Annotated in this window: 210 protein-coding genes, 6 tRNA genes and 1 other RNA gene (2 of these 217 running past the window's edge); 122 read left to right on the top strand and 95 right to left on the bottom strand. The window is 60.7% G+C overall.

Features of this window, described 5'->3' with window-relative positions; all coding sequences use genetic code 11:
• Positions 1-205, top strand: the final stretch of a protein-coding gene (locus tag ACSQ8V_RS04950; RefSeq protein WP_436181093.1) for a PA2169 family four-helix-bundle protein. Its footprint begins 248 nt before the window's first position; only the last 205 of its 453 coding nucleotides appear in the window; the start codon falls outside the window, past its left edge; it ends in the stop codon at positions 203-205.
• Between the two features lie 115 nt (positions 206-320).
• On the opposite strand, the gene ACSQ8V_RS04945 is transcribed toward ACSQ8V_RS04950, so the two are convergent.
• Both ACSQ8V_RS04945 and ACSQ8V_RS04940 read right to left on the bottom strand, forming a co-directional pair.
• Positions 321-455, bottom strand: coding sequence for a hypothetical protein (locus tag ACSQ8V_RS04945; protein ID WP_255631185.1), 135 nt, complete (start codon positions 453-455; stop codon positions 321-323).
• A 197-nt stretch (positions 456-652) separates the two neighbouring features.
• Entirely contained in the window at positions 653-985 is a 333-nt protein-coding gene (locus ACSQ8V_RS04940; RefSeq protein ID WP_436205056.1) for a BON domain-containing protein, read from the bottom strand.
• A gap of 485 nt (positions 986-1470) precedes the next feature.
• Between ACSQ8V_RS04940 and ACSQ8V_RS04935 the strand changes: the two genes are divergently transcribed.
• On the top strand, positions 1471-2955 hold the full coding sequence (locus ACSQ8V_RS04935) for an RNA polymerase factor sigma-54 (protein ID WP_213762617.1): 1485 nt from the start codon (positions 1471-1473) through the stop codon (positions 2953-2955).
• Positions 2956-3028: 73 nt separating this feature from the next.
• On the opposite strand, the gene ACSQ8V_RS04930 is transcribed toward ACSQ8V_RS04935, so the two are convergent.
• From ACSQ8V_RS04930 to ACSQ8V_RS04890, 9 genes are all read right to left on the bottom strand, one after another.
• Complete coding sequence (locus tag ACSQ8V_RS04930; protein WP_436205055.1) at positions 3029-3910, bottom strand: YihY/virulence factor BrkB family protein; 882 nt, start codon at positions 3908-3910, stop codon at positions 3029-3031.
• Positions 3911-4085: 175 nt separating this feature from the next.
• On the bottom strand, positions 4086-4436 hold the full coding sequence (locus ACSQ8V_RS04925) for a chemotaxis protein (protein WP_436206595.1): 351 nt from the start codon (positions 4434-4436) through the stop codon (positions 4086-4088).
• A 151-nt stretch (positions 4437-4587) separates the two neighbouring features.
• Positions 4588-6030 (bottom strand): alpha,alpha-trehalose-phosphate synthase (UDP-forming), encoded by a 1443-nt coding sequence (gene otsA / locus ACSQ8V_RS04920; RefSeq protein ID WP_213762615.1) that lies wholly within the window; start codon positions 6028-6030, stop codon positions 4588-4590.
• 199 nt (positions 6031-6229) lie between these two features.
• Complete coding sequence (locus ACSQ8V_RS04915) at positions 6230-6493, bottom strand: hypothetical protein (protein ID WP_436205054.1); 264 nt, start codon at positions 6491-6493, stop codon at positions 6230-6232.
• 168 nt (positions 6494-6661) lie between these two features.
• The gene (locus tag ACSQ8V_RS04910; RefSeq protein ID WP_255631182.1) at positions 6662-6940 is read right to left on the bottom strand and encodes a hypothetical protein; all 279 of its coding nucleotides are present in this window, start codon (positions 6938-6940) and stop codon (positions 6662-6664) included.
• A 353-nt stretch (positions 6941-7293) separates the two neighbouring features.
• Positions 7294-8700, bottom strand: coding sequence for a sigma-54-dependent transcriptional regulator (locus ACSQ8V_RS04905; RefSeq protein WP_436181087.1), 1407 nt, complete (start codon positions 8698-8700; stop codon positions 7294-7296).
• Positions 8701-9051: 351 nt separating this feature from the next.
• Positions 9052-9312, bottom strand: coding sequence for a hypothetical protein (locus ACSQ8V_RS04900; RefSeq protein WP_213762613.1), 261 nt, complete (start codon positions 9310-9312; stop codon positions 9052-9054).
• Positions 9313-9350: 38 nt separating this feature from the next.
• Positions 9351-9668 (bottom strand): DUF883 family protein, encoded by a 318-nt coding sequence (locus ACSQ8V_RS04895; RefSeq protein WP_213762612.1) that lies wholly within the window; start codon positions 9666-9668, stop codon positions 9351-9353.
• Positions 9669-9763: 95 nt separating this feature from the next.
• The gene (locus tag ACSQ8V_RS04890; protein WP_213762611.1) at positions 9764-10096 is read right to left on the bottom strand and encodes a hypothetical protein; all 333 of its coding nucleotides are present in this window, start codon (positions 10094-10096) and stop codon (positions 9764-9766) included.
• 534 nt (positions 10097-10630) lie between these two features.
• On the opposite strand from ACSQ8V_RS04890, the gene ACSQ8V_RS04885 reads away from it, so the two are divergent.
• The 3 genes from ACSQ8V_RS04885 (at position 10631) to ACSQ8V_RS04875 (ending at position 13048) form a co-directional block, all read left to right on the top strand.
• The gene (locus ACSQ8V_RS04885) at positions 10631-11698 is read left to right on the top strand and encodes a sigma-54 interaction domain-containing protein (protein WP_213762610.1); all 1068 of its coding nucleotides are present in this window, start codon (positions 10631-10633) and stop codon (positions 11696-11698) included.
• Between the two features lie 280 nt (positions 11699-11978).
• Complete coding sequence (locus tag ACSQ8V_RS04880; protein ID WP_436181084.1) at positions 11979-12533, top strand: hypothetical protein; 555 nt, start codon at positions 11979-11981, stop codon at positions 12531-12533.
• Entirely contained in the window at positions 12530-13048 is a 519-nt protein-coding gene (locus tag ACSQ8V_RS04875; RefSeq protein ID WP_213762608.1) for a hypothetical protein, read from the top strand. Before ACSQ8V_RS04880 ends, ACSQ8V_RS04875 begins: the two co-directional genes overlap by 4 nt.
• A 29-nt stretch (positions 13049-13077) precedes the next feature.
• Here ACSQ8V_RS04875 and ACSQ8V_RS04870 read toward each other — a convergent pair whose 3' ends face one another.
• From ACSQ8V_RS04870 to ACSQ8V_RS04860, 3 genes are all read right to left on the bottom strand, one after another.
• Complete coding sequence (locus ACSQ8V_RS04870) at positions 13078-16482, bottom strand: autotransporter outer membrane beta-barrel domain-containing protein (protein WP_436205053.1); 3405 nt, start codon at positions 16480-16482, stop codon at positions 13078-13080.
• Positions 16483-16896: 414 nt separating this feature from the next.
• Positions 16897-18231 carry an ABC transporter ATP-binding protein gene (locus tag ACSQ8V_RS04865; RefSeq protein ID WP_436205052.1) on the bottom strand — a complete coding sequence of 445 codons (1335 nt, stop codon included), beginning with the start codon at positions 18229-18231 and terminating at the stop codon, positions 16897-16899.
• A gap of 84 nt (positions 18232-18315) precedes the next feature.
• Positions 18316-20103: an ABC transporter permease gene (locus ACSQ8V_RS04860; protein WP_213762605.1), complete on the bottom strand. Its 1788-nt coding sequence runs from the start codon at positions 20101-20103 to the stop codon at positions 18316-18318.
• A gap of 639 nt (positions 20104-20742) precedes the next feature.
• Here ACSQ8V_RS04860 and ACSQ8V_RS04855 point away from each other — a divergent pair.
• Together ACSQ8V_RS04855 and ACSQ8V_RS04850 are read left to right on the top strand one after the other, a co-directional pair.
• On the top strand, positions 20743-22419 hold the full coding sequence (locus ACSQ8V_RS04855; RefSeq protein ID WP_213762604.1) for a sensor domain-containing diguanylate cyclase: 1677 nt from the start codon (positions 20743-20745) through the stop codon (positions 22417-22419).
• Between the two features lie 134 nt (positions 22420-22553).
• Complete coding sequence (locus ACSQ8V_RS04850; protein ID WP_213762603.1) at positions 22554-22817, top strand: double-stranded DNA-specific endonuclease; 264 nt, start codon at positions 22554-22556, stop codon at positions 22815-22817.
• A 113-nt stretch (positions 22818-22930) separates the two neighbouring features.
• Here the strand turns inward: ACSQ8V_RS04850 and ACSQ8V_RS04845 are convergent, their stop codons facing one another.
• Positions 22931-24283, bottom strand: coding sequence for an ATP-binding protein (locus ACSQ8V_RS04845; RefSeq protein WP_436205051.1), 1353 nt, complete (start codon positions 24281-24283; stop codon positions 22931-22933).
• On the bottom strand, positions 24267-24989 hold the full coding sequence (locus tag ACSQ8V_RS04840) for a response regulator (RefSeq protein ID WP_031362548.1): 723 nt from the start codon (positions 24987-24989) through the stop codon (positions 24267-24269). Before ACSQ8V_RS04840 ends, ACSQ8V_RS04845 begins: the two co-directional genes overlap by 17 nt.
• Positions 24990-25209: 220 nt before the next feature.
• On the opposite strand from ACSQ8V_RS04840, the gene ACSQ8V_RS04835 reads away from it, so the two are divergent.
• The gene (locus ACSQ8V_RS04835) at positions 25210-25791 is read left to right on the top strand and encodes a periplasmic heavy metal sensor (protein WP_436205050.1); all 582 of its coding nucleotides are present in this window, start codon (positions 25210-25212) and stop codon (positions 25789-25791) included.
• A gap of 346 nt (positions 25792-26137) precedes the next feature.
• On the opposite strand, the gene ACSQ8V_RS04830 is transcribed toward ACSQ8V_RS04835, so the two are convergent.
• Positions 26138-26836, bottom strand: coding sequence for a pirin family protein (locus ACSQ8V_RS04830; RefSeq protein WP_436205049.1), 699 nt, complete (start codon positions 26834-26836; stop codon positions 26138-26140).
• A 680-nt stretch (positions 26837-27516) separates the two neighbouring features.
• On the opposite strand from ACSQ8V_RS04830, the gene ACSQ8V_RS04825 reads away from it, so the two are divergent.
• From ACSQ8V_RS04825 to ACSQ8V_RS04810, 4 genes are all read left to right on the top strand, one after another.
• A complete protein-coding gene (locus tag ACSQ8V_RS04825; RefSeq protein ID WP_213762651.1) occupies positions 27517-28206 on the top strand; it encodes an ABC transporter permease in 690 nt (229 codons plus the stop codon).
• A 156-nt stretch (positions 28207-28362) separates the two neighbouring features.
• Positions 28363-29076 (top strand): ABC transporter permease, encoded by a 714-nt coding sequence (locus tag ACSQ8V_RS04820; protein ID WP_213762599.1) that lies wholly within the window; start codon positions 28363-28365, stop codon positions 29074-29076.
• Between the two features lie 26 nt (positions 29077-29102).
• Complete coding sequence (locus tag ACSQ8V_RS04815) at positions 29103-29882, top strand: ABC transporter ATP-binding protein (RefSeq protein WP_436181077.1); 780 nt, start codon at positions 29103-29105, stop codon at positions 29880-29882.
• Positions 29883-30420: 538 nt separating this feature from the next.
• A complete protein-coding gene (locus tag ACSQ8V_RS04810; protein WP_213762597.1) occupies positions 30421-31551 on the top strand; it encodes a porin in 1131 nt (376 codons plus the stop codon).
• A 717-nt stretch (positions 31552-32268) separates the two neighbouring features.
• On the opposite strand, the gene ACSQ8V_RS04805 is transcribed toward ACSQ8V_RS04810, so the two are convergent.
• The 3 genes from ACSQ8V_RS04805 to zwf form a co-directional block, all read right to left on the bottom strand.
• Complete coding sequence (locus tag ACSQ8V_RS04805; protein ID WP_213762596.1) at positions 32269-34197, bottom strand: bifunctional transcriptional regulator/glucokinase; 1929 nt, start codon at positions 34195-34197, stop codon at positions 32269-32271.
• Positions 34175-34897, bottom strand: a complete 723-nt coding sequence (gene pgl, locus ACSQ8V_RS04800; RefSeq protein ID WP_436205048.1) for a 6-phosphogluconolactonase — start codon at positions 34895-34897, stop codon at positions 34175-34177. The genes ACSQ8V_RS04805 and pgl overlap by 23 nt, the downstream gene beginning before the upstream one ends.
• Positions 34898-35093: 196 nt before the next feature.
• Positions 35094-36554: a glucose-6-phosphate dehydrogenase gene (zwf, locus tag ACSQ8V_RS04795; RefSeq protein WP_436205047.1), complete on the bottom strand. Its 1461-nt coding sequence runs from the start codon at positions 36552-36554 to the stop codon at positions 35094-35096.
• 528 nt (positions 36555-37082) lie between these two features.
• Here zwf and ACSQ8V_RS04790 point away from each other — a divergent pair.
• The 4 genes from ACSQ8V_RS04790 (at position 37083) to ACSQ8V_RS04775 (ending at position 41525) form a co-directional block, all read left to right on the top strand.
• The gene (locus ACSQ8V_RS04790; protein WP_213762593.1) at positions 37083-38336 is read left to right on the top strand and encodes an ABC transporter substrate-binding protein; all 1254 of its coding nucleotides are present in this window, start codon (positions 37083-37085) and stop codon (positions 38334-38336) included.
• A gap of 183 nt (positions 38337-38519) precedes the next feature.
• Entirely contained in the window at positions 38520-39443 is a 924-nt protein-coding gene (locus ACSQ8V_RS04785; RefSeq protein ID WP_346730451.1) for a carbohydrate ABC transporter permease, read from the top strand.
• Positions 39433-40290, top strand: coding sequence for a carbohydrate ABC transporter permease (locus ACSQ8V_RS04780; protein ID WP_213762591.1), 858 nt, complete (start codon positions 39433-39435; stop codon positions 40288-40290). The genes ACSQ8V_RS04785 and ACSQ8V_RS04780 overlap by 11 nt, the downstream gene beginning before the upstream one ends.
• A gap of 116 nt (positions 40291-40406) precedes the next feature.
• Positions 40407-41525, top strand: coding sequence for an ABC transporter ATP-binding protein (locus ACSQ8V_RS04775; RefSeq protein ID WP_213762590.1), 1119 nt, complete (start codon positions 40407-40409; stop codon positions 41523-41525).
• 98 nt (positions 41526-41623) lie between these two features.
• On the opposite strand, the gene ACSQ8V_RS04770 is transcribed toward ACSQ8V_RS04775, so the two are convergent.
• Together ACSQ8V_RS04770 and ACSQ8V_RS04765 are read right to left on the bottom strand one after the other, a co-directional pair.
• Positions 41624-42439, bottom strand: coding sequence for a hypothetical protein (locus ACSQ8V_RS04770; RefSeq protein ID WP_213762589.1), 816 nt, complete (start codon positions 42437-42439; stop codon positions 41624-41626).
• Between the two features lie 313 nt (positions 42440-42752).
• Complete coding sequence (locus tag ACSQ8V_RS04765; protein ID WP_436205046.1) at positions 42753-51479, bottom strand: autotransporter-associated beta strand repeat-containing protein; 8727 nt, start codon at positions 51477-51479, stop codon at positions 42753-42755.
• A gap of 891 nt (positions 51480-52370) precedes the next feature.
• Between ACSQ8V_RS04765 and ACSQ8V_RS04760 the strand changes: the two genes are divergently transcribed.
• Complete coding sequence (locus tag ACSQ8V_RS04760; RefSeq protein ID WP_436205045.1) at positions 52371-54494, top strand: prolyl oligopeptidase family serine peptidase; 2124 nt, start codon at positions 52371-52373, stop codon at positions 54492-54494.
• Between the two features lie 50 nt (positions 54495-54544).
• Here ACSQ8V_RS04760 and ACSQ8V_RS04755 read toward each other — a convergent pair whose 3' ends face one another.
• Complete coding sequence (locus ACSQ8V_RS04755; RefSeq protein ID WP_436205044.1) at positions 54545-55768, bottom strand: Bcr/CflA family multidrug efflux MFS transporter; 1224 nt, start codon at positions 55766-55768, stop codon at positions 54545-54547.
• Positions 55769-56181: 413 nt separating this feature from the next.
• Here ACSQ8V_RS04755 and hemL point away from each other — a divergent pair, with 413 nt between their 5' ends.
• Genes hemL through ACSQ8V_RS04740 form a run of 3 tightly spaced genes read left to right on the top strand, consistent with a single transcriptional unit; the run spans position 56182 to position 59284 of the window.
• On the top strand, positions 56182-57465 hold the full coding sequence (hemL, locus tag ACSQ8V_RS04750) for a glutamate-1-semialdehyde 2,1-aminomutase (protein WP_436205043.1): 1284 nt from the start codon (positions 56182-56184) through the stop codon (positions 57463-57465).
• A gap of 11 nt (positions 57466-57476) precedes the next feature.
• Positions 57477-58613, top strand: coding sequence for a bifunctional diaminohydroxyphosphoribosylaminopyrimidine deaminase/5-amino-6-(5-phosphoribosylamino)uracil reductase RibD (gene ribD / locus ACSQ8V_RS04745; protein WP_436205042.1), 1137 nt, complete (start codon positions 57477-57479; stop codon positions 58611-58613).
• A gap of 29 nt (positions 58614-58642) precedes the next feature.
• The gene (locus ACSQ8V_RS04740) at positions 58643-59284 is read left to right on the top strand and encodes a riboflavin synthase (RefSeq protein ID WP_436205041.1); all 642 of its coding nucleotides are present in this window, start codon (positions 58643-58645) and stop codon (positions 59282-59284) included.
• 8 nt (positions 59285-59292) lie between these two features.
• Here ACSQ8V_RS04740 and ACSQ8V_RS04735 read toward each other — a convergent pair whose 3' ends face one another.
• Together ACSQ8V_RS04735 and ACSQ8V_RS04730 are read right to left on the bottom strand one after the other, a co-directional pair.
• Positions 59293-60516 (bottom strand): MFS transporter, encoded by a 1224-nt coding sequence (locus tag ACSQ8V_RS04735; RefSeq protein WP_436205040.1) that lies wholly within the window; start codon positions 60514-60516, stop codon positions 59293-59295.
• A gap of 9 nt (positions 60517-60525) precedes the next feature.
• Positions 60526-61635, bottom strand: a complete 1110-nt coding sequence (locus ACSQ8V_RS04730; protein ID WP_436205039.1) for an alkene reductase — start codon at positions 61633-61635, stop codon at positions 60526-60528.
• 152 nt (positions 61636-61787) lie between these two features.
• On the opposite strand from ACSQ8V_RS04730, the gene ACSQ8V_RS04725 reads away from it, so the two are divergent.
• The 4 genes from ACSQ8V_RS04725 (at position 61788) to ACSQ8V_RS04710 (ending at position 65724) form a co-directional block, all read left to right on the top strand.
• On the top strand, positions 61788-62672 hold the full coding sequence (locus ACSQ8V_RS04725) for a LysR substrate-binding domain-containing protein (protein WP_436205038.1): 885 nt from the start codon (positions 61788-61790) through the stop codon (positions 62670-62672).
• Positions 62673-62924: 252 nt separating this feature from the next.
• Positions 62925-64061, top strand: coding sequence for a Gfo/Idh/MocA family protein (locus ACSQ8V_RS04720; RefSeq protein ID WP_436205037.1), 1137 nt, complete (start codon positions 62925-62927; stop codon positions 64059-64061).
• 92 nt (positions 64062-64153) lie between these two features.
• Entirely contained in the window at positions 64154-64453 is a 300-nt protein-coding gene (locus tag ACSQ8V_RS04715; RefSeq protein WP_213762578.1) for a winged helix-turn-helix domain-containing protein, read from the top strand.
• 194 nt (positions 64454-64647) lie between these two features.
• Positions 64648-65724, top strand: coding sequence for an alkene reductase (locus tag ACSQ8V_RS04710; protein WP_436205036.1), 1077 nt, complete (start codon positions 64648-64650; stop codon positions 65722-65724).
• Between the two features lie 221 nt (positions 65725-65945).
• Here ACSQ8V_RS04710 and ACSQ8V_RS04705 read toward each other — a convergent pair whose 3' ends face one another.
• Together ACSQ8V_RS04705 and ACSQ8V_RS04700 are read right to left on the bottom strand one after the other, a co-directional pair.
• Positions 65946-67400, bottom strand: coding sequence for an MATE family efflux transporter (locus ACSQ8V_RS04705; protein ID WP_436205035.1), 1455 nt, complete (start codon positions 67398-67400; stop codon positions 65946-65948).
• The gene (locus tag ACSQ8V_RS04700; RefSeq protein ID WP_436205034.1) at positions 67397-67552 is read right to left on the bottom strand and encodes a hypothetical protein; all 156 of its coding nucleotides are present in this window, start codon (positions 67550-67552) and stop codon (positions 67397-67399) included. The genes ACSQ8V_RS04705 and ACSQ8V_RS04700 overlap by 4 nt, the downstream gene beginning before the upstream one ends.
• Positions 67553-67726: 174 nt before the next feature.
• Here ACSQ8V_RS04700 and ACSQ8V_RS04695 point away from each other — a divergent pair, with 174 nt between their 5' ends.
• Positions 67727-68308, top strand: coding sequence for a TetR/AcrR family transcriptional regulator (locus ACSQ8V_RS04695; RefSeq protein WP_213762574.1), 582 nt, complete (start codon positions 67727-67729; stop codon positions 68306-68308).
• Positions 68309-68351: 43 nt separating this feature from the next.
• Here ACSQ8V_RS04695 and ACSQ8V_RS04690 read toward each other — a convergent pair whose 3' ends face one another.
• The gene (locus tag ACSQ8V_RS04690; protein WP_436205033.1) at positions 68352-68999 is read right to left on the bottom strand and encodes a TetR family transcriptional regulator C-terminal domain-containing protein; all 648 of its coding nucleotides are present in this window, start codon (positions 68997-68999) and stop codon (positions 68352-68354) included.
• A 184-nt stretch (positions 69000-69183) separates the two neighbouring features.
• Here ACSQ8V_RS04690 and ACSQ8V_RS04685 point away from each other — a divergent pair, with 184 nt between their 5' ends.
• The 7 genes from ACSQ8V_RS04685 (at position 69184) to ACSQ8V_RS04655 (ending at position 75158) form a co-directional block, all read left to right on the top strand.
• On the top strand, positions 69184-70077 hold the full coding sequence (locus ACSQ8V_RS04685; protein ID WP_436205032.1) for an MFS transporter: 894 nt from the start codon (positions 69184-69186) through the stop codon (positions 70075-70077).
• A complete protein-coding gene (locus ACSQ8V_RS04680; protein WP_436205031.1) occupies positions 69965-70387 on the top strand; it encodes an MFS transporter in 423 nt (140 codons plus the stop codon). Before ACSQ8V_RS04685 ends, ACSQ8V_RS04680 begins: the two co-directional genes overlap by 113 nt.
• A 17-nt stretch (positions 70388-70404) precedes the next feature.
• The gene (locus ACSQ8V_RS04675) at positions 70405-71517 is read left to right on the top strand and encodes an NADH:flavin oxidoreductase/NADH oxidase (protein ID WP_436205030.1); all 1113 of its coding nucleotides are present in this window, start codon (positions 70405-70407) and stop codon (positions 71515-71517) included.
• A 259-nt stretch (positions 71518-71776) separates the two neighbouring features.
• Complete coding sequence (ribBA, locus tag ACSQ8V_RS04670) at positions 71777-72952, top strand: bifunctional 3,4-dihydroxy-2-butanone-4-phosphate synthase/GTP cyclohydrolase II (RefSeq protein WP_213762570.1); 1176 nt, start codon at positions 71777-71779, stop codon at positions 72950-72952.
• 45 nt (positions 72953-72997) lie between these two features.
• Positions 72998-73501, top strand: a complete 504-nt coding sequence (ribH, locus tag ACSQ8V_RS04665) for a 6,7-dimethyl-8-ribityllumazine synthase (RefSeq protein WP_436181047.1) — start codon at positions 72998-73000, stop codon at positions 73499-73501.
• The gene (gene nusB / locus ACSQ8V_RS04660; protein WP_213762568.1) at positions 73498-73935 is read left to right on the top strand and encodes a transcription antitermination factor NusB; all 438 of its coding nucleotides are present in this window, start codon (positions 73498-73500) and stop codon (positions 73933-73935) included. The genes ribH and nusB overlap by 4 nt, the downstream gene beginning before the upstream one ends.
• Before the next feature lie 20 nt (positions 73936-73955).
• Complete coding sequence (locus tag ACSQ8V_RS04655) at positions 73956-75158, top strand: pyridoxal phosphate-dependent aminotransferase (RefSeq protein ID WP_436205029.1); 1203 nt, start codon at positions 73956-73958, stop codon at positions 75156-75158.
• A gap of 177 nt (positions 75159-75335) precedes the next feature.
• Here ACSQ8V_RS04655 and ACSQ8V_RS04650 read toward each other — a convergent pair whose 3' ends face one another.
• Positions 75336-76505, bottom strand: a complete 1170-nt coding sequence (locus ACSQ8V_RS04650) for a transglycosylase SLT domain-containing protein (RefSeq protein ID WP_436205028.1) — start codon at positions 76503-76505, stop codon at positions 75336-75338.
• A gap of 660 nt (positions 76506-77165) precedes the next feature.
• On the opposite strand from ACSQ8V_RS04650, the gene ACSQ8V_RS04645 reads away from it, so the two are divergent.
• The 3 genes from ACSQ8V_RS04645 (at position 77166) to ACSQ8V_RS04635 (ending at position 80587) form a co-directional block, all read left to right on the top strand.
• Positions 77166-78773 carry a UbiD family decarboxylase gene (locus ACSQ8V_RS04645; protein ID WP_436205027.1) on the top strand — a complete coding sequence of 536 codons (1608 nt, stop codon included), beginning with the start codon at positions 77166-77168 and terminating at the stop codon, positions 78771-78773.
• Positions 78770-79798 carry an asparaginase gene (locus tag ACSQ8V_RS04640; protein ID WP_436205026.1) on the top strand — a complete coding sequence of 343 codons (1029 nt, stop codon included), beginning with the start codon at positions 78770-78772 and terminating at the stop codon, positions 79796-79798. The genes ACSQ8V_RS04645 and ACSQ8V_RS04640 overlap by 4 nt, the downstream gene beginning before the upstream one ends.
• A gap of 111 nt (positions 79799-79909) precedes the next feature.
• Complete coding sequence (locus tag ACSQ8V_RS04635) at positions 79910-80587, top strand: LysE family translocator (protein ID WP_213762563.1); 678 nt, start codon at positions 79910-79912, stop codon at positions 80585-80587.
• A 10-nt stretch (positions 80588-80597) separates the two neighbouring features.
• Here ACSQ8V_RS04635 and ACSQ8V_RS04630 read toward each other — a convergent pair whose 3' ends face one another.
• Complete coding sequence (locus ACSQ8V_RS04630; RefSeq protein WP_213762562.1) at positions 80598-81563, bottom strand: threo-3-hydroxy-L-aspartate ammonia-lyase; 966 nt, start codon at positions 81561-81563, stop codon at positions 80598-80600.
• Positions 81564-81791: 228 nt separating this feature from the next.
• Complete coding sequence (locus ACSQ8V_RS04625) at positions 81792-82115, bottom strand: hypothetical protein (RefSeq protein WP_213762561.1); 324 nt, start codon at positions 82113-82115, stop codon at positions 81792-81794.
• Between the two features lie 779 nt (positions 82116-82894).
• On the opposite strand from ACSQ8V_RS04625, the gene ACSQ8V_RS04620 reads away from it, so the two are divergent.
• The 5 genes from ACSQ8V_RS04620 (at position 82895) to trmB (ending at position 86157) form a co-directional block, all read left to right on the top strand.
• Entirely contained in the window at positions 82895-83812 is a 918-nt protein-coding gene (locus ACSQ8V_RS04620) for a Rossmann-like and DUF2520 domain-containing protein (RefSeq protein WP_436205025.1), read from the top strand.
• A gap of 306 nt (positions 83813-84118) precedes the next feature.
• Positions 84119-84442 carry an EthD family reductase gene (locus ACSQ8V_RS04615; RefSeq protein WP_436181039.1) on the top strand — a complete coding sequence of 108 codons (324 nt, stop codon included), beginning with the start codon at positions 84119-84121 and terminating at the stop codon, positions 84440-84442.
• Between the two features lie 111 nt (positions 84443-84553).
• Positions 84554-85126, top strand: coding sequence for a YggT family protein (locus tag ACSQ8V_RS04610; protein WP_213762558.1), 573 nt, complete (start codon positions 84554-84556; stop codon positions 85124-85126).
• Between the two features lie 75 nt (positions 85127-85201).
• Positions 85202-85275 (top strand) — tRNA-Gly (locus ACSQ8V_RS04605).
• A gap of 114 nt (positions 85276-85389) precedes the next feature.
• Complete coding sequence (trmB, locus tag ACSQ8V_RS04600; RefSeq protein ID WP_436205024.1) at positions 85390-86157, top strand: tRNA (guanosine(46)-N7)-methyltransferase TrmB; 768 nt, start codon at positions 85390-85392, stop codon at positions 86155-86157.
• A gap of 157 nt (positions 86158-86314) precedes the next feature.
• On the opposite strand, the gene ACSQ8V_RS04595 is transcribed toward trmB, so the two are convergent.
• The 3 genes from ACSQ8V_RS04595 to ACSQ8V_RS04585 all read right to left on the bottom strand — a co-directional run bounded on the left by ACSQ8V_RS04595 (position 86315) and on the right by ACSQ8V_RS04585 (position 88161).
• Complete coding sequence (locus ACSQ8V_RS04595; RefSeq protein ID WP_436205023.1) at positions 86315-87148, bottom strand: undecaprenyl-diphosphate phosphatase; 834 nt, start codon at positions 87146-87148, stop codon at positions 86315-86317.
• Positions 87149-87226: 78 nt separating this feature from the next.
• The gene (locus ACSQ8V_RS04590) at positions 87227-87814 is read right to left on the bottom strand and encodes a DUF1439 domain-containing protein (RefSeq protein WP_436205022.1); all 588 of its coding nucleotides are present in this window, start codon (positions 87812-87814) and stop codon (positions 87227-87229) included.
• Between the two features lie 53 nt (positions 87815-87867).
• Positions 87868-88161 carry a YkgJ family cysteine cluster protein gene (locus tag ACSQ8V_RS04585; protein WP_213762554.1) on the bottom strand — a complete coding sequence of 98 codons (294 nt, stop codon included), beginning with the start codon at positions 88159-88161 and terminating at the stop codon, positions 87868-87870.
• Between the two features lie 136 nt (positions 88162-88297).
• Here ACSQ8V_RS04585 and hemN point away from each other — a divergent pair, with 136 nt between their 5' ends.
• Positions 88298-89671 carry an oxygen-independent coproporphyrinogen III oxidase gene (gene hemN / locus ACSQ8V_RS04580; RefSeq protein ID WP_436205021.1) on the top strand — a complete coding sequence of 458 codons (1374 nt, stop codon included), beginning with the start codon at positions 88298-88300 and terminating at the stop codon, positions 89669-89671.
• A 203-nt stretch (positions 89672-89874) separates the two neighbouring features.
• On the opposite strand, the gene ACSQ8V_RS04575 is transcribed toward hemN, so the two are convergent.
• Together ACSQ8V_RS04575 and ACSQ8V_RS04570 are read right to left on the bottom strand one after the other, a co-directional pair.
• A complete protein-coding gene (locus ACSQ8V_RS04575) occupies positions 89875-90342 on the bottom strand; it encodes a DUF2442 domain-containing protein (protein WP_213762552.1) in 468 nt (155 codons plus the stop codon).
• Positions 90326-90577: a DUF4160 domain-containing protein gene (locus ACSQ8V_RS04570; protein ID WP_158936452.1), complete on the bottom strand. Its 252-nt coding sequence runs from the start codon at positions 90575-90577 to the stop codon at positions 90326-90328. The genes ACSQ8V_RS04575 and ACSQ8V_RS04570 overlap by 17 nt, the downstream gene beginning before the upstream one ends.
• A 398-nt stretch (positions 90578-90975) precedes the next feature.
• Here ACSQ8V_RS04570 and ACSQ8V_RS04565 point away from each other — a divergent pair, with 398 nt between their 5' ends.
• The 9 genes from ACSQ8V_RS04565 (at position 90976) to ACSQ8V_RS04525 (ending at position 103134) form a co-directional block, all read left to right on the top strand.
• On the top strand, positions 90976-92352 hold the full coding sequence (locus ACSQ8V_RS04565; protein ID WP_436205020.1) for an amidase: 1377 nt from the start codon (positions 90976-90978) through the stop codon (positions 92350-92352).
• A 132-nt stretch (positions 92353-92484) separates the two neighbouring features.
• Positions 92485-92997, top strand: a complete 513-nt coding sequence (locus ACSQ8V_RS04560) for a disulfide bond formation protein B (protein ID WP_436206594.1) — start codon at positions 92485-92487, stop codon at positions 92995-92997.
• Between the two features lie 443 nt (positions 92998-93440).
• Positions 93441-94952 (top strand): xanthine dehydrogenase small subunit, encoded by a 1512-nt coding sequence (xdhA, locus tag ACSQ8V_RS04555; RefSeq protein WP_436205019.1) that lies wholly within the window; start codon positions 93441-93443, stop codon positions 94950-94952.
• A 28-nt stretch (positions 94953-94980) separates the two neighbouring features.
• Positions 94981-97413: a xanthine dehydrogenase molybdopterin binding subunit gene (xdhB, locus tag ACSQ8V_RS04550; RefSeq protein ID WP_436205018.1), complete on the top strand. Its 2433-nt coding sequence runs from the start codon at positions 94981-94983 to the stop codon at positions 97411-97413.
• 17 nt (positions 97414-97430) lie between these two features.
• Positions 97431-98456 (top strand): xanthine dehydrogenase accessory protein XdhC, encoded by a 1026-nt coding sequence (gene xdhC, locus ACSQ8V_RS04545; protein WP_436205017.1) that lies wholly within the window; start codon positions 97431-97433, stop codon positions 98454-98456.
• A gap of 28 nt (positions 98457-98484) precedes the next feature.
• On the top strand, positions 98485-99522 hold the full coding sequence (locus tag ACSQ8V_RS04540) for an adenosine deaminase (protein WP_213762547.1): 1038 nt from the start codon (positions 98485-98487) through the stop codon (positions 99520-99522).
• An 11-nt stretch (positions 99523-99533) separates the two neighbouring features.
• Positions 99534-100895: an NCS2 family permease gene (locus ACSQ8V_RS04535; RefSeq protein WP_436205016.1), complete on the top strand. Its 1362-nt coding sequence runs from the start codon at positions 99534-99536 to the stop codon at positions 100893-100895.
• 35 nt (positions 100896-100930) lie between these two features.
• Positions 100931-102262: a guanine deaminase gene (gene guaD, locus ACSQ8V_RS04530; protein ID WP_436205015.1), complete on the top strand. Its 1332-nt coding sequence runs from the start codon at positions 100931-100933 to the stop codon at positions 102260-102262.
• Between the two features lie 401 nt (positions 102263-102663).
• Positions 102664-103134: a hypothetical protein gene (locus ACSQ8V_RS04525; RefSeq protein ID WP_436181028.1), complete on the top strand. Its 471-nt coding sequence runs from the start codon at positions 102664-102666 to the stop codon at positions 103132-103134.
• A 94-nt stretch (positions 103135-103228) separates the two neighbouring features.
• Here the strand turns inward: ACSQ8V_RS04525 and aepY are convergent, their stop codons facing one another.
• The 7 genes from aepY to ACSQ8V_RS04490 all read right to left on the bottom strand — a co-directional run bounded on the left by aepY (position 103229) and on the right by ACSQ8V_RS04490 (position 110350).
• Complete coding sequence (gene aepY / locus ACSQ8V_RS04520) at positions 103229-104404, bottom strand: phosphonopyruvate decarboxylase (RefSeq protein ID WP_436205014.1); 1176 nt, start codon at positions 104402-104404, stop codon at positions 103229-103231.
• Positions 104401-106101 carry a phosphoenolpyruvate mutase gene (gene aepX, locus ACSQ8V_RS04515; RefSeq protein WP_213762542.1) on the bottom strand — a complete coding sequence of 567 codons (1701 nt, stop codon included), beginning with the start codon at positions 106099-106101 and terminating at the stop codon, positions 104401-104403. Before aepX ends, aepY begins: the two co-directional genes overlap by 4 nt.
• Positions 106098-106865, bottom strand: coding sequence for an NTP transferase domain-containing protein (locus tag ACSQ8V_RS04510; RefSeq protein ID WP_213762541.1), 768 nt, complete (start codon positions 106863-106865; stop codon positions 106098-106100). The genes aepX and ACSQ8V_RS04510 overlap by 4 nt, the downstream gene beginning before the upstream one ends.
• A gap of 21 nt (positions 106866-106886) precedes the next feature.
• The gene (locus tag ACSQ8V_RS04505) at positions 106887-107894 is read right to left on the bottom strand and encodes a flippase-like domain-containing protein (protein WP_213762540.1); all 1008 of its coding nucleotides are present in this window, start codon (positions 107892-107894) and stop codon (positions 106887-106889) included.
• Positions 107891-108709 (bottom strand): HalD/BesD family halogenase, encoded by an 819-nt coding sequence (locus ACSQ8V_RS04500; RefSeq protein WP_255631179.1) that lies wholly within the window; start codon positions 108707-108709, stop codon positions 107891-107893. The genes ACSQ8V_RS04505 and ACSQ8V_RS04500 overlap by 4 nt, the downstream gene beginning before the upstream one ends.
• A complete protein-coding gene (locus ACSQ8V_RS04495) occupies positions 108706-109410 on the bottom strand; it encodes a CDP-alcohol phosphatidyltransferase family protein (protein WP_213762539.1) in 705 nt (234 codons plus the stop codon). Before ACSQ8V_RS04495 ends, ACSQ8V_RS04500 begins: the two co-directional genes overlap by 4 nt.
• Before the next feature lie 193 nt (positions 109411-109603).
• Complete coding sequence (locus tag ACSQ8V_RS04490) at positions 109604-110350, bottom strand: DUF4136 domain-containing protein (RefSeq protein WP_436205013.1); 747 nt, start codon at positions 110348-110350, stop codon at positions 109604-109606.
• A 253-nt stretch (positions 110351-110603) separates the two neighbouring features.
• Between ACSQ8V_RS04490 and pepN the strand changes: the two genes are divergently transcribed.
• From pepN to ACSQ8V_RS04465, 5 genes are all read left to right on the top strand, one after another.
• The gene (gene pepN, locus ACSQ8V_RS04485; protein ID WP_436205012.1) at positions 110604-113312 is read left to right on the top strand and encodes an aminopeptidase N; all 2709 of its coding nucleotides are present in this window, start codon (positions 110604-110606) and stop codon (positions 113310-113312) included.
• A gap of 217 nt (positions 113313-113529) precedes the next feature.
• Positions 113530-114555: a class 1 fructose-bisphosphatase gene (locus ACSQ8V_RS04480; protein ID WP_436205011.1), complete on the top strand. Its 1026-nt coding sequence runs from the start codon at positions 113530-113532 to the stop codon at positions 114553-114555.
• Between the two features lie 54 nt (positions 114556-114609).
• Positions 114610-114685 (top strand) — tRNA-Thr (locus ACSQ8V_RS04475).
• A gap of 654 nt (positions 114686-115339) precedes the next feature.
• Positions 115340-115489, top strand: a complete 150-nt coding sequence (locus tag ACSQ8V_RS04470; RefSeq protein ID WP_213762659.1) for a hypothetical protein — start codon at positions 115340-115342, stop codon at positions 115487-115489.
• A 297-nt stretch (positions 115490-115786) separates the two neighbouring features.
• Positions 115787-116359 carry a chorismate mutase gene (locus tag ACSQ8V_RS04465; RefSeq protein ID WP_436181025.1) on the top strand — a complete coding sequence of 191 codons (573 nt, stop codon included), beginning with the start codon at positions 115787-115789 and terminating at the stop codon, positions 116357-116359.
• Here the strand turns inward: ACSQ8V_RS04465 and ACSQ8V_RS04460 are convergent.
• Positions 116356-117504, bottom strand: a complete 1149-nt coding sequence (locus ACSQ8V_RS04460; protein WP_346730448.1) for an exonuclease domain-containing protein — start codon at positions 117502-117504, stop codon at positions 116356-116358. The two genes, ACSQ8V_RS04465 and ACSQ8V_RS04460, sit on opposite strands and share 4 nt — an antisense overlap.
• A gap of 364 nt (positions 117505-117868) precedes the next feature.
• Between ACSQ8V_RS04460 and ACSQ8V_RS04455 the strand changes: the two genes are divergently transcribed.
• Together ACSQ8V_RS04455 and ACSQ8V_RS04450 are read left to right on the top strand one after the other, a co-directional pair.
• Positions 117869-118126: a hypothetical protein gene (locus tag ACSQ8V_RS04455; RefSeq protein ID WP_436206593.1), complete on the top strand. Its 258-nt coding sequence runs from the start codon at positions 117869-117871 to the stop codon at positions 118124-118126.
• Positions 118127-118680: 554 nt separating this feature from the next.
• Positions 118681-119832, top strand: a complete 1152-nt coding sequence (locus ACSQ8V_RS04450) for a porin (RefSeq protein ID WP_213762533.1) — start codon at positions 118681-118683, stop codon at positions 119830-119832.
• A 97-nt stretch (positions 119833-119929) separates the two neighbouring features.
• On the opposite strand, the gene greB is transcribed toward ACSQ8V_RS04450, so the two are convergent.
• Positions 119930-120490: a transcription elongation factor GreB gene (greB, locus tag ACSQ8V_RS04445; protein WP_436205010.1), complete on the bottom strand. Its 561-nt coding sequence runs from the start codon at positions 120488-120490 to the stop codon at positions 119930-119932.
• Between the two features lie 139 nt (positions 120491-120629).
• Here greB and ACSQ8V_RS04440 point away from each other — a divergent pair.
• Positions 120630-120706, top strand: a tRNA-Arg gene (locus ACSQ8V_RS04440).
• Between the two features lie 77 nt (positions 120707-120783).
• Positions 120784-120860 (top strand) — tRNA-Arg (locus tag ACSQ8V_RS04435).
• A 145-nt stretch (positions 120861-121005) separates the two neighbouring features.
• On the opposite strand, the gene ACSQ8V_RS04430 is transcribed toward ACSQ8V_RS04435, so the two are convergent.
• The 5 genes from ACSQ8V_RS04430 to ACSQ8V_RS04410 form a co-directional block, all read right to left on the bottom strand.
• The gene (locus ACSQ8V_RS04430) at positions 121006-121497 is read right to left on the bottom strand and encodes a phage protein NinX family protein (protein WP_213762531.1); all 492 of its coding nucleotides are present in this window, start codon (positions 121495-121497) and stop codon (positions 121006-121008) included.
• A gap of 117 nt (positions 121498-121614) precedes the next feature.
• Positions 121615-124047 carry a RelA/SpoT family protein gene (locus ACSQ8V_RS04425; RefSeq protein ID WP_436205009.1) on the bottom strand — a complete coding sequence of 811 codons (2433 nt, stop codon included), beginning with the start codon at positions 124045-124047 and terminating at the stop codon, positions 121615-121617.
• A 62-nt stretch (positions 124048-124109) separates the two neighbouring features.
• Entirely contained in the window at positions 124110-124313 is a 204-nt protein-coding gene (gene rpoZ / locus ACSQ8V_RS04420; protein WP_031359151.1) for a DNA-directed RNA polymerase subunit omega, read from the bottom strand.
• Between the two features lie 57 nt (positions 124314-124370).
• Positions 124371-125036 (bottom strand): guanylate kinase, encoded by a 666-nt coding sequence (gene gmk, locus ACSQ8V_RS04415; RefSeq protein WP_436205008.1) that lies wholly within the window; start codon positions 125034-125036, stop codon positions 124371-124373.
• Positions 125037-125043: 7 nt separating this feature from the next.
• Positions 125044-125976: a YicC/YloC family endoribonuclease gene (locus ACSQ8V_RS04410; protein ID WP_158936426.1), complete on the bottom strand. Its 933-nt coding sequence runs from the start codon at positions 125974-125976 to the stop codon at positions 125044-125046.
• A gap of 348 nt (positions 125977-126324) precedes the next feature.
• Between ACSQ8V_RS04410 and rph the strand changes: the two genes are divergently transcribed.
• The 5 genes from rph to ACSQ8V_RS04385 all read left to right on the top strand — a co-directional run bounded on the left by rph (position 126325) and on the right by ACSQ8V_RS04385 (position 130370).
• The gene (gene rph / locus ACSQ8V_RS04405) at positions 126325-127071 is read left to right on the top strand and encodes a ribonuclease PH (RefSeq protein ID WP_436206592.1); all 747 of its coding nucleotides are present in this window, start codon (positions 126325-126327) and stop codon (positions 127069-127071) included.
• On the top strand, positions 127064-127693 hold the full coding sequence (rdgB, locus tag ACSQ8V_RS04400) for an RdgB/HAM1 family non-canonical purine NTP pyrophosphatase (protein WP_436205007.1): 630 nt from the start codon (positions 127064-127066) through the stop codon (positions 127691-127693). The genes rph and rdgB overlap by 8 nt, the downstream gene beginning before the upstream one ends.
• A complete protein-coding gene (hemW, locus tag ACSQ8V_RS04395) occupies positions 127690-128937 on the top strand; it encodes a radical SAM family heme chaperone HemW (RefSeq protein ID WP_436205006.1) in 1248 nt (415 codons plus the stop codon). Before rdgB ends, hemW begins: the two co-directional genes overlap by 4 nt.
• A gap of 40 nt (positions 128938-128977) precedes the next feature.
• Positions 128978-130168 (top strand): MFS transporter, encoded by a 1191-nt coding sequence (locus ACSQ8V_RS04390; RefSeq protein WP_436206591.1) that lies wholly within the window; start codon positions 128978-128980, stop codon positions 130166-130168.
• Between the two features lie 112 nt (positions 130169-130280).
• A tRNA-Ser gene (locus ACSQ8V_RS04385) sits at positions 130281-130370 on the top strand.
• A 61-nt stretch (positions 130371-130431) separates the two neighbouring features.
• Here the strand turns inward: ACSQ8V_RS04385 and ACSQ8V_RS04380 are convergent.
• The 5 genes from ACSQ8V_RS04380 to ACSQ8V_RS04360 form a co-directional block, all read right to left on the bottom strand.
• Positions 130432-130719 (bottom strand): BrnA antitoxin family protein, encoded by a 288-nt coding sequence (locus tag ACSQ8V_RS04380; RefSeq protein ID WP_158936422.1) that lies wholly within the window; start codon positions 130717-130719, stop codon positions 130432-130434.
• Positions 130720-130725: 6 nt separating this feature from the next.
• Entirely contained in the window at positions 130726-130971 is a 246-nt protein-coding gene (locus ACSQ8V_RS04375) for a BrnT family toxin (protein ID WP_436205005.1), read from the bottom strand.
• 72 nt (positions 130972-131043) lie between these two features.
• Positions 131044-131322 carry a BrnA antitoxin family protein gene (locus tag ACSQ8V_RS04370; protein ID WP_436205004.1) on the bottom strand — a complete coding sequence of 93 codons (279 nt, stop codon included), beginning with the start codon at positions 131320-131322 and terminating at the stop codon, positions 131044-131046.
• Positions 131282-131554, bottom strand: coding sequence for a BrnT family toxin (locus tag ACSQ8V_RS04365; protein WP_213762521.1), 273 nt, complete (start codon positions 131552-131554; stop codon positions 131282-131284). The genes ACSQ8V_RS04370 and ACSQ8V_RS04365 overlap by 41 nt, the downstream gene beginning before the upstream one ends.
• Before the next feature lie 130 nt (positions 131555-131684).
• The gene (locus ACSQ8V_RS04360) at positions 131685-131843 is read right to left on the bottom strand and encodes a hypothetical protein (protein ID WP_436205003.1); all 159 of its coding nucleotides are present in this window, start codon (positions 131841-131843) and stop codon (positions 131685-131687) included.
• Positions 131844-131956: 113 nt separating this feature from the next.
• On the opposite strand from ACSQ8V_RS04360, the gene ACSQ8V_RS04355 reads away from it, so the two are divergent.
• Positions 131957-132439 carry an energy transducer TonB family protein gene (locus ACSQ8V_RS04355; protein WP_436205002.1) on the top strand — a complete coding sequence of 161 codons (483 nt, stop codon included), beginning with the start codon at positions 131957-131959 and terminating at the stop codon, positions 132437-132439.
• Between the two features lie 68 nt (positions 132440-132507).
• On the opposite strand, the gene ACSQ8V_RS04350 is transcribed toward ACSQ8V_RS04355, so the two are convergent.
• Entirely contained in the window at positions 132508-132639 is a 132-nt protein-coding gene (locus tag ACSQ8V_RS04350) for a hypothetical protein (RefSeq protein ID WP_255631177.1), read from the bottom strand.
• Between the two features lie 119 nt (positions 132640-132758).
• Between ACSQ8V_RS04350 and ACSQ8V_RS04345 the strand changes: the two genes are divergently transcribed.
• On the top strand, positions 132759-134075 hold the full coding sequence (locus ACSQ8V_RS04345) for an MFS transporter (protein WP_213762518.1): 1317 nt from the start codon (positions 132759-132761) through the stop codon (positions 134073-134075).
• A 64-nt stretch (positions 134076-134139) separates the two neighbouring features.
• Here the strand turns inward: ACSQ8V_RS04345 and ACSQ8V_RS04340 are convergent, their stop codons facing one another.
• Positions 134140-135273 carry an OpgC domain-containing protein gene (locus ACSQ8V_RS04340; protein ID WP_436205001.1) on the bottom strand — a complete coding sequence of 378 codons (1134 nt, stop codon included), beginning with the start codon at positions 135271-135273 and terminating at the stop codon, positions 134140-134142.
• 195 nt (positions 135274-135468) lie between these two features.
• Here ACSQ8V_RS04340 and ACSQ8V_RS04335 point away from each other — a divergent pair, with 195 nt between their 5' ends.
• Together ACSQ8V_RS04335 and ACSQ8V_RS04330 are read left to right on the top strand one after the other, a co-directional pair.
• Positions 135469-135648, top strand: coding sequence for a hypothetical protein (locus tag ACSQ8V_RS04335; RefSeq protein WP_436205000.1), 180 nt, complete (start codon positions 135469-135471; stop codon positions 135646-135648).
• Positions 135649-135956: 308 nt separating this feature from the next.
• Entirely contained in the window at positions 135957-137327 is a 1371-nt protein-coding gene (locus ACSQ8V_RS04330; protein WP_436204999.1) for a chloride channel protein, read from the top strand.
• Between the two features lie 208 nt (positions 137328-137535).
• Here ACSQ8V_RS04330 and ACSQ8V_RS04325 read toward each other — a convergent pair whose 3' ends face one another.
• The 6 genes from ACSQ8V_RS04325 to map form a co-directional block, all read right to left on the bottom strand.
• Positions 137536-137841, bottom strand: a complete 306-nt coding sequence (locus ACSQ8V_RS04325; RefSeq protein ID WP_436204998.1) for a YXWGXW repeat-containing protein — start codon at positions 137839-137841, stop codon at positions 137536-137538.
• A gap of 244 nt (positions 137842-138085) precedes the next feature.
• A complete protein-coding gene (minE, locus tag ACSQ8V_RS04320) occupies positions 138086-138340 on the bottom strand; it encodes a cell division topological specificity factor MinE (protein WP_031359136.1) in 255 nt (84 codons plus the stop codon).
• A 9-nt stretch (positions 138341-138349) separates the two neighbouring features.
• Complete coding sequence (gene minD / locus ACSQ8V_RS04315) at positions 138350-139165, bottom strand: septum site-determining protein MinD (protein WP_213762514.1); 816 nt, start codon at positions 139163-139165, stop codon at positions 138350-138352.
• 97 nt (positions 139166-139262) lie between these two features.
• The gene (minC, locus tag ACSQ8V_RS04310) at positions 139263-140018 is read right to left on the bottom strand and encodes a septum site-determining protein MinC (protein ID WP_213762513.1); all 756 of its coding nucleotides are present in this window, start codon (positions 140016-140018) and stop codon (positions 139263-139265) included.
• A 207-nt stretch (positions 140019-140225) separates the two neighbouring features.
• Positions 140226-140753, bottom strand: a complete 528-nt coding sequence (locus tag ACSQ8V_RS04305) for a GNAT family N-acetyltransferase (RefSeq protein ID WP_213762512.1) — start codon at positions 140751-140753, stop codon at positions 140226-140228.
• Positions 140754-140946: 193 nt separating this feature from the next.
• The gene (gene map / locus ACSQ8V_RS04300; RefSeq protein ID WP_436204997.1) at positions 140947-141729 is read right to left on the bottom strand and encodes a type I methionyl aminopeptidase; all 783 of its coding nucleotides are present in this window, start codon (positions 141727-141729) and stop codon (positions 140947-140949) included.
• 470 nt (positions 141730-142199) lie between these two features.
• On the opposite strand from map, the gene ACSQ8V_RS04295 reads away from it, so the two are divergent.
• Positions 142200-142376 (top strand): hypothetical protein, encoded by a 177-nt coding sequence (locus ACSQ8V_RS04295; protein ID WP_255631176.1) that lies wholly within the window; start codon positions 142200-142202, stop codon positions 142374-142376.
• Positions 142377-142466: 90 nt separating this feature from the next.
• Here ACSQ8V_RS04295 and ACSQ8V_RS04290 read toward each other — a convergent pair whose 3' ends face one another.
• Entirely contained in the window at positions 142467-142961 is a 495-nt protein-coding gene (locus tag ACSQ8V_RS04290) for an outer membrane protein (RefSeq protein WP_213762509.1), read from the bottom strand.
• Between the two features lie 449 nt (positions 142962-143410).
• On the opposite strand from ACSQ8V_RS04290, the gene ACSQ8V_RS04285 reads away from it, so the two are divergent.
• Positions 143411-143785 carry a hypothetical protein gene (locus ACSQ8V_RS04285; protein ID WP_213762508.1) on the top strand — a complete coding sequence of 125 codons (375 nt, stop codon included), beginning with the start codon at positions 143411-143413 and terminating at the stop codon, positions 143783-143785.
• Positions 143786-144588: 803 nt separating this feature from the next.
• Here the strand turns inward: ACSQ8V_RS04285 and ACSQ8V_RS04280 are convergent.
• Entirely contained in the window at positions 144589-145485 is an 897-nt protein-coding gene (locus ACSQ8V_RS04280; RefSeq protein ID WP_436204996.1) for a DNA-methyltransferase, read from the bottom strand.
• 427 nt (positions 145486-145912) lie between these two features.
• On the opposite strand from ACSQ8V_RS04280, the gene ACSQ8V_RS04275 reads away from it, so the two are divergent.
• The 20 genes from ACSQ8V_RS04275 to ACSQ8V_RS04180 all read left to right on the top strand — a co-directional run bounded on the left by ACSQ8V_RS04275 (position 145913) and on the right by ACSQ8V_RS04180 (position 158071).
• Positions 145913-146149, top strand: a complete 237-nt coding sequence (locus ACSQ8V_RS04275; RefSeq protein WP_436204995.1) for a hypothetical protein — start codon at positions 145913-145915, stop codon at positions 146147-146149.
• Positions 146150-146297: 148 nt separating this feature from the next.
• The gene (locus ACSQ8V_RS04270) at positions 146298-147590 is read left to right on the top strand and encodes a hypothetical protein (RefSeq protein ID WP_436204994.1); all 1293 of its coding nucleotides are present in this window, start codon (positions 146298-146300) and stop codon (positions 147588-147590) included.
• A gap of 191 nt (positions 147591-147781) precedes the next feature.
• The gene (locus ACSQ8V_RS04265) at positions 147782-148132 is read left to right on the top strand and encodes a hypothetical protein (RefSeq protein WP_436204993.1); all 351 of its coding nucleotides are present in this window, start codon (positions 147782-147784) and stop codon (positions 148130-148132) included.
• A 108-nt stretch (positions 148133-148240) separates the two neighbouring features.
• A complete protein-coding gene (locus ACSQ8V_RS04260) occupies positions 148241-148480 on the top strand; it encodes a hypothetical protein (protein WP_436204992.1) in 240 nt (79 codons plus the stop codon).
• 10 nt (positions 148481-148490) lie between these two features.
• On the top strand, positions 148491-148775 hold the full coding sequence (locus tag ACSQ8V_RS04255) for a hypothetical protein (RefSeq protein WP_436204991.1): 285 nt from the start codon (positions 148491-148493) through the stop codon (positions 148773-148775).
• Positions 148772-149302: a hypothetical protein gene (locus tag ACSQ8V_RS04250; protein ID WP_436204990.1), complete on the top strand. Its 531-nt coding sequence runs from the start codon at positions 148772-148774 to the stop codon at positions 149300-149302. The genes ACSQ8V_RS04255 and ACSQ8V_RS04250 overlap by 4 nt, the downstream gene beginning before the upstream one ends.
• Positions 149303-149309: 7 nt before the next feature.
• Entirely contained in the window at positions 149310-149513 is a 204-nt protein-coding gene (locus tag ACSQ8V_RS04245; protein ID WP_436204989.1) for a hypothetical protein, read from the top strand.
• Positions 149514-149722: 209 nt separating this feature from the next.
• Positions 149723-149908, top strand: a complete 186-nt coding sequence (locus ACSQ8V_RS04240; protein ID WP_436204988.1) for a hypothetical protein — start codon at positions 149723-149725, stop codon at positions 149906-149908.
• A complete protein-coding gene (locus tag ACSQ8V_RS04235; RefSeq protein WP_436204987.1) occupies positions 149905-150429 on the top strand; it encodes a hypothetical protein in 525 nt (174 codons plus the stop codon). Before ACSQ8V_RS04240 ends, ACSQ8V_RS04235 begins: the two co-directional genes overlap by 4 nt.
• On the top strand, positions 150426-150704 hold the full coding sequence (locus tag ACSQ8V_RS04230) for a hypothetical protein (RefSeq protein ID WP_436204986.1): 279 nt from the start codon (positions 150426-150428) through the stop codon (positions 150702-150704). Before ACSQ8V_RS04235 ends, ACSQ8V_RS04230 begins: the two co-directional genes overlap by 4 nt.
• Positions 150705-150778: 74 nt before the next feature.
• On the top strand, positions 150779-152764 hold the full coding sequence (locus ACSQ8V_RS04225) for a lytic transglycosylase domain-containing protein (protein ID WP_436204985.1): 1986 nt from the start codon (positions 150779-150781) through the stop codon (positions 152762-152764).
• A gap of 42 nt (positions 152765-152806) precedes the next feature.
• Positions 152807-153538 (top strand): hypothetical protein, encoded by a 732-nt coding sequence (locus tag ACSQ8V_RS04220; protein WP_436204984.1) that lies wholly within the window; start codon positions 152807-152809, stop codon positions 153536-153538.
• A 266-nt stretch (positions 153539-153804) separates the two neighbouring features.
• Entirely contained in the window at positions 153805-154689 is an 885-nt protein-coding gene (locus tag ACSQ8V_RS04215) for a hypothetical protein (RefSeq protein WP_436204983.1), read from the top strand.
• A gap of 143 nt (positions 154690-154832) precedes the next feature.
• Positions 154833-155324, top strand: coding sequence for an NUMOD4 motif-containing HNH endonuclease (locus ACSQ8V_RS04210; RefSeq protein ID WP_436204982.1), 492 nt, complete (start codon positions 154833-154835; stop codon positions 155322-155324).
• Positions 155325-155615: 291 nt separating this feature from the next.
• Complete coding sequence (locus ACSQ8V_RS04205) at positions 155616-155789, top strand: hypothetical protein (RefSeq protein ID WP_436204981.1); 174 nt, start codon at positions 155616-155618, stop codon at positions 155787-155789.
• Between the two features lie 44 nt (positions 155790-155833).
• Complete coding sequence (locus tag ACSQ8V_RS04200; protein ID WP_436204980.1) at positions 155834-156103, top strand: hypothetical protein; 270 nt, start codon at positions 155834-155836, stop codon at positions 156101-156103.
• A gap of 5 nt (positions 156104-156108) precedes the next feature.
• Positions 156109-156858, top strand: coding sequence for a hypothetical protein (locus ACSQ8V_RS04195; protein ID WP_436204979.1), 750 nt, complete (start codon positions 156109-156111; stop codon positions 156856-156858).
• Complete coding sequence (locus tag ACSQ8V_RS04190; protein WP_436204978.1) at positions 156849-157220, top strand: hypothetical protein; 372 nt, start codon at positions 156849-156851, stop codon at positions 157218-157220. The genes ACSQ8V_RS04195 and ACSQ8V_RS04190 overlap by 10 nt, the downstream gene beginning before the upstream one ends.
• A 10-nt stretch (positions 157221-157230) precedes the next feature.
• Positions 157231-157539 (top strand): DUF5710 domain-containing protein, encoded by a 309-nt coding sequence (locus tag ACSQ8V_RS04185; RefSeq protein ID WP_436204977.1) that lies wholly within the window; start codon positions 157231-157233, stop codon positions 157537-157539.
• Positions 157540-157549: 10 nt separating this feature from the next.
• Positions 157550-158071: a DUF5710 domain-containing protein gene (locus ACSQ8V_RS04180; RefSeq protein ID WP_436204976.1), complete on the top strand. Its 522-nt coding sequence runs from the start codon at positions 157550-157552 to the stop codon at positions 158069-158071.
• A gap of 173 nt (positions 158072-158244) precedes the next feature.
• On the opposite strand, the gene ACSQ8V_RS04175 is transcribed toward ACSQ8V_RS04180, so the two are convergent.
• The 6 genes from ACSQ8V_RS04175 to ACSQ8V_RS04150 all read right to left on the bottom strand — a co-directional run bounded on the left by ACSQ8V_RS04175 (position 158245) and on the right by ACSQ8V_RS04150 (position 164136).
• A complete protein-coding gene (locus ACSQ8V_RS04175) occupies positions 158245-159126 on the bottom strand; it encodes a hypothetical protein (protein WP_436204975.1) in 882 nt (293 codons plus the stop codon).
• Between the two features lie 139 nt (positions 159127-159265).
• Positions 159266-159547, bottom strand: coding sequence for a helix-turn-helix transcriptional regulator (locus tag ACSQ8V_RS04170; protein ID WP_436204974.1), 282 nt, complete (start codon positions 159545-159547; stop codon positions 159266-159268).
• A 126-nt stretch (positions 159548-159673) separates the two neighbouring features.
• A complete protein-coding gene (locus ACSQ8V_RS04165; protein WP_436204973.1) occupies positions 159674-160930 on the bottom strand; it encodes a tyrosine-type recombinase/integrase in 1257 nt (418 codons plus the stop codon).
• 167 nt (positions 160931-161097) lie between these two features.
• Positions 161098-161187, bottom strand: a tRNA-Ser gene (locus ACSQ8V_RS04160).
• Between the two features lie 153 nt (positions 161188-161340).
• The gene (gene serS, locus ACSQ8V_RS04155) at positions 161341-162639 is read right to left on the bottom strand and encodes a serine--tRNA ligase (RefSeq protein WP_213762507.1); all 1299 of its coding nucleotides are present in this window, start codon (positions 162637-162639) and stop codon (positions 161341-161343) included.
• A gap of 183 nt (positions 162640-162822) precedes the next feature.
• Positions 162823-164136, bottom strand: a complete 1314-nt coding sequence (locus ACSQ8V_RS04150) for a replication-associated recombination protein A (protein WP_436204972.1) — start codon at positions 164134-164136, stop codon at positions 162823-162825.
• Positions 164137-164368: 232 nt separating this feature from the next.
• Between ACSQ8V_RS04150 and cytX the strand changes: the two genes are divergently transcribed.
• Positions 164369-165706, top strand: a complete 1338-nt coding sequence (cytX, locus tag ACSQ8V_RS04145) for a putative hydroxymethylpyrimidine transporter CytX (RefSeq protein WP_436206590.1) — start codon at positions 164369-164371, stop codon at positions 165704-165706.
• A 175-nt stretch (positions 165707-165881) separates the two neighbouring features.
• On the opposite strand, the gene lolA is transcribed toward cytX, so the two are convergent.
• Complete coding sequence (gene lolA, locus ACSQ8V_RS04140; protein ID WP_436204971.1) at positions 165882-166547, bottom strand: outer membrane lipoprotein chaperone LolA; 666 nt, start codon at positions 166545-166547, stop codon at positions 165882-165884.
• A 57-nt stretch (positions 166548-166604) separates the two neighbouring features.
• Positions 166605-168920, bottom strand: coding sequence for a DNA translocase FtsK (locus tag ACSQ8V_RS04135; RefSeq protein ID WP_436204970.1), 2316 nt, complete (start codon positions 168918-168920; stop codon positions 166605-166607).
• A gap of 378 nt (positions 168921-169298) precedes the next feature.
• Between ACSQ8V_RS04135 and trxB the strand changes: the two genes are divergently transcribed.
• The 5 genes from trxB (at position 169299) to ACSQ8V_RS04110 (ending at position 173333) form a co-directional block, all read left to right on the top strand.
• Positions 169299-170294: a thioredoxin-disulfide reductase gene (gene trxB / locus ACSQ8V_RS04130; RefSeq protein WP_213762502.1), complete on the top strand. Its 996-nt coding sequence runs from the start codon at positions 169299-169301 to the stop codon at positions 170292-170294.
• Positions 170295-170567: 273 nt separating this feature from the next.
• On the top strand, positions 170568-171413 hold the full coding sequence (locus ACSQ8V_RS04125) for a Smr/MutS family protein (protein WP_436206589.1): 846 nt from the start codon (positions 170568-170570) through the stop codon (positions 171411-171413).
• 2 nt (positions 171414-171415) lie between these two features.
• A complete protein-coding gene (locus ACSQ8V_RS04120; protein ID WP_213762501.1) occupies positions 171416-172036 on the top strand; it encodes a trimeric intracellular cation channel family protein in 621 nt (206 codons plus the stop codon).
• Between the two features lie 181 nt (positions 172037-172217).
• The gene (locus ACSQ8V_RS04115; protein WP_213762500.1) at positions 172218-172871 is read left to right on the top strand and encodes a protein-L-isoaspartate O-methyltransferase family protein; all 654 of its coding nucleotides are present in this window, start codon (positions 172218-172220) and stop codon (positions 172869-172871) included.
• Between the two features lie 138 nt (positions 172872-173009).
• Positions 173010-173333, top strand: coding sequence for a rhodanese-like domain-containing protein (locus tag ACSQ8V_RS04110; RefSeq protein ID WP_213762499.1), 324 nt, complete (start codon positions 173010-173012; stop codon positions 173331-173333).
• A 10-nt stretch (positions 173334-173343) separates the two neighbouring features.
• Here the strand turns inward: ACSQ8V_RS04110 and ACSQ8V_RS04105 are convergent, their stop codons facing one another.
• Positions 173344-173481 (bottom strand): hypothetical protein, encoded by a 138-nt coding sequence (locus ACSQ8V_RS04105; RefSeq protein ID WP_436204969.1) that lies wholly within the window; start codon positions 173479-173481, stop codon positions 173344-173346.
• Between the two features lie 13 nt (positions 173482-173494).
• Here ACSQ8V_RS04105 and ACSQ8V_RS04100 point away from each other — a divergent pair, with 13 nt between their 5' ends.
• Positions 173495-173749: a hypothetical protein gene (locus ACSQ8V_RS04100; RefSeq protein WP_436204968.1), complete on the top strand. Its 255-nt coding sequence runs from the start codon at positions 173495-173497 to the stop codon at positions 173747-173749.
• Between the two features lie 74 nt (positions 173750-173823).
• On the opposite strand, the gene ACSQ8V_RS04095 is transcribed toward ACSQ8V_RS04100, so the two are convergent.
• Genes ACSQ8V_RS04095 through hemC form a run of 3 tightly spaced genes read right to left on the bottom strand, consistent with a single transcriptional unit; the run spans position 173824 to position 178285 of the window.
• Positions 173824-175017, bottom strand: coding sequence for a heme biosynthesis protein HemY (locus tag ACSQ8V_RS04095; protein WP_436183082.1), 1194 nt, complete (start codon positions 175015-175017; stop codon positions 173824-173826).
• Positions 175017-177275, bottom strand: coding sequence for a fused uroporphyrinogen-III synthase HemD/membrane protein HemX (gene hemDX, locus ACSQ8V_RS04090; protein WP_436204967.1), 2259 nt, complete (start codon positions 177273-177275; stop codon positions 175017-175019). The genes ACSQ8V_RS04095 and hemDX overlap by 1 nt, the downstream gene beginning before the upstream one ends.
• Positions 177275-178285 carry a hydroxymethylbilane synthase gene (gene hemC, locus ACSQ8V_RS04085; RefSeq protein WP_436204966.1) on the bottom strand — a complete coding sequence of 337 codons (1011 nt, stop codon included), beginning with the start codon at positions 178283-178285 and terminating at the stop codon, positions 177275-177277. Before hemC ends, hemDX begins: the two co-directional genes overlap by 1 nt.
• Before the next feature lie 347 nt (positions 178286-178632).
• Here hemC and ppc point away from each other — a divergent pair, with 347 nt between their 5' ends.
• The 8 genes from ppc (at position 178633) to ACSQ8V_RS04045 (ending at position 188494) form a co-directional block, all read left to right on the top strand.
• Positions 178633-181695, top strand: coding sequence for a phosphoenolpyruvate carboxylase (gene ppc / locus ACSQ8V_RS04080; RefSeq protein WP_436204965.1), 3063 nt, complete (start codon positions 178633-178635; stop codon positions 181693-181695).
• A 376-nt stretch (positions 181696-182071) separates the two neighbouring features.
• Positions 182072-182911 carry a helix-turn-helix transcriptional regulator gene (locus ACSQ8V_RS04075; protein ID WP_436204964.1) on the top strand — a complete coding sequence of 280 codons (840 nt, stop codon included), beginning with the start codon at positions 182072-182074 and terminating at the stop codon, positions 182909-182911.
• Positions 182912-183297: 386 nt separating this feature from the next.
• Entirely contained in the window at positions 183298-183882 is a 585-nt protein-coding gene (locus ACSQ8V_RS04070) for a sigma-70 family RNA polymerase sigma factor (protein ID WP_436180969.1), read from the top strand.
• A complete protein-coding gene (locus ACSQ8V_RS04065; RefSeq protein ID WP_436204963.1) occupies positions 183882-184664 on the top strand; it encodes an anti-sigma factor in 783 nt (260 codons plus the stop codon). The genes ACSQ8V_RS04070 and ACSQ8V_RS04065 overlap by 1 nt, the downstream gene beginning before the upstream one ends.
• A gap of 237 nt (positions 184665-184901) precedes the next feature.
• Positions 184902-186311: an argininosuccinate lyase gene (gene argH / locus ACSQ8V_RS04060; protein ID WP_436204962.1), complete on the top strand. Its 1410-nt coding sequence runs from the start codon at positions 184902-184904 to the stop codon at positions 186309-186311.
• 57 nt (positions 186312-186368) lie between these two features.
• On the top strand, positions 186369-186974 hold the full coding sequence (locus ACSQ8V_RS04055; protein WP_436204961.1) for a nucleotidyltransferase domain-containing protein: 606 nt from the start codon (positions 186369-186371) through the stop codon (positions 186972-186974).
• Positions 186940-187377 (top strand): DNA-binding protein, encoded by a 438-nt coding sequence (locus ACSQ8V_RS04050; protein WP_436204960.1) that lies wholly within the window; start codon positions 186940-186942, stop codon positions 187375-187377. The genes ACSQ8V_RS04055 and ACSQ8V_RS04050 overlap by 35 nt, the downstream gene beginning before the upstream one ends.
• A 175-nt stretch (positions 187378-187552) precedes the next feature.
• The gene (locus tag ACSQ8V_RS04045; RefSeq protein ID WP_436204959.1) at positions 187553-188494 is read left to right on the top strand and encodes a bestrophin family protein; all 942 of its coding nucleotides are present in this window, start codon (positions 187553-187555) and stop codon (positions 188492-188494) included.
• 58 nt (positions 188495-188552) lie between these two features.
• Here ACSQ8V_RS04045 and ACSQ8V_RS04040 read toward each other — a convergent pair whose 3' ends face one another.
• The 4 genes from ACSQ8V_RS04040 to apbC all read right to left on the bottom strand — a co-directional run bounded on the left by ACSQ8V_RS04040 (position 188553) and on the right by apbC (position 193539).
• Positions 188553-190847, bottom strand: a complete 2295-nt coding sequence (locus ACSQ8V_RS04040) for an arginine/lysine/ornithine decarboxylase (protein WP_213762489.1) — start codon at positions 190845-190847, stop codon at positions 188553-188555.
• Positions 190848-190951: 104 nt separating this feature from the next.
• Positions 190952-191521 (bottom strand): dCTP deaminase, encoded by a 570-nt coding sequence (dcd, locus tag ACSQ8V_RS04035; protein WP_089163519.1) that lies wholly within the window; start codon positions 191519-191521, stop codon positions 190952-190954.
• Positions 191522-191754: 233 nt separating this feature from the next.
• Positions 191755-192228: a superoxide dismutase family protein gene (locus ACSQ8V_RS04030; protein WP_436206588.1), complete on the bottom strand. Its 474-nt coding sequence runs from the start codon at positions 192226-192228 to the stop codon at positions 191755-191757.
• Between the two features lie 222 nt (positions 192229-192450).
• Entirely contained in the window at positions 192451-193539 is a 1089-nt protein-coding gene (apbC, locus tag ACSQ8V_RS04025) for an iron-sulfur cluster carrier protein ApbC (RefSeq protein ID WP_436204958.1), read from the bottom strand.
• A 261-nt stretch (positions 193540-193800) separates the two neighbouring features.
• On the opposite strand from apbC, the gene ACSQ8V_RS04020 reads away from it, so the two are divergent.
• Both ACSQ8V_RS04020 and metG read left to right on the top strand, forming a co-directional pair.
• Positions 193801-194457 carry an OmpA family protein gene (locus ACSQ8V_RS04020; protein WP_213762486.1) on the top strand — a complete coding sequence of 219 codons (657 nt, stop codon included), beginning with the start codon at positions 193801-193803 and terminating at the stop codon, positions 194455-194457.
• Positions 194458-195900: 1443 nt separating this feature from the next.
• Positions 195901-198048, top strand: a complete 2148-nt coding sequence (gene metG / locus ACSQ8V_RS04015; RefSeq protein ID WP_436204957.1) for a methionine--tRNA ligase — start codon at positions 195901-195903, stop codon at positions 198046-198048.
• A 126-nt stretch (positions 198049-198174) separates the two neighbouring features.
• Here metG and ACSQ8V_RS04010 read toward each other — a convergent pair whose 3' ends face one another.
• Positions 198175-202233 carry a translocation/assembly module TamB domain-containing protein gene (locus ACSQ8V_RS04010; protein WP_436204956.1) on the bottom strand — a complete coding sequence of 1353 codons (4059 nt, stop codon included), beginning with the start codon at positions 202231-202233 and terminating at the stop codon, positions 198175-198177.
• 37 nt (positions 202234-202270) lie between these two features.
• Positions 202271-204010 (bottom strand): autotransporter assembly complex protein TamA, encoded by a 1740-nt coding sequence (locus ACSQ8V_RS04005; protein WP_436206587.1) that lies wholly within the window; start codon positions 204008-204010, stop codon positions 202271-202273.
• A 656-nt stretch (positions 204011-204666) separates the two neighbouring features.
• Here ACSQ8V_RS04005 and ACSQ8V_RS04000 point away from each other — a divergent pair.
• The 4 genes from ACSQ8V_RS04000 to panD all read left to right on the top strand — a co-directional run bounded on the left by ACSQ8V_RS04000 (position 204667) and on the right by panD (position 207091).
• Positions 204667-204855: a DUF3460 family protein gene (locus ACSQ8V_RS04000; protein WP_031362245.1), complete on the top strand. Its 189-nt coding sequence runs from the start codon at positions 204667-204669 to the stop codon at positions 204853-204855.
• Positions 204856-204968: 113 nt separating this feature from the next.
• Complete coding sequence (locus tag ACSQ8V_RS03995; protein WP_436206586.1) at positions 204969-205754, top strand: segregation and condensation protein A; 786 nt, start codon at positions 204969-204971, stop codon at positions 205752-205754.
• Between the two features lie 105 nt (positions 205755-205859).
• Positions 205860-206693 (top strand): pantoate--beta-alanine ligase, encoded by an 834-nt coding sequence (panC, locus tag ACSQ8V_RS03990; RefSeq protein ID WP_436204955.1) that lies wholly within the window; start codon positions 205860-205862, stop codon positions 206691-206693.
• Positions 206694-206704: 11 nt separating this feature from the next.
• Positions 206705-207091: an aspartate 1-decarboxylase gene (gene panD / locus ACSQ8V_RS03985; protein ID WP_436204954.1), complete on the top strand. Its 387-nt coding sequence runs from the start codon at positions 206705-206707 to the stop codon at positions 207089-207091.
• Positions 207092-207198: 107 nt separating this feature from the next.
• Here the strand turns inward: panD and ACSQ8V_RS03980 are convergent, their stop codons facing one another.
• Positions 207199-207825, bottom strand: a complete 627-nt coding sequence (locus ACSQ8V_RS03980) for a ParA family protein (RefSeq protein ID WP_213762644.1) — start codon at positions 207823-207825, stop codon at positions 207199-207201.
• Positions 207826-207987: 162 nt separating this feature from the next.
• Here ACSQ8V_RS03980 and ACSQ8V_RS03975 point away from each other — a divergent pair, with 162 nt between their 5' ends.
• The gene (locus tag ACSQ8V_RS03975; protein WP_213762481.1) at positions 207988-208407 is read left to right on the top strand and encodes a PaaI family thioesterase; all 420 of its coding nucleotides are present in this window, start codon (positions 207988-207990) and stop codon (positions 208405-208407) included.
• A gap of 183 nt (positions 208408-208590) precedes the next feature.
• Here the strand turns inward: ACSQ8V_RS03975 and ACSQ8V_RS03970 are convergent, their stop codons facing one another.
• Positions 208591-210075, bottom strand: a complete 1485-nt coding sequence (locus ACSQ8V_RS03970) for a cobyric acid synthase (protein WP_436204953.1) — start codon at positions 210073-210075, stop codon at positions 208591-208593.
• Between the two features lie 67 nt (positions 210076-210142).
• On the opposite strand from ACSQ8V_RS03970, the gene cobU reads away from it, so the two are divergent.
• The 4 genes from cobU (at position 210143) to ACSQ8V_RS03950 (ending at position 213670) form a co-directional block, all read left to right on the top strand.
• Positions 210143-210679 carry a bifunctional adenosylcobinamide kinase/adenosylcobinamide-phosphate guanylyltransferase gene (gene cobU, locus ACSQ8V_RS03965; RefSeq protein ID WP_436204952.1) on the top strand — a complete coding sequence of 179 codons (537 nt, stop codon included), beginning with the start codon at positions 210143-210145 and terminating at the stop codon, positions 210677-210679.
• A gap of 1 nt (position 210680) precedes the next feature.
• Positions 210681-211622: an adenosylcobinamide-phosphate synthase CbiB gene (gene cbiB / locus ACSQ8V_RS03960; protein ID WP_436204951.1), complete on the top strand. Its 942-nt coding sequence runs from the start codon at positions 210681-210683 to the stop codon at positions 211620-211622.
• Positions 211615-212622 (top strand): threonine-phosphate decarboxylase CobD, encoded by a 1008-nt coding sequence (gene cobD, locus ACSQ8V_RS03955; protein WP_436204950.1) that lies wholly within the window; start codon positions 211615-211617, stop codon positions 212620-212622. The genes cbiB and cobD overlap by 8 nt, the downstream gene beginning before the upstream one ends.
• 136 nt (positions 212623-212758) lie before the next feature.
• The gene (locus ACSQ8V_RS03950; RefSeq protein ID WP_436204949.1) at positions 212759-213670 is read left to right on the top strand and encodes a cobalamin-binding protein; all 912 of its coding nucleotides are present in this window, start codon (positions 212759-212761) and stop codon (positions 213668-213670) included.
• 4 nt (positions 213671-213674) lie between these two features.
• On the opposite strand, the gene cobC is transcribed toward ACSQ8V_RS03950, so the two are convergent.
• Genes cobC through ACSQ8V_RS03925 form a run of 5 tightly spaced genes read right to left on the bottom strand, consistent with a single transcriptional unit; the run spans position 213675 to position 217845 of the window.
• Entirely contained in the window at positions 213675-214247 is a 573-nt protein-coding gene (gene cobC, locus ACSQ8V_RS03945; RefSeq protein ID WP_436204948.1) for an alpha-ribazole phosphatase, read from the bottom strand.
• Entirely contained in the window at positions 214232-214993 is a 762-nt protein-coding gene (locus ACSQ8V_RS03940; protein ID WP_436204947.1) for an adenosylcobinamide-GDP ribazoletransferase, read from the bottom strand. Before ACSQ8V_RS03940 ends, cobC begins: the two co-directional genes overlap by 16 nt.
• Before the next feature lie 7 nt (positions 214994-215000).
• A complete protein-coding gene (gene cobT / locus ACSQ8V_RS03935; protein ID WP_436204946.1) occupies positions 215001-216050 on the bottom strand; it encodes a nicotinate-nucleotide--dimethylbenzimidazole phosphoribosyltransferase in 1050 nt (349 codons plus the stop codon).
• Positions 216051-216058: 8 nt separating this feature from the next.
• A complete protein-coding gene (locus ACSQ8V_RS03930) occupies positions 216059-216856 on the bottom strand; it encodes an ABC transporter ATP-binding protein (RefSeq protein WP_436204945.1) in 798 nt (265 codons plus the stop codon).
• Complete coding sequence (locus ACSQ8V_RS03925) at positions 216853-217845, bottom strand: FecCD family ABC transporter permease (protein WP_213762643.1); 993 nt, start codon at positions 217843-217845, stop codon at positions 216853-216855. The genes ACSQ8V_RS03930 and ACSQ8V_RS03925 overlap by 4 nt, the downstream gene beginning before the upstream one ends.
• Positions 217846-218644: 799 nt before the next feature.
• Here ACSQ8V_RS03925 and ACSQ8V_RS03920 point away from each other — a divergent pair.
• From ACSQ8V_RS03920 to ACSQ8V_RS03900, 5 genes are all read left to right on the top strand, one after another.
• Positions 218645-219028 (top strand): ATPase, encoded by a 384-nt coding sequence (locus tag ACSQ8V_RS03920; RefSeq protein WP_213762471.1) that lies wholly within the window; start codon positions 218645-218647, stop codon positions 219026-219028.
• Positions 219025-219339, top strand: coding sequence for a cell division protein ZapA (locus ACSQ8V_RS03915; RefSeq protein WP_213762470.1), 315 nt, complete (start codon positions 219025-219027; stop codon positions 219337-219339). Before ACSQ8V_RS03920 ends, ACSQ8V_RS03915 begins: the two co-directional genes overlap by 4 nt.
• Positions 219340-219568: 229 nt before the next feature.
• A non-coding RNA gene (ssrS, locus tag ACSQ8V_RS03910) (6S RNA) lies at positions 219569-219750 on the top strand.
• Positions 219751-219911: 161 nt separating this feature from the next.
• Positions 219912-220370, top strand: a complete 459-nt coding sequence (locus ACSQ8V_RS03905) for an EVE domain-containing protein (protein ID WP_213762469.1) — start codon at positions 219912-219914, stop codon at positions 220368-220370.
• Between the two features lie 84 nt (positions 220371-220454).
• A complete protein-coding gene (locus tag ACSQ8V_RS03900) occupies positions 220455-221180 on the top strand; it encodes an SIMPL domain-containing protein (RefSeq protein WP_213762468.1) in 726 nt (241 codons plus the stop codon).
• 86 nt (positions 221181-221266) lie between these two features.
• Here the strand turns inward: ACSQ8V_RS03900 and lgt are convergent, their stop codons facing one another.
• A complete protein-coding gene (lgt, locus tag ACSQ8V_RS03895) occupies positions 221267-222172 on the bottom strand; it encodes a prolipoprotein diacylglyceryl transferase (RefSeq protein WP_213762467.1) in 906 nt (301 codons plus the stop codon).
• A gap of 21 nt (positions 222173-222193) precedes the next feature.
• Positions 222194-223081 (bottom strand): LysR family transcriptional regulator, encoded by an 888-nt coding sequence (locus ACSQ8V_RS03890; RefSeq protein ID WP_436206585.1) that lies wholly within the window; start codon positions 223079-223081, stop codon positions 222194-222196.
• A 166-nt stretch (positions 223082-223247) separates the two neighbouring features.
• Here ACSQ8V_RS03890 and ilvD point away from each other — a divergent pair, with 166 nt between their 5' ends.
• Entirely contained in the window at positions 223248-224921 is a 1674-nt protein-coding gene (gene ilvD, locus ACSQ8V_RS03885; protein WP_436180951.1) for a dihydroxy-acid dehydratase, read from the top strand.
• 146 nt (positions 224922-225067) lie between these two features.
• Here the strand turns inward: ilvD and ACSQ8V_RS03880 are convergent, their stop codons facing one another.
• The 3 genes from ACSQ8V_RS03880 to ACSQ8V_RS03870 form a co-directional block, all read right to left on the bottom strand.
• Positions 225068-225481, bottom strand: a complete 414-nt coding sequence (locus ACSQ8V_RS03880; protein ID WP_436180950.1) for a DUF2486 family protein — start codon at positions 225479-225481, stop codon at positions 225068-225070.
• A gap of 132 nt (positions 225482-225613) precedes the next feature.
• Entirely contained in the window at positions 225614-226039 is a 426-nt protein-coding gene (locus ACSQ8V_RS03875; protein ID WP_213762463.1) for a DNA polymerase III subunit chi, read from the bottom strand.
• A 37-nt stretch (positions 226040-226076) separates the two neighbouring features.
• A protein-coding gene (locus tag ACSQ8V_RS03870) for a leucyl aminopeptidase (RefSeq protein ID WP_213762462.1) crosses the window boundary here: on the bottom strand, positions 226077-227091 show its 3' portion. Its footprint extends 497 nt past the window's final position; only the last 1015 of its 1512 coding nucleotides appear in the window; its start codon lies beyond the right edge, outside the window — the gene reads right to left on this strand; it ends in the stop codon at positions 226077-226079.

Raw genomic sequence — 227091 nt, 5'->3', positions numbered from 1 at the left:
GGCCGTGACCCATCGTAGCGATCACGCGATCCTCGAAGAATGCGAGCGCGGGGAGGATGTTGCGAAGAAAAATTATCGTGACGCGTTGGACAAGGAACTGCCCGCGGACGTGCGGGCGGTGGTCGAGCGCCAATACCAGGGTGTAATCGAAAATCACGACCGCATTCGCGATCTGCGCGACCAATACGCTGCTGCCAAGCCGTAACCACGGGTCGTAGGCTGAAATCACGCCGGCGCGCTGAAAGGTGCGCCGGATTTTTTTGCATTCTCATTTATGAATTCGCATAACAATTCGTTATCCATATTTATTTTTATGCTCATCAAAGCGACGATGGACGCCAGAAAAACCCGCCGGCTGCTGCCGCAGCCGCAACCGCAGCAACCGAGGCACCCCTGCCGCTTGAGAGTGCAAAAGCCGGTACACCCGGCAAGGCAATCTTTTTCGTTTGATTCATGAAAATTTCCCTTCCCCGGGAACCGGTTCATAGGGATCAAGCGAAGCCTCAGGTCCGTTACGAGCGGCTGACTACATCAAGATTAAATATATCCGGACTTCTTATTAATTATTCTGTAAAACTGCGTCCCTTCCAACCAGATACCAACATACAAACAAAACGGACAGCGAGCACGCTGTCCGTTTTTCACCGGCCCTTTACTCTACAATCTTCAGGTGGTTGCGCACCGATGCCACGCCGTCCACCTTCGACACCACGTCTTCCGCACCGCTCTTGTCTTCGGCCGACGGCACCGTACCCGTCAGCGACACAACGCCAGCACGCGTCTTCACATGAATATGCGTGGACTTGACATTCTTTGCGCCCAGCAATTCCGCCTTGACCTTGGTCGTGACTGCCGTGTCATCGACCTTGGTACCAATCGACGTGGAGGCGCCTGTCGACGTCGTCGCGGTTTGTGCACTGACGTTAAGCGCAAACACGACACACGCGATACTGCCGGCTGCCTTCAGGATTTGGGTCGATTTCATCGTGATTCTCCTTCTAGTTGGTTTAAAAAACTGCGGCGTTGCCGCTGTCTTATTTGAGCGTAGGCCGCCTCGTACGGCCGCAGCATCTTTGCTGCAAAGCCCTGCTCGTTTTCATATCCACAGCGCCAAGACCCCACGGATAGTAAAAGGTCAGACGCAAAGACCGTGCCGCCCCGGCCGCGATAACCGGCAAATGAAACATTGAAGGCCGCGTCGAGACCGTACGCTGCAACGCGCACCCGCTGTTTTGTCCATGCGATGTTTACCTGCGACGTAAGACCTGAGGCGCCGCTTCCTATCCGCAGTGCTTTTGCCCGTGCGCGTGTAAAAAGTGCGCGCATTTGCCGGCCGATCGAACGCCCCGGCATGGCGCCAGCGAACGAAAATCGTATTGAAACCTAGCGCTCACGCGCTCTGCGGCGCGCATGGCATGACTGTTGCTCTTAAGGACCCACGAAAGTCCTAACATTGAGGAACAACACGCAATGCCGCCTTCCCTCGAACTACGCACCAAGCAAAGTCTTGCGCTCACGCCGCGCCTTCAGCAATCGGTTCGTCTGCTGCAACTTTCATCGCTCGAGTTTCAGCAGGAATTGCGCAACGCGCTTGATACGAACCCGTTCCTTGAGTACGACGAGACGCAAGCAGAAGACAACGCGCTGTCGACCGACAATGGCAACTCCATGGCCGACACGCCTGCGCCCACCGACCAGAACGCGCCTGTCGATGCCCCCATGAGTGCCGAAAGTAGCGCCGACACATCGGAGAGCAACGACTCACAGTCGCATGAGGACTCCATGAACGAGTTCTCATCCGATCCGTTCGGCCGGACATCGACGCGTAATAACGGCGACGGCGAAGGCTCCGACCCGGCCGACTGGGTTCGCATTGAACCCTCGTTGCATGAAACGCTGCACGACACGCTGCGGCTTTATCCGATCAACGATCGCGACCGCGCAGTGGCGCAGCTCATCATCGAAGCACTCGATGACGACGGATATCTGCGTCAGGATCTGCAGGAACTGTCGGAGCTCGTGGATATAGAGCCGGCGTTGTCCGAGGATGAGTTGAACATCGCGTTGAAGCTCGTGCAATCGCTCGACAAGCCCGGTGTGGGCGCGCGTAACTTGTCCGAATGTTTGTCGCTGCAACTCGACGCGCTGGACCCGGAAACGCCGGGACGCAAAGTCGCACTCGAGATTGTCACCCATTATCTCGAACGGCTTGCACGACGCGAGCAGGCCGAGTTGCAGAAGAAGATTGGCTGCAGCGCGGAGGAACTGCGCGTTGCCTGTGCTCTGGTACGCAAGCTCGACCCCAAACCAGGCGCGAACTATGGCGCGGCGGAAGACAACTATGTGGTGCCCGACGTGATCGTGCGGCAGGTAAAGAAGAACTGGGTGGTGACGATCAACCCCGCCGTGCTGCCCCGTGCGCGTATTCATCGCATGTATGCCGAGCTGTTCGCACAATCGGCAGGGGCAAGCCGCTCGCCGCTTGCCCAACAATTGCAGGAAGCGCGCTGGCTGATCCGCAATGCCCAGCAACGCTTCACGACGATCCAGCGCGTGGCGGAATGCATCGTGTCGCATCAGAAGGCGTTCTTCGACTACGGCGAAATCGCGTTGAAACCGCTGGTACTGCGCGATGTCGCCGATGAACTCGAACTCCACGAGTCGACCATTTCCCGCGCGACGGGCAACAAGTACATGTCCACGCCGCGGGGCATCTTCGAGTTCAAGCACTTCTTCCCGCGCGAACTCAGCACGGAAAGCGGCGGTACCTGCTCGGCCGCTGCCGTGCGCGCCCTGCTGAAGGAAATGATCGCGAAGGAAAGCAGCAGCGATCCGCTGTCCGATGTGAGCCTCGCCAAAATGCTTGCAGACCAGGGGGTGATCGTGGCGCGCCGGACGGTGGCGAAATATCGCCATTTGATGAAGGTGCCGCCGGCGGAGTTGCGTCGCGGTTGACGTAGACGATCCGGCCTGAAGGCTGGAAAGCAGGCTGAAAAAAACGCTCCTCGACTATGTCCAGGGGCGTTTTTTATCGCCAGCCGGAGGCTTGCTGCGTGCGCCTGCGCGCGACCATTGCCGACACCTCCGCGCCCAGCAGGAACACCGCCGCCGAGTAGTACAGCCACATCAGGATGATCGCGAGCGACCCCGCCGCACCGAATGTGTTCGCCATGCCCGCGTGCTGCAGATAGAACGCAAAGAGCCGTTTGCCGCACTCGAACAACACTGCGGCGGTCAATGCACCGAGCGCGGCATCGCGCCATTGCATGCGCGCGCTGGGCAGGAATTTGAGCAGCACCGCGAATGCCAGCACCATCATCAGCAGGGAAATGGCGCGCTGCGCTACCGCCGCGATCAGGAAGGCCGGCCCGCTCGTGCCCAGCACCCATTGGCCGACCAGGACCACGAGGGCATCGAGGACGAGCAACGCAACAATCAGCAAGGCCGCGCCCAGGACGAACGCGAAAGAAATCGCGCGGACCCGCAAAAGGGCAATGATGCTGGCCCGGGTGCCCGTGATGGGCGCAGGCCAGATCACGTTGAGCGCCGTGTGGAGCGACGAAAAGGTTGCCGAGGCTCCGACCAGCACGCCCACGCCTGACAAGATCGCGGTGCGCGTCGCGATGTCCGCATGCCACGCGTTGGCGACGATCGATTCCAGGCCGTGCGCGGCGTCGGCGCCCACTATCCCGGCGATTTCGCCGAACAGACGCCCCTGGACCGCATCCGCGCCGAAGAAGATGCTCGCCACCGCGATGATGATTACCAGCGTCGGCGCCAGCGAGAACGCCGCAAAAAACGCGATCGCCGCTGAAAACATCAGCCCGTGGTCCTGCGCCCACTGCACAATCGGGTCCTGGATCCACGACCAGAAGGACTTCAGTCTTTGGTCTCTTGCTGCTGTGTTCAAGGCTGGGCGCTCCCGCAAGTTTTGCTTTTTGCGATGGTAGCGCGGATTTGAGGTTTGGCTGGTGCCGGTGAATTAACGCCGGCGCTTTCGTTTGTTTGCTTAGTATTTCTTATTATTATTCTTGAACGCAAAACCGCACGCCCTGACGGGCGCGCCGTTTTGCAGCGCTTGCTTCCTAAAGGTCTTCATCGCTGGCCGGGTCGGCGGTTTCGTCGTCTATCGCGCGCGCCTCATCTTCCACGCCGTCCGGCAGGATGTCCGAATCGGGTTCAAGATTGTTGTCACCATCGGCGGACGCCATCTCGCCCGTTCCATACCGGTCCGTGTCGCTGTTCAGCTCGGCTGCGGACTGGCCGAGCGCATGCGCGTCGAGTTCTTCCTCGATATCGCCCGGATAACGCTTCTCGCCCTGCACATCCGAGCCGCTATCGGACGAATCGCTTGGGCCCAATGCGCCGGTCCCATGTCCCTTGCCTGCCTCCACGCCACCTTCTTCATCCTGGTCCAATGTGCTTCCACTCATGATCGCCTCCTGATGAACGTCTCTTCTGCGACGCAAGTCCCGTTCCGCCCTCATCGACTCCGCCAACAAAAAGCCCCGCGGCGGTTTATCGGCGCGGGGCTGGATTCGTCTGAGGCTTTTAACTCGATACTTGGCTCTGTACTTGGCTCTGCAGTCAGCTCGCTACGCGCGCCGGGCGTTTCGCCTCCGTCACCTGCCTTACCGCTTTCTTCGTGACCGATGCAGCCGTTGCCACGCTGCGGAGATCGGTCAGGAACGAGTCGCGCCACACCGATAGATTGTTCTCACGCAACGGCGCCATCATGTCGGCGTGACGTGACTGGCGCTCCGCAAGCGGCATCGACAACGCCCGCTCCAACGCCTCGGACATCTGCGACAAGTCGAACGGATTGACGACCAGAGCGCCCGGCAACTGATCCGCCGCGCCGGCAAACTGCGACAGCACGAGCGCGCCCGGGTCGGCCGGGTCCTGCGACGCCACGTATTCCTTTGCCACGAGGTTCATCCCGTCGCGCAACGGCGTGACATACCCAACCTGCGACAACCGGAACAAGGCCATCAGCAAACTACGATCGTACTTGCGGTTGAGATACTGGATCGGCGTCCAGTCGAGTTGCGCAAAACGGCCGTTGATACGCCCGGCCTCTCCTTCCAGGTTCTGGCGGATGCGCTGGTACGTCTGCACGTCCGAACGCGTTGGCGGCGCAATCTGGACCATCGAGACCCGCCCATGCCACCCCGGCGCGTGCAGCAGCAAACGCTCGAATGCCTGAAAACGCTCGGCAAGCCCTTTCGAATAATCGAGCCGGTCCACGCTCATGATCAACTTGCGGCCACGCAGACTGTCGCGCAGGCTCTTCACCGGCTTGCGATTCGAAAATTGCTCGGCGACCTTTGCAATGGCGTCCGGATAGATGCCGATGGGATACGCCCCGACCTTCAACATGCGTCCATGCGCCTGCAGCATCCCGTCTTCGCTGAGATGCCCCAACTGCCCGCGCTCGATGTAATCGACAAACGACTGCTTGTCCGCCTCGGTCTGGAAACCGACGACGTCGTAGCTGCACATCGCCTTGATCAACTCTTCGTGCGGCGGCACCGTCCGCAGGATTTCAGGCACGGGAAACGGGATATGCAGGAAAAACCCGATGGGATTCTTGATGCCCGCCGCCCGGCATTCCTGCGCGAACGGCAGCAAATGATAGTCGTGCACCCAGATGATATCGTCGGGTTCGAGCAGCGGCTTAAGTTGTTTAGCCAGCGCCTCGTTCACCCGCGCGTAACCGGCATATTCCTCACGGTCAAAGCGCGACAGGTCGTTGCGATAGTGAAATGTCGGCCACAACGTGGCGTTGGAAAAACCACGGTAGTACTGGTCGTAATCCCGCCGGGTTAGCCCGACGGTCGCATACGTCACGTTGCCACGCTTCTCGATGACCGGCGCCGAAGCCTCGCCCACAATCTCGCCGCTCCAGCCGAACCACACACCGCCTGTCTCCTTCAGCGCGTCCAGAACGCCGATCGCCAAACCGCCTGCGGCAGGTTTGCCTTCCTGGATCGGCGCGACACGATTCGATACCACGATCAATCTGCTCATTACTGCTTCACCTCATCAGTTGTCGTTGCTCGTTCGAATTGATCGGAATAGCAATGCAAGACACGTGCCTTTTTTACAATCTGGAAAATAAAAATTGTGTATAAATGTGACAAACGAACAAAAACACGCGGCCGTTGCGCGCCGCGCAGAAGATTTTCATGGTGGCGCGCATGCTCAATCCGGCTGCTTCAAACCCGATTCAGGCGTCTTGCTCCGACCCGAGATCCCGTTGGTAATCGAGCCCTTCTTTCCGGATACCACCTTGGTTATGGTCGCCGTCCGGTGGTACGCCCGGCGCCGGGCGGTTCTGCGCGGCGGGGTCATGCGACGAATGCGGGTCGCCGGGACTGGCCGGATCAGCCGGAACAGCAGCGGCGTCGGGTGGGATCATTTTGGCTGGATCGGGCCGCGGCTCACGCTTCGATGAATGGCGTGCTGAACGACGGAGTGCGGGGTGCCTCATGGGTGCCTCCAGGAAGAAGGCCGTCGGAGAAGGGTTCGGCGGCGGATTATCAGCAAAATCCAGCAAGAACGACCAGACTGAATGCGCTCACCCGGTCATTCTTGCCTAATGCGTTGTAATGCCTACAGCGACGATGAAATATGTTCAATGCTTCCGCCACCGGCTGTCTCAATGCCGCGTGCCTGAAACATGCGGCGTTTCGTTCGGTCCCGGTGGCGGATCGCCGATCGGCTGACTCGGTGGTGATGGCGGCTCCCGCGTCGGATCGGGAATCGTGTCGGGCGGTTCTTGAGGCGACGGCGGTACATCCGGATTAAAGGGCGGGTCAGGCGGCTGCGGAGTCTGGGCGTGGACCGGCGTCAAATGCGGCGATCGTGAAACCCGCAACACTTGCCATACATGCAATACGTTACGGGATTGGCGTTGAAACGAGGCGAGATCGGTCATGGCGGGCTCCCTGGATCTTTTGATGATGACACTCGTTCGGATCGCGCGCAGCGGCCGATCCGGCCAAGGACTCTCGAGCTCGGACGCCTGCGGCCAAGGTACCGGACCGCCCGCGAGCCAAGCTATTCAGTCGCAGCAAGGGCCATGCCCCGGGTTCAAGCGCCTCTCGCATTCAACCCATGAGCGTTCTGACATTATCGGCGCTGCTTTCGCGCGCACCAACGAAAATCGCCCGTCCAAAGCGGACATCTTTCGAAGTCCCAATGAGACGGGCGTTGACTCAGTCTGCGCGTGATACCCGGCCGCTGCCAGCTATCACGCCGCGATGAACGATGAACCACGAACGCTGAAACCTAGCGGCGGCTGGTGTCGGCGTCCCCTACTTCGCTGGCTTCGCTTATCGCCGCTTTGTTCGCGGCGTCATCGCCATATTCAACCAGGCGGTTGTAGAGCGTCTTCAGGCTGATGCCAAGAATCTCCGCTGCGCGCGTCTTCACACCACCGCATTGCTCAAGCGTGGCGAGAATCAACTGGCGATCCGCTTCGGCCAGCGACGTGCCAAATGGGATAGTAACGGCCGTTCCCGCCGATGGCTTCGCCAGCGAAATCTGCAGCGGCACGGCCGCGGTACTGTCCGACTCGGCGCCCGACATGATGTACGCGCGCTGCACGTAGTTCTTCAGCTCGCGCACATTACCCGGCCACGGGTACGACGCGAGCATGTCGCGCACGGCGGCCGGAAACGTCTTCTTGGTGTTGTAGCGTGAATTGAGCTCATCGAGGAACGCCTGGCCGAGCAACTCCACGTCCGTGCCGCGGTCGCGCAAGGGCGGCAGGTTGATCGGAAAGACGTTGAGCCGGTGATACAAATCAAGCCGCAACTTGCCTTCAAGCACAGCCTGCTCCGGATCACGATTCGTAGCGGCAATCAGCCGTACGTCGGTCTCGAGTTCCTTCGTTGTACCCACCCGCATGAACATGCCCGTCTCGAGCACGCGCAGGAGTTTCACCTGCAATTCGATCGGCATCTCGGTGATTTCATCGAGGAACAGCGTGCCGCCGTTCGCGCGTTCGAAGTAACCCTTGTGCTGACGATCCGCTCCGGTGAACGAACCACGCTCATGCCCGAACATCTCCGACTCGATCAGGTTCGGCGAGATCGCCCCGCAATTCACCGCAATAAACGAATGTTTGCGACGCAGGCTCAACTCGTGAAGCGTCTGCGCGGCGACTTCCTTGCCGGTACCCGATTCACCGATCAGCAATACCGACGCCGCCGTAGGCGCCACCCGGCCGACCTGGTCATAGACGGTTTGCATCGCGGGCGAATTTCCGAGCATCAGGCCAAAACGGCCCATGCGGCGCAGCTCGCCACGCAACGTGCCGATCTCGGCCTTGAGGTCGCCAGGACGCGGCAGGCGGCTCAGGATCGCCTTGACGCGCTGCATGTTGATTGGTTTGACGAGGTAGTCGGTTGCGCCCATCTTGAGCGCGCTGACCGCTGACTCCACCGTCGCGTGTCCGGTAATGACGATGATTTCCACGCCGGATCGGGGATCAAGGTCCTCGAACAGATCGACGCCCGAACCATCGGGCAGCTTGAGGTCGGTGAATACAACGTCCGGCGTCTGGCGCACAAGCTGAATCCGCGCTTCGCGCAAATCGCCCGCAGTCGCTGTTGTCAGTCCGTCTTCGCCGATGATCGCGGCTAGTGCCTCGCGGGTACTGGGATCGTCATCGACAATCAATACGTGTGGCATGCGTCTTGAATTTATCCAAAGTGTTGAGGGTCACACGGCGCAGAAAGCGTCGTGGAGGTCTCTGGGACGATGCTATGAAAGCAGTACGCCGCCAGGCCGAATGGGCACCGAGAGAAACTCAAGTACGCCGAAAGATGAAAGTCTTTCCGGTTTCGCGAATGGCGCCTGACTGCGTCGCGCAATTATTGCCATATAGCGAACTTATTACTGTGGATGAGTCGATTATAAGGCTTTATCAAGATGAAACGCACGCCTGGGCGTGCGTTTCGAATAGTCTCTCTTGCCGCATGAGCCTGGTGTTCCGGTCGCGCGTGGAGATTGCGCAATGGACCCGGCAAAGCCTTCTCTCTATCAGCTATGCGGAAAATGCCATGCTTCCGGGGTTCCACCGAGCGCCCCGTTGGCCGGAGTGTTCGACGGCTTGACCGGCGCCACGGGCGGTGCAGCCGAAGCGCTAGCCGGCGTGACGACCTTGCCGCCCTCGTCTTCCCAACGGTTCAGTTCACGCGTATTGCGTCTTGAAGCGTCGCGCTGTGCTTGTGCCCATCGCCAGGCCAGGACGCTGCCTATCGCGAACAATGCACCGAACAGGCCGAGTTTGGGTCGTGCCATTGTGATTCCTCCGTTTATCGCGGTTGTGGGGGTTACGGTTATCGCGAAACCAGGATGCCCGCCAGAAAGCCGATCCCCGCCGCAATGCCCAACGCCTGCCACGGGTTGTCACGCGTGTATTGCACGGTGCCGTCCAGACTGGCGCGATACCGCTCCTGCGCATTGGATTGTGCTGTTTCAAGCGCGTTGCGCGCTGCATCGACGTGGTCCCGCAAGCGCGTGCGCAACGCGTCCACGCCTTCAGCGGGCAACGACGCGCTAAGCCGCACAAGTTCTTCCGAATCGTTCAGCAATACCTTGATGTCTTCGATGACCTTTTGCTTGCCCAGCGACATCTGAACCGTGGTTTGACTCATGTTATGAAACCCCTTGCCATTAACATTTGAGACGACCGGTGTGTCCGATACGTCTGATAGATGTCCCGCCGGACGTGGCGGCTTCTGCGCCCACATCACGATATCCACGTGTTGAGTGGCGCCTGATGTTCCGAGCGCCGCAGTCGCATCGCACGTAGCATGGCGCCCAGCACCAGCACGCCGCCGAGCGCGGCAAACGCAGCACTCGTGACGCTCGCTGCCCGCGCGAGCGTCGGCGTGCCGGCAGCGCAAGCCATGACCACGCACATCAACGCGGTCACCAGCGCGACGGCGGCCCAGTGATAAAGGTTGATCGGTTCGGCCGTCAGTAGTTCCGGACGCTCAGTCACGCGCGGCTGTGCGCGAGCCCGGCGGACGGGACGCGCACGCGGTCGCACGGGAATGTCGAAGTGAAGGGAATCTTCCATGGCTTGGTGCCGGATACCGGCCTTTCATTGCAGATGCCAAGCGAGTCGCAGGTTTCGTGCCATCTCGGCCAATGCGTATGCCGGCATGGTGATGATCATTGATTGCGGGCCAAGCGCAGCGGCTCGGGCCACGTCAAACGCGTAACAATTACGCCCGGCGCAGGTAATGTCCTGGCGATATCGGTGAAGCTTTCCGGCTCGCGGCCGGGGTTTCCATTCGTGTGGAGATTCGTGTATTCAATGGTGTGAGGAAGGACAACGACAAAGGGCACCGAAAGGACCAGGCGCATGCAAAGCACATTGGCGCTAAGTCGTTACGGATGGTTAAATACGGTTTATGAGATAAGCCGCATGCAAGCGCTGGTCCCTGAAATGACGGAACCGGTGCCGTCGAACGATGCTTCGCCTACCCGAGCGGCAGTCACAACGGGCCTGCCATCCGACTGGCGATGACCGCTTCGGCCCTGCGGCGCCGCCTCGTCTTCCCCCAGCGGCCGAGCTGTCGCCCGAATAACATTTGCAGGACAAAGACTCATGGCGTCAATCGATCTGGACTCGCCGGCTGTCGCCTCCGGCGACACGCCATCGCAAAAAAAACGCAATGCTGGTGAAATTGCCGGGTTGAAATCGTATGGACTTTTGTACGGTTCATCGCCCGTGATGATGGAGTTGTACTCGCAGATCGAACGCGTGGCCGCCACCGATGCCACCGCGTTGATCATCGGTGAATCGGGGACGGGCAAGGAGCTGATTGCACGCACGATCCACGATCAGAGCGCCCGCCGCGAGGCCCCGTTCGTTGCCGTGAATTGCGGCGCGATCCCCGATAACCTGATCGAACCTGAACTCTTCGGCCACGAGAAAGGCAGCTTCACAGGTGCCGTGCAGGGACGCCTCGGCTACTTCGAGCATGCCAACGGCGGCACGCTGTTCCTCGATGAAGTGACCGAGATGTCGCCGGTTCGACAAGTCAAGCTGCTGCGCGCGCTGGAAACGGGCACGTTCTTTCGCGTGGGCGGCAATGACCTGATTCACTCCGATGTCCGCGTGATCGCGGCGACCAATCGCGATCCGATCGTGGCGGTGAAGGAGAACGGCTTGCGAGAGGACCTGATGTATCGGCTGGCCGTGTTCCCGTTGCGCGCGCCGCCTCTGCGTGAACGCGATACCGACCGCGAATTCCTCGCGCAGCACTTCCTCTCTGAGATGAACGCGCAAGAAGGGACGAACAAGGCCTTCAGCAAACGCGCGCTCGACATGCTGCGCACGTACTCATGGCCGGGCAATGTGCGCGAGTTGAAGAACACCGTGTATCGCGCGTTCATCCTTGCTGAGAAGACCGTGGAGATTGCGCATCCGCATCTGGCATCGCGGGTTAAAAAGCCGGTCACGCAAGGCGATGCGATGAACGTGTGGGTCGGCACGCCGCTCGCCGATGCGCAGAAACAAATCATCCTCGGCACGCTCAAGCATTGCGGAGGAGACAAACGCCGCGCCGCCAAGGCGCTCGGCGTGAGCCTCAAGACGCTGTACAACCGCCTCGGCACGTACGAGAACGAAGGCGACGGGGACGCGTCAACGTCGGCGGGCGCGGAAAGCTGAGCCTCGTTGCGTCCTTTTGTGTTCGCCGCGTTGATGAAGTCGATGGGCCCTGATGCGGCTCATCGACGCGTCCATCCGTGAATTTGTCACGGTACTTTTTCATTTCACGCACTACGTTCCCCGCATTTGCAATTTCTTGCAAATTTCTTTGCCCTTCATTTCGCTGCATCCTTCAAAATGCGCGGGCGCTCCGATTGCTTAGTGTTCCTTTCAGTGCTCGCACAGGCAAGCCGGTTGTCGTTATCGAAGGAATAAGGAAAGGCGAGGAAGGTACAGCATCATGCAGAAAACGATTCACCGGCGGCCCCCCAGCGCCGTCGCACTGGCAACGCTCCTGATTGGAGCACTCGCATGCGCCACCCTCTCAGGGTGTAGCTCCTTATATGGTGAAAGCGCCGTGGCAGGCGCCGGTATAGCCGGCGCCGCCATCGCGGGCAGCGTGACCCGCAACGCCGCGGTGGCAACCGGCATCGGCCTTGGCGCCGTGGCTGCGGCCAAGGCCGGCGTGCAGTACAGCGAGCGCGTGATGCACACCTATACGCAAGACAGGATCGCCGGGGCAGCCGGTCCGCTCGCCGTCGGCGCGGTGGCACCGTGGTTCGCGGTGCATAGCGTGCCCATCGAGCCGGACGAGAAGGGCCGCGTGACGGTCAGCCGCACCATCAGCACAGGAACGCTCGACTGCAAGGAGATCGTATTCTCCGTCGATACCGATGCCACCAAGGATCATCCGGCCGACAGCGGTTTCTACGTCGCGTCAATCTGCCGTGACGGCCAGGTCTGGAAGTGGGCGTCGGCGGAACCTGCCACGCCGCGCTGGGGTGCGCTGCAATGAAACCCGGCCTCAGTTTGATGCTCGCGGCCGGCGTCGCTGCGAGCTGCGTCTTCCTCAGCGGCTGCGGCTCGATCGGTGCGGCAGCCGGCGCGGCGGCGGGGGTCTCCACGGGCGTGATCACCAGCAATCCGGCCATCGGTTTCGGCGTGGGTATCGCGGTCCAGGCCGCTACCGACGAAGCCGTTCAGCGTCTGATGAAACGCCTGCATAGCGACCAGCAGATCGCCATTGCGACGACCGCGGGCGATCTCCCCATCGGCGATACGAAACCCTGGCGCGTGAAACATACGCTGCCGGTGGAGAACGGTCATGGCGACGTGCGTGTGCTGCGCGAATTCAGCAGCGCGCTGGCGACCTGCCGGGAGTTCGCATTCTCGGTCGCCGACGGCGACAAGCCGGACGCGCATCAGGACTGGTTCCTCGCGCAGGCCTGCAAGGGCAATGACAATAGTGGCGGCGGCTGGAAATGGGCGTCGGCGGAACCGGCGGTGGAACGCTGGGGCAATCTGCAGTAGTAGACTGCGTCTCCCTCTGCGTTGGCGCGTCACCAGCGCCAACGTACGCCCGCGTCTCCGCCCACCGACTCGCGACGCGCGCCGCTCACGTTCGTCGCATAGTGCACATTCACGAATACGCTGCCGCGCGCGCTCACGTTCACGGCCACCCCGGCTTCCACGTCGGCAATCGTCGCCGATGACTCCGCCGGGATCACGGTTGTATCGCCGAACGTCACGTGGCTCCCGGCATTGAAGTAGCGCCAGAGATTCACGCGTGCATACGGCTGCCAGATCGCGCCCAGCGCTTCCATCCGGCCAGTCAGGCGCACGCCAAAACGAGCGGCCAGGGAACTTGGGTTATCGAAGGCGACGGTCGAAATACCATCGTTGAGATCGTCGAGGGCCACGTGTTGCCAGATCAGTTGCGCCTGCGGTTCGATACGCAATCCGGCCGGCAACGCAAAGGGCAAGCCGGCCTCGATGGAACCCGCTACGGACCGGCCGTGCGTGGTTGGGTTGACGCCGTCGTTCGACGACGGTTTGATCGTCAACGCGCTGCCCATCACGACCGTATCGGTGTACCAGCCACCCGCGCCGATGTGCGTCCAGTACGCGCCGAGGCTGCCGGCATCGATACTCAGATTGCCCGCCGACACAGCCGGCATGCCCAGCGCGAAACCGCTCACATCGCCTGAAGCGCGCGAGGCGCCGAGCATAAAACCATAGTGATTCCGACGGCCGTCGGCGGTGGTGTCAGCGTACACATCCTGACCAATTTGCACGCCGCCGGTCGAACCGTTGAAATGCGGATCGACGCCCGTGTCGCTGCTCGTGATCGTCCGGTTACCCCAGACACGGCTCCATGCCGCAGGCACCGCGCCCGCCTCGTTTAACATCGATTGATCGCCCTGGCGGTCGTGAAAAGTACCAATCTGTTCGATACCAAGCTCGCGCGTGATTGAGGGGATCTCCGCGTAGAGCGGTACTTCGATGCGATAGAGCGGCGTCGGTGCTTGCGGCGACGATGTCGGCTGTATGGGCGGCGGTGCCGGGTCTGTCGGCGGCGGTGCCGGCGACGTAGGAGGTGCAGGCGGCGCAGGCGATGTGGGCGGCGGTGCGGGGGGAGCCGGTGGTACCGGTGGTACCGGTGGAACAGGCGGCACCGGCGGCACCGGCGTGATGCTCGACCGCAAATACCAGTCGTCCCCCGTCCCCGCCGTCACCCCGCCTCGAAACAGGTAATACGTGAACGCCCCGGCCTTGACCGGCTGCGACAACGAAAACGCCGTCGCGGCCGTCGTCCCGCCCTGAAGCGTCTGCACGACCATGATCCCGTCGGCCACTGTCAGCGCCCCCGCGCCGCCGGCGTTCGTCACACCGATCGCCGTATTGCCCGTCGCCGCGCCTTGCGAAATCACCAGTTTTCCGCTCGGCGAACCGTCCGTCCCGAGCACGCTCTGCACCAGCAATTTGCCACCCTGCCCGACATAGTTGCCGCCGACAACCAGCGCACTGTGCGGGCCCGCGCCGCCGGTCAAATCGATCGTGCCCGCATTGCTTACCGTCACGAGCCCGCCCGGCCCGGCGGCCATGATTGCCGATGACCCGCCACCGTTCCACGCAAGCGTGCTCGTCGAATCGATGCCGAGCACACCGGTTTGCGTCGCGGCATCGCCGAGCGTCAGGCCCTGGCCGTCGAGCGTGAGCCGGCTGGCGTTCGTCACCGCGATGCTTTCCCAGTTCACGAAACGGCTCAGGCCGCTGGCTTGCGTGTGATCGAACGTGAGGGCGTCGTGACCGGTGCCGCCATCGAATGTCGATAACCCGGCAAGGTTGGCATCGCTCAGATTCGACAACGTGGCGGTGACCCCGCCCGCTCCGAACGACACCGATCCGCCGATCACGCCCCCGCCCAGCCATCCGAAGGTCGTGGTCCCATCGCCTGATGCAAGACCCTGCGCAATCGATCCGCCCGTGACCGTGATGGCGTTCGTGCCGTTACCGAGCGTGACCGCGCCGCCGATCGTCCCGCCCGATAGCGTCAACGCCGTATCGCCGGAACCGGCCGTCAGGTTTGCATCGACCTGCCCTCCGGACATCGTGAAGGTATTGCTCGCGGCCGTCAGCCCCACGCTGCCAATGCGCCCGCCGGTGATCGTGACCGCGCCGCCGTTTGTCAGGCCGCCCGTGACGACTCCGCCGTTCAGCGTGAAGCGCGGCTGCGGTCCGCCCTGATCGACGGAATCGACCTGGCCCGCCTGCATCACGAACGTGTTGACGCCGGTGCCTTGCCGGATCAGTCCGGTGACTGTGCCGCCGTCCATGTTGAACGTGTTCACGCCGGTATCGGTCCATACGGCAACGCCACCGCCGCCCGATATCTGGCCGGTATTCGTGATGGTGACGACGTACGGGCCCGTGGTCGAGATGCCGAGATTCGTGCCGCCCGCGATCACCCCGCTGTTCACGATCAGCGTGTTGCCCCCGACCACCGACATCCCTACGTTGCCGCCCGAGATGGTCCCGGCGTTGGTGAACGTGCCACCGCCGTTGGCGTCGATACCGTTGTCCTGATCGCTGGCAATACGTGCCCCCGCGGCGTTGACCAGGGTGACCGTGTTCGCGAGATATGCGCCGAGCGCGTTCGGCCCATGCGTCACGATCGAACCCGTGTTCGTGATGAGTCCCGGCGTGGCATCGAGGGAGATGATGCCGTGGCCGTTCGGTCCGGATGTCTCGACGGACCCGTTGTTGGTCAACGTCGTTCCGACGCCGCTGCCGTTCGCGAAAAGACCATAAGAACTGGCTCCCGACGTCGTAATCGTGCCGTTGTTGACGATCGTGTCTCCGGAAGTCTCGGCGGCCATGCCGTAGGAACCGTCGCCGGAAGTGGTAAGCGCGCCGTTGTTGGTCAGCGAGCCGCCGCCGGCGTTGGAAAAGTCCAGCATGGCTGCCGCACTTGCACCGCCCGTGGAAATCACCCCGCCCGCGGCGTTCAGCATCCTCACCGCCGCCGATGTATTGAACATGCCCTCGGACTCCGCTCCGCCCGTCTGGATCGAGCCGCCGTTGGTCAGCGAGTTGTGCCCGAGGCCGTTTGCGCTTCCCCCGGACGAGATGGCATCGAACGTATCCCCGTTGATTTGCAGCGTTCCAAGGTTCGTCACGGTGCTCGAATCCCGAACGACGATGCCGTTGATATTGGTCACGCTGATGCCGGCGCCGGGCAGCACGACCACGGTGACGCCTGTGCTTCCGTTGGCGGCCACCACAGGCAGCGTCGATGGATTCGGCGCATTAGTGTTGCATGTGGCGGTTTCTCCGCTCGCGGGCGCCAGGTTGTCGCATGCAGCGAGCGCAGACGGAACGCGCAGCAAACACGTCACGCCGATAGACAGACGGGTTAGCCGAGCGGGTTTGAAGAGCCAGTTGGGCGGCAACAGCGAGCGCATCTTTTGTCTCCACGTTTCGGGCTGACGACGCGTCTGCCCTGCCGTGTGTGATCGTCCCGCGCCAGTTTTAGCCAGGCGTGTGGACGGGTGCGTGTCCGGTTGGGGATCAAAGCGTAATCCACGATTTCCGCTGGAGCAATCTTGCGCAAAGCGATTCAATGGCGCGGTATCGAAACGTTCAAAGCCATAATAGGACTGGCTCTCAGCGCGATATGAAACGATCCTTCGGAGTCCTTCCATAACTGCAGGCAATCACGCGCTTACCGGCCGGAAACCTCGTGATGACCGAACCAGAACCGCAGATCGATAACTAAAACAAAGACGTGCAAACGCAAAAAACGCGGCATCCGTTTCTAGATGAGCCGCGTTTTTTTTAAAAGCCGCACCGTTGAACCGGTGTTTTGTCTCCGTCCGTCAGGACTCGACATCCTCCAGACTGAAAATCTCGGTCTGGTCGTTGTACGAGAAAATCTCGCCGTAACGGCCCCAGTTGATCACCGCGTCCAGGGTTTCCTCGGCGGCTTTATCGGAGAGGAAGTCTTCCAGTTCCTGCTCGAAGCGCACGCGCGGTGCACGATGCCCAGGCCGTTCGTTCAGCACCTTCTTGATCCGGGCTGCGAGCGGCACGTGCCGCAGCAAATGCTCCGCGAACATCATCTTGCGCTCCTGCGTACCAAACTCGGCGAACACGCGCGCCGGCGGCGTCAGGAAAATATCGCCTTCGCGCACGTCGGCGAAACCCAGATGCTGCAGCACTTCGGCTACAGGAAACAGATCGTCCACTTCCAGATGCAGCGACCGCGCGATCTCCGGCATGTCGGCACGGCCGTGATACGGATCGGCGGCAAGCGTTTCGATCAGACCCGCCATCAGGTTGGTCGACACCTGCGGCAGCCAGCTGCTCAGTTCCAGGCCCTTTTTCTTCTCTTCGCCGAACTTCCGCGCGGTCATCTTGGCGTAGATGTCATCGACCAGACGACGGAACGCCGGATCAAGACGATTGCGTGGGTGCTTGAACGGCACCCGGATTTCAGCCATCACGCGCCCCGGATTCGACGACAACACCAGGATCCGGTCACACATGAACACCGCTTCTTCAATGTTATGCGTCACGATCAACACCGACTTGATCGGCATCTTGCCCTGCGTCCAGAGATCGAGCAGATCGGTACGCAAGTTCTCCGCGGTCAGCACGTCGAGCGCGGAAAACGGCTCGTCCATGAGCAACAACGTCGGGTCGACGACCAGCGCGCGCGCAAAACCCACCCGCTGGCGCATGCCGCCCGACAACTCACGCGGATACGCGTTTTCGAAACCGTCGAGACCGATCAGGTCGATGGCCGCCAGCGCCCGCTCGCGCCGCAGCTTCGACGGCACGCCCTGCGCCTCCAGCCCCGCTTCCACGTTCTGCAGCACGGTCAGCCACGGAAACAGCGCGAAGGTCTGGAAGACCATGGCCACGCCTTTCGCCGGGCCGTGCAACGGCTCGTTCAGATAGGTGACCTCACCGCCTGTCGGCTCGATCAGGCCGGCGATGATCCGCAGCAGCGTCGACTTGCCGGAACCCGAACGGCCCAGCAACCCGACAATCTCGCCTTCGTTGAGCGTCAGGTTCACGTCTTCGAGCACGAGCAGTTCGCCCTGCGTCTTGTTGAAGCCGCGACTGACTTTGTCGACGCGCAGGATTTCCTGGCCGGGGCGCGGCGGGATCGGCGGCGTTTGGGTGGTCGTATTCGTCTGCGTTGACATAGGCGCTCGCGTGTTGCTGATTACAAAAATTTCACGGTTTGGGCCGTTGGCGGCGGGCGTTCGGCCGGATGACGGGCTTCGGACTCAGTCCAGCCTCAGGCGCGCTTCAGCGAAAGCGAACAACGGCCGCCACAGGAGCCGGTTAAAGAGTGTGACGAACAACGACATCACGGCAATGCCGAGAATGATTTTCGGATAGTCGCCGTCGGCGGTGCTTTGCGCTATGTACGCGCCAAGCCCGTGGGCCACGATTTTCGTGTGACCCCACGACACCGCTTCCGCCACGATGCTCGCATTCCACGCCCCGCCCGATGCGGTGATCGCGCCAGTCACGTAGTACGGGAAGATGCCCGGCAGGATGGCCTGGCGCCACCACTGCCAGCCTTTGATCTGGAAATTGGTGGCCGCTTCACGGTAATCGTTCGGATACGACGTCGCCCCGGCAATCACGTTGAAAAGGATATACCACTGCGTGCCCAGCACGATCAGCGGCGAGAGCCAGATATCCGGGTTCAGGTCGAATTTCACGATCACCACGACAAACACCGGGAACAGCAGGTTCGCCGGGAACGCGGCCAGGAATTGCGCGAGCGGCTGGATCTTGCTGGCTAAGGCGGGCCGCAGCCCGATCAGCACGCCGATCGGAACCCAGATCACCGAAGCCAGCGCGATCAGCACCATCACGCGAAACAGCGTGATCAAGCCCAGCCAGAAGACGTGCCAGACTTCGCCCCACGTGACGCCGGTGCTCACGAACACCGTCACCTTCCACACCAGGAACACCGTCAGCGCGAGGACGATGATCGCCCACGCGATATCACCGGCACGGGACGGATTACGGGACTTGTTGCGCGCCGCGGGCGTCGGCCCGGACGCGCCTATCGGGAATTTCGGCAGGCGGCCTTGCAGCGACGGCAGCTTCAGCGGCACCCGCGCCATCTTGCCGATCATCCAGCCCGCCGGCACGAGCAACTGGTGAATCAAGCGCGTGCGGCGAATCAGGTCGAGCAGCCACGACTCCGGCACGTTGCCCGAACTCGTGTTTTCCATGCGGAATTTGTCGGCCCAGGCAACCAGCGGACGGAACATGAGCTGATCGTAGGCCAGGATCACAACGGTCATTGCCAGGATCACCCAGCCGATCGCGCCGAGATTGCGCTCGCCAATGGCCGTTGCCAGATACGCGCCGATACCCGGCAATACGATGGTGCGGTTACCGACCACGATCGCTTCGGAGGCGACGACGAAGAACCAGCCGCCCGACATCGACATCATCATGTTCCAGATGAGGCCGGGCATCGAAAACGGCACTTCGAGCTTCCAGAAGCGCTGCCAGTTGGTCAGGTGAAAACCGCGCGAGACTTCATCGAGATCGCGCGGCACGGTCCGCAGCGACTGATAGAAGCTGAACGTCATGTTCCACGCCTGGCTCGTGAAAATGGCGAAGATCGCCGCCAGCTCGGCGCCGAACACGCGGCCCGGGAACAACGCGAGAAAGAACGTGACCGTGAACGAGATATAACCGAGCACCGGCACCGACTGGAGAATGTCCAGGATCGGCACGAGCACGACGGACGCCCGCCGGCTCTTCGCCGCGAGCGTGCCGTAGATCAGCGTGAAGACCAGCGACGCCACCATGGCCGCAAGCATGCGCAAGGTAGTGCGCAGCGCGTATTCGGGCAGGTTCGCCGGGTCGAGCGAAATGGCCTGCGTTTGCAGTGTCGAGATGGGCGCCAACGTCTCGTGAAAGCCGACTACGGTGAGCGCAAGCACGCAGATAATCAGCGGGAACGCGACGAAGTCCCATCGATTAGGCAACAGACGCAACGCCGAAGCGTTCGCCGTTCGAGTCAGGTTAAAGCCGAAATCCATTCCACGCCCTTCCCGTTGAGGCTCGTTGCAGCAGGCCGCCGTTGCGCGAGGCAGCGTCCGGCGCCTGTGTTATTGCCTGTATTCTTGTTTCCCAAGCGGATACTCCGCCCTTCCCTCATCCGCCAGGCGCGGGCGCGGCCTGACCTCGCCTCTCCGTCAAACCAGCGGAGTCCTGCGCGTTCCAGGCAGAACCCGGCGCATGGTGGTGCGGTGCCATTGAACACTCGCCCACCCGGCCGACACACAACTTGACTATTTCGGAAACGCACGACACTACACCAACCTTTGTTTCACGCACAACCTCGGCCGGCGGGTCTGTTGCCGGTTTTCCTGATCCACCGCCCTCAGCACCGCCCCTGGGTTAAACGGCTGACCCGTGGCGAACGTGGACACACGGTTCAGAAACGCGCGCTCGTGCCGATAACACCTTGATGGCCGGGAGAAAACGTCGTCCAATCGAGGCGTGAAGGCGTGGGCCAAGTGGGTGAACCGGAGCGAACCTGGGCAAATCGGACTGCGGTTGGGCGAACTACCGATATACGCGCGGCTGCGCCCGGTAAGATGCTCATATGCCGGTAAAACACTCATAACATGCTCGTGACGCGCGGTCGCGCCACAGTCAGACAGGCCAGAGGATCGATGAACAAGACAACCTTCCACCGCGCCATCGCGACGCTCGCCTTCGCGTTGCTCGCATGCGTGTGCTGGGTTGCCGCCGGGATGGTGTCGGACCGAATGGTACAGCAAGAACTGACCGCGTCGGTACGCGTGGAGCAGCAAATGGCTGCGTCGATCGTCGACAACACCGCGCAGATCATTGCCAGCGACATCGCCATGTCCCGGGCGATTCCGGCCACTATCGCCGAAATGGACATGATCCAGCTGGCGCTCGCCCAATCCCACGGTTCCACGGAAGAAATCAGGCAAACCGAGCCCGAGCGGCGGGCAAAATGGCTCGCCGCGCCGGCGCTCGCCAAACTCGACAACTTCCTGCGCAACGCCCGCGGATTCACGGGCCTCGACTATGTGTGGGTCGTCAATAGCGATGGGTTTTGCGTGGCGTCGAGCAACGGGAATGACTCGAACAGCTTCGTTGGCATCGACATGCGCATGCGCGGTTATATCCAGAAAGCGCTGCTCGGCGCGTTCAACGAAACTTACGGCGTCGGCCGGATGAACGGCGACCCCGGCATCTTCATCGCGACGCCGGTGTATCGCGACGGCTTCCTGGTAGGCGCGGTGATCGCCAAAGTGAGTATCGACCGCTTGCGCCACTGGGTAGCGCGCGCGGGCACATTCGTCACCGACAGCAACGGCGTGATCATCATGGCTCACGAAAGCCGGCTCGAAAACCGCGTGCTGCCAGATTCGCCCGTGCTGCAAATGTCGAGGGCGGAGCGGCTGGATGCGTATCGGCGGGTCGATTTCCGTACGCTGCCGCTGACCAACATTGGGGACCGCGTGCGGGCGGACGCGCCCTGGCTGCCGCCTTCGCTCGCACACTCGTTTTTCTCCTCCGGCGACAGCAACACGCCCTCTCTCTACGACGAACGCACCGGTCTGAACTCGGGGCTTGCCGCGCATATTGTCCATCCGCTGCCGAACTGGACGGAAATTGTGAGCAATCAACGTCGCGACAGGCTGCTCGTGTTCCTGACGACGCTCGGCGTGAGCCTGCTGGCCATTGTGATCACCGTGTCATACCTGCGCGAACGGCGCTTGCACCGGGCCACGCGCCATCTGGCCAACCAGTTGCAGTCGGCCAATGCGCTGCTGTCCGCTGAAGCCCGGCACGACGCGTTGACCGGAGCGCTGTCGCGACGTTATTTCCTCGATACCTTGCGCCGCGAAGTCGATCTGGCCCGCTCGGGCGGCATGCCGCTGTCAGTTGCAATCGCCGATCTTGACCACTTCAAGCAGGTGAATGACCGCTTCGGCCACGCCACCGGTGACCGCGCGCTCGAACATTTCGTGCGGATGTGCGAAGGGCAACTGCGCGCGAGCGACGGTGTCGGGCGCCTGGGCGGTGAGGAATTCGGTCTGCTGCTGCCGCATACCTCGCTCGCCGATGCCCACACGGTTCTCGAACGCCTGCGCAAGCGCTTCAACCAGGAGCATTGCGCTTATCTCCCCGACGACTCCACGCTGAGCGTGAGCATTGGCATCACGGAAATGAGCGACGGCGACACGGCCGAAAACCTGCTCAAGCGCGCGGATCTGGCGTTGTATGCGGCGAAATCGGGAGGGCGCGACCGCAGCGAAGTGCGCCCGGCCGATACCCGGCCCCCCATGCCGCTGCATCCTGAAACGGTCTGACGCAAAGTTAAACCGGCTAAAACGGCAATTTAGCGAGACGTTGGCTGAAAGGCGTGGTGCGGCAGCGGCACGACAGCAGGTATTATCGATCTTCGAGTTCGATATCTGCCGTTATCAAGAATCAGGAGGGGTGCATGAAGGGAAATCTGGTCATTGTCTGCCGCGATCAGGACGCTGAAGCGTTCGATCACTTGCTGGCCGAGTATGGTGCGTTCCAGACACGACTCTCTTCGACTGCCTGGTATTTGCGTCTTGAGGTCGCCCCCGAAGTGATCCAGGAGGAAATCCTGGCGCGGTTCGGCAAATACACCACGCACTATATTTTCGAAGCCGCGACCGTGACGTACAACACGGTCGACAGCGAAGCGGCTTCCGCGCTCAATACCTTGTTCGACTAGGGATTTCGCCTGGCGCCAGGCTTGGGTTCGCTGGCGCTGCGGGGTTTTGGCGGCGGAGTTTTGGCCACGCGCGAAACCCGCCGCCCGAGGACGCCAAGCCCCGGGCTGGCCAATCACATCATGCGCGCTTCATGCAGCACGTCGCCATGCAGCATCTCGGCCGAGCGCGCCACTACATCGAAGGGAAAGGTCATCACGGCCTGCAGGCCGCCTTCGGGGCGATTGCCAATTTCGCATTCACCGCCCGCCCGCCGTACCAGCCGCTCAACAATCGCAAGCCCCAGCCCGCTGTGGCCACTGCCGCCGCGCGCCGGATCGAGCCTGACGAACGGCCGGCTCGCCTTGACCAGATCGTGTGCCGCGATCCCACTCCCGCTGTCCATGACGCGCAAGATCCAGCCATTCGTCCCGCGCAACGTTTCGATCACGATCGGCGGTGCGCCGTACGCGTGAGCGTTATCGAGCAGGTTCGACAGCAAGCGGTCAAGTGTCGCCGTGGGCAACGCGAAATCCCGCCCCGCTGTAAGCCGGGTCTGAACAGACGGCGCGCCCACAGTGACAGCGCGATAACTGCGCGCAATGCGCTCGCACTGCTGATCAACTTCGGCCGGCTCGCTACGATCGGCGCCGTCGTGTGCGAACACAAGGAACTGGTCGACGATATGCGCCATGGAATCCACGTCGCGCACCACGCCGTCCCGTAGTTTCGCTTCATCCATCATTTCAGCACGCAGGCGCAAACGCGCAAGCGGCGTCTTGAGATCATGGGCGACCCCAGCCAGCATGACCGCGCGGTCGCTTTCCGTCTGCTCCACTTCGCGCACCATCTGGTTGAACCCGTGGGTCAACTGCCGCAGCTCGCGCGGACCACGCTCGGGCACCGGCGGAGTAGGTTCACCCCGGCCGAAGCGGCCGACCGCCTGCGCCAGCGAACGCAACGGCGTCTGTAATTGCCACGCGGCAAAGAGTGCGGCCATCACTGCCGTGGAAAAAATAATCGCGAGCCAGAGCAGCATCCGGTCGCGCGAACGCGGTGGACGCAAAGGCTGAACCGGCACGACAATCCAGCTGGCGTCCTTCGCGCCTCGCACCCACAGGCGCGGCGGGCCGCCCGGCTCGCCGATACGAATGTCGGTGCCGTCCGGCAGACGATCCCGCAAGTCGTCGATAAATCGCCCGAACTGCGGCGGCACGCGGCTGGTGTCAGCGTCGGTGAAGGGTTTGGGAACTTCATGACTGTTGGGCTCGACCACGCTCACGCTCGACGGCAGCGGCTGATCCGGCGAATTCGCGATGTGCTGGCGCACAGCGTCGACCAGGAACGCGGCCTCTTCTACCGCGTAGCGAGTTTGCGTCTGATCCCGCTCGAGCCGGATGACCGTGAACCAGGCGACGTGCGACAACACGAGCACGCCGATGACCAGGACAACCAGCCGGCCGAACAGTGAATCAATGGGCCGACGCATTTTGCTCGCCGTCCGGCACGAACACATAACCGCGCCCGCGTACCGTCTGGATAAAGCGCGGCGTGGACGGATCGGTTTCGAGGATCCGGCGCAGACGCCACACCTGCACGTCGATACCCCGGTCGGTGCCGTCGTATTCGGGACCGTGCAGCAGTTCGAGCAGACGCTCGCGCGTCAGCGTGCGCATGGGGTGATTGACGAAAATCTTCAGCAATGCGAACTCGCTGCCCGACAGCGTGAGCGGCGTTTCGTCCTGATGAAGCGTGCGCGACTGGAAGTCGAGCCGGAAACGCCCGAACGAAAACGGTTCGCGCTGCTCGGGCGCCGCCGACGGAATCGTACGGCGCCGGCGCAACACTGCCTGCACGCGCGCCAGCAATTCGCGCGGGTTGAACGGTTTGCCCAGATAGTCGTCAGCGCCAAGTTCCAGTCCGACGATGCGATCCACGTCGTCCGCGCGCGCCGTCAGCATGATCACCGGAATGTCGTCACCCGAAGCGCGCAACTTGCGCAACGCGGTCAGTCCGTCCACACCCGGCATCATCAGGTCGAGCACGATCAGGTCCGGGCGCTCGCGTTCGAGGCGCCGTTCGAGCGTACCCGCGTCATGCAGCACCGATACTTCGATGCCTTGCCGGACCAGGTAGTCGCGCAGGAGGTCGCGCAGTTCAGAGTCGTCGTCGACGACAAGTATTTGAGTAGCCATGCGACGCAGTTTAACGCCAGTCCGCGGCCTCCACGTTGCAAACACAGCGGAAACGTTTACTGGGTGTTACCGCGAAAGGCGGAAGTAAACCGGCGTAATAACGAGGCCCCTGCTCGTAACACGCGCTTCGCGGCGACTGTCTACGCTGTGTCTTACCGAAGGCGCGACCACCGAAACGGCGCAGCCAGATCGGCTCTGGAAATCAAAAAAGGAGTAAACCATGTTGAAGCAGTCCCGATTCCTCGCCACCGCCGCCGCTGCGCTCGCCCTGTCGATCGGCGCGGTCAATGCCGCCAGCGCCGCCGCGCCCGACGCGCCGCCGCCCGGCGGTGCAGGCATGATGGGCGGTCCCGGCGGCCCGGGCGGGCATCATCGGGGAATGCAGATGAAGAAAGAGTTCGACAAGTTGCACAGTCAGCTCAATCTCAACGCAGACCAGGAAAAAGCGTGGCAGGCCGCGCTCAGCACCATGAAGCAGAATCATGAGGCCATGCGTGAGAGCCACAAGCAGATGCACGCACAACTAGCATCAATGAAGCAGCAGCCCATTCTCGATCTGAACGCCATGTACGCGGCGCATCAGAAGATCGAGCAGCAGAATGCCCAGTTGCGCGACCAGACCAGCGCCGCGTGGCTGAACTTCTATAACACGCTGAACGACCAGCAAAAGACCACGGTCAGCACAGCGCTCAAGCAGCGCTTCGCGAGAATGGAAGCGCGCCGGGAAAAGATGCATGAGCGCTGGAGTCAGCATCGCGGCATGCACGGTGCGCCTGCTGGAGCATCCGCCGTTAATCCGTGAGCGCCGCTTGAGCATTGGCTGAGGTAGGCGCCCAGAGCCTGCGATTGAAGCGGCACGGTCCGCCGGTTCAATCGCATGGAGCCGGACAGGCCGTTCCGGTTAACGTTGGAACGGCTTTTTTTGCATTGCCCGGATGTGACATTACTTTTAGCGTTGAAACGACGGGCGACGCAATTGATCAATACAAGCCAGTTCCGTGTTGGTCCAGCGGGCGCGCGGCGCGGCGTCATCCGGACGCCTCCGGGAAATTCAAAGCGCGCTAACCAATACAAAAGGCCACGGAATCGCTTCCGCGGCCTTTTCTCGTCCCTTCCCCCAAAGACGGGAAAGATCAGCAAGTAACTGTTTACGCCAGGTCGAACAGGATCACTTCAGCGCCGGCGCCCTGATCCAGCGTGACCTTCGACACCCCTTCCAGCTTCGCGGCATCGCCCGCCACCAGCGCTTCGCCGTTCACCGAAATCACGCCCCGCGCCACGTGCACATACACTCGCCTCCCGGCCGGCACGTTGAATTCCGCGCGTTCATCGCCGTCGAAAAGACCTGCGTAAAGCTCGGCATCGGCGCCCAGCTTGACCGCGCCGTCCCTCCCCACCGGCGACGCGATCACCCGCAGCCGGCCACGCTTTTCAGCGTCGTCGAAACGCTTTTCCTCGTAGCCCGGCGCATTGCCCGCTGCGTCCGGGATGATCCAGATCTGCAGGAAATGCGCGGTTTCAGTGGCCGAGCCATTGAACTCGCTATGCCGCACGCCCGTGCCGGCGCTCATGCGCTGGACATCGCCGGGACGGATGGTCGAGCCGTTGCCCATGCTGTCCTTGTGCGACAGTGCGCCCTCGAGCACGTAACTGATGATTTCCATGTCGCGATGGCCGTGCGTCCCGAAACCCTGGCCACCCGCGACGCGATCCTCGTTGATTACCCGCAGCGCGCCGAAATGTACGTGCTTCGGGTCGTCATAGCCGGCGAAAGAAAAGCTGTGATACGAATCAAGCCAGCCATGGTTAGCGTGGCCGCGTTCGTTGGCGCGTCGAATTTCAAACATATCGAACTCCCGGTGATATTGCGATGGAGAGAATGTAAGGGCGCGCACCACGCTAAACAATCGCCTGTGCAGGCACCACACCGTCCTGAAAATGCGTGCAATCTCGATAGTGCGCGGGCATTGCAGGGAAAATCGAGCAACGGGACGCTCGAACCGGCGCGCGGCGCGCGGCCTCGGGCACCGGTCGGCTTCGGGTAGAATACCGGCCTTTTCAAGGGTCAGCGGCCGCCTGAGATGTCGGCGCCCCGCCGGAAAGGCGCGCCGGGAAAGCCGCACGGTGCGTCCGCGGACTTTAGCCGAGGTCGCATATTTTCGGGCGAAAGGTCTTTGTCGACAAAACGCACCAATTTTGGACACCTAGAATAAGCACCGCCGAAGACGGTCGGTTGACAGCAGTCCCTCTGGGCGCGGTCGAAGCGGCGGTGACCGGACGTGACCGCAGTTTGTTTGCCGGGGAGCGGGCGAGAGGTAGAACGAAGCAGAAAGAAGCAGCGCGGCTGCTGACGGCGGGTGTAGATAAACCAGGAACCAAGCACGGCGAGAGGCCCGGGTTCACCGAACACCCGAAGCAGGCCGCGAGACAGCGGTTATGTGAATTCAGGAAAAAAAGCGCGGCTGAACAGGCAACAGCGAAAAAAAGCGAAGGCCACGGCACACGCGCACGTCATCAAGGAATCACCATGTTTCTGCAAGGCTACGGGCCGCTTATCCTCTCGGGCACATGGCAAACCGTCAAGCTGGCGGTCTTGTCGCTCGTGTTCGCATTCGTGATCGGGCTCCTCGGGGCGGCGGCGAAACTGTCGAGAAACCGCATTTCTTCCGGCGCGGGCACGATCTACACCACGCTCGTGCGCGGCGTTCCGGACCTCGTGCTGATGCTGCTCCTGTTCTACAGCATCCAGATCTGGCTCAATCACCTCACCGATTTCCTCGGCTGGGATCAGATCGATATCGATCCGTTCGTCGCCGGTGTCATCGTGCTCGGTTTCATCTACGGCGCGTATTTCACCGAAACCTTCCGCGGCGCGTTCCTCTCCGTGCCACGCGGCCAGCTTGAGGCGGGCGCGGCTTACGGCATGACCCCATGGCAAACCTTCTCGCGAATCATGTTCCCGCAGATGATGCGTTTCGCGCTGCCGGGCATTGGCAACAACTGGCAGGTGATGGTGAAAGCGACCGCGCTGGTATCGATCATCGGTCTGGCGGACGTGGTCAAGGCGGCGCAGGACGCCGGCAAGGGCACGTTGCGGTTCTTCTTTTTCACGCTGCTCGCGGGCGCGGTCTATCTCGTGATCACCACGATATCGAATCTCGTGCTGATGTGGCTTGAACGGCGGTACTCGTCGGGCGTGCGCAAGGCTGACCTCTAGCCATGAGCAACATGAGAAACATGAGAAGCCGAAAGCAGTCGCAGCCGGCATGCGGCGCATGTGCGCCAAGCGCCCTCGCCTGAAGACGATCACAGCGAACCCAGACACTACCAGGCAACCCCAGGCAACCCCAGGTAACCCCACGCGGCGGAATCCATGCTCGAAATCATCCAGGAATACTGGCGCAACTATTTGTTCACCGACGGTTATCGCATCACCGGCCTCGCCATCACCCTATGGCTGCTGGTTGTATCGATCGTGCTCGGCTTCTGCCTGTCGATCCCGTTGTCGGTCGCGCGGGTGTCGAAGAACAAGTTCCTGTCGCGCGGCGTCTGGGTCTACACGTATATCTTCCGCGGCACGCCGCTCTACGTGCAACTGCTGCTCTGCTACACGGGCCTCTACAGCCTGCAAGTGGTCCGCGACCACGTGTTGCTCAACCAGTTTTTCCGCGATGGCATGCACTGCACGCTGCTCGCGTTCACGCTGAACACCTGCGCGTACACCACCGAAATCTTCGCCGGCGCGATCCGGGCAACGCCTTACGGCGAGATTGAAGCCGCGCGGGCGTACGGGATGTCGTCGTTCACGCTCTACCGGCGCGTGATCCTGCCGTCGGCGCTGCGCCGGGCGCTCCCCTACTACAGCAATGAAGTGATCCTGATGCTGCATGCGACCACCGTCGCGTTCACGGCCACCGTGCCGGACATCCTCAAGATTGCCCGCGACGTGAATTCCGCGACTTATCAATCGTTCCAGGCGTTCGGCATCGCCGCGCTGCTCTATTTATGCATCTCGTTCGCGCTCGTGTGGCTGTTTCGCCGTGCCGAGTATCGCTGGCTGGCCTACTTGCGGCCGCAGGGTAAATAAGCCTCAAGGAACAGGATCGGCACCTCATGAACACACCGGCATCCAAGCTTTTCGTCGATAACCTGCACAAGCAGTACGGCGACAACGAAGTCCTCAAGGGCGTCTCGCTAAGGGCGAAAGCCGGCGATGTGATCAGCGTCATCGGCTCGTCCGGGTCGGGCAAGAGCACGATGCTCCGCTGCATCAACTTTCTGGAGCAACCCAATCAGGGCCGGATTTTTGTCGATGGCGAGGAAATCCGCACGCTCAAGGACAAGTACGGCGCGCTGAAAGCGGCTGAACCCAAGCAGTTGCAGCGCATGCGCACGCGTCTTTCCATGGTGTTCCAGCATTTCAACCTGTGGTCGCACCTGAGCGTGCTGGAAAACGTGATGGAGGCGCCGCTGAAGGTGCTGGGGCTCTCGAAGCAGGAAGCGCTTGAGCGCGCGCGCACCTATCTCGAGAAAGTAGGACTCGCGCCGCGGCTGGAACAGCAGTATCCGTCGCATCTGTCGGGCGGCCAGCAGCAGCGCGTGGCGATCGCGCGGGCGCTGGCGATGCACCCGGACGTCATGCTCTTCGATGAACCGACTTCTGCGCTCGATCCCGAGTTGGTAGGCGAGGTGCTGAAGGTCATGCAGACGCTCGCCGAGGAGGGCCGCACGATGATCGTGGTCACGCACGAAATGGCGTTCGCCCGCAACGTGTCGAATCACGTGGTGTTTCTGCATCAAGGACGGATAGAAGAAGAAGGACGTCCCGACGACGTTTTCGGCAACACCCGCAGCGAGCGGCTCAGGCAATTCCTGTCGGGCAACCTGAAGTAAAACTACAGACTGGCCACGCCGCAAAACCGAAAGCGCCCCTAGGGGCGCTTTTTTAGTTGGTATATCTAAACAGACACGGGGTCTTTAAGCCCTCGGTGCATTAACCGCACGCGCATCGTCCGTCAATAGAGGCAATCCATAGCGTTAAGGGGCAAGATCACCCACACCTTTATCCCACAAGGGTTTGCGCCTTTTTTTGCCCACCTCGTGCAAACCCGCAACACACCGATCATTGCATTTTCGAGACAGAAAGTGGGTTGGCAACAATTTTCTTGGCGGCACAAAGGTATTTTGCTAAATTAGTAATCAAAGTACGGAAACGAAGTTCATTAAAAGTAGTTTTACTTCAAAAAGAACTGAGGAGACACCGATCCCAAGTCGGTTGTGACACGGGCAGCCACTCAACGCGGCATCCCGGATGTCACGGACACCCGTCCTTCGGGTGTCATCCCTCTAAATAGTTTCCGGTTCGGTGCGCTGGCGCCGGACCAATACCGCCGCTTTTAGGCTTCTATTTTTGACAGGGTTGGAGGAGATGATGAAGAAAGCTTTGCTCGCGGCTTCGCTGCTGACGGTCGGCGTTGTGGCGCACGCTCAAAGTAGCGTGACGCTCTACGGCCGGCTCGACGCCGGTCTGGAATACATGAATGGTGCCCCGACAGGCGGGGCCAATGGCGTTACCACCGGCAGCTCGAACCGTTTCCGCGCAGAAAGCGGCGACTGGGGTACGAGCCTGTGGGGCATGAAGGGCGTGGAAGACCTGGGCGGCGGCAACAAGGCCGTGTTCCAGTTGGAAGGCAGCTTCAGCACCACGACGGGCGCAGGTCCGGGCAACAACGAGATCTTCAATCGCTGGGCGACGGTAGGCCTCGCCAACGATCAGTTCGGTACCTTGTTGCTGGGTCGCGAACTGTTCATCGCCAACGGCGTGTGGGACTTCGACCCGTTCGGTCAGTCGAACTGGTCGTCGGCTTCGTTGGTGCGCGGTCGTAACTGGACGCAATCGAGCAACAACATTTCGTACCAGTCGCCGAAGTTCCAGGGCTTGGACTTCTACGGCCAGTACGCGTTCTCGAACGCGACGTCCTTCAACGGTAACGGCACGACGCCGCAAGGCCGCGAAGCGGGCGCTCAGGTCACGTACACGACGTCGCTGTTCCAGTTGCGCGGCATGTACGACGAAATCCGCGATCCTAGCAACGGCCAGCTGGACGGCACGGCATCCACGTCGAATTTCGGCGCGTTCTCGGCCTCGCGTGAATACACGGCGATGTTCAACGTGTTCCTCGGTCAGTTCAAGATCCAGGGCGCGTATCAGGCAATCCGTACCGCAGGCGCTGGTTCGTTGCCGCTTGGCACGCCGACCACCCTCGATCACGAATGGGGCGGCGTAACGTGGCAAGCAACGCCGGCAGCAGCGTTGATCGCAGCGGTCTATCACGTCAACGCCAACAACGGTGCCGGCAATGCGACCATCTATACGGTCGGCGGCTCGTACAACCTGTCGAAGCGCACCTTGCTGGATATCCAGGTCGCAACCACGCAGAACAGCAAGACGGCAAACTTTGGCCTGAACGCCAACAACCCGGGTAATACGGTTTCGACCGATAACCCGCTGCCGGGTCACAGCCAAAGCGGTGTGTACGCAGGCATCCAGCACTCGTTCTAAGCCGAACGAATCAGCCGGAGCAAGTACGACAGAGAGAGAGTTATAAGGTTTTCACGCTGCTGCGAGAGGCGCGTATCGGTGCGGTGTTCGAAAGGGCATCGCACCGTTTTTTATTGTTCGCACCGGTGGACGGGTTTTGGTCTTCTTTTAGGGTTGTGGGTTGTTTTAGATCTTCGGGGGTTGTGGGTTGAGATTGTTAGGTTTCCTCTCGACTGGTTGTGGTTGGTGGTGTTGGGGCTATGTCAGGTTGTTGGTGGTCGGGGTCTATGCCGGGTTGGTGCTTTCGGCGTTAGCGGTCGGAGTCAATGCCGGGTTGGTGGTTTCGGCCGTGGTGGTCTGCGAGAGTCGGATTTTCTCTTTATCACTGTTAGCCACTGTGCGTGGCGGCACGTCATTTCTTTGTCCAAAGCGACAAAGAAACGAAGCAAAGAAAACGCTTTCAACCACGCTACCCTAAGTGTCCACAGCGTGCAGTTTTCATTCATAGGTGCCCCAAAAGTACGGTGCTCGCCAGAGCCACTGGTGTTTGAAACCCTCCTTCTCGCGAATCCTGACATGAACACGCTTCGCCCCCAACGCTCTCGGGCAAGCTCCTGCCACCACGGATCAACGCAGCCCTCAGTAGTTATCCTTATCGTGCCGTGACCTCTAACTAAAAAGCCCCCGATGCAAACTTCGCATCGGAGGCTTTTTATCGCCACAGTCACTCATGCCCCACTAATCGCGGGCTATGCCTGCCGCGCCGTGACTCAGCCAGTCCAGCACCGCGCCCGTCTCGTCATCGCCCGCTTCCCTCACCTTCGTCATTGCTTCGCTCACGTCAGCGCTAGCGTCCGGTACCGCTCGGCGGATCGCCACGCCTACCGCAAGAATGTCGATCATCACCAAATGCAAAATGCGCGAAATCATCGACATCTGTGATTCACGAATCTCAATGTGATCCGTCTCCAACGCGACAGTTGCACGCTTGGCCAACGGCGTGTTGCTCGACGTGATCGCCACCACCGTCGCGCCCTGCTGCATCGCAATTTCAAGCACACGCAACAACTCCGGCGCACGCCCCGACTTCGATACCGCCACAATCACATCGCCCTTCCCCAACAACGCCGCCGACGCCGCCTGCATGTACAAATCACCATAAGCAATGGTCGGGATTCCGAAACGGAAGAACTTGTAATGCGCATCCTGCGCCACGATGTTCGAATTGCCCAAGCCGTAAAATTCGATCCGCCGCGCACCATTCAAAATGTCAATCGCACGTTCCACATGGTCGAAGTTCAAATGCTCACGCAGTTGCAGAATCGCAGACACCGTGTTGTCCAACACCTTCGCGCCAAAATCAGTGGCGGTGTCGCCCAGATGAACCTGGCTGTGACTCACCGGGATCGTACCGGTCAAACCCGTCGCCAACTTCAACTTGAAATCCGATAACCCCTGGCATCCCAACGACCGGCAGAAACGAATCACCGTGGGCTGGCTGACGTCGGCCTTGCGCGCAATATCGATGATCGGATCATTGATGATCGAACGCGGATGATTCAACGCAAGATCCGCCACGCGGCGCTCGGCAGGCGTCAACGCATCGCGCATCTGGCGAATCCGCTCGAATACCGCGGACGAACCGCCGTTTGCACGATTCGACAATTGCTCCGACAAAATGGCCGATACCCCAAGAAACGCCGGATATTCCGCCGTGATGATGAACGTGGGCACGCTCGACAAATACTGCTGGAAACGCCCCTTCGCCTCGAACCGCTCGCGAAACGGCGACTTCGTGAACAACTCGCCCAACTTCAACACCACCCCGCCGCCGATAAAAATCCCGCCCAACGCACCCAGCGTCACCGCGATATTCCCGGCAAACGTACCCAGAATACCGCAGAAACAGTTCACGGCTTCAAGCGCCAACGCCTCGCCATCGTGCGCGCGCTGCGTAATGCTGGCCGATTCGAGATCGTCCGGCACCGTCACACCATCGCGTTCGGCAAGCGCCTCGTAAATCAGCAACAAACCCGGTCCCGCCGCCACGCGCTCAAACGACACATGCGGCCATTTCGTGCGCGCAAAACGCATCACCAGGTCTTCACGTTCGTTCGACGGCGCAAAACTCGCATGACCGCCCTCGCTGCCAAGCGCAATCCAGCGGTCATCGGCGGGAATCAGGCCGGACACGCCCAGGCCCGTACCCGGCCCAAGCAAGCCAATCACGCTGTTCTGACGGCGCGAACCACCACCCACTTGCACACGCTGCGCGTCGGTCAAGCCGGGTAACGCCATCGCCAAGGCGGTAAAGTCGTTGACGACCAGCAATGTGTCGAAACCCAGCGCCCGGCGCGTGGCTTCGATCGAAAAGCTCCAGTCGTGATTCGTCATCGAGACGTGATCGCCGTCCACCGGATTCGCAATCGCCACCGCCGCATGGTTGACGCGGCTGACCTTGATGTCCTTCAGATACTGCTGCATCGCCTCGGCAATGCCCGGATAGTCGCGGCCGGGATACACACGTATTTCGCCAATCACGCCCGGCGCCATCTCAAGTGCAAACCGCGCGTTGGTGCCGCCAACATCGGCCAAAAGCCTGGGTCCGTCGGCGTGCTGACTTCCGGCCGCTACCGTTACGGCCTTACTTTGCACACCAGTAGACATCGAGCCTGACTCCCTGAGCATTTGCCAACGTGGAGATGGCGTTTTTTTGCGGTGCGGCAAGCGCAGCGGTTAGTACATCCAGCTTCTTCTGCCCACTAATGAACAGATAGAGCTGCTTGACACCCTTGAGCGCGGACATGGACAACGAAACACGCGCGTGCGGCGCGCTGCCCGGATGAACCGAGATGAACCGGTCAGCCGTCGATATGGCAAACGCCCACTCGGGGGCATCGGCGAAAATGGACGCCGTATGCCCGTCCTCGCCCATGCCGAGCACGGCGACGTCAGGCACCCGGCGCTGCGGATCGGCGTTCAGGTCCGCAATGTGCGCGTCCAGCGGCCGTGCCGTGTCCACCAGCGGCAGGAAATACGCGCCGCTCGCTGCGTTCTGCAACAGCGTTTCACGCGCGAAGCGCGCATTGCTTGCGCCGTCCGTCTCGGGCACCCAGCGGTCATCGACCAGGGTGACGTCGATATGCGCCCAGTCAAGCGCGCGGGTCGACAGGGTTTGCAAGAATGGCTTCGGGCTCGTGCCGCCAGATACAGCGAGCGTTGCGTGCTGGATGGGGTTGCCAGCCACAGCGGCATCAGCCGACGCCGCTCCGCGAGCCGCGAGCGTTGCGGTAAGCGCATCGCCTACCGCTTCTGCCAATGCGTCGGATTGGGCGCTTGGCTCATCAAAAGTATGAAGCTGGATCACTGCTCCTCCATGCTGCCTTGTTTTGGTTTCATTTCGCCCGTTACGACAACGCTTGAACCACTGCTTGAACCACTTTCAGCGTCGCGCAACAGGATTTGTCTCGGCTTTAATTGCAACATGTCTACAGCGCGTACGTCCTAGAACACGTTCCACCGACCCAGTACCACGGTCTGACTACTAATCTTGCTTCCCGGCTTCAATTCTCTTCTTCCAGCCAGCACGTTCCGTGCTGCGCCAGCATCGCGCTTGCGGCCGCCGGTCCCCAGGTGCCCGATGCATAAGGCTTCGGCGGTTTAGCAGACGCCGCCCATTCGTCCAGGATCGGCTCCACATAACGCCACGCAGCTTCCTGCTCGTCACGCCGCACAAACAACGCGAGACGCCCATTGATCACGTCGAGCAGCAAGCGCTGATACGCCTCCATCTGCCCTTCCTTGAAAAACTTGTCGAAGGCGAGATCCAGATGGACGCTCGCGAGATTCATGCCCTCGCCGGGCTGCTTGGCCAGGCAATACAAGCGAATGGTTTCGTTCGGCTGCAAGCGAATCACCAGCCGGTTCGCACCTGCACGCAATGCGTTCGCACCCAGCGCCGAATGCGGCACGGGGCGGAAGTTCACAACAATCTCCGCCGTGCGATCCGCCAGCCGCTTGCCGGTGCGCAGGAAAAACGGCACGCCAGCCCAGCGCCAATTTTCGATTTCCACCTTCAACGCAACAAACGTCTCGGTATTGCTATCCGGGCGCACGCCTTTTTCGGTCGCATATGCCGGCACCGACGTTCCCTTGATCACGCCAGCATGATATTGCCCGCGCACGGCAACCTTGCTGATGTCGCGCGGATCGACGGGTTTAAGCGCGCGCAGCACGCGCAGCTTTTCGTCCCGCACGGAATCCGAATCCATGGAATGCGGCGGTTCCATCGTCACGATGGAAAGCAGCTGCAGCAAGTGGTTCTGCACCATGTCGCGCAATGCGCCGGTGTTGTCGTAGAAGTCGCCGCGCGCTTCCACGCCAAGCTCTTCCGCAATCGTGATCTGGATGCTCTCCACCCACTCGCGGCGCCACAACGGTTCGAACAGCGCATTGCCGAAGCGCAGCGCGAGCAGGTTCTGCACCGGCTCCTTGCCGAGGTAATGATCGATCCGGTAGATCTGTTCTTCCGCGAAGATCTCGCCCACTGCGTCGTTGATTGCCTTCGACGACTTCAAGTCGTAACCCAGCGGCTTTTCCAGCACGATCCGCGCGTTTTCGTTCAGGCCGACGTCGGCGAGCGCCCGGCAGATCGGTACGAACAACGACGGTCCCGTCGCCAGATAAAACACCCGCGTGCCCTCGTGCTCGTTCACCGCATCGCGCAGCAGCTTGAAGTCTTCCGGCTTGCCGAGGTCGAGACGAACGTAGACGAAACGCTCCAGGAAACGCTTCCACACGCTTTCGTCTACGCCATTCTTCGACACGTGCGGCTTGACGTGTTCTTCGACCCAGTCCAAATACGCCTCGCGATCTTCGGCGGCGCGCGCCACCGCGACAATCTTGCCGCCTTCAGCGAGCATGCCGCCACGGTGCGCTTCGAACAGCGCCGGCAGGATCTTGCGCATCGACAGATCGCCTGTTCCGCCGAACAGAACAAAGGTGAAATTAGAGTCGTTTTGCATGTGTCTCCGCAGGGTTCAGGAGGACCGTAGTCCAATAAAATTTTTTTTGACACTGAATTGTAGTTTAACTACAATTCAAATCAAGGGGTAACGTGATCCCGGAAAAAAACACTTAGTCAATCAGAACATGCGTGTTTTCCCGGAGATTCATGTCTAGTTGCATGGTAATTGACCTCAGCCGATGACGCTTTTGCCAGATAGGCAACGGTGCGGCAAGGGACAAAAGCCGCTTGATGCAAAACCCCGGACGCACGCCGCGCTGGTTCATGCCAGTGTGAACGGGCAAAAATCAAAAGAGGAGACACAGTTGCGATTCGACACACTCATCTCTTGAGAGCCGTGCGGCCGTGGTTCGGTCTGCCGGCCAGGCTGGCGTGCCCAAGGTTCCTTGCCCTGGACAACGCTTGGCCTTTTCCCGCCGACACCGCCGATAACCGGCCACTTCAGTTTGTTCATGTTCCAGCCATCGCTTCCTGGCGGCATCAGGGGCCAATCGTTTTTTGTTCAGGTGTTCGGAGGAGATAAACAATGAAATTTCGCAAGCTCATCGGCGCGCTCGGCGCCGCAGGTCTGTTGTGCGGCGTGTCGGCGCAGACGGTTCAGGCGGCTGAATCCCTGTCGGTACTGCACTGGTGGACTTCCGGTGGCGAGTCGAAGGCCGTTGGCGTGTTGAAAGACGACATGACCAAAGAGGGCTACACCTGGAAGGACTTCGCCGTTGCAGGCGGTGCGGGCGCGGCTGCCATGACGGCGCTCAAGACCCAGGTCATCTCGGGCAACGCACCATCGGCAGCACAGATCAAGGGTCCGCTGATCCAGGAATGGGCTGAACAAGGCGTGCTCGTGCCGATCGACTCGGTTGCCGGTGACTGGAAAAAGAACCTGCCGCCCGAAATCGACAAGACGATTCGTGCCGATGGCCACTACGTCGCAGCACCCTTCTCGGTGCACCGCGTGAACTGGCTGTGGATCAACAAGGCGGCACTGGACAAGGCAGGCGGCAAGGTTCCGACCACGTGGCCGGAATTCTTCGCGCTGGCTGACAAGATGAAGGCCCAGGGCATCGTTCCGGTGGCAGCAGGCGGCCAGCCGTGGCAAGACCTGACCTTGTGGGAAGACGTCGTGCTGTCGCAAGGCGCGGACTTCTACAAGAAGGCGATTGTCGACCTGGACCAGAAGACGCTGACGTCGGACCAGATGGTTGGTGTGTTCGACACGGTGCGCAAGATCGAAACGTATTTCGATAACGGCCGCACCGGCCGCGACTGGAACCTGGCGACCGCCATGGTCATCAACGGCAAGGCCGGCATGCAATTCATGGGCGACTGGGCCAAGGGCGAGTTCGCGGGCGCGAACAAGACCGCCGGTACGGACTATGTCTGCGCACCGGTGCCGGGCACCTCCAAGCAGTACACGTTCAACGTCGACTCGTTCGTGTTCTTCCAGCAGAAGGGCTCGAAGGAAGCAACGCCGGGACAACTGGCGCTCGCCAAGACCATCATGTCGCCTGCGTTCCAGGAACAGTTCAGCCTGTACAAGGGCTCGATCCCGGTTCGCCTGGGTGTATCGATGGCCAAGTTCGACGCCTGCGGCAAGCAGTCGTACGCCGATGAACAGACGGCCATCAAGGCCGGCGGTTATGTGCCGTCGCTGGCACACGGCATGGCGCAGGGTGACGCAACAGCAGGCGCGATCACTGACGTCGTGACGAAGTTCATGAACTCGACGCAGGATTCGAAGAGCGCAGTTGCCGCTCTCGCGAATGCCGCGAAGACGAAGTAACCGCGCGAAGTAAGCGAGAAGTAATCGTTTCGTTTGACACCGGGCGCGCGGCCTTTAACCGGCCGCGCACCCGGGCAAATCCCAAGCATGAGTTGGCGTAAAAACTGCTGTATCCCTGTTCCGGCCTGAGACTCTTGCCGGCAAATTTCCAGGAGTCGAGAAGTGGCTGCCTCCCCTAGCGGTATCGCGAGCAAGACATCGCGCACCCCGCCTCGCCGCACGTCGCCTCTGGCGGCGCTTGCCGATACATACATTCCGAAGCTCGTACTCGCGCCAAGCGTGCTGATTGCACTGGTGTTCGTGTACGGCTTTATCCTTATCACCGGCTGGCTTTCGCTGACCAATTCGCGATTGATGCCGCGCTATGAATTCACCGGCTTCCAGCGCTACACCGAGCTGTTCTCGAACGACGTCTGGTGGACGTCGGCTGCGAACCTCGGCTGGTTCGGCATTCCGTTCATTGCGATCTGCGTCGGGCTCGGGCTGTTCCTGGCCATCCTGCTCGACCAGAAGATCCGTAACGAAGGCGCGTTGCGCGCGATTTTCCTGTACCCGATGGCGTTGTCGTTCATCGTGACGGGTACGGCGTGGCAATGGATCCTGAATCCCGGCCTCGGATTGGAAAAGGTCTTCCACGACTGGGGCTGGACGAGCTTCTCGTTCGACTGGCTCGGCAACCCCGACAAGGCGATCTTCTGCGTGGTGATCGCGGCCGTGTGGCAATCCACCGGCTTCGTGATGGCCCTGTTCCTCGCCGGTTTGCGCGGCGTGGACGCGGAGATCTTCAAGGCCGCGCAGATGGACGGGGCATCGTTGCCGCGGATCTATCGCAAGATCGTGATCCCGAGCATGCGGCCCGTGTTCTTCTCCGTGCTGCTGATTCTCTGCCACATCACCATTAAGACCTTCGACCTCGTGGTTGCGATGACCGCGGGCGGTCCGGGCACGTCGTCTTCGCTGCCAGCCATGTTCATGTACACGTTTTCGTTTAACCGCGGGCAGTTGGGCCTGGGCGCCGCTTCGTCGATGATGATGCTCGCCACCGTCGTCGCCGTGCTGGTGCCGCTCATGTATCTGGAATCGAGGAGCACGCGCAATGGAATCTAAGATGACGATCAGCCGCGCCGTCATCTATGCGGCGCTGGTTCTGTTTGCCCTGTATTTCCTGTTCCCGATCTACGTGATGCTTTCGACGTCCTTCAAGGACCTCGACCAGTTGCGCACCGGCAACCTGCTCACGCCGCCGACCTCGTTCACGTTCGCACCCTGGATCAAGGCGTGGTCGCAATCGTGTACCGGCGTGCGTTGCGACGGCATGGAACCGTTCTTCATGAACTCCGTGCGCATGGTGATCCCGGCCGTGCTGATCTCGTCGATAGTCGGCGCGTTCAACGGTTATGTGCTCACGCACTGGCGCTTTCGCGGCGCCGACGCCGTGTTCACCATGCTGCTGGTCGGTTGTTTCATCCCGTTCCAGGCCATCCTTTTGCCGATGGCGCGTTTGCAAGGTTTGCTGGGACTCGCCAACACCACGACCGGTCTTGTGCTTGTGCACGTGGTCTACGGGATTGCGTTCACCACCATGTTCTTCCGCAATTTCTACGTGAGCATTCCGGCGGAACTGGTGAAGGCGGCGCGTATTGACGGCGCGGGTTTCTTCACCATCTTCACGAAGATCCTGCTGCCGGTGTCGCTGCCTATTTTCATGGTGTGCCTGATTTGGCAATTCACGCAGATCTGGAACGACTTCCTGTTCGGGATCGTGTTCTCCGGCGTCGATTCAATGCCGATCACCGTCGCCCTGAACAACCTGGTCAACACATCAACGGGCGTGAAGGAATACAACGTCGACATGGCTGCCGCGATCATTGCCGCCCTGCCCACCCTGCTCGTCTACATGGTCGCCGGCCGGTTCTTCGTGCGCGGCCTGACAGCGGGCGCGGTGAAGGGCTGATTCCGGGGCTGATTTCCGCGGGGCGCCGTCAGTTGCTGAACGGCGCCCGCGACAGAAGATCAACTGAAGCGCGGAAGAACATTAATTCGGCGCAGAGACATTAAAGGATTCACAGCATGGCAAGCCTTTCTATCCGTGACGTGTACAAGACTTATGCGAACGGCGTGCCCGTTCTGAAGGGCGTGAACATCGACATCGAGGACGGGCAGTTCCTGATCCTCGTGGGCGGTTCAGGCTGCGGCAAGTCCACGTTGCTCAATATGATCGCCGGGCTGGAAACGGTCACCAAGGGCGACATCATGATCGACGGCAAGACGGTGAACAACCTCTCGCCGAAGGATCGCGACATTGCGATGGTGTTCCAGTCGTACGCGCTGTATCCGTCCATGACGGTGCGCGAGAACATCTCGTTCGGGCTGAACATTCGCAAGGTGCCGAAGGATGAGCAAAAGGCGATCGTCACGCGCGTGTCGGACACGTTGCAGATCCAGCATTTGCTCGATCGCAAGCCCGGCCAGTTGTCGGGCGGTCAGCGTCAACGCGTGGCCATGGGGCGTGCGCTGGCGCGCGACCCGGTAATGTTCCTGTTCGACGAGCCGCTGTCGAATCTCGATGCCAAGCTGCGGATCGAGATGCGCTCGGAGATCAAGCTGCTGCATCAGCGCCTTGGAACGACGATTGTGTATGTGACGCACGATCAGATCGAAGCGATGACGCTCGGCGACCGGATCGCGGTGATGAAGGACGGCGTGGTGCAGCAGTTCGGCGCACCGCAGGACATCTATGATTCGCCGGCGAACTTGTTCGTGGCGGGTTTCATTGGCGCGCCGCCGATGAATTTTATCGATGGCAAGCTGGTCGATGCCGGATCGGGCGTCGGACTTGAGGTCGATACGGGCGTGACGCGCACCGTGCTGAACCTGCCGTTCGATGCCACGGCCATGCGCGGCAAGATTGGTCAGAACGTGATTCTTGGTTTGCGTCCAGAGCGGATTACCGATGCGCGCAGTGCGCATAACGTGGAAGACGCGCGATTGCAGCCTATTGAGGTGAAGATCGATGTGATCGAACCTACGGGTCCGGATACGCTGGTGTTCACGCAGGTGAACGGCAAGCGCGTGGTGAGCCGCGTGCATCCGGCATCGAACCCCCAACCACTGACGAACATGACGCTGTTGTTCGATGTATCGAAGGCGGTGTTGTTCGATTCGAAGAGCGAAGAACGGTTGGCTTGAGGTTGAACGTTTTGCTTGGAAAAAGCCGCGCGCCCGAAGGGGTGTGCGGCTTTTTGTTCTGGATGCCTGGCGTTCGCGCGCGCCCGTTACTTAATGGCTTACTGCCCTGCCCCGCCCGCGTGATACTCAGCGCGCTGGCGCTCCAGGCTGCGGCCCAGATCGCCCTCGAACACGGCGGAACCTTGATGGCTCAGATTCGATTTCGTATCGATGGCGGGCGTAATGCCGATCGCCGCGCATCGCCGGCAGAACGCATAGTCCTCCGAAAGATAGCTCCCGGACTGCGGGTCGATCATGGTGTCGAAGAACGCGTAGTGGTTCCCGGCGATTTTCCCGGTCTTATGGTCCGGCCGATCAACCAGGTCAGCCCGGTAACGAAGCTCTGGAAAGCTGCTTGCGAGTTTCAAAAATACCTCGCGTTTGATGAGCATGAATCCAGTCGGTGCGTCGATGACATCGAGAAAACCGTTTTCGTCCGGTTCCAGTTCGGCCGAAACCGAGGTGGCCGGATAACGGGCAAAGCGCGCGCGGAAATCGACTTTCTTCGTGCCAGCCGGCAAAGCCTCGGGCAAACCCTCCGATGGCCAGCCATCGGTTTTCAGCGGATAGACGCCCGCCACCAAAGGACGATCTGCCTGAAGCAGCCGAACGACATCCGAACCCTTGAAACCGATATCGCCGTCGATCCACATCAGGTGCGTGAACCGGTCGTCCGCAAGATATTCCGCGACCATCGTGTTGCGAGCACGCGTGATCAGGCTGTCGAAGCTATTGAAATTTACCCAAAGACCAAATCCGTGTTCGTCAGCGGTGTCGTACAGATCGAGAAGCCCATGGACATAGCTGGTGGTCACGACGCCACCGTAGCTGGGCGTAGCCACAAATACATTGGCTTTGATTTTTACATCAGTCATCAAGCTTGCTCCAGATAGGGTGAGAATTTATGTCGGCCTAACGGTCCGAGAAGGGTCCGAGACCTCGATACGCTCCCCTGTTTCAATCAATGAAGCAGCGGGTTGCGAAGGCATCCTATCGGAATAATTCATCTCGAAAAACCAGCCCCGTGTGGCCCGTCTGGCCCGTGTGGCAATTCACCGGCTTTATGAGGGAGCGGTTCCGTGCCGATCCGCGTGGCGTGGTGCGGAGATTTTCCACGATATCGGGCCGATGAGATCGGGACGAGGATGCTTGCCTCGCCGTACCGGGCGGATCGCATGGTTTGACGCATCACCACGCGTACTTAAGGCCGAGACGCACGACATAGGCGTGGTAACTCTGCGCGCCCCATGCACCGCTTACATTGCTCCAGGCGCTCCAGTTCTTGCCAAGATCGCCATTCAGCCCCAGCTTCGCCTCATAACGATTGGCGGGGTACAAACTGCCCACCGACACTTGATCGAACGAGATGCTGCTGTCCGTGCTCGTGTGCCACCAGTTGGCCGTTGCATAGAACTGCACTTTCTTGCCCGCGCTGCGCTCGAAGGTACGTTGCAGACGCAGCCCCAGCCGTGTGATGGCCCCGCTGGAACTGGCGTTATCCACCTCTGTGCCGTTCGGCTCGGTCAGCGAATTCTGGTGATAGTCCACGTAAAGCAACTGGCCTTGCGGCTCGAACACCCAGCCGTTAATCAGCGGGAACGCATAGCCCAACTCGCCCGATATCGCCCAGCCGTGCGCGTTGTAGTTCACCGTGGGCAATTCGTCGCCATCGACGCTGTTATTGAACCAGCCATACTGGAGCCAGGTGTCCGCGTAAGCGCCAAGCCGGCTCGCTTCATTCTGGTACCAGGTGCCATAGGCGCCGACGCTATAGCCGGCCACGTTGCCGCTTGCTTGCGCCGAGTTGCCGGCGGCCTCCACGTTGCTTCGGGCTGTCTCGTAAGTAGCCATCAACCCGAGATGCAGGAGATCGGCATTGGAGATCAGCTTTTTCTGCGCCACCTCGCCGCCGCCTTGCATGAAGAACGAATCGGTGTTCACGTGGAAGGTGCCATCGCTGCTGTTGCTGCCTTCGTTACGTCCTTCCATCCGAAGCCAGACTGAACCTGGCCCGCTCGATCCGCTGCCGGAAGTCTGCGAGGTCCCACCCGTGCGGTCGTCCAGGCTGTGAACGAACATCTCTCCAGCCACATGCTGGTTAGCCAGGTAAGCCGCCACTTCTGGCCGAAACATTGGCTGCGGTGGTGCGGGAGGCTCAGGGGGTGTGGGCGGCGTGGGGGGCGTTGGAGGCGTAGGTTCAAGCTCGGTGCGCAAGTACCAGTTGCCGTCCGAACTCTGTACGCCCCCCTGGAACAGTTGATATTCATACGGACCCGCCACTGCCCGGCCGCTTAACGAGAAGGCGCCCGTTGCCGAATGCGTGGGGTCCTGAACCTGTACCACCATGATGCCGTTATCTACCGTCGTCGCCCCGGCGCCACCGACGTTCGTCACCACTAACTGCGTGGCGCCCTTCGCGCCAACCGTGGTGCTGCCCACCACCAGCAAATCGGAATTCGACGCGGCTCCGCCCTGGTTCAGGACAGTATCGATCAGGACTTTGCCGCCGTTCGAGGTATAGGTGCCGCCCGTGATCATCCGGTCACCGGCGATGCCGTTGGACATCGTCACGGTGCCGCTATTGTCGAGATTTCCCGCGATAGTGAAGCTGGCATCCGGACCACTGGCGAAAGCCGGAAGCGCGTTACCTACGGCAATCACGCCGTTGTTGATCACGGACCCGGCGACCTTGCCGTAACCACCCAGTGCGGCCGCAGCACCGACTGTGACCGACCCGCCGCCTGCCAATTCGGCGCCGGTATGGGATGCATCCCCAATAGCCAAGGTACCCGCGTTGATGTTGGTCGTACCGCTGTAAGTTTGCACGCCGTTGAACAGCACCATGCCGCTGCCGGCTTGGGTTACCGATCCGGTGCCGCTAATGATTCCATCGAAGGTCAGGTTGTCGGAGCGATCGAATGCCAGCATTCCGTTGTTACTGACATCGCCGACAATGCCACCCGCCGTTCCGCCATTGCCGAGTTGCAGAGTGCCAGCGCTGATTGTCGTGCCGCCCGTGTAGGTGTTGTTGCCCGTCAGGATCAAGGCGCCACTGCCTTGCTGGGTCAGCGAACCCGCGCCGCTGACCACGCCGCCATAGGTCGCGGTGTCGCTGCGATTAAACGCCAGCGCCGCGTTGTCCGCGATATCGCCGCTCACCGACCCAGTCGTTCCACCATTGCCGAGTTGCAACGTCCCCGCGTTGATGGCCGTGCCGCCGCTGTAGGTGTTGTCACCCGTCAAGACCAGGGTGCCGCTGCCTTGCTGGGTCAGTGAACCCGTGCCGCTGACCACCCCGCCATAGGTCGCTGTGTCGCTGCGGTTAAACGCTACTGCAGCGTTATCCGTGATGTTGCCGGCATAGCTGCCAGCGGTGCCGCCATTGCCGATCTGCAACGTCCCCGCGTTGACCGTCGTGCCGCCGGTGTAGGTGTTGTCGCCAGTCAGGATCAGCGTGCCGCCGTTGGCGTTCAGCGCGCCACTGGTGCCGCTGATAACGCCACTAAACGTACCGCCGTTGTCGATCGTCAGATTACCGGCATCGATATTGAGGGCCCCCGCGCCGCCGAGCGCGCCTATCGCCTGGGTCTTGCCGTTGATATCAGCAGTGGCGCCCGCACTCACGTCGAGTAAAGCGGTGTGACCCAGCGCGTTGTCGCTGCCGAGCAGGAGCGTGCCGCTATTGAGGGTGGTCGTACCGGTGTAGTCGTTGGTGGCGTTGGCGAGAATGGCGGTGTTGACTGCGTCGATGAAAAGGTTGCCGCTGCCGGTGATCTTGGCGATCAGGGTGTTGTCGACAGCGTTGGCGTTGGTCAGATCCAGCGTCTGGCCGGCTTGCAGGTCGAGTTGCAGAAGGTCATAACCGAGCCATACACCGGCGTTGGCGCCGGCCAGGACATTGGTGGCGTAGTTGTAGCTGGCTATCGCGACGGTCGCGCCATTTTCGCTCAGCGTGACGTTCTGCGGAGCAGCAACCGGGGAGCCGTCAAATTTAGTGAGTGCGAGCTGGGAACCCGCCCCGGTCACGGTGCCGGTGGCGGCAATGAGTTGCAGCTGGATGTTGTCGTCCTGGTCGAACAGCGAGGGTTGCGGGGGAAGCGCGTGGACCGGGAAGTCACTCGGGATGCCAAGGGCGACGGTGCCACCGGACGCAACGTTCAGGTCGCCAACAGTGAGTTTGCCGTCGGGGATAAAACCGGTGGCGGTGATCTGGAACGTGCCGCCATTGAAGGTGAGGTTGCCAATCGTACGATTGGCGTTGATCTGCGCCAGCCCGCCGGTGTCCAGGCGCAGCGTGGTCCTGGGCATCGCGCTCTGGGCATTGTTGTCCAGGGTGAATGTGCCGCCGGAAACGGCGATGGTGCCGGCAAAAGCGCTGCCAACTGTATTGCTTAGGGTGAACGTGTCGGTGCCGTTGCCGAGCAAGACCTGCATGGTGCCGCTGCCGGTTAATGCGTTATTGAAGGTGTAGTTGCCGCTGGCCGGGTTGTTGATCAGTAAGGTACCGGCGTTGGCGAGATTGGCATTGCCGCTGCCGATGCTGCCCGCGCCGCTAAGTTCCAGCGTACCGGCGTTGACGTTGGTCCCGCCGCTGTAGGTGTTGGTACCGGTCAGGACGGTTGTGCCGCTACCTTGCTGGGTCAGTGAACCCGTGCCGCTGACTACTCCGCCGTAGGTCGTGGCGTCGCTGCGATTGAACACCAACGCGGCGTTGTCGGAGATGTCACCGGCCACTGAGCCGGCGGTTCCGCCATTGCCGATTTGCAGAGTGCCGGCGCTGATTGTCGTGCCGCCCGTGTAGGTATTGTTGCCCGTCAGGACTAGGGCGCCACTGCCTTGCTGGGTCAACGAACCCGTGCCGCTGACCACGCCGCCATAGGTCGCGGTGTCGCTGCGGTTAAACGCCAGTGCGGCGTTGTCCGCGATATCGCCGCTCACCGAGCCAGTCGTTCCGCCATTGCCGATTTGCAACGTACCCGCGTTGATGGCCGTGCCGCCGGTGTAGGTGTTGTCACCCGTCAAGACCAGGGTGCCGCTGCCTTGCTGGGTCAGTGAACCCGTGCCGCTGACTATTCCACCATAGGTCGCGGTGTCGCTGCGGTTAAACGCGACTGCAGCGTTATCCGTGATATTGCCCGCATAGCTGCCGGTAGTGCCGCCATTGCCGATCTGCAATGTCCCCGCGTTGATCGTCGTACCGCCCGTGTAGGTATTGTCGCCAGTCAGGATCAGCGTGCCGCCGTTGGCATTCAGCGCGCCACTGGTGCCGCTGATAACGCCACTAAACGTACCGCCATTGTTGATCGTCAGATTGCCGGCATCGATATTGAGGGCACCCGCCCCGCCGAGCGCGCCTATCGCCTGGGTCTTGCCGTTGATATCGGCGGTCGTTCCCGCATTCAGCGCCAGTAACGCGGTGTTGCCCAACGCGTTGTTGCTGCCGAGTATCAGCGTGCCGCCGCTGACGGTCGTGTTGCCGGTGTAGTCATTGGCGGTGTTGGTCAAGGTGATGCTGTTGGTGGCGTCGATGGTGAGCGCGCCGCTGCCGGTGATGCGGGCCTTCATGTCAGCCGCCCCGGCTGCGGCCGTGTCACCGGCAAGCGTGAGGGTCTGTCCGGTTTGCAGATCGAGTTGGCTAAGGCCGTAGCCCGCGTACAGGCCGGTGTTGGCGCCGGTGTTCAGCGTGAAGCTGTAGGTGCCGATGGCAACGGTGTTGCCGCCTTGAGCAATGTTCGCGGTTGTGCTGGTGAGCGGGTTCCCCGCCAGATCGGTGAGCGAGAGGTTGCTTACATTGCCGCTGACGCTGTTGGCGCTGATCAGCTGGGTGTTGGCGCCGTCATCCTGAGTGAGCAGGGATCCAGTTGGGTTGACGGTGCTGACGGGATCGATACGCACGATGCCGCTATTGAGCGTGAGTGCCCCGGTGCTGAGCGTGCCGGAGGGCAGGTTAGCGAAGATCAGGGCATTGCCGTTCAGCGTCAGGTTGCCGATGGTTTGCGCGCCCGCGCCCACGGTGGTGGTGTTGCCGGCGTTCAGCTGCAGAGTCGCGTTCGTGAGTGCACTGGTGTTGGTGCCGGCAAGGCTGAAGGTGCTCTGGTTAAGCGTGACCTTGCCGGTGAAAGCACTGCCCGCAGCGGCGCCGAAGTTGAAGGTGTTGGTGGCGCCGCCGAGGGTGGCAGTCAGTAAGCCACTGCCGGTGAGGGCGTTATTGAAAGCGTAGTTCCCGCTGGCGGGGTTCAGCGCGAGCGTGCCCGTGCTGGCGATATTGGCTGGACCACTGCCGATAGTGCCCGTTCCGGTAAGTTGCACGGTGCCGGCGTTGACATTCGTGCCACCGGTGTAGGTGTTGGCGCCGGTGAGGGTCAGCGTGCCCGTGCCTTGCTTGGTGAGTGCGCCGGTGCCCGCGACCACACCGGAAAGCGTATCGGCGTTGGCCTGTGTATCGATAGTGCCGGCGGCGGTGAGCGTGACGGCTCGAGCCGTGGTGAGTGCACTCGTGAACTGCAACGCCCCGCCATTGAAGCTCAGCCCACCCGCCGCGGCGCCGAGATTGGCGTCGGCGCCGACACTCAGAATGCCGGCATTGAGGTTGGTGCCACCCGCGTAGGTGTTGATGCCTGTGAGGACGGTCGTGCCGCTGCCTGCTTGTGTCAGCGAGCCCGTGCCGCTGACCACTCCACCGTAGCTCACCGCATTCGAGCGATTAAAAATCAACGCGGCGTTATCGGTGATGTTGCCAGTGACGCTGCCAGTGGTGCCGCCGTTGCCTAATTGCAAAGTACCAGCGCTGACCGTGGTACCACCCGTGTAGACGTTGTCGCCCGTCAAGATCAGGGCGCCGCTGCCTTGCTGGGTCAACGAACCCGTGCCGCTGACCACTCCGCCATAGGTCAACGAATCTGAATGGTCAAAATTCAACGCGGCGTTATCGGTGATATTGCCAGTGACGCTGCCGGTGGTTCCACCATTGCCAAGTTGCAAGGTGCCAACACTGATGGTGGTACCACCCGTGTAGACGCTGTCGCCCGTCAAGATCAGCGCGCCGCTGCCTTGCTGGGTCAACGAACCCGTGCCGCTGACCACTCCGCCATAGGTCAACGCACCTGAGTGGTTAAAATTCAATGCGGCGTTATCGGTGATATTGCCGACGACGCTGCCGGTGGTGCCGCCGTTGCCAAGCTGCAAGGTGCCGGCACTGATGGCGGTACCGCCCGTGTAGGTGTTATCGCCGGTCAGGATCGTTGTGCCCGTACCGGCTTGCGTAGCAGTACCCGTACCGCTGATCACACTGGCAAAGGTCACGACATCGGAGCGGTTGAAGTTCAGAGCGCCGTTGTCAATGAAATTGCCGGTAACGCTACCGCTAGCGCCACCGTTACCGAGATTCAGCACCCCGCCGCTCTCGATGGTCGTGCCACCACCCGTGCCGCTATTGCTGATCTGGCCGGTTACGGTTAATGCGCCGCTGACGTCGAGCGTAGCGGCTGTGGTGCCGATCAGGTTGATATGGCCGCCGAGAGTCCAGATGCTGCCTGTTGCGGCAGTCAAGCTGGAAAAGCCCTGCGTAGTTAAATTACCGCTCCCCAGAAAATCACCATTTTCGCTGCCTGTTTCTATCAGGGTAATGGTGTTACCGGTACCCGCGCTGATAGCGACTGCGTCAGTGCTCACCCCTGCAGCGAGAGAAGATGTTGTGCCGGTCCCTCCATGCAGATTTGAACCTGCACCTAACGTCAGCGAGTTGCCTGAGGTACCAAAGTAAAGTGCGGTACTTGTGCTGCCACCATAGATGGCTCCGCGATTGACGATATTGGCAATACCCGACTGTGACCATATCCCGGTCACAGCGGCGTTCAATCCCGTGCTCGCACCTATGGAACCGGTGTTGGTGATATTGGCAATGACTGAAGCACCGGTCACCTTGATGGCGGCCCCGCTTCCCTGTGTATTTATTGTCCCATTGTTAATGATGGTGCTGGGCGCAGCGCCTCCCCCGTCGACAACGAGGCTATTGACCTCGCCCGGCCTGTTGAATATGCCTGTGCTACCGACCTGAAAAGTACTTCCGGCACTCATATGTATACCGGCACCAGCGTTCAGGACTCCATCCAATGTAAGGTTTCCGGCTATCGATACAATGTTCGACGTAGTGACTTGCGCGCCGCCGTTGATCTGGGAAAATGCACCACTGGCAACAGTTAGTGTGGTGGCATTGAACAGGCCACTTTGAGCAAAGTTCAAAGTTCCCGCATTGACGGAAACCGCTCCAACCGAGCTGCCTGCACCACTCAAAGTCAATGCATTGCTGCCTGTCTCAGTCAGCCCCCCTGTTCCACTAATCAGACCGCTGAAAGTCGTGTCGCTGCTGTTGTTGGCCGTCAGCGTTGCAGAACCCAAAGTGATAGAGCCAGCGCCGCTAAGGTTGTTGGCTGTCTGGGCGAAATTATTCAGCGCGAAAATAGCGCCACTGTTCACGGTTACCGCACTGCTATTGGCAAAAATATTAGCGATGCCTGCGGTGAGCGTTCCCGCCTCGATACCGGTTGCGCCGGAATACGTATTAGCTGAAGAAAGCGTCAGGTTACCCGTACCCGACTGGGTGAGCGAGCCGTTACCGGAGATAAGCGCAGCATAACTAACTGCATCGCTGCGATCAAAGACGAGCGAGCCATTGTCAGCGATATTGCCAGTCACGCTGCCCGCGGTACCTCCATTGCCGACCTGTAGCGTGGCGCCCGAAGCGATAGTCGTGCCGCCCCCCGTACCACCGTTGGTGAGTGCACCAGTAAGGGTAAGGACGCCGCTTTGCACGTTGGTAGCGGTGGCGGTGATGCCTGTGGTCGAATTTGTACCGCTCAGCGTCCAGGCAGTGCCGGACATATTCAGGGTATTGAATCCCGTCAGATTGTTGCCCGCGCTACCCGATCCTTGCAGGGTCAGCACATTGTTTGTGCCGGTGGCGGTCACAGCGCCGTTCAGCACCGATCCCGTTCCGAGTACCAGCGTATTACCGCTGCCCGTGACAGAAACAGCCGTGCCACCGGTTCCGGTGATGGTGCCGGTGTTGGTCAGGGTAACGCCGCCGCTGCTTGCGAGCACAGCGCCAGTACCCGCGCTTAACAGGCCGCTGTTGCTGAATGCGCCCGTTGATGCCCCGCGAGTCCAGAACGCGTAGGTTGTCGATGCCCCGTAAATCGTGCCAGCGTTGGTGCCCGCGACGGGCCCGGCGTTGAAAACGACTCCGTAGCCCGTGCCTCCATTCGTGCCAACCACGCCAGTTGCACTTTGAGTAAACGTGCCGCCTGCGTCGAAGTACACCCCGGAGAAACTGTTGCTGCCGCTTGTAATCAAGCCATCGTTGGTGACGGTACCCGCAGCGCCCGACATTCGAATGCCATCGGCCGCGCCGGCTATAGCTGCGCCCGCATGATTGGTCAGTTGTCCGCCGTTACCCAGCAGGACACCCGTAGAGGTATTGCCTTGGATGGTGGAAAAATTGTCCAGGGTGACGCCATTGAGCGTGGCCGATGACAACGAGAGCCCCACAGCTCCGGTTATCGAGCCATGATTGGTGAGAACCCAGTCCTGCGCGTTGTTACCGTCGATGCCATCGCCCGACGATACATTGATCACCGTGCCCGCCGGCGCATCGAAGGTGGTCGAGCCCGGGCTCAGGGTTTGCAACGTGACGGTAGTTGTCGCGCTGGGGATCGAAACGGTTTGCGCCTGTGCCTGACTAATGATCGCGCCAATGCTGATTAACAGAATGCCGGCGCTAATGGGTGTCAGGCAGCTACGAGGGCCGCCGGCAAAGGTTCGTCTATTTTTATAACCGAGGTGCAATTGGGCAAACACTGCTGCCATTTGCATGGAATCAAGCGCCCAATCCGGCGCGGCATAACGAATCCGGTTCATTTACGGCCTCGCTCTTGATGCAATTACGTTACATGCCAAAGAGTTCGAATCACCATCACGCCATTTCATTGAGCAACCTCATTGATATTTGGCATATGTGCCCTGCCGCATTTACGATCCCGATATACAGCAGGAATTCGTTGTTGATACAGATTGAATCGCCTGACGGATTAGCTGGATTATTGACAGGAAATGGAACGACACCGCCAATCCCCTCTCTTTGAGCTACCACACCATGACAATGAGACATTCGCTCGATATCACTGACTGGATAAGGATGGGGCATGGACGCCCGCTGCCCGAATTTTTATACGAATCATTGGATAGTTCAATTAGTGAGTATTTCGCTTTTACCGAATAATGGCCTAAGCGTTAGCCGGGTTTGTACCTTAAATAAACCTGCTAGCCTTCGAGATCATCCTATCTTATGCGGGAGTGTCCGATTGCTTTATTTATTTTTTGATTCGTTTGATGTTCTCGCATTTTAATAAGTTTTCCGATTCAGATTCAATCTCCACGGCATATACTATAAAACTTGCAACCAAATAAATAATCAATCTGATTTTGCATTCATGACCTTGCAACGAAATATTCATCGAGCCTGCTTTTTGCAAAAATTGATGTGCTTCGTTACGATCCTGATAAGACGAAGCTGGGCGTGATAATCAGCACAAATAGGCGAGAGCTCGGCCAGCAATAGCGAACTTGACGAGCGTGGTTAAGCGCCTAAATAGTGCCGCATGCAGAAGTTGCCAAGGAACGCACGCAGCGCGAAATGAATTTGGCCCAACGCGGCGTGATGCAACGCCGTCAGGCACAATTCCCCTTCCGAATTCCCGGCAAGGCCGGCTACACGCTCTCCGGCAACCCAAAGCAGGCTCCCCTCCCGACATGACAGATTCCTTCCTCAGCCGACGCCCCGAACTCGAATGGCCTGTTGCCGATGGTCCCGATCCGTTTATCGAACTGGAAACGCTTGACGATACCCGGGTCGACGCATGGGTCAGCGCGCAAAACGCGCGCACAACAGAAGCCTTCGGCAAGACCGCTGACACCGACACACTCACGAAGCGGCTGGCAAAGGCCTACACCTCGCAGGAACGCATCGTTTCGTGCTCGCGTTACGGCGATTGGGGCTACAACACCTGGCAGGATGAGAAAAACCCGCTGGGCATAGTTCGGCGCACAGCTTGGCAAAAATGGCTCGCCGGCACGCCCGAATGGCAAACGATCCTGGACGTTGACCAGATCGACTTGAACACGAGCGCCGCCAAGGACGGCATCCGCTGGGCGCTGCACGACTTCGATATGCTCTACCCCACCTGGGACCGCGCGTTGGTGAGCTTGTCGCCGGGAGGCTCGGACGCGTGCATGGTCCGTGAATTCGATATCGAAACGCAGCGCTTCGTTGAAGACGGCTTCACGCTCCCCGATGTCGGCAAGCATGGCATCTCGTGGATCGATCGCGATACGGTATATGTTGGCTGGGACGACAGCGCGCACAGCAAGAAGCCCGCGCTCACCACGTCCGGCTTTCCACGCCAGGCGCGCAAATGGAAGCGCGGCACGCCGCTCGCCGATGCCCCTGTGGTTTTCGAAGGCAAACGGCGCGATGTATCGGCGGGCGTGGATTACGATCAGCTCGAAAAGCTCCATCTTGCTTCACGCGCGACGTCGTTCTTCGAGACGCTGCAATACTGGCTCGATGAAACCACGGGCGAGTGGCGGCAATACGATGTCCCGCTGCACGCGGAACTGGAGCATTGGAACGGCTGGCTGTTTGTCACGCCACGCGAGTCCTACGAATCGGGCGCAACGACCTACGCGAGCGGTTCGCTGCTCGTCATCCGCCGCGATGCCTTCCTGACAGGCGCGCGCAATTTCACCGTGCTGTTCACGCCGTCAGGCCGCAATGTTCTCGCCGATATCGACTTCACGAAGCATTGGCTGGTGGTGTCGCAGATGGACGATGGTTCGCCGCGCGTGGAGTTGCTTGGCCCCCCGGCTGGTCTGGAAGGCGAATGGACCCGCCGCGACTTCGCGCTGCCGGCCGCCAGCCAGTCGTACGTGGATTCCATCGACAGCGAACGCGACGACACCGTGCTCGTTCACGTCGAACATTTCCTCACGCCGCCGTCGCTTTACTTCGCCGATTTCGCGCAGCCGGAAAGCGAATGGCAACTGCTCGCGCGCCTTCCCGCTCAATTCGATGCGACTGGTCTTATCGCCGAGCGTCTTCACGCGATATCAACCGATGGCGTCGCCATTCCCTATTGGCTGATCGGCCGTGAGGCGAACGTCAAGGGTCAGGAAACCGCGCCCTGCCTGCTCTACGGCTATGGTGGCTTCGAAGTCGCGCTCGACCCGCATTACGACGCGACCACGGGCATCGCGTGGCTCGAAAGCGGCGGGTTGTACGCAGTCGCGAACATTCGCGGCGGCGGCGAGTTCGGACCGGAGTGGCATCAGGCGGCACAGCGCGAGAAACGCCAGGTTGCCTTCGATGACTTCATCGCCGTTGCAGAAGCGCTGGTGGCGTCGGGCGTGACGACATCGAAACAACTCGCTATTCGTGGCGGCAGCAATGGCGGCTTGCTGACTGGCGTGATGCTCGTCCAGCGACCGGAATTGTTCGGCGCGGTGTTGTCCGAAGTGCCTTTGCTCGACATGGCACGCTTTCACTTGCTGCTGCAAGGCGCCTCGTGGATCGACGAATACGGCGACCCCGCCGATGCCCGCGACCTGCGCTTCCTGATGACGTACTCGCCGTATCAAAACGTGAAAGCCGATGCGGTTTATCCGCCGGCGCTGTTCACGTCGTCGGCGACCGATGACCGCGTGCATCCCGGCCACGCCCGCAAAATGGCGGCGCGGATGCAGGCGCTGGGACATGAACGCGTGTGGTATCTGGAGAACCGCGACGGTGGTCACGGCGCGGGCGTGGAGGCGGAAAGTATCGCTCGCGTGGAAGCGACGGCGTTCACGTTCTTGCAGCAGATGGTCGGCCGGGGGTGATGGTTAGCTGAGCGAATGCGCGGACATCGCAACAAATAAGCCCGACTGCATCACCCGGCCCGACTCGCCCGCACCGGCGTGCCATGCCAGCGCAGCACCAGCGTCCGGCCGACGAACGTCAGCACGCCCGTCACCCCGATCACGATCCCCATTCCCTGCGGCGTACCATCGTGGAACATCCCGACGGCAACGCTCGCCAGCGCACCGAGCGCCAACTGCACCGCGCCGAACACCGCGGCTGCGGCCCCTGCGTTGTGGGGATATCGATGCATCAAATCCGTCGTGCAGTTGGCCGATAACAAACCCACGACGCCGACCACGAAGAACAGACAGCCGACTATCGACCATAAGCCGCCAAAACCGGTGATACACACGAACGCCGTCGCCAGCGCCGCGATCACGCTGACAAACGAAGCTATCGAAATCAGTTTCAGCGATCCCAGCGGCCCGACCAGCCGCGTGTTCGCCACGTTCCAGCCGATAATCCCGATAATGTTCAGCCCGAAGAAAAACCCATAGTGCTGCGGCTTCACATGAAAGTAGTCGATGTACACAAACGGCGTCGCGGTGATATACGCGAACATCGAAGCGAATGCCATGCCGCCGCATAACGTGTGGCCCCACGTGACGGGATCGGTGAGAAGACGCCCGTACGCCGCAAACGAACGCCCAAGCGCCGATGTCGCGCGTTTCTCGCGCGGCCAGGTTTCCGGCACGCGCAAATACGTGGTGACCGCGCATATCGTGCCGAATACCGTGAGCGTGACGAACACCGCGCGCCACCCCCCAAGCAGCAGCAACTGGCCACCTATCAACGGTGCGAGCAGCGGCCCGATCGACGTGACAATGGCAAGCATCGACAGCACCCGGGCGGCATCCGACGGTGCGTGGGCATCGCGTGCAATGGCCCGCGCCAGAACCGACGCCGACCCCGCGCCGAGCGCCTGCAGGAAGCGCAGGATAACCAGCGAATCGATGGAAAACGACAGCGCGCACCCGACGCTCGCAAGCGTATACAACACGATGCCGCCCAGCAGCACCGGCCGGCGCCCGTAGGCGTCGGAGAGCGGCCCGTACACGAGCATGCCGAGCGAAAACCCGAGCATGAAACTGGTCAGCGTGATCTGCGCGGCGGCGGCGGTCGTGCCGAACGAAGTGGCGAGAGCCGGCAGGCTCGGCAGGTACATATCGATGGAAAGCGGGCCGCACGCCGCCAGCGCACCGAGCAACAGGATCAGTCGGCGATCGGCACGGCGCTTGATGATTTCGGGCATGAGAGGCGAAAGGGAGCGTGAGAAAAAGGCGCGGTTTTCGGAACTGGCGAGTGACGGGTAGCGAGTGACACGTGGCGAAACCAACCCGATACGAGGGCGAAAAACCTCGCAACGGCCACGTCCGGCATGCAAGCGAACGGCTTAAACAAAGCCTTAAAACAGTGTGCATTGTACGCGCCCCGCTTTCATAAGCCGCGCTGGTGTCTTTTCGAATGCAGCGCCAGACCGAGCGTCGCGGACTCGATGCAGACGACTCCGGTACAATTTCATCTTGATTTCCTGCAGCCGCGAGCCGCAAGCGCGAGACCCGGTCGGACCCCGCCCGATCCGATCTCGGCGCCCGTCCAGGCTTGATAGAAGCCCGCGACCGCAGCCCTCTCCAGCCGAACCCGTCATCCAGTGCAGGCCCCGTCATGTCCAGAAATGAAGCTCTCTTCGAACGCGCCCAGAAAACCATTCCCGGCGGTGTGAACTCGCCGGTGCGCGCGTTTCGCTCGGTCGGCGGCACGCCGCGGTTCATCGAACGCGCGCAAGGTCCGTATTTCTGGGACGCCGATGGCAAGCAGTACATCGACTACATCGGCTCCTGGGGGCCGATGATCCTCGGCCACGTCCATCCTGAAGTGCTTGAGGCCGTGCAGCGCGTGCTCGCGAACGGGTTTTCGTTCGGTGCGCCGACCGAGTCCGAGATCGAGATTGCGGAAGAAATCTGCAAGCTGGTGCCGTCGATAGAACAGGTTCGCATGGTGTCGAGCGGCACCGAGGCGACCATGAGCGCGCTGCGCCTGGCGCGCGGATTCACGAAGCGTGATCGGATCGTGAAGTTCGAGGGGTGTTATCACGGTCACGCGGACAGCCTGCTCGTGAAAGCGGGATCGGGTCTGCTGACGTTCGGCAATCCCACTTCCGCTGGCGTTCCCGCCGATACCGCCAAGCACACGACCGTGCTCGAGTACAACAACGTCGTGCAGCTTAACGAAGCGTTTGCCGCGTTCGGTGCGGAAATCGCGTCGATTATCGTGGAGCCGGTGGCCGGCAACATGAACCTCGTGAAAGCCACGCCCGAGTTCCTGCAAGCGCTGCGCGCGCGTTGCGACGAGTACGGCTCGGTGCTGATTTTCGATGAAGTGATGTGCGGCTTTCGCGTGGCGCTGGGTGGCGCGCAACAGGTCTACGGCATCAAGGCGGACCTGACGTGCCTGGGCAAGGTGATCGGCGGCGGCATGCCGGCGGCAGCGTTCGGCGGACGGCGGGACATCATGGCGCATCTCGCCCCGCTCGGCGGCGTGTATCAGGCAGGCACGTTGTCAGGGAATCCGGTCGCGGTCGCAGCCGGGTTGAAAACGCTGCAATTGATCCAGGCGCCGGGGTTCTACGAGACGCTGACGAAGCAAACGCGTCGTCTCGCCGATGGCCTCGCTTCGGTTGCAAAGGAAGCGAAGGTGCCCTTCTCGGCGGACGCTATCGGCGGGATGTTCGGGCTGTATTTCGCCGATAGCGTCCCGGGAAGCTTCGCTGAAGTCACGCAGGGCGACACGAAGCGCTTCAACGCGTTTTTCCACGAGATGCTCGATGCCGGCGTCTACTTCGCGCCGTCGGCGTATGAAGCGGGGTTTGTCTCGATCGCCCACGACGACGGCGTTATCGACGCGACGCTCGACGCCGCTCGCGGCGCCTTCGCGCGCCTCGCCGCTTAAGAGCCGCCGCCATGTTCTCGCAGACCGATTTCTCGCACATGGAGCGCGCGCTGGCGCTGGCCGCGCGTGGCATGTACACGACGACGCCGAATCCGCGCGTCGGCTGCGTGCTGGTGAAGGACGGCGACGTGATTGGCGAAGGTTTCACGCAGCCGGCCGGTCAGGATCACGCCGAGATTCGCGCGTTGAAAGACGCACGGGCGCGCGGCCATGATCCGCGGGGGGCCACCGCCTACGTCACGCTCGAACCATGCAGCCATTTCGGCCGCACGCCGCCGTGCGTGCACGCGCTGATCGACGCGCGGGTCGCCAAGGTGATCGCCGCGATGGAAGATCCGAATCCGGCTGTATCCGGGCGCGGACTGGCGATTCTCCGCGATGCGGGTATCGATGTGCGCTGCGGCCTGCTGGCCAATGAAGCGTACGAGATGAACATCGGCTTTGTATCGCGCATGACGCGACGCCGGCCGTGGGTACGCATGAAGGTCGCCGCTACGCTGGATGGCCGCACGGGTTTGCCGACCGGCGAAAGCCAGTGGATTACCGGTGAAGCGGCGCGAGCCGATGGTCACGCATGGCGCGCGCGGGCGTGCGCGATTTTGACGGGCATCGGCACGGTGCGCGAGGACGATCCTCAACTGACCGTGCGCGCGATTGAAACGCCGCGCCAGCCGCAGCGGGTACTGATCGACAGCCGCCTTGACGTGCCGCTCACCGCGCGGATCCTGGAAGGTGCGCCGCCGTGGGTATTTTGCGGCGCCGAGCCCGACCCCGCGAAAGCCGATGCGCTGCGCGAACGCGGCATCGAATTCACGCCATTGACGAACGAGCACGGCAAGGTCGATCTGCCCGCCATGCTCGGCGTTCTCGCTGATCGCGGCATTAACGAATTGCACGTGGAAGCGGGCCACAAGCTTAATGGCTCGCTGCTGCGCGAGGGGTGTGTCGATGAATTGCTCGTTTATCTCGCGCCGAGTTTGCTGGGCAACGCGCCGGGCATGTTCGATTTCACGCCACCCGATACACTCGATGCCCGGCCGCATCTGCGGTTTCACAGGATTGACCGGCTGGGTGATGACCTGCGCATTCTGGCGCGCTTCGCGGTGGTGAAAACCGATGCGCCCACGGACGCGAAACCGATTATCTAACGCACAACGTAACGTAAGGAAGCTCGACGATGTTCACAGGAATTGTCGCGGCGGTCGGCCGCATTGAAGCGGTTACGCCGTTGGGTTCATCCACCGATGCCGATACCGGCGTGCGCCTCACGGTGGCCTCCGGCGGGCTGGATCTCGCGGACGTGGAGCTTGGCGACAGCATCTCGATCCAGGGCGCGTGCATGACCGTGATCGAGAAGTCCGCCGGGTCTTTTGCCGTCGATGTCTCGCGCGAGAGCCTCAGCAAGACGGCTGGATTGTCCGAACCCGGCGATGTGAACCTGGAGAAGGCATTGCGTGCGCATGACCGGCTGGGCGGGCATCTGGTGTCGGGACATGTGGATGGTCTTGGTGAAGTGACTCATTTCGCCCCTGTTGGCGAGTCACATGAGTTACGGATTCTCGCGTCGCGGGATATCGGTAAATATCTGGCTTATAAGGGTTCCGTGACGGTGAACGGCGTGAGCCTGACGGTGAATACCGTGAACGACCGGCCCGATGGCTGCGAGTTTTCGATCAACCTGATTCCGCATACGGTGGAAGTGACCACGTTGCGGCATTTGTTGGCCGGCGCGAAGGTCAATCTGGAGATCGATCTGATTGCGCGGTATGTGGAGCGGATTCTGTCGACGTCTCAGGACGGTCACAAGCCATTGCAATAACGGTTTTTTCAGGCAGCAGCGATAGTCAGCTTCTGCCCCCGCACCAGGAACTTGCGGATAAACACCGTCAAGGCCAACGCCGCTACTTCGCAGGCGGCAGCGGTCCAGCCAAGATCGCTCACCGAGGTGAGACTCAAGGTAAGGGAACCGAGCGCGGCGCCGAGCGAAAAGCCGAGATACATGAACGAGGCGTTCAGTGACAGGACAATCGGCGTCCCGCGCAGGCCCGCGATGCTGATCAGCCCTGCTTGCTGCGCGGGGTAAAACGACCAGTGCGCCATACCCCAGGCCACCACGCCCAGCAGGACAGGGACCAGCGCCAAGCTTGCCGGCAACCAGTGCGCGCTCGCCGACAAAAGCGAGAAAGCGAGGATCGACACAATCAGGCACGGGACGATCACGCGGCGCGGGCCAACGCGATCCACCGCCTTGCCGCCGATCAACACACCCGCCGCTGCAGCAACACCCCACGTGAACAGGACGTATCCAATCTGCGCGCCATGCAGCGGCGTCGTCTTGGCGATAAACAGCGCCAGGTAGGTGTAGATCGTGTAGGCGCCCGTTGCCCACAGCGTAGTGACGAGCAAGGTCATCAGGATGACCGGCTGACGTGCGACATGGATGCGTTCGCGCAGCGTAGCGGTCGGCAATCCCGCGCCTATCGTGCGGGGCAGGCCGAACAGCAAGCCAGCCGTGGCCACCGCGGACAACGCGGCGACGCCCGCAAACGTCATGCGCCAGCCAAGCCGGTCACCGATCAACGCGCCCAGTGGCACGCCGAAGGCAACCGCGATCGTGATGCCGCCGTTGACGATGGCCAGCGCCGCGCCACGCCGTTCGGGACCGGCGATGGCGCCGGCCAGCGCATTGGCGCCGGGAACGTACAGGCCGGCGGCGGCTGCAAGCAGGATGCGCGCCGCCATCAATTCCCAATAGTTCTGGGCGGCCCACGCAATGACGTTAGCCAGCGTGAAGGCCGACAGTGACAGGATCATCAGCCTGCGTCGATGGAACGCGCCTGTCAGGGCCGTCAGGACCGGTGAGCTGAGTGCGTACGCCAAAGCAAACACCGTCACCAACTGGCCCGTGGCGACAATGCTCGTATGCAGGTCGGCGGCTATATCGGGCAGCAGGCCGGCGATCATGAAGCTCTCGGTGCCGACTGCGAACGTGCCGAGCGCCAGCCAGTACAGCGGCGCAAGGGAAATGCGCATGGTGGTGGAGTTCATCATGGGCTCCGCTTACGCTGCTACCGCGTCCTTGCGATAGAACGGATAGTCCGTATAACCGACGTCCGTGCCGCCAAAGAAACTGGGACGGTCATACGGATTCAAAGGCAACTGGAGGCGCAGGCGTTCGGGCAGATCCGGATTGGCGATGAAGTCACGGCCAAATGCGACCAGATCGGCGTCACCCGCCTGCAAGATGGCTTCGGCCGTGTGGCCCTTGAAGCCGCCAGCAGCAATGATCGTGCCCTTGTAGTGCTTGCGAATCAGTTGCGCGGCAACGGGGTTCTGATCCTTGCTGTCGTCATCGACGTTGCCGAGCACACGCGGCTCGATCAGATGCAGGTAGGCCAGATTCAGTTTGTCCAGTTCCTCCGCTACGTAAGTGAAGAGCGCTTCCGGATTGCTGTCGGACATATCGCCCCAGGTGCCGCTCGGGCCGAGGCGCACCGCCACGCGTTCGCTGCCCCAGACCGAGATGACGGCCTGAGTCACTTCGATCAGGAAGCGGGCACGGTTTTCGAACGAGCCGCCGTAAATATCGGTGCGTTTGTTGCTGCCGTCCTGCAGGAACTGGTCGAACAAGTAGCCGTTGGCGGCGTGCAGTTCAACACCGTCGAAACCGGCCTCCTTGCCGCGAATGGCCGCGGTGCGGAAGCTCTCGACCAGATCGGCGATCTCGGAGAGGGTCAGCGCGCGGCTGGGCGTGTTCGGGACCCAGCCCGCTTCGGTGTACGCGACGCCGCCATGCGGCACGGCGGAGGGTGCCACCGGCTGGGCGCCACCCGGCTGCAACTGGCTGTTGGACTGGCGGCCAGCGTGATAAAGCTGCAAGAAGATGCGGCCGCCTTTGGCATGCACCGCGTCGGTCGCGAGCTTCCAGCCGGCAATCTGACTGTCGTCGTACAGGCCGGGCGCACCCAGGTAGCCGTTACCGTTGGGCGCAGCGATGGTGGCTTCGCCAATCAGGAAGCCGCCTTCTGAAGTGCGTTGTGCGTAGTACTCGGCCATCAACGGGCCCGGCTTGGCGCCTTCTTCGGCGCGCATGCGGGTGAGCGGCGCCAGCACCACTCGATGGGAAAATTCGTAGGGACCGACTTTGACGGTGGAATGAAGTTTGGACATGATTTCCTCAAGATTCAGTGGCTGGTGAAGTTGGATCAACAGCGGGTTTTCGACCTTGAGGACAGTGTATGGACTGAACGGGAGAAGAAAAATAGGCTAAGGTTCCGAATATATCGGACACATATGTCTTAAATTGATCCCGGGACGCGGCGATGGACAGCCTCAGTGGCATTTCGATGTTTGTGCAGGTGGCTGAAACCCGCAGTTTTACCGAGGCGGGACGGTTGCTCGGCGTATCGTCCTCGGCGGTGGGCAAAAGCATTGCGCGTATCGAGGATCGCCTGGGCGTGCGGCTCTTTCACCGCAGCACGCGCAGCATCACGTTGACGGCCGAAGGCGCCTTGTTCCTGGAACGGTGCCGGCGCATCCTCGGTGAGGTCGAAGCGGCGGAAGCCGAACTGTCCGATGCCGCAGGCAGCCCTCGTGGAAGGTTGCGGATCAGCACGCCGCAACTGTCCGGCCTGATCATGCCCGTGCTGGACGGCTTCATGACGAAATACCCGGAAATCGAGCTCGATGTCGATCTCTCCGATCGCATGGTGGATATCATCGAGGAAGGTTTCGATGCCGTCATTCGCACCGGTGAGCAGCACGACTCGCGGCTGGTATCCCGACGCCTGGGTTCCTGCGGGCAAGTGCTGGTCGCCTCGACCGGATATCTCAAGCGACACGGGGTACCCACGCATCCTTCCGAACTCGTTCGGCACGCCTGTTTGCTGCATAAATTTCCCGTCAGCGGCAAGCTGGAACGCTGGCCGTTCCAGCTCGCTGCATCGGAAGCGGAGCCGGAGTTACCGCAAACATTCGTCAGCAACACCATTGAAGTCCTGGGCTTTCTTGCGCTTCAGGACAAGGGCTTGGCCCTCCTGCCAACCTTCCTCGTGCGGGATGCTCTGGCGAGCGGTGCATTACATATCGTGCTGGATGATTTCATGGATCAGACCGTCACCTTCTGGATCTTGTGGCCGGCAAGCCGTTACGCCTCGCCCAAGCTGCGCGTTTTCATCGACTATGTCAGCGAGAATCTGCAAATCTAGATCGAGCAGGATGTGGCGCCAGGGGCGAACTCCCGCGGCCGTCACATGGGCTGCATCGCGCATCGCCTGGAGGAACGGTGTCTGGTAGGTAGACCGCGCTCGCGGCGGCGGCGTGTCAAACCTGTCGTGGTAGCGGACTCAGATGTCCGAAATGATCGGAACCCAAGACCATTTATCTTCATTCCCACAAACTCTACTATTGCGATGTCGCTGAGCAGGGTCATCCGCACAGCCTTACATTGGGGAGTTCTCTTGAACAACATCGCGACGCCAGCTTCGGGCTCCGGCAAAATCAGGGTCGGCGTCATTGGCCTGGGCCATTGGTCGGAATATGGGCACCTCCCTTCGCTGAAACTGCTGCCGGAATATGAACTGACGGCGGTGTATAGCCGCAGCCAGGAAAAGGCGGCATCGCTGGTCGCCCGCCATGGCTTCAAATACGCGGCAGCATCGCTGCAGGAACTGGCGTCGCATCCCGAAGTGGATCTCGTACTCGTGTTGACGCCCGCGTTCCAGCACGAAGAGGGCATCCGCGCTGCCATCGCGGCCGGCAAGGACATCTACTGCGAATGGCCCCTGACGCCGAGCACTGCGTTGTCGAGCGAGTTGCTCGCGTTGGCCGACAAGGCGGGCGTACGCACCATCATCGGTCTGCAGCGGCGGCTCAATCCGGGCTACCGTTATGTGCGCGATTTGCTGGACCAGGGCGAGATCGGAGAAGTACGTTCGGTGCGCCTGCATGTGAGTGTCGAGTACTTCCAGCGTGAACGGCCTGCGTCGCTTTACTACACGGTACCCGAAGAGAACTTCTCCAGCCTTCTGTCGATCTATGGCGGCCATTTCCTGGACGCTTTGTTCACGACGATGGTCGGCTATCCGCAGAGCCTGTCTGCGCTGACTGTCAACCAGTTCAAAGAAGTCACTCTGATAGAAACCGGAGAAACGCTGCCGCACACCAGCCCTGACCAGGTGGTGCTGGCAGGGACTTTCGCCAATGGCGCCGTGCTGACGGTCCATCTCGAGGCGGGAAAACGTAATAATTTCGGAGTGCAGATCGATATCACCGGCAGCAAGGGCGATCTGAAAATCTCGAATACCACCAGCTTCGGCGACGCTTTCAACCGCATAGAAATCGCGCGAGGTGACGCACAGCCGCTAACCACGCTGGCTATTCCGGCGGAATATGAATGGCTGCCGCCGGGAAAACTCGGGGCGAGTGTTGTTGAATTGGCGAACCTGTACGCCGCCCATGCACGTGACGTAAAGACCGGTTCGACGCTTGCGCCGACTTTCGCGGACGCGATCCGCATGCATGAACTGATTGAACAGATCGTGGAATCGAATCGTGAGGGCAAGCGCGTCCAGCTCTCCTTCAGCACGCCCGGTTAAGCCGGGCAGCCGGCCGAGCGCCCGTCCGCTCATGGGGGACTAATTGGGGGTATATTTAGATGATTGCCTAACTATCGTATTGAGAGTGAATCGTGAAACCATCCCGCCAAGCAAGGAGCGCTATAACTGAAAGACAGTTTGAGTTGATTGCTCAGGCTCTGGCGGCCCCACGGCGATATCAGATACTCAAGGAAGTCGGCTCCACGACCGGCGCATATCCGTGCACCGCGCTGCTTACCACGCATGGCGTGACAGCAGCCACACTTTCGCATCACATCAAGGAATTGGAACGTGCAGGGCTGATCGAGATAATCCGCGAAGGGAAATTCATGAACTTGAAGATCAAACGTGATGTCCTCCAGGCTTATCTCCATCAACTCTCGACAATCTAGTTTCTTGCAGGCCTTGCATCTTCCATCTGCAAAGACAGCCTGATCAGCGTCGGCGGAAAATCCGTGGAAGTGGACTGACGAGTCCGGTATCACGGCCCGTGTACCCACATTGCCATCGATAGTTAGACGATTGTCTAACTATCGAATCGACAAGCGATGTGGATTTTCAATCTCTTCATTCTTGAACTTGAGTTATGACTACACTTTTTGATCCTATCAAGCTCGGTGATCTCGAACTGCCGAATCGCATCATCATGGCGCCCCTGACCCGTTGCCGCGCCGAAGACCGTGTGCCCAACGCGCTCATGGCGCAATACTATGCCCAGCGAGCGTCTGCCGGCCTGATCCTCAGCGAGGCAGTGTCGGTTACCCCGATGGGCGTCGGCTATCCCGATACCCCCGGAATCTGGTCGGAGGAGCAGGTGCTCGGATGGACCGAGGTCACCAAGGCCATCCACGATGCCGGCGGCAGAATCTTCATGCAGCTTTGGCATGTCGGCCGCATCTCTCACCCGACCTATCTCGATGGCCAGACGCCTGTCGCGCCCAGCGCAATTGCGGCACGGGGACATGTCAGCCTGATCCGTCCCAAGGTCGATTTTCCGGTCCCGCGTGCCTTGGAAACATCAGAAGTTGCTGGAATCGTCGAGGCTTATCGGCAAGGTGCAGATAACGCAAAGCGGGCCGGTTTTGATGGTGTTCAGGTCCACGGCGCCAATGGATACCTCCTGGACCAGTTCCTCCAGAGCAGCACGAACAAGCGTACCGATCAATATGGTGGTTCCCGCGAAAACCGTGCGCGACTGCTTCTCGAAGTGACTGACGCTGCAATCGGAGTGTGGGGGCCGGGCCGCGTAGGTGTGCATCTTGCGCCTCGCGCCGACGCGGGTGAGGACGGTCACGTCGATCACAGCATGGGGGACGATAACCTGCTCGAAACATTCAAATACGTCGCACGCGAACTGGGCAAGCGCAAGATTGCCTTTATCTGCACCCGCGAAAAAGAAGGTGAAGACAGCATCGGACCGCTCCTGAAGAAAGAGTTCGGCGGTACCTACATTGCGAATGAGTTGTTCACGCAGGAGAGCGCCAGCGCCTGGCTGGAAATCGGGAAGGCGGATGCAGTGGCGTTTGGCATTCCGTTCATTGCCAACCCTGACCTGCCGGCACGCTTCAAGGCAGGTGCTCCGCTGAATACGCCGCGCCCGGAGCACTACTATGTACGAGGCCCGGTCGGGTACACCGACTATCCAGCAATGGAAGCGGCGTAACGATGTAATCCGCTCGTTGATCCGGTCTGATGCCAAGGATCAACGAGCGGCCTTTTATACATGGCAGGTAGTGTGACCGGGAAATCTGGACCTGGCGCCGGTTACCTTGGTACCTGATGCGGCCCTATCCCACCCTGCGTGGGTAAAAACCAGGGTGTACTCGCCCTCGTTACGTCGTTACGTCGTTACGAAGCCACCAAGGGTCCGGCGGCATCCGGGCTTCAGCTACGGTTAGGGCTCCATACTTTGCGCGAGGTCATCGCTATCGCCGTCACCAGCGTGTAAGCGGCGAGCGACGCAGCGACAATCGCCGCCAGTCCAGGCATGCCGGCCCCAAGGAACTTGACCGCTATCAAGCCAATACCCGCGGCTATGATCATCCGTAAGGTCGAGCCCAGGTACGGCCATAGAACATGGCCAGCGCCTTGCGCTGCAAAGGAGATAACAAAGCCAAATCCCAGAAGGCCATAGGCGGGAGCGACAATGTGCAGGTAGGTCATGGCAGGCGCCAGCACATTGGCATCGTGACTGAAGAGATGCAACCACGACAGTGGCCACAGGGCGACGATCAGACCGATCGTTTCGGTCAGGCCAACACCGACCGCGACAGACACCCACGCGATCTGTTTCGCACGCGCGACTTGTCCCGCGCCAATGTTGATGCCCACCATGGTGAGCACCCCGGACGACAATCCAAACAGGATCGGGATCATCACGTAGTCGAGGCGCGACGCGATACCGTATCCCGCAAGCACACTCGTTCCGAACAGGCCCACGGCGCCGGTAACGAGGATGACAGTCAGATTGGTCTGGACCGTATTGAGCGCGGCGGGCGCGCCCACTTTGAGAATCGACGCAAAGAGCCTGCCCTCCAGCCGCGCGAATTTCAGCGTCAAACCGGAGCGACCCGACATCATGTAGCGCAGTAATACCAGCGTGGCGGCGCCGTAATAGATGGCAAACGCAAGGCCGGCGCCGCCGATTCCGAGACGCGGGATCGGACCGAAACCGAAGATCAGGATCGGAGAGGCCGGAATCATGACAAGCGCGCCGATCAATGTCACCGTGGCAGGAACCTTCACGTTGCCCGATCCTCGTAGCGCGGCTGCGAGCAGGTTGACGATCCATACGGCAATCGATGCGGCGAACAAATTGTTCGAGTACTCGACGGCAGCATCCAGTGCGGCGTTCCTGCCACCGAGCGCACGGTACAACAGCGGGCCACACCAAAGGATCCCGAGCGTGAAGACGGCGCCAACGATAACTGCAAGGACAATGGCATGTAGAACAAGCGCGTCGGCGTCCTCCTGCCGCCCTGCTCCGACGGCTCGTGCCACGGCCGATCCCACACCGCTGCCCAGACCGCCCGCGGACATCGTCATCATCAGCATGAAGACGGGAAAGACGAGCGCGACGCCGGCCAGCGCACTCGTGCCCAGGAAGCCGACGTAGTAGGCCTCAGCGATATTGACCGCAGTTTGAGCCAGCAGAACGATCAGCGTTGGCAATGACAATCGAAGCAAGGTGGACAGAATCGGACCCTCAAGGATCGCCTTGCGCGCGGCCGCCTTGCGACTAGCGGCCGCCGTTCTGGGCGAGCCGGGATTGCCGGGATTGCCCGGACTGGCGACGACGCCTGCGTCGATATCTGCGGTAGCGGTAGACGATTCTGTCATGACGGATTCACCGTCGACAGCGGCGCTACCGAAAGCCTATCGATCGGCACGCCAGCGGGCGCCCCCGCATGCCCGCCGTCCGCGACGATCTCTGCGGCATGGATATGCGCCGCGTCTCCGGTGATAAGTGCAACCTTGTCTTGAGGTTTCATGCGAGTCCTTACGCTGGTTTATTGAATTACGATCGTAATTTTAAAGTATGAGTATAATCCTATACGCATGGACCGTATCAATTGATTCGGCGATTCCGCTCAACCCGGGGCGAACGACGCCAACGAGTCATAGGGAGTGCGGCGGCAGCGGCATTTGTTAAGGAGAAACGCACCATGCGATACGAAAAAGGACATAGCGACGTAACGCGGCAACACATCATTGATGTAGCTTCGCGACGGTTCCGCGAGCAAGGGGTCGCTGCCGCCGGCATCGCCTCAGTCATGTCCGATGCCGGTCTGACGAATGGCGCTTTCTATACGCACTTCGAATCAAAGGAAGATTTGTTTCGCCAGGTCCTGCTTGACGCACTCGGCAAACGCAAGGAGCTGTTGGGCGGAGTAATCGATAGCGGCGCGGGTCTTGAGGGCGTCGTCCGAAACTACCTTAGCGCACGCCATAGGGATCATCCAGGGAAGGGCTGCACGACCTCGGCGCTCGCCGCGGAGGTCGCGCGCCACCCGAAATCCACTCGTGAGGTTTTCACCTCGAAGATCGATGAGTTCATTGAGCTGATGGCCGCTCAATTCCCGGCGCCTTCGGCGCAAGCGCGCCGGCGTGATGCCATCGCTTTGTATGGAATGATGGTAGGAACGCTCCAGCTAGCTCGTGCTGTCAGCGACAAGAACTTTTCCGACGAGATTTTGGAAAGCGGCATCGAGGCTGCTATCGCGTTTATCAACAGGGACGCTGGTTGACCGGATCGGGCGCAAGCCGTCGCCTGGCGATTTTGCCGATCCGTTATTTCGTTCGCGGGCCCTCGGCCCGCTTGGCGGAGACCTTGGCCGCCGGTTTTCGAGGTGCCCGGCTGTTTGGATTCGGACGCGTCAAAAGCGAAAATGCGATTGAAAAGAAGTCGTCGAGCGGCTCCCGGCTATCGACGACTTTCATTCGTATCACCGCCCCTTCCCAGCTATTGGTCAAGAAGCGCGCCACCTTCCCGGCGTCGAGATCGGTAGTCACGCTGCCTTCCGACTGAGCCTCGCGAATGGCGACTTCTATGAGCTCACTCAATGCGTTGAGAGACTGATCGAGAGCCTCTCGGATCAGCGGCATGGTGTCCGACGTCTCGGCAGCAAAGTTGCAAATCAGACATCCCTTGTCATAACCGGAACGAGCAAACCGCGCCGCCATGAATTCGAAGTGGTTTCGAATACGATCGAGCGGCGCGAGGGTTTTGTCTGACAGCGTCTCTCTCTCGCAGTCTTTTCCGTAGACCTCCAGCACCTCCAGTGCCAGGAGTTCCTTTGCCTTGAAATAGTTATAAAACGTACCCTTCGGCAAACCGGCCTTGTCGACAATGTCTTGCACGCTGCACGCACTGAATCCGAGCGCGTGAAAGCGATCTACCGCAGCATCGACAATTTTCTCGCGCACTTTTGAAGCCATGAAATCCCTCAGATACCTGATTTATACGACCGATCGTATGTATTTTATCGGGTGAAGCAGGTTAGCCCATCGAGGGGCACTTAACGGTTGCGGTCGAATGAATTGGCGCCTGCTCCCACGCGATGGGTGTTGACGGATAATACGGCCAGTCGTATTATCCGTCAACACCCATCGGAGTTCAGTCATGAACGGCACGCCGCGGCAACTCGGAAAGCGAGCCAGTTTCTGGGTCGCGGCGGCTATCGTTGCCCACACGCTCTGGACCAGCGCGGCGCCGGCTATGACCTATCGGCTCTACGCATCAGAGTGGGGCCTGAATACCACTACTACGACCGCGATCTTCGCCATCTATCCCATCGTTGTCGTCGGCGTACTCATATGTCTTGGCGATATCTCCGATCACATAGGACGCCGCGCCACGATGTTGCTCGGGCTGGCCGCGTCGCTGGTGGGCGTACTGCTGTTCGCTATCGCGCCGAATGTCTTCTGGATCTTCATCGGCCGGTCGTTCATGGGCCTCGGCGTCGGCTTATCCGCTGGCCCATCGACTGCCGCGATGATCGAGTTCAGCGCAGCGGGCCAGGCAAAGCGCGCGAGTTCCATCACTACTGTCGCCCAGGCAGTCGGGTTAGCGGCGGCAACACTCAGCGCAGGCGCGCTGATCGAGTACGCCCCCTTTCCCACGCGCCTGAACTTCTGGGTGTTATTCATTGTTCTCGCTGCGGTGTTCGTGGCCGCGTGGTTCTTGCCGCGCCACACATCGGGCGAAACTTCCGGACCTTGGCATTTCAAGGCGCCCAGCATACCCAAAGGCCTTCGCCAAGTATTCGCCATGTCGTCCACCGCGATCCTGACTGCCTACGTCGTCGGTGCGCTGGTCCTGTCGCTTGGTGCTCAGATCGCGCACGATCTCGTCGGCTTCGGCAAACACACTGGTCGATGGCGCGGCGATCTCGCTGTTCGCCGTGGTGTGGGGCATATGCGGACTTCTGGCGAAGCGCCTTCCGTCCCGTTTGGCCATGACGCTCGGAGGATTCGCTTCCGCAATCGGGATGGCTCTCCTCGCGCTATCAGTTGACCAACACTCCCTGGCAATCTTTCTTGCGTCAATTGCAGTGACGGGAATCGGTTACAGCCTCTTGTTCCTCGGCGGTCTGAGCTTAATTAATACCTATGCGCCCACGCATCATCGAGGCGGTACGTTTTCAGCCCTATACCTGGTCGCTTACCTGATGCAGGGGTTCGTTGCGCTCCTTCTCGGCGCCACGGCCACTACCTGGGGGCTTGAAGTAGCGATTGATCTTGGTTCAACCGCCATAGCCATGTTTGCCATCATCGTCATCGTGCTTCCGCTTTTAATCACCCTACCGTCTCCTATCCCGGCTTAATTTTCTGGAAGACACTCATGAGTCAATTGTTTTCGCCACTGACGCTGCGAAGCTTGGTGATCCCCAACCGCATCGTCGTTTCACCCATGTGCCAGTACTCAGCCCAAAACGGCGAGGCCAATTCCTGGCACTTCATTCATCTGGGCAATCTTGCCCTTTCTGGCGCCGGCATGTTGTGCATCGAAGCCGCAGCGGTCGAACCGGACGGTCGCATCACGCCCGGCGACCTTGGCTTATGGGACGACACGACGGAGGCAGCGCTCAAGCCGGTATTTGCGGCGATCCGTCAGCATTCGAAGATCGCCGTGACGATGCAATTGGGACACGCGGGTCGAAAGGCGTCCAGTGCCGTGCCATGGAAAGGCGGCCAGTTGATCCCGGTAGCCAAAGGAGGATGGGTGACCCACGGTCCTTCCGCGCGAGCTCAGATGGAAGGCGAGGAACCGCCACTCGCCCTGGAACCTTCGGGCCTTGATCGAATACGAGAAGCGTTTGTCGCCTCGACAATACGCGCGGCACGGCTAGGAGTCGATGGCCTGGAAATTCATGCAGCGCATGGTTACTTGCTACATGAATTCCTGTCGCCGATCGCCAACCACCGGACTGATGCATACGGCGGCTCATTGGAAAACCGGATGCGCTTCCCGCTCGAAGTCTTCGATGCCGTACGTGCTGCATTTCCCGCTGAAAAGCCCATCGGTGTGAAGGTATCGGCGACCGACTGGATGGATGGCGGCTGGGACATCGAGCAAACCATCGCATTCTCCAGGGAGCTAAAAAATCGCGGTGTCGATTGGATCGACGTGTCGTCGGGCGGCATCTCACCGCTACAAAAAATCACCGTAGGGGCGGGTTACCAGGTTCCATTTGCGCAGGCAGTAAAAGACGCTACTGGCGTCAACACGTTTGCGGTAGGCCTGATTACCGATGCTCGCCAAGCCGAAGAAATTATCGCGAGTGGCAAGGCTGACGCAGTCGCTCTTGCGCGCGCCATGCTGTATGACCCTCGCTGGCCGTGGCACGCGGCAGCGGAACTCGGGGCGGTCCTCGAAGCCCCTCCACCTTATTGGCGTGCCCCGCCGCATGGACAGGGCGCGTTGTTCGCCAACACGACGTATGGCGCGCGCTGAACGATTGAACTTTGGTCGGGGATCTGCCGGTCGTGAGACGACCGGTCTACCGAACCTGTCCCCCGAAGGCAAGGCGATTCTGGCGGGGAGGCATTTCTCGCAGATTCGCTTTCCTCTCGACCATGGCGCGACCGGCCGCCCGTGGATCCGGCTAATAACCGGCCGAACGGCCAACGCCAGCCCAAAACCGGCAAATCCCCCGCGTTGACATCGTCGGTGGCGTAAAATACGCCCTTTCTCGCACCGGACGACCACCGCAATGACGCTCGCCTCCACCCCAGAGATCATCGCCGAGCTGAAGGCTGGCCGGATGGTGATCCTCGTCGACGAAGAAGACCGCGAAAACGAGGGCGATCTCGTCATCGCCGCCGATTTCGTGACGCCGGAAGCGATCAACTTCATGGCGCGCTACGGCCGTGGACTGATCTGCCTGACACTGACGCAGGACCGCTGCCGCCAGCTGAACCTGCCGCTGATGACGCAGCGAAACGGCACCCAGTACGGGACGGCGTTCACGGTGAGTATCGAGGCGGCCGAAGGCGTGACCACCGGCATCTCCGCCGCGGACCGCGCACGCACCATTCAGGCCGCGGTCGCGCACGACGCGAAAGCCGAGCACATCGTCCAGCCGGGTCACGTGTTTCCGATCATGGCGCAACCGGGCGGCGTGCTGGTCCGCGCGGGACATACGGAAGCGGGCTGCGACCTGACGGCCATGGCGGGCCTGACGCCTGCATCGGTGATCTGCGAAGTGATCCGCGACGACGGCGAAATGGCCCGGCTGCCCGATCTGATCGAATTCGCCGAACTGCACGGCATTCGTATTGGCACGATCGCGGACCTGATTCACTACCGCTCGCGCACGGAATCAATCGTCGAGCGCGTCGCCGAGCGCACCATGCAGACGGCGCATGGGGCGTTTCGCGCGGTGCTGTATCGCGATCAGCCAAGCGGTTCGCCGCATATTGCGCTGGTGCGCGGCCAGCCGTCGCCGGAACGGGAAACGCCAGTGCGCGTGCATGAGCCGCTGTCGGTGCTGGATCTGCTCGAAGTGGACTCGTCCACGCACTCCTGGACCCTCGACGCCGCGATGAAGGAAATCGCCGCCCGCGACCTGGGCGCCATCGTGCTGCTCAATTGCGGCGACACGAAAGAACATCTCGTCGATGTGTTCCAGGCGTTCGAGCGCGAGGACAAAGCGGCCGAACTGAAACGCCGCCCGATTGACTTCAAGACCTACGGCATCGGCGCGCAGATCTTGCGCGAATTGGGCGTGGGCAAGATGCAGGTGCTGTCGAATCCCCGCAAACTCGGCAGCATGTCGGGCTACGGCCTGGAGGTGACCGGGTTCATCCCCATGCCGGGCTGCCCCGCCACGACGACCTCGACGGATTCGGTCGACCCTGCTTCCATCGCCCATTTACGCTCGGTCTGACCAGCGCCAATCACCACACTGCATCACACTGAAAACGGATAAATAATGGAAATCGGACAATATCAACCGAACCTCGACGGCGACGGACTGCGCATCGGCATCGTGCAATCGCGCTTCAATGAACCGGTCTGCAACGGCCTCGTGGACGCCTGCACGGAAGAACTCGAACGGCTTGGCGTGATCGGTGAAGACGTACTGCTCGTCACCGTGCCGGGCGCACTCGAAATTCCGCTGGCGCTGCAAAAGCTGGCCGAATCGGGTCAATTCGATGCATTGATTGCTCTTGGCGCGGTGATTCGCGGGGAAACGTACCACTTCGAGTTGGTATCGAATGAAAGCGGCGCGGGCATTTCCCGTATCGCGCTCGACTTCGGCACACCGGTCGCCAATGCAGTCCTGACGACCGAAAACGACGAGCAAGCCGTTGCCCGCATGACGGAAAAGGGCCGCGACGCAGCACGCGTGGCGGTGGAAATGGCGAATCTCTCGGTCGCGCTGGAACAACTCGGCGGCGACGATGAAGACGAAGAAGACGAGGACCGCGCATGAAAAGCGCTCGACGACGCTCGCGCGAACTCGCGACACAAGGGCTTTATCAATGGTTGCTGTCGGGCGCGCCCGGCGGCGAGATCGACGCGCAGTTGCGCGGCGCGCAAGGCTTCGATAAAGCCGATCAGGAGCATCTGGACGCCATCCTGCACGGCGTGATCAAGGAAGCGGACATCATTTCCGCCGAATTGCAGCCGTGCCTCGACCGTCCGCTCGAACAGCTTTCGCCGGTCGAACGCGCGGTGCTGATGGTCGCTGCGTTCGAGTTCAAGCATCACCTGGACATTCCGTATCGCGTGGTGATCAACGAAGCGATCGAACTGACGAAGACCTTCGGCGGCTCCGACGGCCACAAATATGTGAACGGCGTGCTGGATAAACTCGCCGTCCAGTTGCGGCCGACGGAAGCGCAAGGCCGCGGGCAGCGCAGCTGAACGAACGGTCTTCCCCATTCATGAACTTCGCAAAAGAACCGTTGAACGCAGCTATCCGATACGCCGCCCGCGTGGACGCCATCGAGCCGTTCTATGTGATGGAACTGGCGAAAGAAGCGCAGGCGCTCGAACGCGCGGGGCGCAACATCATTCACATGGGCATCGGCGAACCGGATTTCACGGCGCCGGAACCGGTGATCGCGGCCGCCACCGACGCCTTGCGTCGCGGCGTCACGCAATACACGAATGCGCTCGGACTGGCGTCGTTACGCGAGGCTATTTCCGGGCATTATCGCGACACGTTCGGGCTCGATATCGACCCAGCGCGCATTGTGGTGACAGCGGGGGCGTCGGCCGCGTTACTGCTGGCGTGCACCGCGCTGGTCGATCGCGACGACGAAGTGCTGATGCCTGACCCGTGCTACCCGTGCAATCGCCATTTCGTGGCCGCTACCGAAGGCCGCCCGGTGCTGATCCCGAGCGGTCCGGCCGAGCGATTCCAGTTAACGGCCGCTCAGGTCGAAGCGCACTGGACACCCGCCACGCGCGGGGTACTGCTCGCGTCGCCGTCCAACCCGACCGGCACGTCCATTGAGCCGGACGAACTGGCGAAAATTGTCGATGTGGTGCGCGCGCACGGCGGTTTTACGATCGTCGATGAGATTTATCAAGGCCTGAGCTACGACGCGAAGCCCGTGTCGGCCCTTTCGCTGGGCGATGACGTGGTCACGGTGAACAGCTTTTCGAAGTACTTCAACATGACCGGCTGGCGGCTCGGCTGGCTCGTGGTGCCGCCAGCAATGGTCGCTACCATGGAAAAACTCTCGCAGAACCTGTTCATCTGCGCGTCGGCGCTCGCGCAGCATGCGGCGCTGGCGTGTTTCGAGCCGGCCACGCTCGCGATATACGAGTCACGACGCCTTGAATTCGGGCGCAGGCGGGATTTCATCGTGCCGGCGTTGCGTTCGCTTGGTTTCGAAGTGCCTGTTGTGCCGGACGGCGCATTCTACGTTTATGCCGACACGCGGCACGTCGCGCATCCGGCTGCCGGCGACAGCAACGCATTGACGCGTTCCATGCTGCATGACGCCGGGGTCGTTCTGGTACCCGGGACCGATTTCGGCTTCCATGCACCGCAGGACTATATCCGGCTGTCTTATGCGACGGCGTACTCACAGCTTGAAGAGGCTGTGCAACGGCTCAGGGCGCTATTTCGGGCTTGAACCGCAGATTCAAGGCGACCCGATCTCTTAGCGATCTATCAGGAAAGCAGAAGCAAAAAAGCCGTTCCAACGCGAGTTGGAACGGCTTTTTTGTGCTTTTTTGGATTACCCGGCCTGCGATTAGCGGCTAACGATTAACAACCCAAGCATCCTGCTTCTGCTGCTAACGCATGGCCTTTACGCGCCAAACTCCGCCGAAGCTACGTGCTTCGCTTGCGCATCGGCGTCATCGGTACTGTTGTGGTCGCTGGCTTGCGGTTCAGACTTGGCCGGCGCTGTAATGGCCGGAGCGCCGTCAAGCGTCACGTGCACACGCTTTTCGCCTGTTCCCGAGCTGGTGGGCGAAGCCGACGCCACCATCTGCTTGGGCGCAGGCGGCACCGGCGCTTGCGGCGTGACGATCGGCACATTGCGGCCCCGCGCTACATCACGAAAACGTGAACGTTCGGCCAGCACCTTTGCGCCGTAACCGCCGTCGTCCTGCGCCGTCGAACCCACGTAGAACTTCAATCCACCCGCCACCGAACCGCCACGCGCGATGCAATCCTTCAGCACCAGCGCACCGACCTTGATGTTCGCGAGGGGCTCAAGCGCTGCGTGCGAACCACCGAAGTACTGGAATTTGTCGGAGTGAACCTTCGACATCACCTGCATCAACCCTTGCGCGCCCACACCGCTTTCAGCATACGGATTAAAACCCGATTCGATCGCCATGACGGACAGCAGCAGCAGCGGATCGAGGCCAACCTCCCGACCGGTATCGAAGGCTGCTTTCACAAGCTCACCGACCGGCTCCTGCGCCACGTGATAACGCCGCGCAATGAAGTTCGCCACCAGGTTCTGCTCACGATCCGACACGAGCACCCGGTCGTCGCGGGCATCGGCGACAACTCGTTGCGACGAAATTGCACTGGCAAGCGTCGAAACGGTCGGCAACGTGCGGGGATCGAGCCCATTGGGCGACACGGCGAGACTCATGCCACCTGTGAGCTGACGGGTGCTGTCGTCGTCGCTAGCAGCGGCGCCGAGCGAAGTCGAATCGCCAGTACCCACAGTCCCGTTACGCAGATCCTCTTCACGCTGATGACCCAGCGCGAAGGGCGGAAAAGGTTGGCCGGAGAGCAACCGGGCAGGACCGGCCTGTACAGCGGCCGAGACGAGGGGCATGAGTTTGGCGGCGAAAGAGCCGCGCCAAGCCGGAAGCAGCCAGAGCGCCAGCGCGGTCACTACAGCAGCACCACCGACCAGGCTAAAAATCGTCAGACTCATGTGTTTGGCGCGACGCAGCACAGCGCGTAGATGAAGCGCCAGGCGAGCGTCGGGACGCCACGACAACCAAGCATTCATTGGATGGATCTCCCAAATTGCATGATTTCCGCAGATGAAAACCGGAAAAACTGGTCCATCACGCAGAAATCGACACCGCCAGCCCTGGGTTAGCCACGAGCGGTATCGGGAACACGGCACAAACCGTTGGGGGAACCTGACCGGAACATTTCGTTTCCGGGTGCGCGCAGCACGAAGGACATGCCGGGGCGCGCACACAGGTCACCACGCGAAAAACCGGCGAAGAAGAGCGCCGGCAAGAAAACCAAAGCCTTGATTCGCCGTACTAATCCGGCGCAGGTGACGCGTCGCGTCGTTTCAAAAGACCTGAGGCAGTGGTAAAAAGTTTCAATTGGTGTTGTCAATGCCAAAGGATTCTAGCAGGCTCAAATGATCCGTCAATGCTGGTAAATGTAAAAGCTATTACTTTCAGTAATTATGAACACCGTTCAGAACGGCGAGAGCGGCCTGCCAAGCCACTTTCCAGCGGAAACCGCTGAATTGTGCCGTTGTGTGCTCTGACGTACCGACATCAACACAGGTAAAATCGACAATCGCCCGCGCGCGAAAGTTCCTCACAAGGGCTTGGACGCCGCTTGAACCGCTATTTCAGCCGTCGCGTCTGCTGTCCGTGCGCCTTTGCGCAGATCGCGCTTCCCGCAGGCCCCTTCCCTTTAGCCGATGAAATACAAAGACCTGCGCGACTTCACCGCCCGCCTCGAAACACTCGGCGAATTGCGCCGCATCAGCCAGCCGGTTTCGCCCGTCCTTGAAATGACCGAACTCTCGGATCGCGTGCTGCGTTCGGGTGGTCCGGCTTTGCTGTTCCAGGCGCCGGTGGGACATTCCATGCCCGTGCTGGCCAACCTGTTCGGCACGCCAAGGCGCGTGGCGCTCGGCATGGGTATCGAGACGGAAGCTCAGGCGGCGGCCGACCCCAGTTTGCTCAGCGATAAAGCCGCGCTCGAGTCGTTGCGCGACGTTGGCCGGTTGTTGTCGGCGCTCAAGGAACCCGAGCCGCCGAAGGGCCTGAAGGACGCGGGCAAGTTGCTGTCGCTGGCGAAAGCCGTCTGGGATATGGCGCCGAAAACGGTCAGCTCGCCGCCCTGCCAGGAGATCGTATGGGAAGGACAGGACGTCGATCTGGCGCGCCTGCCCATTCAGACGTGCTGGCCAGGCGATGCCGGTCCGCTCATTACCTGGGGACTCACCGTCACGCGCGGCCCGAACAAGACGCGGCAGAACCTTGGTATCTATCGGCAGCAACTGATCGGGCGCAACAAGTTGATCATGCGCTGGCTCGCGCACCGGGGCGGCGCACTGGATTTCCGCGAGTTTGCACTCGCTAATCCAGGCAAGCCTTATCCGGTGGCGGTGGTGCTCGGCGCCGATCCGGCCACCATTCTCGGCGCCGTGACGCCCGTGCCGGACTCGCTGTCCGAATATCAATTTGCCGGTTTGTTGCGGGGCGCAAGAACCGAGTTGGCGAAGTGCCTTACGCCGGGTGTCGATACGTTGCAGGTGCCCGCGCGCGCGGAGATCGTGCTCGAAGGTTTCATCTATCCGCAGGACGGTCCTGTTGCGCCACTGCCCGCCGGCGCGCCGCCGCGGCCATCGAATAGCGCGTCGTCGAAGTACGAACACGCGCTCGAAGGCCCCTACGGCGACCACACCGGCTATTACAACGAACAAGAGTGGTTCCCGGTCTTCACCGTCGAGAAGATCACCATGCGCCGCGACGCGCTCTATCACTCTACCTATACAGGCAAACCGCCCGACGAACCGGCCGTGCTCGGCGTCGCGCTCAACGAAGTGTTCGTGCCGCTGTTGCAAAAGCAGTTCTCCGAGATCACCGACTTTTATCTGCCGCCCGAAGGCTGCAGTTATCGAATGGCGATCGTGCAGATCAAGAAGAGTTATCCGGGTCACGCGAAGCGCGTGATGTTCGGCGTCTGGAGCTTCCTGCGGCAATTCATGTATACGAAGTTCATCGTGGTGGTGGACGACGACGTGAACATCCGCGACTGGAAGGAGGTGATCTGGGCGATCACTACGCGTATCGATCCATCGCGCGATACTGTGCTGGTCGATAACACCCCGATCGACTATCTCGATTTCGCGTCGCCCAAGGCGGGGCTGGGATCGAAGATGGGGCTCGACGCCACCAACAAATGGCCCGGCGAAACGGACCGCGAATGGGGCCGGCCGATCACGATGGACGATGCAGTGAAGCGGCGCGTCGACGCGTTGTGGGACGAAATCGGCTTTTCCGGAGGGAAGCGCTCATGAACGTTGCGGCGACGGTGTATCGAGGGGATCTGGTTGAAAACACGCATGCCGCGCATGTGGCGGTCGTCGATGCCGAAGGCCGGGTGATCTACGCGTTCGGCGATCCGTCACGTTTGACGCTGGCGCGCTCGGCGGCGAAACCGGCGCAAGCGCTCGCGGTGCTGGAAACGGGCGCGCTGGACCGTTTCGGTTTCGACGACGCCGATCTCGCGCTGATGTGCGCATCACACAACAGCGAGCCGCGCCACATCGAACGCACGCGCGCGATGCTTGCGAAGGCGCACGTCACCGAAGCCGATCTTCGATGCGGCGGCCACGCCCCTTTGTCGGACGCGGTCTGGAAAGAATGGATCAGGCGTGACTTCACGCCAACCGGCGTATGCAGCAATTGCTCGGGCAAACATGCGGGCATGCTGGCGGGTGCACAGGCGCTGGGGGCGACCGTTCGCGACTATCACCTGCCCGAGCATCCGCTTCAGGTTCGGGTGAAACGCACCGTTGCCGAGCTCTGCGATCTGCCGGAAGACGGCGTGCAATGGGCTATCGATGGCTGCAATCTGCCTACGCCGGCCTTCCCTCTGGATCGCCTCGCCCGGCTGTTCATGAAGATGGCCGATGCCGATGTTAATTCCGAAACCGCGCCGCGCTCGAAAGCCCTGGCCCGGATCTATCGCGCGATGACGACGTATCCGGAACTCGTCGCGGGCGATGGCCGATTCTGTACCGCGTTGATGCAAGCCTTCGACGGCAATCTGGTCGGGAAAGTAGGCGCCGATGCAAGTTACGCGATCGGCGTGCGCGCTACCGGCACGCGCGGGTCGCTGGGCATCGCGATCAAGGTGGAAGACGGCAACACGGCCGTGCTTTACGCAATCGTCACGCATGTGCTCGGGCAACTCGACATCGGCCACGAAACGCAGCGCGCACAACTCGCCGCTTATGGAAACCCGCCAATGCGCAACACGATGGGTATAGAGACGGGACGGCTGGCGGTCTCGGTGCCGCTCGAACGCGTTCAGTTTTAGTACTTTAGTACGGGAGCATTTGTCCGGTTACCTCGCACGCCGCAGCATAAAAACGCGAAACCGGACAACCCGCTTCGCTCAATATAAAAAGATCAAAAAAGGAAAGTCGGGATGCACGTGTTGCCATTGCTGTCTGATGGATTTTTTCTGTCGTTGTCGCTGTGTCTGGATATTGGTATCGCAAACGTCGCGATCATCTCACTGACGCTTTCCCACGGTTTCAAGCCGGGCATGATGCTCGGTCTCGGCACCTGTTTCGGCGATCTCATCTACGCAGCGCTTGCGCTCGCGGGCATGGCGGCACTACTTCAGTTCGATACCGTGCGCTGGGTCGTATGGATAGGCGGCTCAATCGTGCTGCTTTTCCTGACCTTCAAAATGGCACGTGAAGCGCTATTTCCGGCGTCCGCGCCGCCGGTGGCGGGGGAACCCGATCTTCTCCCTACACCGCGGCCCTCTCACCTGCGCAGCTTCATGCGCGGCACCCTGCTCGCCGTGTCTTCACCCAGCGCGATCCTCTGGTTCGCCGCCGTGGGCGGCGCACTGATCGCGAAAGCCGGCGCAACGGGCCCGGGGAGCGCATCCGTGTTTCTCATCGGCTTCTTTTGCGGCGGGCTCGGCTGGACGCTCTTCATCTGCTCGCTCGCCAGCCACGGCCGCAAACGCGCAGGGACAGCATTGCTGCGCGCTTGCCACGTTTTATCGGCGGTGCTGTTTGCGTACTTCGCGTACAGCGTGATCGTCAACGGTTATCACGACCTGATCCTGAAGGGCGCGCAGACCTTATGACGGCACGCTATCAAGCGAGGAATTGAGCGAGCCGCGCGAGGTCGACATTGCCGCCGCTGACCAGCACACCGACCCGTTTGCCCTTCACCGGCACGATGTTCTGCAGCACGGCGGCCGCAGCCAGACAACCCGTTGGCTCGACCACCATCTTCATGCGCTGCGCGAAGAACTTCATGGTCTGCACAAGCTGGTCGTCGCTGACGGTGACGACCCGGTCCACATAGCGCTTCAGAATCGGGAAGTTGTATTCACCCACGTGCGTGGATGCGGCGCCGTCGGCAATCGTACGTGGCACCTCAATATGAACGATCTCGCCGCGTTCGAGCGACTGCTGCGCGTCGTTGCCCGCCTCCGGCTCCACGCCGATCACCGTGCAGGATGGACTCAACTCGGCTGCCGCCAGCGCGCACCCGGCGAGCAAGCCTCCGCCACCCAGGCACACGAACAGATAATCCAGCGGCCCGGTTTCTTCGATGAGCTCTTTCGCCGACGTCCCCTGTCCCGCGATCACATGCGGATGGTCGTACGGCGGAATCAGCGTCATGCCGCGCTCTTGCGCGAGCCTCGCACCAATCTCCTCGCGATTCTCGGTGTACCGGTCGTACGTGATCACTTCGCCGCCGTAACCACGCGTGGCTTCCATCTTCGCGGCCGGCGCGTCCTCCGGCATGATGATTGTTGCCTTGATACCGGCGATGCGCGCCGACAGCGCGATTGCCTGCGCGTGATTGCCCGATGAATACGTCAGGACGCCGGCCTGGCGCTGGGACTCGGAGAAATGCGAGATCGCGTTGAACGCACCGCGAAACTTGAAAGCGCCCATGCGCTGGAAGTTCTCGCACTTGAAGAACAGGTTCGCGCCGGTAAGCGCGTCGGCGGTGCGGGAGGTCATCACCGGCGTGCGATGCGCAGCGCCGGCAATGCGTTCTGCGGCGTCGGCAACGTCGGCGTAGGTAGGTGCGGGAAGGATTGACATCGAAACCCAAGGGCGGCGGTTGAGGAGCCTCCATTGTCCCAGCATCGTGGAGCGTTTGGAAAGCTGGCCAAATAGCCAACGCCGCCGGCTGGCCCCAGCGCCGATAAAGCAAGAACCCCGGGCGCAAAATGAAACAGCGCAACCCGGCTCGACGCCAGCGTTGCGCTGTTTTGCAGCCAAACCCCATAGTCAAATGGTCAGTTAGCCGATCCGGTCAAGCGTGGAACTTCAATGACGCCAGCCGCCATAACCACCGTGATAGCCGCGATATCCACCATGGTATCCGTACCCGTAACCGCCGCGATAATGACCGCGCCAGTACGGGCCACCACCGTAATAGCCGCCCACCACAACGGGCCCCGGCGCGTAGACCACGGGAGGCGGCGCATAGACCACTGGGCCAGGCGCGTAATACACCGGCGGCGGCGGAGCTGCGTACACGGGATAAGCCGGCACCCCAATGCCAATACCCACCGAAACGTGCGCCTGCGCGGCGCTCACAAAACCCACGCCAAGCGCGGCAGCTGCCAGAACCTGCACTATCTTCTTCACTTTTATTCTCCGCGCTGCGGTCCTGTACACACGACCGGTTACCGCAACGACATGCATTCAATGTAGCTAAAAACCCTGAATCCCACCTTAAGCATTTGTTGCAAATTGCAATATCTACAGTCCTAAAAATGGGTTTTGTCTGCCGAATTTCAAGCAGGCGGACAACCGCGCTGGCCTTGGCGCAAAGGATTAACGAGATGGATTAAGGGTTTGCTGAGAAAGTCACCGCCTGGCTACGGTTGTCCGGAGCGTTATTCCCAATGTCACCAAAGTAATGATTCATTACACTTTGCTTTTAGCGCCCTAAAAATGGAAAGCCCCGCCGGCCAAGTAAGCGTCGAGCGGGGCATCTTCAAGCTGTGCTGCTTTTTCAGGCAAACGGTGCTCAATGCACCCGTTCAGCCCACCTTAACGTAAGCGAATTCGCGGGTGACGCTGGGTGGCACGTATGCCCCACTGATCCTGACCCGCGGCGTAAGCCGTTTGCGCTGATCCCACCACTGACGCCGATGTGTGTGGCTAAGAAAACGCAGGTGTTTCCGATACGCAAAAATACTCATGGCGACTCCCGAACGTTGCAAAACAAGCACTGGCGCACATCGGCCAAAAAACCAACCCTGACTGTTCAGGCCCGGAACGCAAGTTTGCTCGAGCCTCGCAAAACCATTGGCAGCGGTGTTTCGCGCCGTTTTTATGGCGCCAACGCCGTTGCGCGATACTTCATCGTGCGCTGCGAACGTGAATCCGCGCATCGCAACAATTTCTATGGAGCAACTACCATGCCATTTTCAACGATGCCCCGCTTGGGCTTCGTCGGCGCCGGACGCCTCGCGCGCTGCCTGGCAGCCGTCTGGTCGCGCGCGGGCTATCCGGTGACCGCGATATCAAGCCGATCGGCGGCATCGGCACGCGAATTCGCAGGCGAATTGCCGGCATGTCTAGTCGCCGACGACGCCAGCGCGGTCGCGCAACACGCCGATATCGTATTTCTAACCGTTCCCGACGATTCCATCGGTGCGACGGCGAACGCTTTGCGGCTGGATCCGCCCCTCGGCGACGCCAAGGCGGTCGTGCATTGCAGCGGCGCCACTCCCGTCGATGTCCTCGCTGCGGCCCAGGCGCAGGGTGCGGACATCGGCGGATTCCATCCGTTGTTCCTGTTTGGCGGCCTGCCGAGCGACCAGACGCGCATTGCGGGCTGTTCAGTGACGATCGAAGCGAGCGGGTCCCTGCACGACACGCTGACCGCGCTGGTTCAGGCTCTGGGCTGCCATCCGCTATCCATCCCGCCAGGCGGCCGCCTGCTCTACCACGCCGCCGCGCACTACGCGGCCAGCTTTGCGCTGTGCTCGCTGTCGGAGACCGTGACGCTCTGGAAAGAGTTGGGATTCACCGAGGACGACGCATTGCGCGCCGTCCTGCCGATGCTCGCCGGCACCATCGAAACCGCGCGTGAAAAGGGTTTGCCGGGCGCGCTTGCCGGCCCGGTATCGCGCGGCGACGCGGGTATTGTGATCAAGCAGCTGGCGCTGCTGCAGGGCCTCGGCGGCGATCACGCCGCGCTATATGCACTGCTCACGCGGCGCGCGGTCGCACTGGCGAAACGGCGGCCCTCGCCACCGCCTGCGGAAGCACTGGACGCGATGTCACACGCTATCGAACTCGTGCTGAACGGGACCGGGCCGCGCGACGATTGATTGCCCGATCCATTGCCCCGATCCGACACGGATAGCCGGCCGTATGGGGGCACTCGTGTGCCGGCGTACGCCAAGCGGCACAAGCCGCCATCAAGCCATGCTATCGTGATGCCCGGCACGCCAGTGTGGCAAAGCCGCCGAGGGGTTCGGCCACCACGCCGGACGCCGGCAAAGATCGAGCAACGAGCGCTGCAATTCGCGGTTTGGAGTCTGGTTCAGGACCCGGACCGTGCGTTGAACCCACGCGAAGTTCCGGCTTCGGCCACCACCCTCGACGCCAACCCATTCCAGCTACGAGAACGAACAATGATCAAGGTGAGCTTTTTTTATCCGTATCGCGAGAATGCGCCGTTCGACATCGATTACTACTGCACGAGCCATATGCCCTGGGTGGCCGGCTTGCTTGGCGGCGTATTAAAGGGTTGGTCGGCGGAAGCGGGCCTCGCGGGTGGCGCGCCGGGTTCGTCGCCCACGTATATCGCAGCGGGCCACCTGCTGTTCGATTCCGTCGACGCCTTCACGGCTGCGGTCTCGCCACATGCGAAAGACTTCTCCGCGGACATCGTTAACTACTACCCCGACGGTGTTCCGCCGGTCGTACAGATCAGCGACGTCCGCGCCAGCAGCTGACTGGGAGTAACTGTTCCATGAAGCCGGGCGATTTCCGCTGCGGCTTTTCTTGCCCTGGTATCACTTCGCGCGGCCATGAGCGCCGCGCTTTTGCCTTGAAAAGGATTTGAGATGTTCGGCGAGATCGCCCGTTTTCTGCTCAACACAATCTTCACGCTGTTCGGCGCTGCCCTGCTGCTGCGCGCCTGGATGCAGGTCGTCCGCATGCCGCCGTACAACCCCGTGTCCAACGCGGTGATGCAAGCCACGAACTGGCTCGTCCTGCCGCTGCGCAAGATCCTGCCGGCGGCAAAGACCATCGACTGGGCGAGCATTCTCGCGGCTTTCCTCGCTGCGCTGGTGTTCGTGATCCTGCTGGTGCTGCTCGCGGGCGTCGATCCCGCCGGACTCGCGCCCATGCTGCCCACACTGCTCGCGGTCGCGGTGATCACCGTCATCAAATGGGCGCTGAATCTCATCATCTGGATGACGATCCTGATGGCATTGCTGTCGTGGCTGAACCCGCAATCCCCGGCCATGCCGCTGCTGTACCAACTCACGGCGCCGTTTCTCGAGCCGCTGCGGCGCGTGTTGCCGCGCATGGGCGGTATCGATTTGTCGCCTATCCTGTTGTTCGTGATCGTTCAGGTCCTGCTGATGATCGTCACGCGGCTGGCCGTGACCATGACCATGTTCGGGGTGTGAATTCCAGGGTTCAATCTCCGTCGATCCGCGTAAAGTTGCGGTAGGCGGGGTATTTCGCGTAAAATCGCGGTCTCTGCGGGCGTCGTATAATGGTAATACCCTAGCTTCCCAAGCTAGAGCCGTGGGTTCGATTCCCATCGCCCGCTCCAGTTTTCCTGCGCAAAAAGCCGCCTTCGAAGGCGGCTTTTTGATTTACAGCTGCGCTAGATTTGCATCGCGTTTGCCGCAAACTCCGCTCAACCCAGAACCCGCGTCCTTTTTCGATGATCCACGATCCCCCCCCCGGCCAAGACGAGACCAACGAAAGCGACAATGCCGACGAGGTCAAGGACCACGAAGCGGCGGATGCGGCCGGCGCGCTTCGTCATCGGCGGATTCGCAGCTTCGTCACGCGTGCGGGACGGGTATCCACAGGACAGCGTCGCGCGCTCGATGAATTCGGACCACGCTTTGTCGTGCCCTACGCGCCGAGGCCGCTCGACTGGGACGCCGCGTTCGGCCGCCAAGCGCCGCGCGTGCTGGAGATCGGCTTCGGCATGGGCGGGACGACTGCGGAAATCGCGTCAGCACGCCCCGCCGACGATTTTCTCGGCATCGAGGTCCATGAGCCGGGCGTGGGCGCGTTGCTGAAGCTGATCGGCGAGCAGGCGTTGACGAACATTCGCGTCGTCCAGCACGACGCCGTGGAAGTGCTGGAACACATGATCGCGGCGGACAGCCTCGATGGCGTCCATATCTACTTCCCCGATCCGTGGCACAAGGCGCGTCACCATAAACGCCGGCTCATCCAGCCGAAGTTCGTTGCATTGCTCGTGTCCCGCCTCAAGCCGGGCGGGTATCTGCATCTCGCCACTGATTGGCAGAACTATGCCGAACAGATGCTCGAAGTGTTGTCGGCGGAACCGGCGCTGGAAAACACAGCCGGCTCGGATTACGCGCAACGTCCCGATTACCGGCCTGTGACCAAGTTCGAACGCCGCGGATTGAAGCTCGGTCATGGCGTTTGGGATCTCGTATTCAAGCGCCGCTGAAAGACAGCTAAACATCTGTCAGCCCAATACAAAAACAGGCCGTTCCAACCAACGTTGGAACGGCCTGTGTCGTATTTGCTTGCGGACTTCGAGCCTTGATTTTCAGTTTCAGCCAACACCGCTCGCGCTGGCGAACGGCTCTAAAAACCGCGAATCATCACTCCGTCCAACTCAACCCGCCGCTATACCCGACAATCAGGATCAGCAGCCCGAAGCCGATCCGATACCACGCGAACGCCGTGAAATCGTGCGTGGCGACATAACGCAACAGCCATCGGATACACGCGAATGCGCTGATAAACGCAGCCACGAGCCCAACGATAAACAAGCCCAGCGAATCGACGGACAGCGTGCGCCACTCCTTCGCGAGTTCATAAAGCGTGGCGCCGAAAATAATGGGGATGGCGAGGAAGAAGGAAAACTCGGTGGCGACTTTCCGTTCCAGCCCGAACAACATCCCGCCGATAATCGTCGACCCCGAGCGCGACGTGCCCGGAATCAGCGCGAAGCATTGGGCGAGCCCGACCTTGAAGGCATCGGCGTAAGAAAGATCCTCCACCGACGTCACCCGTGGCGCGACATTGCGTTCGCGATGCCGCGCTTCCGCCCACAGGATCACGACCCCGCCCACGATCAGCGCGACGGACACCGGCACCGGAGCGAACAAGACGGCCTTGATGTGCTTTTCGAACAGCAAGCCAAGCACGACCGCCGGAATGGTCGCGATGATCACGTTCAGCGCGAACCGGCGCGCCTTGGGCTGCGTGGGCAACCCGGCGACGACCGAGCCGATCTTGCGCCGGTATTCCCAGACAATCGCGAGGATCGCGCCGAACTGGATCACGACGTCGAAGGTCTTGGCCTGGCCGTCCGTGAAATTCAGCAGACTGCCCACAACGATCAGGTGCCCCGTGCTCGATACCGGCAAAAACTCGGTCAACCCCTCCACCACACCCAGAATCAGCGCTTTGCAAAACAGGATCCAGTCCATCGCTCCGCCCTTTTGGCATAGTTTGGCCGTCGCCAGCCAAGCGTTCGGGCACGCGCGTACCGGATTGCGCCGAAAAAACTACTTCTCGACGATCTGCACGCGTATGCCGTTTGTAAGGACGGTGATTGTACCGGGTTCGTAATTAACACCGGCAAACTGTAATTGTTCTGGCTTGAATGTGTAGATGGGATAACGGTCCAGGAACTGCGTCGCCATGACCGCGCCGACCGCGTTGATCTGCTGGGCGTATTGCGCAGCCTCGCCGGAGACCTGGGTGTCGTCGACCGTCGGTGACATCAGGATCACCGAGTGGCTGGCGGCATCGTAGGAAAGTTGACTGGAAAGCGTAAACACGCCGGTGACCGGATTGGGCATGAACGGCGTCGCGAGCCGCGCGTCCAGCCGTACGGTTATCCGGTTGCGATCAGGCGCGAGGCCGACCAGCGGATTGCTCAGCGTGACATCGAAGATCTGCGAGGCCGTGCGTTGGAACGGAAACTTGCGCTGTACCGCGTCCTGGACCTGCGCCTGGCTGAACGTGTAGTGATCGGGGATGAACGGAAATATCGATGCGGCGCATCCCTGGGTTCCCAGCGCCACCGCGCTCGCGCCGCCAAGGGCTACGAGCAGGAACCGGCGCCGCTTCGGCGCAACGGCTTGAGTCATGCGAAATTCTCCAGTGACTTGAACTTGAACTTAAGCGATGAGGATTCGACCGGCTAGGCGCGCTCAGGTTGCGTATCGATTTCGAGTTGCGTGAGCCAGGCCAGCGCGTAGGCACGCGTGTCGCCGCACATGGACGCCGATGGCTGCAAGCCCGAGCAACAGGCCGGCCTGCGCGGATCGCCGAAAATCGCACAGCGCAGATCCGCGCCGAGCTGGACGCAACGCACACCGGCCGGCTTGCCGTCGGGCATGCCGGGAATCGCGCTCGAAATCGATGGCGCGATACAGCATGCACCGCAGCTTTCGCGGCACGCGTGGACGGAGTTCGGGCGGGAGGCGGCAGACATCGGTTCGTACTGTTTGGGCAAATGGGACGAATGGGGCAACCCGGTATTGTGCCACCGCGCGGCTGCGGCGTTATCACGCAAGAACCAGGGGAAGGGGTCGGCTAGACTCGGAGCACCCTCCTCAAGTCTGTCCGCAATGTCCCTCTTTCGCCCCGATCTGCTCAACAAATACGACGCGGCCGGTCCGCGCTACACGTCGTATCCCACCGCCGTTCAGTTCACCGACACCTTCGATCCCGCCCATTACCATCGTGCCGCGGCGGACCCGGGAGCGGCATCGGCGGATCTTTCGCTGTACTTCCATATTCCATTTTGCGACACCGTCTGCTTCTATTGCGGCTGCAACAAGATCGCTACAAAAAATCGTGCGCACGCGCGTCCGTATCTTGATCGGCTGAAACGTGAAATTGCGTTGCAGGCAGCCTGTTTCGATACGACGCGCCCCGTCTCGCAATTGCATTGGGGCGGTGGCACGCCGACGTTTTTATCCCACGATGAAATGGCCGAGCTGATGACCGCGACCGCTGAGTCGTTTCGCTTGCTGCCCGACGCGCAGGCCGAGTATTCGATTGAAGTCGATCCGCGCGAGGCATCGGCGGAAACAATCGGTGTATTGCGCGATCTGGGTTTCAACCGGCTGAGCTTCGGCGTGCAGGACTTTGATCTGCGCGTGCAGCAAGCGATCAATCGCGTTCAGCCGCTCGAAACCACGCAGATGGTCATGTCGGCGGCACGGGCCGAGGGTTTCAAGTCGGTCAGCGTTGATCTGATCTACGGCTTGCCGCATCAGAACGTGGAGAGCTTTAGCCGCACGCTCGACACGATCATCACGCTCGCTCCCGACCGGCTTTCCGTATTTGGCTACGCGCATATGCCGAGCATTTTCAAGATGCAGCGGCAAATGGACGAAGCCACCTTGCCCTCGCCAGCCGTGCGTCTGGCGATTCTGGAACGGGTTATCGAGAAACTGACCGAGGCGGGTTACGTGTATATCGGGATGGATCATTTCGCCCTGCCACACGATGAACTCGCTGTTGCGCAGCGAGCGGGCACGCTGCATCGAAATTTTCAGGGTTACAGCACCCAGGCGGATTGCGATCTGATCGGTTTGGGGGTTTCTTCCATTGGCAAGGTCGGCGATGTCTACGCGCAGAACGCCAAGGACATCGCCGGTTATGCCGCCGCGATCGATCGCGGTGAACTCGCGATTGCACGAGGCGTGCAGCTAAGCGCCGATGATCGGCTGCGGCGCGACATCATCACTGAAATCATGTGTCAGTTTTCCCTGCGCTTTGATGCGTTCGAAGCAGCTTATGGGATCCGGTTTGACGCTGCTTTTGCCAGTGAGCTGGAGCGCCTGAAATCGCTTGAAGCCGATGGCCTTGTCAAGGTGAACCACGATGGGATTGATGTGCTCCCCGCCGGCCGCCTGCTCGTGCGTAACGTGGCGATGATCTTCGATCGGTATCTCGCCGGGAACGCCAGGCAGCGGTTTTCACGGACGATCTGACCGATAAGCCGCGGAGACATTCCCGCCGAGGTGGACCGCGTGCCTTGAATGCATCGCTGCGCCACGTAAGCTCGCTTTACGCACGAGGTTGCGTTCGAAGTTACGTTCGAAGTTACGTTCGAAGTTACGTTCGAAGTTACGTTCGAAGTTACGTTCGAAGTTACGCACGAAGTTACGTTCGAAGTTACGTGATTAACCGCAGCTTATTTCTTCGTGAGCGCGGCACCGCCCTCACGCTCCTCGCTGTCCACCGTGACCTTGCGCGGCCGGCCGCCACGCGCGCCGTTCGCGCGGGCCGCGGCCGCTTTGGATTCGCTGCGGCTGGCCCCGCCCTCCTTGCCCAGTCGCCTGGCCATGAACGATCGCGACCCCAGCACACCGGCAAGTAACGGCGCCACGAGAATGTCGGCGTCGACGGTGGGGAAATACAGACCCGTGCCGGACGCCGTGATTTCGATCGTATTCAGGTCGCTGTCCGAAGCATTTTCCAGACCCTGAATAATCCGCGCGGGAATCGCGAACAACGCGCCGTTCGACAGTTCGATAGCCACCCTTCCGTCCACCGGATTAAACGAGGCGGACAGGGCAACCGGATGTTCGGCAACGTGCTTGCTCATCCGCTCTTCGGCTTCGCGCATCTGGTGTTCGGTGATATCAACAAAAGCAGTCATGAAGTGTTTTCCATTCAGTGCACAGCGAGCCGACTACGTTTTGCATCCGGCGGGCGAAGGTATTTGCATCAACGTGCGAAAAACCGTGATTCTTTTGCAAGGTCGGCGGTCCGGCCGGACAGTGCAGGTTGAAAATGGCGTGTTGCTTGCCATCAAGGACATGCACGTGAGCAGGTTGATGGTCGTTTAAATAGATCACGACGCGGGCAGCGCCGATGCGGAAAATCGTTGGCATGTAGTCACTCTATCCGTTAGCTGCGTGCAAGTAAACCCAAACGCTTGGGTTTTTACAGGACTGTTGTTTGCCGCTGCAAAAGACCGCCTGCAGGAACCCGCCAAGCTTAGGCAGGAAGCGGTAACGGCGCTATCAGCCGAATGGCCGAGGGGCCCGGTTTATCGAGCGCCGCGCGCGCCGCGTCGAGTATTTATTACTGGGCTGGCTTAGAATGACAGCCACTTTTGGGCAAGTTACATCAGGCGTTTCATCGCGGCCTTCAGCACGGCAATGAGCAACGCCACGGTGCGAACGGATCACTCACCGCGCCGCATTTGCGCTCTGTGCAGAACGCCCGTCCTTGCCCCTTTTTGCAGCCCCTTTTACAGCCCGCCACGCCACCGGTTTCTCTCGACATCATGCCCATCACTTCGTCTCAGTTCGCGCCTCTCGCACAACTCGCCGCCGCGCTTCGTGACGGCAAAACCACCAGCCGCGAGTTGGTGGAGCAAGCGCTCGAACGCATTGCCGACCCTTCGGGGCAGGGAGCGGTTTCGTTCCTGCACGTCGATGCAGAGCGCGCCCGCGCCGCCGCCGACGCCCACGACGCATTGCGCCGTGCGGGTACCGTCCTCTCGCCGCTGGCGGGCATTCCTGTGTCGGTCAAGGATCTCTTCGATATCGAAGGCCAGGTGACACGCGCCGGCTCGCGTGTACTGGCCGACGCACTGCCGGCAAAGGCCGACGCCGTCGCCGTTGCTCGGCTGCGGCGGGCGGGCGGCGTGATCGTCGGGCGCACCAACATGAGCGAATTCGCGTTCTCCGGGCTCGGGCTGAACCCGCACTACGGAACGCCGCACTCGCCATATCGAAGCAATGTAGCGGGCGACGAGCGGATTGCCGGAGGCTCGTCATCAGGCGCTGCGGCGTCGGTGGCCGACGGCATGGCGGCCATCGCGCTCGGCACCGACACCGGCGGCTCCATACGCATCCCGGCCGCGCTCTGCGGGCTCACCGGCTTCAAGCCAACCGCTGCCCGCGTGCCTACGCAAGGCGGCGTGCCGCTGTCCACCACGCTCGACTCGTTCGGGCCGATCGGGTTGTCGGTGGCGTGCTGCGCGCTTGTCGACCGCATCCTGGCCGGCCGGGACTCCGGCGTACCCGCGATCCGTCCCCTGGACGGCGTGCGTCTTGGCGTGCTGACGAACTACGTCATGGACGGTGTCGACGAAACGGTCGCCAGTGCCTACTCCGCGGCAATCGGACATCTGTCTGCAGCCGGTGCGCTGGTGGAAGACGTGCGTTTCGCGCCGCTCGATCGACTCGCCGAGGTCAATCGATTCAGCTTCGCGTCAGTCGAGGCTTATGCATGGCATCGGCCGCTGCTGCACGCACACGCCGATCAATACGATCCCCGCGTCCACGTCCGGATCCTGAAAGGCCAGCCCGCCAGCGCAGCTGATTACATCGACTTGTTGCAGGCGCGCGCCGTAATGATCGAGCAGGCGCGCGCGCTGTGGCAGCGGTTCGACGCCATCGTGTGCCCGACCGTGCCGGTCGTGCCGCCGCGCGTGGCCGACCTCGAACACGACGACGAAGCGTTTGGCCGGACCAACGCGCTGATCCTGCGCAACCCCTCCGTTTTCAATTTCCTCGATAGTTGCGCATTGTCGCTGCCGTGCCATCCGCGGGGTGAAGCGCCGGTCGGCCTCATGCTGGCCGGGGCGCCGTTCAGCGACGACACGCTGCTCTCCATCGGTCGTGCCGTGGAAGCCGTACTCGAAACCACGCGCTAAGCCGTTCATGCCATGCCTGAAACCGCCTTGGGGCAGGGATCGCGATAGAATTCCGTCGCGGGACGTGCCCTTTCAGGTGTTTTTTTCTCGAACAATTCGAAAAATATGAACAACTCCTTGAACCATTTCACCATGCACCACGACGAGCGCGAGATTCGCCGCGAACGACGATTGCTGGTCTTGCTCGCTGTGATCTCTCTCGGGCTCGTGGGCGGAGCGCTCTATCTTCAGTTCGTCAAAGGTGAAGATCCCTGCCCGCTTTGCATCATTCAACGCTACTTTTTTGTGCTGATCGCGGTCTTTGCCCTGCTCGGCGCTTCGTTCCGGGGATGGAGCGGGATCGCGCTGCTCGAAACGCTGGTTGCGCTGTCCGCTCTCGGGGGCGTGGTAGCAGCCGGACGGCACGTTTATGTGCAGGCGCATCCGGGATTCAGCTGTGGGTTCGATGCCCTCCAGCCCGTCGTGGATTCTCTTCCGCCCGCGAAGTGGCTGCCTCAGGTCTTCAAGGTCGCAGGGCTTTGCGAGACGCCCTATCCGCCCATTTTCGGACTCTCGCTTCCGCAATGGGGCCTTATTGCGTTTGCGGTGATCTTCCTGGCCGTCGCCGGCAGTTTGTGGGGCAAGCGCAGGTTGCGCGCCGGTTGAATGGGGATGGCGTACGGTTCAGGCCTTAGACCTTGGCCGAACTGCTCTCGCTTTCGGCAAGAACTGGGGATCCGCGCTGTGTGGCCGGCCTCAGGCTTGCCAAAGACGCTGTTGTCCAATCGTGCTTTTTTGTAGCGCCACCGCGCACGAACGTCTGTCACCGTTATCCGGTCCGCCGGACTTCGACACCAACGGCCCAAAAAGTCTCCTCTCGCTTCATCGCGGTCTGTCCCATCCCTCGGTGTTCTGGCGTCGTTTCCGCCGACCCTCATCCGGCTCTTCGCATAGTCTTGATACGTTCGCCGGAATATTTTTGAGATATTGCGGTGATATCGTTATCTTTGGATGGCGATCCACGTGCGCGCTTTCGGCCTGATTTCTTTTGAATCCGACGCCGATTTTCGCGTAACGCGCGCCCGATCCGCAATGTCTCGGACTTATTTATGACAACGCAAACCATCCGGTTCTTCCAGCGCAACGCCGTACGAGAAGTGCACGACGTACCCGCTTCCCGCACGGTGCTCCAGCATTTGCGCGAGCACGACCAATGCACCGGAACCAAAGAGGGATGCGCGGAAGGCGATTGCGGTGCCTGTACGGTGGTGATCGGTGAACTCGATATAGACGGCCAACCCGTTCTCAAAGCTGTCAATGCCTGCATCCAGTTCATGCCTACGCTTGACGGCCGAGCGCTCTTTACTGTGGAAGACCTGCGCGCCAGGGACGGCACGCTGCATCCGGTCCAGCAAGCGATGGTCGATTGCCACGGCTCGCAATGCGGCTTTTGCACGCCCGGTTTCGTCATGTCGATGTGGGCGCTGTATCAGAATCAGCCCGCCGACGCCGGCCTGCCCACCCGGGACGAAATCAACGCTGCCCTCTCCGGTAATCTCTGCCGCTGCACGGGCTATCGGCCGATCGTGGATGCGTCGCAGAAAATGTTCGAGTACCCTCGCGCGCCGCTTGATCGCGACACGCTCAAGCGCCAGCTCGAAACCATCCAGCGCAAGGAAACGCTCGAATACTCCGCGCCCGACGCGCGCGGCGCTGCATTCGGCCACCCGACGTTCTTCGCGCCCGTCTCTCTCGCCGAATTCGCCCGCTTGCGCGCCGACCATCCGGACGCGCGCATCCTGGCCGGCAGCACTGACGTCGGCCTGTGGGTCACCAAGCAATTCCGCAATCTCGGCGACATCCTGTATATCGGCAATGTGAACGACCTCAAGTCGATCACTCGCGACGGCCAATGGCTGAGCATCGGTGCAGCGGCCTCGCTGGAAGATTCATATGGCGCGCTCTCGGCTGTGTATCCGGAACTGGCGGAATTGTGGACGCGCTTTGCTTCGCGGCCTATCCGCAACGCCGGCACGCTCGGCGGCAACGTGGCGAATGGTTCGCCCATCGGCGATTCCATGCCGGCACTGATTGCCCTCGATGCCCAAATCGTGCTGCAAAAAGCCGCCAAGGTCCGCACGATGCCGCTCGACGCCTTCTATCTCGGCTATCAAAAATCCGCGTTGGAAACGGGCGAATTCGTCGCGGGAATTCGCGTGCCGTTGCCATCGACGAAACTGCGCTTTCGGACTTACAAGGTATCCAAGCGCTACGACCAGGACATCTCGGCTGTGTGCGCCGCGTTCGCCGTGACGCTCGACGGCAACCGCGTGGTAACCGCGCGTTTCGCGTTTGGCGGCATGGCTGCCACGCCCAAGCGGGCATCGAATGCGGAAGCCTTGCTGGTGAATGAAGAGTGGAACGAAGCGAACGTGCAAGCCGCCATGCGCGCGCTGGACGTCGACTTCCAGCCGCTCACCGACATGCGGGCGTCGAGCGCGTACCGCAGCAAGGTGGCGCGCAATGTGCTGTGGCGTTTCTTCCTCGAGACCCGTGAGGATTCGCCGCTCGCGCTCCGCGACGTCAACGCGTTCGCGTTCGATGTGCAATACGCGACATGACGCCACACCAAGCCCCAAGGACCACGCGATGAACAAGCGTACCGACCCACACCACATCGACCGTGCCGCCGCTGACGCGCTCGCGTTACACGCGGCCGCGAACAAGCCGGAGCGCGCAGCGATCGGCGTCGGCTTGCCGCATGAATCGGCGACCCTGCATGTCAGCGGCGAAGCGACTTACGTCGATGACATCGGGGAACTGCGTGGCACGCTGCACGCGGCGCTCGGTCTGTCGCGGCATGCGCATGCGCGCATCGTCTCGATCAATCTCGATCTGGTTCTGGCCGCGCCCGGCGTAATCGCCGTGTTCACCGCCGACGACATCCCCGGCGAGAACAATTGCGGCCCCGTACTCCACGACGACCCGATCCTCGCGAAAGATGAAGTGCTGTATTTAGGACAACCGGTGTTCGTGGTCATCGCGGAAACGCACGATCTCGCGCGCCGCGCGGCAGCGCTTGCCAAAAGCGAAGAAGTGATCCGATACGAACCGCGCGAAGCCATCCTGACGCCGCGCGACGCGAAAGCGAAACAGCAGTTCGTGCTGCCGCCACTGCATCTGAAACGCGGCGATCCAGACACAAAAATCGCGTCGGCGGCGCATCGGCTGCAAGGCGAATTCGAGGTTGGCGGCCAGGAACAGTTCTATCTCGAAGGGCAGATCGCGTATGCCATTCCGAAGGAACTCGACGGTTTGCTCGTCTACAGTTCCACGCAGCATCCGAGCGAAATGCAGCATCTGGTCGCGCATATGCTCGACTGGCCGACGCATAACGTCATCTGCGAATGCCGCCGGATGGGCGGCGGGTTCGGCGGCAAGGAATCGCAGTCGGGCGTCTTCGCGTGCATCGCGTCGCTGGCGGCGCATTTGCTGCATCGGCCGGTGAAATTGCGTGCGGATCGTGACGACGACTTCATGATCACCGGCAAACGCCACGACGCGGTCTACACCTACGAAGCCGGTTTCGATGACGACGGCCGCTTGCAAGGCGCGCGGGTGGAAATTGCGTTGCGCGCAGGTTATTCGGCGGATTTGTCGGGCGCGGTGGCCACGCGCGCCGTCTGTCACTTCGACAACGCGTATTACCTGCAGGACGTCGACATCACCGCGCTCTGCTGCCGCACCAACACGCAGTCGAACACGGCGTTTCGCGGCTTCGGCGGTCCGCAAGGCGCGCTGGTAATGGAAATCATGATGGATGAAATCGCGCACCGTCTGAAGCGCGATCCCGTCGATATCCGCCGCGTCAACTACTACGGCATCACCGAGCGCAACGTGACGCCCTACGGCCAGACCGTGGAAGACAACATCATCGCGCCGCTGACTGACGAACTGCTGGCATCGAGTGCTTATGTGCAGCGGCGCAACGCGATTGCTTCGTTCAATAAAGCGAGTCCCGTGCTCAAGCGCGGCATCGCGTTCACGCCGGTTAAGTTCGGCATCTCGTTCAACGTGCCGTTCCTGAACCAGGCGGGCGCGCTCGTGCATGTCTACAAAGACGGCTCCGCGCTCGTGAATCACGGCGGCACCGAGATGGGCCAGGGTCTGAACACCAAGGTCGCGCAGGTCGTGGCGAATGCGCTGGGCGTGGCGTTGTCGCGCGTGCGCGTGACCGCCACCGATACCTCGAAGATCGCGAATACATCGGCCACCGCCGCATCCACCGGCAGCGACCTGAACGGCAAGGCGGCCGAAGCCGCCGCGCTCACCATTCGCGGACGCCTTGCAGAACTCGCCGCGAAGCAGCTTGGCGGACGCGCGGAAGACGTGCGTTTTCACGATGGCGTCGTCGAGTCGAACGGCGGCCAGATGCCTTTCGACCAACTGGTCGCAGCGGCCTATCTGGCGCGCGTGCAGTTGTGGTCGGATGGTTTTTACGCCACGCCCAAGGTCAACTGGGATTCGAAAACGCTGACCGGCCAGCCCTTCTACTACTTCGCGTATGGCGCGGCGATCTCGGAAGTGGTCGTGGACACGCTCACCGGCGAGTGGCGGCTGTTGCGCGCGGACATCCTCCACGACGCGGGCCAGTCGATCAATCCCGCGCTCGATATCGGCCAGGTGGAAGGCGGTTTTGTCCAGGGCATGGGCTGGCTGACAACCGAAGAACTCTGGTGGAATCGTGATGGCCGGCTGATGACGCATGCGCCGTCGACGTACAAGATTCCATCGGTGAGCGACATTCCCGCTGCGATGAACATCGCGCTCTACGATAACCAGAACGTCGAGCCGACCGTGTTCTTGTCGAAAGCCGTGGGCGAACCGCCGTTGCTGCTCGGTTTCTCGGTGTTACTGGCGATCCGCGCCGCGGTGGCGTCGGTCGCGCCCGATTCATCCGATGCCCCGGTACTGCGCGCCCCGGCCACACCCGAATCGATCCTGAATGCGCTGGACGCGCAGGCCGCGAAAGCGCTCGCCCCAACGGCCGCAGACGTCGCGCAGCCTGTGTCGGTCAACTAATAAACCGGAGCCTATTGATGCCAGCCTGGCTACACGATCTGCAACACCTTCTCGCACATGGCGACGCCGTCGTGCTGGTGACGGTCGCGCGCGTGGAGGGCTCGGCGCCGCGCGAAGCGGGCACGAAGATGATCGTTACGCGTGACGATGCACGCCACACCATCGGCGGCGGCCATCTGGAATGGAAGGCGATTGAAACCGCGCGGCAGGTGCTGAAAGACGGAGCGCGCAGTCCGCACATGCGGCGCCTTGAGCGTTTCGCGCTCGGCCCAAGCCTTGGTCAATGCTGCGGCGGCGCGGTCGTGCTGACGTTCGAGCGGCTGGATGTAGGCGATCTCGGCTGGGTCACATCATTGAATAAACGCATGGCGCAGGGACTATCCACGGTGCGCAGCGTCGGCTTCGGGCCGGTCCCGGACAGCGTGATGATCTCCGATCCGGAACCGGGCGTAGCCGGCCCCGATTGCCTGCTCTGGGACGGCGCGGGTTTCGATGAAAGCGGTTCGTTGCTGACCGAAACCATCGCAGTGCGCGAGTTTCCGGTGGTGCTGTTCGGTGCCGGCCATGTGGGCGCGGCGATCGTCAGGGTGCTCGCGAATCTGCCGTGCCGCGTGGTGTGGGTCGACGAGCGCGATGAAACCTTCCCGCCCATTGACCGGCTCCCCGACAATGTCACGATGGACGCCAGCGGAATCCCGGAAGCCGCTGTGGACGAAGCACCGGCCAACAGCTATTTCCTCGTGATGACGCACGACCACGCGCTCGACCTGACGCTCGCCGAACGCATTCTCCGGCGCGGCGATTTCGCGTTTTTCGGCATGATCGGATCGCATACGAAGAAGGTGCTGTTCGAGCGCCGACTGACTTCACGGGGCATAGACCCCATGCGGATCAAGCGCATGACGTGCCCGATCGGCGTACCCGGCATTGACGATAAAGCGCCGGAAATGATTGCAGTATCGGTGGCAGCGCAGTTGCTGCAGAAGGTCGAGGAACGCGCCGCGCACAGCTACAATTCGGCGCAGCATCCGCAAACCGCGTGATCCAGACCTTTTAAAGCACAAAACAAGCATGAATCCCACTCTCGCTGACAAGATCGCCCGCGCGCCCAAGGCCGAACTCCACATTCACATTGAAGGTTCGCTCGAACCCGAGCTGATCTTCGAACTCGCGAAACGCAACGGCGTGACGCTCGCGTACGACTCCATCGACGCATTGCGCGCGGCCTACGCGTTCACCGACCTGCAATCGTTTCTCGACATCTACTATGCGGGCGCGAGCGTGCTGCTGCACGAACGTGATTTCCACGACATGACCCTGGCATACGTTGAACGCGCGCTCGCCGATCATGTCACGCACACCGAAATTTTCTTCGATCCGCAGACGCACACCGAGCGCGGTGTATCGATCGCCACCGCGGTCGCGGGTATCGAAAGCGCGCTGGCCGAAGGTGAGCGTCGCGGTTTGACGAGCAAGCTGATTCTGTGTTTCCTGCGCCATTTGCCGGAAGAAGACGCGCTTAAAACGTTCGATGAAGCGCTGCCCTTGTTCGATCAATACAGGCACCGGCTGATTGGTGTCGGGCTGGACTCGTCGGAACGCGGCCATCCGCCTTCGAAGTTTGAACGCGTGTTCGCGAAGGCGCGTGAGAAAGGCCTGAAGCTCGTGGCGCACGCAGGCGAGGAAGGGCCGCCCGCGTACGTGTACGAAGCGCTCGACCTGTTGAAAGTGGATCGCGTGGATCATGGTGTGCGCAGCATGGAAGACCCGGCGCTGGTCGCCCGTCTCGCCGATGCCCGTATCGCATTGACCGTCTGCCCGCTGTCGAACCTGAAGCTGCGCGTGTTCGACGACATGGCGAAACACACGCTCAAGGCGCTGCTGGATCAAGGCGTGGCCGTGATGATCAACTCCGACGACCCGGCGTATTTCGGCGGCTACGTGAACGCCAACTATTTCGCGATTCTCGACGCCTTGAATCTCAATGACGCCGAGTGTTACACGCTGCTGAAGAACAGCCTGGAAGCGTCGTTCGTGACGGACGCCGAACGCGTTGCGATGGTAGCCAGACTCGATGCCTATTGGCACAACTCGCACGCGGCGGCATGAGCGAGAACGCCATGGCTACGATCACCAACGATACAACCACGCTCGAGCGTTTCTTCGGCATCCGCGCGGCGGGTTCGCGCACGAAGACCGAGATTGTTGCGGGCATCACGACCTTCCTCACGGCGATGTACATCATCGTCGTCAATCCCGGGATTCTGTCGCAGGCAGGCGTCCCCTTCCCTGCCGCGCTGACCGCCACCGTCATTGTCAGTTTCCTCGGCAGTTGCGCGATGGGCCTCTACGCGCGCAACCCGGTGCTGGTTGCGCCCGGCATGGGCATGAACGCGCTGTTCGCGTTTGTGATGGTTCACAGCGGCAAGATGCCGTGGCAGACCGCGCTCGGCTGCGTGTTCTGGGCAGGCGTGATCTTCGCGGTGCTTGCAGCGTTCAACGCGCGCAAGCTGGTCGTCGATGCTATTCCGGCGAACCTGCGTCATGCGGTGTCGTGTGGCATCGGCCTGTTTATCAGCCTGATCGGACTGGTCAATGCGAAGTTTGTTATCAGCGATCCGGTGACGATCGTGCATTCGGCGTCACTGAATCCGGTGGTGATCACGTTCCTGATCGGCCTCGCCGTGACCACGATTCTGGTTGCACGAAAGGTAACCGGCGCGTTGATGATCGGCATCATTTTCACGACCGTCATTGCGATTCCCATTGGCCGCTTCTGGGGCGACGGCACCGCTTACTGGCCCGCCGCCATTGCCACGAAAACGCTCGTGAACTGGAACGGATTGTTCTCGGCGCCGGACTTTTCAGCGGTCGGCCAACTGGACCTGCTCGGCTCGCTGAAGGTGATCTACTGGCCGTTTATTTTCGTGATGCTGTTCACGTCGTTTTTTGACGCGCTGTCCACCTTCATGGCGATTTCGGAAGCCGGCAAGCTCTACGATAAAGACGGCAACCCGCGCAATATCCGCCAGTCGATGATGGTCGATTCCTTCGCAGCGCTGGTCTCCGCGCCGCTCGGCACGAGCCCGGCGAATGCGTACATCGAATCCGCGGCGGGCATTTCGGCGGGCGGCCGCACGGGGCTGGTCGCGGTCGTCGCCGGCCTGTGTTTCCTGCCCTTCCTGTTCCTCTCGCCGCTGCTTTCGCTGGTGCCTGCCATTGCGACCGCGCCCGCGCTGGTGCTGGTCGGCGTGTTCATGATGGAGTCGATCACGAAGATTGAATGGAGCCGTTTCGACGAAGCCATTCCCGCCTTCCTCGCCATGATCCTGATCCCGCTGACGTATTCGATCACCGACGGAATAGCGTACGGCTTCCTCGCGTTTGTCGTGATCAAGTCGTTCACCGGCCGCAGAAAAGAAATCAAGCCGGCGATGTGGATTGTCGCCGCGCTGTCGTTGCTGTTATTGACACAGCTATAAGGGCGTTGACCCGCTTTACTGGAGACGTTTCACCCATGACTCAGACCGCTTACCGCGCACAGCTACTCACGTTCCGCGACGATCCCGCATTCTCCGACGACAACGCCGTGCATGAAACCGACGGCCTGTTGCTGGTGGAAGAGGGCCGCGTGGTGGCAGCGGGCGCATATGCGGCGCTGCGTGAGACCATCGCGCCCGATGCAATCGTTAAGGACCTGCGGGACAAATTGATCGTGCCGGGTTTCATCGACTCGCACATTCACTATCCGCAGACCGACATGATCGCCTCGCCCGCGCCGGGTCTGCTGCCGTGGCTGAACACGTACACGTTTCCGACCGAGCGCAAGTTCGAGGACCCGGCGTATGCACGGGAAACGGCGAGCTTTTTCATCGATGAACTGCTGGCCTGCGGCACGACCACGGCGCTCGTGTACTGCACGGTCCACAAGCAATCCGTCGATGCCTTCTTCAGCGAAAGCGAGTCACGCAACCTGCGCATGATCGCGGGCAAGGTGCTGATGGATCGCAACTGCCCGGAGTATCTGCGCGACACGGCGCAATCGGGCTACGACGACAGCGCTGAACTCATCGCGCGCTGGCACGGTCGCGGGCGGCAGGAATACGCGCTGACGCCGCGTTTTGCGCCCACTTCGACGGAGGCGCAACTCGAAGCCTGCGCCGTGCTCGCGCGCAAGCACCAGGACGTGTATATCCAGAGCCACGTCGCCGAAAACACCGACGAGATCAAATGGGTCGAAAGCCTGTTTCCGGGGCATCGGAGCTATCTGGATATCTACGATCACTACGACTTGCTGCGTCAGCGCGCGGTGTATGGCCACTGCATCTATCTCGACGATACCGACCGCCAGCGCATGGCTGAAACCGGCGCGGTGGCATCGCATTGCCCGACATCGAATCTGTTCCTGGGAAGCGGCTTGTTCGATATAGAAAAGGCCGGCGCCGCGAAGATGCCGGTGGCGCTTGCAACCGACGTAGGCGGCGGCACCACATTTTCGATGCTGCAAACCATGGGCGAAGCGCACAAGATCGCGCGTCTGACGGGACACCATCTGACGGCGGCGCGCATGTTCTGGCTGGCGACCACGGGCGCGGCTCAAGTGCTCGATATGGCGGACCGTGTCGGGACGCTGCAGCCCGGCAGCGAGGCGGATTTCGTTGTGCTGGACCCGGCTGGTACGCCTCTGCTTGATCGCCGGACTTCGCGGGCTGAATCGCTGGAAGAACTGCTGTTCGCGTTCGCGATGCTCGGCGACGACCGCGCCGTGTTCGAGACGTATGCGGCGGGAAAATGCGTGCATCGGAGAGGGACGCGGCGCGGGACGGTGGCGGAGTTGGCTGCGGCTTGAAGCGGTTGCGGCCCGGTAGCCTGAGCGTACGATCGGGCCGCGCGCGCGCCGGACGCCGCCTTAATAACTTGAGCACGCCGAGCAAATTCGGCGTGCCCGCGGCCTTCAGCGCTGAAGCCTCCTTACGCACCTTGATTTTGCTTAACTATCCTTAGCGACGGGGCAGTTCAAGCACGCCTCAAACCCATTTGCACAGCTCACCTTAATTCTGCTGAGGATTACTCGCCGTCAGATTCCACAGTCGGGCGAGCGTGACGCTCCCCGCAGCGCCCCGCCGGACGGGCTCTAAGCACTTGTTTAAGCACACTTTCCAGCTTCCCGCTAAAGTCTAGGCTTTTCGCAACGCCGTGTGCGTACTCACGTCGCGTCCTTCACGGGCGCGTGGGTTGGAACAAACAAACATGAAGCCACTCGTACCAGCCGTCCGCATCGGCTTATTCATGCTCATTGCAGCATTGTCCGCGCAAGCTTCGGCCTATGCGCTGGATGCTCAACTCGACTGCAAGTCGACCGCGCACGCGTTCATCGCGCCGCTTCAGGAAAATCACGCGATAGAAACCACCCCCATGCGCGTGGAGCCCAATTCAATCAACGCGTTTAAACCAACGCGCGATAGTCATCTCACCGCGTTCGACTTCGGCGTGTTCGCGGTGGTTGGGTTCCAGAAAAATGACGCGATTTTCAAGCAGGGCAACGGCGATCCTATCGCCGATTCGGCTTATGGCGCTGTTGTGATCGGCGGGGAAGATTCGGTCAAGCAAAAAGTTCGCGCGGCTGGCAGCGACGCCGTTATTCGTCGCGTCGCGCCTTTTATCACCGCGATCTTCTGCAAGCCCGATTCACCGCAATTGGCCACGGTCACCCACGATTAACACGCGCCCACCAAGCCAAAGGCCGCGCCAACATCGGGTTGGTGCGGCCTTTGGGTGAACAGCGTGGCATTCGAAGCAAGATCAGCGCGACAGCCTAGCGTCCAATATGCGTTTGCAACCGGCGACGCACATCTTCCGGCGTGATCGACGGGCGCGGCAGGTCGCCCGGCGTGCCGGTGTTGATCGACAGCCGCGCGAAACGCACGCCATCGACGTCTTTCGCGTCGAACAACCGGTCGATGATCGAGAGGTCATCGCCGTCCAGCGCCAGCGCGTACCCACACGCCGAAGCGATCCGCGCGAACTCGACGCCTTGCGACACCGTCGCCTGACCGCCGGTCGACTCATGCGCGCCGTTGTCCAGCAGCAAGTGCGTGAGGTTGGCCGGCCCGTAAGCGCCGAGCGTCGCGAACACGCCCATGCGCATCAGCGCGGCGCCGTCGCCGTCGAGCGCTACTACGTTCAGGTCAGGCCGCGACAACGCGAGGCCGAGCGCCATAGGCGTCACGCATCCCATTGATCCAACCAGGTACACCTGGTTCTCGCGGTCATCGATAGCGTAAAGCTCCCGCCCGCAAAATCCCGTCGATGCCAGCACGACCGTCGACTCTTTCGGCGTGTGCGCGATCACGCGCTCCAACGCGTCGTGGCGTGACACACGCTCGCTTGCGCCTTCAAACGACTGGACCTTCGCGCGCTCGGTCAACGCGCGCTGACGCACACCGCTCAAGCCTTTCTTGTTCAACTTGTAGGGCGCGACGCTGCCCTTCTGCATCACCAGCGCGTACGGGCGCCCGGTACTGTCCATATACGCGGTCGCGCGATCGAGCGCGGGTCCGATCGCATCGGCTTCCGTAGGAAACAGCTCCCATGGAATCTCCATGGTGTCGAGCATGGCCGGCGTGACCGGTCCCATCAGCGCGTGCTGCGGTTCATCGGCGACACCCGGTTGACCGCGCCACGTAACGATCAGCAATTGCGGCAGCCTGAACGTCCACGTGAGCGAGGTCAGCGGGCTCACCGCGTTGCCGAGCCCGGAGTTCTGCATCATCGAAATGCCGCGCCGCGCCTTATGCACGCCCGACGCGCCAAGCGCCACGCCCGCGATCAACGCGACGGCGTCGCCCTCATTGGCCGCCGACACGTAATTCAGCGTCTCATCCTGCAGCACGTAATTGATGAACGGCGTCAGGTACGAGCACGGCACGCCCGCGTACCAGTCGAAACCGCGCTCGCGCGCGGCTTCGACAAATTGTGCAGCTTCGATCACGCGCCGGCCTCCGAGGAGCCCGAGCCGTTCGATCCGTACGGCGCCTGACCGTGTGCAAAATCGCCGGCTTGACGCAACTCGTCGAGGTCGTTCACGCCACGCCAATGACCGTGCACGTATTGCACTTCGATCTTTTCGTCCGCGGCCACCAGCGCGTTGAGCAACGCGGCCATGTCAAGCTTGTCGAAGTCATCGCGTTGCTGCAGTTTTTCGAGCATGGCAACCAACCGCTCCCGGCCTGCGCCGCGCACGTTCAGAAGGCCCATCCAGCGGCCTTGCGGCGTCTTTGAATTTGCCGGACCGGCCGAGCTCGTCACGCTTTCCAGCCAGACCTTCTGGCCGAACAACGCGCGATCGTCAGCGGTCGAACAATACGCAAAATCCGTCGATGCCACGCCAGCCGCCGGCGTCTGCGATGAATCCACGACCACGCAAAAATCGCTGTCCGACTCCACCAGATCGCGAAGAATGTAGCTGCGGAACAAGAGGTCGCCGTAGGAGATCACGGTGTCGGCGGTGAACGATTTCGCGGCGCATGCCAGCGACGCCAGTTCGCCCGTTTGCGCGTGCTTCTCGTTCACGACCAGCCGGATCCCCGATGTATCGATGGCATCGGCGCGATAACCGCCCACCACCGTAATGTCGTTGATCCCTTCTTTCTTGAACGCTTCAACCAGACGGCGCAGCAGCGGCTTGCCCGCGATCGGCAGCATGACCTTGGGTTTATCGGCGGTAACGGCTTCCAGCCCCGCGCCCCGGCTTGCCGCCAGCACGACCGCGTTACGCGATGCACTCGCCGACGACAGATACACGCTTTCGGCGGTCGAATATTCTTCGGCGTCCTGGAGACGGAAGATTTCGTTGACCGTCGCCACGCGATCTTCCACGTTCACGAGCGTTTCGCTGCTGTGGATTTCCTTCGCGATCGCCTGCATGGTCGATGCCGCGCCGCGCAGCAAATGGTTCGCCCAGATCACCGTGCTGATGCCAGCCTGGCGGAACACATCGGTCGGCGTGCTGTAGTACTTGGTCGGCACGATCACGAGCGGACCGCGGCCGGCCCATTCGCGCGCAAACGTGAGGATTTCGTCCGGCTTGGACAGCTTGCTGTGAATCAGGATGGCGTCTGCGCCGGCCTGGCGATAAGCCTCCGCGCGCTTCAACGCTTCTTCCATGCCCCAGCCCGCGATCAACGCTTCCACGCGCGCGACGATGGAGAAATTCGGATCGCTCTGCGAGTCCTTGCCGGCCTTGATCTTGCCGCAGAACTCGTCCATCTCGGCGAGCGGCTGACGCTCGCCGTTAAGAAAACTATTGGTCTTAGGAAACTGCTTGTCTTCGATACACACGCCGGCAATGCCGCGCTGCTCCAGCTTCTTCACCAGCCGGCGCACGTTATTGAAGTTGCCGTAGCCGGTGTCGCCATCGAGCAAGATAGGCAGGTCGCTCGCGTCCGCCATGAACTCGAGCGTGTCGACCACCTGGGTCCAGCTCGCTTCGTTGTTGTCGCGTACGCCGAACTGCGCGGAGATCGTGAGACCCGATCCCCAGATCGCCTTGAAACCAGCTTCCTTCACAATGCGCGCGGACAAGCCGTTATGCGCTTCCATCAGGAATTCGAGCTGATTGCTCTGCAGCATCTCGCGCAGGCGAAGGGAGCGGGCATACGCCGCGGGTAGTTGATACGGTGCGTTCATCGTAGGGCTCCTGCAAGCTGACGCAGTTGCGGCAAGACTTCGTCGGCCGCGCGTTTAACGTCGTTCTGAAAATCGATTTCTATCCACGGCGCGCCGGTTACATCGGCCACGTCGAATACCTGGCTGCGTTCCAGCAGCAAATCGCGTACGGCTTCCTCGTGCGGCAGGTTGGCACGGCCCGTCGCTACATACCCGGCGACGAGTTCGGCCAGACGCCGCGCCGCCGTTTCGTCGAAGCGGAAAAATCCGACCGACTCGCCGATCACGTCGAACTGCAAATCCGCCAGCACTTGCTTGCGCAATTCCACCGGCACGCCATTCGCCACGCAAAGCTTCACGGGTTCATCGCCGGCTTCGAAATCACGGTCGATCAACAACCGGTTCACCGGTCCCGCGCCCGCCACCAGCGGTTCGAGAATACGTTCGTCGTAGAGCACGTCGGCGTCCATCAGCAGCACGTCGCCGCCGCGCGTCAGCGCTTCTGCCGCCGTGTGCACGGACAGCACGCTGCCAAGCGAAAACTCGCGGTTCACGACCACTTCCGTATGCGGCTTCCAGTCGATCGCAGCCAATTCAGCTTCCACCTGTTCATGCTTGAAGCCGAGCACAAAGACGATTTCGTCAACGCCCGCCGTCTTCAGCAGTTGCAGATGGCGTTCGAGCAGCGACGACTCGCCGAAACGCAGCAGGCACTTCGGCTTTTGCTGCCCTTCCGGCTGAACCAGGCGCAAACCCATCCCGGCGGCAAGAATAATTGCGCGCATGTTGATCCTATCGGTGATGCTTTATTCGATTTCCGGCACGCGCGCGAGACGACGGCGCTGCCAGCCCTTTTCAGCGAAATGCAGATAAACGATACCCGGCAGGCCGAGCAGCAATTCCCGCGCGCGCTTCGCTAACGAAAGCGCGAGCGCGGCCTCCGGCGGCAAGCCGATCAGACGCGCGAGCAGCAAATAGCCGCCCTCCTGCACACCGAGCGAACCCGGAATGAAGAACGCCGCGCCCCGAATGGCCTGGCCAAGACTTTCCAGCATCAGCGCTTCAGCCCAGCCGACCGGCGAGCCCAGCAAATGCAACGCAAGCCACACCTCGCCGGTGCCCACGATCCAGCCCAGCAGGCTCAGCGCGAAACTCGCGGCGACCGGTCCGGGCTTTTTGTAGAGTTCGAGCACGGCGGTATCCACCGCTTCCGCGCGCGACACCAGCGACGACCAGTCGCGCTTCTTCGAAAAGCGCGCCGCGAATTGCGAGGCAAACCGCGTCGCGCGGGCGAACAAACCCTTGCGCTGCGCGAAGAAGAACCCAACGACCATCAGCGAGCACACCACGATCACGATCAGCACCGGCAGCAGCATGCCCACGCCCGACGCATAACTGCTCAGCAATGCGAGACCGATCATCGCGAAGATCATTTGTCCGACGGATTGCATGGTCGTGCTGACGGTGATGACTGCCGCGGCGTCGCGCGCCCGCATGCCGCGCTGCGAGAGATAACGCACCATCAGCATCGGGCCGCCGATCTGTCCGGCCGGCATCAGGCTATTCACCGATTCACCGGTCCAGCGCGCGAACAGCGCGTCGCGGAAGCTCACATCGCGTTCATGGCGGGGAAAGAGCGTTTCGATAGCCAGCGCGTCGATCACGACAGGCAGCAGATGGAATGCCGCCACCGCGAGCAGGCCCCAACCCGCGGCCGCGAGCGCGGTCGCTACGGAACCGAAGCCCTGCCAGCCCAGCAGCGCGATGAACAACACCACGCCGAGCGACAGGAGGATCGTTCCGGCGCGGCTCATGCGGCGCCGTTCTTCCCGCCTTTGCGGCGGAAAACCTGTCCGAAGCCGAAGTACGCAACCGAGTCCTTCATGTTCGAGATAAACCGCTGCCACGGCCGCATGTTCGGATTCGTGACGTACTCGAATGTCAGCGACACACGGAATTCATTCGCGCGAGCCGGCGTGACGCGATGACGCAGCTTGTCGCCATCGAAGAAAACCAGGCCGCCCGGCGGTATCTGCACCGAACCCGGCTGGTCGGGGATCTCTGGCGAACGCGTGTGCAACTCGTAGTCGAGACGGCACGATGAATCGTCCATCACGCCGAGCAGCAGCGTATAACGGCGGCCTTCGTAGTACGACGTATCGTAGTGCCAGCCGATATGGTCACCCGGCTTCGTATAGAAATACAGCGCGTACGCGTGCGGATCGTCGGCGGGCGACTCCTGGAGCGTGTCGCCGCTGATTTTCTCCAGCCAGCTGATCAGCGCCGGCGACCGGTACAACTCGGCGATGAACGGCGCGAGTTCGTCAATCGCGTGACGGCTGACGCTGCCGCCCTGCTTGTGTCCCGGCAAGTAATTGCGATTGATGGCGGGCATGACCGCGTGGACAGCCGCGACCAGCTTCTCGGTGAACTCGCGCGGCAGAAAGTCGTCCAGATACAGGAACGCGCCCTGGTTATCGAAGGTTTCGTGCAGCTTCGCGGTCTGGCGCTCGGGAGACAGGCGCTGAAGATGCGCGTCCAGGGTTTCGTCGAGAGCATGAAGGCTCTTGCGATCAGCGGGCTTGCCGCCAAACGCACGCGTGGATAGGGAATCGACAGATGAATTCATTGAACAGCCTGCAAATCTTGATCTTGACCATCAGAGTCTTTGTTACGCGCCGTGGCCCGGGCGAAACGCCGCAGCGCGCGTTGGTAATCCACGACAACCCAGACGGCAAATAGCGGAGCACCAATGGAAGCAGCCACCAGGAACGGCGTCATGCCGTTGAGCAGCGTCACCACCGGCAGTAAATACAGGACGTCTTCGGTCTCGAAACCCGCCATGGAGGCCTGCTTCGTGCCGCTCTTGCCCGCCATCGATTCGATCCGCATGCGCAGGAAGAAGATCAGCGCGACGGCGACGCCCGCAATCCCGCCAAGCCATTCGGCCGACACGATCATGGCCGGATGATGCACGTTCACATAAAACCCGAGGCCCACGAACAGCAGCACGGTCACCACGGAATCGCACGCAAGATCGTAAAAATGACCGATTTTGCTCGATTGCCCGCTGATTCGCGCGAGCTCGCCATCTGTATGATCGACGAAATTAGAGAGCGCGATCAGCAAGGCGCCCAGACTGCACGACCAGAAGCTGCCGACCGACAGGTAATAAGCGCCGGCAATGCCAATCAGCAAGCGCAGAGTGGTCAGATGATTCGGTGTAATCGGCGTGCCGATGAGCGGTGTAACGAGGCGCCGAGCGAGCCGCGCATCCCAGGTTGCGGGCTCAGGAACGGCATGGTGTTTAGCGTTGCGGGGTTTGTTCATCCTCGAAATATATCTCGTTTCGAATTTAATTGCATACAAGGGCACTCCGCCATAAACCTGTAAGAAGGCGGATTTTTAATCGAAATTCGAGCGTTTCGCGGACTGCAACAAAGCGGCGGCCGGATCAAACGGCCGGCCTCCATAGCGGTAAATTTTTCTCAGACGGGGCCCAACAACTGCGCCGGCTTGACGGCTATTGCACAGGAACCGGCGTGGGAGCGGGCGCCGGGACAGCGCTCTTCTCGTTTGCTCCCACCGCAACCGGCGCTTCGTTACTGATACCGCCAGTTTTATCGAACGGGATTTTCACCGTGCGCACGGTGCCGTTGCCCAACGGAAAATCCGTGAGCGCGCTGCGCACTAGATAAGGCATGGCCCGGACCAGCGACGATTCGCCGCCTGAATTGCTCGCGGTCACTTTGTACACCTCGCGCCCGCTTTCACGTTCGGTCATGCGGATCTGCAGCGAGTGGACGAAGATCGGGTAGCTTTGGTCGACATAACCCGCCGGTCCCATATCCCACCCTCCCCATCCTCCCCACCCGCCGTAGCCACCCCATCCGTACGGCCGGCCGTACCAGCCGCCGTACATGGGCCATGGATCGTAATAGACGGGCTGGCGCACGGTGACCATGTCGCCGCGAATGGAGTACGACAATTCCACGAGATAACGCGCGCTGGCGTCGGCAACCTGCTTGAACGAATGGGTGGCGAGCTCGTTTGCGGCGAGCACCTCATACGTCTCCTGTTCAATGCTGTTCCGCTGCGGCGCCGAGCGCACGAACGCATAGGTCCGCGTGGCGTCGGTCCCGGACCAGTCGGAGAACGCCGCCACCTGCGTCTGAACATAGGTGGTACAGCCCCCGAGCAGCGCGAACCCGGCGATCAGCACCACGCGCGCCGCACCCTTCAATTCCCCGTACAACCGTCCTAACGTCATGGCCGACCTCATTTGTCTTGTTGATCTTGTTGCGATGTCATGTGTAAAACAGCAACCGCGAAGTGTCGCATGCACCGCACGAAAACCGCCTGATTCCACCTGTTTAAAGACTGTCGCAGACAGGTGAAGTTCGGGAAACAGGCCGTTCGGCCGACCCCGAATCGAGCACACGATCCCGCGAGCCTTTGTACAATGATCCGACACAAGGCCGCCTCGAAAGCAAAGGCACCCGCTCAACTCAATCAGAACCGCCATGTCCAATTCGACCGCACCTGCCGTAATCCGCCGCGCTGACTACACGCCGCCCGCATTCCTGATTGATACCGTCGCGCTCGAATTCGACCTCGTCCCCGAACGCACGGTAGTGCGCAACACCATGCGCCTGCGCCGCAACCCGGACGCCGCGCCTGCGGCGACGCTGGAGTTGCTCGGTGAGCAGATGGAGTTCATTGGCGCAACGCTCGACGGGCGCCCGCATGCGGATGTCCGCGTTACTGAGAACGGTTTGTCGGTGAGCAATATTCCCGACGCGTTCGAATTGACGCTGGAAAGCGTGTGCAACGCTGCCGCGAACACGACCTTGTCGGGCTTGTACGTGTCCGGCGGCAATTTCTTTACGCAATGTGAGGCCGAGGGCTTTCGGCGCATCACCTATTTCCTTGACCGCCCCGATGTCATGGCGACCTACACGGTCACGCTGCGGGCGGACAAGAAAGCGTACCCAGTGCTGTTGTCGAACGGCAACCTGATCGAAGAAGGCGATCTGGAAAATGGCCGGCACTTTGCGCGGTGGGAAGACCCGTTCAAGAAACCAAGCTACCTGTTCGCACTGGTGGCCGGCAAGCTCGTCAAGCTCGAGCAACGCATGAAGACCGGTTCGGGGAAGGAAAAACTGCTGCAGGTCTGGGTCGAACCTCACGATCTCGACAAGACACAACACGCCATGGATTCGCTGGTTCATTCCATCGAATGGGACGAACGCCGCTTTGGGCTGGAGCTCGACCTGGACCGTTTCATGATTGTTGCCGTGAGCGACTTCAACATGGGCGCGATGGAAAACAAGGGCTTGAACATCTTCAATACGAAATACGTGCTCGCGAATCCTGAAACGGCTACGGACGTGGATTTCAGCAACATTGAAGCGGTGGTCGGCCATGAGTACTTCCACAACTGGACGGGCAACCGCGTGACCTGCCGCGACTGGTTCCAGTTGAGCCTGAAGGAAGGGCTGACGGTGTTCCGCGACCAGGAATTCTCCGCCGACATGGCCGCTGGGCTCGAACCAGGCGCAGCCAGCGATGCAGCGCGCGCGACCAAACGGATTGACGACGTTCGCGTGCTGCGCCAGATGCAGTTCGCCGAGGACGCGGGTCCCATGGCGCACCCGGTGCGCCCGGAAAGTTACGTGGAGATCAACAACTTCTACACGATGACCGTCTATGAAAAAGGCTCGGAAGTCGTGCGCATGTATCAGACGCTGCTCGGGCGTGACGGTTTCCGGCGCGGAATGGACTTGTATTTCCAGCGCCACGACGGCCAGGCAGTCACCTGCGACGACTTCCGCCACGCAATGGCCGATGCAAACGGCCGCGACCTGGCGCAATTCGAGCGCTGGTACAGTCAGGCGGGCACGCCGCGGATCACGGTACGCACGCGCTACGACGCAGCCACGAAGCGTTACACGCTGACGCTCACGCAAGGCTACGGCGAAGCGTCCGAGGCCGCGCGCGCAACGCAAAAGGGTCCGCTGCTGATTCCGTTCTCGGTCGGCCTGATCGGCAAGAGCGGCGCTGACCTGCCACTGAAGCTTGAGGGTGAGAAAGAGCCGCAAGGCACTACGCGCGTGCTGGAGTTCACTGAACAGGAACAAACCTTCACGTTCGCCGATGTCGCTGAAGAGCCGTTGCCCTCGTTGCTGCGCAACTTCTCGGCGCCGGTGGTGGTGGATTACGACTACACCAATGAGCAGTTGGCCTTCCTGCTGGCTCATGACAGCGACCCGTTCAATCGATGGGAAGCCGGCCAGCGCCTCGCCACGCGCGAACTGCTTGCGCTGGCGGATCGGGCATCGAAAGGTGAGGAACTGACACTCGACGACCAGGTGGTATCCGCATTCGCCCAGGTACTCGACGACAGCACGCTCACGCCTGCATTCCAGGAACTGGCGCTGATGTTGCCGTCCGAGGGATATCTTGCAGAACAGATGGCTGTGTCGGACCCTGCCGCCGTGCACGCGGCACGTGTGTTCGTTAGTCGCCGCCTCGCCACGGGTCTGCGCGACCGTTGGCTCGCCGTGTACGAAGCGAACCGCACGCCGGGCGAATATCGCGCGACGCCGGACGACGCAGGCAAGCGCGGGCTGAAGAATCTCGCCCTCGCCTACCTGAGCCAGCTCGACGACCCCACCCGCGCCATCGAACTGGCAAGCGCCCAGTACGACGCCGCGGACAACATGACCGACCGGTCGGCCGCGTTGTCCGCGTTGCTGACGGCGGGCGCGTCAGGTTCCGTCGATACCACCGTCGCCGACGCCGCGCTCAGCGATTTCTACCAACGTTTCGAGAAAGAGCCGCTTGTGATCGACAAATGGTTCGCGCTGCAGGCTACGCAACGCGGCGGACCGAAGCGCAATGTGCTCGACATCGTGCGCAAGCTGATGCAACACCCAGCGTTCACGCTGAAAAATCCGAATCGCGCCCGCTCGCTGATTTTCAGTTTCTGCGGTGCGAATCCGGCGCAATTCCACGCCGCCGATGGTTCCGGGTACGCGTTCTGGGCCGAACAGGTCGTGGCGCTCGATGCAATGAACCCTCAGGTGGCTGCGCGCCTTGCTCGCACGCTCGAGCAATGGCGCCGGTACACGCCCGCCTTGAGCGAGAAGGCGCACGCGGCGCTGGAACGGGTAGCGTCGAAGGTGAAATCGCGCGATGTACGCGAGATTGTGGAAAAAGCGCTCGGCTAAGCGTTTAATCCTCTGAGCCTTTGGGCCCCTTCCTCGGGCTCATCGGAAACCGGCGCTTCGGCGCCGGTTTTTTTTATGCTCGCATATCCCGAAAATCAGCCAGTGTGAGACTCGAAGAGACTCGCCGAACCGGTACCCCATTCCTGCGACATCGGGAGACACATTCCGAGCGGGTAGAATCTGAGGCATTCGTCTAACGCTCCCGGAGCCCAACGCAATGTCGACCCCCTCATCCATTTCCCGTCGCACGACGCTGACCAAGTATCTGATCGAGCAGCAGCGGGAACATCAAAACCTTCCCGCCGACCTGCGGCTGTTGATCGAAGTGATCGCACGTGCATGCAAACAGATCGGCTATCAAGTGAGCAAGGGCGCGTTAGGTGAAGCGCTGGGTACCGCCGGCAGCGAGAACGTTCAAGGCGAAGTGCAGAAGAAACTCGACATCCTCTCGAACGAAATCCTGCTCGAAGCCAACGAATGGGGCGGCAACCTGGCCGCGATGGCGTCGGAAGAAATGGAAAAGATCTTCCCCATTCCGAACCGCTATCCGAAGGGCAACTATTTGCTCACGTTCGATCCGCTCGACGGGTCGTCGAATATCGACGTGAACGTGTCTATCGGCACGATCTTTTCAGTGCTTCGATGCCCGGACGGCGCGGAGCCGAGCGAACAGGCATTCATGCAGCCGGGCTCGGCGCAGGTCGCGGCAGGTTATGCGGTCTATGGTCCGCAAACCGTGTTCGTCCTGACCACCGGCCACGGCGTGAACTGCTTCACGCTCGATCGCGAGCTGGGTTCGTGGGTACTCACGCACAGCAACATGCAGATTCCCGCCGACACGCGCGAGTACGCAATCAACGCATCGAATAGCCGTCACTGGTACGGACCGGTGCAAAAGTATGTGAACGAGCTGAACGAAGGCAAGGACGGCCCGCGCAAGGACGACTTCAACATGCGCTGGATCGCGTCGATGGTCGCGGACGTGCACCGCATCCTGAACCGCGGTGGCGTGTTCATGTACCCCGCCGACAAACGCACGCCCGATCGTCCGGGCAAGCTGCGCTTGTTGTACGAAGCGAATCCGATGGCGTTCATCGTCGAACAGGCCGGCGGCGCTGCGACGGACGGCGAGCAGCGCATCCTCGACATCGTTCCGACCAACCTGCATCAGCGCGTGCCGGTGTTCCTCGGATCGAAAAACGAGGTCGAACGCGTGACACGCTATCACTCGGAAATTAATTGACAGTAGGGTGTTGCCAAACTCGCCGGAAGGTCCTTATAATCTCGTTTCTCTGATGCCGGAATAGCTCAGACGGTAGAGCAGCGCATTCGTAATGCGAAGGTCGGGGGTTCGATTCCTCTTTCCGGCACCAAGCTTCATTTCAAGAAACCCGCATCGCCTCCAGGCTTCGCGGGTTTTTTAATTTTTCGGCCTCATCTCAAAATTAATCTTGAAGATCAATCGGTAAGTTCATGTACTTAAAGTGAAACTTTAAGTGAGCGTAATTCATAAACTTCCCGTCGTTTCCCCGATGCTTTCTTCCCGCGTGATTTGCGAACATTCGTTTGCATGAATACGTGCGCTTTCAGACACAGCGAAGTGTTAAATTTTTTTAAAGATAGGTAAAACGGTCAACCGCAACTGAATCGTGCCGTTATCACTATTAAGGAGACTCGTTTTTTAAGCAACGACTCGCATTTTCGAACACAGAAACAGCCCGGCAGTCAGCCATGTACTTTGAAGTAGATTGCGAAATATTTGCCGCTGCGGCTGTCAGGTGCCGGAAAGATCAGCAATAAGCGGGTGACGAGTTAATCAGGTGGAAGTGCTCGAAAAACAAGTTGGCGAACGAATCCTGAGGCAGAGAAAAATATCGGCTGCAGCGCGATGAATTATCACAGCCTTAAGTCACGCCAAGGGTGTTCCGTTAAAGCAACACAGAAACGTGGAAATGCACCAGCCGCGCATTCGACGCTAGCGCGAAGCCAGAGTCGAGATTGATAATCGACCTATACAAGGAGAGAAAATGATGGACGCCAAGCCGACGAAAATCCCGACGCCCGACAAGGTGCAATGTCCGGATCAAGAACCGGTCGGGGTCGAATTCCTCGCAGAGTTGCCCGAATACGTGCAGGCATTCTTCGACGAACAACGTAACCTGTGCGACCCGAAGTAATTGCTGAAATGCGCAGTACGCCCACGGTGTTTGCAGATGTTATGCAAGCCGCGGTTTCTGCACACTTGATCGTTGCAGCATGCCTTTGCAGCAGCGCCGGATTCGCACGCGGGTATTAATAGCACGACCGGAATAGCCGGACCGGTTCACCTAATAACGCCACGAGCGTGGCGCGTTTCACGATCGCCTCATCAATTGCCATACGCGCGCCCCGCGCGTCATACGTTAAGCTGCGGCTTTCTCGCTCTGGCTCCGGTATTCATGCTTCGCCATTCCCTTCTGCAAGTTCTCCGCGCCATGGCTTCCATGGCTGCTTTTGTTATTGCCATCACCGCTTGTTCCTCGGCGGCTCTCGCTGATGGCGACGACACGCCCTTCACGAATCTCATTGCGTTGTCGTCACAACGGCTGGCGCTCGCCGAGCCGGTCGCGCGCTGGAAATGGGCGCGTCACGAGCCCATCACCGATCAACCCCGTGAAGCCGCGTTGCTGGCCGTTATCGATAGCCGCGCGAAATCCGCCGGCATCGATCCGGCGTTTGCACAAGCTTTCTTTCGTGATCAGATCGAGGCGAGCAAGGACGTGCAGAACGCCCTCTTCGATAACTGGCGGAAATTGCGTGCGCCAGAAGGGACACCACCGGACCTCGCCCGCGAGACCCGGCCGAAGCTCGATCGCGTGACCAACGCGTTACTGTCCACGTTAGCGGGCGTGGAGCCGTTGCGCCATGCCGATGACTGCCCGGTGCGACTGGCCGACAGCATCGCGCGCTGGAAACATCTCACCCGCTACGATTCCGCCCAAAACGCACCGCTCGCACGCGCGTTGTCGCATGTGTGCGCGTCAGGTGGCGTGGGTGCGGTCGGCTAGACCGGCTCGCTTGACAGGCACGCGGTGGCTGCAAGCGGCACGATTGTCAGTCCGCGCGACAGACGTTCGCTGAGAATGCGGTACGTCGATAACTCGAAGCATGCCGCAGGCGCTGCCGCGCGCAGTTGCGCGGCTTCGTCGAGCGACCCGGCCATGCCGAAATACTGCCAGGCATCGACGACATGCCACACCCGCGCGCTGGTCGTCGCATCCGTTTCCTCTATCGCGATGGCGCCAGGATAGGTCCAGGGCGCGTGACTCGGGTCATCGCGACGCGCTTTGGACAGCCGGTTATGTGCAGGACGCAACCGTGCGACCGAGCGCCCTTCCACCAGCATCGCGCCGATCTCGCCGCCCGTCGCGGTCCACTCCACACGCCGGATGAGCTCCGCGAGGCGCAGATCCTTGGCCGAACGTTTCACCCCCGACAGATGCGCACGCACGCGCTGGCGCAAGCGCACGCTTCGTCCAACATACAGCGGCACGTCGTCCTCGCCATAAAACACGTAGATGCCGCAGCCGGCCGGAATCTGTTCGATGGTGTCCTCGTCAATATCTCCGGCAAGCCGGAAACGCCGGGCAACCTGTTCTATATAGCCATGCAGGGCATCGGCAGAAAATGCACGATGCAGGTGCTGCCAGAATTGCCAGAGCAGGTCAGCGTCGGCAAGCGCGCGGTGGCGCGCCGCAGGCACGAGCGCGTGCCGTTCGATCAGTGCATCGAGCCCATGCCTACGTTGCGCCGGATAGATGGCGCGCGACAACTGGACCGTGCACAACACGTCGGGCTGGAACTTGATGCCGGCCCGCTTGAACTCGCTGCGCAGGAAGCCGTGATCGAACCGCGCGTTGTGGGCAATAAACAGCCGCCCGTCGAGACGGGCCAGCAAATCATGCGCGATCGCTTCGAACGTCGGCGCGTTGCGCACCATCGAATCGCTGATCCCGGTGAGTTGCTGGATAAAGAACGGAATCGGCTGCTGCGGATTGACGAGCGAACTCCACTGCGTCACGCCGGCCGGTCCGACCTCGACCACGCCTACTTCAGTGATGCGATCCACGCCGAAGGCGCCGCCTGTGGTTTCGAGATCGACGAAAACCAGCGGTTCTGAGCTAACACTATTAGTAGTAACGATTGGGAGCACGGCGCTGACCGCTAAAAGAGGAATGGAAGCGATCCGCGCAGGAAAAGGCGTATCGATCGGCCATTTTAGCTCACGTCCGTTCAGGCACCCGGTTCCGGGCCGGTTCGACGCAAGGAAGGAGCATCGAACGCTAGTACGCATGCGCTCTTGAATCACGACGGCTGAAAAGAGAACAATCCGACGTAATAATTCCAGATTAAACCGTCCATATCTGGCAGAAGGAAATATTTACTCAACTTGTAACTATTTTTATCGAATCGTAAGCGTTTACGAGTCTTGTTACCGAAATGGGCTGTCGGCATCATAAAAGCGTACCGCAAGCACTTTAAAGGAGGTCATTGCTGTGACGACCGAACTCAAAAGCATGTTTTCGTGGATCAGGACGTTGGTAGCGTCCCAGGCAGTATTGGAATCGCATTCAGCTCTGGATTTCGACCCGGCATGGCATGGCGATCATTGGCAGAACCTTCTGTCCTCGCCAATGGACGCACGCCGTTATGTGATCGAAGACTGGACAATATCGAGTCTGCTGACATTCGATAGTAGCGACGAAGCGCAATCACCCGAAATTGGGAATGAAGCTGAAGCGATGCGGGAAGAAGTACTTGAAGCGGCTAATTAATTAAGTAAAAAGTGCCTGGAACAGGCTTCGGGGCATTGAGCCCGTTCAGGCAAAAAAAAGCGCGACTGGGAAGTCGCGCCGACAAGGTTTGGAGATCTTTTCCGTCAACGAAAAAGTCTGCCTCGGAAAGCAGAGATTTGAGTATAACGGCACGCCTTCTCGTAATCACCAACAGATCCGGCAATCATCTATTGCTGTTCCGTCAACAATCGACATCTAGGATTATTGGCGTTGTATTTTAACGATGGCGCATGTAGCAATTGCGCAACGAACCCCTGTTGACACTGCGCATTCAACCCCGCCATTCCCCCGCAAAGCCTTGCCAGCAAAGGCTTAGATTACATTTCTCAATCATTGCCGATCGCAGAATACTTTATTGCGTAAATCGGAATGCCAGTGCTGTAACGCCGTCTTTACACTTCGTCTGGTCCGGAAACGACTGTGTCTTTTGTTGGCACATGAAATCACCTGATAGCGCCTCTCGCAGCGCGTCGGAGTGAAGGTTTCCTTCAAGCCTGGGTTGTCAGACCCAAACTGCTCTCGGAGTTACAAAGATGAAAAAGACTCTCATGGTCGCCGCCCTGTCGGGCGTATTTGCAACCGCCGCTCACGCTCAAAGCAGCGTGACGCTTTACGGTTTGATCGACGCTGGCCTGACGTACACGAACAACCAAGGCGGCGATCACAACTTCAAGATGACGAGCGGCGCCGTGAACGGCAGCCGTTGGGGCCTGCGCGGCTCTGAAGACCTCGGTGGCGGCCTGAAGGCAATCTTCACGTTGGAAAACGGTTTCAGTATTGCTAACGGCACGCTGGGTCAAGGTGGTCGCGAATTTGGCCGTCAAGCCTTCGTTGGTCTGTCGAGCAACCAGTACGGCGCCGTCACGTTGGGTCGTCAGTATGACTCCGTGGTCGACTATCTCGGCCCGTTGGCTCTGACCGGCACGCAATACGGTGGCACGCAGTTCGCACACCCGTTCGACAACGACAACCTCGACAACTCGTTCCGTGTCAACAACACGATCAAGTATCAGAGCGCGAACTACGCCGGCTTCAAGTTTGGCGCAATGTACGGCTTCTCGAACCAGGCTGACGGGTTCTCGAACAACCGGGCTTACAGCGCGGGCGCATCGTACAACTACGGTCCGTTGAATATTGCTGCTGCTTACTTGCAACTGAACAACTCGGTGACGGGTGCTGGCACTGCTGCAGCAATCTCGAACACAGGCGGTGCTGTCGCGACTGACAACACGTTCGTGGCTGGCCTGCAGCGCACGTTCGGTGCTGGCTTGAACTACGCGTTCGGCCCGGCAACCGTTGGCTTCGTGTTCACGCAAACGAAGCTTGAAGACGCAGCAGCCATCACGGCTGGCGCGACCGGCGGCGCAGGCGTTGCTCTGTCGGGCGGCTACGCTCGCTTCAATAACTATGAATTGAACGGCCGTTACGCGCTGACCCCGGCATTGAGCCTGGCTGGCGAGTACACGTACACGGACGCACGTCTTGACGGCGAAAAGCCTTCGTTCCATACGTTTGCCCTGCAAACAGCTTATTCGCTGTCGAAGCGCACCGACGTGTACCTGCAAGGCGAATACGTTCACGCGATCGACCTGGGCGATGGCCTGGGCGCTCCGATCACGGGCGTAGGCATGTCGTCGACCCCGAACCAGGTCTCGGCAACGGTTGGCATTCGTCACCGCTTCTAAGCCTTGTTCAAGGTTGTACCGATGTGAAAAAGGCGCCGCTTGCGGCGCCTTTTTTTCGTCTTGAGGTTCCTGACGTTATTGCGTCAGATGAAACGCTTCAGGCCTTCGCCGGATAACGCACATCGAGGATATCGATTTGCTGGACGCCCGCGGGCGTGTGCAGCGTGACCGTATCGCCGACCTTGGCCTTGAGCAAGGCACGGGCGATAGGCGAGATCCAGCTCACGTGCCCGACATCCAGATTCACTTCATCTACGCCCACGACGGTCACCGTGTGCACTTCGCCATCGTCGCCGGCGTAATCGACCGTTGCGCCGAAAAACACCTGATCGACGTTTTCCTGCCGGCTGCTGTCCACCACTTCCGCCTTGTCGAGCCGCTTGGTCAGGAAGCGAATCCGCCGGTCAATCTCACGCAAGCGCCGCTTGCCGTAAATGTAGTCGCCGTTCTCCGACCGGTCGCCGTTGGACGCCGCCCAGGAAAGCAGTTTCACGACATCCGGCCGCTCGACGTCCAGCAGATGCAGTAGTTCGTCACGCAGACGCTGGTGCCCCGCGGGCGTGATGTAGTTCTTGGTGCCTGGGGGGACGCCAGCGGGTTGCTCAAGGTCGAGATCGTCGTCGCTCTCGTCCGATTCCTTTACAAATGCTTTGTTCATGGTGCAAACCGCTCAAAATAACGTGAAGAGGAGCGAGATAGCTCCTGTGCACGGTAACACGAAGGAGATCGGTATTACAGAAATCGAGGCGTAACCCTTCCTTTTTTGGGAGAGCTTGGCTATACTCTTGGTCTCGCGTGCGGCTGTAGCTCAGATGGATAGAGTACTTGGCTACGAACCAAGGGGTCGTGGGTTCGAATCCTGCCAGCCGCACCACTTCTTCAAAGCGTTTAGTTGTTTTGTTTCAAGCAAGCGTTTCCTGTATCAGCTTTTTGTATTACCCTGTTTCATGCGCGGCTGTAGCTCAGATGGATAGAGTACTTGGCTACGAACCAAGGGGTCGTGGGTTCGAATCCTGCCAGCCGCACCAGTTTTAAAAGGGCCTTCCTCACGGAAGGCCCTTTTTATTTGTGCGGGCGTTTGCGCGAGCGAAATCTGCACGCCGGTCCGGCGACTTCCCCTGGACGTGCGCTGGACTGGACCCCCTGACCAGGGCGCGAGGCGCAGCAACCTGCTTACTGCCGCGCAGTCGACCCGATATCGCCTATACGTCCGTCCGGCAACGGTGCATCTTCAACCGTCGCCGCTGCGCTCTGCTCGCCCAGCAGTTCCGCCCGTTCCCCGAGCAGCATTTGCGAACGATGCGGAAATTCATCGTCCACCGTGTCTCCGAACGCATGCAGCAGAAACGCTCGCAGCAATGCAATACGCAACGACGGTCCGCGCCCCTCCACTTGCGCACCGGCCTTGCCGAATATCGCCGTGCACACGACCTCGCCCCGTCCGTGGTCGTTCATCTCCAGTCGGCACGCGCGCTCCAGTACGACTGACGCCGCTTCCCACGACGTCGATGGCAGGAAACGCCCGTCCCATGCCCGGCCACGGTCATTGCCGCGGATGGACAGCGTCTGGCCGCCATCGGTGAAATGGATTTCGCGGATGAAGTCATGCAGCCCGCGCGCGACCCAATAGTCGAGCTCGGCGCCTTCCAGTTCTGATGTTTTCATAAGTGCCCCTGTGTACGCAGAATGGGTACAGGCACGCAGGTCGCGTTTCAGCGGCGGCGGTTCAGACTCAGACTCAGAACTCGCCAGCCGCTCTCGCCAAGAGGCGAACGCCAGGCGTTAATAATCGCCGCGTTCGCGATCGATCCGCATGCCGCCTTCGGTGTTGCGATGATGCGGCTCGTCACTCGGCCGCTCACGCGCGATGCGCATCACGTCCGGGTTCGTGCGCACGCGCCGCATGACGTTCGCCAGGTGCACGCGATCGCTGACCTGGATGACGAAACGCAGCACGGTGGATTCCTGCGTCACGTCCTCGTCCATGGCGATGTGGACAATATTGGCATCGGCGGACGTGATATCAGCCGCTACGCGGGCGAACACGCCCTTCGACGTGCTGACGAGCACCTTGATGGCTACATCGAATAGACGGCCCGGCTGCGGCGCCCAGGCCACGTCAATCCAGCGGCCCGGATCGCGCTTGTGAATCCGCTGGGCCACACGGCATTCGGTGGTGTGAATAGCCATACCCAGCCCGATGCCGATGTAACCCATGATGTCGTCGCCGGGAATCGGGCGACAGCAGGCAGACAACTGAACCGACATACCTTCAGTGCCCGTGATCACAACCGGCGGCGCGGTATTCGTGCTGAAGCTCTCGCGCGGGGAATCGTCGTCGTCGCGACCGGTCATCAGCACTTCAATGCGCTTCGCCATCACGGCGGCCACGCGCCGGCCCAGGCCGATATCCGCGAAAATTTCCTGGCGGCTCTTGTTGCCAGTCCATTGCGCCAGCTTTTCCCAGGCCTCAGGCGTCACTTCCGACAACGCCAGGCCATAGCCCTTGAGGCTTTGATCGACGAGCCGTTCGCCCAGTTGAACCGATTCGTTCAACCGCATGGTCTTGAGATAGTGGCGAATGGCCGAACGCGCCTTGCCGGTACGCACAAAACCGAGCCACGCGGGATTCGGCTTCGAATAAGGCGCCGTGATCACTTCCACGATATCGCCGCTCTTCAACTCGGTGCGTAGCGGCAGCAACTCGTTATTGATCTTCACCGCGACGCATTGATTACCGAGATCGCTGTGAATGGAATACGCGAAATCCAGCGCCGTCGCGCCGCGTGGCAGCGGCATGATTTTCGACTTTGGCGTGAACACATAGACCGCATCGGGGAACAGATCGATCTTGACGTGTTCGAGAAATTCGCTGGAATCTCCTGCTTCGCTTTGGATGTCGAGCAGCGACTTGAGCCACTGGTGCGCGCGCTTTTGCACGTCGTTCAGGTCAGCGCCGCCATTCTTGTAAAGCCAATGCGCGGCTACGCCCGCTTCGGCGATTTCATGCATCTTGCGCGTGCGGATCTGGAATTCGATAGGCGCACCAAACGGACCGACGAGCGTGGTGTGCAGCGACTGATAGCCGTTCACCTTCGGAATGGCGATGTAATCCTTGAACTTGCCCGGCACCGGTTTGTAGAGCGCATGCAGCGCGCCAATGCACGTATAACATTCGAGCGCGGTATCCACGACCACGCGAAAACCATAGACGTCGAGCACTTGCGAGAACGACAACTGCTTGTCGCGCATCTTCTTGTAAATGCTGAAGATGGTCTTCTCGCGGCCGGTCACGTCGGCCTTGATTTTCGCGTCCGCAATTGTGCGCTGGACCGCTTCAAGGATCTTGCCCACCACCTCACGCCGGTTGCCGCGCGCGGCCTTCACGGCGCGCTCGAGCGTGGCGTACCTATGCGGATTGAAGTTCGCGAAGCTCAGGTCCTGCAGCTCGCGATACGTGTTGTTCAACCCAAGCCGATGCGCAATAGGCGCATAGATGTCGATGGTTTCACGCGCCACGCGACGCCGCTTTTCCGGCGGCACCGCGCCCAGCGTGCGCATGTTGTGCAGCCGGTCCGCCAGCTTGACGAGAATCACACGGACGTCGCGCGCCATGGCGAGCAGCATCTTGCGGAAGTTTTCCGCCTGCGCTTCTTCGCGATTGCGGAACTCCATCTTGTCGAGCTTCGACAAGCCATCGACAAGTTCTGCAACCTTCGGCCCGAAACGTTCCGCAATCTCGGTCTTAGTCACGCCCTGATCTTCGATCACGTCGTGCAGCAACGCCGCCATGATCGATTGATCGTCGAGTTTCCAGCTGGCGCAAATTTCCGCGACCGCCACCGGATGCGTGATGTACGGCTCACCACTCTGACGATATTGCCCGAGATGGGCTTCATCGCTGAAATGGAAAGCCTGCTTGACCTGCTTGATTTCTTCCGGCGAAAGGTACGCGGCCAGCTCGGTGGTCAGTTTCGCGATGGAAACTACGTCGTGGCGGCGCGGCTTTTCCGGCGTGGCAGTCGGCCCGAACAAATGGCGAAACGATTGTTCGAGGACTGCGTCGATGTACTTGCGCGCCGCCGAGGGCGAATCGGCATCATGAGCGTTGTCATGATCGAGCGCAGGGTCTTCGGAATGAGCGCCGGAGTGAGGCTCTGTGCTGAGGACGTCGTTATGCGGGTCCACAGAGACGGACGATGGAACAGGATTCATGGTCGCCTCCGTGGTTTGCTGACGCGGTTAGTGACAAGGCGCGTAGACGTCCGGGCCCGTAATCAGACCGGAACCTTCTTCAACATCTCGACGCCGACCTGGCCGGCTGCGATTTCGCGCAGCGCAACAACAGTCGGTTTGTCGCGGCTTTCGATCTTCGGCGTATGGCCTTGAGCGAGCTGGCGTGCGCGATACGTTGCTGCGAGCGCGAGCTCGAAGCGATTGGGGATCATTTTCAGACAGTCTTCGACGGTGATGCGGGCCATGGTTGATTCCTTCTCGATATGTTCTTCATTCTACCTTATGTGACCGGAAAGCCCCGTTCACTCGGCGTGCGGCGAGTGTATGCCTAACTCGACAAACAACTGCGTATGACGGGCGTACTGTGAACCGAAACGTAGCCGTGTGGCAGCAACGAGACACTGCAATTCGCCGAGCGCGCGCTCGAAGTTCTCGTTGATCAGCACATATTCCGCTTCCGGCGCGTGCGCCATCTCGCTTCCGGCCGCCAGCAAACGGCGCACGATCACGTTCGGCGCATCCTGTCCACGCTTCTTCAGGCGCTCTTCCAGCGCATCCAGCGACGGCGGCAGGATGAAGATTTCCACCGCATTGCGAAAGCGTTTCTTGACCTGTTGCGCGCCTTGCCAATCGATTTCGAGCAGCACGTCGTGACCGCTTTTCATCTGCTCTTCAATCCACACGCGCGACGTTGCGTAGTAGTTGCCGTGTACTTCCGCGCTTTCGAGGAACTCGCCGGCGGCGAGGCGTGCCATGAAGTCATCGACGGAAGCAAAATGGTATTGAACGCCGTTTTGCTCGCCCGGACGCGGTTCGCGCGTGGTGTACGACACGGACAGGCGAATCGCTTCGTCCTGCGCGAGCAGCGCGTTGACCAGCGTCGACTTGCCCGCGCCCGACGGCGCCACGACCATGAACAGGTTGCCCGGATAAACACCGGCGTAGGTGTTGCGTTGTGCGTCGGTCATAGCGGCGTTACTCCAGGTTTTGCACTTGCTCGCGCATCTGTTCGATGAGCAATTTGAGTGTCATCGACGAATCCGCGAGTTCTTTCGCCGCCGCCTTCGACCCGAGCGTGTTCGCTTCGCGATTCAGCTCCTGCATCATGAAGTCGAGCCGCTTGCCCACTTTGCCGCCCTTTTGCAACACGTGGCGTGTTTCCGCCAGATGCGCGGAGAGACGCTGCAATTCCTCGGTGATGTCGATACGGATGCCGTAGATGGTCACTTCCTGGCGAATCCGTTCCGCGATTTCCTCGCGCGGGATGCTGGTTTGCGTGCCTTCCGGCGACGCAATCCCTAATGCGTCCTGCAACCGCTCGACAATTTTCTGCTGATGCTTCGTGATCAGTTCCGGCACGAGCGGCGTGACCTTCGCCACAATAGCTTCCATTTCCGTCACGTTCGCGATCAGCACGGAGCTAAGCGCGGCGCCTTCACGGGCGCGGACATCGATGAGTTCAGCAATCGCCTGCTTGCCGCATGCCAGGACCGCGTCGCGCAGCGTTTCCGCCGATACCCCGCTCTCCGACAAAATGCCCGGCCAGCGCAGGATTTCACCGGTGCGCATGCGCTCGGCATCGGGGAAAATATCCAGCACCGAGCGCTCGAGCGCGGCGAGTTGCGACAACGCATCGCGATTGAGCACACCTGCAATGGTGGTCTGCTCTGCGCGATTCAGGTTGATGCGGATATCGACCTTGCCGCGCGAGAGCTTGTTCATCAGCATTTCGCGCAATTGCGGCTCGCAGACGCGCACGTCTTCGGGCATGCGGAAATTCATATCGAGGAAGCGCGAATTCACCGTGCGCAATTCCACCGATACCCCCACGCCCGAGCCATTGGCGCCCGCGCCGTCCGACGCTACTTCGCGCGTAGCGCTGGCGTAGCCTGTCATGCTGTAGATCATTGTCGCGTCCGTGATTGAAGGCCGTGGCGGCTTTGCTGCTTATTGCTTGCTGCTTGCGCTGCACGGTCAGTTCGCTTCGAAACGCCCGGTATGAAGCTGCACGAGAATGGCAGGCAATGTTGGCCGGGCGAGGAAGCTGGCATTATCCCATTTTTGCCGATCCCACCCGTGGAAACGCGATGCCGCAATGCGGCGCGCGCGGATAAACACGGGACGCCGCACCGGACGCCCACTCCGATTACGGATAAAATTCGAACCTTGGCGCGATTTTTTCGCTTTTTTTACCGTAAGCCCAAGCTCCTTTCACTGCGTTTCTTTCACTTTGCCGCCTCCATGACCGACTCCACGCTGAACCCGTCCGCCCCGTTCAACCGCCCGAGCGGCCGTACCGTGGGCCAATTGCGCGACGTGCGTATCACGCGGCACTACACGAAGCATGCGGAAGGGTCGGTTCTCGTCGAATTCGGCGATACCAAAGTGATCTGCACCGCGAGCATTTCCGAGCGCGTGCCCGAATTCCTGCGCGGCCGTGATCAGGGCTGGCTCACCGCCGAATACGGCATGCTGCCGCGTGCCACGAACACCCGTAACGACCGTGAAGCTGCACGCGGCAAGCAAACCGGACGCACGCAGGAAATCCAGCGCCTGATCGGGCGCGCGCTGCGCTCCGTATTCGATTTGAACAAGCTGGGCGCGCGCACGCTGCATATCGATTGCGATGTGATCCAGGCCGACGGCGGCACGCGCACGGCAAGCATCACGGGCGCGTTTGTCGCGGCCCACGATGCCGTCACCAAGCTGCTGGCCGCCGGCAAGATTGCTGAATCGCCGATCAATCAATTCGTCGCGGCGATCTCGATCGGCGTGTACAACGGCCAGCCGGTGCTCGATCTCGACTACGACGAAGACTCGCAGTGCGACACCGACATGAACGTCGTGATGACCGGCGCTGGCGGTTTCGTGGAAGTACAGGGAACGGCCGAAGGCGTACCGTTCACGCGCGCCGAGATGAACGCGCTGATGGATCTGGCGCAAAGCGGTATCGAAACGCTGATCGCGAAACAAAAGGTCGCGCTGGAGCTGCTCAGTGTCTGATTCTGCTTCCGATAACGCGTTGAAACGCGTCGTACTCGCGTCGAATAATCCCGGCAAATTGCGCGAGTTCGCAGCACTGCTGAGTACCGCCGGCATCGATCTCGTCACGCAAGGCGAGCTGGGTGTGTCCGAGGCCGAGGAACCGCATGTGACGTTCGTCGAAAACGCGCTGGCGAAGGCGCGGCATGCATCGGCGGCAACGGGAATGCCCGCGCTCGCCGACGACTCCGGCCTCTGCGTGCATGCGTTGCGCGGCGCACCGGGCGTGTATTCGGCGCGTTATGCGCAATTGCTCAACGGTGGAGAGAAAAGCGATGCCGCAAACAATGCGCGACTCGTGAATGATCTGGCTAGCGAATCAGATCGGCGCGCATATTTCTTCTCCGTCCTCGTGCTGGTGCGTCATGCGGCAGACCCCGAACCGCTGATTGCGGAAGGCCGCTGGCACGGCGAAGTCATCGATACCCCGCGCGGGGCGAACGGCTTTGGCTATGACGCGCATTTCCTGGTGCCGTCGCTCGGACAAACGGCCGCCGAACTCGATCCCGCCGTGAAAAACGCCAGCAGTCATCGGGCGATTGCGCTTCGCCATTTGCTGGCGCGGTTGAAGGAAGGTTCGTGACGAATAGCTCAAGCGGTCCTCAGACGATCAACGTGGTCAAGGCGTTCACGTCGCCGGGCAGTATCCGGCTGACGTCGCTGCCGCCGTTGTCGTTGTACGTGCATTTCCCGTGGTGCGTGCGCAAATGCCCGTATTGCGATTTCAACTCGCACGAATGGAAAGGCGAGACGTTTCCCGAGGACCGTTATCTCGATGCATTGCGCGCCGACCTTGAGCACGCGTTGCCGATGGTCTGGGGCCGCCAGGTGCACACTATTTTTATCGGCGGCGGGACGCCCAGCTTGCTGTCGGCGAAAGGGCTGGACCGCCTGCTCTCCGATGCCCGCGCGCTGCTGCCGCTCGATGCCGACGCCGAAATCACGCTCGAAGCCAATCCCGGAACATTCGAAGCCGCGAAGTTCGCGCAGTTCCGGGCGAGCGGCGTGAACCGTTTATCGATAGGTATCCAAAGTTTCAACGAGCAGCATCTCAAAGCGCTCGGCCGGATTCACGATGCAACGCAAGCGCGTCAGGCCGTTGAAATAGCGGCCAGGAACTTCGATAACTTCAACCTCGACCTGATGTTCGCGCTGCCCAGGCAAACGTTGGATGAATGCCGGGCGGATATCGAAACGGCTATCAGCTTTGCGCCGCCGCATTTGTCGCTGTATCACCTGACGCTCGAACCGAACACGATGTTCGCCAAGTACCCGCCGCCCGTTCCCGATGACGACGCCTCCGCCGACATGCAAGACTGGATTCACGAGCGCACGGCTACGGCGGGATATGAGCGCTACGAGGTATCGGCCTATGCGAAGCCGCACAGGAAGAGCCGGCACAACCTGAACTACTGGCGCTTTGGCGACTATCTCGGCATTGGTGCGGGCGCGCATACGAAGCTGTCGTTTCCGCAGAAAATCGTGCGTCAGGTGCGATACAAACATCCGGGAACGTACATGGATGAAGCGCTCGGCGGCGCGGCGGTGCAGGAAGAGCACGAGGTCGGGCCGCGCGATCTGCCATTCGAATTCATGCTGAACACGCTACGTCTTGTGGAAGGGTTTCCGGTGCATTCGTTTAACGAACGAACCGGGCTTGCGATGTCCGCGATCGAACCGGGACTGGTTGAAGCGGAACGTCGTGGCTTGATCACGCGCGATATTGAACGCATTGCGCCCACGCAGCGCGGGCAGGATTTTCTCAACGATCTGCAAGCGCTCTTTCTCAGGGACACGCCCTCGATAAAAATCAAGGAAGAGCGTTAAATTGGACGCACCCGCCCCTAGTCTGACCACCGGCTCCGTGATGCGCCACCGTCCCTTCGCGCTCTTCTGGAGCGCGCGGGTGATGTCATCGGTTGCGTTCCAGATGATGTCAGTGGCAATCGGCTGGCAGATCTACTCGATCACCCACAGCGCGTTCGCACTCGGGCTCGTCGGCCTCTCGCAATTCCTGCCGATGTTCATGCTCACGCTGGTGGTGGGCCATGTCGCCGACCGCTACGACCGGCGCACGATCGCGTTCATCTGTCAGGCGATTCAGGGCGTGGCCGCGTTGACGCTGTGCGTGGCGACGTGGCGCGGGATCACCAGCCAGGGGCTGATCTATTTGATCGCTGCCATTGCCGGATCAGCACGCGCGTTCGAGTCGCCATCGATGGCCGCGCTCTTGCCCAACCTGATTCCGCGCGCCCAGTTACAGTACGCGACCGCGTGGTCGACGTCGGCGAACCAGACGGCGCAGATCCTCGGACCGGCAATGGGTGGTCTGCTCTATGGGCTCGGGGCGCTTACGGTATATGGCGCGGTGGCGGTGGCGTTCATTGGGGCGGCGGTGGTGCTGTCATCGATAAAGATCGAACAGGTGGTGCGCATGCGCACGCCGCTGACATTCGAATCGCTCTTCTCCGGCATCGCCTTCATTCGACGCAAGCCCGTGATCCTGGGGGCGTTATCGCTCGATCTGTTCGCGGTATTGCTTGGCGGCGCAACCGCGTTGCTGCCCGTTTTCGCCCGCGATATCCTGCACGCCGGGCCGTGGGCGCTCGGCGTCCTGCGCGCGGCGCCTGCGGTTGGCGCGCTGGCCGGATCGATTTATCTCGCGCATTTTCCGCTGCGGCAGCGGGCCGGGACGGCGCTGTTCGGCGGCGTGATTGCGTTTGGCATTGCCACGATCGTGTTTGGGTTATCGCGGAACCTCTACGTTTCGCTGATCGCGCTGGCCGCGCTAGGCGCCTCCGATGTAATCAGCGTCGTCGTGCGTATGTCGCTCGTGCAGTTGCAAACCCCCGACGATATGCGAGGACGCGTGGGCGCCATCAATTCGCTGTTTATCGGAACATCGAATCAGTTGGGCGAGTTCGAGTCGGGGATGACGGCAGGATTGTTCGGCGCAGTGCCCGCGGTGCTGATTGGCGGCGTGGGCACGATCGCCGTTGCGTTGTTATGGATGCGATTGTTTCCGGGTTTGCGGGCGACCCGATCGTTGGAAGGTTGAGTCCGTCTTGCTTGCTGGACGCGAGAGAAAGTTGCGCTACAATACGCGCCTTGCCGGAAAGGTGCGGCGCGGTTTGAGCGCACTTTTCTAGTAGTTGCTGTGTGTGAAACGTGGAAGCGTGGCCGAGCGGTTTAAGGCACTAGTCTTGAAAACTAGCGACGGGGTGACTCGTCCGTGAGTTCGAATCTCACCGCTTCCGCCAGAACAGCACTCCGCCTTGTCTGCAACCCTCTGCTTCAACTCCCGCCTCCATACCAAGCCATTCACACCGCCAGTTCGTCCGGCGAGTGAGTCTTGAGCCAATCGGCCAGAACCACGTCGATTCGCGTCTGCCATCCCTCACCCGACGCGCGAAACGCTTCCACGACCTGCGGCGAAAGTCGAAGCGATAGCGGAATTTTCGTTGGCGCTTTTTGCGGACCGCGAACGCCTGTCTTCGCTCGCAATGATGCGGGTAACGCAGCGCCACCGCGCTTGAACGTCTTGACGTCCGCGGCAGTCAGTTCGCGGACTTCGCCACTCTCGTCAATCATGGGCTTACGTGCTGGCATAGTGATTCACCTCTCTCGAATTAGCTTTGGCGAACTGATCACGCGAATTCCATCATGGGTTTCAGCGAAACAGAGAACATGCAAGCGTTCGTCGAGATATCCCAAAGCGACGTACCGCACTTCGCTATAAACACGCCGATCATCGGAACCGATCAACGCTGTCTCGAAATTGAATTCAGCAGCCCGTTCGAACGATAAACCCCGTTCAGCGATGTTGCGGGCGCTCTTATTCACATCGAAGGAGACTTGCATCGATCAAATTGTATATACAAAATTCGCTCCAGGCCAGGCTTTTTGTATATACAAAGATCGAAGTGAGGCGCATCACAACGCCAGTTCGTCCGGCGAGTGAGTCTTCAGCCAGTCGGCGAGCGCAGCGTTCAGGCGCGATTGCCAACGCGGTCCGGTCGCGCGAAACGCTTCGAGTACTTCGTTGTCTAGGCGGACAGTGGTCGGTGTCTTCGTGCTGCCTAGAGGACGCCCCCGCCGAACCACCTTCCCCCCATCGCGTAACTCCGCGCCAGCGATCCATTCATTGGTGATTTCGGGCGCATCGTCGGGATCAACCCAAGTGCGGGGTGAGTCTTTTAGCTTCGCGGTCATTTGCTTTCCTCATGCTTATGATGCGGCGGTCCGCGCCGCGGGGTGTCCAAACCAACACGACAATCCGGCCATGCAACCAGCCCGCAGTCGTGAATCGTTGTTCCCCGTAATCGGAGCGCAAGTCTGGTTGCGTCAGCGTCAAGCCCGCAAAAACCTCGGCAGCAAGCTCAAAGTCCAGTCCGCGTTCACTAAAGGTTTTGTCGCGCTTCGCGCTGTCGTAGATAATTCCCATCTAATTATTGTACTAACATCAACTCAAAAGCAATGTCATTTTTTGTTAGTACGAAAATTGGCTTTAGCTCGATAAAAAACCCCGCGTCGTCACCGATGCGGGGCTAGCGTACCCAACACACCGCCAAACCTCACCCCACATCCGGCTCGCCTTCCCCCGGCTTCTTCCCAGGCTTATCGCTTGGCGCCTGCTTACGGTCGTCATCGGCACGATCCGGCATCTTGCTTGCCTCGTTATCGCTATGCTCGGCGGGCTTCGGCTTTTTCACATCAGTGGAATCGCTGCTCATGGTTCTCTCCTTGCGCATCAAAATGCAGTGGACGTGCAAAATGGGGCAGCAAGACCCGGACCACCCGCGTATTGTTAAGCATGAGTGCAACGATTCGTGGAGCTTCGCCAGCCATGACCTCCCGTTTGAAAACCGCGCGTATCGCGCTCACCACCATGGCAGTCGCGGCAGCCATCGCCGCCTGCACAATCACCCCGCCGCCCAGCGCGCTTGAACCCAAACCCGCCGCCGCCGTGAGCGGCGCGACGCTCGACCAGTACAAGGTGCGCGTCGCGCAACACATCTTCGATCGCAATCCTTCGCTGGTACTCAAAGGCACGCCGCAAGCCATGCTGCGCTCGCTCGTCGTGGTCGCGTTCACCGTGGACCGCAACGGCCGCGTGATCCGGTCGTCCGTCTACCGGACCAATGGCGACGACGAAGCCGAAGCCACTGCCCTCACATCGCTGCGACGCGCATCGCCATTGCCCACGCCGCCCGCGCGTCTGCTCGACGGCAACGGCCAGCTCGATTTGTTCGAAGACTGGCTCTTCAACGACAACGGCCAATTCCAGCTACGCAGCGTCCATTCACCGCAGGCAACCACCATCGATTGAGCGGAACCGAGCGGAACTATTGGTGCATTCATCAATACGGTTTCCTTGCCGGTCACGGCGCACGGTCGTTATAATTTTCGATACCCCACGCCGGCCATGCCGGCAAAGCCGTCGCCGCCGCCCATCCAGCGCTTGATCGACGCGCCTGACCGGTCGACTCCGCGACACACTGCGCGCAGTCCAACGCCGTTCGTTTTCATCGCCGTACGTACATCGCATCGAGCGCCCGGCGCCCGTTGCACGCTGCGCATTCAATACAAAGCGTCCCGACGCGCGCCCCCGTTCCCGGGCGCGACACGAAGGGCGAACCGGAGACACCATGTCATCAGCCTCACCCTCGGGCTCCTTACCCGCATCGCCCGCAAGCGACGCGAAAATGAGCAGTTCCCGCGTGATCTTCGCGAGTTTTATCGGCACGGCGATTGAGTTCTACGATTTCTATGTCTACGCGACCGCCGCCGCGCTGGTTATCGGCCCGGTCTTTTTCCCGCATAGCTCGCCCGCCGCGCAAGCGTTGTCGGCGTTCGTCACGTTCGGTATTGCGTTCATCGCGCGGCCGATCGGCTCGTTCATCTTCGGCCATTTCGGCGACCGCATCGGGCGGAAATCAACGCTCGTCGCCTCGCTGCTCGTGATGGGCGTGTCGACCACGCTGATCGGCTTCGTTCCGGGCTATGCGTCCATCGGCAGCCTGGCGCCGGTGCTGCTGTGCATCCTGCGCTTCGGCCAGGGCATCGGGCTTGGCGGCGAATGGGGCGGTGCAGCACTCCTCGCCACCGAATACGCGCCGCAAAACAAGCGCGGCTGGTTCGGCATGTTCCCGCAACTCGGGCCGTCGGTGGGTTTCCTGGCATCGAATGGATTGTTCTTTGGACTGGCGCTCTCGCTCACCGACGAACAATTCCGTAGCTGGGGCTGGCGCGTGCCGTTCATCGTCAGCTCGGTGCTGGTGGCGCTCGGACTTTATGTGCGCCTGAAAATCGCGGAAACGCCGGCGTTCCGCGAGGCGATCGAGAAAAAGGAACGCGTGCGCGTGCCTATCGCGACGCTGTTCAGCCAATACCTGAAACCCACGCTGCTCGGCGCGATCGCGATGATCGTCTGCTACACGCTGTTCTACATCTCGACGGTTTTCTCGCTCTCGTATGGCGTCTCGACGCTGCATTTCACGCGCGAGAAATTCCTCGGTTTGCTGTGTTTCGCGGTGCTTTTCATGGCTATCGCGACGCCGATTTCCGCATTAGCCAGCGATAAATTCGGCCGCCGGCCAGTGCTGATTGTGGGTTGTATCGCGGCGATCCTGTCGGGATTCACCATGGCCCCGCTGCTCGGCAGCGGCAACACCTACGCGGTCGCGCTGTTCCTCACCATCGAACTGTTCCTGATGGGCGTGACCTTTGCCCCGATGGGCGCGCTGCTGCCCGAGTTGTTCCCGACCAACGTGCGTTATACCGGCGCGGGTGTCGCGTATAACGTGGGCGGGATCCTGGGGGCGTCGGTGGCGCCGTACATTGCGCAATTGCTGGCGAATCGGGGCGGGTTGGCGTGGGTCGGCGGGTATGTGTCGGTCGCAGCGGCGATCAGCCTGCTCGGCGTGCTGTGCATGCGGGAAACGCGGGACATCAAGCTTTCGTAGCGCGTTTTGCGTGCCGGCAAGGTTTCACGAACTTGCCGGCACGCGTTTGTTCACGACCCCTCTTTCATCTGTCACGCCGGTTCGAGGCGTGCGCCGGAACCGGCGGACGTTTCGGCAGCCGCGCCCGCTGCGCCTCCTTACGGTCGCGCCAGAGGGCCGCAAGCCAGATCAGGCTGCCGATCGCGATGGCGTCGCCGGTCAGCCCCGCGATCCACTGGTATTGTCCAAGCGACACGAGCCGCAAGGCCGTGTCGATGACCAACGACATGCACGCGCCCGCGATAAAACACACCAGCCCCTGCTTGCCGATGTTCACCACGCTCGGCAAGCTCTTCGCCAGCGCCTTGATCCATCCGGCGTGCACCGCCTGAGCGAACAGCCACGCGATGACGACAAAACTCACTATGCGCAAGCTCGCCAGGTTCTGCTTCATATATCCCGGAGGCGCCTGCGTCTCCAGGAACAGCTTCGCGAACGCAAACGTCAGGAACACGAGAACGGCTGCACGGGTCATCCAGCGCGCGGTTTTCGAATCGTGGAATTCGGCGGGGATCGGCTGAACGCGCGCCAGGATACCGAGCGCGAACATCAGTTGCCACGCGAACGGGTTGAAGGACCACCCTTCCGCGTAAGCCGACGGTAGCCATTGCGCGAGCGATGATGCAAAAAGCCATACGCCGAGACTGCCAAACAGCACGACCACCGGCTTACGTTCGGCCAACGGCACAACGAATGGCACGACGAGCGCGAACATGGCGTACATAGGCAATACGGCCGATAAATACGGCTGGTGCCGCAACGTAGCGATATCAAACGTCAGCCCCAGCGGCCGGGCCAGGAACGACGGCCATTCGGTGATCTGGAGCATGGGGGTATCGATGCGCAGCCACATGAGCAGCGCGCCGCCCAACAGCATCATCACAGCCGTGAAAAGGTACGCGCGATAAATCTCCCAACTGCGCTTCAGGAAGCGGCGGCAGGCGGCCCCGTGGCTCCGGTTCGCGGCCAGCGTTGTATAAGCGGCTGCCGATGCATATCCGCCCAGAAACACGAAAACCTCTGCGGAATCGCAGAACGCGTAGCTATGGAGTGTAAATGTGGATAAGACGCTTCCCGAAATGTGATCGACGGCAATCACCAGCAGCACGACTCCCCTGAAGAAATCCACTTCGAGAGAACGGCGATTTGGGGGATTCATAAAGCAGCTCCGTGGATAAGGCTCGCCCTGCACGGGAAAACATCAGTTCGGGTTAGTACGGACAGCGCCCGGAAAATTCCCATCAGATCATTGGATAAATGCAACGACCGGGCCTTCGCTTATTTTTGTGCAACTTGCGTACCGGCACGTCCTGTCTATACTCAACTCAGACTGAACATTCATGAGGCCAGCGTCATGCGCATTCATCTTCAAAGTGCTGATGTGGTTGCGATAATCGCTATTGCGCTATTCACGGCACTCATGCTGGCCGTGCGTTTCCGGACGACGAGCTGGCGCGGAATCGTGTTGCAGGCGCTGATTGCAAACGTCGGCGCCATTGCCGCCGTAGTCGCTTTCGAAGTAATGACCACCTGATCTTTAGTAAGCACTCCACGTCCCGTCTAATACAGTAATCGATAAAACTTTCAATCGCCCTGGGTCATCGTTGAAACGTTTGCGTGCCATTCAAAAGCCCGAATAATACATTACTTATTCATTACATTCCTCTCTCCACTCTCGCCACCCCGACGAGAGTGTTTTGGGGCGCCGGCTCATAGCTGCGCCCCGTTTTCTTTTCGCAAGTACTTTCGCAAGTACGTTGCCGGGCACCAATCGGCTGGATTATTGAGACAGATCGGTATAATCACCGCTTTGCCGACAGCCGGTCGCATGGCTCACTGCATATGATTCGCGCGTTACGCTCTCTGCCCCGATTTACTCTTCGGCGCGCACGCAGCCTCTGGTATCGCTATGGCATTTTCTGGGTTGGCGCGATTGCGGTCGGGCTCGTCGCGGTGCTGTACGCGAAGCTCATCGACTGGGGCTATAACGCGTTTCGTACCGTTCAGCACGACCATGTCTGGTTGCCGCTGATTCTCACGCCGGCGGCGGCCGCGTTATCCGTCTGGCTCACGCGAAAGTTCTTTCGCGGCTCGGAAGGCAGCGGCATTCCACAGGTCATCGCCGTATTGCATAGTCCGCCCGGACTGGGGACACGGCTGCTGTCGCCGGCCATCCTGATCGCCAAGATGGGGATCTCGTTTATCGCAATCCTGGGAGGCTTCACCATCGGCCGCGAAGGTCCGACAGTGCAGGTCGGTGCGGCGTTGATGTACAACCTGCGGCGACTGTTTCCGCGCTCGAACGCCCGCATTGAACGGCAACTCGTGCTGGCGGGCGCGGCGGCGGGGTTATCGGCGGCGTTCAACACCCCGCTCGCCGGCATTGTGTTCGCGATCGAAGAACTGACGCGCAGCTTCGAAGCGCGTACGAGCGGCGTGCTGATCACGGGCATCATCCTCGCGGGTATCGTCGCGCTCGGCCTGAACGGCAATTACACCTATTTCGGCACCATCGACGTCAGCGCGCATTTCCCCAACCTGCTGGCGGTCGCCGTGGTACTCACGGCCGTCGTGACGGGCATCGCGGGCGGCCTGTTTTGCTGGTTGCTGCTCAATACGTCCAAATGGATTCCGGCACGTCTGCGCGAGATGCACGCGACGCGCCCGGTTATGTTCGCCACGCTCTGCGGGCTGATTATCGCCGTGATCGGGCTCGTGTCGGGCGGCACGACCTTCGGCAGCGGTTACGCCGAGGCGCGCGGCCTGCTGGAAGGCCACGAGCAGCTTTCGCCACTGTATCCGCTGCTCAAGATGGTCTCGATGATCGGCTCGTATCTGCCCGGCATTCCGGGCGGCATCTTTGCGCCGTCGTTATCGATTGGTGCCGGCTTCGGCAACGTGCTGCATATGGTCTTCAGCCATATGCAGCTGTCGATGCTGATTGCGCTCGGCATGGTCGGTTATCTGGCGGCCGTCACGCAGTCGCCGATCATGTCGTTCGTGATCGTGATGGAAATGATCAACGGTCATGCGCTGGTGATTTCGCTCATGGCAACGGCCCTGATTGCGAGCCGGGTGTCGCGCTTGTTCTCACCGCCGCTTTACGAAGCGTTGGCTCAGCGCTACATGACCCCACTGCCTTTGCCCGTGCCCCGGGCATCGCCCGAAGTGCCTGAAACGCCCGTCGAGAACGAAGAGCCAGTCACCAAATAGCGCTCGGGCAAACTTAATAGACGTAGATGCGTGGCACCGGATGATAAGCATACGGATGTGCCGGCACGACGATACAGCCACCCAGCAAGGTTGCGAGCAAGCCGATAATCAACAGTTTGGTTTTCATGTGGAACTCCGGTAACGGGTTCATTGGATGTGGGCGGCGCTTAACAGGCCGCCCGTGCGGCTAACGAGGTATCGCAGGGCGTCAGGCCCAGTGTCCGGGCATCCAGCGCCATGCACCGCCGCGTGCGATCCAGTGTCCCGGCACCCAGTGGTACCCCACGCGCTCGACTTGCCAATGCCCCGGATTCCACACGTACTGGCCGTGTTCCCAACGCCAGTGGCCGTTGTCCCACACATAACCCACCCGTGCCGGCGGAACGGATTCCACGCGCACGGGCGGCGGCGCATTCGGCGCCACGATAATCACTTCAGCCGACGCACTTCCAGCGACCGCCGCGACGCCGGCCAGAACAATAGCCGCTTGGGCAATGAACAAACGTATTTTCATGATCGGCCTCTTTGAGTTGGTCGCCTTGTATTGGCGATACACACTCAATGCGCGAGGCCACGGTTTAGCCGACAGCGCCCGTGTAACGACGATGGCTAAACTGCAACGGAATATTGATGTAAGTCGCTTATGCGACTTGAAGGTGCAGGCGCACTTGTGAAAAGGCCGGAATCAAGTGATTCCGGCCTTTGGATGCTGCACGCCAAGGAAATATTTCAGCGCTGGTTCAAACGGTCATCCACCTTCAAACCGATGGAATCTCGATCTTCACTTCGAGTACTTCGAGATCGTCCTGACGTTCGAGGCTAACCCGGATATCGTCGCTCGAAATCTTCACGTACTTGGAAATCACGGCAACGAGTTCTCGTTGCAACGCCGGCAGATAATCGGCGGGCGCGTGTCCGCCCGCTCGCTCGTGCGCGATGATCAACTGCAAGCGTTCCTTCGCGACCGAAGCGGACTTCTTTTTCTCGCCCAGCAAAAACGAAAGAATCGACATTGCGTCCCCTTACTTGTTGCCGAAGATACGTTGCAACAGACCTGGCTTCTGATAGTCGGTGAAGCGCAGGGACTTTTCTTCGCCGAGAAAGCGCGAGACGATGTCCTTGTAGGCTTCAGCTACGTCAGTGCCATCGAGGTGCACGGCCGGCAGACCCTGATTCGATGCATGCAGCACGGCTTCCGATTCTGGAATCACGCCGATCAGTTCGATCCGCAGGATTTCCTGGATGTCGGTCAGCGACAGCATCTCGCCTTCGCTCACGCGCTTCGGGTTGTAGCGCGTGATCAGCAGATGCTCCTTGATCGGCTCTTTCCCTTCAATCGCGCGCTTTGTCTTCGACGAAAGAATCCCGAGAATGCGGTCCGAGTCACGTACGGACGACACTTCCGGGTTCGTCACGATCAACGCTTCATCGGCGAAATGCATGGCGAGCAACGCGCCCGATTCAATCCCCGCCGGCGAGTCGCAGACGATGTATTCGAAGTCCATCGCGATCAGGTCGTTGATGATCTTCTCGACGCCGTCTTGCGTCAGCGCGTCTTTATCGCGGGTCTGCGAGGCCGGCAGGATGTACAGGTTCTCGCACTTCTTGTCCTTGATCAGCGCCTGGTTGAGGTTCGCTTCGCCCTGGATCACGTTGATGAGGTCGTACACCACGCGGCGTTCGCAGCCCATGATGAGATCGAGATTGCGCAGGCCGACATCGAAGTCGATAACAGCCGTTTTATGCCCGCGCAACGCGAGGGCCGATGCGAAGCTCGCGCTGGTGGTCGTCTTGCCGACGCCGCCCTTGCCCGAAGTCACCACAATGATTTTTGCCATTCCTGTACCTTGTGTTCGTCAATTAAATCCGCTCGCGTCCTGTCCGAAAAGCGCGCCGTCCCCATCAGGCGCGCCTGGCTGATTCGTCTCAGGCCTCTCAGGTCAGCCGCAGCGGTTCGATCATCAGTTTTTCTTCGTCGAGCCAGATCTGCACCGGCTTGCCCAGGACATCGGGGCCGAGCGGTGTTTCCATCGTCCTGTAGATGCCGGCGATAGAGATCAGTTCCGGCTCCAGACACGTGCAGAAAATGCGCGCGTCGAGATTGCCGTGCACGCCCGCGAGCGCCCGGCCACGCAACGGCGCATAGATATGAATGTTGCCTTCCGCGATCACTTCCGCGCCGTAGCTCACGAGCCCCAGCACGACCAGATCGCCCTTCGCATAAACCTGCTGGCCCGAACGCAACGGCCGGTCGATGATGGTCGTCTTCGGCACCGGCGCGCTGGGCGCAGGCGTTTGCGCCACGGCCGCTTCGATCACGGCGGCGGCCTCGGTATTCTCGACGCCCGCGTCCACCGACGGCTTCGGCGCGCCACGCCGGTCGCGCGCTTCAAGCAACGGCAGCGCGCCTTCGGACGCCCATGCCTGGTCCCCCGATGCAACTACGCCGATCGGGCGCATGCGTACGCTGTCGAGCAACGCCGCGAGTTCGCTGATCGATATACGTTCGCCGGCAGCCAGGCGGCGCACGTCGATGGCGACCGTATCGTTCGCGAAAAACTCGGGAGTCGCTTCGAAGCGCCGCGTGAGTTCCGTTCGCAGCGCGTCGAGGTCGGTAGTCTTGACGACAAACAGAAGCGTGTCGACAGAGCCGCTGCGCAATTCGAAAAAGGGCGTTTTTTTGAGCGACATAGGTAAAGCCAAAAATTTTGCGTATTTTACAGGCGTGACGCAAGCAAACGGAATATTTCAGATTGCCGCCCGAGCACGGGCAGCATGGTGTGAAACGAGAGAAGCGAGACAGAGGACGGCAGGATGAGCGGCGACGGACAAGCCACGCGAGCCGTGGCCAATCCAGCCGCGACGAACGCTGGCGGATCAGATGTTCAGGTCATGCGCTCAGGTCACGTCACGGGAATCGCTCACGCGGCGCACAAGCAGCGTTTCATATTCCTCGGGATGCGCTGGAATCCGGCGACGTTCACCGGTAGGACCAAAGCCCAGGCGCTCGTAAAAACGCATGGCGTTGCGGTTTTCGTCGGTGACCCAGGCAAAGACGTCATGCACCCGCCGCTCCGCGAGCCATTGCGTGGCGGCATTCACGAGCAGCTCGCCACCGCGCAGATGCCGCACGGCCGGCGCCACCCACAACGCGTAGACGAACGCGCGCGGCGCAGGCGCTTCATCGATAAACGCACCGACCAAACCCGCCGGATGACCTTCGGTGTACAGGATAAAGGACGCGGTGGCGGGTGAATTCGCGTGGCGGTCGGCCGTTTCGTCGAAGCTCGCGACGTCGGCGGACAAGGCCTCCTCCAGCGTCTCACCGAACGCGTAAGGCGCCTCGCGCAATGAGGCCGTGCGAAGCTCGCGCAGGACTGCACCTTGATGCGCGGCGATCCTGCGAACAGTTAGTGAAGGACTCATGCGGGTGTTTTTCTCTCAAGCTTTCACAAGCTTCTTAAGCTTTCTTAAGCCGGCTTGGTCTATTTAATAGCTTCAACCGAACAGGCGAACGAGTCAAATCATTATTTCAGTCGATGCGCGAAGTGCCCTCACCGCGGGTCTCCCGGCCTGCCATCCCGCTCGTCCATGATGCTTTATGGTGCCTCAGCGTGCATCAGGGTGCTGCGTATTCGCCCGTGCCTTCGGGCCAGGGTGTCAGCAATTCGAAGCCGTCGTCGGTCACCGCGACCATGTGTTCCCATTGCGCCGACAGCGACCGGTCCTTCGTCGTCACAGTCCAGCCATCGCGAGATTGCTGCGTTGCGGCGCGGCCTGCATTAATCATTGGCTCGATCGTGAAAACCAGCCCGGGCTTCAAACGCAATCCGGCTCCCGGCTGTCCGTAATGCAGCACTTGCGGATCCTCGTGATACACGCGGCCAATGCCGTGTCCGCAATACTCGCGCACGATCGAATACCCTTCGCGGTTAGACACCGTCTGGATCGCATAACCGACGTCGCCCAGCGTCGCGCCCGGCCGCACGGCGCGAATGCCGGCGAGCATTGCTTCATACGTCGTGTCGCACAGCCGTTTCGCCTCACGGCTCGGCGTACCGGCGTAATACATGCGGCTGGTATCGCCGAAATACCCGTCCTTGATGATCGCGACGTCGATGTTGATGATGTCGCCATCCTTCAGAGCCCGCGGGCCGGGAATACCGTGACAGACCACGTGATTCACCGACGTGCAAATGGTCTTGGTAAAACCCATGTAACCCACGTTTGCCGGAATCGCCTTCAGTTCTTCGACAATGAACCGGTTGCAGATCGTATCCAGCTCTTCCGTGGTGATCCCTGGCTGCACATGCTCGCCGATCATCGCGAGGACTTCTGCGGCCAAGCGCCCGGAAATACGCAGTTTTTCTATGTCGGCAGGCGACTTGAGTGTAATGGCCATGGAGCGTTGGTGTGTCGGCGCGCGATATGAATGGTTCGCTGACGCATTAATTCAGGATGCCGGCGATGATAGCATCGCGCGCTTTCCCGCTCTTTTTTCGCTCTTTTTTCGCTCTTTTTTCAATGGCGCGTTCGATTGCCTTGCGGCCGCGCGACCTCATGCCTTAGGCTTTGATCCAGCTTGATTCAGTTTGCCTGGCTGGGGGTTGCGTGAGTTGTTTCTGCCCCTGATTTGCGGCCTGTTGCTGTTCTGATGTTGCCTTGTTTGTTGCCTTGTTTCTACTGACGCCATTGCTTATGCTCTCACGCCGAGTTGTCCCGTTCACGTCCTTGTTTGCATCCGTGCTTGCGCTTGCTGCGTGCAGTTCCGCGAGCGTCCCTGAACTTCGCGCTTCGAGTCCGATGATCTTTGTGTCGTCGCATCGCCAGCCCCGTGATGTCCTGAATTGTTTGGAGGACAAGCTGCCTTCGGTGTCAACATCGAAGCTGGGTAGCGCCTCGGAACTGCTGGTTGGACCGAACGCGTGGCTGGTTACGCTCACGCCGTCACAATATGGGTCGACGGTGAAGGTGCAAAAATCTTCAGAAGATTATGGCGGGTTGCCCGAGCCTGAAATGCGCTTCGATATAGCGCGCTGCACGACCTGAATTCAATTGGCATCGGTCAAATAAAATCCCCGGCGAATAATCATTCACCGGGGATTTTTTAATATTGATGCAAGAAATTACTGAAACCAATCAGAAGTAGTAGTGAACTCCGACTGTAACGCTGTTATTACTACGTTTGGTTCCGTCATGACTGTTTGAATCAGCGGTCCATTCTGCTGCGACGCTAACTTTTTTCATGAACTTATATTCAACGCCCAAGCCGCCATGAAGGCGCGCATTAGGCCAGGTTCCCGTCATGCCTAAACGCGCGTAGGGCATGATCGTGTTGAATGGCATTCCGGCCTTGAGATCTATACCAGCATCCTTATAGGTGGTTGAACCGTGATGAAAGTCCCCGAATACTTCCGCGCCGATCACGAACTGCTTTACATCGAATCCGTAACCCGCGGTCAGGCCGGGGAAAGTGGTGGCATGGGACTTGACATTGACGACGCCGGACGCGTCAGACCAGTTCTCACCCACCTTGACGCCGGCGTAGGGGCCCGCGAACTCGCTTGCTTGAGCGCACGAAATACCGGTCAGGGCGATGACCAGTGCGGCAAAAAATTTCTTAAAGTTGGACATGGGGATTGATGCATAACATTAAATCGAAAAGCAACGTTAATTGCCACATTTCGTGCACATTCATTGTGAATATGAATTCACATGATTTCTATTGATCTGAATTTAGCAACGAAGCGAAAGACTAAATTGCAGGGGCGTACAGGACCAATAAGAGCGATCCTAATTACCTGTTTTGGCGTTACTATTTATAATCTTTCCCTTCAAAACTGACTAAAGGGAACAATGTTGCGATGATTTTGTTCTCCATTTGCAACGGCGATCAATAGAACGTCCACACAGTTTATTTAATAGAATGCAACGAATTACCGATTTGAACCGGAGATTGATATAACGGCGAGCTGGACAAGGATAAAGAAGTGAAATCGCGTTTTCATTTTGCGGAACGCTTCGCCTTTGCCTGGATATTCCCACCGCGCCCGCTGCCGGTCTCTCACCACGGAAGTACACGCATGAACCTCCTCGCTCTCAACGTCCGCGCAAGCTTGCTGGCCACAGCGGTGACTGCTGCATCGCTTTGCTCAACGGCAGACGCCCAGACTGCCGGCCCGGTTGCGGTCGCGCCGTCCGCCGACAATCCCGTCTCGCTGTCCGTGGTGCCGGTCCATGTGTATCGGTCGCCCTCGATTACCGGGACGTCGCAACCGGAACCCGTGGCAAACCCCGCATCCGGTGCCGATGACGGGTCGAACCGGCCGACGCCGAGTGTCGAGAAACCGGACAACTGGGCCTGCCGGACATCGAATAATCTGGCGCGGAGCTCCGCCAGCAAAAATCCCGACGGCAAATCGACCTTCGATATTGAACACCTGCTGCCGAAGTGCTGAGACAAGAGCGCATGGGTGTGATGCGTGGTAGCCGCGTGGATGGCTGAGTCGCACACCTTACGAGACGTTCTAGCTGTGCTAGAACGGCAAAACCCCCGCTGATCTTCAGATCAGCGGGGGTTTTTGAATTTGGCGGAAAGGGTGTCAATCACATTCGAGCCTGTGAGGCCCGCCCGGTAAGGGTCAGCGCCGAATTACCCCCAGGAGTTACCCATTTTTTTACCCTAGTCGCACGCGCGCAACACTTTTGACAACGAGTTACCCGGGCAGACGCATAGATACCCCGGGTAAGTCATGCGAAACCCTCCGTTCGCGCTTTCGGACGTTCGCGCCCCGCCCGGCGGATTCCGCCGATTGCAATCAATACAGCGCTTGCACTGACACGGCGCGGCAAGGGGAACGCACGTTGCTGACGTAAGCGGGAACAGCCCGGGACCGACATGACAGCGCACCTATCGAATGACGACCTACACGCGCTGATGGTCGCGCTATTGACCCGGGTGGGCCAAGCCGGGCACGGAGACGCGCGCCCGGAAGTCGTCTTTCTATTGGGTCAGTTCGAACGCATGCCGCGCCTTGATGAAGTCGAGCAAACCGCAATACTGGTTGCGCACAATCACTTATCTTTCGGACGCGTTGACGCCGCCGCAATCAAGCTCTGCAACGCGCTTTCGCGCCGGTTGCTCCGGACGCTCTAGCCGCGCTAAGATAGGCCGTCCTTCGCACACAGTCCTCTCAGGGATGAATGCGGCCCCGCCCGTCAAACGGCGGGTTTTTTTCGGGCGACTGTCGCGACTGCGCTATCAATTGCATTGGAGTTCGCTCGCTATCCGACGCCGGGCGATTTCGACGTATTCGGCTGACTGTTCAATGCCGACGAACCCGAAGCCCTCGCGTAACGCCGCTACCCCTGTGCTGCCCGAACCCATGAAAGCGTCGAGCACAATTCCGTCACGCGGGGTTATCAACCTGACTAGCCAACGCATAAGCGCAACGGGTTTTACCGTGGGGTGGTTCGGACGGTCAGCGCCCGTGTCTTTAGGACAGTACAGCACGTTAGTAGGCCATACGCCGTCAGAACAGCCGTCAAGGTTCAATCCGCCCGTGCCGAACTCCCGAATGTTGGCGACAAGGTGTTCGCCTTTGCGCCCGCCTTTCTGACCGGGCCTAGCCGGTGTTTTTGCGCGCGGTGGCTTAACAAGTGCCTTCCGGCATAACGCTAGGGGTTCAACGGCCCCCCGCAACGCCGTGCCCCAGCCGGACCATGCCTTAGCTTCGTCGGAGATAGGTTCATACATGTCCTTGAAGCGTTCGGCATTGCTATGAATGGCAAACGCCTTGCCTTGCCCGCCGTGCACGCCGTCGATTACCTTTGCTACGTTCGTGGACACGGGGAACGCGCCTTGACGCGCCCAGTACAGTGAATCCCGGAATTCGAACCCGCCGTCTTCAACCGCCGCGACTAGCCGATGGAATTGCGTGCTGTGTCCGAATATCAGGGCGTGCCCGCCGGGCTTTAACACGCGCAAGGCCTCGGCCCATAACAACGAATCGAACGCCACGCCTTTGCCGTCCCATTTCAGCGCGGTTTTCGGGCGCTCATACGGCGGGTCGGTGACTATCGCGTCAACACTGTTATCAGGGAGGCCCGCCAGCACATGACGGCAATCGCCTAGACGCAATGTGAACCGTTCACACACTTGTTTTGCCGTTGCATGCAATTGCCGCCCCCCGCTTTTAGTGAAGACGCAAGTCTAACGGCCTTGCGTCCGCGCTATATGTATTGAAGTAGTTCAACGTTGTCCGGCCCACAGTCGAAAGCCGGGGGTAAGTCTTGGGCATCAGAAAATTGCAATTGATTGCAATCGACAACCGGGGCGGGGACAGCGACAGCGGCGGGCAGGACTTCGAACGGCGTCAACGTCAGCATTTCACTACTCCATTAGAAAACTATTTTCGCGGCGTCAGCACACGGCTAGACGCGGTTAAAAGCCTTAAATAACTCCATTTAAATCCGACTGCGATTTTATTGAGTTTTGTAGCCACGGAGTTTGAATTATGAATGATAGCCAAGTCAAAAGGATTTGAATAATATGGTTAAATCTTAGGTCACTTTCCGGAAAGACAATGATTATCTTCAAGCCGAATATCAAATCGGATATCAAGCCGAATATCAAACCCACTATCAAGGCGTGCAATACGACTAGCACGCTGGTATTGCCCCGGACTTTGCGGGCCGAGGTAAAAGCCATTACTGATCAGACGGGTGCGAGTTTCGGTGAAATCACGCGACAGGCATTAACCGCATATGTTGCCGATTACAAAATAAGAATGGAAGAACTGGACGCTGAACGCACGCAGTAAAACAAAAGCGCGACCCGCTGCAAACGGAATCGCGCTGAAAACAGGTAGTCCCGACAAAGAAACAAACCTATTTACGACCTAGTGCTGTGATTATCTCATTGCGCCGGGTCATTGACAAACTGTTTTATTGACCTAGACGATAATCATAATGACCGCATTGTCAAACGTTGAAATCTCGTGCCTCCCGGGCGCAATGTCAGCCCATGCCGGACAGGCGTCCCGGGCGGTCGCCAATCTTCATATTGTTCCCCACGTTGAACTGAAACTCGCGCGCAAGCGGCGGAATCCGCCGCCCGCAATCAAAGTCGTTTCAGCTATCGACTTGACGCAATACGGCGCTTATCGAGAACGCCAACGTTTAAACCGTCGTCTTTGTCACGGACATATCGAAGCCGCCGAGCTTTATCAGGAAATCCTAGACCCGTTTTTACGCAAGCATAAGGCGGGCGACCCTATGGTTAAGAACACACGGGACGGCGTTTATTGGTGGGGGCGGTCGTGGGAAAAATACGCGGCAAAAATGCACTGGACCGAACGTCAGGTCAAATACCGACTGAAACAGTTACGCGAATTCGGGTTGATTGCCACGCGCATGGCAAAGACGCCTTTCAACATGTTGCAAGTGCGCCCGCTTGTCGCCGAGGGGGCCGCGTATCTAACGGGAACGCCGGACGCTTCGAATTACCCGGGATTGAAATCAGAGTCGGAGCCGCAAAGCCTTACGGGACAAGGGACACAGCCTATTAATTGTCCGCAGGCTGTAGGACAAGATTTGTCCTCAGGCTCAAAGACAAAAATTGTCCCCATAAAAGCTTTAGGTTTGCAAGTAGGTTTGAAGGAAGTAGGAGGTAAACCCCCGGGAGACAAAAACAACCCTGAAAGCAAAAGCAAACCCGTGGACGCTTCGCTTACCACGACTCACGCTTCCCCTGAAACTGCCTCAGGCAAAAGCTGTGTGCTGAGTCAAAAGCCGAACCAAGACAAAAGCAAGTCAACCCCTGAAACCGAGTCAACCCCTGCACCTTACAAACAGCCTAATACCGCGCCGAAGAAAGCGAGGACTAGCAGCTACGTGGACGACTGTTACCGGGCCATGCGCGAGCACCATCCCGATTCATTCATGCCGTTCAAGAAAGCGCATAGGAACAACCTGTCGTCCCTCGCCGTGCGCTTACACAAGTCAGGACGCCTGCAAGCCCGGGGGACGGACGAGCATGCCTTCCTGCAATGGGTTTTCGGCGACGGCTGGTACACGTGCGCGCTTGAATTTGGGGAGTATTGGAGTCTTGAGAAGGGCGAACGCGTACCCGCCCGGATGTGGCCCGACGTGGAGGCACTGTTCGGCGCGGCGGGGGAAGCGAATCTCAAGATGGCGGTTAACCTATTTCTTAACGACCTTGAACAGCAACAGCACGCCTTACCGCCGGGGAGCCTGTCATGACGATTTTAGGAAAGTTGGTTTTGCTCGTCCTTGTGCTTTCGCTAGTCGGCTGGCTGGCTTCGCCCCGCCGCCCGCGCCCGCCGCGTGACCGCCACGCCGCTGGCACAACACGGGATAAGCGCGGGTAGCGGCGGCACGTGCCAGCCCGTCTAGCGCCGTCCTAAGCCGTTCGCATTGCTAACGAGGTAACAATGAAAGCCACTGACCTATCGCGACAGATCGCCCGCCGTGAAATCGTGCCGCCGGTCGTGACCACGCCGACAGTCTTAAGCGCATTTTGGCGGGGTCGCATGGCCGATCTTTATCCCGCTGAATCAGTCGTCATCGAGCGCACGCAACTCGGACAGTTTGCCGCGCTGATCCGCTTGTTAGGCGAGGACCGAGCACTGTCCGCCACGGCGTATGCGCTGAGCAATTGGCGGACGTTTAGGTACGCGGTCAACATGGAACTTGAGGGCACCGCCGTAGCGTCGAAGACGCCTTCAATCGGTACGGTCTTGCGGCATCGCGATCTTTTGATATCGATGATGGACGCGGGCTAGCGTGTGCAATCAATTGCAATCACAGGACTACGAAAAATAGTTGTCGCCGCTATTCCCCGATAGCGGTCAGGTCCGGACAATGAAACAACTGTCCCAATGATCTTAGCCATGACTGACGACCTCAAACCCGATATGCCGCTCGCACTTACCCCGCACGGATTGATTGCCGTGATTTTGGAACAGGTTGCGGCGGGCAAGTCGCTCGTTAGCGTGCTTGACTCAAATGCTGGTTTCCCGCCGCGCTCTAGCTGGTATCGCTGGATATCGGAAGACCCCGCCTTGTCCGCGCGATACGTGGCGGCTGTTCAGCAAGGCGTGGCTCGACGTCACGCAAAAACAACCGTTTAAGGAGCCTGAAATGATCGAACTGAGCGCCCCGTATCATCCGTATGCCCAGATAGACGACACGAGAACGCTTGAGGAACGGCGACGCGAAGCCGTCCGTGCTGACGCCGTGAGCGCGGGCAAGCTTGTCGAAATCGACCGCGACTGCCCTGTGACCGGTCGAAAAATCCGCGAATTCGTCGGCGCAAAGAGCGCGTGGATGGATCAGTTTAAAGCGCCCAGAAAGTTAATGATTCGAATCGTTAAAGACCCGAAGCCGAGTCCCTACCGGATGGCTGACGGGGGGCGCTCGAAATGACGACCCTTGCGGATATCAAACGCGGCATCGCGGACGTTGAAGCGGAAATCGCCTGGAATAACGCTAAGGAATACGCCAACGCCGAAGAAAAACAGGCGTTCAAAGCGATTCAATTCCGCGCCGATCAAGTGTTCCAAGAATTCGGACGGACAGCGGCAATGCATGTCGAACCGCGCGGCGGCGAAACCGCGCTGCAATACCGTGTGCGCATTGCGCAGACGCTTGCGGGCGAAACCAAGAAGTATCGGCATACGGAAATCAGCCCGACTATTGATCCCGCGTCGCTGGCCGAGGTCGAGGCCCGGATTTACGCGGACGCCGCCCGGCAAGCGAAGCACCCGCTAGACCTGAAACCCGGCGAGTTCCGGGAAATAAAGAAGACAGTCGGCACCCGTCAATACAGTGAATTCGTCACGGGCGAAGGACCGGGCGCGTTCAAAACGTTGTATGCGGATTGTATTGCCCCCACGCAACTCGGCGTTTTGATGGTCGATGGCAAACCAACCGCTATCCCTAACATGGGTTGAAACAGAAATGGCGCGAAAGCAAATCATTGAGGTCCGCCTATTCGGCGACGGTTTGGCGGAAGCCGTGGCCCGGGGCGATATCACGAAAGCCGACGCCGATCAGATTGAAGCCGACGCCCGCGCTGAGTTGAGCAAGGCTGTCGCCGCGTTGTCGCATCTTGCCGTGCATCGCTATGTGTTTCAGGTCGGCGGCAAGTGGGACGACTTGTAGGCGGGCGGGCGCTATGACGACGAAGACGTGTTCTAAGTGCCACGGGTCAAAACCGCTAACGGCGTTCAGTAAGCACACGGGAACCCCGGACGGTCTTCAAGGTCATTGCAAGTCGTGCATGGCGGCTTGGTACGGCTTGAATCGTGACAGGGTACGCGCGCAGCAACGCGCTAGACATGCGGAGAAGCGGTTATCACAGGGGGCGTGCAATGAACCATGATCGACGTGAGTACCGGGGCCAGCACCGCGATAAATCGCGCGTCATCCTTGTCGTCAGCCCGCCCCGCCGCCCCGCGTTGACCCGTGAAGAACAGCAACGTCGCAACCGTGAAAGTTGGGACGTTGAATTGATTCTTAAAAATTGCGCAAACGACAGACCGGGGGACGACGAATGACCAGCCTTACCGAAGTGATGACCGCAATGTATGACGGCATGGCCGCGCTAGACGAACAGCGGGCCAAACCCGGTAGCGATCAGGACGCCGCGTTATGCGAGGCCGAAGCCCGGGTCCTGACGCTAGCGGCGAAACAGCTTGAAGACCTGTTGGACGCTGACCCCGGCAACGTGTTCGTCAAGCAAGCATTCGATAGCGTCATGCGTCCGTGTTTTAACGCCGTCACGCGTCTCGCATTGTTCAAGCGTCGGGACGCCAAGCACGCCGAAAACGGCTTCGCTATCCGCATGGAAATCGACAAGGTTTTTCACGAAATGGACTTGCATGAGCAAGCCGCCAGTGCGGGCGACCGCGCGGCCATGACGGTGCTGCGTGACCTGTCGCTGAAAGCCGAACTGTTCGCGGAACAGGGCGCGATTCACTTTCCGACTTCGTTATACGGCTTTGAACACTTGCGCACGTTTAGCCGTGAAATGGCCGAGGGATGGCAAGAAGACCTGACGGACATGGAACGGCAATGACCGAAGAACTTGACCGCCTGTTGTCGTCAGCCACCGACCTGATTAACGCGATCAAGTCCGCGCATCGTGACACTTTGGGCTGTGCGCTTGCCGTTGCGGACGTAGTGGAAAAAACCTGTGAAAAGGTCGAAAACAAGCTGAAAACGTACCCTGACGACGAGACATTGCGTTGCGCGGTTGCCGGTCTTGCGGCGGCACGCGATCAGGCACGAGGCCAGGTGGTGGGGGCGATGAACAGGGAGGTCCGGCGCGCGAAAAACGCGACGATTCATTAATTGAAATAGCGCAATCCGGGCGTTAGTCAAATGCCTGTGATTGCAATTGATTGCAGCAAATTTAGGAACATGCCGTGGCAGACAAGCCGATTCTGAAAATTTTGATCGACAACAGCGATTTCGAGGATTTCCGCGCGAAGTTTGCCGCCTATCAGGAAGACCTTTCCCATCAGAAAGAGGCGTGGCAGGGGTCGAATGACGCCGTGAAGATTCTGTCGTCGCGTTTCGAAGACGCGGCGGGTAGTTTCGACCGCTTGAACAAAGCGGCTGTCAATCCGAAATTTTCCGGGGAATCCGGCGTGTTCACGAAGTTCCAAAAGTCGTCGCTTGAAACCGGCAAAAGCTGGACTGTAATCACTAAGCAAATCGAAAAATCGAGCAAGGGCCTGAACGGTCTTGCGCGTGAAATGTTGACTATCGGCAAACTGTCCGGCGTTGCGGGCGCGGCGGTCGGCGGCGCGGCGTCATTGTATGCGGGTACACGTAAGGCGGCGTCCGGTCTAGCCGCCGATAACGCGAAAAACAGGCAGTTGAATCTTAAGCCCGGCGTCGCCGACGCCTACGCCATTACCTACAAGAAGTTCGGCGCAAGCAATGATCAATTGCCGAATTTCGCACAGGCTAAGGTTGACTCGTCTCTCTGGCAACCGCTACTTGCCGTAGGCGTGACGCAAGACGAAATTCACGGCGACGACGCGGAACAGCTTGCGCGCACGTACTTGCAAAAGGCCGGGCAAAAGTGGAATAGCTTGCCCGAAGGTCCGGTACGTGGGTCATGGCTTTCCGGTACGCATCAAGATGCCTTGGGCATGGACGTCGCGTCGTTCAATCAAGCGGCTTCATACCCGGACCCGGCGGATTGGGCCAACTCCGACGCCGAGTTCGCAGCCCGGCGCGACAAGCTGGCGTTACCGCAAGGTAAATACGACAAGGGCACGGACGCCGAGCAAGATTTCGAAACGTCAAGCAAGGAGGTAGGAAACGCGTTAAAAGGCGCGTTAGTTGAACTTGCCCCGCTAATCACGACGCTAACGAAAAAATTCGCCGACGCAATTTCCGCCTTTAGCAAAAGCGGTCAGTTAGACATGTACATCGGCGACGCGACGAAAGCGTTCAAGGAACTCGACGCCGCGATGGCTTGGGTCGAAAAGCTTGCCGATAAGGTCAGCCCGCAACTCCCTAGTTTCGGCAATGCGGGCGACGCCTTAGACGACGCGGGAATCAACGCCGGACATGTCGCCTATGACATGGGGCGTTTGGTCGCCGACGATCAGTTTCAGTCCAATCTTAAGAACTTCCTGCACGGGCACTGGGAAAAAATATCTAAAAATGCGGTGTCCGTAGACGGCGCGGGCACAGGCACGGGCGCGAACGGCGAGACGTTCACAATGCCGGGCACGTTCGTTCGTGATCCGAATCGCAAAGCCGATATCACCATGCTTGAACGCACCTACGGTATGCCGCCGGGTTATCTAGCCGCAGAGGAACAAATCGAATCGTCGGGCGGCACGCGCAACGTCAACCCGAAAAACCCGGGCGTTTTGGGGGCGATGCAATTCGATCAGCCGACCGCTGAAAAATACGGGGTGAACCGTTACAGCGAGAAAAGTTCGCTAGAAGGCGGGGCGCGCTACCTTGCCGACTTACGCCGGAAATACGGCGGCGACTTGGCGAAGGCGTCGGCAAGCTTTGACGGATTCTCCGGTCTTGACCGCGACATTGCCGAACACGGCGACCGGTGGCGTGATTTCATCGGCGACTATCAAAAAAGCGGGGAAACCATCGCTTATCTGAACCGGCTTGAGGCGCAAGGCGTTGACCTTAACGGCAACAGCGGCGGGCACGTCGGCGTCGGCACGGTCACCGCCGTGCGTAACATCGCCGGGTTCCATCCGGACAATCAGATTATCGATACGGGTTCGACAGCGGGCGGCAATCAACCGCCGATCCTGTCACGGCCCGCCGGTATGGGGAACACGGCCGTGCCGACGCTGAACGTTAACGTCAGCGCCCCCCCGGGTTCAAGTGTGAGCGTGACCACCGCAGGACTCCCGCATTAAGCGGGGCCGCAACAATTAGCATAACTACAGGGGTTTAACGCTATGTCCTCCCTCGGACGTGAAGTTTTTCAGTTGGGCTATGAGATCAGCCCGATCATTTTGGTGAACGGCATAGCCTCACAAATCCCCGGGCAGATGTTGCCTATCGTCGCCCTAACGGAATCCGCGTCGTTCACAGCCGGGCTATTGAACGGTACAGCGGTGCCCGCTCTCGATCAGTTTTTCGCCCATTGGAAACCGCTGGCGGGCACGACGTTGATTCATAACGTATACGGGCAATTCCCGTTCGCGAATCAGCAGACCGCCGCCGATTGCGTAATCGCGCACCCGCTGACGATTGCAATGCTGATGGTCTGTCCTGTGCAAAGCGTGGGCGGGTACACGGCGAAACTCGCGTCTCTGACGGTGCTGCAAGCGGCGTTGAAGGCGCACACCAACATGGGCGGCACGTTTTCAATTGCGACGCCGGGCCAGATTTTCAGCAACTGTTTGTTGACAAGTGTTCGGGACGTTTCGGGCGGCGAGAGCAAACAGGTACAGCACGCATGGCAATTCGACTTCATTCAACCGCTGATTACCCTCGATCTTGCGGCGCAAGTCATGAATTCGTTGATGAACAAAATCGCGGGCGGGCTGAATACCGGGCAAGCCCCCAGCGTATCGGGTATCCCCAGCACAACCGGACAGGCTAGCGGTGCCATCGCGTACGCGGTCCCGACTGACGGCAGTCTGGGTATCAACGGGCTAGCCGGTACGGCGTTGACCGCACAGTAAATGCGGGCGGCGACGCCGGGCAGAAGCGGTTTTACCCCTTGTTTCAAGGCCTTTTACGTCGATATGCGCTTTAAAAATGCGGGCGCGGGGTTCGGCGGGAAAAACACCGGTCGAGCCGACGCGCTTGCAATTGATTGCAAAACACAGACAGGGACAGAAGGCCGGTAAAGGCCTCGCCGACACAACGACGCGGACAGCGCGCTAAGGATAACAAGCTAAGTAATTGGACACCAAACGCTAGGTCTAGCAAGCAGAGAAGCGACGATATGTCAGTAACGATCAAGTTAGCACCGCCCGCACAGGACACGACGTCCCCGGTAGACGGAACGAAGCCAGCACCTGAAGGCATCGCCCTCCCGCCCGCGCCCGCCGTCAAAACTTTTTCCCGGGCTGAACCGCCGGGGGCCGGGCCGCGTGCGCCCCGCAAGTCAGGTAAGCCGAAGGAGAAGACCAAGCCCCGTCGCCCGCATCAATACGACCCGGCGGTAATTGACGCCGTGCTGAAAGCCGTCGCCGGGGGCAAGACGTTGACGGAGGCGTGTAGGTCGGACCCGGCGTTCCCGACGCGTTCCGCCGTCTACGGCTGGATCAGCGCCGACCCCGAATTGAAAGCGCGCTATGACACGGCGCGGGAGTTTCAGCTTGAGTTCTGGGCCGATCAGCTTATCGACATCCCCGACGCGATTCAGATCGGCGACTACATGGGGAAATTGCCGGACGGCACGGTCGTTAAGCTTAAGACCGCCGACAAGATCAAGAAGGCCAGCCTACAGGTCGAGTACCGCTTTAAAGTGCTGTCCCGGCGGTCACAGGACTACACCGAGCGCCAGACGATCACGCACGCGGGCAAGATCGACGGCACGAAGACCATCGTCGTCACCGGGGCCTTGCCGCGTGTGCCGTTGGGGGAATTGCCGCCCGAGGAACGTGCCGCCGCTGTCGCATTAGCGGCTGAAACACGCGTGATTACGCGTGAACAAATCACAAACCCGTTCGGTATCGACGTGAACGCCATCGAAGCCGAGGACGCGCGAATGGAAGCCGAGGACGAAGCCGAGATCGAGGCGGCGGCACGGGGACCCAGCCCCGGCGATCTAGCGGTTTTAGCCCGGGTATCGAACGCGCCGGAGGACTATGACGGCGACGCGTGACGGATATGTTGTCATTCACTTCAGACCGTGAGAACCCTGTGTCTACAGGGATTCCGGGCGGTAAAGGTATAGAGCTACCCAGGTAGTTACCCGGTTTTATAAAGCGATAACACGCATTTTTTCGCTGTTTTGGAGTACTAATCATGATTGAAATCTGGCGTGCCGTCCCCGGCTATGAAGGCCTTTATAAAGTCAGCAGCGAAGGTCGGGTTAAGCGTTGCGACAAGTACCCCGGTCACGTGTTGAAGTTCGGGCACAACAAGCAAGGGCGGCGTCAGGTCACGCTATGCCGCGACGGCGTGGCGATCAAGTATCAAGTTCACAGGCTAGTGCTTGAGGCCTTTGTAGGGTCGTGCCCGCCCGGCCTTGAATGCCGTCACGGCGACGGCGATCACTTGAACAACCGGCTAGGCAACCTGTGCTGGGGCACGCACACGCAGAACATGCAAGACAAGATCGCACACGGCACGTCAGGCAAGGGCGAGGCGAACCCGCACGCGAAGCTGTGTGAAGACGATATCCGCGCTATTCGCATGTCGCCGCACACTCAGCGCGCGCTAGGCAAGGCCTACGGCGTGTCACAGGTAGCGATTCAAGCAGTACAGAAGCGCCGTACATGGGCGCACGTAGTTTAACGCTTGTTTCAAGCTGTTTTCCTGTAGTCCCATAACCCATTAGGAGCATGAAATGTTTGCGAAATTTCACAAATCATTCGGCACGATGGTTGATAAAAGTCTTCAGCCCGTATGGATCAGTTCCGCACACGTGACCGACGTCAGACCGTCTAGCAAAGGAGCCGAAATTAACTTGACTAGTGGTTCGACCCTGTACGTGATCGAATCGCCCGAAAGGGTTTTAGACGCGTTGCTTGCGCATAAACCCGCTGTCGCATAACCCACTGTTCAACCCGTAGAGGATTTTCAGTAATGGCATTAACACCCGCACAGAAAGACGACGTAGACAGCCGTTCCGCCGCTAAGGACGTTCAAGTCAAGAAGGAAAAGGACATGCGCCCGCCGCAGGAGCGTCAGAACAACACGATCCGCGATAACCCGCCGGAACCTAGCGACCCGCGCAGCATTTTCAAGAACAACCGCTAACCCTACGCGGGGTGGTTCCCCCGCCCCCTTTCGTCGAGGCTTGTGTGCACACCGTTGAATCAATCAAAGCCCTTGCGCTGTCAGGCACTACAACGGGCTGGTACGGGCAAGCCGTCCCCGGCACGGTCGTTAGGGTAGGTGACGCGCAAATCGTCGCGCAAATCGATCCTTCTAACAAGGCCGTGACGTTCTTCGTCGGCTGCAACATTGTTAGCGAGGAATGGCTCGCCCGTGTGCTGGCCGAACCGTGGCGTCAGCAAGGCAAGGTCATTGCCGGTAACGGCGGGTCGATTGTCGGTGGATACACGGGATAGCTATCGTGAGCACAAAACATAGTCGTAACAGGCACGGACGCGCGCAAGCCGTAGCGCCCGTGTCTCTGCCTGTCGTCACGCCCGGTTGTCGCGCGGCCTTCCTGGCCTTTACTCAGCGGCCCCGCGTAGTCGAAGCCCCGGCGGAAGCCGTATCGATTGCAATTGATTGCACAGAAACGGCGGGCGGCAAGGCGTGTACTAAGTGCGGCGTCGTCAAACCGTTGACGGAGTTCTACCTTGCGGCGGGGCGTAGCACGTATCGGGAAGCGTGTTGCAAGGCGTGCAAAGTCGAAGCGTGGGCGGCTACGGCAGGCACTCGGCGACGCACGATCACGGGTAAGGCGTGCAAGACGTGCGGCGTCGTCAAGCCGGTAAGCGCGTTCAACCCGAGCGCGAGGACCGAGGACCGGCTGACCGTTAAATGTATTGCGTGTATCAACAGCGAACGCGCTAGGCGGGCTGAACTCGAACGCGCGACGGCCACCGAAAGCCTAGGCGCGCTAGACGTGTCTACAGTAGCCGTCACAGTCACGGCGTCAGCGCAGCTAATCAACGCGGCACGCCTAGGCTATGAGGCCCGTCAGGCGAAAACCGGACGCGTCGTCTACGAACACGGGCGCGTCAAGATCGAAGCGCGCCATGACCGTAAATCCGGCGCAACCGAATTCTTTGTCGGCGGCTGGCCGTGCCCCGTCGATTACCTGACGAACGTCTTTGACGAAATACACAGCGGGAGGCCGGTGTCATGGCTGTAACCCGAAAACGCACATACCTCGTCAACGTCACGTCCGCTGATATCGGGGCGTTGCTTGAACTCGGCGCGTTGTTCAGCGCGACCAAGAACCGTTGGTACGTGCCCGGCGGTGCGGACATAACGCTGTTCAAGCGCTGGAACCCGGGGCGACAGTTTTACAGCGATGCGGACGGCACCTTAGTAGAACGCCTGCCCTATGTCGAACCGAACGATGCCGGGTGGTGTCGGCGGGCGACTAATCAACACGGCGCGCAAGCCGCCGCGCGGCACACGATACGCAACGCCGCGCACATGCCGCTCCCCGCCCCCGTATTAGACCGCAAGCAGAGGGCGCTTAGCCGATTGTTCGAAGACGTCAGGTAGTCCCGATATCATGAACCCGAAAGACCCTACATATCTATACGTGCCCCGCCATCACGAGGCGCGGGCTATCGCGCTAGGCGCGCTGTATGACGCTGACCGCCGACAATTCTACGTGCCGCCGCGCAAAGACATTCTGCCGTTTCGGGAGTGGTTCAAGCCCCGACAGTCCCGGCGACAGCAACAGCCTAAGCAAGCCGAAACCGGCCCGTGCCCGCGTTGCGAAAAACTTAGGTGGAAGCGCTTTTTGAGCGGCTATACCAAGGTTGAAAAGTGCCCGTGGTGTATCGCCCGGGAACAGGCAAACCCGCCGGGGGCGTAGTGACAGCGCTATGGATCAAGATCGCACAACGTATCTAATCGTCCCGCACGCCGACCGTGCCCGGGCACGCGCATTAGGCGCGCAATATGACGGCGTGATAAAGCGCTGGATCGTTCCGCCGGGCGCGGGCGTGCCCTTAGCGGCGTTCGCGCCGTGGCTCCCGCCCGTGTTGTCGGCATTGCGCCGGGGCGTCGTGCAAGCGCGGGCCGTGCCCGCACGCAAGCCGAAGCCCGTAACGAATAAACAATGCGCGCGCTGCCTGTGTGAAAAGCCTGTTGCCGACTTCGGCTTAGACCGCACGATGAAAGACGGGCGGCGTTCGCTGTGCAAGCCGTGCCGACTTGAAAGCTGTCGCGAATGGCGACGCGCGAACCCCGACATATTCAGGGCAAGCAAAGCCAAGTATCGGCGCGCACACGCTGACGCCGAAAAGGCACGTAAAACCGCGTATCGACTAGCCCGGCGCAAACAGCGCGACGCCGCTATGACAGCACACGCGTTTCAGCGGGTGTCCGTTAACGTACACGCGTGACCGCCCGCTAGGCCCTACCCTATCGCGGTAACTTCCCGGGTAACTCCGGGGCTAACCGGCGCGGAACCCCTGTAAACACGGGGGTTCCAAGACGTTTCATGAATCCCTGTCTGTCCGTCACTGGCAAAGGCCCGTGCAATTGATTGCAACCGGGCCTATGTGCCGCCGGTCCGTTACAGCGCCGCGTCTGACTCCCCTTTGCCTTCGTCGCCCTGGTCTTCATCGTCGTTAGGCGTGCCCCAGTCCTGAGTGAAATCCGGGTCAGACAAGAAGCCGGGAAACGCCGCGTAAAGACAATCGCGTGAGTTTCGCGCGCCGTAATCCTTCATAAGGTTAATCAACGGCATACAGCGCTCGGCGAGCGTAAGGACAACCGGTGCCGTTTCTTCCTCGTCTTCCTCATCCGGCTGAGAGAGGTAGGGAATTTCGTCCGCTTCGTCGTCGTCCGGGTCAGCGTACGCCTTGTCCTGCGTGAACACGTCCGCCGCCTGTGCTTGCGGCGCGGGCGTGAAAGTATCTACTACGTCGATGGCGTCGTTTTCCGTCTTCTCGACCTCGCTCTGGACGCGGGCTTTCAAAGCGGAATAGTCAAGGATTTTCGCCAAATCCACCCAGAATTCCGCCGTGTCTTTAGTCAGCACACGCGCCAGTAAGATCAGTTTTGATTGCTTGACGTTCTGAATCTTTGACCATGCAACGCCCGAATCCCTAACGGCCCGGTAGGTAGCCATCATTTCGGCAACCCGCCGCTCCTTCATTCCGTATTTGCACCCGATAAAGTCAAAATACGAGCCGTAGCCTTCTATCTTGTACCATTTCTCGTCTTGAATCTTCGCTAACCACGCGCCTGATTCGAGATAATTCTTTTTCGCGGCAAAGAACAACGCGTCAGTATATTTCCAGGCTTGCGTCTCGTTCGCCGTCTGAACGCGTTGTGCTACTTCCGCGAGAAAATCCCCACCGGTTTCTAAATGCGCGGCGGCGGCCAAATTAGAAAGCGTCGTTAAAGCCTCTGATTTTCCGGGTTCGTTTTGCGGTGCCGTAAGATCGTTCATGGTCTAGTGCCCTAGAATCAAAAATTAAGCTCATATCGCACTCCATTGCGTAAGCCATTTGAATGGGAAACCAGCGGATTCCGCTGGTTTTTATCTGATAACTAAGTGAAGCCGACTTGCCGGGGACGTTGTTAATTACTCATGCATCGCCCCCGCTTTCGAGAAACTTGCGGATAGTCGAATGACGCCAGAACCGCAGTTTCCCCTCGTAATAGTCCGGGGCCGGGTACAGACCGGTCTTTACCCCTTTGTAATGCCAGGTGGGACCGATGCGTAAAATCGCTTGTACTTCAGCGGCACGCAACCGGCCCGGCAACGACAGGTCGATATGTGACACGTCCGCACGCGAATTGACTACAGGGGGGATTTCCGCCGATTGAGCGGTTTGCCGGTCAGCGGCATTAACAAAACGAACGGCCATACGCGTACCCTCACGCTAGATGGCCTCCATGCCGGATTGCGATAGTGACAGCGCGCGCCGATCATTCACCGGCGTTCACTGGAATGCGTATACGAACACAAGACGAGCGGCGGGTCAATACTGATTTTAAGCTGTTAGTGCGCTAACCAACATATCCGGCTTTCCTAATAATCCGTGTTCGACAAGGTACGTCGCCCACCAGCGCATCATTTGCTGACGATCCGGCAAATATTTAGCGCGGTTATAGGCGGCGGCGACTTGATTATCAGGGACATGCGCTAATTGCCGTTCGATCCAGTCCGGTTGAAACAGGTTCGATTCATATAACGCCGTAGACGCCACCGCCCGGAATCCGTGACCCGTCATCTTGCCTTTGTAACCGAGGCGGTACAGCGCGAATAGCAGCGTATTGTTCGAAACCGGCTTAACCGGATTACGACCCGGCAATACCCAAGACGAATCCCCGGCTAATACCTGTAGTTCTTTAAATGCGGCGACGGCCTGCGGTGCGAGCGGCACGACATGATCTTTCTTGCCTTTCATGCGCGCGGCGGGGACGATCCAGATACCGCCGTCGCCGTCGTCTTTCGGGAGCGTCAACTCGCCCCATGTCGCGCCGATCAATTCGGACGTGCGCACAAAGGTAAGCGCTAGGACTTGCAAGGCGATTCGGGTTTGTTTGTCGCCGTTAGTCGGCGGCTGATCGTATCGGCTGATATCGGCCAGCAATTGCGGCAGCGACTTTTCACTGACGGCGTGTTGATGGCTTTTCACGTGCGGCGTCAACGCCCCGCGTAGGTCCGCCGTGTGATCGCGTGCGCCCCGCCCTGTGGCTATGCCGTAGCGCAAGACCTGACCGACTACGCCCATGACCCTGTGCGCTAGGTCCGTGGCCCCGCGTGCCTCGATCTTGCGCACGGCGGCGAGGACCTCCGGGGCGCTCAAGTCAGCTATCGGGCGCGCGCCTAGCGTCGGATAGATATTGCTTTCTAACCGGCGCTTAACGTCCAGCGCGTGCGAATCCGCCCACGTGCCCGCTTGCTTTTCATACCATTCGTCGGCGACGGCCTTAAACGTGTTCGCCGCTGACAGCACGGCGGCGGCTTTGACGGCCTTGCGTTCCTGACTAGGGTCTAGCCCGGCCTTCAACTGGGTAAGTACGTCAGCCCGCCGCGCCCGGGCGTCAGCTAGCGTGATCTTCGGGTAGACGCCGAGCGACAAGCCCTTTTCCTTCCCGGCAAGGTAATAGCGCATGCGCCAATACTTTGTGCCGTCAGCGTAGACCCATAGGAACAGGCCGTCGCCGTCCGCTAGCTTGCGGATAGCCTTGTCCTGCGCGGTTGCGTTCTTTGCGGCGAGGTCAGACAGGAGATTTGTAGGCATGACCGGGGTAACTCGAATTCAGGGGATTTCACTCTACCCTGAAAGTTACCCGGTTTTCCCAGTGGATTCAGGTGATATCCCGTGAATCCTAGTGAATGATAAAAGCCCCGAAACCCTTGTATTTACTAGGCTTTGCGCCGTTTTGATACTTGTAAAACAAGGGTAACTGGCGGAAAGGGTGAGATTCGAACTCACGGTACGCCTAAACGTACACTGGATTTCGAGTCCAGCGCATTCGACCACTCTGCCACCTTTCCATTTACTGCAACCGCTTTAGTGCCTGTTACTGCTCTTTGCGGCCTTCGCTGAACGGGTCGATGCTCAGCGAAGAGAAAGATTATAGACGACTCGGAATCGATTTCCAACCCCTTTTCGTGAGCCGGTTACAACACACCGACTCATTGCGCCGCTTATTCCGATCCCACCACTTCCAGCTTTTCCACGCCACGCATGTACGGCCGCAATACGGCCGGCACCGTCACCGATCCATCCGCATTCTGGAAGTTCTCAAGCACCGCAACGAGCGTGCGCCCCACCGCCAGTCCCGACCCGTTCAGCGTATGAACAAATTCGGGCTTGCCCTGTGCATTGCGGAACCGCGCCTGCATCCGGCGAGCCTGGAATGCTTCCGTGTTCGAGCAGCTTGATATCTCGCGATAGGTGTTCTGCGCCGGCAGCCAGACTTCCAGGTCGAATGTCTTCGACGCCGAAAATCCCATGTCACCGGTGCACAGCGTGATCACGCGATACGGCAGTTCGAGCTTCTGCAGGATTGCTTCGGCGTGGCCGACCATTTCGTCGAGCGTGTCGTACGATTTTTCGGGTGACACGACCTGCACCATTTCCACTTTATCGAACTGATGCTGGCGGATCAGGCCACGCGTATCGCGACCGTACGAACCCGCTTCGGACCGGAAACAGGGTGAATGCGCGGTGAGCTTCACCGGCAACGCAGCAGCCTCGAGAATGCTTTCGCGCACCGTGTTCGTCAGCGAAATCTCGGACGTTGAAATCAGATATTGCGTGACCGTGTTTTCTTCGCCGCCCTTCTCCACCCGAAACATGTCGTCCGCGAATTTGGGCAACTGTCCCGTTCCGACCAGAATCTCCGGATTCACGATATACGGCGTGTACGCCTCCGTGTAGCCGTGCTGCTCGGTGTGGGTGTCGATCATGAACTGGGCAAGCGCGCGATGCAGTCGCGCGATCTGCCCGCGCAGCAGCGTGAAACGCGCGCCGGACAGCTTGGCGCCAGTCTCGAAATCAAGGCCGAGCGGTGCGCCTACATCGACGTGATCCTTGACCTCGAAATCGAACGAACGCGGCGTTCCCCAGCGGCGCAGTTCCACGTTTTCGGTCTCGTCGCGGCCAACCGGCACGCTTTCGTGCGGCAGGTTCGGTACGCCGAGCATCAGGTCGGAGAGGCGTTTCTGGATGTCGTCGAGTTGTGCCGACGACGCTTTCATGGTGTCGCCAATTCCGCCCACTTCCGCCATCACCGCAGCAGTGTCTTCGCCGCGGCCTTTCATTGCACCGATCTGCTTCGACAACGTATTGCGCCGCATCTGCAGTTCTTCGGTCCGCGTCTGGATCTCGCGACGTTCAATTTCCAGTGCCGCGAACGCAGCGATGTCGAGGGTGTAGCCGCGTTGGGCCAGGCGCTGGGCGACGGCGTCGGGGTCTTTGCGCAGAAGTTGAATGTCGAGCATGGCAGGGCTGGTTCTTAGTAGGTGCGAATCCGCGATTTTAGCTCAGCACCGAAGGGTTATTGTCGCGCTTTGGCCGGGTTAGCCGTTGGGACTAAAGTTCGGGGCGTTTTCCGTTCCAGAAAAACCTGTCTCGAAATTAGTCGTTACGGTATTCATCAGCAATACCGCGGCACAGGACCACGATCACTTCTTCTCGCCTTTGTTCTCGCGCCGCCATTGCGCGTCCATCTCGGCCAGCCTTGCCATCTTCTCGCCGATCTTGCCTTCCAACCCGCGCGGCGTCGGCTCGTACCAGTGCGGATCGCGCATGCCGTCCGGCAGGTACGTCTCCCCTGCCGCGAACGCGTCGGGTTCATCGTGGGCATAACGGTATTCATGCCCGTAGCCCAACTCCTTCATCAGCTTCGTCGGCGCGTTGCGCAAGTGCACCGGCACCCCGCGCGACTGATCCTTGCCGACAAACTGGCGCGCCTCGTTATAGGCCTTGTAGCCCGCGTTGGATTTCGGCGCGACCGCCAGATAAATCAGCGCCTGCGCCAGCGCCAGCTCACCTTCCGGCGTACCCAGGCGCTCATAGGTTTCGGCGGCATCGAGCGCAATCCGCCCCGCGCGCGGATCGGCGAGACCGATGTCTTCCCATGCCATGCGCACAATGCGCCGCGCCAGATAACGCGGATCAGCGCCGCCATCCAGCATTCGACAAAACCAGTAAAGCGTCGCGTCCGGATTACTGCCGCGCACCGACTTGTGCAACGCGCTGATCTGATCGTAGAACGCGTCGCCACCCTTGTCGAAACGACGCAAATTCTCGGCAAGCGCGCTGCCCAGCAATGCCCCGTCGATATGCGTCGACTTCTGCTGCGCCGCCGCCCGCGCAACGATCTCGAGATTGTTGAGCAGCTTGCGGCCGTCGCCATCGGCGGAACCGATCAACGCGTCGCGAGCGTCGTCGGTAAATGTGAGACCGCCCAGTTCGCCTTGCGCCCGGTCCAGCAACTCGGTGAGCTCGCTCGCTTCGAGACTTTTCAGCACATAAACGGCCGCCCGCGACAGCAACGCGCTGTTCACCTCAAACGATGGATTCTCGGTCGTCGCGCCCACGAACACGAACAGGCCCGACTCCACGTGAGGCAAGAATGCGTCTTGCTGGCTCTTGTTGAATCGATGCACTTCGTCGACAAACACCAGCGTCTGATGCCCGTTCGCCCGATGAATCTGCGCCAGTTCGACCGCCTCGCGAATGTCCTTCACGCCCGACAGCACCGCCGAAAGCGAGATGAATTCAGCGTGAAACGCCGCCGCCATCAAGCGCGCGAGCGTGGTCTTGCCCACGCCCGGCGGCCCCCAGAGGATCATGGAATGCGCTTCGCCGGACTCGAAGGCGACGCGCAGCGGCTTGCTGGCGCCGAGCAGGTGTTTCTGGCCGATGACCTCGTCGATAGTGCGAGGACGCAGACGCTCGGCAAGCGGAACATTGGCACGGTTTTCTTCGAACATGGCGCTCTGGAGGTTTCCGGATAGGTCTGGTGGTGCAATTTGGGCAAAGACAGCGATAATCGTGCGCTTTTCGAGACGGACGCCGCCGCTGCGTCAAAATGAACGTTTCGCCTCGAAAAACGCGAATCGAGCCGCAACGGTGATTATGACAGCCGCGGACGAACCGAAGAAACGCGCATGAACCGGGCCAAGCCCTACAGATAAGGACGAAACGCGAATGGGACAAGGGAACATGAAGGAGAACACAACAGGCGCGAGCGGCGAAACCGGCACATCGACTTACGCGCCGCTTCTGCCGGTCCCCGCCGCGCGCCGCGCGTTCGGCACATCGGACGCCTTCGCGTTGTGGTTTTCACTCGGCATCGGCTTGCTGGTGGCGCAGGCCGGCGCACTGCTCGTACCGGGCATGTCGCTGCCGCATGCGCTCGCGGCCATTGTGATCGGCACGGTGATCGGCGTGGTCTTGCTGGCGCTCGCCGGCGTGGTCGGCACGGATACGGGCCTGGCCGCCATGTCGTCGCTGCGCCCAACACTGGGACTGCGCGGTGCGTCCGTGCCCGCCGTCATCAACGCGGTCCAACTGGTCGGCTGGGGCTCGTTCGAAATCATCGTGATGCGCGATTCCGCCGATGCCCTCGCCAAGCAATCATTCGGCCTCGCCATGCCGCTGATCTGGACCTTGATCTTCGGCGTGCTGGCGACAACGCTCGCGATCACCGGACCGCTGTCGTTCGTCCGGCGCTTCTTGCGTACGTGGGGAATCTGGCTGCTGCTCGGCGGCGCGGGCTGGTTGACGTGGAATCTGCTGTCGAAACAAGACTTTGGCGCGCTGATGAACCGCCCCGGCACGGGCGATATGCCGTTCGGCGCGGGTATCGACCTGGTGGTCGCGATGCCACTGTCGTGGTTGCCGCTGATTGCCGATTACACGCGTTTCGGGCGCAGCGCGGGCGGCACGTTCCGCGGCACGCTGTTCGGATACGGAATCGCGAACATCTGGTTCTATGCGCTCGGCGCGTTCTACGGCCTCGCGGCCGGCGGCGGCGATGCGCTGCTGACCGTCGCGCTGGCCCAGGCGGCGGGCGGGATTGCGCTACTGCTGATTCTCATCGATGAAATCGACAACGCTTTCGCCGATATCCACTCGGCCGCCGTTTCCACCGGCACGTTCTGGGCGAAGGCGAGCGTGCCGTTGCTGTCCGCGGCGTTCGGCGCGTTGTGCACGCTGATCGCGCTGCTCGTGCAGATGGGCAAGTATCAGAACTTCCTGCTGCTGATCGGTTCGGTGTTCGCGCCGCTATTTGGCGTGGTGCTGGTGGATCACTTTATCGTGAGAAAACGTCGCGTTGAAATCGCCGCGCTCACCGATCCGCGCGGACCCTACGGGTTCTCGGGTGGTTGGCACGTGAGCGGGTTTATTGCGTGGGCGTTGGGAATCGCGGCGTATCACGCGATCAATCAGTGGCTACCGAATCTCGGCGCGACGCTGCCGGCGCTCGTGGTCGGCGCGCTGGCTTATCTGGCGTTAGTGTCCGGGCGCCGGGAGCAACAACGGTCGTCGGCGACTTAGGCGGTAGTTCGGGCGGTGACTCGGGCGGAAATTCACGCGATGAGTTCACCAGCGACTTAGGCGAGCGATTCGGGCGTGAGGACCGTCAGATCCCCTCGCCCGCTTGCTGAGTTCGCTGGCTGAGTTTGCGTGCTAAGCCCGACTGAGCAGCCTGTCCCGAACAAGCTGCACTACATTACCCGTTGATCACATCCGCGCCCTTCGGCACGATGAACTTGAACTGATCGGCTTTCAGCGGCGGATTTTTCTCGATATTCGAGAACGTCAGCAAGGTGACATTGCCGAACACGTCATGCAATTCCATCGCTTCGAGATTGCCGTTCTTGAAGCCGATGCCAACCTGCTGGAATTGCGTGTCCTGCGCTTTCGGCGTCAGTTCCAGCCAGTCGATGCCATCCTTCACGCCCGCATCGCGCGACGTGAAATTCTTGTCGAGGTCATTGCTGCCGAAGAGAATCGCAGCCGGACTCGCGCCTAGAGCATTGCCCAGCGGGCGGATCGTGACCTGGTTCAGGTCTTTGTCGTAGACGTAGAGCTTGTCGCCGTCCGCCTGCAACACTTGCGCGTAGGGTTTGTCGTACGACCAGATGAACTTGCCCGGCCGCGCGAACGTGAACGTACCGCTCGACGTGCCGCCAAGCCGCGACGCCATGCCCTGCGTAGCCGATGCAGCGGCCTTACTCGGCGCCTTCACCTCACGCTGGACAAAGTTGCCATGCGCCGCGTGAACCTGCGCGATAAATGCCTTCAATTGCTCCGTACCGCTTGCGAAAGCCTGCGACGCCAGCAGCATGGAAGCGCCGAAAACAACGGCTTTTATCGTCCGGCTTTGATGTTTCATGGCCGATCTCAAAGTCGATCCCAAAACTGACTGCATATAAAAACTCTCCAGATAACCTTATTCGGCTTCACGCGCCGGCGTGAGGATTTCGCGATTGCCGTTCGAGGACATCGACGAAACGAGCCCCGAATTTTCCATTTGTTCGAGCAGTCGTGCTGCCCGGTTATAACCGATCCGCAGATGCCGCTGCACAAGCGAGATCGACGCGCGGCGGTTCTTGATAACGATTTCGACGGCCTGGTCGTAGAGCGGATCGGCTTCGCCTTCTCCGCCCGCGCCCGCGCCGCCTGGCGCACCGTCCTCGCCATCGCCCAGCACGCCGCCTTCAAGAATGCCCTCAATGTAGTTCGGCTCGCCGTGCTCCTTCAGCTTGGCGACCACGCGATGCACTTCTTCATCCGATACAAACGCGCCGTGCACGCGCACGGGCAATCCCGAGCCCGGCGGCAGATAAAGCATGTCGCCCATGCCGAGCAGCGATTCCGCGCCTTGCTGGTCGAGGATGGTCCGCGAATCGATCTTCGACGACACCTGGAACGCCATCCGCGTGGGCACGTTGGCCTTGATCAAACCGGTGATCACGTCCACCGATGGCCGCTGCGTGGCGAGAATCAGGTGAATCCCGGCGGCGCGGGCTTTCTGCGCGATCCGCGCGATCAACTCTTCCACCTTCTTGCCGACCACCATCATCAGGTCGGCGAGTTCGTCGATCACGACCACGATGGTCGGCAGGCGATTAAGCGGTTCAGGTTCGTCCGGCGTCAGGCTGAACGGATTCGGGATCTTCTCGTCGCGCTTGGTGGCTTCGTCGATCTTGTTGTTGAAGCCCGCAAGATTACGCACGCCCATCTTGCTCATCAGCTTGTAGCGGCGTTCCATCTCGGCCACCGCCCAGTTGAGCGCGTTGCCGGCCTGCCGCATGTCGGTGACGACCGGACAGAGGAGATGCGGAATGCCTTCGTAGACACTCATTTCGAGCATCTTCGGGTCGATGAGGATCATGCGTACTTCGTCGGCGGTGGCTTTGTACAACAGCGACAGGATCATTGCGTTGATCCCCACCGACTTGCCCGAGCCCGTGGTGCCTGCCACCAGCAGATGGGGCATCTTCGCGAGGTCGGCGCATATCGGCTTACCGCCAATATCCTTGCCCAGACCCATGGTCAAAGGCGAAGCGGCATCGGCATAAACCTGCGAACCGAGAATCTCGGATAAGCGCACGGTCTGGCGGCGCTGATTCGGCAATTCCAGCGCCATGAAATTCTTGCCCGGAATGGTCTCGACCACGCGAATGGAGACCAGCGACAACGAGCGCGCCAGATCCTTCGCCAGCCCGACGATCTGCGAGCCCTTCACTCCCGTTGCCGGCTCAATTTCGTAACGCGTCACGACCGGACCCGGGTACGCGGCAACCACGGACACTTCCACGCCGAAATCCTTCAGTTTTTTCTCGATCAGCCGCGACGTGTATTCGAGCGTATCGGCGGAAATGATTTCCTTCACTTCCGGCGCGGCGTCGAGCAGAGCCAGCGGCGGCAGCGTGGAGTCGCCGGGGAGATCGGTGAAAAGCGGCACCTGCTTTTCCTTCTCCACACGCGCCGATTTGGCCGCCGCGACGGGAGGCACGATCATCACCGGTTCCTGCTCCTCGATCTTCACCCGCCCGCGCACCACCTTGCCTTCGCGCTTCTCGGCCGCCACTTCACCCAGCTTGCGGTCGCGGCCCGCCTCGCGGCGCATTCTCGCGCCGGTGATGGTAGCCATGATGGCGTCACCGGTTTTTTCGCAGACGGATAACCATGAGAAGTTGAAATACAGCGACAAGCCGATCGCCAGTGCGACCAGCAGGAACAACGTAGCACCGGTGAAACCGAGCGCATGGGAAACCCCGTGCGCAACCGCCTCGCCAATCACGCCGCCCGGCGCCCGCGGCACCTGCACCTTGAGCGACCACATCCGCAGCGCTTCAATGCCGTCGCTTGCGGCCAGCACCAGCACGAACGCGAACGCCTCGGCCAGCCATGTGCGATCTTTCGATGGCGAGTCGTCAGCGTCAGCCGCTTCGTGATTCGTGATCCGCCGATAATTCGCGATGATCCGCCGCACCAGCAGCACGACCCACCAATAGGCCGACAGCCCGAACAAAAGCAGCAGGATGTCTGCTGTCCACGCGCCCACGCGGCCCGCCCAGTTGGCGATCTGGTCCACTTGCGCGGCGTGGGTCCAGCTTGGATCGTGGCGGCTGTAGCTCACCAGCGCCATGAGCAGGAACACGCCGAGCGCGACCTGCAAGATCCATCGAATCTCGGTGAAAAGGCGCGACATGCGGTGCGGCAATGCCTGGGCGCTTGCAGAATAGGTAGCTTTTGCCATTGATCCGTAAGGCTTTCTGACCCGCCGCACGGCGTGCAGCAGGTCGACAGGTTTAATGACGCATTGTAAACGCTGCGTTGCGATGATCGAGCAAAAATGGTCTGCAGTTTCACCCTGTAACACACGCGTTACACGCTGCAAGCCCTGCAGCGTGCTATGGCCGCGATTAAAAGGATCACTCGGCGAGCGTTCTTTACCCCCTTTATAATGGCGAACTCGCACCTAACTACAGGTCATCGGCAACGGTGCGCGGCAAGCGGTTAGCCGCCACAAGCGACTTTCCACGGTCCGCGTGCTCAAGCCGATATGAATCGTTCATCGATCACCGCGGATCAATGCGGATCAACGGTTCGGCCCTAACCACAACGGATTGCTCTCATGTCTTCGCCCAAACACGCAAAAGTGCTGATTCTCGGTTCCGGCCCCGCCGGCTACACCGCCGCTGTCTACGCGGCGCGTGCCAACCTGTCGCCGTTGCTTATCACGGGCCTGGCGCAGGGCGGTCAGCTCATGACCACTACCGACGTCGAAAACTGGCCCGGCGACGCAATGGGCGTACAAGGTCCGGAGCTGATGCAGCGTTTGCTGGATCACGCCGAGCGCTTCAACACTGAAATTGTCTTCGATCACATCCACACCGCCAAGCTGACCGAACGGCCTATCCGCCTGATCGGCGACTCGGGCGAGTACACCTGCGACTCGCTGATCATTGCGACGGGTGCATCGGCGCAATATCTTGGCGTGCCTTCGGAAGAAGCGTTCATGGGCAAGGGCGTGTCCGCTTGCGCGACGTGCGACGGTTTCTTCTACAAGAACGGCGAAGTAGCCGTGATCGGCGGCGGCAACACCGCCGTGGAAGAGGCGTTGTACCTGGCGGGTATCGCGAAGAAGGTGACGGTGGTGCATAGGCGCGACAAGTTCCGCGCCGAGCCGATCCTGATCGACCGCTTGCTCGCGAAGGAAAAAGAAGGCCTGGTCGACATCAAGTGGAACCACGTGCTGGACGAAGTCACGGGTGATGCTTCCGGCGTGACGGGCTTGCGCATCAAATGCACCGAAACGGGCACGACCAGCGACGTACCGCTGCAAGGCGTGTTTGTCGCGATCGGCCACAAGCCGAATACGGACCTGTTCGTTGGTCAGCTCGAGATGAAAAACGGCTATATCATCACGCACGGCGGCCTGCAAGGGAACGCGACGGGCACGAGCATTCCGGGCGTGTTCGCCGCCGGCGACGTGCAGGATCACATCTATCGCCAGGCTGTCACCAGCGCCGGCACGGGCTGTATGGCCGCGCTCGATGCGCAGCGTTATCTTGAAAGTATCGACGAAAATCCCGCCGTGCACTCGATGAGCGCCGAAGCGGAACGGTAAGCGGCGGGAGAGGCGGCGCCCGATTAACACGAATTTGCGCGCCGCTTGAACACGACTCGGTATTGCCCGTACGGGTATATGCCGGGTACAAAGAAACGCCGGTCGAGATCCCTTGGATCGGCCGGCGTTTTCATTTGAGCGCGGTTGGAGGCGGTTGAAAAAACAAGTAAGAAAACGCCCTCCGTGCCGATTTTTCCTCTTCCCATGTTAAAAAGGGTTTCCGAAAGCGGCGTGAACCGTGTTCTGCCGCCGTGCATCTTCTTCTGCCGTGTAATGCCCAAGAACCTGCCCCATCCGAACGAACCCAAGCTGAAACGCCAGCGCGACGCCGCGCCGGGCACGGCCACCGCTCCGCCCAAGGCCGCTGCGCCGACGCCGGAAGAATTGTCGGCGGTGTTGAAACGCGATGGCCTCGCCGGGCTCGGCGCGTTGCGCAGCTCCCTCGAGGTTGCTGCAGCCAAACGCAAGATCCAGCGCGCTGCGGCCGCGGCGGCCGAGCGCGAAGCCGTGGCGGATGCGGATGTATTCCGTCGTTCGATCGGTGAAGTAGCGCCGCTGAAAGTCCCTCCCCGCATGCCGCTGCCGCGCGTGCCGCCGTCGCCGCTGCCGTTGCAGACGCGCCTGGATGAAGAGGCCGTCCTGCACGAAGCGCTCTCCGACGAATACGATCCCGAAAGCCTGCTCGATACCGACGATTCCCTCTCCTACTGCCGCCACGGCGTGCGTCAGGAAGTGGTGCGCAAGCTCCGGCGCGGCGCATGGATCGTGCAGGCGCAACTCGACCTGCACGGCATGCGGCGCGAGGAAGCGCGTGAGGCGCTGTCGGAATTTATCCGTGAATCGGTGAAACGCGGGCTGCGCTGCCTGCGCGTGATTCATGGCAAGGGACTGGGGTCGATCGGACGCGAACCAGTGCTCAAAGGCAAAGTGCGCGCGTGGCTCGTGCAGAAAGAGGAAGTGATCGCATTCTGTCAGGCGCGGCCTCATGACGGCGGCGCCGGCGCCGTGCTCGTGCTGCTCCAGCCCGGCACCTCATCGCAGCATCACAGTCATCCGCAAGACCGGGACCACCGGATTCACGATTCCGACCACCGGCGCGACCAGCGAAAGGGGCCGTAACCGTGCATCCGAGGCTCACGCTGGCCATCTCCATCATGGAGGCGTTCGCGATCTTCGCGTATGCGATTTCCGGGTTGATCGAAGCGAGAAAGCGCCGGCTGGATGCCGTCGGGGCCTTTCTGGTCGCGCTCGCCACCGCTTTTGGCGGCGGCACGATACGCGATGTGCTGCTGTCGCGCCGGCCGTTTTACTGGGTCCAGCACCAGGATTACGTGATCGTCATCTTCATCATGGCGATTTTTGCACCTTTCCTGCTGCGCACGACCACACGCCTGTTCGATCAGCGCGCGCTGCTGATTGCAGACGCCATCGGACTGGGCCTGTTCAGCATTTCCGGGACGTCGATTGCGCTCGATGCCGAGATGCCCGCGTTCACCGCGGCCATGATGGGCGTGGTGACGGGGGTGTTCGGCGGCATCATGCGGGACGTGCTGTGCAACGAGGTGCCGCTGATCCTGCGCGATTCACGGCCGTATGCGGTCTGCGCGTTCGCGGGTTGCTGGCTGTATCTCGGACTCGACTGGCTGGGGCTGGAAGGGGTGTACAACGTGCTGGTATCGACCGGGTTTACATTGTTCGCACGGCTGGTCACGCTCAAGCTGGACGTGCGCTTGCCGCACTGATCCGAGGCCGCAGGAGCGTTACGGCAAATGCGCGGCCACAGCCCCGCCCACACGCGCGAGCGAAGGCCGCCGGCTATTTGCTACAATCTGTCCTCGATTTTCGCCTTATTTCCGGCATTGCATTTACATCAACTCGTTACGTCAACTCCACCCCAACGGTCGATCGACCCGCAGACTGAACATGAATATCGAGCAAGCGCGTTTCAACATGATCGAACAGCAAATCCGTCCCTGGGATGTGCTGGACCAGGACGTCCTGAACCTGCTGTCGATCGTCAAGCGTGAAAATTTCGTTCCGGCCGCGTATCGCAACATCGCGTTCGCGGATCTCGAGATTCCGCTGCCCGCCGGCCAACACATGCTGTTTCCGCGAGTCGAAGCGCGGGTGTTGCAGGAACTGGCCGTGAAAAAGCACGAAGTCGTGCTCGAGATCGGCGCCGGATCGGGTTACATGGCGGCGTTGCTTGCCGCACGTGGCCGTTCGGTCACCACCGTCGAAATCGAGCCCGAACTCGCGAAGCTGGCCGCAGAAAACCTGACGGCGAACGGCGTGTCGAATGCGCAGGTCGAACTCGGTGACGGCGCACGCGGCTGGAAGGAAGGCGAAACCTACGACGTGATCTGCGTGTCGGGCGGCCTGCCGGTCATGCCGCAGGAATTCCTCGATCAGTTGAAGATCGGCGGCCGGCTGGCGGCGTTTGTCGGCGGCGCGCCGGTCATGAAGGCGCAGATCATCACGCGCGTGGACGAAAAGCAATTTCGCGTCGCCGATATTTTCGAAACGCTGATCCCGCCGCTCAAGAACGCCGTGCAACCGTCGCGCTTCAAGTTCTGACACGACCTGGTTTCACGCTCGGACTCGCGTTACTGGGGCGAGTCCGAAGCGTCAAGTTGCACGCTGCACCTTTGTTTGTGCGGGTAGCACCAGCGGGCCGGCCGGCTCGCTGTCGCTGACCACTTTCACCGGAATCCCATGCAAAATCTGTCCGCACCCGAACTGGCCGAATGGCTCGCCGATACATCGCGTCCCGCCCCTCTCCTGCTCGACGTCCGCGAACCGTGGGAAATCGAAACCGCCAGGCTTGCCAATATTGTCGCCATCCCGATGCGCGATATCCCGGCGCGCAGCGAAGAACTGGACGACGAAGCGCAGATCGTCTGCATCTGCCACCACGGCGCCCGTAGCGCGCAAGTCGGCATGTTCCTGGAGTCCCGCGGCTTTACGCAGGTATTCAACCTGTTCGGCGGTATTGACGCATGGTCGCGTCAGGTCGATCCGGCCGTGCCGACGTACTGATCCGGCCGCTTTAGTATTCTCGTTTTACCCAGCACTCACCGATACCAACGAAGCCCAGGCCAAATACGATCACGCGATCCCGCAGGAAATTGCGGCGCAGAACGAGCTTGAGGTGAAGCTGGCGGCGCTGGAGCAGATCGTCGGGCATCTGGCGACCCGGGGTGGATGGCCTCGCGCGCGGCGTGACGCCGCCGCCCGTTCCGGCCGACATGCAGCAATGGATCGATACGGCACGCGACACGAACTATCAGGTCGTGCTCAAGCAACTGGCCGTAGCGAACTCGCAGCGCGAGACATTGAAGGCGAAGGCCGGCCATTACCCGACGCTCGATCTGGTCACAAGTTACGCGAAGAGCAGTCTGGGCGCGACGGCACGTAAGACCAACGCGGTTAACCGCCTCTCGATGCCGCAATAAAAAACCGCGGACATCTTTCGAAAACGAATACGAAAACGAAAGAAGCCCGCGGTTTCTTTAAAGCCGGTAAAAACTCAAACCACGTTCATGGCCAGCGCGCTCTCGCGATAATGCAGGCTCGCCTTTTCGCTATCGCCGAGTTGCTCATGCAAACGGGCCAGCGCCCGATGCGTACGAATCTTCAACGGTTCGTTGTCCGCGAGCTTCAACGCCGATTCCAGGAACGCCTGCGCCTTGCCCCACAACTGCTGATGCAGACACAAGCGCCCGAGCGTGAACAACAGATCCGCGTCTTCGGTGCGTTCCTTGTGCCAGGCTTCAGCACGCTGGATCAACGGCAATGCATCGCCCGGCGACGCGCAATCCGGATAACGCCGCAACAGCCGCGCGTCCCAGTTGTGATTCAACGCTTCTTCCACGATCTTGCGCGCGTCGTTCCTTCTATCGAGTGCAATCAGCAATTCGGCGGCAAGGTCAGCAAGACGAGGCGATTGCCGCTCGGTCGCCGATAACGACTGCCAGAACTCCAGCAACGCGTCCGGGTTATGCCGCCGATCACGCAGCAGATTTTCCGCTGCGACCTGGCGCAAACGCACCGCGACAGCCGGATGCAGCGCCTCGCGTTTCTCCAGCGTCTTGACCAGCTTCAGCACTTCGCCCCAGTTCTTCAGCTGCTGCTGCGCGCGCAACGCAATCTGCTGCGCGTGCAGGCGCCGGCCGCCCTGCGCCTGCATCTCGGTCAACGCGACCAGCGCGCCGTCCGCGTCGCGGCCATCGGCGCGCATGTCGGCGGTGGCCATCAAACGCGCATCCTGCCAGTCGCTGCCCTGCACCTTGGCGAGCCATTCGTCGCGACGTGCGTACTCGTTCATCTCGTGCGCCGCCTTGGCGCCGATCAACCCAGCAGCACCGGCGTTTTCATCGGCGATAAGGGAATCGCGTGCGGACTTCTCCGCCTTGGAAAAACGTCCCGCATACAAATGGCCGATGGCATCGCGCAACGCGGCATTGGCCTTCGCGAGCCGCGAGCGGGTCCGGTACGCCGACACCCGCTGCGGCATTTTCAGCACGCTGCGAATGGCGCGAAGCACGGCGTAGATCACGATGAACGACACGACCAGCGCCACCACGAACAGATTCAGCGATATATCCACCCGATACGGCGGCATGACCAGCAGCACTTGCCCGCCGTCGAAGACACCGACGAGCGCCAAGCCCGCCGCTGCCGCGAACAGCAGTACAAACCAGATGAGTCCGCGCATCGTCATCATCCGCCTCGCTTGAACTGGTGAACCGCCGCGAGACTCGCGTTCAGGTCGGGCACGGTGACCGCGAGCGACGCCTGATCGACTTGCTGCAAGAGCGCACGAACCGCCTTGACCTTGCCCGACGACTGATCGAAATACCGGCCGAGCGCCGTGTCCGCAGCGTGAAGATCCGACTTCAGCGCGGGTTCACTGCGTGACAACAGCGACAAACGCGCCGACAACAAACGCAGCTTCACGTTTTCGCGCACAAAATAACCTTGATCCGGCGATGCGAGCATGGCTTCGGCGTTATCGATGCGACGCACCGACACAAGGCTCGACAACTGCTGCCCGATCCCGCTGGCAACCTGCTCCAGCCACACTTTCCAAACCGGCTGGCCAGTCGCGGCTGCGATGGAAGCGGTGTTGCGTGGAGTATCGGCGTGGGCGGTGGCCGGCGTGATCGGCGCTTCGCCCGCCAACGGCAGGGAATCGATCTGATCGATTGCGGTATCGAGCTTGATGGCCAGCCCGGTGAGATCGGTGGACGGCGTTGCGTGCAGCTTGTCCATGTCCTGCGCGATGGCCTTGCGGATCGTCACGATCTGCGGACCCGTGGTCGCGGCCAGGCGCGTGTCCGCGCTTTGCAGCGCAAACAGCGCGAGCTGGACGTTGCCGGTGAGCTGCAACTGCTGGCTCGCGCTCGACAGGATCTGCTCGACTTCGGCAAGGGTCCAGTCGTCGCGATTGCTCGCCAGATCCTGGTATTGCTGTTGCAGCGCCTGGCTTTGCGCCTGCGCGTCGGTGAGTTTGCCCTGGAACTGGATGATCTGCGTGTTGAGCGCCTGCACGGAACTGGCGGCCTGGTCTGCCTGGGCCTGCAACGCGGCCGTTTGCGTGTCATTCGCTTGCAAGCGTTGCGCGAATTGCGCATCGCGCTGATCGAACTTGCGGTTGAGCATGAAACCGCCCACGCCCGCGACCACCACGACAATCAGCAGCACCAGCCACAGCAGCGCAGTGCCCGCGCCGCCGCCACGCTGTTTCGGCTGAGACTCGTAGGGCGTGAACGGTGTGTTCGGCGGGTTCGACGCCGGGGGCGGCGTCGACGTAGCGGATTTCGGGGCGGTTTTACTTGAATCGATCGAATCAGTCATGCGTGATTGAGCCGGTTGGTGAGCCGGCGTTGAAGCCGGCCTGGAATCCGTCGGCGCGGACTCCTGGTTGGTTTGACTGGATTGGCTGAACGGCGCTGCCGTCGAGGCCTTGTATCCATGTTCCTGCGCTTTTGCAACCTGCGCGCCGGGTTCTTGTTCGGGTTTCGATTGTTCCGCGGTCTGTTCCGTTCTTTCCGTTGCCGCGGCGAAGATGCCCGTGAGCGCCTGCACGATACGCTCGTCGCCAGCGCCGGACACCGTAATCGTATCAAAACCCGCTTGCCGCGCGGCTTCGGCAATACGCGGATGCGGGCTCACGAGCGGCGCGTGCTTGAGCGTAAGGGTTTCATCGACGGTGAGATGTTCGCGGGCAAGCTCTTCAAGATTGCGTACGCCTTCCGAGCTTGTCAGCAGCCACGCGTGCGGAACGCCGGCGAGCAATGCATGGATGCGTTCCCAGTCGCGCATGGACGGTTCCGGCACGATCCGCCGGTACGCCGCGACCTTCTCCACTTTCGCGCCCGCCGCGCTGAGCGCGTCCGCCAGCCACTCGCGGCCGCCATCGCCGCGCACGATCAAGATGCGTTTGTCCCTGAGACCGCGGAGGCCGAAGTGCACTTCGATAGCCGCAAACAACGCCTCGGAATCGTAACGGGGGTCGGTTAGCGCCGCCGTTGTTGCCGTTGCGCCGGGCGCTGGACTGATAAGCGGACTGATGATCCTATAGGCTGGCGGTGCCACGCCTTGCCGGGCGAGCGCAGCCACGCTGCCGGGGCCGACTACGCCAATGGGTATCTGTGAAGGCCAGGCGGAACTGAGCGCGGCAAACGCGTGGTCGACCGCGTTCGGCGATACAAACACGACCAGCGCAAAGCCAAGCGGCGCGGGTGCGTAAAGTTCGCCGAGCGCGGCGTGCAGTGGCGCGGCATCGGCCACCGGACCGATATCGATGAGCGGAAACTCAATTGGCTCGAAACCGGCGCGCTCCAGCAGCGGCAGCAGCACGGCCGATTGGCCCAAAGGACGCGTGACGACAACAGCCGGTCGTTGGGTTGGCGGCTGCGTTGGCGATTGCGTTGGCCCTTGCGCCGATGAATGGGCAGATCCTTGAGCGCTCGCCATCAGTCGGCAGGCGACGCAGCGGGAGGAGCGGGAGGAATATGCGCGCCGCTCGCGGTGCTCAACTCACGGACGATATCCATTGCGCCCTGCGCTTCGAGTTCGGCCGAGACGCGACTGCCAAGATCCAGCGCGGCCTGTACGTCAGCGGCCTGGGCCGAGCCTTCGGCACGCAGGACCCGCGTGCCATCGACCGTCGATACACAGCCGCGCAAATGCAGCACGCCGTCGCGCCAATCGGCATACGCGGCAAGCGGCACTTCGCAACTGCCGCCGAGCGAGCGCGACACCATCCGTTCAGCTTCGACAGCAGCGGCCGTTGCCTCATGATGCAAGGGCGCGAGCCACGCGGCAAGATTGTCGCGGCCGGCGCGGATCTCGATACCCAGCGCGCCCTGTCCTGCGGCCGGCAAGCTGATTTCGACCGGCAAGCTCTGGCGAATCCGTGATTCGAGGCCGAGGCGTTTCAAGCCGGCGGCGGCAAGAATGATCGCGGCGTAGTCACCACGATCAAGTTTGCCAAGCCGGGTATCGAGATTGCCGCGCAACGGGCGGACGTCGAGATGAGGGAACTGCATGCGCAACATGGCTTCGCGCCGCAGGCTGGACGTCCCCACGATGCTGCCTTCAGGCAGTTCCGAGAGCGACGGATAGTGCGGCGAGACGAAGGCGTCGCGCGGATCTTCGCGCTCAAGGATCGTGCTCAGCGTGAAGCCATCAGGCAGTTCCATGGGCACGTCTTTCAGCGAATGCACGGCCAGGTCGGCGCGGCCGTCGGCCAGCGCGGCTTCCAGTTCCTTGACGAACAGGCCCTTGCCGCCGACCTTCGATAAGGTCCGGTCGAGAATCTGGTCGCCGCGTGTCGTCATTCCGAGGATTTTGACGTCGCAAGATGGATATAATTTGTGCAGCGCAAACCGCACGTGCTCAGCCTGCCACATGGCTAGACGGCTTTCCCGCGAGGCAATGACCAGAGTGTCGGGCGGTGGCGTGGAAGGCGTCTCGGAGTTCATTGCAAAGTCAATCGAATGACGGGATGGATAACAAACAATGGTAGCACGCACGCCATGGCCCAATTACAGTCGGACCCCGCGCCCGAACGCCACGGCGCGGGCTTCGAGCGAGGCGGCAGGACGGAGACAGCAAGGGTGTGCCGCATCGCGCGGCATCGCCGGGGCACGCATTTTATCGTGTGGCCGCGGTAGGGCGCCTTCGCAATCTCGGGTTTCATCCGCTACGGTGTAGTAAGGCATGGCAAAGCAGTCGAACGTCGCACCGGCAGGCGGTCTCGCGCCCTTTCGTGTTTTCTGGCGCCCGGCCACCCCGGTATCCTGTCTCTGGCTTTCAAGAGGAATTCAACGTGACGTCTCCCGGATCGGCGCGCAACGCCCGCCCCCGCCGCAACGCTGTATCGAAGGATGCTTCTTCCGTTGCGCCTGCCACGGCGCCCGCCGTTCATGGTCGCGCGGCCACGGCTACCGTTACTGCCAGCAAGGCGTCCAAAACCGCCGCGCCCGTGAAAAAGGCTGCAACTGGGACAACTAAACGTGTGGCCAACGGCCGCGCTGCCGCCACGCCTGCACCTGCGTCCGCGAAGACTGTGAAGAACGGCAAAGCCCCCTCGCGCACGCGCGACAACAAGGACCAGCCGCTTTTTGAGGACATCCGCTATCTCGGCCGCCTGCTCGGCGACGTGGTGCGCGAGCAGGAAGGCGACGAGGTATTCGATGTCGTGGAAACGATTCGTCAGACGGCCGTGAAGTTTCGGCGTGAAGAAGACAACGAGGCGTCGCAGACACTTGAAAAGCGCTTGAAATCGCTCTCGCCCGAGCAGACGGTGAGCGTCGTGCGCGCGTTCAGCTACTTCTCGCATCTTGCGAATATCGCGGAGGACCGGCATCACAACCGGCGCCGTCGGATTCACGCGCTCGCTGGTTCCACCCCGCAGCCCGGCACCATGGCCTATGCCATCGAACGCCTGAAGGCGAGTCCGAATGCGAAGTCGGCGAAAGCTACGCTGCAAAAATTTTTCGATGACGCGCTTATCGTTCCGGTCCTCACCGCCCACCCGACCGAAGTCTCGCGCAAGAGCATCCTGGATGCGCAGCACGAAGTCGCGCGGCTCTTGGCCGAGCGCGATCAGGAACTGACCGCGCGCGAACGGGCGCACAACGAGGCGATGCTGCGCTCGCGCGTCACGTCGCTCTGGCAAACGCGGATGCTGCGCGAGGCCCGGCTGAGCGTTGCCGATGAAATCGAAAACGCGCTCTCGTATTACCACACGACGTTTCTCGAAGAAATTCCCGCGCTTTACGCCGACATTGAAGCCGCGCTGACCGAACACGGCCTGCCCGCGCGCCTGCCGCCGTTCCTGCAAATGGGGAGCTGGATCGGCGGGGATCGCGACGGCAATCCGAACGTCACCGCGCCTACGCTCGTGCACGCCATCACGCGTCAGGCCACGGTGATCTTCGAACATTATCTTGAGCAGGTTCACAAGCTGGGCGCGGAGTTGTCGGTGTCGCATTTGCTGGCCGGCGCGAGCGATGCGCTGAAGACGCTGGCCGATGCGTCGCCGGACGCGTCGCCGCATCGTATCGATGAGCCTTACCGGCGCGCGTTGATCGGCGTGTATGCACGGCTCGTGGCGAGCGCCGACGAGCGGCTCGGACGCGGCCTGGTCGCGGCGCGTAGCCGCCATCCGGCGAAACCGTATGCATCGGCAGCGGAATTCGGCGCCGATCTGAATGTGCTGATCGAATCGCTGGCGGCGCATCACGGCGAGTATTTATCGACGCCGCGCTTGTCGCCGCTGGCGCGCGCCGCTGAAGTGTTCGGCTTCCATCTGGCGAGCATCGACTTGCGTCAAAGCTCCGATATCCACGAAGCGGTGATCGCGGAATTGCTCGCGCGGGCGGGCGTCCAGGATGACTACGCCGCGCTGCCGGAAGCCGACAAGATCGCGTTGCTGCTGAGCGAACTTGCACAACCACGGCCGCTGCGCCTGCCCTATTTCGATTACTCCGATCTCGCGAAGAGCGAACTCGGCGTGCTGGAAACGGCACGCGTGACGCGTGAGAAATTCGGTACGCGCGCGGTGCGCAACTACATCATTTCGCACACGGAAACGGTCAGCGATTTGCTGGAAGTGATGTTGCTGCAGAAGGAAACGGGCTTGCTGCACGGGCGGCTGGGACATGCCAAAGACCCCGCGCACGACGGGCTGATGGTGATTCCGCTGTTCGAAACCATCGCCGACTTGCGCAATGCGCCGCACATCATGGGCGATTTTTTCGCGCTGCCGGGCGTGGACAAGCTGGTCGAACTGCAAGGCGGCGAGCAGGAAGTGATGCTCGGTTACTCGGACAGCAACAAGGACGGCGGTTTTCTCACGTCGAACTGGGAGCTGTACCGGGCGGAACTGGCGCTGGTGGCTTTGTTCAAGCAGCACAAGACCACGCTGCGGCTCTTTCATGGCCGTGGGGGTACGGTCGGTCGCGGAGGCGGTCCGACCTATCAGGCGATCTTGTCGCAACCGCCGGGTACCGTCGATGGCCAGATCCGCACGACCGAGCAAGGCGAAGTGATCGCGAGCAAGTTCGGCAATGCGGAGATCGGGCGGCGGAATCTCGAGCTTGTTGTTGCCGCTACGCTCGAAGCATCGCTTTTGCCGCACGAGAACACGCCGGCGCAGTTGCCTCTGTTCGAAGCCACCATGCAGACGCTGTCCGATTCAGCGATGGCCGCGTATCGCGCGCTGGTTTATGAAACACCCGGCTTCAAGGAGTATTTCTTCGAATCGACGCCGATTTCGGAGATTGCAGAGTTGAACATTGGCAGCCGACCGGCATCGCGGAAACTGCAGGATCCGAAGCAGCGCAAGATCGAAGATCTGCGGGCTATTCCGTGGGGCTTCTCGTGGGGCCAGTGCCGTTTGCTTCTGACCGGGTGGTATGGGTTTGGTAGCGCGGTGACCGGTTTTCTCGATGCGTCGCCGGATGCAGCCGAGCGCACCAAGCGTCTTGCCACGCTCAAGAAAATGCACAAGACCTGGCCGTTCTTCGCGAATTTGCTGTCGAACATGGACATGGTGCTGGCGAAGACGGACATTGCGGTGGCATCACGTTACGCTCAACTCGTCACCGATAAAAAGCTCCGCAAGCATGTGTTCGGCCGGATCGTGGCGGAATGGGAGCGGACGTCGAATGTGTTGTCGGAGATCACGGGGAACAGCGAGCGGCTGGCGAATAATCCGTTGCTCGCCCGGTCGATTAAAAACCGCTTCCCGTATCTCGATCCGCTGAATCACCTGCAGGTGGAGTTGCTGAAACGCCATCGTGCCGGGGATGACAACGTGCGGCTGGGGCGCGGAATTCATTTGACGATCAACGGGATTGCGGCGGGGTTGCGCAATACGGGGTGATCCAGCAGTAGCGACGTGATCGCTTGATCGAAAAAGCCGGCTTGTGCACGTCACAGCCGGCTTTTTTTCATTACCTCGCCGGGGGCAATTGTCGGATTCCCGATGCACTTGATGTGCTGCGTGGCTCCGTGGCGAAGGGACCGTCGAGCAGCGGTCGCGCCGTTATGGGCAGGCTACAGAACCCCAGCAGGGGCACCGGCCGCATCGGCAGCTTGCTAATCGTGTCTCATCCATCGCTCCAGGTTTTCGTCCGTATTTTCTTGCCGCCCACAACGCTACAATGGCACCCTCTTGTACCGGTACAAGTCGCGCGGTTATTCTGGTATCTAAACTACCCGAGCCACTGCCGGACTTTCCAACGCGTGTATTGAACCTCATGCCCTTGTCATCCGCCGCCCCCGCTGCCAGCAAAACCGACGCCGCACCTCCCCTCGACGCCACGCCGGCCCGCGCGCTTGGCGACTTCATCCGTGCGCACCGGGAGCGGCTGTCGCCCATGGCCGTCGGCTTGCCGCCCGGCCCGCGCCGCCGCACGCCTGGATTGCGGCGGGAAGAAGTCGCCCAATTGTGCGGCGTCAGTCCGACCTGGTACACGTGGATCGAACAGGGACGGCCAGTGTCCGCTTCCGCCGACGCGCTTGCGCGCATCGCCGTCGCGTTGCAGTTATCAAGGGCCGAACGGGCATATCTGTTTGAACTGGCCGCCCAGCGGGACCCCACCGAACCCGATCCAGCGGCGCAGGACGCGCCGGCAGCGCTGTTGAAGTCAGTGGAATTGATCGATGCACCCGCCTACGTCCTCGACCGGCAGTGGAACGCCTTGCGCTGGAACGCGCGAGCGGCGGAATTGTTCGTCGGCTGGCTGGACGGCGTTCAGGACCGCAATCTGCTTAGCTTCACGTTTACGGCGCCGGGGGCGCAGAGCTTGATCGTAGATTGGGAAACGCGCGCGCGAAGGCTGGTAGCGGAGTTCCGGGCAGATTCGATCCGCCATCTGAACGATGCCCCCACGCGAGCGCTGATCGATTCGCTCAGTGCCGCCAGCGATGCGTTCGCGCGTTTTTGGGCGTCGCAGGACGTCGGTGAACGGGAGGGCGGGATGCGGGAATTCAATCATCCAACCCGCGGGCGTCTGGTGTTCGACCAGATTACGTTCAAGCCGGCGCATCGGGAAGATTTGAAACTGGTGATGCTGGTGGGTACCGACGTGGCATAACGACCGAGAATAGCCCGCACACGCCCTCCTTCAAAGAGGGCGGTGCCCCCGCTCCGAGGGCCGTTCAATACGATAACCACCCGCCGAGCGCTGCCGCATACGCGTGAGGCACACGAATCCAGGCTGTTGGCAAGTTTCTGAACCGATAGCCCAAAAAAATGCCCGGCCTACGCGGTCGGGCAAAGCCGCCTCTCCCCGGCAGGGCCGGAGGAGAACGGGGACACATGGTGAGCTGTGCGTGCAGCGCTGATTGTTTCGCGGGCCGCAAAGCTCGTATCCGTTGGTACGCAGGTAAAAGCGAAACGGATGCATCCGGATGCAAAAAAACCAGCGCGGTTTGTATCGATTATTTCTATAAGATCAATCGCACCCACCCGACCGGTCCCATGACAACAACACTCCCCCACGACCCGACCCCCGACACCCTCGTGCAATTGCTCGATCGTGTCGCCAGTGAAGATGCCGCCGCGCTGCGCGCGCTCTACGATCTGACTTCCTCGAAACTGTTTGGCCTCGCGCTTCGTATATTGGTGAAGCGTGAGTGGGCCGAAGAGGTTTTGCAGGACGCGTTCGTCAATATCTGGCGATACGCGGGCGACTACAAAGCCGGCCTGTCCGCACCGATGACCTGGATGGCGGCGATTGTCCGCAACCGGGCCCTCGACTATTTGCGGCGGCAAAAGGCCAACGGGGCAAGCGCCGAAACAGAATGGAGCGATGCGTTGGACGATACCTTGCCGGCAAATGAGGCAGATCCTTCCGAGCAGATGTTGATGAGCCAGGAAGCACGGCAACTCGCCCTTTGCATGGGCCGGCTCGAAGCCAATCAGCGACAGGCCGTGGCGCTGGCCTATCTGCGCGATCAGAGCCACAGCGAAGTGGCCGATGTCCTGAAAGTACCGCTTGGCACAGTGAAGTCGTGGATTCGGCGCGGCCTCGAAAAACTGAAAACGTGCCTGGGAGGTCTGTGATGGATCTGCATCGATACCCAGGCCTGGTAGACCAGCTTGCTGCCGAGTACGCGCTCGGCGTGCTGCGTGGGGGTTCGCGCAGACGGTTTGAAGCTATTTCGCAGCACGACCCGGCGATTCGCCTCGCCGTGGAAACCTGGCGTTTGCGGTTGACGGCAATGAACGAGCTTGGGGCCGCGGTCGCGCCGCCGCCCGAGATCTGGCCGGCGATCGAGCGACGTTTGAACCTGGTGAATGCCCGGCGCGATGCGACGGCGGGCCCGGTTCCGTCCGCTGCGCCGGTTACTCGACCGAAGCCGAGCTGGTTCGAGAACCTGTCGTTCTGGCGCGGCTGGTCGATCGCCGCCACCGCCATCGCGGCTATCGCGCTGGTTGTTTCCATTCGCGAACTGTCGACGGTCGCGCCCCTCCCTGCCCCCGTGCCCGCGCCGCAAGTCGCGCAGGAACCGCGGATCGGGTATGTGGCGACCCTCGCCGATCAGCAATCCAACGCAAGGATGCTGGTGACGTGGGACGACCGGACTTCTGAAGTGACCGTGCGCCGTTTGAGCGGCTCGTCGGATCCATCGGACAAGTCCATGCAACTCTGGGGTCTGCCCAAGCAAGGGCACCCGGTTTCGCTCGGCGTGCTGCCAGTCGGAGGAACCGCGCGGTTCAAGGCGGCTTCTGTGAACGCGTATCCGATGTTGGCGGTGTCCGTGGAGCCGGTCGGGGGATCGCCGAATCCGAATGGACCGACCGGCCCGGTCGTCTATACGGGTAAGGTGATTCCAGCGGCTTGACGGTTATCGTTTGATCAAGGGTAAGGGGGCGTCGCGAGACGCCCTTTTCTTTTGCGCCTTGTCGTTATGTACGTATAGCTCCGATCGACCGGATTGCGCCGGACTAAGCCGCTTCCCTCCGTTCGATGGTTGCTCGTTCCCATTGCCTGTAAAATCGCCAGTTCCGCGGGTTTCTATCCGGATTGCGCCACACCCGGCCGCCTGCCATCGACTTTCCGCCCTCTTACGAACATCACTATGACGTCCCAACTGCACAAAAAAGGCGAAGCCTGGTCGGCTCGCTTCAACGAACCAATGTCCGATCTGGTCAAGCGCTACACGTCATCGGTGTTCTTCGACAAACGCCTCGCGCTTGTAGATATAGAGGGATCGCTGGCGCATGCCGCCATGCTGGCCGCGCAAAAGATCATCGCCGATGCGGATTTCCAGGCCATCCAGCAAGGCATGACGCAGATCCGCGGCGAAATCGAACGCGGTGAGTTCGAGTGGAAACTCGACCTGGAAGACGTCCACCTGAACATTGAAGCGCGGCTGACGGCGCTTATCGGCGATGCCGGCAAACGCCTGCATACCGGACGCTCGCGCAACGACCAGGTCGCGACCGACATCCGCTTGTGGCTGCGTGGCGAGATCGACCGGATTGGCGAACTGCTGGTTGAGCTGCGTCGCGCGCTGATTGATATTGCCGAGCAAAACGCCGAAACGATCATGCCCGGGTTCACCCATCTGCAAGTCGCGCAACCGGTAACGTTCGGCCATCACCTGCTGGCTTACGTCGAAATGTTCAGCCGCGACAGCGAACGCCTGCTCGATTGCCGCAAGCGCGTGAACCGCCTGCCGCTTGGCGCAGCAGCACTCGCCGGAACAAGCTATCCGATCGATCGTCACGCGGTGGCCAAGACGCTGGGCTTTGACGGCATCTGCGCGAACTCGCTCGATGCTGTCTCGGATCGCGACTTCGCCATCGAATTCACCGCGGCCGCCGCGCTGATCATGACGCACGTGTCGCGCTTCTCGGAAGAACTCGTGCTGTGGATGAGCCCGCGGGTTGGGTTTATCGACCTGGCTGACCGTTTCTGCACCGGTTCGTCGATCATGCCGCAGAAGAAGAACCCCGACGTGCCGGAACTGGCGCGCGGCAAGACGGGGCGCGTGAACGGACATCTGGTTGCTTTGCTCACGCTGATGAAGGGCCAGCCGCTCGCGTACAACAAGGACAATCAGGAAGACAAGGAACCGCTGTTCGATACCGTCGATACCGTCTCCGACACCCTGCGCATCTTCGCCGAAATGGCGGCGGGCATCACGGTGAAGCCGGATGCCATGCGCGCAGCCGCGCTGCAGGGTTTCTCGACGGCGACTGATCTCGCGGACTATCTGGTGAAACGCGGCCTGCCGTTCCGCGATGCACACGAAGCGGTGGCGCTGGCCGTGCGGATCTGCGTGGACCGCGGCTGCGATCTGGCGGATCTGACGCTTGATGAAATGCGCGCGGAATTGCCGAACGTGGCGCGTTTGATTGGCGACGATGTGTTCGAATACCTCACGCTGGAAGGTTCGGTCGCCAGCCGCAATCATGCTGGCGGAACCGCGCCGGAGCAGGTTCGGGCGGCGGCGAAGGCGGCTCGGGCGGCGTTGGGTAAATAAGATGCTCCCGCGTTCGCTTGAATATCGTAGCTGAATCGGCTACGATCGTAGCCAATCATGCTACGTTCTCCATCCGAAACGCTCTTCAACAGCTATCGTCGGCGTGTTCTTGGACTCCTGCTGCTTCGGCCGGGCGAGTCCTTCCACGTCCGCGAGATCGCTCGTCTGACTGGCACCGCCGCCGGCACACTTCACAAAGAACTCAGCAAGCTGGCGGAAGCAGGCATTCTCGTCGCCGAGCGGCGCGCTAACCAATTGGTCTATATGGCTAATCGCGCGTCGCCGATTTACGATGAGCTAGCCAGCATCATGCGGAAAACCTCCGGTTTAACCGACGTTATCGCTAATGCGCTCGCCTCTTGTGCCGCATCGATTGAGGTCGCGTTCGTGTTCGGATCGGTTGCACGCGCACAGGAAACGGCACATAGCGATATCGACGTGATGATTATCGGCGAGACGAGTTTCGCTGAAGTAGTCAGGCAGTTGTATCCAGCACAAGCGACGCTGGGACGCGAGATTAATTCCGTAGTGATGTCGGCAAATGAGTGGCGTGCCAGTATTGAACGCAAGGACGGGTTCGCGCTGGATTTGATGGACAAGCCGAAGATCTACGTGGTGGGCAACGAGCATGACCTTGCAAAACTTGTTGGGGATCAGCCTTGATTCGATCGCACCGAATCGGGAAACCATCGCGCGTCTGCTCGCGGCGGCGCAGCGCAACTTGATGGACGCGCGGCTGGACGCATTGAGCCAGGAGAACCGATTCGATGCCGCCTATAAAGCCATCATGCAGTTGTCCATGCTGGCGCTCAACGCCAACGGCTTCCGGACGCTGACTAGCCGGCCGGGACATCACCAGACCGCCATTCAATCGTTGACGCTTACCGTCGGCTTGTCAACGGATCGGATGATCGTGCTCGATGCGCTGCGCAAACAGCGCAATCTTTCCGACTATTCGGGCGATCTCGTGACCGATGCCGCCGTGCGCGAATGCATGTCGAGCGCAACGGCGCTTCTCGATGACGTGCAGAAGTGGCTGACCGTTAACCGGCCCGAACTTGCCTAGCCAGTGAATTGAGCGGACGGGCTTAGCGCTCCGGTGCTAACAAATTTTCTTGTCGGCCTTTTCCTGAGTCGTTTGCTTCGTGCTGGGCCGTGCTGACAACGTGACGGATCGACACAGCCCGACAGCAAGCTAGGAATTTCCCGGATAATTCCCTGTCTATCCTATTCCCGCGCCCATGATCATCCGCCCCAAACTCAACTGGTTCCGCATGCTGTTCGTCTGGCGCGGGTCCGTACTTCCGCAGCTATTACCGCGCCTTGCATTGATCTTCGTGTTGTCAGTCGCGGCGATCGTGATGCACGACCACGTGCGCAATTATCCGGTCGGGCTCGGCACACCACCGTTCGCGCTGGTTGGCATCGCGCTCGCCGTGTTCCTCGGCTTTCGCAATAGCGCGAGTTATGAGCGCTGGTGGGAAGGCCGCAAGCTGTGGGGTTCGCTGTTGATCCACGGCCGCTCGATCGCGCGCCAGGCGCTGACATTGCCGCGCGGCGTAAAAGACGAAGACACGCGCGAGTTCATCGCGGCAATCGGCGCACTGGGTCACGCGCTGCGCCACGAAATGCGCCGCACCGATCCCCTCCCCGATCTCGCCACGCGCCTTCCGTCCACGCTTTATCAGCGCGTCGCTCAAGCGCAATATCGCTCGGCCATGATCCTGCGATGGCTCGGCGAATGGGCCAGCACTCGCGCTCGCGACGGCGCATTCGACGGCTACGCCGTGCTCGCATTCGAGCAAAATCTGAACGAGTTGTCCGCGGTGATCGGCGGCTGCGAACGGCTGGCATCGACGCCCTTGCCGTTCTCGTATTCGGTGATGATCCACCGGACCGTGTATCTGTTCTGCGTGATGCTGCCGTTTGGTCTTGTCGATGGCGCTGGTTTGCTCACACCCTTGTTCGCGCTGCTGGTCGCGTACGCGTTCATGTCGCTGGAGGCGATTGCGGCGCAGATCGAGGATCCGTTCGGTCTGGAAGAAAACGACCTGGCGTTGACCGCGCTGTGCGAGTCGCTGGAAAACGCGCTCCACGATATGGCCGCCGATCCCGCCTTCACGCGACCACCCAAGGCATTGCCAGAACCGGGCGTGGCAGAGCGTCTTTTTATTGTTACCTGAACTAAAAAGGCCCGCGCAATGCGGGCCTTCTTCATTCCTACGTTCTTACACCGTCACATCAGCGCTCAACGGCCACGCAATCCACGAAATACTCGATACGCCCATTGATCATCTCCCCGACCAACCCGTGGATATCCGTATGGAAGCCCGGGAAGCGTTCGTTGAACTCACGCGCAAAACGAAGATAGTCCACGATCGTCTTGTTGAACCGCTCGCCCGGAATCAGCAACGGAATACCCGGCGGATACGGCGTCAGCAGAATACTGGTCACGCGTCCTTCGAGTTCATCGATAGGCACGCGATCGATCTCCCTATGAACAAGCTTCGCATACGCTTCGGACGGCTTCATGGCCGGTTCCATGCTGGAAAGATACATCTCGGTAGTCAGTCGGGCGATATTGTTAGCCCGATAAACGCTGTGAATCTGCGCGCAAAGATCCCGCAATCCCATGCGCTCATACGACGGATGCAGCGCAATGAAATCAGGCAGCACACGCCACAACGGCTGGTTGTTGTCGTAGTCGTCCTTGAACTGCTGCAACTCGGTAACCATCGAATTCCAGCGACCCTTCGTAATGCCGATCGTGAACATGATGAAGAACGAATACAGCCCGGTCTTCTCCACGATAATCCCGTGCTCCGCCAGATACTTCGTCACGATCGCGGCCGGAATCCCGGTCTCGCCGAACTCGCCGTCCACGTCGAGTCCAGGCGTGATGATGGTCGCCTTGATCGGATCGAGCATGTTGAAGCCCTCCGCGAGCGGCCCGAAACCGTGCCAGCGATCGTTCGGCTTCAACACCCATTCCTCACGGTCCCCAATGCCCTCTTCCGCCAGCGCTTCCGGTCCCCACACCTTGAAGAACCATTCGTCGCCGTATTCGTCGTCGACCTTGCGCATCGCGCGGCGGAAATCGAGCGCTTCCGCAATCGACTCCTCCACCAGCGCGGTGCCACCCGGCGGCTCCATCATGGCCGCGGCCACGTCGCAGGACGCGATGATCGCGTATTGCGGGCTGGTCGACGTATGCATCAGGTACGCCTCGTTGAAGCGATGCTTGTCGAACGTGCTGTTCTCGGAGTCCTGGACCACGATCTGCGACGCCTGCGAAATCCCCGCGAGCAGCTTGTGCGTGGAGTGCGTGGCGAACACCAGCGCGCCCGTACGCGGACGCCCCGCGCCAATCGCGTGCATGTCCTGATAAAAGTCGTGGAACTCGGCGTGCGGCAACCAGGCTTCGTCGAAGTGAAGCGTGTCGAGCATGTCGCCAAGCAGGTCCTTGATCATCTCGACGTTATAGACAATACCGTCATACGTGCTTTGCGTAATGGTCAGAATACGCGGCTTCACGTTCGGATTTTTAGCGAGCGCCTCACGCGCAAACGGATTTGCTTCAATCTTCCTGCGAATGTTTTCCGGCTTGAACTCGTCGCGCGGAATGGGTCCGATCAGGCCGAAATGATTGCGCGTCGGCGTCAGGAACACGGGAATGGACCCGGTCATCGTGATCGCGTGCAGGATCGACTTGTGGCAATTACGGTCGACCAGGACGATGTCGCCGGGTGCAACGGTCGCGTGCCAGACAATCTTGTTCGACGTCGACGTGCCGTTGGTCACGAAGAACAAATGGTCCGCGCTGAAAATGCGCGCCGCATTACGCTCGGACGCCGCGATCGGACCAGTGTGGTCGAGCAACTGGCCGAGTTCATCGACGGCATTGCAGACGTCCGCCCGCAACATGTTCTCGCCGAAGAACTGGTGGAACATCTGCCCGAGCGGGTTCTTCAGGAACGCAACGCCGCCCGAATGCCCCGGGCAATGCCACGAATACGAACCCTCTTCCGCGTACTGCACGAGTTCCTTGAAGAACGGCGGCGCCAGCGCGTCGAGGTAGACCTTCGCCTCGCGGATAATATGGCGCGCGACGAACTCCGGCGTGTCCTCGAACATGTGAATGAAACCGTGCAGCTCGCGCAGGATGTCGTTGGGCAAGTGCCGCGACGTGCGCGTTTCGCCATACAGAAAAATCGGGATATCCGCATTGCGTCGTCGCACTGCTTGCACGAACGCGCGCAACGCGACAATCGCGGAGGCCAGCTCCGGCGTATCGCCTTCGGCCACCACGACGTTATCTACATAGGGCAGCAATTCGTCGTCGTCGATCGACAGGATGAAACACGACGCGCGGCTTGATTGCTGCGCAAACGACGTCAGGTCGCCGTAACTCGTCAGCCCGAGCACCTCGACGCCTTCACCCTGGATCGCCTCGGCGAGCGCGCGGATGCCGGAACCCGAAATGTTTTCGGAGCGAAAATCTTCGTCGATGATGACGACGGGAAAACGGAACTTCATGCGGCGAATCTCCAAATGGAACGACCGCTGGCCGAGTTGTGCGTGCTCGATTCCAGCGGTCTTTCAAAAAGCGTTGCAATGACGTTTCGAACAGTCAAGAAACGTCAGGTTTTCGGCAGCGTTACGCCGATTTGCCCTTGATACTTGCCCCCACGATCGGCGTATGAGGTCTCGCAGATCTCATCGCTTTCAAAGAAGAGAACCTGCGCCACGCCTTCGTTCGCATAGATTTTGGCAGGCAAAGGTGTCGTATTCGAGAATTCGAGCGTCACATATCCTTCCCATTCCGGCTCGAACGGCGTCACGTTCACAATGATCCCGCAGCGCGCGTACGTGGATTTGCCGAGGCAAACCGTCAGGCACGAGCGCGGAATCCGGAAATATTCGACCGTCCGCGCAAGCGCGAAGGAGTTCGGCGGGATGATGCAGACGTCGCCCTTGAAGTCGACGAACGATTTCTCGTCGAAATTCTTAGGGTCGACAATCGTCGAATTGATGTTGGTGAAGATCTTGAATTCGTCTGCCACACGAATGTCATAACCGTAGCTGGACGTGCCATAGCTCACGATCTTGCGGCCATCTTCAGACACTCGCACCTGGTCGCGCACGAACGGCTCGATCATGTTGTGCGCTTCGGCCATGCGCCGGATCCACTTGTCGGACTTGATGCTCATAGGGAACGCTACCCAACGAAAGAGGCGGCTTGGAGAGGGCCGCCGGGCTTGAAACAGGGCGTGGCCGGAGACTTGGGATGAATGCAGAAGCACGCCGAAGCCAGCCAGACCAGACGAGAAGCGCGTATTTTACTTGATGCGCCGGCCGCGCGGCCGGCTACACGAGGCGGCTATGCCAACCGGCCGGGTCACGCGCCCCAACAGCCTGATTTCATTGAAAGATCACTGCCGGATCATTGCCGAATTACGCCGCACGCGAGAGCGGGACCGGCGCCGTGCGGCACGATGGCGTAGGTGTCTGCTGCGTCGCGATGAAGCACGATGGCGCGCGACAACACCGACCGCACGCCGTCGAGCGAGACGTCCGGCGCGACGATGAACCCCGTCGCCGTACCGTTTGCGTCGGCGCGAATGCTGGCCAGGTCGCCTTCCACCTTGGAGCCGGAGTCGCTGCGCTCGGACGCGGGCGCGAATACGGGGCCGACGTCCGCCGAGGCTGGAATGATGCAGTCCCCACGCTCATGAATCTGCAGCGCGTGCTCGCTGTTGGGTGGCATTCCCGACAGGTTGTAAGACACCTGGACGCCGTCTGAGCGTTCGATGAACGTGACCGTGCCGGTCGCCGCATTGCCGCCGGTAGGCTGCAACGTGGCGTCGGCACGTTTTTCGTGGTTCTGGAACAGAAGGCCACAGCCGCCGAGCAGCATGACACTGGCCAACACGCTGACAGTCGTGCTCAAACTCAGTATCACGCTCGGGACCGGGTGTCTCGCGGCAGGCAGTCTGCGCGATTCAGGCCCGTCGAATCTTTGTTTCATGCGATCCTCATGGCGACCCGCGACCACCCCGTGTGTTCACCCGGCTGCGCCAATCAAGGCGACATGATACCGCGACACGCGCCGCTAAAATCGCCCGTGCCCCGCTGCGCTCTAAGTGTTTTGCACTACGATGCTGGGGAACATCGACGTCATGTCGCGCTGGCGTTCGGCAATCGAAATGGCCACCTTGCGCGCGATTGCCCGGTAAGCGTCAGCAATCTTGCTGTCAGGTTCCGAGATCACCGTCGGCTGGCCCGCATCGGTTTTCTCGCGGATCGCGATATCGAGCGGCAAGTGGCCGAGCACCGGCACGCCGTATTCCTTCGACATCCGCTCGCCCCCGCCCGCCCCGAAAATATGTTCTTCGTGGCCGCAATTCGAGCAGATATGCGTGCTCATGTTCTCCACGATCCCCAGGATCGGGATGCCCACTTTCTCGAACATCTTCAAGCCCTTCTTGGCGTCGAGCAACGCGATGTCCTGCGGCGTAGTGACAATCACCGCGCCCGTGACGGGCACTTTCTGCGAGAGCGTGAGCTGGATGTCGCCGGTGCCGGGCGGCATGTCGACGACCAGGTAATCGAGGTCCTTCCAGTTGGTCTGGCGCAGCAGTTGTTCGAGTGCGGACGTGACCATCGGGCCGCGCCATACCATGGGGTTGTCCTGTTCGATCAGGAAACCGATCGAGTTGGCCTGGATGCCGTGGCCGATCATGGGGTTCATCGACGTGTTGTCGGGCGATTCCGGACGGCCGCTGATGCCGAGCATCATGGGCAGCGACGGGCCATAGATATCGGCGTCCAGCATGCCGACCGACGCGCCTTCCGCGGCCAGCGCAAGCGCCAGATTCACGGCGGTCGTGCTCTTGCCGACCCCGCCCTTGCCTGACGCGACCGCAATGATGTTCTTCACGTTCGGCAGCAGCTTGACGCCGCGCTGGACCGCGTGCGCGACCACTTGCGACGACACCGTGACCTGTACCCCGGTCACGCCCGGCACGCTGGCGACGGCGTCCGCCACGAGCGCACGGATGATGTCGAACTGGCTTTTCGCCGGATAACCCAGCACGATGTTCACGGTGACGTTTGCCCCGTCTACGGCCACGCTGCGGATGCTTTTCGTGTCCGCGAAAGTGCGGCTGGTATTCGGATCGATCAAACCGCTGAGCGCGGTATCGATCTGGGCGCGATCAAGACTCATCGAAACTCCAGGGGAACGCTTTTTGCTTTAGCGGATCGAATGTTCCGCGCGCAAAGTATGAAATTGAAAGGAATTGTTGCACCACGTTGCGTCGCAGCACTGGGCGATGCACTATCCGACGCTGCCATGATTCGGGGACGCATCGTTATAATCGCTTGAATCCTTGGCCGTATTGTAGTGGCAGCCGTAACGACGCGCCGGAAGACCCTTCGGGCTGTCGGTGTCGGCTTTGTCTGAATTGGTATCCTGGAGAATGAACAAATGAACTCGAAAATGATGACCCGCTTGTGTGTAATCGCCGTTGCGGGCGCGCTTGTCGCCGGTTGCGCCACCCAGCAAGGCAATAACGCCGCCGTTGGCACGGGCATTGGCGCGGCGTCGGGCGCGGCGCTTGGCGCGATCTTCGGCGGCGGCAAGGGTGCGGCCATTGGCGCGGGCGTAGGCGCGGCGGCGGGCGGCATCACCGGTTACAACTGGCAGGCCATCAAGGGCAAGCTGACCGGCGCGACGAAGGGCACGGGCACGCAGGTGACGGAACAGCCGGACGGATCGCTGAAGGTCAACATTCCGAACTCGATTTCGTTCGATACCAACAGCTACGCCATCAAGCCAGGTTTTGCACCGGTGCTCGACCAGGTCACGCAAACGCTCACGCAGCATCCTGAGTTGATTGCGCAAGTGGTTGGGCATACGGACAGCACCGGCCAGCCGGCTTACAACCAGACGCTGTCGCAAAATCGTGCACAAAGCGTGGCTTCGTATCTGGCTAGCCACGGCGTGGCACCGCAGCGTCTGTCGGCGCAGGGCATGGGCCAGACGCAACCTATTGCTGACAACAGCACTGAATTGGGCCGTGCGCAGAATCGTCGCGTGGAAATCTATTTGCGCGCGACCGCGCAGCCGGGTCAGGTTCAGTAAGACGTTTGATTTATGAGGGGGAATGGCGCTGTAGCCAGGGTCCGAGATTCAATTTCAAGCTCGGAGATTCAATTCGTTTCGCGGCGAAACAGTAAACCCGCTGCGAACACGAAAATATTTGAAACTTTGCCCTTGCTGTCCGTGTCTGTCTTAACGGTAGGTGGCTGGCTTTGCCGCCACGTGCCATTCTCCTCTTGTCGTTGTTGCTCCGGGGCCGTTGATCGCCCCGGTTTTTTTTCGTCTGGAATTTTTCGTCTGGAATTTTTTTTGGGGCGCAGGGTGCGTCAGGGCCTTTGGTCGTTTTAAGGTTTTGTCTGGGATTTTAGTGCCGGATTGCTAGGGTCTGGGGTTGGGGGTTGCTAGATTCCGGGGTTAGAGGTTCTGGGGCAGTGCTGGGTTGCTGCTTTCGGCCGTGGTGGTCTGCCTGACTCGGATTTTCTCTTTATCACTATTAGCCACTGTGCGTGGCGGCACGTCATTTCTTTGTCCAAAGCGACAAAGAAACGAAGCAAAGAAAGCGCTTTTAAAACACGCTACCCTAAGTGTCCACAGCGTGCAGTTTCTATTCATAGGTGCCCCAAAAGCACGGTGCTCGCCAGAGCGAAGGATGTGTGAAACCCTCCTTCTCCGAACACCGATACCCACACGCTTCGCCACCAGTGATTGAACCTGCCCAAGGAGCACCCCGCGCTATCCGCGGACGCCAACCACCAACTATGTACGCGCCTCGAACCACGTCGCCAACCCAGCTGGAAACGAGATCGCGAAGATGCGTAAGGCCGTACCCACGCAAATAACTGTGGGGACCACGCGGGTAACTCACCAAAACTGGAGCAGCAACACGCGTGGTGCCACGACCTACCGACGTAACCGTCGGAGCACGTAGCTGACACGCGAAGAGCACGGCAGCCAGAACGCGTGAGGCCGCGCGGGTTCCTTAGCAATGGTGCTTGCCCGAGAGCGTACGGGGCGAAGCGTGTTCGTGTCAGGATTCGCGAGAAGGAGGGGTTCAAACATCCGGCGCTCTGGCGAGCACCGTGCTTTTGGGGCACCTATGAATGAAAACTGCACGCTGTGGACACTTAGGGTAGCGCGGTTTGAAAGCGCTTTCTTTGCTTCGTTTCTTTGTCGCTTTGGACAAAGAAATGACGTGCCGCCACGCACAGTGGCTAATAGTGATAAAGAGAAAATCCGACTCTCGCAGACCGCTAAGGCCAAAAGCACCAACCCAGCACTGACCCCTGACCACTAACCCCAAAACCACCACCCCGGCATTGACCCAGAACCGCTAACCCCAGAACCTGGCCCCCACCACCAACCCAACACCCCGCACGCCCACCCCGCCCCGCCCCCCGAGTGCGAACGAAAGCCCCTTGACTGTTAGAATCGTGATTCGCTTTTTCACGCAATCATTGAATTCTTCAACCGCAGGGCCAGCGCCTTATGTCAGCACCCACCTCGTCCACACCCGTCTCCGCAGCGGCGTCAGCCACCCCTGGCCATCGCCGGATTCTCGTCACGTCCGCGCTCCCGTACGCGAACGGCCAGATTCATATCGGCCATATGGTCGAATACATCCAGACCGATATCTGGGTGCGCTCACTGCGAATGCACGGTCACGAGGTCTACTACGTCGGCGCCGACGATACCCACGGCACCCCCATCATGCTGCGCGCCGAGCAGGAAGGCATCACGCCGAAGCAGTTGATCGAGCGCGTGGGGAAAGAGCACAAACGCGATTTCGACAGCTTCGGCATCTCGTTCGACAACTACTACTCCACCGACGCCGAAGAAAACCGCGTGCTGTGCGAATCCATCTACGAGTCGCTGAAGGCGGCCGGTCTGATCGACGCGCGCGATATTGAGCAAGCCTACGATCCGGTCAAGGAAATGTTCCTGCCGGACCGCTTCGTCAAGGGCGAATGCCCGAAATGCGGCGCGAAAGATCAGTACGGCGACAACTGTGAAGTCTGCGGATCCACCTACCAGCCGCTCGATCTCATCAACCCGTATTCGGTGGTGTCGGGCGCGACACCGGTGCGCAAGACCTCGACGCACTATTTCTTCCGGCTCTCCGACCCGCGTTGCGAAGATTTCCTGCGCGGCTGGGTCGGCGGACTCGCGCAGCAGGAAGCCACGAACAAAATGCGCGAATGGCTCGGCGACAAGGGCGACGCCAAACTCGCCGACTGGGATATTTCGCGCGACTCGCCGTATTTCGGCTTCGAAATCCCCGGCGCGCCGGGCAAGTATTTCTACGTGTGGGTGGACGCGCCCGTGGGTTATTACGCCAGCTTCAAGAATCTGGCGGATGCGCGCGGCCTCGATTTCGAGGAATGGATCCGGCCGGGATCGAAGACGGAGCAGTATCACTTCATCGGCAAGGACATCCTGTACTTCCACACGCTGTTCTGGCCCGCAATGCTGGAGTTTTCCGGCCATCGGACGCCGACGAACGTGTTCGCGCACGGGTTTCTCACCGTCGACGGCATGAAGATGTCCAAGTCGCGCGGCACGTTCATCACGGCGAAAAGCGTGATCGATACCGGCATCAACCCCGAGTGGCTGCGCTACTACTTCGCCGCGAAGCTGAACCACACGATGGAAGACATCGACCTGAATCTTGAAGATTTTCAGGCGCGCGTGAACAGCGATCTGGTCGGCAAATACGTGAATATCGCGAGCCGGGCGGCAGGGTTCCTGATCAAGCGTTTCGACGGCCGCGTGCTGGACAGCGCAATGGATCATCCGCTGCTGCTGCAATTGCGCGCCGCCGTGCCGCAGATCGCGGCGCTTTACGAGTCGCGTGAATACGGGCGGGCGTTGCGCACGACCATGGATCTCGCCGATACCGTCAACGCGTTTGTCGATACCGCGAAGCCCTGGGATCAGGCCAAGGACGAAGCCAACCCGGCTGCGCTGCACGAAACGTGCAGCGTGAGCCTGGAGGCGTTCCGCTTGCTGTCGCTGGCGTTGAAGCCAGTGTTGCCGGTGCTGGCGGTATCGGTGGAAGGGTTCCTGGGCATCGCGCCGCTCGTCTGGGCAGATGTCTCCGCGCCGCTCAGTTCTTCGCGGCCGATCAACGCGTATAAGCACTTGATGACCCGCGTCGATCCGAAGCAGGTTGAAGCGCTGATCGCGGCGAACCGGGAATCGGTCGCGCCGGGGCAAGCGGTTGCTGCCGCGCCCGCAACTGCTTCCACGTCCTCGTCGAAGAAAGCCGCGAAGGTGAAAGAGCCGGAAGCGGAAAGCGTAATTTCTATCGATGACTTCGCCAAGGTCGATCTGCGAATTGCGAAGATCGTGAATTGCACGGCGGTCGAAGGGTCGGACAAGCTGTTGCAGCTGACGCTGGATATCGGCGAGGAAAAAACCCGCAACGTGTTCTCCGGGATCAAGTCGGCGTATCAGCCGCAGGACCTGATCGGAAAGTTCACGGTGATGGTCGCGAACCTGGCGCCACGCAAGATGAAGTTCGGGCTGTCGGAAGGCATGGTGCTGGCCGCTTCCGCCGACGACGAAAAAGCCGAACCGGGTTTGTACATCCTCGAACCGCATAGCGGCGCGAAGCCGGGTATGCGCGTGAAGTAAAGCGTGAAGTAAAAGCACCGGTCGCGCGGTTTTTCACCGCGCCCGGACGCAAAACCAAAAGGCCGTTTCCAACTCACGCTGGAAACGGCCTTTTGACTTTCATACAACGTTCATGCGGTCCGCAACCTACTTCGAGTCCGTCGGCCCGTTCCTTCGCGACCACGAATCGAATCGCCGCGTGTAAAGCAGATCCATGCCCTGGAACGTGCCGCCGTAAGCCGATACCGACCAGAACCGCGACAGGCTCAGCGTCGCCTTGATCGCATTGCTTGCCGACTGCAGACCCTGCTCATAGCCCAGCACGAGCCGTTCATTGATCGCCTTCGACAACATCACGACTTGCGGATCGGTCAGCCCAACCTCACTCGTCCCGATAGAAAACTCATCCAGCCCGAACGTCTGCGCAATCCGCTTGCCCTGCGAACTTCCCAGCAATGCGAGCGCATTCGTCATCGCGCTTTGCTGACCAATGTTGTTGCCCTGATCCGTGCCATGACCGAACAGCAACCACGATAACTTCTCGTTATCCGGCACGTTCGGCTCTGAGATCAGCTTGGCAACCGGCGACTGCACCGTGCCTGTCACCTGCACGCCGGCCTCGATTTCCTGATTGCGCCGCATCGCCAGAATATTGATGCCGGGATTCGCGACCGGTCCGTTGAAAGTGAAAAAGCCGTTTTCGATGCCCAGCTTCCGCCCGAACGCCGTATACGTGGAACCCGGCGTGACGCGCACATTGCCCACCGCCCGCAGCGGCATGTTCGGCGCACTCATCGCGGTGACGGTGCCGGCGAGACCAAGGTCCGCGCCCGCGCCACGGAAGCGGAATTTCTGGCCGAGATTGATATCGATATTCGCGCGCGGCGCGAACGCGCCCACGGGTTTGTCGCCCGTCGCAACCACCTTCTGATCCTCGCCCTTCACCGTCCCGTCGGGACGCACGATCACGACGTCGTCGCCAAGCGACGGTGCCGATTGCTCGGGCAAATCGAAGAGCGCGTGATCGATGGTGAACTTGCCGTCAATCGCCATGCCGCCCTGCAGACCCGCGTTTGCCACGGACGCACTGCCCGACAACTGCAACTGCCGATCCGGCGATGCAAACAGTTCGAGTTTGTCAGCAATGATGCTGGCCGTCAGGTCAGGCTGCTGCTGATCCAGCCGCACCTTGCCGGTCGCGCGCAACGTGCCGCTCGCGCCGTGAAACTCGACCTGCTGCAGATCGACAAGATTCTCCGACAACGCAATCCGGATCACGCCGTCCTTCAACTGCACGCCCTGATCGATGACCGTGACCGACAAGGCGTCACCGGTGAGCATGCCGGAGACCGTCGGTTTCGCCACGATCCCCGCGATAGTCAGCTTCAGCCCAAGGTGGCCATCGAGCAGATACGCCGGGCCGAACAGCCCGCCGGTCGTGCGCAGCGTGGGAACGTTGGCGTCGATCGCTCCGCTCAGCGGCGCTTCGTCGGCAACCGTGAGCACGCCGTCGCGCGCCACCAGGTTCGTGTGGACATTGGCATCGATCACACCGATCCGCGTGGCCTGCGCGTGCACCGTCGCGTTGAGCCGATTGCCGCCGGTAAAGTCCGCGCGAGCGGTGATGTCCGTGATGCCAAGCGCCGCGACACCACGGGCGGCGTCGATGGAGACATCGCCCGAACGCCGCTTCAGCTGCACGTAGCCCGTCGCGGTGGCGCCGAGCGCGAAATTCCAGTCGCCATCGAAAACCAGATCGGTCTTGGCTGGCGGCGGTCCGCCCTCCAGTTCCTGACGGATTTCGAGCAGCCGCGCCACCGAGAGGTTCGTCAACTGGCCGGCCGAACTGATGCGCCCGCCATCGAGCGCGAACGATTTCAGGTCGAGCACGGCGCCTTCCGCCGATAAGCGCGTCGCCCCCAGCGCCACGTGATTCGGCGCGTAGCTCACGGTTACCGGCGCATCAAGATTCACGTTCGGCGTGCCCTTGTTCGATAAGCGCGTGACGGTACCGTCCCAATGTGCGCCGTCGCGGGCATCGGTCAGGCGGCCGTTTGCGGCCAGCGTCAGGTCGACCGCGTTACCGCGCACCTTGCCCACAGCGGTCGCGTTGAGCGTATGGTTCGCGCGCGTACCGTTCAGGTTCGCGTCGAGGCTCGCGAGATCGACGCCGTCCGCGCTGACATCGCGGGCCTGCAGGGTGAACACCAGCGCGCCATTCGCGCCGTCGCGGGCTTCCGCCCGGCCTTCTGCATGGCCAACGCGGTTTGCACCGAACACCACGCTGTCGGCCTGATAGTTGGCCGCCAGATTCGGATGCGCGAACGAGCCGGTGACATCGCCATCGGCTTTTACAAGCCCTGCCAGTCCGAAACCCAGCCGCTCGAGTTGCGGTGCATCGATACGAAAACGCAAGCGATCGCCCGGCGTGCCGAAACTGCCATTGAGATCGACATTGTTGCCCGCAATGGAAAGCGTCGCCGTGCTCGGCAGGATGCGCGTTCCCGCGACCTGGATCGTGCCCGCGCCGGTGAGCGGGAGGTTGTCGTAGACGCTGTCGCCGAGCTTGAACTGCGCCTTGGTGGTGAGCGTTGGTGCGAGTACGCCCGTCGCGGAAAGCGTGCCGTTCACGCGCGCTTCGATGGGCCGTGATTTCGCCGCCGGCTTCGCTTTGGATCCCTTCGGCGGAGGCGTCGCGACCAGTTCGTCGGTCAGCAGCAGCGGATTGAAATCGATGACCTTCGCCTTCAGGTCGTAGCTCGAATGCACGTCCTTTTGAAGCGCGCCGCTCAGCTCGATACGGCCTTTCCCTACGCTCAGTTTCACGTCGTCAAACGCGGTTTGTTTGGCGTCTAGCGTGACCTTGCCCTGCGCGTGCAACGCCGCTTTGGGGTCGTTGAGATCGAGCGTAATGGTCTGCTTGTCGCCATCGAGATGGATGCCGATCGGCCCGGCAAACTGTGTCGGACGGATGGTCGATTCGATCGCGTTCAGGTCAAGTTTCGCGACCTTCAGATCGAACTGCCCTGTCCCGCCCTTGAGCGTTCCGCCGCCGGTGACGGTGGCGTCCTTCAACAGCCGCACGTTCAGGTCGGAGATAACTTGCGCCGACGCATCGAGCTTCACGTTCGCCTGGGCATCGATCAAGGGAAGCAGTTGCTTGTCGACCGAACCCGGCTTCGCGTTCACGATCGATACCGGCCCGGTCACCACCAGCGTGTTCGGCGTCGCCAGATCGGGCTTCAGTTCTGCCCGCAGCGCGAGGTCCGCGAACGGCGCGCTCGGGCTGAACGCCTGCGGATTGACGTGATCGATAGTAACCAGTGCGCGCTTGAGCGGCACATCGCCGAACGGCTCTGCCTCGACGTGCGCCTGGCCCTTGAGTTTTAAACCGCTGGCGTTGATATCGGCGGCGAGATTTTCCAGCGAACCTGTCAGATGCGCGGCCACCTGCACGGCCTCGCCGCTGACTTCGCCCGAATAACCGGCATCGCCAGTCAGCGGGAACGGGCGCGCGCCGCCATCGAGTTTCAATGCGGCCGTAATGGCGCCGAACGGTGTATCGAGACGCTGGATGCGCGCCTCGTGATGACGGCCATCGCTATGTCCGTCGAGTGCGAGCCGCGAGAATTCGGTGGTTGTCGCGCCTTCGTGGAGGCGCAGTTTGTCGAGCGTGACGTCGCTGACGGCAAGCTGGATCGGCAAACGCAAATCTTGCGGCAACTCCGTCTTGCTGGTGTCTTTTGGCGAAGGCGCAATGCGCGCATCGACCGTACCGACATGCAAATAATCGATGGTGAAACGCAACGGCGCGCGCGTCAGTTCCCACTTGCCGGAAGCGCTGTCCACGGCGATATCCGTTCCTTGGCCGTCCAGACTTTTCCAGTGCACGCTGCGCAAACGCAGGCCCGTCGATATTGCGCCGCCGTCGAGCGTGCCGCTCAGCCGGCCGCCGAGCAGCGACGTCGCCGCCTGCCACACGTAACGCGTCCCGCGCTCGCTGTTAAGTGCGTACAGGATCATGGCGACGCCGAGCGCGAAGCACAGCACGAGCACCAGCACGAAACCGCCTAGCCATCTGGCCAGGCGCCGCCAGCCGCCACGCCGTGGCTTTGGATCACGCGTTCCGTTTTCAGACGCGCCGTTTCCCCGGTCCTCGGAAGGGTCCGGTTGATCTGCGGGAGATTGGCCGTTCTGGTCGCTCATGCTTGAAGGAACAATCGAAATAATTCAGGCAAATTCATCAAAAGGCGATCCCGAGCGTCAGGTACGGGCGGATGTCCCGGTTCTTGAAGCCATACGCAATATCCACGTTTACCGGCCCGACGGGGCTGCGCCAGCGCACCCCCACACCCGTGCCCGGCTCGAATACGCGCTCTTTCCAGGTGTCGGTGGCGGTGCCTATGTCGAAGAACACCGCGCCGCCCCAATCGTGCGAAAACCAGTGCTGGTATTCCGTGCTGCCGGTCATCAGATACTTGGTCGGCAATACGGAGCCATCGACGTCGTTACCAATAGCCTGATAACCATAACCGCGCACCGAATTCGCACCGCCCGCCCGGAACAGCAGCGACGCGGGAATGCCGCTCGAGCTGCCCGCTGTAAACACCCCGCCGAACTCCGCGCGGAACACAAACAGGTCGCGTTTGCCCAGCGGCAGGTATTGCAGCAGGTTCGTATAAACGCGGCCGAAGGTTTGATCGGTGAGGATGCCCTTCACCGCTACATCCGCTTCCGCCCGAATCAGGTTGCCCGAGCGCGGAAACAGCGGATCGTCCACATTACGGCGCACCCATTGCCACGACGGCACGAGCGCACGGCTGGTGGTCGGGGGCCCAAGATTCTGTGTCAGCCGGTCGGCATAGAAGAGCAGCGAAAACGTGGTGTCTATGTTCTGCAGCGAGCGCGTGCGCTGCACGCCCACGCGTGCGCTGTAGATGCGTGTGTCGGATACGTTCGTGTTCGTGTACGAAGCCAGCACGCTGTTCACCCAGGTGCGGCCGTCCGGCGGCATCGCGAGCTGCACCTGGCCGTATTGCTGAGTCTGGTCGAGGCGGCCGGATATCGTGAACGGATAAGCCTTGCCGAAGGTATCGAGGTAACTGTAAGCGCCCTGGATGTGCGGACCCGTATCTGTCGCATAACCCACGCCGTAACGCACGCTGTTGTACGGATACTCGCTGACCTTCAGGTGCATCGGCGTTTCATTCGGCTTGGTGACGTCGTTGTCCGCGTCAATAGCAACCGACGCGTAATACGGCGTGTTCTGCAACTGGCGCTGCAACTCGTTCACGCGCGCGACGTCGTAGGTGTCGCCTGGATGAATCCGGTTCACATTGTGAATGATCTTTTCCGGGTACCGCCGCACGCCGCTGATGTCCAGCTGGCCGAAGGTGAAAGTCGGGCCGCTATCGAATGTCACCGACAAATCCGCTATATGCGTGCGCGGATTCACCCGCGCCTTCGACTCCGAGATTTTCGCGCCGAGATACCGGCGGGCCTGTAGCGCTTTGAGCGCGGCATTCTTCGCGTCATCCCACGCGTTTTGGGAGAACGGATCGCCTTCCTTGACTGAAAACGCGAGGCGCGCGGTGTTTTCCTGCGCCGGGTCTTCGGTCGTGATTGCGCCCTTGAACGTCAGCGAAACGGAGGCGATCTTGGTCTGAGGACCGGGATCGACGCTGATGGTGACTGACTTTTTATTGCCGTCATGTTTCACGTCGGTGCGCACGATCGGCGTGAAATAACCGTCGGTCGCGACGAGATCGCGGACTTCCTGCGGCGTGGCCGTGACCAGGAAGTCGAATTGTTCGTCGCTGATGTCGTCACGCTTCTTGAACCGCGACAGATCGAGATGGTCTTTCAACAGCGCCCGGACGCTGCGCGGCGCGTCGATATCCACGTCGTATTTCGCATGCGCCGGTTGGGCCACGGCAAACAACGCCAGTGCGTGGAGCGACCAGAATACACGGCGCGCGGATATCCACCACCACGCACGGGAAGGCGCCTTCGACGACGCGATGACCGGCGGCGGAAGCCGCCGGTCATCGGCTTGCCCGCGCTTGAAGCGCAGCGGATCAAACAGGCGCCCCGCCAAACGTGACCTCCGGGGTTGAATTAATGGGATTGCGTGGGTGACACGGAATGGCCCGCGCTCGGTGCCGGCTTGATGCTGAGGCGGTCGCGGCAAATTGCCGGCGCATTTGCCTGGCAAGCGCCGAGCGTCGGTCCAGCAGGCGCTATTTCACCACACTGGCGCGGCCGGCTGTCCCAAAAACCACCGGGTTGGCCGATCGGACAATGTTCAACCCGACCGTCGCCCGGCTTCGCCTCACTCGCTCCTAAAAATGCCGGAGGTGCGCCTTGGACGGCTCTCTACGGCGCTTGTTCCACGCTGCATCAATAATTGACATCGTTTTACCGTCGCTTTTCGTTCACGTCTCGTTCACTTTTCCGGCCGCTCCGGTAGACCTGATGGCCGATGTCCCCGCTTTCCGGCGACCTTCCGGCGGGTTAACCGCTCCGCTCCCCGATGCTTGCGGTAAAATTGCGATGAATCACGGCGGCAAGTCACGGTGGCAACTCGCTTGGCCCCCCGCCGCGCCCGTTTTCGAATCGCTCTGAGCCAACGGAAGTCGAATCATGTACCTGTCGGACATCACCCAGTTCATCAACCAGATGAAAGAGCAGAAACCGTCGCTCGAAGCAGAGCAGCGCCAGGGCCGTGCGCTGCTGTGGGACAAGCAGCCTATCGACCTGGACGAGAGCTCGGAAATCAAGACATCGCGGGTCGAACAAACGCCCTACGTCTATTACCAGAATTTCTGAACGTGAGTGCCGCCCGCGAGGCGCCGGAGCGTTCGGGACACCCAGGACACTCCGGCAAGGATGATCGCGCCGCGGCGCTTGCCGCGCCCGCGACCGACTCCACGCCGAACACCATTGACGGCGTGGCGTTTGCGCACCTGTACGGCGAGCCGCTCTGGAAGCTGCCAACGGACCTGTATATCCCGCCGGACGCACTCGAGATTTTTCTCGAAGCGTTTGAAGGTCCGCTCGACTTGCTGCTGTACCTGATCCGCAAGCAGAATTTCAACGTCCTCGACATTCCGATGGCCGACGTCACGCGCCAGTACCTGGGCTACGTCGACCAGATTCGCGAATCCAACCTGGAACTCGCGGCGGAATACCTGTTGATGGCGGCCATGCTGATCGAGATCAAGTCGCGCATGCTGCTGCCGGTGAAAAAGGCGGATACCGGCGAGGAAGCGGAAGATCCGCGCGCCGAACTCGTGCGGCGCTTGCTGGAATACGAGCAGATGAAGCTCGCGGCGCAGCGTCTGGATCACCTGCCGCAACTGGGCCGCGACTTCCTGCGGGCAGACGTGTACGTCGAGCAGAGTTCGGCGCAACGGTTCCCCGACGTCGATGCAAACGACCTGCGCGCCGCCTGGGCCGACGTCATCAAGCGCGCCCGGCTGGTCGAGCATCACAAGATCTCGCGCGAGGAATTGTCGGTGCGCGAGCACATGAGCACAATCCTGCGGCGCCTGCAGAACGCCCGCTTCATGGAATTCTGCGATCTCTTCGACCCGTCGCGCGGCGTGCCCGTCGTGGTGGTGAATTTCATCGCGATGCTGGAACTGTCGCGTGAAGCGCTGATTGAAATCACCCAGGCCGAGCCGTATGCGCCTATCTACGTGAGACTCGCGTATTCGCCGGCCTAAGCCTTCCGCTGCGAGTAGTAGCGCGAAAGCAGCGCAGCGCCCTTCCCCTTTTCTTTCCCCTTGGAGCAGTGTTTTCAAAGCTGCCCGCCAGGAGACACCTGCTAGATGAAAGTCATCAGCTCGATCCATGAACTGCGCGACCAGTTGCGCGGCCAGAACCGAACCGCCTTTGTCCCGACCATGGGTAACCTGCACGACGGCCACTTGTCGCTCATGCGGCTGGCGCGCCAGCATGGGGACCCGGTGGTTGCCAGTATTTTCGTGAACCGGCTGCAGTTCGGACCGAACGAAGATTTCGATAAATACCCGCGCACGCTGCAAGACGACATCGAAAAGCTACAGGCCGAGAACGTGTACGTGCTGTTCGCGCCGACCGAAGCCGATCTTTATCCGGAGCCGCAGCAATACCGGGTTCATCCGCCCACTAATCTGGGAGACATCCTGGAAGGCGAATTCCGGCCGGGCTTCTTCCAGGGCGTGTGTACCGTCGTGATGAAGCTGATGTCGTGCGTGCAGCCGCGCGTGGCGGTATTCGGCAAGAAGGATTATCAACAACTGATGATCGTGCGGCAGATGTGCCACCAGTTTGCGCTGCCCACCGAGATCATTGCGGCTGAAACCGTGCGCGACGCCGACGGCCTGGCGCTCAGTTCGCGCAATCGCTTCCTGCAAGCGGCCGAGCGCGCCGAAGCGCCGATCCTTGCAAAAACGCTGAATCGCGTGCGCGATGCGGTGCTGGCGGGCAATCGCGACTTTGCATCGATAGAAAAAGAAGCCGTGGAATCGTTGGCGCTTCGCGGCTGGCAGCCCGATTACATCGCGGTGAGAAAGCGCGTGGACCTGCTGCCGCCCGGCCCCGCCGATACCGCGACCCCGCTCGTTGTACTGGCTGCCGCCAAGCTGGGCACTACGCGCTTGATTGACAACCTGGAAATTTGAACGAGAAACACATGCAGCGAACGCTTTTGAAATCGAAGATTCACCGCGCCACGGTCACGCATTGCGAACTGCATTACGAAGGTTCGTGCGCTATCGACGAGGATTTGCTGGAAGCGGCGAATCTGGTTGAAAACGAGCAGATCGATATCTGGAACGTGAACAACGGCGAACGCCTGACGACCTATGCCATCAAGGGCGAGCGCGGCAGCGGCATGATTTCGCTGAATGGCTCGGCAGCGCGCCGGGCGCAACTGGGCGACCTGGTGATCATCGCGGCGTTTGCGCTGGTCGATGAGGCGGAACTGAAGACGGGCTGGAAGCCGGATCTCGTGTTTGTCGATGAAAAGAACCGCATCAAGGGAAACCGCGACCACGTGCCGACGCAGAACTGGACCTGAATCGGGTTCTGGTCTGCTGAGAAAATGCAAAAACGCCGGTTGGCTTTCATGGAAATGAAGCCAACCGGCGTTTTTTTTATGGTCTTCGGGGTCGTCTACATCACCCTCTACTTCTTCGACACCCATTCAATGATCGGTTGCCACTGCTCGATATCCTTCTCCACCCGGCTTTTAGCGACGTCCCAGATAGTGAGTCCGTGCGCCGCGACCTGCACGTAGTTCTGCGTATCGCGGATAAAACCCAGCACCGGCAGGTCAAGCCCTTCCACGAACCGATGCAGCTGATCCGCTGATTTCGTCCGGGCATCCACCCGCATACCCACCACGCCGACCTCGATCGTGCCCTTGCGTACCGCCTTCTCCTTCTGCAGCCGTTCGAGGAATTCCTGTGTAGCGAGAATATCGAACATGGACGGCTGCAACGGCACGATCACCTTGTCCGCCAACTCCAGCGCCAGCGCGAGACGGGTGCCGTGAATCCCGGCGGGCGTGTCGATAACCGCCTTCTCCAGGCCTCTCGGCGGCTTCGACGGCGCATCAACGTTTGTCTTCCACTCTTCTATCTTCGGCAGCGTGTCCGGGCGCAAGCCAAGCCAGCCATGGGCAGACTGCTGCTTGTCCAGGTCCGCGAGCGCGACCCATTCGCCGTTCGCCGCAAAATAACCAGCCAGATTCGTGGACAGCGTGCTCTTGCCCACGCCACCCTTCGGATTCGCCACCACGATCACCGTCATAGGTTCAATCCACGCGTTGTCGGCCGCGCTCCACAGCCGATAACCCCCGGCGTGCTGTAAGCGCTGCATTAAGTGAAAAGTTCGAGCCGTTGATACTATCGGATTTGCCTATTTCAATCCATGCGCGTCAACAACGCCACTCAACTTCAAGGACTCCGCAACATGGCCACACTGCGCCCCGAAATCACCCTTGACTATCTGCGCGAACGCCAGCGCGGCCGTCTGCCGGAGCTGCTCGGCGTGGAACTCGTATCGATGGAAAGTGGCACGCTGACCGGCAAACTCACCGTTCGGCCCGAAGTGCTCGCACCGAACGGTTTCCTGCATGCGGCGACGGTGGTCGGCCTTGCCGACACGTGTTGCGGCTACGCCTGCATCGCCCATCTGCCCGAGGGCGCGAAGAATTTTACGACCGTGGAACTGAAGAGCAACCACGTGGGCACGGCGCGCGAGGGCGTCATCACGGCCAAGGCGACCGCCGTTCATCTCGGCCGCAGCACGCATGTATGGGACGCGGTCGTGACGAACGGCGAGGGTAAAACCATCGCGTTGTTTCGATGCACGCAGATGATCTTGTATTGAAGCTGAGCCGGGGTAGGCAGAGGTTTGGGCGAACGTGGGCCGGTTACGGCGCATCAACGGGATGTGTCGCTTCGGATAAAGTTGGGCCAGCCAAGGCGCTTCTCCAGGCGCGTATCGGCTAGCCGGATGTTGCCCTCACCCGAAACCCGACCCGAGCCCGAACCACGCCCCGCCCCGCCGCTTTCAGGCGAACATCGCGGCAATAGCGTCAAGGTCCAGCGCTTGCCCGAGCGTATCGGCGAGACGGTCCAGCGAAGCCTCCCGCAATGCCGGGTAATCGAGCGCCGCAGCATCACGCAGACCCGCCCATTCGAGCAGCGCCGCGCAGGCTTCCGGGGTATCGAAGATGCCGTGCAGATAGGTTGCGGCGATCTGGTTATCGGCGGAAATCGCGCCGTCCGGACGCTCGCCGTCGAGCATCACGGCCGGCCGGGCGAGCGCTGCGCCCGTCGTGCGGCCCATGTGAATCTCGTAGCCTCGCACGGGCGCTGGCGTAGGGCCAGCGCTTAATGTCAGCCTGCCAGTCACGTTGCCGAGCAGCTTATCCGCCGTCAGCGTAGTGTCGAGATCCAGCAGGCCCAGCCCGTTCACGCAGCCTGCCGGCCCTTCGAACCCCTGCGGGTCATCCACCGTGCGGCCCAGCATCTGCATGCCGCCGCAAATGCCCAGCACCTTGCCGCCGTATCGCAGATGCCGCTCGATCGCGCGATCCCAGCCGTTTTCGCGCAGCCAAGCCAGGTCCCGCTGTACGCTTTTCGATCCCGGCAGCACGATCAGATCGGCCGGTGGCGGCGCCGTCCCCGCACGCACGTAGGAGAAATCGACCTGCGCGTGCGCACGCAATGCATCGAAATCCGTGTGATTGCTGATGCGCGGCAACGCCGGCACGATCACCTTCAGCAACTCGCCGCCGGCTTCGCCCCGCGTGTGCAACTGGCTCGGCAACATGTCCTCGGCATCAAGCGTCAGGCCATGCAGATAAGGCACCACGCCAAGCACCGGCTTGCCGGTCTGCGCTTCGAGCCAGTCGAGACCCGGCTGCAACAGGCTGATATCGCCACGAAAACGGTTGATTATGAAGCCGCGAATCCGCGCCCTTTCAGTCTCCGATAAACAAGCGAGCGTCCCCAGCAAATGCGCGAACACACCGCCACGGTCAATATCCGCCACCAGCACCACAGGACAATCCACGCGCTCGGCAAACCCCATGTTGGCAATATCCCGGTCCCGCAGGTTCACCTCGGCCGGGCTTCCCGCCCCTTCCACGATAATCGCGTCAAAACGCTGCTGAAGCCGCGCGTACGAGGCGAGAACGGCGTCGAAGGCAACGGTTTTGTACGCGTGATACGCACGGGCATCGAGATTGGCGTGCGCGTGGCCGTGGATGATCACCTGCGCGCCGCGATCGCTGGTCGGCTTGAGCAGCACGGGATTGAAGTCGATTTCCGCATCCACGCCCGCCGCAATTGCCTGCAACGCCTGGGCGCGGCCAATCTCCCCGCCGTCCACGGTTACCGCGCTGTTCAGCGCCATGTTCTGCGGCTTGAACGGCGCGACCCTCCTGCCGCCGCGCCGCGCGAGCCGGCACAAGCCCGCGACCAGCGTGCTCTTGCCGGCATCGGAGGTCGTGCCCTGGATCATCAGCGTGCCGCGCGGTGCAAATTGCATGGGTGTTTCCGTGCTCATCGGTTCTCTGGGAAGCCGCTATGGTAGCGCCCGCCGGTACAATATTGCGATGACTTCACCCGACCTCACCTTCATTCTCGGCGGCGCTCGCTCGGGCAAGAGCGCGTTTGCCGAACGGCTGGCCGCCGACAGCGGTTTGCCCGTTACCTACGTGGCCACGGCGCGTATTGGCGATGCCGAATTCGCCGCGCGTGTGGAACAGCATCGTGAACGCCGGCCGGCGCACTGGGCGCTGGTCGAAGCACCGCTCGATCTGGGCGGCGTGCTGCGCGAACTGGATCGCGAAGGTCACGTGGTGCTGATCGACTGCCTGACGTTATGGCTCGCCAATTTGCTGTTCCCCGCTGACGGCAGCACACCCGACGAGCCGCCGCTTGAGGCTTTCAGCGACTTCGACGCCGCGCTTTCAAACGTCCGCGGCCAGGTAATCATAGTGAGCAACGAGATCGGCCTGGGCGTGGTGCCAATGGGATCGGTGACGCGCCTTTACGTCGATGAACTCGGCCGCCTCAACCAGCGCGTCGCCGCCGCGAGCACGCATGTGACCATGATGGTCGCCGGCCTGCCGCTCGTCCTCAAAGGCTGACATGCTGCTGCTCTCCTTCTACGTTACGGCGATGCTCGCCATTGCCGGCGTGGTGATCGACCGGATCTTTGGCGAACCGGACACACGGCATCCGCTGGTCGCGTTCGGACGGCTTGCCACGCGTATCGAAGCAAAGATGAATACGGGTTTCCGGGCGCGGCCGGCGGGCATTCTCGCGTGGCTGCTGGCCGTCGTGCCACCGGTGGCAGTGAGCTGGATTCTGGTGAGCGTGCTGCCGTTCGCTGCCGCGTGCGCCGTGCATGCCGCGCTGCTGTGGTTCTCGCTCGGCGCCAAAAGCCTGCGCGACCACATCGTGCCGATTGCCCGTGCCCTCGGGCTCGGTGATCTGGCCGCCGCGCGAAAGCTGACGGCGCGTGTCGTCTCGCGCGACACCACCCACGCCGATGAAGCCGCGCTGTCCCGCGCCGCCGTCGAATCCGCGCTGGAAAACGGCAACGACGCGATTTTCGGCGCGCTGTTCTGGTTCGTCATCGCGGGCGGGCCGGGCGCGCTGATGTTCCGCCTCGCCAACACCCTCGACGCGATGTGGGGTTACCGCACGCCGCGTTACCTGCGTTTCGGCTGGGCGGCCGCCCGTTTCGACGATGTCCTGAACTTCGTGCCCGCGCGGCTCACGGCCGCAAGCTACGCCCTCATGGGCGACACCCGCACGGCGTGGCGCTGCTGGCGCACGCAGGCGCCGCTGTGGGACAGTCCGAACGCGGGGCCGGTGATGGCGGCGGGCGCGGGAAGCCTGAACGTGCTGCTCGGCGGCCCGGCGATTTATAACGGCGCGCTGGAAACGCGGCCCGTGCTCGGGTTTGGAATGACTGCGTCGCCGCGGCACGTGGTGGCGGCGCTGCGGCTCGTCGAACGCACGATCCTGCTTTGGCTCGCGGTGCTGCTGGTGCTGGCTTTCATGGGCGTGGGGCTTCATGGCTGATCCCATCCGGCATGGCGGGAATCTGCGGGAAGCCGCGCGTCGATACGGAATCGCGCTGGGCGACTGGGTGGATTTATCGACGGGGATCAATCCGCGGGTCTATCCGGTCCCGCCCGTTCCGGTGGACGCATGGCGCCGCTTGCCGGAGGACGCCGATGGCCTCGCCGAGCTTGCCGCGCGCCACTATGGAGCGCCGGGGGCGCTGCCGGTTGCGGGCAGTCAGGCGGCGATTCGTGCGCTGCCGGGCGTGTTGAAGCGAGGCGTTGCGGCCGTTGCACCTTTGACCTACGGCGAGTACGGGCCGGCGTTTGAACGGGCGGGGCATCGGATAGTCAGCCTCGATGTCGCATCGGCCGATTTGAAGGATGACATTGATCACGTGATCGTTGCGAATCCTAACAATCCAACGACCGAACGTATCACGCGTGATGTCCTGCTGCGGTGGCATGAGCAATTGGCGGCGCGCGGCGGTACGTTGGTCGTTGATGAAGCGTTCGCCGATGCCTACGGCGATGCGGCGATCTCGCTGGCATCGGAGAGTGGGCGGCCGGGATTGATCGTGCTGCGCTCGGTCGGCAAGTTTTATGGGCTGGCTGGGATTCGCGCGGGGTTTGTGCTCGCGGCGCAACCCCTACGCGATGCGCTTTCGGAAGCGCTCGGTGCGTGGACGGTAAGCGGTCCGGCACGACACGCGGTGCAAGCCGCGTTTAATGATCTTTCGTGGCAAGCAGAGACTCGCGCCACGCTGGCTCGCGATAGCGCAAGACTGGCCGCGTTGATCCGCAATCAAGGTTTCGATCCCCATGCAACGCCGCTTTTCGTATGGTTCGAGACCGACAAAGCAAAGACACTGCAGCATGCCTTAGCCACACGCGGAATCTGGACACGGCTCTTCGAGCACGGCGCGTTGCCAAGTTTGCGGATTGGTTTGACGGAATCGGAAGAGGAATGGGTGCGGTTTGAGGAAGCGTTTAACGTCGCGGTGAAAGCGATCCGCTGAACGACTGAGCCCTTCCGGTCGCGCGGTTCACTCTCCCACTGCTAATCAAAATCGAGCCCGTATTCGTGCTTCGATCACAAGACCCGCTTGTTATGCTGCCCGAGCCATACATGACGCACCCGAACCAACACTCCTCATGACCCTGCGCCACTTCCTCACGCTCACCTTCATCGCTACTGCGATTTTTGCATCGGCCCAAGCCCGCGCCGAAACCCTCACTGTCACCGACGACACCGGCGCCACCGTCACCCTCGCCGCCCCCGCACAGCGCGTCGTGAGCCTTGCACCGCACGTCACCGAACTTCTGTTCGCCGCGGGCGGCGGTGCGCGCGTGGTCGGTGCGGTCAGCTATAGCGACTACCCGCCGCAAGCCAAAGCCATTCCGCGTGTTGGCGATAACAAATCGCTGGACCTCGAGCGCATCGTGGCGACGAAACCCGATCTGATCGTCGTCTGGCGGCACGGTAATGCAATGCGTCAGATCGACAGGTTGCGCGAACTGCACGTGCCGCTGTTTTTCAGCGAGCCGCACAGGCTGGACGATATCCCTGTCACCATCGATAAACTCGGTATCCTGCTCGGGACATCGGCTCAGGCGAACAAGGCGTCGGAAGCATTCCGTCACGACATTACCGGCTTGCGGACGCGTTATTCGAACCGGCCGCCGGTAAGCGTGTTTTACCAGGTCTGGGACGACCCGCTGATGACGCTCAACGGGTCGCAAATCATCAGCGAAGTAATCGATCTATGCGGTGGTCACAACGTGTTCGCCAACCTGAAACCGCTGGTGCCCACCATCTCGACTGAAGCCGTCCTCGCCGCCGATCCCGAGGCGATCGTGACGGCCACGCCGGGCGCGACGAGTTCGGAACATGCGTTGCCGTCGCTGGATGTATGGCGCAAATGGCCAACGATCAAAGCCGTCGCGCGCAACAATCTGTTCGGTATCGATGGGGACCTGATCAACCGGCCAACACCGCGTCTTGCGCTCGCAGCGGCTGCGTTGTGCGAAGACCTGGAAGTAGCCAGAACGCGGCGTCCGAAGTAGAGATTCAGGCGTTCCAGCGCACCAACAACCACTGATCGCGCACGCGTTTCAACCAGACGATCGCGCCGAAATCCAGAGGCCATTGGATCGCGTTCGCGCGCGGGACGCCGAGCAAATGAGCGGTCAGTACACGTATGACACCGGCATGCGCCACCGCGTGAACCGGGCCAGTTGTATTGGCGGTACAAATTGAATCGGCCCAACCGATTACCCGCTCGGCAAACTGCGCGACGCTCTCACCGCCATGCTCGCGGGCGTGTTCAAGATCCTCCGCCCAGGCATCGAGCATCGCGCGATCAAGGCCATCCCAGCGCTGCCCTTCCCATGCGCCGAAATCGAGTTCCTGCAAACGTGCATCGGCTTGAATGGGACCGAGTGCTTCGGCCAACAAGCGGCATCGGCTTAATGGACTTGTATGCCAGACACCTTCAAACGCAGGCACTTTCAGCAGCCGCAAATGCTGCTCCAGCACACGCGCTGAATCGGCCGCATCGCCTAGAAGCGGGACATCGGTGCGGCCATAACAAATCCCGGTGTCGATACCAACAGCCGGATGGCGAATCAGGACGAGATCCATCCGAGTCCAATCAGGTAGATAGTAAGCTCAAAAATTTGCTGCGCGAAGCCGAGGCAATCGCCGGTATAACCGCCGATACGTTTGACGAAGTAGCGCCCCATGGCAAAACGCAACACACCGAGCGCCACGATCATCACGCATCCGAGCCGCCAGTCGGGCCAGAAAAGCCAGGGCAATCCGAACAACGCGGCTAACAGAAACGCCCACGCGCTCATCTTCTGCGCAACCGGTTTCGCCTTACCTTCGGCCCGCACATAGTCGAGCGTACAGAGATAGCTGATGGCGAACGTGCGGCTTGCCGCGTGCGCCGCGACGATCATCCATGCGGTGCGCAGCGGCAGCATCGTGGCCAATGTCTGCCACTTCAGCGCAAGCACGACGATCAGCGCAATAGCGCCGAACGCGCCGATTCGCGAGTCGTGCATGATGCGCAACACGTCCTCGCGGGTAGTTGCGCCGCCGAAGGCATCGGCGCAATCGGCGAGGCCATCTTCATGGAACGCGCCCGTGACAAGCAACGTTGCCGCCATCGATAACAACACGGCCACGCCCGCCGGAAACACCTGCAGCGCGGCGAGATAAACGACTGCGCCGAGCCCGCCGACCAGCGCGCCGATCAACGGAAAATAGCGCGCCGCCGCGCTCAGATAATGCGCTTCGAAACCGACCCAACGCGGTACCGGCACGCGAGTGAAATACCCGAGCGCGGTGAAGAAATAGCGAAGTTCCTGCGATGGCCGGTTCATCACGGGATCACACGGCCTTGTCGGACACGCCGGCCGATTCGAAGCTCGCCATTTCATTGATGAACGCCACCGCCGCGCGCAACAGCGGCAACGCAAGCGCGGCGCCGGTGCCTTCGCCCAGACGCAATCCAAGCTGCAGCAATGGCGCCGCGTTGAGATACTCCAGCATGCGCCGGTGCCCCGTTTCATCCGATGCATGCGCGAACACGCAGTAATCAAGGACCGCCGGATTAAGCGCGTGAGCCACAAGCAACGCCGACGTAACGATAAAACCATCGACTAGAATCGTCATGCGCGCTTCAGCCGCCGCGAGGAAAGCGCCTACGATCATCGCGATTTCAAAGCCGCCGAAAGTGGCCAGTGTCTCGATCGGATCGGTGGATGCCGCGTGTTTTTTTAAAGCCGCGGCAAGCACGTCGCGCTTGTGAATCAAGCCGGCGTCGTCCAGACCCGTGCCGCGTCCGACGCACGCATCAATTTCAACGCTGCAGATCCGGCTCATCAGGCATGCCGCCGCCGATGTATTCGCTATCCCCATCTCGCCAAAGCCGATCACGTTGGTCCCGAGCGCCGCGTGAAAACGCACGCGCGCAGCCCCACGTTCGATGGCTTGCAGAACTTCATCGCGCGTCATCGCCGGTTCGTTCGCGAAGTTACGCGTACCGCCGCGCCGGATCGCTGCATCGACGAACCCTGGCGCTGCCGGCGATGCACTCGCCACACCCGCGTCCACCACTTCGAGCGTCATGCCCGCCGCCTTCGACAACGCATTGATCGCCGCCCCGCCCGCGATGAAATTCGCGACCATCTGTACGGTGACTTCCTGCGGAAACGGACTCACGCCTTCGGCCGCAATGCCGTGATCGCCGGCAAAAACAATGATCGCCGGCCGCTCGATACGTGGCCGCAAAGTCCGTTGAATCAGCCCGATCTGAAGCCCGAGTGATTCGAGCCGCCCGAGACTGCCGGGCGGTTTTGTCTTCGTATCGATCACATGTTGCAACTCGGCCGCCATCGATCGAGCGAGCGGTTCAGGACGGGGAAGTATGTCGTTCATAGTGTTGTTCACGGAGAGGTTGAACGCATCACGGGCACGAGCGCCTCGTGACCATCCTGCTGGATCAGGGTAAGCGGATAACCGAACGCCGCGCCGGCACGCTCGGGCGTGAGGACATCGCGAACGCGGCCGGCATGCGTGTGGCCCGCGCCGTCGAGCAGTAAAGCGTGCGTGGCGAAACGCCGGGCAAGGTTCAGATCGTGACACGAGAAAATCACGCTGCGTTGTTTCGATCCGACCCAGCCGCTCAGCGCTTCGAGGCAATCGATCTGATGATGCACGTCGAGATGCGCCAGCGGTTCATCGAGCAACAATAGCGGCGCGTCCTGGCACAAGGTCGCGGCCAGCGCCACACGTTGACGTTCACCGCCGGACAACGACAGGACATCGCGTGAAGCGAATTCGGCAAGGCCGAGCCTATCCAGTGCCGCGTGCGCAGCCGCGCGGTCCGCGTCGCTTTCCCAGCCCCAGCCAGTGAGATGCGGAAAGCGGTTGAGCATGACGGTGTCCAGTACGGTCGCGCTGAACGCATCGTGCGTGGCTTGTGGCATCAACGCGCGGCGGCGGGCCAACTCAATAGTGCCCCAGGCGCTCAACGCTTTTCCATCGAGTGAAATCGCATTCGATGCCGTCTTCGATACCCCCGCCATCGCTGCAATCAAGGTCGTCTTGCCCGCACCATTCGGACCGGCGATGCACCAGATTTCGCCGGGCGCGAAGGTCTGCGTGAGGTCCGCGACCAACACGCGAGTTGCTGCACGAGTACCCGCGCGCAACGTGAGATGAGTGATCTGAAGTCCGTTCATGGCGCGCGCCTGAGGAGCATCCACAAGAATACCGGCACGCCGATCAGCGCGGTGATGACACCCACCGGCAACTGCGCCGGCGCGATCACCGTGCGCGCGATCAGGTCCGCTCCCATCACCGCCAGTCCGCCGGCCAGCGCCGATGCAGGCAGCAGCATGCGCTGATCGTTGCCGAACGCGAGCCGCAGCACATGCGGCACCACGAGCCCGATAAACCCGATGGTCCCGGCCGTCGTCACGGCAGCGGCTGCCGCCAGCGACGCAACGAGATACACGCGCACTCTCAACTGCACGACGCGCACGCCAAGCGCCTCGGCCGCTACGTCGCCGCGCAGCAGTATGTTGAGCTGGGGCGCGACCGGTACGATAGCGATCAACGCGATCACCAGCGCGATTAAAGCGGTCCATGGCATCGCGACGCCGTTCAGGTCGCCGGTCAGCCAGAACACCATGCCGCGCAAGCGATTCTCGGGGGCGACCGCGAGCATGAGCGTGATCAACGCGCCCCACCCCGCCGCGATCACTGCGCCGGTGAGCAGCAATCTCGGCGACGTGTCCTGCGGTTCCCCACGCCACAACTCGCGCCGGGCGAGGCCGAGCACAAGCAGTATCGATAAGAATGCGCCCGTGAACGCGGCAACGTCGACGCTCCACCACGACAGGGAGAACAACATCGCGGCGAGCGCGAACGCAGCCGCGCCACCCGATACGCCAAGCACATACGGTTCGGCCAAAGGATTGCGCAGCAAGACCTGCAGCAATGCACCGGCCATGCCAAGCAGAGCACCCGCCGCAAAACCACCGAGCGCGCGCGGCAGGCGCAGGCTGAGCACGATTTCATCGATCACGTCAGTCGACCGGGACACGAGCGCCTGCATCACCCGCAGCGGCGACACGGCGATACTCCCCAGCGCCAGCGACGCCACGAACACAGCGAGCGCGGCCAGGCCGAGCCCGGTCCAGACCATGAAAGCGCGCTGGGCGTTCATGCGCTTGGTGTTCACTGCGGCAGTCGGCCGGGCATGATCGAGGCGCCGCGACGCGGCGTGCGGCGTGCTGTACGAGTGCGCAAGCTGATGGTCCTTGTTGAAGAGGTTGCCGAGGTTATCGATAAGCGCGCCGCCCCACGGAACGGCAAGCTTTGGGCGACCAACGGATTGCCGCTGAACGGATAGTACAGATCGTCGAAGCTTGAAGCACGGCGGATGATCGCCGCCGTTGCGTTCCCCCAAAGCTGGTATCCGGGCTGTCGACCCATCGGGCGACCTTCCCGTGCGCGGACGCGCAGTGGCCAACCGCGTGCTGCCGGACGCCATTTTTCGAGTGGTGAAATGGGCGGGGCAACGCGCCAGGACCGGCTTGCAACTTGGGTTCGAGTCGCTTACCGTTGCGGGGGCAGCGCAGAGTGAGTCGTCCGGGCTGACTCTGCTCCCTGCTTCCCGTTTAACTGCGCGCTGGCAGCGCACGCATGAGCACCAGGGTGGCGGGAGTTTAAGATCGGCACAATGGCCCGTCAAGAAAGCAGGACCATGCGGGCATATTGACCGTCCACAACGTGGTTCGATTATTCGATTTACCCCTGTTTTAAAGGCTCCCGCGCGATATTCCGAAGAACGCTCGCACGCCTGAATGAATGGGAAAATGAATCGATATAAAACGTTTCCCCTTACAAATAAAGGGCCGTGCCCATGCTTTGAAGACCGAATGCTGTTACGTCTGGAAACGAACCAAATTTCTGAAGCGCCGGAGAAGCGCGCTAAAATGCGAGGTCTTAAGAGGACGCAGCACATGCTCAACGAACTCGAATCACTGTCACAGAATATCGGCCGGCTGATCAAGATCAGCGAACGCCATCATCAAGCTCACCACGCGTTGGCCCAGCAACTCGAACAGTTGCGCGCCGACTATGCCAACACGCAGGGCGAACTTGCGGCCATGCGCGAAGAACGCGACGCACTGGTGGCGGAACGCGACTCGCTGTCGGCCAAGATCGACGACGCGCAGATTCGCCTCAACGCGATTCTCGAAAAATTGCCGCGTGCGAAAGCTGCACCGGAGCCGGATAACCAGCTTGCCCTCTTGCCTCCCGATGGCGGCATCGAACCGGATACCGCCGACTCGGCGCACGGTGCGTTGCATGAAGAATCACACCATCACGGAGAAAAGGCATGACGACGAAACAGATCGAGGTATCCATTCTCGGCGCGCCGTATCGGCTCGCATGTTCGCCGGAAACCGAAGGCGCGTTGCGCGAAGCGGTCGCGCGCGTAGATGCGGAAATGTCGAAAGTGCGAAACGCAAGCAGCGTGCGCGGCACGGATCGGATCGCGGTGATGGCGGCGTTGTCACTGGCGTCAGAATTGCTCAAGCTGCAAAACAGCGTGCGTCACGGCGAGGCGTTCCCGGCCGAAGAAATTCGCCGCACCATGCATCAAATGAACGAGCAACTGGGCGTCGTGATTTCACAATACGAAGCGCAGTAGTTGCTGAGGTAGTTGCTGCAATAGATACGGTAGCGGTAAGTGTGTAGTGGCTGGAATTTGCTTTAAGTGCTTGACGTACGAGCTAATATCCGGATGTTATTTTGTTGCCGGAATGCTGGCACGATTCTGCGTCAACCGCTACGTCTTCAGGCATTTAACGAATTCATCGGTCACCATAAAGTTTTCCTGGATCATTGCTGCATCGTCTCGTCGATTGGTGTAAAGTGACTGCTCCCTGCCTGGTTTGCCAAGGTCATATATTCCTTGAACCAATGCCATTGTGCACGGTTGTGGGACCTTGTAGCACTGGCGAGCGCGTCACTCTGTCTGATGAGCCCAAAGTGCTGCTTACTGCGACCAATCTTGAACCCAGGTTCAGGATGCCGGCCTAGCGGCTTGGGCGGGGACCCTTTTCAACAGCATGCGTGTTTTTATGCGCGTGCTAGTAAGCGGTTGAGTTGACTGAATGGACTAACGGCGCTGGAGCTTCTCCGGCGCCGTTTTCTTTTGCATCGTGAATCCTGCATCGTGCATGCTTCTTTGCACGGCACCTTTCTCCATGGAAGACATTCATGCGCTACTGGCTGATGAAGTCGGAACCAAACGAAGCGAGCATCGACCATCTCGCTCACGCTCCCAAAAAAACCCTGCCCTGGACCGGCGTGCGTAATTACCAGGCACGCAACTTCATGCGCGACGGCATGCAGGTTGGCGACGGTGTGCTGTTCTATCACTCAAGCTGTCCGCAGCCGGGAATCGCAGGCATTGCGAAGGTGTCGTCGGCCGCTTATCCCGATCCCACTCAATTCGATTCCTCCAGCCACTACTACGATCCCAAGTCATCGCAGGAAAAGCCGCGCTGGTTGCTCGTCGACGTCCACTTCGTGAAGAAGACGCCGCTTATCCCCCTCGCCACGCTACGCGATCACGCAGAGCTTGCCGATATGCAAGTGCTCGCCCGAGGCAATCGGCTGTCGATCACACCGGTTACCGAAACGCAATGGCGCTTTATCACCGAACACCTTTTGTAACCTCGTTGAAGGGAACTTCGCGAGCATGAGAAGCGCCTAAGCTTCGCGTCACATGACGCGCACTCATGCTTATGGAGTTACACGATGACAAAGAAAAACACCACTTCCACACTGGCAGCCGCTGTGCTGCTTGCAGGCGCTGCCATGGCACAGAGCGCGTTTGCGCAAAGCGTCGTTCAGGCCCAGCCGTCGGGCGTGTTGTCGCTCGCAGCACAGGCCAGTGCTGACGTGCCGCAGGACGTGGTCGACATCACCCTGTTCTATGAGCAGGAAGCGCAAGACCCGGCCTCGTTGACGTCGGTGCTCAATCAACGCGCGGACGCCGCGCTGCGCCAGGCCAAGGGTGTCGATAACGTCACCGCGCACAGTGGTTCGTTCACCGTCTATCCGTCCACCGATCGCGATGGCCGTATTTCCGCATGGCGCGGCCGCACGGAAGTCGTGCTGGAGTCGAAGGACTTCGCCGCTGCGTCCAAGCTGGCGGGCAAGATGAGCGATTCAATGCAAGTGGGCAGTGTGACGTTCTCGCTCTCGCCGGAAGCGCAGCGCGCCGCGGAACAGAGACTCTCGACGCAGGCCATTGCTTCGTTCAAGCAGCAGGCACAGAGTTCGGCCCAGGCATTCGGCTATAGCGGTTATGCGATCCGCGAGGTGAACATCGGCCATAACGGGTCGTCGCCGCGTCCGGTCATGATGATGGCCGCGCGCAACATGAGCGCGGATGCAAAGATGTCGGCACCCATGGCGCTGGAAGGGGGCACGTCGACGGTGACCGTGAACGTGTCGGGTTCGGTACAGATGAACCGCTAGACGCTCAGTTCAAGTCTCGCTATATATAAAAAAGCCTCGCTGCGCGCGAGGCTTTTTCATGGCATTTGCAAAGGCTGATCTCTCGTTCAAGAGAGTTTCGCGGACTCCGACGGCACTGCGCGCCCACGTCGATACGACCAGACAAGCAGTCCAATTCCGCCAATGATCATGGGCAGTGAAAGCCATTGGCCCATCGACAGGTTCATGGCCAGCAGGCCCAGATAATCATCAGGTTCACGCGCGAACTCAACCGTGAAGCGCGCGAGGCCATAACCAATCAGGAACACCGCCGAAATCCCGCCCACCGGCCGCTGCTTGCGCGACATCAGCCACATCACGATAAACAATGCGAACCCTTCCAGCGCGATCTCGTACAACTGCGACGGATGCCGCGGCAGCATCTGGTAACGCTCGAAGATCTCATTCAAATGCCACTGCGCGGCCTGTTGCGGATGGGTGCGCAGCCAGATGGCGTCATCGGGAGATGCGTTCTGGAACAGCATGGCCCATGGCGCGTTCGGATTGGTCACGCGGCCCCACAACTCGCCATTGATGAAGTTGCCGAAGCGACCGGCCGCCAGCCCGAGCGGGACCAGCGGCGCGACGAAATCGGTGACTTGCAGCCAGGTCCGGTTTCTTTGCCACGCGAACAGGACCATCGCGAGAATCACGCCGATCATGCCGCCGTGGAACGACATGCCGCCTTCCCACACCTTGAAGATATCGAGCGGATTCGCGAAGTAGAAACTCGATTTGTAGAACACGACATAGCCAAGCCTGCCGCCCAGGATGGTGCCGAGCACCCCGTAGAACAGGATGTCGTCGATATCCTTCGTCGTCCATCCTTGCGCCGAGACGTACGGCAAGCGCAGCCGCAAGCGCCCGATGACGATGCACTGGATAAACGCCAGCAGATACATGAGGCCGTACCAGCGCACAGCGAGCGGACCGAGATGAAGCGCGATGGGATCGAAATTGGGGTGAATGAGCATGTTTCTATTTACGTGTTGGGGTCACGGCAACGCAGGCACGGTAGCCGCATGAGCGCGCACTATATCGATAAAACCGGCGAGCACCGGGCTGACTTCCGCTGCGCGCCACACGAGTCCGGTCTCAACCACCGGCCCCGATTCGAGCAACGGACGATACACCACTCCGGTCCTGCGCAGATGACGCAGCGACTGCGGCACGAGCGCGACGCCCATGCCAGCCGACACAAGACTGACGATGGTCTGCATCTGGATGGCTTCCTGCCCGACCCGCGGCATCAGGCCAGCCGCGCCGTAGCAACCCATAATGATGTCATAGAATCCGGGCGCGAGACGCCGTGGAAAGACGACGAGTGGGGCATCGGCGAGTTGGTGAAGGCTCACAGGCGTCTCCGACCATTCTTCGGCGCCCAGCCCGAGCGCAGCCGCGGCGTCGCTGGACATGGCGATGACCAACGGCTCGCGGGCGATCGGCAAATACGACAGCGCGACGGCGTGGCGTGGCGGCAGCGGGGGAATGACGAGCCCGGCGTCGATGCGGCCGGCCACCAGCTCTTCCACCTGAACGTCGCTGGTGGCTTCCACGAGTTGCAGCCGGACGCCAGGGTAACGGGCGCCAAAATCGCGCAGCAAGAGCGGCAGGAGCCCGTAATCGGCGGTGGAAACGAACGCAAGCGATAAAACCCCCGCCTCGCCCCGCGCGAGCGATTGCGCGAGCGGTCTTAACGCATCCGCGCCGGCGAGCAGCCGTCGCACTTCGGGCAGCAGATCCTTGCCCACGGGCGTCAGCTCGACTGAACGCTTCGTACGTACGAACAACGCGACGCCCAGCATCTCCTCCAGCGCCCGGATAGCCTGCGACAACGGCGGCTGCGTCATCGCGAGGCGCCCTGCGGCCCGTCCGAAGTGCATTTCCTCGGCAACCGTCACAAAATATCGCAACAATCTGAGTTCAATGTTCCGCGTTTCCACTGATATGTTCCACGACCTAGTAGACCCTGAATAATATATTGGACACGCGTTCGTACAAGCTTCATCCTTTCGCGACCAGACAATAAAATCCTCAAGGAGCCCCCACATGGCCTTCAATCGCCGCTCGAAAAACATCACGCAAGGCATCGCGCGTTCCCCGAATCGCTCGATGTATTACGCCCTCGGCTACAAGGACGAAGATTTCGACAAGCCGATGATCGGCATCGCCAATGGTCATTCCACCATCACGCCGTGCAATTCCGGCCTGCAAAAGCTGGCGGACGCCGCCGTCGAATCGATTCGTAAATCGGACGCCAATCCGCAGACCTTCGGCACGCCAACCATCTCGGACGGCATGTCGATGGGCACCGAAGGCATGAAGTACTCGCTCGTGTCACGCGAAGTGATCGCGGACTGTATTGAAACGGCCGTGCAAGGCCAGTGGATGGACGGCGTGGTTGTAATCGGCGGCTGCGACAAGAACATGCCCGGCGGCATGATCGGCCTCGCCCGCATGAACGTACCGGGTATCTACGTGTATGGCGGCACGATCCGTCCGGGCAACTGGAAGGGCAAGGATTTGACCATTGTGTCGTCGTTCGAAGCGGTGGGCGAATTCTCGGCCGGGCGGATGTCGAAGGAAGATTTCGACGGCATCGAGAAAAACGCCTGCCCGTCGAGCGGTTCGTGCGGCGGCATGTACACGGCCAACACCATGAGCTCGTCGTTCGAGGCGCTCGGCATGTCGCTGATGTATTCATCGACCATGGCCAACCCCGACGAAGAAAAGGTCACGTCCGCGGCGGAATCGGCACGCGTGCTGGTCGAAGCGGTCAAGGCCGATCTCAAGCCGCGCGACATCATCACGAAGAAATCGATTGAAAATGCGGTTGCGCTGATCATGGCGACCGGCGGCTCGACCAACGCGGTGCTGCACTACCTGGCTATCGCCCATGCGGCGGAAGTGGAATGGAGCATCGACGACTTCGAGCGCATGCGCAAGAAAGTGCCGGTGATCTGCAACCTGAAGCCGTCGGGTCAGTACGTGGCGACCGATCTGCACAAGGCCGGCGGGATTCCGCAAGTGCTGAAGATCCTGCTCGACGCGGGCATGCTGCACGGCGATTGCATCACGATCACGGGCAAGACTATCGCGGAAGAACTGAAGGACGTGCCGTCAAAGCCGCGTGCTGATCAGGACGTGATTTTCCCGATCAACAAGGCGCTCTACGACGAAGGCCATTTGGCCATCCTGAAGGGCAACCTGGCGCCGGACGGCGCCGTGGCGAAGATCACCGGCCTGAAGAACCCGGTCATCACCGGCCCGGCACGCGTGTTCGAGGACGAACAAAGCGCGATGACCGCGATTGTCGCGGGTCAGATCAAGGCGGGAGATATTGTGGTGTTGCGTTATCTCGGCCCGAAGGGCGGTCCGGGCATGCCGGAAATGCTGGCGCCTACTTCGGCGATCATCGGCCAGGGGCTGGGTGAATCGGTGGGCCTGATTACCGATGGACGCTTCTCCGGCGGCACATGGGGCATGGTGGTGGGTCACGTTGCCCCGGAAGCCTATGCGGGCGGCACGATCGCGTTCATCAAGGAAGGCGATTCGATCACCATCGACGCTCACAAACTGCTGTTGCAACTGAACGTGGACGATGCCGAGATCGAGCGCCGTCGCGGAGAGTGGACGCAGCCTGCGCCGCGTTATACGCGTGGCGTGCTGGCCAAGTATGCTGCGCTCGCGTTGCCGGCAAACAAAGGCGCGGTAACGGGTTGATCGCGGGGTAATTGCTCGCTGTTTTTCGCTCGCGCCGGCGGACCGTTTCAGGTTCTGCCGGCGTAGGCGGGGAATTTAATGCCGGATTGCCGCTGCGCTGGGTCGGGCTCGGCTCCGGCAGCCGGAATTGCCCCGAAATCCCCTTCTTACTTGCGCCCTCGCCGTTCCAGTTCGTCGGCCACCGCCTCGCGCACCCATTGCGTCAACTCGGTTTCCAGCGCCAACGCAACCTCCCGCGTAATCTGGCTGACTAGCCACGTGGAATGCTCCTGCAACGATTCCCTGCAGCGTTCCTCGATCAACGCCCGGCCATCGCCAGTCAAAAAGTGCGTGAAGCGCCCGCGCAGCCTGTCTGCGATCACATCGGCGTCACGATCCGCGCCGTGTGCAAGCTCCTCGTGCGATGGCACAGCCGCCGGCGATAACACCGGCTCCGGCGCACGCGGTGCAACACGGGCACGGTCCGGCCGGCCCGGCACGATGACATCGGTCAGCACGGGAATGGAGGAATCGAAGTTTTCGGGTGTTTCAGCCGTATCGGGCGCGGTGGTGATGGGCACGAGTGGACTCCGTCTCTTGATGGCAGGCTGTTGAAACCTGATGGCAGGCCGGGTGCGGGCTAACAACGGTAACGGCGCGCGTTTTCGCGATCATACCGCGCGGCCAGCGCACGCAGCGATTGGGTAAGACGCTCAGCCGCCCTGCTTGTAATTGTTGAGCACATAGCCCCGATCGCGATAGAAACGATACCGGTCGCGCCCAGCCACGAGTTCCTGCTCCTCGTTGCCGACCACTTCCAGCAGGCGTTCAAACCGCGCGAACTGCGGCGGTACGGTTGCGCCGAGGTTCAGCAGGATCTGCTGCTGCAGATCCTGCCCCAGCGATTCCAGCGACGCAGTCAGCAACACCGGCGTTTGCCCCGCCAGCGCGCTGTCCGCCATGCAATGCGGCACGAACTCGAGCGGCTTGAAGGTCCACAATTGCTCGTCGAACCGCTTCAACCGCTCGGGTTCGGCCAGCACGATCAACGGCTGACCGCTCAGGTAAGCCTTGCGCACGAGGCGGCAGGCGTACGCGATCGAATCCCCCACATTCGAATGGAAATCGATACGCGTCATGGCTGTGCCTCCCCGCTCACGCTTGGTTCAACCACGCTCATTGGCCCGCGCGATCGACCAGGAACTGCGTGAGCAAGGGCACCGGACGACCGGTTGCGCCCTTTGCCGCGCCGCTTTTCCACGCCGTACCCGCGATGTCGAGGTGAGCCCAAGGATAGTTCTGCGCGAAACGCGACAGGAAACACGCCGCGGTAATCGCGCCGCCCGGCCGTCCGCCAATGTTCGCGACATCGGCGAAATTCGACTTCAGCAGGTCCTGGTATTCGTCGTCGAGCGGCATGCGCCAGGTCGGATCGATGGCTTCCTTCGACGCGTCCAGCAACTCGCCCGCCAGCGCGTCGTCCTTCGAGAACAAAGCGGTGTTGTGATGGCCAAGCGCCACCACGCACGCGCCCGTGAGCGTGGCGATATCGATGACTGCCGCGGGTTTGAAGCGTTCCACGTAGGTTAGCGCGTCGCAGAGAATCAGGCGGCCTTCCGCGTCCGTATTCAACACTTCGATAGTCGTGCCGGACATGGACGTGACAATGTCACCCGGCTTCACCGCGTTGCCGGCCGGCATGTTCTCGCAGGTCGGAACCACACCGATCACGTTGAGCTTCAGCCCCATTTCGGCAATCGCGCGCATGGTGCCGAACACCGAACCGGCGCCGAGCATGTCGTACTTCATCTCGTCCATGCCTTCGCCGGGCTTGATGGAGATGCCGCCGGTGTCGAACGTGATGCCCTTGCCGACCAGCACAACCGGCGCGGCCTTCGCGCCCGCGCCCTGGTGATGCATCACGATGAACGCGGGCGGTTCAACCGAGCCTTTCGCGATCGACAGGAACGAACCCATGCCCAGCGCTTCGATCTGCTTCTGGCCGAGCACTTCCACCTTCAGCTTGAATTCCTTGCCCAGCTTTTTCGCGGTATGGCCGAGATAGGTGGGCGTGCAGACGTTCGGCGGCAAGTTGCCGAGATCGCGCGTCAGGTCCATGCCGTTGGCGAGTGCCGTGGCGTGTTTCAACGCGAGCTTCGCGGCCTTTTCGTCGGCGGCATCGATGCTGAAC

Origin of the sequence: Caballeronia sp. LjRoot31 (assembly GCF_964253885.1) — a bacterium.
Taxonomy (GTDB): Bacteria; Pseudomonadota; Gammaproteobacteria; order Burkholderiales; family Burkholderiaceae; genus Caballeronia.
The sequence above is the reverse complement of the archived record's forward strand: the minus strand, read 5'-3'. Positions and strand labels throughout refer to the sequence as shown.

What these genes read in the sequence shown, in the direction of transcription:
- ACSQ8V_RS04185 (WP_436204977.1), top strand. Translation starts at nt 157,231, where the DNA reads ATGAACCCGAAAGACCCTACATATCTATACGTGCCCCGCCATCACGAG.
- ACSQ8V_RS04735 (WP_436205040.1), bottom strand. Translation starts at nt 60,516, where the DNA reads ATGATGAACTCCACCACCATGCGCATTTCCCTTGCGCCGCTGTACTGG.
- trmB (WP_436205024.1), top strand. Translation starts at nt 85,390, where the DNA reads ATGATCCACGATCCCCCCCCCGGCCAAGACGAGACCAACGAAAGCGAC.
- cytX (WP_436206590.1), top strand. Translation starts at nt 164,369, where the DNA reads ATGAAGGAGAACACAACAGGCGCGAGCGGCGAAACCGGCACATCGACT.
- ribBA (WP_213762570.1), top strand. Translation starts at nt 71,777, where the DNA reads ATGACGCTCGCCTCCACCCCAGAGATCATCGCCGAGCTGAAGGCTGGC.
- ACSQ8V_RS04135 (WP_436204970.1), bottom strand. Translation starts at nt 168,920, where the DNA reads ATGGCAAAAGCTACCTATTCTGCAAGCGCCCAGGCATTGCCGCACCGC.
- ACSQ8V_RS04265 (WP_436204993.1), top strand. Translation starts at nt 147,782, where the DNA reads ATGAAAGCCACTGACCTATCGCGACAGATCGCCCGCCGTGAAATCGTG.
- ACSQ8V_RS04510 (WP_213762541.1), bottom strand. Translation starts at nt 106,865, where the DNA reads ATGCGCGCAATTATTCTTGCCGCCGGGATGGGTTTGCGCCTGGTTCAG.
- ACSQ8V_RS04640 (WP_436205026.1), top strand. Translation starts at nt 78,770, where the DNA reads ATGAACGTTGCGGCGACGGTGTATCGAGGGGATCTGGTTGAAAACACG.
- ACSQ8V_RS04325 (WP_436204998.1), bottom strand. Translation starts at nt 137,841, where the DNA reads ATGAAAATACGTTTGTTCATTGCCCAAGCGGCTATTGTTCTGGCCGGC.
- panC (WP_436204955.1), top strand. Translation starts at nt 205,860, where the DNA reads ATGAAAGTCATCAGCTCGATCCATGAACTGCGCGACCAGTTGCGCGGC.
- trxB (WP_213762502.1), top strand. Translation starts at nt 169,299, where the DNA reads ATGTCTTCGCCCAAACACGCAAAAGTGCTGATTCTCGGTTCCGGCCCC.
- ACSQ8V_RS03980 (WP_213762644.1), bottom strand. Translation starts at nt 207,825, where the DNA reads ATGACGGTGATCGTGGTGGCGAATCCGAAGGGTGGCGTGGGCAAGAGC.
- ACSQ8V_RS04915 (WP_436205054.1), bottom strand. Translation starts at nt 6,493, where the DNA reads ATGAGGCACCCCGCACTCCGTCGTTCAGCACGCCATTCATCGAAGCGT.
- ACSQ8V_RS04525 (WP_436181028.1), top strand. Translation starts at nt 102,664, where the DNA reads ATGAAGCCACTCGTACCAGCCGTCCGCATCGGCTTATTCATGCTCATT.
- dcd (WP_089163519.1), bottom strand. Translation starts at nt 191,521, where the DNA reads ATGAGCATCAAGTCCGACAAGTGGATCCGGCGCATGGCCGAAGCGCAC.
- ACSQ8V_RS04825 (WP_213762651.1), top strand. Translation starts at nt 27,517, where the DNA reads ATGTTTCTGCAAGGCTACGGGCCGCTTATCCTCTCGGGCACATGGCAA.
- ACSQ8V_RS04815 (WP_436181077.1), top strand. Translation starts at nt 29,103, where the DNA reads ATGAACACACCGGCATCCAAGCTTTTCGTCGATAACCTGCACAAGCAG.
- ACSQ8V_RS04455 (WP_436206593.1), top strand. Translation starts at nt 117,869, where the DNA reads ATGTTTTCGTGGATCAGGACGTTGGTAGCGTCCCAGGCAGTATTGGAA.
- ACSQ8V_RS04685 (WP_436205032.1), top strand. Translation starts at nt 69,184, where the DNA reads ATGAACGGCACGCCGCGGCAACTCGGAAAGCGAGCCAGTTTCTGGGTC.
- ACSQ8V_RS04650 (WP_436205028.1), bottom strand. Translation starts at nt 76,505, where the DNA reads ATGAATGCTTGGTTGTCGTGGCGTCCCGACGCTCGCCTGGCGCTTCAT.
- hemL (WP_436205043.1), top strand. Translation starts at nt 56,182, where the DNA reads ATGTCCAGAAATGAAGCTCTCTTCGAACGCGCCCAGAAAACCATTCCC.
- ACSQ8V_RS04150 (WP_436204972.1), bottom strand. Translation starts at nt 164,136, where the DNA reads ATGTTCGAAGAAAACCGTGCCAATGTTCCGCTTGCCGAGCGTCTGCGT.
- ACSQ8V_RS04010 (WP_436204956.1), bottom strand. Translation starts at nt 202,233, where the DNA reads ATGAGCGACCAGAACGGCCAATCTCCCGCAGATCAACCGGACCCTTCC.
- ACSQ8V_RS04220 (WP_436204984.1), top strand. Translation starts at nt 152,807, where the DNA reads ATGTCCTCCCTCGGACGTGAAGTTTTTCAGTTGGGCTATGAGATCAGC.
- cobT (WP_436204946.1), bottom strand. Translation starts at nt 216,050, where the DNA reads ATGAACGACATACTTCCCCGTCCTGAACCGCTCGCTCGATCGATGGCG.
- ACSQ8V_RS04305 (WP_213762512.1), bottom strand. Translation starts at nt 140,753, where the DNA reads ATGAGTCCTTCACTAACTGTTCGCAGGATCGCCGCGCATCAAGGTGCA.
- ACSQ8V_RS04125 (WP_436206589.1), top strand. Translation starts at nt 170,568, where the DNA reads ATGCCCAAGAACCTGCCCCATCCGAACGAACCCAAGCTGAAACGCCAG.
- ACSQ8V_RS04030 (WP_436206588.1), bottom strand. Translation starts at nt 192,228, where the DNA reads ATGCTGCTCGGCGGCTGTGGCCTTCTGTTCCAGAACCACGAAAAACGT.
- guaD (WP_436205015.1), top strand. Translation starts at nt 100,931, where the DNA reads ATGACTCAGACCGCTTACCGCGCACAGCTACTCACGTTCCGCGACGAT.
- ACSQ8V_RS03875 (WP_213762463.1), bottom strand. Translation starts at nt 226,039, where the DNA reads ATGACGCGTATCGATTTCCATTCGAATGTGGGGGATTCGATCGCGTAC.
- ACSQ8V_RS04630 (WP_213762562.1), bottom strand. Translation starts at nt 81,563, where the DNA reads ATGTCAATCCTTCCCGCACCTACCTACGCCGACGTTGCCGACGCCGCA.
- ACSQ8V_RS04865 (WP_436205052.1), bottom strand. Translation starts at nt 18,231, where the DNA reads ATGTCAACGCAGACGAATACGACCACCCAAACGCCGCCGATCCCGCCG.
- ACSQ8V_RS04895 (WP_213762612.1), bottom strand. Translation starts at nt 9,668, where the DNA reads ATGAGTCAAACCACGGTTCAGATGTCGCTGGGCAAGCAAAAGGTCATC.
- minE (WP_031359136.1), bottom strand. Translation starts at nt 138,340, where the DNA reads ATGTCGATTCTTTCGTTTTTGCTGGGCGAGAAAAAGAAGTCCGCTTCG.
- minD (WP_213762514.1), bottom strand. Translation starts at nt 139,165, where the DNA reads ATGGCAAAAATCATTGTGGTGACTTCGGGCAAGGGCGGCGTCGGCAAG.
- ACSQ8V_RS04565 (WP_436205020.1), top strand. Translation starts at nt 90,976, where the DNA reads ATGCCCATCACTTCGTCTCAGTTCGCGCCTCTCGCACAACTCGCCGCC.
- ilvD (WP_436180951.1), top strand. Translation starts at nt 223,248, where the DNA reads ATGGCCTTCAATCGCCGCTCGAAAAACATCACGCAAGGCATCGCGCGT.
- ACSQ8V_RS04230 (WP_436204986.1), top strand. Translation starts at nt 150,426, where the DNA reads ATGACCGAAGAACTTGACCGCCTGTTGTCGTCAGCCACCGACCTGATT.
- ACSQ8V_RS04180 (WP_436204976.1), top strand. Translation starts at nt 157,550, where the DNA reads ATGGATCAAGATCGCACAACGTATCTAATCGTCCCGCACGCCGACCGT.
- ACSQ8V_RS04560 (WP_436206594.1), top strand. Translation starts at nt 92,485, where the DNA reads ATGCACCACGACGAGCGCGAGATTCGCCGCGAACGACGATTGCTGGTC.
- ACSQ8V_RS04610 (WP_213762558.1), top strand. Translation starts at nt 84,554, where the DNA reads ATGTTCGGCGAGATCGCCCGTTTTCTGCTCAACACAATCTTCACGCTG.
- ACSQ8V_RS04655 (WP_436205029.1), top strand. Translation starts at nt 73,956, where the DNA reads ATGAACTTCGCAAAAGAACCGTTGAACGCAGCTATCCGATACGCCGCC.
- ACSQ8V_RS04500 (WP_255631179.1), bottom strand. Translation starts at nt 108,709, where the DNA reads ATGAATTCATCTGTCGATTCCCTATCCACGCGTGCGTTTGGCGGCAAG.
- ACSQ8V_RS04690 (WP_436205033.1), bottom strand. Translation starts at nt 68,999, where the DNA reads ATGGCTTCAAAAGTGCGCGAGAAAATTGTCGATGCTGCGGTAGATCGC.
- lgt (WP_213762467.1), bottom strand. Translation starts at nt 222,172, where the DNA reads ATGCTCATTCACCCCAATTTCGATCCCATCGCGCTTCATCTCGGTCCG.
- ACSQ8V_RS04880 (WP_436181084.1), top strand. Translation starts at nt 11,979, where the DNA reads ATGCAGAAAACGATTCACCGGCGGCCCCCCAGCGCCGTCGCACTGGCA.
- ACSQ8V_RS03950 (WP_436204949.1), top strand. Translation starts at nt 212,759, where the DNA reads ATGACCCTGCGCCACTTCCTCACGCTCACCTTCATCGCTACTGCGATT.
- ACSQ8V_RS04380 (WP_158936422.1), bottom strand. Translation starts at nt 130,719, where the DNA reads ATGCCAGCACGTAAGCCCATGATTGACGAGAGTGGCGAAGTCCGCGAA.
- otsA (WP_213762615.1), bottom strand. Translation starts at nt 6,030, where the DNA reads ATGAGCAGATTGATCGTGGTATCGAATCGTGTCGCGCCGATCCAGGAA.
- ACSQ8V_RS04490 (WP_436205013.1), bottom strand. Translation starts at nt 110,350, where the DNA reads ATGACGTTAGGACGGTTGTACGGGGAATTGAAGGGTGCGGCGCGCGTG.
- ACSQ8V_RS04905 (WP_436181087.1), bottom strand. Translation starts at nt 8,700, where the DNA reads ATGCCACACGTATTGATTGTCGATGACGATCCCAGTACCCGCGAGGCA.
- ACSQ8V_RS04470 (WP_213762659.1), top strand. Translation starts at nt 115,340, where the DNA reads ATGATGGACGCCAAGCCGACGAAAATCCCGACGCCCGACAAGGTGCAA.
- ACSQ8V_RS04245 (WP_436204989.1), top strand. Translation starts at nt 149,310, where the DNA reads ATGGCGCGAAAGCAAATCATTGAGGTCCGCCTATTCGGCGACGGTTTG.
- ACSQ8V_RS04635 (WP_213762563.1), top strand. Translation starts at nt 79,910, where the DNA reads ATGCACGTGTTGCCATTGCTGTCTGATGGATTTTTTCTGTCGTTGTCG.
- ACSQ8V_RS04645 (WP_436205027.1), top strand. Translation starts at nt 77,166, where the DNA reads ATGAAATACAAAGACCTGCGCGACTTCACCGCCCGCCTCGAAACACTC.
- ACSQ8V_RS04840 (WP_031362548.1), bottom strand. Translation starts at nt 24,989, where the DNA reads ATGGCTACTCAAATACTTGTCGTCGACGACGACTCTGAACTGCGCGAC.
- ACSQ8V_RS04205 (WP_436204981.1), top strand. Translation starts at nt 155,616, where the DNA reads ATGGCATTAACACCCGCACAGAAAGACGACGTAGACAGCCGTTCCGCC.
- ACSQ8V_RS04055 (WP_436204961.1), top strand. Translation starts at nt 186,369, where the DNA reads ATGCTACGTTCTCCATCCGAAACGCTCTTCAACAGCTATCGTCGGCGT.
- ACSQ8V_RS04705 (WP_436205035.1), bottom strand. Translation starts at nt 67,400, where the DNA reads ATGACAGAATCGTCTACCGCTACCGCAGATATCGACGCAGGCGTCGTC.
- pepN (WP_436205012.1), top strand. Translation starts at nt 110,604, where the DNA reads ATGTCCAATTCGACCGCACCTGCCGTAATCCGCCGCGCTGACTACACG.
- metG (WP_436204957.1), top strand. Translation starts at nt 195,901, where the DNA reads ATGTCAGCACCCACCTCGTCCACACCCGTCTCCGCAGCGGCGTCAGCC.
- ACSQ8V_RS04830 (WP_436205049.1), bottom strand. Translation starts at nt 26,836, where the DNA reads ATGTTTGAAATTCGACGCGCCAACGAACGCGGCCACGCTAACCATGGC.
- ACSQ8V_RS04215 (WP_436204983.1), top strand. Translation starts at nt 153,805, where the DNA reads ATGTCAGTAACGATCAAGTTAGCACCGCCCGCACAGGACACGACGTCC.
- ACSQ8V_RS04335 (WP_436205000.1), top strand. Translation starts at nt 135,469, where the DNA reads ATGCGCATTCATCTTCAAAGTGCTGATGTGGTTGCGATAATCGCTATT.
- ACSQ8V_RS04570 (WP_158936452.1), bottom strand. Translation starts at nt 90,577, where the DNA reads ATGCCAACGATTTTCCGCATCGGCGCTGCCCGCGTCGTGATCTATTTA.
- ACSQ8V_RS04695 (WP_213762574.1), top strand. Translation starts at nt 67,727, where the DNA reads ATGCGATACGAAAAAGGACATAGCGACGTAACGCGGCAACACATCATT.
- ACSQ8V_RS03930 (WP_436204945.1), bottom strand. Translation starts at nt 216,856, where the DNA reads ATGAACGGACTTCAGATCACTCATCTCACGTTGCGCGCGGGTACTCGT.
- cobC (WP_436204948.1), bottom strand. Translation starts at nt 214,247, where the DNA reads ATGGATCTCGTCCTGATTCGCCATCCGGCTGTTGGTATCGACACCGGG.
- ACSQ8V_RS04740 (WP_436205041.1), top strand. Translation starts at nt 58,643, where the DNA reads ATGTTCACAGGAATTGTCGCGGCGGTCGGCCGCATTGAAGCGGTTACG.
- ACSQ8V_RS04250 (WP_436204990.1), top strand. Translation starts at nt 148,772, where the DNA reads ATGACGACCCTTGCGGATATCAAACGCGGCATCGCGGACGTTGAAGCG.
- ACSQ8V_RS04430 (WP_213762531.1), bottom strand. Translation starts at nt 121,497, where the DNA reads ATGAAAACATCAGAACTGGAAGGCGCCGAGCTCGACTATTGGGTCGCG.
- ACSQ8V_RS04495 (WP_213762539.1), bottom strand. Translation starts at nt 109,410, where the DNA reads ATGAACAAACCCCGCAACGCTAAACACCATGCCGTTCCTGAGCCCGCA.
- aepX (WP_213762542.1), bottom strand. Translation starts at nt 106,101, where the DNA reads ATGAACGCACCGTATCAACTACCCGCGGCGTATGCCCGCTCCCTTCGC.
- ACSQ8V_RS04775 (WP_213762590.1), top strand. Translation starts at nt 40,407, where the DNA reads ATGGCAAGCCTTTCTATCCGTGACGTGTACAAGACTTATGCGAACGGC.
- ACSQ8V_RS04765 (WP_436205046.1), bottom strand. Translation starts at nt 51,479, where the DNA reads ATGAACCGGATTCGTTATGCCGCGCCGGATTGGGCGCTTGATTCCATG.
- ACSQ8V_RS04070 (WP_436180969.1), top strand. Translation starts at nt 183,298, where the DNA reads ATGACAACAACACTCCCCCACGACCCGACCCCCGACACCCTCGTGCAA.
- serS (WP_213762507.1), bottom strand. Translation starts at nt 162,639, where the DNA reads ATGCTCGACATTCAACTTCTGCGCAAAGACCCCGACGCCGTCGCCCAG.
- ribD (WP_436205042.1), top strand. Translation starts at nt 57,477, where the DNA reads ATGTTCTCGCAGACCGATTTCTCGCACATGGAGCGCGCGCTGGCGCTG.
- ACSQ8V_RS04410 (WP_158936426.1), bottom strand. Translation starts at nt 125,976, where the DNA reads ATGATCTACAGCATGACAGGCTACGCCAGCGCTACGCGCGAAGTAGCG.
- greB (WP_436205010.1), bottom strand. Translation starts at nt 120,490, where the DNA reads ATGAACAAAGCATTTGTAAAGGAATCGGACGAGAGCGACGACGATCTC.
- ACSQ8V_RS04770 (WP_213762589.1), bottom strand. Translation starts at nt 42,439, where the DNA reads ATGACTGATGTAAAAATCAAAGCCAATGTATTTGTGGCTACGCCCAGC.
- argH (WP_436204962.1), top strand. Translation starts at nt 184,902, where the DNA reads ATGACGTCCCAACTGCACAAAAAAGGCGAAGCCTGGTCGGCTCGCTTC.
- ACSQ8V_RS04940 (WP_436205056.1), bottom strand. Translation starts at nt 985, where the DNA reads ATGAAATCGACCCAAATCCTGAAGGCAGCCGGCAGTATCGCGTGTGTC.
- ACSQ8V_RS04890 (WP_213762611.1), bottom strand. Translation starts at nt 10,096, where the DNA reads ATGGAAGATTCCCTTCACTTCGACATTCCCGTGCGACCGCGTGCGCGT.
- ACSQ8V_RS04910 (WP_255631182.1), bottom strand. Translation starts at nt 6,940, where the DNA reads ATGACCGATCTCGCCTCGTTTCAACGCCAATCCCGTAACGTATTGCAT.
- ACSQ8V_RS04040 (WP_213762489.1), bottom strand. Translation starts at nt 190,847, where the DNA reads ATGAAGTTCCGTTTTCCCGTCGTCATCATCGACGAAGATTTTCGCTCC.
- ACSQ8V_RS04355 (WP_436205002.1), top strand. Translation starts at nt 131,957, where the DNA reads ATGACCTCCCGTTTGAAAACCGCGCGTATCGCGCTCACCACCATGGCA.
- ACSQ8V_RS04845 (WP_436205051.1), bottom strand. Translation starts at nt 24,283, where the DNA reads ATGCGTCGGCCCATTGATTCACTGTTCGGCCGGCTGGTTGTCCTGGTC.
- ACSQ8V_RS04820 (WP_213762599.1), top strand. Translation starts at nt 28,363, where the DNA reads ATGCTCGAAATCATCCAGGAATACTGGCGCAACTATTTGTTCACCGAC.
- cobU (WP_436204952.1), top strand. Translation starts at nt 210,143, where the DNA reads ATGACTTCACCCGACCTCACCTTCATTCTCGGCGGCGCTCGCTCGGGC.
- ACSQ8V_RS04675 (WP_436205030.1), top strand. Translation starts at nt 70,405, where the DNA reads ATGAGTCAATTGTTTTCGCCACTGACGCTGCGAAGCTTGGTGATCCCC.
- ACSQ8V_RS04755 (WP_436205044.1), bottom strand. Translation starts at nt 55,768, where the DNA reads ATGCCCGAAATCATCAAGCGCCGTGCCGATCGCCGACTGATCCTGTTG.
- ACSQ8V_RS04105 (WP_436204969.1), bottom strand. Translation starts at nt 173,481, where the DNA reads ATGCCCGACGATCTGCTCCAGCGCCGCCAGCTTCACCTCAAGCTCGTT.
- ACSQ8V_RS04850 (WP_213762603.1), top strand. Translation starts at nt 22,554, where the DNA reads ATGAAGGGAAATCTGGTCATTGTCTGCCGCGATCAGGACGCTGAAGCG.
- ACSQ8V_RS04065 (WP_436204963.1), top strand. Translation starts at nt 183,882, where the DNA reads ATGGATCTGCATCGATACCCAGGCCTGGTAGACCAGCTTGCTGCCGAG.
- ACSQ8V_RS04885 (WP_213762610.1), top strand. Translation starts at nt 10,631, where the DNA reads ATGGCGTCAATCGATCTGGACTCGCCGGCTGTCGCCTCCGGCGACACG.
- ACSQ8V_RS04365 (WP_213762521.1), bottom strand. Translation starts at nt 131,554, where the DNA reads ATGGGAATTATCTACGACAGCGCGAAGCGCGACAAAACCTTTAGTGAA.
- minC (WP_213762513.1), bottom strand. Translation starts at nt 140,018, where the DNA reads ATGTCGCTCAAAAAAACGCCCTTTTTCGAATTGCGCAGCGGCTCTGTC.
- ACSQ8V_RS04390 (WP_436206591.1), top strand. Translation starts at nt 128,978, where the DNA reads ATGCGCCACCGTCCCTTCGCGCTCTTCTGGAGCGCGCGGGTGATGTCA.
- ACSQ8V_RS04860 (WP_213762605.1), bottom strand. Translation starts at nt 20,103, where the DNA reads ATGGATTTCGGCTTTAACCTGACTCGAACGGCGAACGCTTCGGCGTTG.
- ACSQ8V_RS04260 (WP_436204992.1), top strand. Translation starts at nt 148,241, where the DNA reads ATGACTGACGACCTCAAACCCGATATGCCGCTCGCACTTACCCCGCAC.
- ACSQ8V_RS04725 (WP_436205038.1), top strand. Translation starts at nt 61,788, where the DNA reads ATGGACAGCCTCAGTGGCATTTCGATGTTTGTGCAGGTGGCTGAAACC.
- ACSQ8V_RS04870 (WP_436205053.1), bottom strand. Translation starts at nt 16,482, where the DNA reads ATGCGCTCGCTGTTGCCGCCCAACTGGCTCTTCAAACCCGCTCGGCTA.
- ACSQ8V_RS04935 (WP_213762617.1), top strand. Translation starts at nt 1,471, where the DNA reads ATGCCGCCTTCCCTCGAACTACGCACCAAGCAAAGTCTTGCGCTCACG.
- ACSQ8V_RS04210 (WP_436204982.1), top strand. Translation starts at nt 154,833, where the DNA reads ATGATTGAAATCTGGCGTGCCGTCCCCGGCTATGAAGGCCTTTATAAA.
- ACSQ8V_RS04855 (WP_213762604.1), top strand. Translation starts at nt 20,743, where the DNA reads ATGAACAAGACAACCTTCCACCGCGCCATCGCGACGCTCGCCTTCGCG.
- ACSQ8V_RS04075 (WP_436204964.1), top strand. Translation starts at nt 182,072, where the DNA reads ATGCCCTTGTCATCCGCCGCCCCCGCTGCCAGCAAAACCGACGCCGCA.
- ACSQ8V_RS04175 (WP_436204975.1), bottom strand. Translation starts at nt 159,126, where the DNA reads ATGAACGATCTTACGGCACCGCAAAACGAACCCGGAAAATCAGAGGCT.
- ACSQ8V_RS04900 (WP_213762613.1), bottom strand. Translation starts at nt 9,312, where the DNA reads ATGGCACGACCCAAACTCGGCCTGTTCGGTGCATTGTTCGCGATAGGC.
- ACSQ8V_RS04370 (WP_436205004.1), bottom strand. Translation starts at nt 131,322, where the DNA reads ATGACCGCGAAGCTAAAAGACTCACCCCGCACTTGGGTTGATCCCGAC.
- ACSQ8V_RS04730 (WP_436205039.1), bottom strand. Translation starts at nt 61,635, where the DNA reads ATGTCCAAACTTCATTCCACCGTCAAAGTCGGTCCCTACGAATTTTCC.
- ACSQ8V_RS04780 (WP_213762591.1), top strand. Translation starts at nt 39,433, where the DNA reads ATGGAATCTAAGATGACGATCAGCCGCGCCGTCATCTATGCGGCGCTG.
- ACSQ8V_RS04505 (WP_213762540.1), bottom strand. Translation starts at nt 107,894, where the DNA reads ATGAGCCGCGCCGGAACGATCCTCCTGTCGCTCGGCGTGGTGTTGTTC.
- ACSQ8V_RS04575 (WP_213762552.1), bottom strand. Translation starts at nt 90,342, where the DNA reads ATGACTGCTTTTGTTGATATCACCGAACACCAGATGCGCGAAGCCGAA.
- rpoZ (WP_031359151.1), bottom strand. Translation starts at nt 124,313, where the DNA reads ATGGCCCGCATCACCGTCGAAGACTGTCTGAAAATGATCCCCAATCGC.
- xdhB (WP_436205018.1), top strand. Translation starts at nt 94,981, where the DNA reads ATGAACAAGCGTACCGACCCACACCACATCGACCGTGCCGCCGCTGAC.
- nusB (WP_213762568.1), top strand. Translation starts at nt 73,498, where the DNA reads ATGAAAAGCGCTCGACGACGCTCGCGCGAACTCGCGACACAAGGGCTT.
- ACSQ8V_RS04805 (WP_213762596.1), bottom strand. Translation starts at nt 34,197, where the DNA reads ATGTCTACTGGTGTGCAAAGTAAGGCCGTAACGGTAGCGGCCGGAAGT.
- ACSQ8V_RS04875 (WP_213762608.1), top strand. Translation starts at nt 12,530, where the DNA reads ATGAAACCCGGCCTCAGTTTGATGCTCGCGGCCGGCGTCGCTGCGAGC.
- ACSQ8V_RS03970 (WP_436204953.1), bottom strand. Translation starts at nt 210,075, where the DNA reads ATGCAATTTGCACCGCGCGGCACGCTGATGATCCAGGGCACGACCTCC.
- ACSQ8V_RS04760 (WP_436205045.1), top strand. Translation starts at nt 52,371, where the DNA reads ATGACAGATTCCTTCCTCAGCCGACGCCCCGAACTCGAATGGCCTGTT.
- ACSQ8V_RS04835 (WP_436205050.1), top strand. Translation starts at nt 25,210, where the DNA reads ATGTTGAAGCAGTCCCGATTCCTCGCCACCGCCGCCGCTGCGCTCGCC.
- apbC (WP_436204958.1), bottom strand. Translation starts at nt 193,539, where the DNA reads ATGAGTCTTGATCGCGCCCAGATCGATACCGCGCTCAGCGGTTTGATC.
- ACSQ8V_RS04275 (WP_436204995.1), top strand. Translation starts at nt 145,913, where the DNA reads ATGATTATCTTCAAGCCGAATATCAAATCGGATATCAAGCCGAATATC.
- ACSQ8V_RS04540 (WP_213762547.1), top strand. Translation starts at nt 98,485, where the DNA reads ATGAATCCCACTCTCGCTGACAAGATCGCCCGCGCGCCCAAGGCCGAA.
- ACSQ8V_RS04095 (WP_436183082.1), bottom strand. Translation starts at nt 175,017, where the DNA reads ATGACGATGCGCGGACTCATCTGGTTTGTACTGCTGTTCGCGGCAGCG.
- ACSQ8V_RS04270 (WP_436204994.1), top strand. Translation starts at nt 146,298, where the DNA reads ATGACCGCATTGTCAAACGTTGAAATCTCGTGCCTCCCGGGCGCAATG.
- hemDX (WP_436204967.1), bottom strand. Translation starts at nt 177,275, where the DNA reads ATGGCGAGCGCTCAAGGATCTGCCCATTCATCGGCGCAAGGGCCAACG.
- gmk (WP_436205008.1), bottom strand. Translation starts at nt 125,036, where the DNA reads ATGACCGACGCACAACGCAACACCTACGCCGGTGTTTATCCGGGCAAC.
- xdhA (WP_436205019.1), top strand. Translation starts at nt 93,441, where the DNA reads ATGACAACGCAAACCATCCGGTTCTTCCAGCGCAACGCCGTACGAGAA.
- ACSQ8V_RS04450 (WP_213762533.1), top strand. Translation starts at nt 118,681, where the DNA reads ATGAAAAAGACTCTCATGGTCGCCGCCCTGTCGGGCGTATTTGCAACC.
- ACSQ8V_RS03975 (WP_213762481.1), top strand. Translation starts at nt 207,988, where the DNA reads ATGGCCACACTGCGCCCCGAAATCACCCTTGACTATCTGCGCGAACGC.
- ACSQ8V_RS03915 (WP_213762470.1), top strand. Translation starts at nt 219,025, where the DNA reads ATGACGACGAAACAGATCGAGGTATCCATTCTCGGCGCGCCGTATCGG.
- ACSQ8V_RS04050 (WP_436204960.1), top strand. Translation starts at nt 186,940, where the DNA reads ATGACCTTGCAAAACTTGTTGGGGATCAGCCTTGATTCGATCGCACCG.
- map (WP_436204997.1), bottom strand. Translation starts at nt 141,729, where the DNA reads ATGGCCATTACACTCAAGTCGCCTGCCGACATAGAAAAACTGCGTATT.
- ACSQ8V_RS04595 (WP_436205023.1), bottom strand. Translation starts at nt 87,148, where the DNA reads ATGGACTGGATCCTGTTTTGCAAAGCGCTGATTCTGGGTGTGGTGGAG.
- ACSQ8V_RS04345 (WP_213762518.1), top strand. Translation starts at nt 132,759, where the DNA reads ATGTCATCAGCCTCACCCTCGGGCTCCTTACCCGCATCGCCCGCAAGC.
- ACSQ8V_RS04255 (WP_436204991.1), top strand. Translation starts at nt 148,491, where the DNA reads ATGATCGAACTGAGCGCCCCGTATCATCCGTATGCCCAGATAGACGAC.
- ACSQ8V_RS04700 (WP_436205034.1), bottom strand. Translation starts at nt 67,552, where the DNA reads ATGAAACCTCAAGACAAGGTTGCACTTATCACCGGAGACGCGGCGCAT.
- ACSQ8V_RS04425 (WP_436205009.1), bottom strand. Translation starts at nt 124,047, where the DNA reads ATGAATCCTGTTCCATCGTCCGTCTCTGTGGACCCGCATAACGACGTC.
- cobD (WP_436204950.1), top strand. Translation starts at nt 211,615, where the DNA reads ATGGCTGATCCCATCCGGCATGGCGGGAATCTGCGGGAAGCCGCGCGT.
- ACSQ8V_RS04710 (WP_436205036.1), top strand. Translation starts at nt 64,648, where the DNA reads ATGACTACACTTTTTGATCCTATCAAGCTCGGTGATCTCGAACTGCCG.
- ACSQ8V_RS04375 (WP_436205005.1), bottom strand. Translation starts at nt 130,971, where the DNA reads ATGCAAGTCTCCTTCGATGTGAATAAGAGCGCCCGCAACATCGCTGAA.
- ACSQ8V_RS03920 (WP_213762471.1), top strand. Translation starts at nt 218,645, where the DNA reads ATGCTCAACGAACTCGAATCACTGTCACAGAATATCGGCCGGCTGATC.
- ACSQ8V_RS04045 (WP_436204959.1), top strand. Translation starts at nt 187,553, where the DNA reads ATGATCATCCGCCCCAAACTCAACTGGTTCCGCATGCTGTTCGTCTGG.
- ACSQ8V_RS03925 (WP_213762643.1), bottom strand. Translation starts at nt 217,845, where the DNA reads ATGAACGCCCAGCGCGCTTTCATGGTCTGGACCGGGCTCGGCCTGGCC.
- ACSQ8V_RS04170 (WP_436204974.1), bottom strand. Translation starts at nt 159,547, where the DNA reads ATGGCCGTTCGTTTTGTTAATGCCGCTGACCGGCAAACCGCTCAATCG.
- ACSQ8V_RS04330 (WP_436204999.1), top strand. Translation starts at nt 135,957, where the DNA reads ATGATTCGCGCGTTACGCTCTCTGCCCCGATTTACTCTTCGGCGCGCA.
- ACSQ8V_RS04590 (WP_436205022.1), bottom strand. Translation starts at nt 87,814, where the DNA reads ATGACTCAAGCCGTTGCGCCGAAGCGGCGCCGGTTCCTGCTCGTAGCC.
- ACSQ8V_RS03900 (WP_213762468.1), top strand. Translation starts at nt 220,455, where the DNA reads ATGACAAAGAAAAACACCACTTCCACACTGGCAGCCGCTGTGCTGCTT.
- ACSQ8V_RS04285 (WP_213762508.1), top strand. Translation starts at nt 143,411, where the DNA reads ATGAACCTCCTCGCTCTCAACGTCCGCGCAAGCTTGCTGGCCACAGCG.
- ACSQ8V_RS04190 (WP_436204978.1), top strand. Translation starts at nt 156,849, where the DNA reads ATGGCTGTAACCCGAAAACGCACATACCTCGTCAACGTCACGTCCGCT.
- zwf (WP_436205047.1), bottom strand. Translation starts at nt 36,554, where the DNA reads ATGCAAAACGACTCTAATTTCACCTTTGTTCTGTTCGGCGGAACAGGC.
- ACSQ8V_RS04810 (WP_213762597.1), top strand. Translation starts at nt 30,421, where the DNA reads ATGAAGAAAGCTTTGCTCGCGGCTTCGCTGCTGACGGTCGGCGTTGTG.
- ACSQ8V_RS04790 (WP_213762593.1), top strand. Translation starts at nt 37,083, where the DNA reads ATGAAATTTCGCAAGCTCATCGGCGCGCTCGGCGCCGCAGGTCTGTTG.
- ACSQ8V_RS04235 (WP_436204987.1), top strand. Translation starts at nt 149,905, where the DNA reads ATGACCAGCCTTACCGAAGTGATGACCGCAATGTATGACGGCATGGCC.
- lolA (WP_436204971.1), bottom strand. Translation starts at nt 166,547, where the DNA reads ATGAAACATCAAAGCCGGACGATAAAAGCCGTTGTTTTCGGCGCTTCC.
- ACSQ8V_RS04110 (WP_213762499.1), top strand. Translation starts at nt 173,010, where the DNA reads ATGCAAAATCTGTCCGCACCCGAACTGGCCGAATGGCTCGCCGATACA.
- ribH (WP_436181047.1), top strand. Translation starts at nt 72,998, where the DNA reads ATGGAAATCGGACAATATCAACCGAACCTCGACGGCGACGGACTGCGC.
- ACSQ8V_RS04585 (WP_213762554.1), bottom strand. Translation starts at nt 88,161, where the DNA reads ATGTCTGCCGCCTCCCGCCCGAACTCCGTCCACGCGTGCCGCGAAAGC.
- ACSQ8V_RS04165 (WP_436204973.1), bottom strand. Translation starts at nt 160,930, where the DNA reads ATGCCTACAAATCTCCTGTCTGACCTCGCCGCAAAGAACGCAACCGCG.
- ACSQ8V_RS04340 (WP_436205001.1), bottom strand. Translation starts at nt 135,273, where the DNA reads ATGAATCCCCCAAATCGCCGTTCTCTCGAAGTGGATTTCTTCAGGGGA.
- ACSQ8V_RS03905 (WP_213762469.1), top strand. Translation starts at nt 219,912, where the DNA reads ATGCGCTACTGGCTGATGAAGTCGGAACCAAACGAAGCGAGCATCGAC.
- ACSQ8V_RS04945 (WP_255631185.1), bottom strand. Translation starts at nt 455, where the DNA reads ATGAATCAAACGAAAAAGATTGCCTTGCCGGGTGTACCGGCTTTTGCA.
- ACSQ8V_RS04620 (WP_436205025.1), top strand. Translation starts at nt 82,895, where the DNA reads ATGCCATTTTCAACGATGCCCCGCTTGGGCTTCGTCGGCGCCGGACGC.
- panD (WP_436204954.1), top strand. Translation starts at nt 206,705, where the DNA reads ATGCAGCGAACGCTTTTGAAATCGAAGATTCACCGCGCCACGGTCACG.
- ACSQ8V_RS03940 (WP_436204947.1), bottom strand. Translation starts at nt 214,993, where the DNA reads ATGAACCGGCCATCGCAGGAACTTCGCTATTTCTTCACCGCGCTCGGG.
- cbiB (WP_436204951.1), top strand. Translation starts at nt 210,681, where the DNA reads ATGCTGCTGCTCTCCTTCTACGTTACGGCGATGCTCGCCATTGCCGGC.
- ACSQ8V_RS04350 (WP_255631177.1), bottom strand. Translation starts at nt 132,639, where the DNA reads ATGAAAACGAACGGCGTTGGACTGCGCGCAGTGTGTCGCGGAGTCGAC.
- ACSQ8V_RS04240 (WP_436204988.1), top strand. Translation starts at nt 149,723, where the DNA reads ATGAACCATGATCGACGTGAGTACCGGGGCCAGCACCGCGATAAATCG.
- hemN (WP_436205021.1), top strand. Translation starts at nt 88,298, where the DNA reads ATGTCCCTCTTTCGCCCCGATCTGCTCAACAAATACGACGCGGCCGGT.
- ACSQ8V_RS04290 (WP_213762509.1), bottom strand. Translation starts at nt 142,961, where the DNA reads ATGTCCAACTTTAAGAAATTTTTTGCCGCACTGGTCATCGCCCTGACC.
- hemC (WP_436204966.1), bottom strand. Translation starts at nt 178,285, where the DNA reads ATGAACTCCGAGACGCCTTCCACGCCACCGCCCGACACTCTGGTCATT.
- xdhC (WP_436205017.1), top strand. Translation starts at nt 97,431, where the DNA reads ATGCCAGCCTGGCTACACGATCTGCAACACCTTCTCGCACATGGCGAC.
- ACSQ8V_RS04480 (WP_436205011.1), top strand. Translation starts at nt 113,530, where the DNA reads ATGTCGACCCCCTCATCCATTTCCCGTCGCACGACGCTGACCAAGTAT.
- ACSQ8V_RS04615 (WP_436181039.1), top strand. Translation starts at nt 84,119, where the DNA reads ATGATCAAGGTGAGCTTTTTTTATCCGTATCGCGAGAATGCGCCGTTC.
- ACSQ8V_RS03890 (WP_436206585.1), bottom strand. Translation starts at nt 223,081, where the DNA reads ATGCACTTCGGACGGGCCGCAGGGCGCCTCGCGATGACGCAGCCGCCG.
- ACSQ8V_RS04020 (WP_213762486.1), top strand. Translation starts at nt 193,801, where the DNA reads ATGAACTCGAAAATGATGACCCGCTTGTGTGTAATCGCCGTTGCGGGC.
- ACSQ8V_RS04115 (WP_213762500.1), top strand. Translation starts at nt 172,218, where the DNA reads ATGAATATCGAGCAAGCGCGTTTCAACATGATCGAACAGCAAATCCGT.
- ACSQ8V_RS04360 (WP_436205003.1), bottom strand. Translation starts at nt 131,843, where the DNA reads ATGAGCAGCGATTCCACTGATGTGAAAAAGCCGAAGCCCGCCGAGCAT.
- ACSQ8V_RS04465 (WP_436181025.1), top strand. Translation starts at nt 115,787, where the DNA reads ATGGCTTCCATGGCTGCTTTTGTTATTGCCATCACCGCTTGTTCCTCG.
- ACSQ8V_RS04535 (WP_436205016.1), top strand. Translation starts at nt 99,534, where the DNA reads ATGGCTACGATCACCAACGATACAACCACGCTCGAGCGTTTCTTCGGC.